207 protein-coding genes and 2 riboswitches (2 of these 209 only partly in view) are annotated in these 223541 nt (G+C 67.0%); of the genes, 129 read left to right on the top strand and 78 right to left on the bottom strand.

Annotated elements, in window-relative coordinates; all coding sequences use genetic code 11:
- Positions 1-324, top strand: partial view of a fumarylacetoacetate hydrolase family protein gene (locus AACH00_RS08805; protein ID WP_341398729.1) — the 3' portion only. The gene continues 483 nt to the left of window position 1, outside the view; only the last 324 of its 807 coding nucleotides appear in the window; its start codon lies off the left edge, out of view; it ends in the stop codon at positions 322-324.
- A 263-nt stretch (positions 325-587) separates the two neighbouring features.
- Here AACH00_RS08805 and AACH00_RS08800 read toward each other — a convergent pair whose 3' ends face one another.
- The 4 genes from AACH00_RS08800 to AACH00_RS08785 all read right to left on the bottom strand — a co-directional run bounded on the left by AACH00_RS08800 (position 588) and on the right by AACH00_RS08785 (position 3326).
- Positions 588-1235, bottom strand: coding sequence for a hypothetical protein (locus tag AACH00_RS08800; protein WP_341398728.1), 648 nt, complete (start codon positions 1233-1235; stop codon positions 588-590).
- Between the two features lie 80 nt (positions 1236-1315).
- Positions 1316-1951, bottom strand: a complete 636-nt coding sequence (locus AACH00_RS08795; RefSeq protein WP_341398727.1) for a hypothetical protein — start codon at positions 1949-1951, stop codon at positions 1316-1318.
- Positions 1948-2442 carry a hypothetical protein gene (locus tag AACH00_RS08790; RefSeq protein WP_341398726.1) on the bottom strand — a complete coding sequence of 165 codons (495 nt, stop codon included), beginning with the start codon at positions 2440-2442 and terminating at the stop codon, positions 1948-1950. The genes AACH00_RS08795 and AACH00_RS08790 overlap by 4 nt, the downstream gene beginning before the upstream one ends.
- Positions 2443-2798: 356 nt before the next feature.
- Positions 2799-3326, bottom strand: a complete 528-nt coding sequence (locus tag AACH00_RS08785) for an Lrp/AsnC family transcriptional regulator (RefSeq protein ID WP_341398725.1) — start codon at positions 3324-3326, stop codon at positions 2799-2801.
- A gap of 175 nt (positions 3327-3501) precedes the next feature.
- On the opposite strand from AACH00_RS08785, the gene AACH00_RS08780 reads away from it, so the two are divergent.
- The gene (locus AACH00_RS08780; RefSeq protein WP_341398724.1) at positions 3502-7098 is read left to right on the top strand and encodes an indolepyruvate ferredoxin oxidoreductase family protein; all 3597 of its coding nucleotides are present in this window, start codon (positions 3502-3504) and stop codon (positions 7096-7098) included.
- Between the two features lie 254 nt (positions 7099-7352).
- Positions 7353-8111, top strand: coding sequence for a CsgG/HfaB family protein (locus AACH00_RS08775; RefSeq protein WP_341398836.1), 759 nt, complete (start codon positions 7353-7355; stop codon positions 8109-8111).
- 7 nt (positions 8112-8118) lie between these two features.
- On the opposite strand, the gene AACH00_RS08770 is transcribed toward AACH00_RS08775, so the two are convergent.
- The 3 genes from AACH00_RS08770 to AACH00_RS08760 all read right to left on the bottom strand — a co-directional run bounded on the left by AACH00_RS08770 (position 8119) and on the right by AACH00_RS08760 (position 11048).
- Positions 8119-9255: an MFS transporter gene (locus tag AACH00_RS08770; RefSeq protein WP_341398723.1), complete on the bottom strand. Its 1137-nt coding sequence runs from the start codon at positions 9253-9255 to the stop codon at positions 8119-8121.
- A gap of 7 nt (positions 9256-9262) precedes the next feature.
- Complete coding sequence (locus tag AACH00_RS08765; RefSeq protein WP_341398722.1) at positions 9263-9919, bottom strand: 3'-5' exonuclease; 657 nt, start codon at positions 9917-9919, stop codon at positions 9263-9265.
- Between the two features lie 61 nt (positions 9920-9980).
- Positions 9981-11048: an NAD(P)/FAD-dependent oxidoreductase gene (locus AACH00_RS08760; RefSeq protein WP_341398720.1), complete on the bottom strand. Its 1068-nt coding sequence runs from the start codon at positions 11046-11048 to the stop codon at positions 9981-9983.
- A gap of 136 nt (positions 11049-11184) precedes the next feature.
- Between AACH00_RS08760 and AACH00_RS08755 the strand changes: the two genes are divergently transcribed.
- On the top strand, positions 11185-12219 hold the full coding sequence (locus AACH00_RS08755; protein ID WP_341398719.1) for a MerR family transcriptional regulator: 1035 nt from the start codon (positions 11185-11187) through the stop codon (positions 12217-12219).
- Between the two features lie 19 nt (positions 12220-12238).
- On the opposite strand, the gene AACH00_RS08750 is transcribed toward AACH00_RS08755, so the two are convergent.
- Positions 12239-12784 (bottom strand): PaaI family thioesterase, encoded by a 546-nt coding sequence (locus AACH00_RS08750; protein WP_341398717.1) that lies wholly within the window; start codon positions 12782-12784, stop codon positions 12239-12241.
- Between the two features lie 50 nt (positions 12785-12834).
- Between AACH00_RS08750 and AACH00_RS08745 the strand changes: the two genes are divergently transcribed.
- Together AACH00_RS08745 and AACH00_RS08740 are read left to right on the top strand one after the other, a co-directional pair.
- On the top strand, positions 12835-13314 hold the full coding sequence (locus AACH00_RS08745; protein ID WP_341398716.1) for a MarR family winged helix-turn-helix transcriptional regulator: 480 nt from the start codon (positions 12835-12837) through the stop codon (positions 13312-13314).
- Between the two features lie 140 nt (positions 13315-13454).
- The gene (locus AACH00_RS08740) at positions 13455-15176 is read left to right on the top strand and encodes a GGDEF domain-containing protein (protein ID WP_341398715.1); all 1722 of its coding nucleotides are present in this window, start codon (positions 13455-13457) and stop codon (positions 15174-15176) included.
- On the opposite strand, the gene AACH00_RS08735 is transcribed toward AACH00_RS08740, so the two are convergent.
- Positions 15157-15684, bottom strand: a complete 528-nt coding sequence (locus AACH00_RS08735) for an Mpo1 family 2-hydroxy fatty acid dioxygenase (protein ID WP_341398714.1) — start codon at positions 15682-15684, stop codon at positions 15157-15159. The two genes, AACH00_RS08740 and AACH00_RS08735, sit on opposite strands and share 20 nt — an antisense overlap.
- Before the next feature lie 194 nt (positions 15685-15878).
- Here AACH00_RS08735 and AACH00_RS08730 point away from each other — a divergent pair, with 194 nt between their 5' ends.
- The gene (locus AACH00_RS08730) at positions 15879-16595 is read left to right on the top strand and encodes a Crp/Fnr family transcriptional regulator (protein ID WP_341398713.1); all 717 of its coding nucleotides are present in this window, start codon (positions 15879-15881) and stop codon (positions 16593-16595) included.
- 13 nt (positions 16596-16608) lie between these two features.
- On the opposite strand, the gene AACH00_RS08725 is transcribed toward AACH00_RS08730, so the two are convergent.
- On the bottom strand, positions 16609-17082 hold the full coding sequence (locus AACH00_RS08725) for a 6,7-dimethyl-8-ribityllumazine synthase (RefSeq protein WP_341398712.1): 474 nt from the start codon (positions 17080-17082) through the stop codon (positions 16609-16611).
- A gap of 102 nt (positions 17083-17184) precedes the next feature.
- A riboswitch (FMN riboswitch) is annotated at positions 17185-17352 on the bottom strand.
- A 21-nt stretch (positions 17353-17373) separates the two neighbouring features.
- Complete coding sequence (locus tag AACH00_RS08720; RefSeq protein WP_341398711.1) at positions 17374-19713, bottom strand: DPP IV N-terminal domain-containing protein; 2340 nt, start codon at positions 19711-19713, stop codon at positions 17374-17376.
- 115 nt (positions 19714-19828) lie between these two features.
- Here AACH00_RS08720 and AACH00_RS08715 point away from each other — a divergent pair, with 115 nt between their 5' ends.
- Positions 19829-20596 carry a sulfite exporter TauE/SafE family protein gene (locus AACH00_RS08715; RefSeq protein ID WP_341398710.1) on the top strand — a complete coding sequence of 256 codons (768 nt, stop codon included), beginning with the start codon at positions 19829-19831 and terminating at the stop codon, positions 20594-20596.
- A gap of 24 nt (positions 20597-20620) precedes the next feature.
- Here the strand turns inward: AACH00_RS08715 and AACH00_RS08710 are convergent, their stop codons facing one another.
- The 6 genes from AACH00_RS08710 to AACH00_RS08685 form a co-directional block, all read right to left on the bottom strand.
- Positions 20621-21946, bottom strand: a complete 1326-nt coding sequence (locus AACH00_RS08710; RefSeq protein WP_341398709.1) for a leucine-rich repeat-containing protein kinase family protein — start codon at positions 21944-21946, stop codon at positions 20621-20623.
- Entirely contained in the window at positions 21943-22326 is a 384-nt protein-coding gene (arsC, locus tag AACH00_RS08705) for an arsenate reductase (glutaredoxin) (RefSeq protein WP_341398708.1), read from the bottom strand. The genes AACH00_RS08710 and arsC overlap by 4 nt, the downstream gene beginning before the upstream one ends.
- 65 nt (positions 22327-22391) lie before the next feature.
- Positions 22392-22979, bottom strand: a complete 588-nt coding sequence (locus tag AACH00_RS08700; RefSeq protein WP_341398707.1) for a TMEM175 family protein — start codon at positions 22977-22979, stop codon at positions 22392-22394.
- An 11-nt stretch (positions 22980-22990) separates the two neighbouring features.
- Positions 22991-23557 (bottom strand): DUF1569 domain-containing protein, encoded by a 567-nt coding sequence (locus AACH00_RS08695; RefSeq protein ID WP_341398706.1) that lies wholly within the window; start codon positions 23555-23557, stop codon positions 22991-22993.
- A 26-nt stretch (positions 23558-23583) separates the two neighbouring features.
- Positions 23584-24018, bottom strand: coding sequence for an inner membrane protein YiaA (yiaA, locus tag AACH00_RS08690; protein WP_341398705.1), 435 nt, complete (start codon positions 24016-24018; stop codon positions 23584-23586).
- An 84-nt stretch (positions 24019-24102) separates the two neighbouring features.
- Positions 24103-24342, bottom strand: coding sequence for a hypothetical protein (locus AACH00_RS08685; RefSeq protein WP_341398704.1), 240 nt, complete (start codon positions 24340-24342; stop codon positions 24103-24105).
- A 336-nt stretch (positions 24343-24678) separates the two neighbouring features.
- Here AACH00_RS08685 and AACH00_RS08680 point away from each other — a divergent pair, with 336 nt between their 5' ends.
- The 18 genes from AACH00_RS08680 (at position 24679) to AACH00_RS08595 (ending at position 43855) form a co-directional block, all read left to right on the top strand.
- Entirely contained in the window at positions 24679-26115 is a 1437-nt protein-coding gene (locus tag AACH00_RS08680; protein WP_341398703.1) for an FAD-binding oxidoreductase, read from the top strand.
- A gap of 51 nt (positions 26116-26166) precedes the next feature.
- On the top strand, positions 26167-27171 hold the full coding sequence (locus AACH00_RS08675; RefSeq protein WP_341398702.1) for a 2-dehydropantoate 2-reductase: 1005 nt from the start codon (positions 26167-26169) through the stop codon (positions 27169-27171).
- Between the two features lie 23 nt (positions 27172-27194).
- Positions 27195-27458: riboswitch (cobalamin riboswitch) on the top strand.
- Between the two features lie 119 nt (positions 27459-27577).
- Positions 27578-29413, top strand: a complete 1836-nt coding sequence (locus tag AACH00_RS08670) for a TonB-dependent receptor domain-containing protein (RefSeq protein ID WP_341398701.1) — start codon at positions 27578-27580, stop codon at positions 29411-29413.
- A 37-nt stretch (positions 29414-29450) separates the two neighbouring features.
- Positions 29451-30335: an energy transducer TonB gene (locus tag AACH00_RS08665; RefSeq protein WP_341398700.1), complete on the top strand. Its 885-nt coding sequence runs from the start codon at positions 29451-29453 to the stop codon at positions 30333-30335.
- The gene (locus tag AACH00_RS08660) at positions 30332-31351 is read left to right on the top strand and encodes a FecCD family ABC transporter permease (RefSeq protein WP_341398699.1); all 1020 of its coding nucleotides are present in this window, start codon (positions 30332-30334) and stop codon (positions 31349-31351) included. Before AACH00_RS08665 ends, AACH00_RS08660 begins: the two co-directional genes overlap by 4 nt.
- Entirely contained in the window at positions 31348-32154 is an 807-nt protein-coding gene (locus AACH00_RS08655; protein ID WP_341398698.1) for an ABC transporter ATP-binding protein, read from the top strand. The genes AACH00_RS08660 and AACH00_RS08655 overlap by 4 nt, the downstream gene beginning before the upstream one ends.
- An 88-nt stretch (positions 32155-32242) precedes the next feature.
- Positions 32243-32869 carry a cob(I)yrinic acid a,c-diamide adenosyltransferase gene (gene cobO, locus AACH00_RS08650; RefSeq protein WP_341398697.1) on the top strand — a complete coding sequence of 209 codons (627 nt, stop codon included), beginning with the start codon at positions 32243-32245 and terminating at the stop codon, positions 32867-32869.
- 1 nt (position 32870) lies between these two features.
- The gene (gene cobT / locus AACH00_RS08645; RefSeq protein WP_341398696.1) at positions 32871-33911 is read left to right on the top strand and encodes a nicotinate-nucleotide--dimethylbenzimidazole phosphoribosyltransferase; all 1041 of its coding nucleotides are present in this window, start codon (positions 32871-32873) and stop codon (positions 33909-33911) included.
- Between the two features lie 39 nt (positions 33912-33950).
- Positions 33951-35045 (top strand): adenosylcobinamide-phosphate synthase CbiB, encoded by a 1095-nt coding sequence (gene cbiB / locus AACH00_RS08640; protein ID WP_341398835.1) that lies wholly within the window; start codon positions 33951-33953, stop codon positions 35043-35045.
- Between the two features lie 41 nt (positions 35046-35086).
- Complete coding sequence (locus AACH00_RS08635; RefSeq protein ID WP_341398695.1) at positions 35087-36211, top strand: aminotransferase class I/II-fold pyridoxal phosphate-dependent enzyme; 1125 nt, start codon at positions 35087-35089, stop codon at positions 36209-36211.
- On the top strand, positions 36208-36996 hold the full coding sequence (locus AACH00_RS08630; protein ID WP_341398694.1) for an adenosylcobinamide-GDP ribazoletransferase: 789 nt from the start codon (positions 36208-36210) through the stop codon (positions 36994-36996). Before AACH00_RS08635 ends, AACH00_RS08630 begins: the two co-directional genes overlap by 4 nt.
- Positions 36987-37607: a histidine phosphatase family protein gene (locus tag AACH00_RS08625; protein WP_341398693.1), complete on the top strand. Its 621-nt coding sequence runs from the start codon at positions 36987-36989 to the stop codon at positions 37605-37607. The genes AACH00_RS08630 and AACH00_RS08625 overlap by 10 nt, the downstream gene beginning before the upstream one ends.
- The gene (locus AACH00_RS08620; RefSeq protein WP_341398692.1) at positions 37604-38956 is read left to right on the top strand and encodes a cobyrinic acid a,c-diamide synthase CobB; all 1353 of its coding nucleotides are present in this window, start codon (positions 37604-37606) and stop codon (positions 38954-38956) included. The genes AACH00_RS08625 and AACH00_RS08620 overlap by 4 nt, the downstream gene beginning before the upstream one ends.
- Positions 38953-39507 (top strand): bifunctional adenosylcobinamide kinase/adenosylcobinamide-phosphate guanylyltransferase, encoded by a 555-nt coding sequence (gene cobU, locus AACH00_RS08615; RefSeq protein ID WP_341398691.1) that lies wholly within the window; start codon positions 38953-38955, stop codon positions 39505-39507. The genes AACH00_RS08620 and cobU overlap by 4 nt, the downstream gene beginning before the upstream one ends.
- A gap of 17 nt (positions 39508-39524) precedes the next feature.
- Positions 39525-40436 (top strand): cobalamin-binding protein, encoded by a 912-nt coding sequence (locus tag AACH00_RS08610; protein ID WP_341398690.1) that lies wholly within the window; start codon positions 39525-39527, stop codon positions 40434-40436.
- On the top strand, positions 40433-41245 hold the full coding sequence (locus AACH00_RS08605; RefSeq protein ID WP_341398689.1) for an ABC transporter substrate-binding protein: 813 nt from the start codon (positions 40433-40435) through the stop codon (positions 41243-41245). Before AACH00_RS08610 ends, AACH00_RS08605 begins: the two co-directional genes overlap by 4 nt.
- 11 nt (positions 41246-41256) lie before the next feature.
- Positions 41257-42744: a cobyric acid synthase gene (locus AACH00_RS08600; protein WP_423221917.1), complete on the top strand. Its 1488-nt coding sequence runs from the start codon at positions 41257-41259 to the stop codon at positions 42742-42744.
- Between the two features lie 235 nt (positions 42745-42979).
- Entirely contained in the window at positions 42980-43855 is an 876-nt protein-coding gene (locus tag AACH00_RS08595; protein ID WP_341398687.1) for a zinc metalloprotease, read from the top strand.
- 89 nt (positions 43856-43944) lie between these two features.
- Here the strand turns inward: AACH00_RS08595 and AACH00_RS08590 are convergent, their stop codons facing one another.
- The 3 genes from AACH00_RS08590 to AACH00_RS08580 form a co-directional block, all read right to left on the bottom strand.
- Positions 43945-44526, bottom strand: a complete 582-nt coding sequence (locus AACH00_RS08590) for a GNAT family N-acetyltransferase (protein WP_341398686.1) — start codon at positions 44524-44526, stop codon at positions 43945-43947.
- 7 nt (positions 44527-44533) lie between these two features.
- Positions 44534-45703: a glycosyltransferase family 4 protein gene (locus AACH00_RS08585; RefSeq protein WP_341398685.1), complete on the bottom strand. Its 1170-nt coding sequence runs from the start codon at positions 45701-45703 to the stop codon at positions 44534-44536.
- 151 nt (positions 45704-45854) lie between these two features.
- Positions 45855-48266, bottom strand: coding sequence for a penicillin acylase family protein (locus AACH00_RS08580; protein ID WP_341398684.1), 2412 nt, complete (start codon positions 48264-48266; stop codon positions 45855-45857).
- A 109-nt stretch (positions 48267-48375) separates the two neighbouring features.
- On the opposite strand from AACH00_RS08580, the gene asd reads away from it, so the two are divergent.
- Positions 48376-49233 carry an archaetidylserine decarboxylase gene (gene asd / locus AACH00_RS08575; RefSeq protein WP_341398683.1) on the top strand — a complete coding sequence of 286 codons (858 nt, stop codon included), beginning with the start codon at positions 48376-48378 and terminating at the stop codon, positions 49231-49233.
- 49 nt (positions 49234-49282) lie between these two features.
- Here asd and AACH00_RS08570 read toward each other — a convergent pair whose 3' ends face one another.
- Positions 49283-49480 (bottom strand): hypothetical protein, encoded by a 198-nt coding sequence (locus tag AACH00_RS08570; protein ID WP_341398682.1) that lies wholly within the window; start codon positions 49478-49480, stop codon positions 49283-49285.
- A gap of 156 nt (positions 49481-49636) precedes the next feature.
- Between AACH00_RS08570 and AACH00_RS08565 the strand changes: the two genes are divergently transcribed.
- The 4 genes from AACH00_RS08565 (at position 49637) to AACH00_RS08550 (ending at position 53740) form a co-directional block, all read left to right on the top strand.
- Positions 49637-51433, top strand: coding sequence for an ExeA family protein (locus tag AACH00_RS08565; RefSeq protein WP_341398681.1), 1797 nt, complete (start codon positions 49637-49639; stop codon positions 51431-51433).
- A gap of 3 nt (positions 51434-51436) precedes the next feature.
- Positions 51437-52186 (top strand): general secretion pathway protein GspB, encoded by a 750-nt coding sequence (locus tag AACH00_RS08560; protein WP_341398680.1) that lies wholly within the window; start codon positions 51437-51439, stop codon positions 52184-52186.
- 42 nt (positions 52187-52228) lie between these two features.
- Positions 52229-53341 (top strand): tyrosine-type recombinase/integrase, encoded by a 1113-nt coding sequence (locus AACH00_RS08555; protein ID WP_341398679.1) that lies wholly within the window; start codon positions 52229-52231, stop codon positions 53339-53341.
- A gap of 72 nt (positions 53342-53413) precedes the next feature.
- Positions 53414-53740 carry a hypothetical protein gene (locus AACH00_RS08550; RefSeq protein WP_341398678.1) on the top strand — a complete coding sequence of 109 codons (327 nt, stop codon included), beginning with the start codon at positions 53414-53416 and terminating at the stop codon, positions 53738-53740.
- Here AACH00_RS08550 and AACH00_RS08545 read toward each other — a convergent pair whose 3' ends face one another.
- Positions 53741-54682 carry a sterol desaturase family protein gene (locus AACH00_RS08545; RefSeq protein WP_341398677.1) on the bottom strand — a complete coding sequence of 314 codons (942 nt, stop codon included), beginning with the start codon at positions 54680-54682 and terminating at the stop codon, positions 53741-53743. It abuts the gene before it with no gap.
- 106 nt (positions 54683-54788) lie between these two features.
- Here AACH00_RS08545 and AACH00_RS08540 point away from each other — a divergent pair, with 106 nt between their 5' ends.
- Together AACH00_RS08540 and AACH00_RS08535 are read left to right on the top strand one after the other, a co-directional pair.
- The gene (locus AACH00_RS08540) at positions 54789-55805 is read left to right on the top strand and encodes an AraC family transcriptional regulator (RefSeq protein ID WP_341398676.1); all 1017 of its coding nucleotides are present in this window, start codon (positions 54789-54791) and stop codon (positions 55803-55805) included.
- A gap of 186 nt (positions 55806-55991) precedes the next feature.
- Positions 55992-58058 carry a tyrosine-type recombinase/integrase gene (locus tag AACH00_RS08535; protein WP_341398675.1) on the top strand — a complete coding sequence of 689 codons (2067 nt, stop codon included), beginning with the start codon at positions 55992-55994 and terminating at the stop codon, positions 58056-58058.
- 119 nt (positions 58059-58177) lie between these two features.
- Here the strand turns inward: AACH00_RS08535 and AACH00_RS08530 are convergent, their stop codons facing one another.
- Together AACH00_RS08530 and AACH00_RS08525 are read right to left on the bottom strand one after the other, a co-directional pair.
- Complete coding sequence (locus AACH00_RS08530; RefSeq protein ID WP_341398674.1) at positions 58178-59218, bottom strand: ParB/RepB/Spo0J family partition protein; 1041 nt, start codon at positions 59216-59218, stop codon at positions 58178-58180.
- Entirely contained in the window at positions 59215-60492 is a 1278-nt protein-coding gene (locus AACH00_RS08525) for an AAA family ATPase (RefSeq protein ID WP_341398673.1), read from the bottom strand. Before AACH00_RS08525 ends, AACH00_RS08530 begins: the two co-directional genes overlap by 4 nt.
- Before the next feature lie 902 nt (positions 60493-61394).
- Here AACH00_RS08525 and AACH00_RS08520 point away from each other — a divergent pair.
- The 4 genes from AACH00_RS08520 (at position 61395) to infA (ending at position 64708) form a co-directional block, all read left to right on the top strand.
- Entirely contained in the window at positions 61395-62948 is a 1554-nt protein-coding gene (locus AACH00_RS08520; RefSeq protein WP_341398672.1) for a replication initiation protein, read from the top strand.
- A gap of 472 nt (positions 62949-63420) precedes the next feature.
- Positions 63421-64125 (top strand): class I SAM-dependent methyltransferase, encoded by a 705-nt coding sequence (locus AACH00_RS08515; protein ID WP_341398671.1) that lies wholly within the window; start codon positions 63421-63423, stop codon positions 64123-64125.
- Positions 64126-64184: 59 nt separating this feature from the next.
- Positions 64185-64415 (top strand): hypothetical protein, encoded by a 231-nt coding sequence (locus AACH00_RS08510; protein ID WP_341398670.1) that lies wholly within the window; start codon positions 64185-64187, stop codon positions 64413-64415.
- A gap of 35 nt (positions 64416-64450) precedes the next feature.
- On the top strand, positions 64451-64708 hold the full coding sequence (infA, locus tag AACH00_RS08505) for a translation initiation factor IF-1 (RefSeq protein ID WP_341398669.1): 258 nt from the start codon (positions 64451-64453) through the stop codon (positions 64706-64708).
- 38 nt (positions 64709-64746) lie between these two features.
- Here the strand turns inward: infA and selD are convergent, their stop codons facing one another.
- Entirely contained in the window at positions 64747-65847 is a 1101-nt protein-coding gene (gene selD, locus AACH00_RS08500) for a selenide, water dikinase SelD (protein ID WP_341398668.1), read from the bottom strand.
- A gap of 121 nt (positions 65848-65968) precedes the next feature.
- On the opposite strand from selD, the gene AACH00_RS08495 reads away from it, so the two are divergent.
- The 7 genes from AACH00_RS08495 to AACH00_RS08465 are packed head-to-tail and all read left to right on the top strand — an operon-like array spanning position 65969 to position 70669.
- Complete coding sequence (locus AACH00_RS08495) at positions 65969-66835, top strand: putative selenate ABC transporter substrate-binding protein (protein WP_341398667.1); 867 nt, start codon at positions 65969-65971, stop codon at positions 66833-66835.
- A 25-nt stretch (positions 66836-66860) separates the two neighbouring features.
- Positions 66861-67700: a phosphonate ABC transporter ATP-binding protein gene (locus tag AACH00_RS08490; protein WP_341398666.1), complete on the top strand. Its 840-nt coding sequence runs from the start codon at positions 66861-66863 to the stop codon at positions 67698-67700.
- Positions 67691-68539 (top strand): PhnE/PtxC family ABC transporter permease, encoded by an 849-nt coding sequence (locus AACH00_RS08485; protein ID WP_341398665.1) that lies wholly within the window; start codon positions 67691-67693, stop codon positions 68537-68539. Before AACH00_RS08490 ends, AACH00_RS08485 begins: the two co-directional genes overlap by 10 nt.
- Positions 68536-69303, top strand: a complete 768-nt coding sequence (gene phnE, locus AACH00_RS08480; protein ID WP_341398664.1) for a phosphonate ABC transporter, permease protein PhnE — start codon at positions 68536-68538, stop codon at positions 69301-69303. Before AACH00_RS08485 ends, phnE begins: the two co-directional genes overlap by 4 nt.
- Before the next feature lie 30 nt (positions 69304-69333).
- A complete protein-coding gene (locus AACH00_RS08475; protein ID WP_341398663.1) occupies positions 69334-69687 on the top strand; it encodes a hypothetical protein in 354 nt (117 codons plus the stop codon).
- The gene (locus AACH00_RS08470; protein WP_341398662.1) at positions 69684-70061 is read left to right on the top strand and encodes a hypothetical protein; all 378 of its coding nucleotides are present in this window, start codon (positions 69684-69686) and stop codon (positions 70059-70061) included. The genes AACH00_RS08475 and AACH00_RS08470 overlap by 4 nt, the downstream gene beginning before the upstream one ends.
- Positions 70058-70669: a DUF938 domain-containing protein gene (locus AACH00_RS08465; protein WP_341398661.1), complete on the top strand. Its 612-nt coding sequence runs from the start codon at positions 70058-70060 to the stop codon at positions 70667-70669. The genes AACH00_RS08470 and AACH00_RS08465 overlap by 4 nt, the downstream gene beginning before the upstream one ends.
- 3 nt (positions 70670-70672) lie before the next feature.
- Here the strand turns inward: AACH00_RS08465 and AACH00_RS08460 are convergent, their stop codons facing one another.
- From AACH00_RS08460 to AACH00_RS08435, 6 genes are all read right to left on the bottom strand, one after another.
- Positions 70673-71335, bottom strand: coding sequence for a Rossmann-fold NAD(P)-binding domain-containing protein (locus AACH00_RS08460; RefSeq protein WP_341398660.1), 663 nt, complete (start codon positions 71333-71335; stop codon positions 70673-70675).
- 69 nt (positions 71336-71404) lie between these two features.
- Positions 71405-73900 carry a TonB-dependent receptor plug domain-containing protein gene (locus AACH00_RS08455; protein WP_341398659.1) on the bottom strand — a complete coding sequence of 832 codons (2496 nt, stop codon included), beginning with the start codon at positions 73898-73900 and terminating at the stop codon, positions 71405-71407.
- 132 nt (positions 73901-74032) lie between these two features.
- Complete coding sequence (locus AACH00_RS08450; protein ID WP_341398658.1) at positions 74033-75442, bottom strand: APC family permease; 1410 nt, start codon at positions 75440-75442, stop codon at positions 74033-74035.
- Positions 75443-75453: 11 nt separating this feature from the next.
- Positions 75454-76491, bottom strand: a complete 1038-nt coding sequence (locus AACH00_RS08445) for a Gfo/Idh/MocA family protein (RefSeq protein WP_341398657.1) — start codon at positions 76489-76491, stop codon at positions 75454-75456.
- A complete protein-coding gene (locus AACH00_RS08440; RefSeq protein WP_341398656.1) occupies positions 76488-77369 on the bottom strand; it encodes an aldo/keto reductase in 882 nt (293 codons plus the stop codon). The genes AACH00_RS08445 and AACH00_RS08440 overlap by 4 nt, the downstream gene beginning before the upstream one ends.
- Positions 77366-77626, bottom strand: a complete 261-nt coding sequence (locus tag AACH00_RS08435) for a VF530 family protein (RefSeq protein ID WP_341398655.1) — start codon at positions 77624-77626, stop codon at positions 77366-77368. The genes AACH00_RS08440 and AACH00_RS08435 overlap by 4 nt, the downstream gene beginning before the upstream one ends.
- 92 nt (positions 77627-77718) lie before the next feature.
- On the opposite strand from AACH00_RS08435, the gene AACH00_RS08430 reads away from it, so the two are divergent.
- From AACH00_RS08430 to AACH00_RS08395, 8 genes are all read left to right on the top strand, one after another.
- A complete protein-coding gene (locus AACH00_RS08430) occupies positions 77719-78780 on the top strand; it encodes a LacI family DNA-binding transcriptional regulator (protein WP_341398654.1) in 1062 nt (353 codons plus the stop codon).
- Between the two features lie 220 nt (positions 78781-79000).
- Complete coding sequence (locus AACH00_RS08425; RefSeq protein WP_341398653.1) at positions 79001-80338, top strand: ABC transporter substrate-binding protein; 1338 nt, start codon at positions 79001-79003, stop codon at positions 80336-80338.
- 64 nt (positions 80339-80402) lie between these two features.
- Positions 80403-81344: a carbohydrate ABC transporter permease gene (locus AACH00_RS08420; RefSeq protein WP_341398652.1), complete on the top strand. Its 942-nt coding sequence runs from the start codon at positions 80403-80405 to the stop codon at positions 81342-81344.
- A gap of 26 nt (positions 81345-81370) precedes the next feature.
- Entirely contained in the window at positions 81371-82198 is an 828-nt protein-coding gene (locus AACH00_RS08415; protein ID WP_341398651.1) for a carbohydrate ABC transporter permease, read from the top strand.
- 39 nt (positions 82199-82237) lie between these two features.
- Complete coding sequence (locus tag AACH00_RS08410) at positions 82238-83623, top strand: GH1 family beta-glucosidase (RefSeq protein WP_341398650.1); 1386 nt, start codon at positions 82238-82240, stop codon at positions 83621-83623.
- Position 83624: 1 nt separating this feature from the next.
- Positions 83625-84698, top strand: a complete 1074-nt coding sequence (locus AACH00_RS08405; RefSeq protein WP_341398649.1) for an ABC transporter ATP-binding protein — start codon at positions 83625-83627, stop codon at positions 84696-84698.
- Between the two features lie 52 nt (positions 84699-84750).
- Positions 84751-85101, top strand: a complete 351-nt coding sequence (locus tag AACH00_RS08400; protein ID WP_341398648.1) for a VOC family protein — start codon at positions 84751-84753, stop codon at positions 85099-85101.
- A 482-nt stretch (positions 85102-85583) separates the two neighbouring features.
- Positions 85584-86192: a glycine zipper 2TM domain-containing protein gene (locus AACH00_RS08395; protein WP_341398647.1), complete on the top strand. Its 609-nt coding sequence runs from the start codon at positions 85584-85586 to the stop codon at positions 86190-86192.
- 109 nt (positions 86193-86301) lie between these two features.
- Here the strand turns inward: AACH00_RS08395 and AACH00_RS08390 are convergent, their stop codons facing one another.
- From AACH00_RS08390 to AACH00_RS08370, 5 genes are all read right to left on the bottom strand, one after another.
- A complete protein-coding gene (locus AACH00_RS08390) occupies positions 86302-86853 on the bottom strand; it encodes a hypothetical protein (protein ID WP_341398646.1) in 552 nt (183 codons plus the stop codon).
- Positions 86850-87236 (bottom strand): hypothetical protein, encoded by a 387-nt coding sequence (locus AACH00_RS08385; protein WP_341398645.1) that lies wholly within the window; start codon positions 87234-87236, stop codon positions 86850-86852. The genes AACH00_RS08390 and AACH00_RS08385 overlap by 4 nt, the downstream gene beginning before the upstream one ends.
- An 87-nt stretch (positions 87237-87323) precedes the next feature.
- Positions 87324-87569 carry a hypothetical protein gene (locus tag AACH00_RS08380; RefSeq protein WP_341398644.1) on the bottom strand — a complete coding sequence of 82 codons (246 nt, stop codon included), beginning with the start codon at positions 87567-87569 and terminating at the stop codon, positions 87324-87326.
- Positions 87570-87617: 48 nt separating this feature from the next.
- Positions 87618-87782 carry a DUF1328 domain-containing protein gene (locus tag AACH00_RS08375; RefSeq protein WP_341398643.1) on the bottom strand — a complete coding sequence of 55 codons (165 nt, stop codon included), beginning with the start codon at positions 87780-87782 and terminating at the stop codon, positions 87618-87620.
- A 157-nt stretch (positions 87783-87939) separates the two neighbouring features.
- Entirely contained in the window at positions 87940-88575 is a 636-nt protein-coding gene (locus AACH00_RS08370) for a response regulator (RefSeq protein WP_341398642.1), read from the bottom strand.
- Positions 88576-88776: 201 nt separating this feature from the next.
- On the opposite strand from AACH00_RS08370, the gene AACH00_RS08365 reads away from it, so the two are divergent.
- From AACH00_RS08365 to AACH00_RS08355, 3 genes are all read left to right on the top strand, one after another.
- A complete protein-coding gene (locus AACH00_RS08365) occupies positions 88777-89091 on the top strand; it encodes a BON domain-containing protein (RefSeq protein WP_341398641.1) in 315 nt (104 codons plus the stop codon).
- 189 nt (positions 89092-89280) lie between these two features.
- Positions 89281-89688 (top strand): response regulator, encoded by a 408-nt coding sequence (locus tag AACH00_RS08360; RefSeq protein WP_341398640.1) that lies wholly within the window; start codon positions 89281-89283, stop codon positions 89686-89688.
- Between the two features lie 10 nt (positions 89689-89698).
- On the top strand, positions 89699-91063 hold the full coding sequence (locus tag AACH00_RS08355; RefSeq protein WP_341398639.1) for a CHASE3 domain-containing protein: 1365 nt from the start codon (positions 89699-89701) through the stop codon (positions 91061-91063).
- A gap of 98 nt (positions 91064-91161) precedes the next feature.
- Here the strand turns inward: AACH00_RS08355 and AACH00_RS08350 are convergent, their stop codons facing one another.
- A complete protein-coding gene (locus AACH00_RS08350) occupies positions 91162-92070 on the bottom strand; it encodes a LysR family transcriptional regulator (protein WP_341398638.1) in 909 nt (302 codons plus the stop codon).
- A 114-nt stretch (positions 92071-92184) separates the two neighbouring features.
- On the opposite strand from AACH00_RS08350, the gene AACH00_RS08345 reads away from it, so the two are divergent.
- The 9 genes from AACH00_RS08345 to AACH00_RS08305 all read left to right on the top strand — a co-directional run bounded on the left by AACH00_RS08345 (position 92185) and on the right by AACH00_RS08305 (position 100597).
- Complete coding sequence (locus AACH00_RS08345) at positions 92185-92610, top strand: GlcG/HbpS family heme-binding protein (protein ID WP_341398637.1); 426 nt, start codon at positions 92185-92187, stop codon at positions 92608-92610.
- Between the two features lie 5 nt (positions 92611-92615).
- Entirely contained in the window at positions 92616-93674 is a 1059-nt protein-coding gene (locus AACH00_RS08340) for an amidohydrolase family protein (RefSeq protein WP_341398636.1), read from the top strand.
- A complete protein-coding gene (locus AACH00_RS08335) occupies positions 93671-94579 on the top strand; it encodes a VOC family protein (RefSeq protein ID WP_341398635.1) in 909 nt (302 codons plus the stop codon). The genes AACH00_RS08340 and AACH00_RS08335 overlap by 4 nt, the downstream gene beginning before the upstream one ends.
- A gap of 37 nt (positions 94580-94616) precedes the next feature.
- Positions 94617-95459: a fumarylacetoacetate hydrolase family protein gene (locus tag AACH00_RS08330; protein WP_341398634.1), complete on the top strand. Its 843-nt coding sequence runs from the start codon at positions 94617-94619 to the stop codon at positions 95457-95459.
- Between the two features lie 4 nt (positions 95460-95463).
- Positions 95464-97017 carry a bifunctional 3-(3-hydroxy-phenyl)propionate/3-hydroxycinnamic acid hydroxylase gene (locus AACH00_RS08325; RefSeq protein ID WP_341398633.1) on the top strand — a complete coding sequence of 518 codons (1554 nt, stop codon included), beginning with the start codon at positions 95464-95466 and terminating at the stop codon, positions 97015-97017.
- Positions 97018-97104: 87 nt separating this feature from the next.
- Positions 97105-98088, top strand: coding sequence for a Bug family tripartite tricarboxylate transporter substrate binding protein (locus AACH00_RS08320; RefSeq protein ID WP_341398632.1), 984 nt, complete (start codon positions 97105-97107; stop codon positions 98086-98088).
- Positions 98085-98750 carry a glutathione S-transferase family protein gene (locus tag AACH00_RS08315; protein WP_341398631.1) on the top strand — a complete coding sequence of 222 codons (666 nt, stop codon included), beginning with the start codon at positions 98085-98087 and terminating at the stop codon, positions 98748-98750. Before AACH00_RS08320 ends, AACH00_RS08315 begins: the two co-directional genes overlap by 4 nt.
- Before the next feature lie 24 nt (positions 98751-98774).
- On the top strand, positions 98775-99695 hold the full coding sequence (locus tag AACH00_RS08310; protein WP_341398630.1) for an alpha/beta hydrolase: 921 nt from the start codon (positions 98775-98777) through the stop codon (positions 99693-99695).
- Complete coding sequence (locus tag AACH00_RS08305) at positions 99683-100597, top strand: LysR family transcriptional regulator (RefSeq protein ID WP_341398629.1); 915 nt, start codon at positions 99683-99685, stop codon at positions 100595-100597. Before AACH00_RS08310 ends, AACH00_RS08305 begins: the two co-directional genes overlap by 13 nt.
- 3 nt (positions 100598-100600) lie before the next feature.
- On the opposite strand, the gene AACH00_RS08300 is transcribed toward AACH00_RS08305, so the two are convergent.
- The 4 genes from AACH00_RS08300 to AACH00_RS08285 all read right to left on the bottom strand — a co-directional run bounded on the left by AACH00_RS08300 (position 100601) and on the right by AACH00_RS08285 (position 106652).
- Complete coding sequence (locus tag AACH00_RS08300) at positions 100601-102055, bottom strand: L-fuculose kinase (RefSeq protein ID WP_341398628.1); 1455 nt, start codon at positions 102053-102055, stop codon at positions 100601-100603.
- Complete coding sequence (rhaI, locus tag AACH00_RS08295; protein WP_341398627.1) at positions 102042-103331, bottom strand: L-rhamnose catabolism isomerase; 1290 nt, start codon at positions 103329-103331, stop codon at positions 102042-102044. The genes AACH00_RS08300 and rhaI overlap by 14 nt, the downstream gene beginning before the upstream one ends.
- A 5-nt stretch (positions 103332-103336) precedes the next feature.
- Positions 103337-105436: a bifunctional rhamnulose-1-phosphate aldolase/short-chain dehydrogenase gene (locus tag AACH00_RS08290; RefSeq protein ID WP_341398626.1), complete on the bottom strand. Its 2100-nt coding sequence runs from the start codon at positions 105434-105436 to the stop codon at positions 103337-103339.
- 172 nt (positions 105437-105608) lie between these two features.
- Positions 105609-106652, bottom strand: a complete 1044-nt coding sequence (locus AACH00_RS08285) for a LacI family DNA-binding transcriptional regulator (RefSeq protein ID WP_341398625.1) — start codon at positions 106650-106652, stop codon at positions 105609-105611.
- A gap of 219 nt (positions 106653-106871) precedes the next feature.
- Between AACH00_RS08285 and AACH00_RS08280 the strand changes: the two genes are divergently transcribed.
- From AACH00_RS08280 to AACH00_RS08255, 6 genes are all read left to right on the top strand, one after another.
- Complete coding sequence (locus AACH00_RS08280) at positions 106872-109208, top strand: TonB-dependent receptor (RefSeq protein WP_341398624.1); 2337 nt, start codon at positions 106872-106874, stop codon at positions 109206-109208.
- Positions 109209-109299: 91 nt separating this feature from the next.
- Positions 109300-110655 (top strand): MFS transporter, encoded by a 1356-nt coding sequence (locus AACH00_RS08275; protein WP_341398623.1) that lies wholly within the window; start codon positions 109300-109302, stop codon positions 110653-110655.
- Between the two features lie 45 nt (positions 110656-110700).
- Positions 110701-113292 carry a family 1 glycosylhydrolase gene (locus AACH00_RS08270; protein ID WP_341398622.1) on the top strand — a complete coding sequence of 864 codons (2592 nt, stop codon included), beginning with the start codon at positions 110701-110703 and terminating at the stop codon, positions 113290-113292.
- The gene (locus AACH00_RS08265) at positions 113289-114242 is read left to right on the top strand and encodes an alpha/beta hydrolase (protein ID WP_341398621.1); all 954 of its coding nucleotides are present in this window, start codon (positions 113289-113291) and stop codon (positions 114240-114242) included. Before AACH00_RS08270 ends, AACH00_RS08265 begins: the two co-directional genes overlap by 4 nt.
- A gap of 121 nt (positions 114243-114363) precedes the next feature.
- Positions 114364-117087, top strand: a complete 2724-nt coding sequence (locus AACH00_RS08260) for an alpha-L-rhamnosidase (RefSeq protein WP_341398620.1) — start codon at positions 114364-114366, stop codon at positions 117085-117087.
- Positions 117088-117091: 4 nt separating this feature from the next.
- Positions 117092-117352, top strand: coding sequence for a hypothetical protein (locus AACH00_RS08255; protein WP_341398619.1), 261 nt, complete (start codon positions 117092-117094; stop codon positions 117350-117352).
- 484 nt (positions 117353-117836) lie between these two features.
- Here AACH00_RS08255 and AACH00_RS08250 read toward each other — a convergent pair whose 3' ends face one another.
- Positions 117837-119036, bottom strand: a complete 1200-nt coding sequence (locus AACH00_RS08250; protein ID WP_341398618.1) for a M20 aminoacylase family protein — start codon at positions 119034-119036, stop codon at positions 117837-117839.
- Between the two features lie 7 nt (positions 119037-119043).
- On the bottom strand, positions 119044-120024 hold the full coding sequence (locus AACH00_RS08245; RefSeq protein ID WP_341398617.1) for a Bug family tripartite tricarboxylate transporter substrate binding protein: 981 nt from the start codon (positions 120022-120024) through the stop codon (positions 119044-119046).
- 130 nt (positions 120025-120154) lie between these two features.
- Between AACH00_RS08245 and AACH00_RS08240 the strand changes: the two genes are divergently transcribed.
- Positions 120155-121039 carry a LysR family transcriptional regulator gene (locus AACH00_RS08240; RefSeq protein ID WP_341398616.1) on the top strand — a complete coding sequence of 295 codons (885 nt, stop codon included), beginning with the start codon at positions 120155-120157 and terminating at the stop codon, positions 121037-121039.
- Positions 121040-121059: 20 nt separating this feature from the next.
- On the opposite strand, the gene catC is transcribed toward AACH00_RS08240, so the two are convergent.
- The 12 genes from catC to AACH00_RS08180 form a co-directional block, all read right to left on the bottom strand.
- Complete coding sequence (gene catC / locus AACH00_RS08235) at positions 121060-121338, bottom strand: muconolactone Delta-isomerase (RefSeq protein WP_341398614.1); 279 nt, start codon at positions 121336-121338, stop codon at positions 121060-121062.
- Between the two features lie 16 nt (positions 121339-121354).
- Complete coding sequence (gene pcaD / locus AACH00_RS08230) at positions 121355-122179, bottom strand: 3-oxoadipate enol-lactonase (RefSeq protein WP_341398613.1); 825 nt, start codon at positions 122177-122179, stop codon at positions 121355-121357.
- Between the two features lie 12 nt (positions 122180-122191).
- Positions 122192-123397 carry a 3-oxoadipyl-CoA thiolase gene (gene pcaF, locus AACH00_RS08225; RefSeq protein ID WP_341398612.1) on the bottom strand — a complete coding sequence of 402 codons (1206 nt, stop codon included), beginning with the start codon at positions 123395-123397 and terminating at the stop codon, positions 122192-122194.
- On the bottom strand, positions 123394-124077 hold the full coding sequence (locus AACH00_RS08220; RefSeq protein WP_341398611.1) for a 3-oxoacid CoA-transferase subunit B: 684 nt from the start codon (positions 124075-124077) through the stop codon (positions 123394-123396). Before AACH00_RS08220 ends, pcaF begins: the two co-directional genes overlap by 4 nt.
- Complete coding sequence (locus AACH00_RS08215) at positions 124074-124775, bottom strand: 3-oxoacid CoA-transferase subunit A (protein ID WP_341398610.1); 702 nt, start codon at positions 124773-124775, stop codon at positions 124074-124076. Before AACH00_RS08215 ends, AACH00_RS08220 begins: the two co-directional genes overlap by 4 nt.
- Before the next feature lie 49 nt (positions 124776-124824).
- Positions 124825-126195: an MFS transporter gene (locus AACH00_RS08210; RefSeq protein ID WP_341398609.1), complete on the bottom strand. Its 1371-nt coding sequence runs from the start codon at positions 126193-126195 to the stop codon at positions 124825-124827.
- A gap of 32 nt (positions 126196-126227) precedes the next feature.
- Entirely contained in the window at positions 126228-127022 is a 795-nt protein-coding gene (benD, locus tag AACH00_RS08205) for a benzoate diol dehydrogenase BenD (protein WP_341398608.1), read from the bottom strand.
- Complete coding sequence (benC, locus tag AACH00_RS08200) at positions 127019-128041, bottom strand: benzoate 1,2-dioxygenase electron transfer component BenC (protein ID WP_341398607.1); 1023 nt, start codon at positions 128039-128041, stop codon at positions 127019-127021. Before benC ends, benD begins: the two co-directional genes overlap by 4 nt.
- 18 nt (positions 128042-128059) lie before the next feature.
- On the bottom strand, positions 128060-128551 hold the full coding sequence (gene benB, locus AACH00_RS08195) for a benzoate 1,2-dioxygenase small subunit (protein WP_341398606.1): 492 nt from the start codon (positions 128549-128551) through the stop codon (positions 128060-128062).
- Complete coding sequence (locus tag AACH00_RS08190) at positions 128548-129912, bottom strand: Rieske 2Fe-2S domain-containing protein (RefSeq protein ID WP_341398605.1); 1365 nt, start codon at positions 129910-129912, stop codon at positions 128548-128550. Before AACH00_RS08190 ends, benB begins: the two co-directional genes overlap by 4 nt.
- A 123-nt stretch (positions 129913-130035) precedes the next feature.
- Entirely contained in the window at positions 130036-130971 is a 936-nt protein-coding gene (gene catA, locus AACH00_RS08185) for a catechol 1,2-dioxygenase (protein ID WP_341398604.1), read from the bottom strand.
- A gap of 69 nt (positions 130972-131040) precedes the next feature.
- A complete protein-coding gene (locus AACH00_RS08180; RefSeq protein WP_341398603.1) occupies positions 131041-132228 on the bottom strand; it encodes a muconate/chloromuconate family cycloisomerase in 1188 nt (395 codons plus the stop codon).
- Positions 132229-132371: 143 nt separating this feature from the next.
- Between AACH00_RS08180 and AACH00_RS08175 the strand changes: the two genes are divergently transcribed.
- The 15 genes from AACH00_RS08175 (at position 132372) to AACH00_RS08105 (ending at position 148447) form a co-directional block, all read left to right on the top strand.
- Positions 132372-133307, top strand: a complete 936-nt coding sequence (locus AACH00_RS08175) for a LysR family transcriptional regulator (RefSeq protein WP_341398602.1) — start codon at positions 132372-132374, stop codon at positions 133305-133307.
- Positions 133308-133762: 455 nt separating this feature from the next.
- Entirely contained in the window at positions 133763-134620 is an 858-nt protein-coding gene (locus AACH00_RS08170; RefSeq protein ID WP_341398601.1) for a dienelactone hydrolase family protein, read from the top strand.
- Positions 134621-135293: 673 nt separating this feature from the next.
- Positions 135294-136565 carry an efflux RND transporter periplasmic adaptor subunit gene (locus tag AACH00_RS08165; protein WP_341398600.1) on the top strand — a complete coding sequence of 424 codons (1272 nt, stop codon included), beginning with the start codon at positions 135294-135296 and terminating at the stop codon, positions 136563-136565.
- A 56-nt stretch (positions 136566-136621) separates the two neighbouring features.
- Positions 136622-137326: an ABC transporter ATP-binding protein gene (locus AACH00_RS08160; RefSeq protein WP_341398599.1), complete on the top strand. Its 705-nt coding sequence runs from the start codon at positions 136622-136624 to the stop codon at positions 137324-137326.
- Positions 137323-138651, top strand: a complete 1329-nt coding sequence (locus AACH00_RS08155) for a TolC family outer membrane protein (RefSeq protein ID WP_341398598.1) — start codon at positions 137323-137325, stop codon at positions 138649-138651. Before AACH00_RS08160 ends, AACH00_RS08155 begins: the two co-directional genes overlap by 4 nt.
- Positions 138651-139955, top strand: a complete 1305-nt coding sequence (locus AACH00_RS08150; RefSeq protein WP_341398597.1) for an ABC transporter permease — start codon at positions 138651-138653, stop codon at positions 139953-139955. The genes AACH00_RS08155 and AACH00_RS08150 overlap by 1 nt, the downstream gene beginning before the upstream one ends.
- Positions 139956-139965: 10 nt before the next feature.
- Positions 139966-141183 (top strand): ABC transporter permease, encoded by a 1218-nt coding sequence (locus AACH00_RS08145; protein ID WP_341398596.1) that lies wholly within the window; start codon positions 139966-139968, stop codon positions 141181-141183.
- A 22-nt stretch (positions 141184-141205) separates the two neighbouring features.
- Positions 141206-142540, top strand: coding sequence for a sigma-54-dependent transcriptional regulator (locus tag AACH00_RS08140; RefSeq protein WP_341398595.1), 1335 nt, complete (start codon positions 141206-141208; stop codon positions 142538-142540).
- A gap of 11 nt (positions 142541-142551) precedes the next feature.
- Positions 142552-143940 carry a sensor histidine kinase gene (locus AACH00_RS08135; protein ID WP_341398594.1) on the top strand — a complete coding sequence of 463 codons (1389 nt, stop codon included), beginning with the start codon at positions 142552-142554 and terminating at the stop codon, positions 143938-143940.
- A 59-nt stretch (positions 143941-143999) separates the two neighbouring features.
- Complete coding sequence (locus tag AACH00_RS08130) at positions 144000-144929, top strand: hypothetical protein (RefSeq protein ID WP_341398593.1); 930 nt, start codon at positions 144000-144002, stop codon at positions 144927-144929.
- Between the two features lie 20 nt (positions 144930-144949).
- Positions 144950-145249, top strand: coding sequence for a PAAR domain-containing protein (locus tag AACH00_RS08125; RefSeq protein ID WP_341398592.1), 300 nt, complete (start codon positions 144950-144952; stop codon positions 145247-145249).
- A gap of 115 nt (positions 145250-145364) precedes the next feature.
- Positions 145365-145787 (top strand): VOC family protein, encoded by a 423-nt coding sequence (locus tag AACH00_RS08120; protein ID WP_341398591.1) that lies wholly within the window; start codon positions 145365-145367, stop codon positions 145785-145787.
- A 170-nt stretch (positions 145788-145957) separates the two neighbouring features.
- Positions 145958-146515, top strand: coding sequence for an NADPH-dependent FMN reductase (locus AACH00_RS08115; RefSeq protein WP_341398590.1), 558 nt, complete (start codon positions 145958-145960; stop codon positions 146513-146515).
- A gap of 105 nt (positions 146516-146620) precedes the next feature.
- On the top strand, positions 146621-147919 hold the full coding sequence (gene hmpA / locus AACH00_RS08110; RefSeq protein WP_341398589.1) for an NO-inducible flavohemoprotein: 1299 nt from the start codon (positions 146621-146623) through the stop codon (positions 147917-147919).
- An 84-nt stretch (positions 147920-148003) separates the two neighbouring features.
- The gene (locus tag AACH00_RS08105; RefSeq protein WP_341398588.1) at positions 148004-148447 is read left to right on the top strand and encodes an Rrf2 family transcriptional regulator; all 444 of its coding nucleotides are present in this window, start codon (positions 148004-148006) and stop codon (positions 148445-148447) included.
- Positions 148448-148474: 27 nt separating this feature from the next.
- On the opposite strand, the gene AACH00_RS08100 is transcribed toward AACH00_RS08105, so the two are convergent.
- Genes AACH00_RS08100 through AACH00_RS08090 form a run of 3 tightly spaced genes read right to left on the bottom strand, consistent with a single transcriptional unit; the run spans position 148475 to position 151559 of the window.
- Entirely contained in the window at positions 148475-148849 is a 375-nt protein-coding gene (locus AACH00_RS08100; RefSeq protein WP_341398587.1) for a hypothetical protein, read from the bottom strand.
- Positions 148846-149454: a response regulator transcription factor gene (locus AACH00_RS08095; RefSeq protein WP_341398586.1), complete on the bottom strand. Its 609-nt coding sequence runs from the start codon at positions 149452-149454 to the stop codon at positions 148846-148848. Before AACH00_RS08095 ends, AACH00_RS08100 begins: the two co-directional genes overlap by 4 nt.
- On the bottom strand, positions 149451-151559 hold the full coding sequence (locus tag AACH00_RS08090; RefSeq protein ID WP_341398585.1) for an ATP-binding protein: 2109 nt from the start codon (positions 151557-151559) through the stop codon (positions 149451-149453). Before AACH00_RS08090 ends, AACH00_RS08095 begins: the two co-directional genes overlap by 4 nt.
- Positions 151560-151754: 195 nt before the next feature.
- Between AACH00_RS08090 and AACH00_RS08085 the strand changes: the two genes are divergently transcribed.
- Positions 151755-152237, top strand: a complete 483-nt coding sequence (locus AACH00_RS08085; RefSeq protein WP_341398584.1) for a GreA/GreB family elongation factor — start codon at positions 151755-151757, stop codon at positions 152235-152237.
- Positions 152238-152338: 101 nt separating this feature from the next.
- Here AACH00_RS08085 and AACH00_RS08080 read toward each other — a convergent pair whose 3' ends face one another.
- Positions 152339-152629, bottom strand: coding sequence for a GIY-YIG nuclease family protein (locus tag AACH00_RS08080; RefSeq protein ID WP_341398583.1), 291 nt, complete (start codon positions 152627-152629; stop codon positions 152339-152341).
- A gap of 163 nt (positions 152630-152792) precedes the next feature.
- Between AACH00_RS08080 and AACH00_RS08075 the strand changes: the two genes are divergently transcribed.
- Together AACH00_RS08075 and AACH00_RS08070 are read left to right on the top strand one after the other, a co-directional pair.
- A complete protein-coding gene (locus AACH00_RS08075; RefSeq protein ID WP_341398582.1) occupies positions 152793-153233 on the top strand; it encodes a hypothetical protein in 441 nt (146 codons plus the stop codon).
- A gap of 66 nt (positions 153234-153299) precedes the next feature.
- The gene (locus AACH00_RS08070) at positions 153300-153800 is read left to right on the top strand and encodes a hotdog fold domain-containing protein (protein ID WP_341398581.1); all 501 of its coding nucleotides are present in this window, start codon (positions 153300-153302) and stop codon (positions 153798-153800) included.
- Between the two features lie 54 nt (positions 153801-153854).
- Here the strand turns inward: AACH00_RS08070 and AACH00_RS08065 are convergent, their stop codons facing one another.
- A complete protein-coding gene (locus tag AACH00_RS08065) occupies positions 153855-154763 on the bottom strand; it encodes a LysR substrate-binding domain-containing protein (protein ID WP_341398580.1) in 909 nt (302 codons plus the stop codon).
- Between the two features lie 129 nt (positions 154764-154892).
- On the opposite strand from AACH00_RS08065, the gene AACH00_RS08060 reads away from it, so the two are divergent.
- The 5 genes from AACH00_RS08060 (at position 154893) to AACH00_RS08040 (ending at position 159566) form a co-directional block, all read left to right on the top strand.
- Complete coding sequence (locus AACH00_RS08060; RefSeq protein WP_341398579.1) at positions 154893-155873, top strand: Bug family tripartite tricarboxylate transporter substrate binding protein; 981 nt, start codon at positions 154893-154895, stop codon at positions 155871-155873.
- A gap of 83 nt (positions 155874-155956) precedes the next feature.
- On the top strand, positions 155957-156655 hold the full coding sequence (locus AACH00_RS08055) for an RraA family protein (protein ID WP_341398578.1): 699 nt from the start codon (positions 155957-155959) through the stop codon (positions 156653-156655).
- Positions 156652-157575 (top strand): NAD(P)-dependent oxidoreductase, encoded by a 924-nt coding sequence (locus AACH00_RS08050; protein WP_423221914.1) that lies wholly within the window; start codon positions 156652-156654, stop codon positions 157573-157575. The genes AACH00_RS08055 and AACH00_RS08050 overlap by 4 nt, the downstream gene beginning before the upstream one ends.
- Before the next feature lie 155 nt (positions 157576-157730).
- Positions 157731-158714, top strand: coding sequence for a Bug family tripartite tricarboxylate transporter substrate binding protein (locus tag AACH00_RS08045; RefSeq protein WP_341398577.1), 984 nt, complete (start codon positions 157731-157733; stop codon positions 158712-158714).
- Between the two features lie 6 nt (positions 158715-158720).
- Positions 158721-159566 carry an amidohydrolase family protein gene (locus tag AACH00_RS08040; protein WP_341398576.1) on the top strand — a complete coding sequence of 282 codons (846 nt, stop codon included), beginning with the start codon at positions 158721-158723 and terminating at the stop codon, positions 159564-159566.
- Positions 159567-159626: 60 nt separating this feature from the next.
- Here the strand turns inward: AACH00_RS08040 and AACH00_RS08035 are convergent, their stop codons facing one another.
- The gene (locus AACH00_RS08035) at positions 159627-161468 is read right to left on the bottom strand and encodes a sigma 54-interacting transcriptional regulator (RefSeq protein ID WP_341398575.1); all 1842 of its coding nucleotides are present in this window, start codon (positions 161466-161468) and stop codon (positions 159627-159629) included.
- A gap of 266 nt (positions 161469-161734) precedes the next feature.
- Between AACH00_RS08035 and AACH00_RS08030 the strand changes: the two genes are divergently transcribed.
- The 16 genes from AACH00_RS08030 (at position 161735) to AACH00_RS07955 (ending at position 178324) form a co-directional block, all read left to right on the top strand.
- On the top strand, positions 161735-163213 hold the full coding sequence (locus tag AACH00_RS08030) for an aldehyde dehydrogenase family protein (protein WP_341398574.1): 1479 nt from the start codon (positions 161735-161737) through the stop codon (positions 163211-163213).
- Between the two features lie 29 nt (positions 163214-163242).
- Positions 163243-164010 (top strand): coniferyl-alcohol dehydrogenase, encoded by a 768-nt coding sequence (locus AACH00_RS08025; RefSeq protein ID WP_341398573.1) that lies wholly within the window; start codon positions 163243-163245, stop codon positions 164008-164010.
- Positions 164011-164017: 7 nt separating this feature from the next.
- On the top strand, positions 164018-165196 hold the full coding sequence (locus AACH00_RS08020) for an ABC transporter substrate-binding protein (protein ID WP_341398572.1): 1179 nt from the start codon (positions 164018-164020) through the stop codon (positions 165194-165196).
- Between the two features lie 54 nt (positions 165197-165250).
- On the top strand, positions 165251-166441 hold the full coding sequence (locus AACH00_RS08015) for an ABC transporter substrate-binding protein (protein ID WP_341398571.1): 1191 nt from the start codon (positions 165251-165253) through the stop codon (positions 166439-166441).
- A 51-nt stretch (positions 166442-166492) separates the two neighbouring features.
- Positions 166493-168232: a DUF1302 domain-containing protein gene (locus AACH00_RS08010; protein WP_341398570.1), complete on the top strand. Its 1740-nt coding sequence runs from the start codon at positions 166493-166495 to the stop codon at positions 168230-168232.
- A 31-nt stretch (positions 168233-168263) separates the two neighbouring features.
- Entirely contained in the window at positions 168264-169616 is a 1353-nt protein-coding gene (locus AACH00_RS08005) for a DUF1329 domain-containing protein (protein ID WP_341398569.1), read from the top strand.
- Positions 169613-170689 (top strand): WD40/YVTN/BNR-like repeat-containing protein, encoded by a 1077-nt coding sequence (locus AACH00_RS08000; RefSeq protein WP_341398568.1) that lies wholly within the window; start codon positions 169613-169615, stop codon positions 170687-170689. Before AACH00_RS08005 ends, AACH00_RS08000 begins: the two co-directional genes overlap by 4 nt.
- Positions 170690-170700: 11 nt before the next feature.
- A complete protein-coding gene (locus AACH00_RS07995; protein ID WP_341398567.1) occupies positions 170701-173127 on the top strand; it encodes an efflux RND transporter permease subunit in 2427 nt (808 codons plus the stop codon).
- Positions 173108-174061, top strand: coding sequence for an alpha/beta hydrolase (locus AACH00_RS07990; protein ID WP_341398566.1), 954 nt, complete (start codon positions 173108-173110; stop codon positions 174059-174061). The genes AACH00_RS07995 and AACH00_RS07990 overlap by 20 nt, the downstream gene beginning before the upstream one ends.
- Positions 174062-174197: 136 nt before the next feature.
- Positions 174198-175196 (top strand): Bug family tripartite tricarboxylate transporter substrate binding protein, encoded by a 999-nt coding sequence (locus tag AACH00_RS07985; RefSeq protein ID WP_341398565.1) that lies wholly within the window; start codon positions 174198-174200, stop codon positions 175194-175196.
- A 100-nt stretch (positions 175197-175296) separates the two neighbouring features.
- Positions 175297-175665 carry a DUF6404 family protein gene (locus tag AACH00_RS07980; RefSeq protein ID WP_341398564.1) on the top strand — a complete coding sequence of 123 codons (369 nt, stop codon included), beginning with the start codon at positions 175297-175299 and terminating at the stop codon, positions 175663-175665.
- A 9-nt stretch (positions 175666-175674) separates the two neighbouring features.
- On the top strand, positions 175675-176178 hold the full coding sequence (locus tag AACH00_RS07975) for a RidA family protein (RefSeq protein ID WP_341398563.1): 504 nt from the start codon (positions 175675-175677) through the stop codon (positions 176176-176178).
- Between the two features lie 17 nt (positions 176179-176195).
- Positions 176196-176657 (top strand): hypothetical protein, encoded by a 462-nt coding sequence (locus AACH00_RS07970; RefSeq protein ID WP_341398562.1) that lies wholly within the window; start codon positions 176196-176198, stop codon positions 176655-176657.
- Between the two features lie 15 nt (positions 176658-176672).
- Positions 176673-177221, top strand: coding sequence for a DUF1697 domain-containing protein (locus AACH00_RS07965; RefSeq protein WP_341398561.1), 549 nt, complete (start codon positions 176673-176675; stop codon positions 177219-177221).
- A 54-nt stretch (positions 177222-177275) separates the two neighbouring features.
- The gene (locus AACH00_RS07960; RefSeq protein WP_341398560.1) at positions 177276-177761 is read left to right on the top strand and encodes a hypothetical protein; all 486 of its coding nucleotides are present in this window, start codon (positions 177276-177278) and stop codon (positions 177759-177761) included.
- Positions 177758-178324, top strand: coding sequence for a YdeI/OmpD-associated family protein (locus AACH00_RS07955; RefSeq protein WP_341398559.1), 567 nt, complete (start codon positions 177758-177760; stop codon positions 178322-178324). Before AACH00_RS07960 ends, AACH00_RS07955 begins: the two co-directional genes overlap by 4 nt.
- Positions 178325-178460: 136 nt before the next feature.
- Here the strand turns inward: AACH00_RS07955 and AACH00_RS07950 are convergent, their stop codons facing one another.
- Positions 178461-180206 carry a glycosyl hydrolase family 17 protein gene (locus AACH00_RS07950; protein WP_341398558.1) on the bottom strand — a complete coding sequence of 582 codons (1746 nt, stop codon included), beginning with the start codon at positions 180204-180206 and terminating at the stop codon, positions 178461-178463.
- 25 nt (positions 180207-180231) lie between these two features.
- Positions 180232-181533, bottom strand: a complete 1302-nt coding sequence (locus AACH00_RS07945; protein WP_341398557.1) for a hypothetical protein — start codon at positions 181531-181533, stop codon at positions 180232-180234.
- A gap of 263 nt (positions 181534-181796) precedes the next feature.
- Here AACH00_RS07945 and AACH00_RS07940 point away from each other — a divergent pair, with 263 nt between their 5' ends.
- Together AACH00_RS07940 and AACH00_RS07935 are read left to right on the top strand one after the other, a co-directional pair.
- Entirely contained in the window at positions 181797-184088 is a 2292-nt protein-coding gene (locus AACH00_RS07940) for a glycosyl hydrolase (protein WP_341398556.1), read from the top strand.
- 149 nt (positions 184089-184237) lie between these two features.
- Positions 184238-185845, top strand: a complete 1608-nt coding sequence (locus AACH00_RS07935; RefSeq protein ID WP_341398555.1) for an Ig-like domain-containing protein — start codon at positions 184238-184240, stop codon at positions 185843-185845.
- Here the strand turns inward: AACH00_RS07935 and AACH00_RS07930 are convergent, their stop codons facing one another.
- On the bottom strand, positions 185846-186607 hold the full coding sequence (locus AACH00_RS07930; protein ID WP_341398554.1) for an IclR family transcriptional regulator: 762 nt from the start codon (positions 186605-186607) through the stop codon (positions 185846-185848). It lies immediately after the preceding gene.
- A 123-nt stretch (positions 186608-186730) separates the two neighbouring features.
- Here AACH00_RS07930 and AACH00_RS07925 point away from each other — a divergent pair, with 123 nt between their 5' ends.
- From AACH00_RS07925 to AACH00_RS07915, 3 genes are all read left to right on the top strand, one after another.
- Entirely contained in the window at positions 186731-187321 is a 591-nt protein-coding gene (locus tag AACH00_RS07925; RefSeq protein ID WP_341398553.1) for a nitroreductase family protein, read from the top strand.
- Positions 187322-187390: 69 nt separating this feature from the next.
- Positions 187391-188593, top strand: a complete 1203-nt coding sequence (locus AACH00_RS07920) for a cation:proton antiporter (RefSeq protein ID WP_341398552.1) — start codon at positions 187391-187393, stop codon at positions 188591-188593.
- Between the two features lie 84 nt (positions 188594-188677).
- On the top strand, positions 188678-189043 hold the full coding sequence (locus AACH00_RS07915) for a PspC domain-containing protein (protein WP_341398551.1): 366 nt from the start codon (positions 188678-188680) through the stop codon (positions 189041-189043).
- 21 nt (positions 189044-189064) lie between these two features.
- On the opposite strand, the gene AACH00_RS07910 is transcribed toward AACH00_RS07915, so the two are convergent.
- A complete protein-coding gene (locus AACH00_RS07910) occupies positions 189065-189853 on the bottom strand; it encodes an SDR family NAD(P)-dependent oxidoreductase (RefSeq protein ID WP_341398550.1) in 789 nt (262 codons plus the stop codon).
- Between the two features lie 122 nt (positions 189854-189975).
- Here AACH00_RS07910 and AACH00_RS07905 point away from each other — a divergent pair, with 122 nt between their 5' ends.
- The 4 genes from AACH00_RS07905 to AACH00_RS07890 all read left to right on the top strand — a co-directional run bounded on the left by AACH00_RS07905 (position 189976) and on the right by AACH00_RS07890 (position 193910).
- On the top strand, positions 189976-190896 hold the full coding sequence (locus AACH00_RS07905) for a LysR family transcriptional regulator (protein WP_341398549.1): 921 nt from the start codon (positions 189976-189978) through the stop codon (positions 190894-190896).
- Between the two features lie 476 nt (positions 190897-191372).
- Positions 191373-192398, top strand: coding sequence for a 5'/3'-nucleotidase SurE (locus tag AACH00_RS07900; RefSeq protein WP_341398548.1), 1026 nt, complete (start codon positions 191373-191375; stop codon positions 192396-192398).
- An 11-nt stretch (positions 192399-192409) separates the two neighbouring features.
- Positions 192410-193063, top strand: coding sequence for a hypothetical protein (locus tag AACH00_RS07895; protein ID WP_341398547.1), 654 nt, complete (start codon positions 192410-192412; stop codon positions 193061-193063).
- A 73-nt stretch (positions 193064-193136) separates the two neighbouring features.
- Positions 193137-193910, top strand: coding sequence for a polysaccharide deacetylase family protein (locus tag AACH00_RS07890; RefSeq protein WP_341398546.1), 774 nt, complete (start codon positions 193137-193139; stop codon positions 193908-193910).
- A gap of 31 nt (positions 193911-193941) precedes the next feature.
- Here the strand turns inward: AACH00_RS07890 and AACH00_RS07885 are convergent, their stop codons facing one another.
- Positions 193942-194634: a dienelactone hydrolase family protein gene (locus AACH00_RS07885; protein ID WP_341398545.1), complete on the bottom strand. Its 693-nt coding sequence runs from the start codon at positions 194632-194634 to the stop codon at positions 193942-193944.
- Between the two features lie 89 nt (positions 194635-194723).
- A complete protein-coding gene (locus AACH00_RS07880) occupies positions 194724-195638 on the bottom strand; it encodes a LysR family transcriptional regulator (RefSeq protein WP_341398544.1) in 915 nt (304 codons plus the stop codon).
- Positions 195639-195728: 90 nt separating this feature from the next.
- Here AACH00_RS07880 and AACH00_RS07875 point away from each other — a divergent pair, with 90 nt between their 5' ends.
- The 3 genes from AACH00_RS07875 to leuD are packed head-to-tail and all read left to right on the top strand — an operon-like array spanning position 195729 to position 198767.
- On the top strand, positions 195729-196634 hold the full coding sequence (locus tag AACH00_RS07875) for an alpha/beta fold hydrolase (RefSeq protein ID WP_341398543.1): 906 nt from the start codon (positions 195729-195731) through the stop codon (positions 196632-196634).
- 25 nt (positions 196635-196659) lie between these two features.
- Positions 196660-198075: a 3-isopropylmalate dehydratase large subunit gene (gene leuC, locus AACH00_RS07870; protein WP_341398542.1), complete on the top strand. Its 1416-nt coding sequence runs from the start codon at positions 196660-196662 to the stop codon at positions 198073-198075.
- Entirely contained in the window at positions 198072-198767 is a 696-nt protein-coding gene (gene leuD, locus AACH00_RS07865; protein ID WP_341398541.1) for a 3-isopropylmalate dehydratase small subunit, read from the top strand. The genes leuC and leuD overlap by 4 nt, the downstream gene beginning before the upstream one ends.
- On the opposite strand, the gene AACH00_RS07860 is transcribed toward leuD, so the two are convergent.
- On the bottom strand, positions 198745-200355 hold the full coding sequence (locus tag AACH00_RS07860) for a serine hydrolase (RefSeq protein WP_341398540.1): 1611 nt from the start codon (positions 200353-200355) through the stop codon (positions 198745-198747). The two genes, leuD and AACH00_RS07860, sit on opposite strands and share 23 nt — an antisense overlap.
- 118 nt (positions 200356-200473) lie before the next feature.
- Between AACH00_RS07860 and AACH00_RS07855 the strand changes: the two genes are divergently transcribed.
- Complete coding sequence (locus AACH00_RS07855) at positions 200474-201253, top strand: tRNA-uridine aminocarboxypropyltransferase (RefSeq protein WP_423221916.1); 780 nt, start codon at positions 200474-200476, stop codon at positions 201251-201253.
- On the opposite strand, the gene AACH00_RS07850 is transcribed toward AACH00_RS07855, so the two are convergent.
- From AACH00_RS07850 to AACH00_RS07835, 4 genes are all read right to left on the bottom strand, one after another.
- Complete coding sequence (locus tag AACH00_RS07850) at positions 201241-202311, bottom strand: hypothetical protein (RefSeq protein WP_341398538.1); 1071 nt, start codon at positions 202309-202311, stop codon at positions 201241-201243. The genes AACH00_RS07855 and AACH00_RS07850 overlap by 13 nt on opposite strands.
- Positions 202312-202511: 200 nt before the next feature.
- Positions 202512-204710: a catalase/peroxidase HPI gene (gene katG / locus AACH00_RS07845; protein WP_341398537.1), complete on the bottom strand. Its 2199-nt coding sequence runs from the start codon at positions 204708-204710 to the stop codon at positions 202512-202514.
- A 101-nt stretch (positions 204711-204811) separates the two neighbouring features.
- Positions 204812-205474: a TetR/AcrR family transcriptional regulator gene (locus AACH00_RS07840; RefSeq protein ID WP_341398536.1), complete on the bottom strand. Its 663-nt coding sequence runs from the start codon at positions 205472-205474 to the stop codon at positions 204812-204814.
- Between the two features lies 1 nt (position 205475).
- Positions 205476-206927, bottom strand: coding sequence for an SDR family oxidoreductase (locus AACH00_RS07835; RefSeq protein WP_341398535.1), 1452 nt, complete (start codon positions 206925-206927; stop codon positions 205476-205478).
- A 179-nt stretch (positions 206928-207106) separates the two neighbouring features.
- Here AACH00_RS07835 and AACH00_RS07830 point away from each other — a divergent pair, with 179 nt between their 5' ends.
- Both AACH00_RS07830 and AACH00_RS07825 read left to right on the top strand, forming a co-directional pair.
- Positions 207107-209776: a cation-translocating P-type ATPase gene (locus tag AACH00_RS07830; RefSeq protein WP_341398534.1), complete on the top strand. Its 2670-nt coding sequence runs from the start codon at positions 207107-207109 to the stop codon at positions 209774-209776.
- Between the two features lie 84 nt (positions 209777-209860).
- Entirely contained in the window at positions 209861-210082 is a 222-nt protein-coding gene (locus AACH00_RS07825) for a hypothetical protein (protein ID WP_341398533.1), read from the top strand.
- On the opposite strand, the gene AACH00_RS07820 is transcribed toward AACH00_RS07825, so the two are convergent.
- A complete protein-coding gene (locus AACH00_RS07820) occupies positions 210054-210974 on the bottom strand; it encodes a LysR family transcriptional regulator (protein WP_341398532.1) in 921 nt (306 codons plus the stop codon). The genes AACH00_RS07825 and AACH00_RS07820 overlap by 29 nt on opposite strands.
- 74 nt (positions 210975-211048) lie before the next feature.
- On the opposite strand from AACH00_RS07820, the gene AACH00_RS07815 reads away from it, so the two are divergent.
- Complete coding sequence (locus AACH00_RS07815; RefSeq protein ID WP_341398531.1) at positions 211049-212047, top strand: DMT family transporter; 999 nt, start codon at positions 211049-211051, stop codon at positions 212045-212047.
- Between the two features lie 12 nt (positions 212048-212059).
- On the opposite strand, the gene AACH00_RS07810 is transcribed toward AACH00_RS07815, so the two are convergent.
- Together AACH00_RS07810 and AACH00_RS07805 are read right to left on the bottom strand one after the other, a co-directional pair.
- Positions 212060-212980, bottom strand: a complete 921-nt coding sequence (locus AACH00_RS07810; protein WP_341398530.1) for a pyridoxal-phosphate dependent enzyme — start codon at positions 212978-212980, stop codon at positions 212060-212062.
- Between the two features lie 50 nt (positions 212981-213030).
- Positions 213031-214173 carry an alpha/beta hydrolase gene (locus AACH00_RS07805; RefSeq protein WP_341398529.1) on the bottom strand — a complete coding sequence of 381 codons (1143 nt, stop codon included), beginning with the start codon at positions 214171-214173 and terminating at the stop codon, positions 213031-213033.
- Positions 214174-214319: 146 nt separating this feature from the next.
- Here AACH00_RS07805 and AACH00_RS07800 point away from each other — a divergent pair, with 146 nt between their 5' ends.
- The gene (locus AACH00_RS07800) at positions 214320-215216 is read left to right on the top strand and encodes a LysR family transcriptional regulator (protein ID WP_341398528.1); all 897 of its coding nucleotides are present in this window, start codon (positions 214320-214322) and stop codon (positions 215214-215216) included.
- 23 nt (positions 215217-215239) lie between these two features.
- Here AACH00_RS07800 and AACH00_RS07795 read toward each other — a convergent pair whose 3' ends face one another.
- Complete coding sequence (locus tag AACH00_RS07795; protein ID WP_341398527.1) at positions 215240-216139, bottom strand: LysR family transcriptional regulator; 900 nt, start codon at positions 216137-216139, stop codon at positions 215240-215242.
- 201 nt (positions 216140-216340) lie between these two features.
- On the opposite strand from AACH00_RS07795, the gene AACH00_RS07790 reads away from it, so the two are divergent.
- Positions 216341-217516: an alpha-hydroxy acid oxidase gene (locus AACH00_RS07790; protein ID WP_341398833.1), complete on the top strand. Its 1176-nt coding sequence runs from the start codon at positions 216341-216343 to the stop codon at positions 217514-217516.
- A complete protein-coding gene (locus AACH00_RS07785) occupies positions 217513-218514 on the top strand; it encodes a tripartite tricarboxylate transporter substrate binding protein BugE (protein WP_341398526.1) in 1002 nt (333 codons plus the stop codon). The genes AACH00_RS07790 and AACH00_RS07785 overlap by 4 nt, the downstream gene beginning before the upstream one ends.
- 246 nt (positions 218515-218760) lie before the next feature.
- Here the strand turns inward: AACH00_RS07785 and AACH00_RS07780 are convergent, their stop codons facing one another.
- Both AACH00_RS07780 and AACH00_RS07775 read right to left on the bottom strand, forming a co-directional pair.
- The gene (locus AACH00_RS07780; RefSeq protein WP_341398525.1) at positions 218761-220032 is read right to left on the bottom strand and encodes a PKD domain-containing protein; all 1272 of its coding nucleotides are present in this window, start codon (positions 220030-220032) and stop codon (positions 218761-218763) included.
- A 443-nt stretch (positions 220033-220475) separates the two neighbouring features.
- Positions 220476-223541, bottom strand: the 3' portion of a protein-coding gene (locus AACH00_RS07775) for an efflux RND transporter permease subunit (protein ID WP_341398524.1). Its footprint extends 54 nt past the window's final position; the window shows 3066 of its 3120 coding nt (coding positions 55-3120); its start codon lies off the right edge, out of view — the gene reads right to left on this strand; the stop codon is at positions 220476-220478.

The following is a 223541-nucleotide window of genomic DNA, read 5'->3' as shown; positions in this document are numbered from 1 at the left end:
AAAGCGGCGGATTTTCTGGCCCACGGCGCGCTGGTGTTCGGCCCCTGGTTGCCCTGGCAGCCGGCGCTGGATTGGGCGGCACAGCCATGTCTGCAGGAAGTTGGCGCGCGCCCGGCCCTCAACACGGTCGGCACCCACCCCCTGGGCACGCCCACCTGGCTGCTGCCGGTGTGGCTGCGCCACCTTACCCGTCACGGCGCCACTGTGCCGGCCGGCACCATGGTCACCACCGGCACCTGGACCGGCTTGACGCCGCTGGTGCCTGGTGAGCGCGTGCGCGTGGCCTTCGCTGGGCTGGGCGAAGTGGTGCTCCACACGGTTTGAGCGGTGGCTGCTGCCAACCGGGTTTTAACAAGCCCTTGCCCGTGGGTTGATGACTTGATGCGGCGATTGGGCGAGCTTGTCGGTGGCGTTGTTGCGACTGAATTGTCTCCCCCGATCGCATAAGTTGGCGTATCCGGAATGAGCGGTTCATCCAATCCTTACTGATTTACCCTCCGCGGACCCGTGGGGCCATTCTTTCCACTTTGGTTAGGTTGGAGTGTTCACAAAACTAAAACAAGCTTCGAGCCGGCTCCATCGGACGGTCAGGTATCGGCTTGCGGCACTTGGCGCATTGCTTCCCAGAAGGCCGGCACTTGCGCTGCGGGTATCGAGTGAGCGATGTCTCGGATACAACCTATTTGCAGGCGATATGGCTCACCATTTCCACTCGCCAAGACAAAGCGAAACTCATTCTGGTAGCCGTGAGTCGAGAATTTTCGGAATGGTCCCATAGGGCCACTATGCAAATCTCGGTCAACGTACTCAATCGGACGGTGGGAGACCGGACGGCCAACCGCTACAGCTGCCTTTTTGATGCGCGCAATGAACTCAATTAGGTTGTCAACGACCACGGCTCGGTCACCAAAGGCCATGTTTCTGTCATCAAAGAAGTCTCCCGGCTTGTTTGTTACAGTGAACATGCAGAGGACGTTCAACCCGTTGGATGTACGACTGCGAGTACTGATTGGACCTGCAATTGGAATGGTTAGCCAAGTTCCTTCGTTGCTTTGAACCTCAACCTTGGATACATGAAGTGACTCGTCGATTCCTTCATGCGGATCGAATCTGACGGCGTCTGTACGGTCCATTGCACCGAAGTAGACGTTTGTATTAAGGTAGAGGTTGCCGTCCAAGAAGTCGTCTTCGAACTCTCGGGGTAGGAGCTTGATAAGTATTACGCTGTAAGGCATGTCGAGGCGTTTTTCTTCTGCCTAAATTTCGATCTGAGTGGCCAATGGCCTTGCTAGTGTCGGTTGATTTGAGCGAGTTATTAGGCACCGCCGCCTGGCTGCCAAGCAAAATAGTCGAACAGCAGACGTGTGCCACCCTGCGCTGCTGCAAAGTCTTCGATGACCTCTTGGCAAAAATTGTATGTAACGCGCGAGTGTATGTCGCCCATTGATGGGTTCGATAGCGGGAGAGCCAGGGACAGACACTGATTCATCTTGTTGATAGTCTGACTATCCAATGCACAATTCGCGTGGGAAACGATGGCATTGGTGAACTCAGCCGATCCGAAGTTGTAGCGACTAAGCCACTTCACGTACAAGTCGATCAATTTGTGTAGGTGCGCGAAAGAAAGGCACTGGCCCTGCCGGGCGAGCCAATGTCTCTGAAGATCATCGGCGAGAGATACGTGCCAACTGCTGAAGCCATCCGACGAAGCTATCACAGTGGCGAGCCTGTGCGGCTCAATGGTGTCAGACACGACCGAAGCCCATTCGCGGTAAACGACGCTAGGTGCATTGTTCCAATTTTGATAGGCGCGAAACGTGTTGCCGCCAATGCCAAGACGAGCGTCGCGTTCGGCGAATGGTATGCAAGAGATCTTTTGTCTGAGAGCAGGAAGCGCGGCCTTGAATGCAGTGACAAGCTCGGGTGCGTAGAGGGTGTGCAGGTGCTTCATTCGTGGTGCTCCGCTTGAGCAGTGGGTTCGGCAGCAACTTGCTTCAAGATTGTCGCCCACTCATCGGCATACCCTGCTAGCACCGTTCGGGTTGCTGCAACGACACCCGGCTTTTCGCCATATTCTTCATTGTGTTTTGCTCGGTACTTAACGCGATATTCTTGCTCCAGCGGAATGAGCAGGTTGTGAAGTTCCTCCTGTGTTACGACGAAGAAGCTCGGCGCCGCAACGATGTCATTTGGCAGATCAACAAAGACCAAGGGTTTCCTTGATTTGGTTGGAGTGGATCTCCCGACCGGCCATCGGCCTGACCGTGAGGTCTTTACTTCAATGACCACTGCTCTTGTCGAGCTCTCAATGAAGGCTACGACGTCAGCGCTTTTTGCGTTGCCGTACATCACTGACGCGGCCACGCCGAGTCTTTGCAACTGGGCGGCGACGAAATACTCGCCGGCCATGGCTTGATGGTATTTCTCTGCTTGGGTAGACATGAGTGGTGGCCTGTGCAGGCAAACGTGTTGTGTACGAAGATCATACTCCACTGAAACAGGCGGTCCGCTTCCTAAAAATCAGAGATCTATATCAACCAATTGACTGTGTCATGAAACAATTCAGCCGTTGCAGACGGAGTGTCTATATGGTCAATAAATTTCTATAAATGCTGCAGCAGGTTACAAGTTTTCACCGAAAGTCCAGCGTGCGTCGGGAGGCCGTGAGGCAGATCACCTGCGTGCCTTTCCGAAAGCATCCAGCAAACTGAAGCAGGAGAACGAACGCACCTGAAAGTCGATACATGAACGGCAACATTCAGACGGCTGCCGCTCGACTCGCCACCCACCACGCATCGTCACCCCTTCGCCCGCTTGCGCGCCACCCGCAGCGGCGCCGCGTGTGGGCTGGCCGGCGGCACGGGCAGGCGCACTTCGGCCTTCAACTCGCGCAGCACGATGCTTGAGCGCACATGGGTGACGCCGGGCAGTTTGAAGATGGTGTCGTGCAGGAACTGCTCGTAGGCTTTGATGTCGGCCACGAGCACCGTCATGATGTAGTCGGCCTGGCCGGTGGTCGACAGGCAGCGCACGATCTGCGGGCTGGTGGCCACCGCTTCCTCGAAGCGCCGCACCAGCTCTTCGCTGTGCTGGCTGAGGTTCGCCTCGACGATGACGGCCAGGTTCAGCCCCACCTTTTCCCGGTCAACCAGCGCCGTGTAGCCCTTGATGACCCCGGCCGCCTCCATCTCCTTGATGCGGTTCCAGCAGGGCGTGGGCGACAGGCCCACGGCGTCGGCGAGTTGCTGCACGGTCTGGCGCGAATCGCGTTGCAACTCGGTGAGGATGTGCAGGCTGTAGCGGTCGAGGGTGGGTTGGTCTGACATCGTGGCTGTGGATGCTGATGAGGGTGCATTCAGGCTGAATTTCCATCATTCATTGAATGTGAGGAAAATCCATTAATCAAACCGAGGTTATCAGCGATGAATTCTCCTGAATTCGGTGCTAACCCGGTGGCATTGAAGAAGGCTTTCCGGGGCAGGGCGGCGAACAATGCCGCCCATGAACCCGACCCTGCCCGACACCACCAGCATCGCCCGCCCCAGCTACCAGTTGAGTGACAGCCTGTGGGCTGATTCGGGCGTGGTGTTCCTCACGGGCACGCAGTCCTTGCTGCGGCTGATGCGCATGCAGCGCCAGTGTGATGAGGCTGCGGGCCTGAACACCCAGGGCTTCATCAGCGGCTACCGCGGCTCTCCGCTGGGCATGGTGGACCAGGCCATCTGGAAGGCAGGGCCGCGCTTCAAGGACGCTGGCATCCGGTTCGTGCCGGCCATCAATGAAGAGCTGGCCGCCACGCAGGTGCTGGGCACGCAGCGGGTGGAAAGTGACCCCGAGCGCACGGTCGATGGCGTGTTTGCCATGTGGTACGGCAAAGGCCCGGGCGTTGACCGCGCCGGTGATGCCCTGAAACACGGCCACGCCTACGGCAGTTCGCCCAATGGCGGCGTGCTGGTGGTGGCAGGTGATGACCACGGCTGCGTGTCGTCGTCGATGCCGCACCAGAGCGACCAGGCCATGCAGAGCTGGCACATGCCGGTGGTGTCGCCGGCCACCATCGCTGAGTACCTGGAGTTCGGCCTGTATGGCTACGCGCTCTCGCGGTTCAGCGGCGGCTGGGTTGGGTTCACAGCCTTGTCAGAAGTGGTGGAAAGCGGCGCCACCGTGAACCTGGACGATGTGCAGGCCCGTGCGGCCAGCTGGAAGAGCGCAGATGCGGTGCGCGCAGCCACCGGCCACATCGACCCGATCGACGGCCTGCATTACCGCTGGCCTGATTTGCCTTCGCTGCGCATCGAGACGCGGCTGATGGACAAGCTGAGTGCCGTGGCTGCGTTTGCGCGCATCAACAGCATCGACAAGCTGGTGATCAACAGCCCGCAAGCCACGGTGGGCATCGTCACCTGCGGCAAGGCCCACCTGGATTTGATGGAGGTGCTGCGTCGGCTGGAAATCACGCCCGACATGCTCGCTGAAGTCGGCGTGCGGCTCTACAAGGTGGGGCTGAGTTACCCGATCGAAACCACCCGCATTGCGGCCTTTGCCCAGGGCCTCAAAGAGCTGCTGGTGATCGAGGAAAAGGGCGCGGTGGTGGAGCAGCAACTGCGTGAGCTGTTCTACAACGCACCGGCGGCGCAGCGCCCGGTCATCATCGGCAAGAAGGACGCGGCCGGGCAGCCGCTGGTGTCAGCGGTGGGTGAGCTGCGGCCCTCGCGCCTGATCGAGCTGGTGGCGCACTGGATTGATAGGCACTTTGCAGCCAGCCCGGTGATCGGCGACCACCTGCAGCACGTGCGTGATTTCACCTTGCCTGCGCTGCTCAGCAACGACAGCGACAGCGTGCGCCGCCTGCCGTATTTCTGCGCCGGCTGCCCGCACAACACCTCCACCAAGGTGCCGGAAGGCTCCACCGCGCGGGCCGGCATCGGCTGCCACTTCATGGCCAACTGGATGGACCGAAGCACCGCTGGTTTGATCCAGATGGGCGGCGAGGGCGTGGACTGGGTCAGCCACGCCATGTTCACCCGCACGCCGCATGTTTTCCAGAACCTGGGCGACGGCACCTACTACCACTCGGGCTATCTGGCCATCCGGCAAGCCGTGGCGGCCAAGGCGCGCATCACCTACAAGATCCTGTTCAACGACGCGGTGGCCATGACGGGCGGCCAACCGGTCGATGGCGTCATCACCGTGGACGCGATTGCGCGCCAGGTGGAAAGCGAAGGCGTGCGCCGCGTGGTGGTGGTGAGCGACGACATCACCAAGTACGACAGCCATCACGGCAGCTTCCCGGCCGGCACGCAGTTCCATGACCGCGCCAAGCTGGACGAGGCGCAGCGTGAGCTGCGCGAGATCGACGGCGTGACGGTGCTGATCTACGAGCAAACCTGCGCGGCCGAAAAGCGCCGCCGCCGCAAGAAGGGCGAGCTGGTCGACCCGGCGCGTCGCCTGTTCATCAACGATGCGGTGTGCGAAGGCTGTGGAGACTGCACGGTGCAGAGCAACTGCGTGGCCGTGCTGCCGCAGGAAACCCCGCAGGGCCGCAAGCGCAAGATCGACCAGACCGCGTGCAACAAGGATTATTCGTGTGCGCAGGGCTTCTGCCCGAGCTTTGTCAGCGTGACGGGCGGGCGCTTGCGCAAGCGCAGCGGCGCTTTGTCTACCGGCAAGGCGGCCTTTGACGCCCATGTGGCGGCCCTGGCCCTGCCGGCGCCGCATGCCTGGACCGGCCCGTACGACCTGCTGGTGACCGGCGTGGGCGGCACTGGCGTGGTGACGGTGGGCGCAGTGGTTGCCATGGCGGCCCACCTGGAAGGCAAGAGCGCCAGCGTGCTGGACTTCATGGGCTTTGCGCAGAAGGGCGGCTCGGTGCTCAGCTTCGTGCGCCTGGCCGATGTGCCTGAGCGCCTGAACCAGGTGCGCATCGACACCCAGCAAGCTGATGCGCTGCTGGCCTGTGATGTCGTGGTGGGGGCATCAGCCGATGCGCTGCAGACCGTGCGCCACGGCCGCACCCGGGTGCTGGCGAACGTGCACGAGATTCCAGTGGCCGAATCGCTGCGCAACCCCGATGCGAGCCTGAAAGTGGACCTGCTGCTGGCCAAGATGCGCCACGTGGCGGGCGACGACCAGGTAGAGACCTTCGATGCCCAGCAACTGGCCGAAGACTTTCTCGGCGACACCGTGACGGCCAACGTGCTGGCCATGGGCTATGCCTGGCAGCGCGGTCTGGTGCCCTTGAGCCTGGCGGCGATGCACCGCGCGATCGAACTCAACGGCGTGGCCGTGCCCGCCAACCTGCAGGCCTTCAGCCTGGGGCGTCTGGCCGCGGGCCAACCGGCAGCGCTGGCCACGCTCGGTGCCGAGCCCGCCGATGCGCCCGTGGATGACAGCCTGCCCGCGTTGGTGGCGCGCGGCGTGGCGCAGCTCACGGCGTATCAGAACGAGCGTTGGGCGCAGCGCTGGGCCGCGCTGGTGACGCAGGTGGCCCAGCGCGAAGCGGCGCTCGGCATCGGTGCCCAGCCGCTGGCCCGTGCGGTAGCCCGCAGCGCGCTGAAGCTGATGACCTACAAGGACGAGTACGAGGTGGCGCGGCTGTACACCGACGGGCAGTTCCAGGCCGCCCTGAGCCACCAGTTCGAGGGCGACCTGCAACTCGCCTTCCACATGGCTCCGCCGCTGCTGAGCCGCAGCCGAGACGGGCAGCCGCCCCGCAAGGTGACGCTCGGGCCCTGGCTGCTGCGCGCGATGGCGGTGCTGGCCAAGGGCAAGGCGCTGCGCGGCAGCCGCCTGGATGTGTTTGGCCGCACTGAAGAGCGCCGCATGGAGCGCGCCTTGATCGACCGCTTCGAGCAGCAGGTACTGGCGCTGCTGCCCGGCCTGACGGCTGAGCAGCATCCCTTGGCCCTGCAACTGGCCGCCGTGCCGCTGCAGGTGCGCGGCTTCGGCCATGTGAAGCTGGCCAATGTGGCGATGGCCCAGGCACGTGAAGCCGAACTGCTGCACCGGCTGGACCCGGCGCGCCACCCGCGCCCGCAGCCCAAGGTGGCCAGCGCCGGACAGCTCAAGGGCATTCCGGTGGTGACGGCTGGTTCCTGAGGTCTGCCGCCCGCCTGAGACGCTTGGTTACAAGCCGTGCAACACCACCCGCCATGAGGGATGGGCGGGTGCCTCATCGCCCCCTATAGTGCCGCCCCACAGACTGCACAGACGTGCCTGGCCCGCTTGGGGCGGCACGCAGGCAGCATCAGGAGAGGTACGGAATGAAGCAAGAGAAGCAGCTGGCCAAGCGGTCGGCGTGTGGGTGGCCTGCATCGGGCGTGTTGAAGGCCTGGCCTGCCGGTTTGCTGGCCATGGTCATGCTGGCGGGCTGCGGCAAGCAGGGCGTTGAGCTGGGCGCAGGTGGCTCCATCGTCAGCGGCTCTGGTGGCCCCGAGGGTGCCCGCAACGCCGCGCGTGAGCTGGTGAAGTGCGACGCCCCGGTGGCGGTGGTGTCGCTGGTGGAGAACCAGGGCGGCTACACCGGCATCGGCACCGGCGGCCTGCCTGAATCACCGCTGCCGCTGGTGCGGGTGATCATGCAGCAGAGTGGTTGCTTCCGCATCGTTGACCGCAATGCCGGCCTGAAGGCCACCGTGCGTGAGCAGGAGCTGAAGGACCAGGGCATCTTGCGCGCCGACGGCAATGTGAAGAAGGGCCGCGGCATCATGGCGCAGTACAGCGTGGTGCCCAGCCTGACCTTCTCCGAGCAAGATGCCGGCCGCCAGATCGGTGGCGTGATCGCCGCCATTCCGGGCTTGGCCAAATTTGCCGGCGCCGCCGAGCAGGTGAAGTTCAAGGAGGCGCAGGTGGTGCTGCTGCTGACCGACAACGAAACCACCGAGCAGCTGTCGTCGTCCACTGGCGCAGCGCGCACCACCGACCTGGGCATTGGTGGCTTGGCCGTGGGTGCAGGCGGTGGCCTGGGCGGCATGGGCTGGAGCAATACCAACGAAGGCAAGGTGATCGCCGCCGCCTTCCTCGATGCCCACAACAACCTTGTTCAGCAGGTGCGCGCGCTGGCGCCGAAGGACCTGCCCGAGGCCGTGCCGACCCGCAAGTCCAAGGGCTGATCGGGCTTCAGTGCCGCAGTGCCCGTGCGCCCAGTGCCACGGCCACTGCGGCCGCCACGATGACCCCCAGCGCCAGCCGCAATGAGCTGGCCTGTGCCAGCGCCCCCACCAGTGGCGGGCCTGACACGAAACCGAGAAAACTCACCGAGGTGACGGCCGCGATGGCGCCCGCCGGCGTGCTGCCGGGTTGCTGGCTGGCCTCGATGAACAGCAGCGGAATCACGTTCGCCAGGCCCAGGCCCACCACGGCGAACCCGAGTACGGTGGCCAGCGGATGGCCGATCAGCAGCACCACGGCCATGGCCACAGCCGCCAAGGCGCCACTGGCCCGCAGCAGCACGGCAGGGTGGAAGCGGGTGCGCAGTGCGTCGCCACCAAACCGGCCCGCTGCCATTGCGGCGCAGAAACTGGCGTAGCCCAGGGCGGCCACCGCGCCACTGGTGCCGAGCGCGTCACGCAGGTACACCACCGTCCAGTCGTACATCGCCCCTTCCGCCAGCAGGCCGGCGGCAGCCAGCAGGCCCAGCACCAGCAGTGAGCCGCGCGGCAAGCGCCAGCGGGCCTCATCGGCTTCGCCATGCGAAGCCGCGGACACCATGTACCGGCTGGCGCCCAGGTTCAGCATCACCAAGGCAGCTGCGGTGCCGGCCACCTGCCAGGCGGGTGGCACGGCCAGTTGCAGCAGCAGCGCGGCCCACAAGGCGCCCGCCATGCCGCCCACGCTGAACATGCCGTGCAGGCCGCTGAGCAGCTTGCGGCCTGCACGGGCTTCGATGTCGCAGCCCTCGGCGTTGGTTGCCACGTCCAGCAGCGAGGTGGCAGCGCCGAACGCGGCCATCAGCGCCAGCAGCAACGCCACATGCCGCGCCAGCAACATGCCCGAGAGGCTCAGGCCCGTGGCCACCACGGCGCCCCTCAGGCAGCGCCGGGCGCCCCAGCGTTGCACCAAGGTACCGGCGGTCAGCAGGCAGAGGGCTGAGCCGCAGGCGCCGGCCAGCAGGGCCTGGCCCAGCTGCCCGTCACTCAGCTGATGCACCTGCTTGATGCTGGCCACATGGGCGCCGAAGTGGCCCATCAAGGCGCCCAGCACGAAGAACTGCACGCGGTTGGCCCACAGGCCACGCTCGATCTGGTTCATGGGCATGCCGTGCTCAGGCTTCGGCCCGGCAGAGGCGTTCGATGCAGCGTTGCAGCTGGTGCTTCGGGGTGCGTTGCAGCGCGCACAGCAAGCTGTGGCTGCGGTGGGTATGGGCAGGCAGGTCGGGGTGACGCTCGCCCAAGTCCTCCTGCATGCGCAGCAGCAGGTGGGCGGTGACCATGGCGTCAGACATCGCCCGGTGGGCGCGTCCGTCACGCGGCAGGTGGTGGTGCCGCGCCAGGGTGCCGAGCTTGTGGTCTGGCGCGTCGGGGTACAGGCGGCGCGACAGCAGCACCGTGCAGGCAAACTCGTGCGCCGGGTCTGCCGGCATGCCGGCCCGGGCCATCTCGGCGTGCCAGAAGGTGCGGTCGAACGAGGCGTTGTGCGCCACCAGCGGCACTCCGGCCGTGAACGCGGCAACTTCGCGCATCACGGTTTCCGCAGGTGGTGCCGTTCGCAGCATTTCATTGCTGATGCCGGTGAGCTGTTCGATGAAGGGCGGCACCCACACGCCGGTGTACATCAGGTTCTGGTACTGGTCGACGATGGCGCCATCACGCACCAGCACCACGGCAATTTCAGTGGCCCGGGCGCCCATGTGGGGGCCCATGCCGGTGGTCTCGAAGTCGATGACGGCAATCGTCTGGCCGTGGGAGGTCATGTGGGGCATGGCGACATTGTCGTCGCGACGGCGGGCACTTTCACCTTCGCCGCCGTGGCGCCGTGTTCACTCAAGCGGCTTCAAACATCGCGGGGCTGGGGTGGCAATGGCCGGGCGCTGCGGGGTCTGCGTCGCACCAGGCGTCGGCCAGCGCCTGTGCGGACAACCACGCACCTTCCACACCCACGCCGCCCAGCCAGTCGCCACACACGCCCAGGCCCAGCGCGTCGTCGGTCCAGGCGGTGCATTCACCCGCCCACGGGGCGTTGCGCGGCACGCTGTAGCGCCAGCGGTGGCTGGTTTGCCACTGCACCTCGGCTTGCGCCAGACCGGGCAGGGCCTGGAAGGCTTGCAGCAGAGCGGCGCTCACCGTTGCGGCGTCGTCCTCGAGGTGCTGGGCGCTCCAGGCGGCTGAGGCCTGGATGACCCAGCTCTGGGTGTCGGCTGCGGTGTTGTCGGGTACATCACGGCCCGGCTGGCTGCCTTGGCGCGCGGCCCAGGCGATCGGGCCGGTGCTCGGGGCGGCGGCGTCCCACTCGGGCGCGGCTTGGTGAAAGACCGCCATCACGGTCCAGCACGGTGTCATCGCCACTTCGCGGGCGGCCATCGCCCAGGTAGGTACATGGGCCTGCAGCAGCGCGGCGGCTTGAGCGGGCGGCATGGCCAGCACCACGCGGTCGAAGGTGCCGGGGTGTGCAACCTGGTCCACCAGCACTTGCCAGCCGCCGCCGGCCACGCGGGCCAGGCCTGTCACGGTGGCGCTGCGGTGCAGCGGCAGCTCACCCGCCAGCCGGCGGCACAGCGCGGGCATGTCAGGGCTGGCGACCCAGCGCGTTGATGTTTCGGCACGGCTGCCCGGCGCCATGCGCGGTGCCCACGCCGCAACCCAGCCGAAAGTGGCGGCGTCCTGGATGAAGCCTGCAAATGTGGGGTCGGTAGCGGTGAATGACGGCGCGCCGTGGTCAAAGGCGAGCGGGTGCTCGCGCTGGGCGTCGGGTGTCCAGCTGGTGCGGCGGGTCGACATCCGGCCACCCACCCCCCGTGATTTGTCGAACAACTGCACGGCATGGCCGGCCTCATGCAGGGCGCGGGCTGCGGTGACACCAGCAAGGCCGGCGCCGACGACGGCGATATGCATGGGAGTTGAGGTCATGTTGTCTTCGCGATGAGTGGAGTCAATGCTCGAACTGTGGATTATTCAAAGACAAAAGCCAAGACAAATAGTTAATAATGGCGACATTGAATCCAATATGGTGATTCAAACTGGAGTCAAAATGGTTGCTGAATCTGATCTGCACTTGCCGCGTTACCGAAGCGGTGCCGTGGCCCGCATGCTGCGCCTGCCGGTTGCCACGCTGCGGATCTGGGAGCGGCGCTACCAGGTGGCCGCACCTGCCACCACCGAGGCGGGTCATCGCCTGTACAGCTCGGCCGATGTGCAACGGCTGGCCCTGGTGAAGCAGCTGGTCGATCTGGGCCACGCCATCAGCTCGGTGGCGTCGCTGACGGTGGAGGCCCTCCAGGAAGTGGCCAGCACCCATGCCAGCACCATGGCCAGCACCACGCGCACCGCCTTGTCGGTGGTGGAGCCCGCCGCCGCCCGTCCTGCGGTGCGCGTGGGCGTGGTGGGCAAAGACCTGGGTGAGCGCGTGGCCCGGGTGCCTCAGGCACGCCGCCAACCCGCCCCCTGGCAGTTGCAGGTGCTGGGCGCCACTCTGGACGACGACGCGCTGACCAGCTTGGCGGCGACCGAGAGCGAGGCCGTGTGCGATGTGCTGCTGGTGCATGCGCCCGCCCTGCATGCCGAGTGGCCGCAGCGGCTGCTTGCCCTGGCCAAACGCCTCGGAGCGCGGCAGGTGGCGGTGGTGTACGGCTTTGCGCCGGCCTTCGCGATCGACTTGATGCGCGAGGCCAAGGTGTCACTGCAGCGTGAGCCGGTCAGTGACACGACACTCGGTCGCTGGATCTACAGCCTGTGCATGGGGCTGGAAACCGCTGCGGCGCCGGCCAGCGCTTCCGCCGCGATGCCCGAGGTCGGCCCGGTGCCGCCGCGGCGTTATGACGACGCTGCCCTCGCGGACTTCGCCGGCTTGTCTAGCACCATCGCCTGCGAGTGCCCGCGGCACGTGGCCGAGTTGCTGATGCAGCTGTCGCACTTCGAGGCCTACAGCGCCGAATGTCAGCACCGCAGCCCGGAAGACGCCGACCTGCACGCCTATCTGGGCCAGGTGTCGGGCACTGCCCGGGCCTTGTTCGAGCAGGCGCTGGAGCGCATTGCCATCCAGGAAGGCTTGATGGTGGCCCGTTGAGGTGCGGGCCTGAGGCGCATCAATCTCGCTGCAGTACCACGCAGGTGGTGGTGGCGTGCGCATACAGCTTGCCGTCAGGGCCCACCAAACGCCCCTCGGCAAAGCCCACCTTGCGGCCCGCGTTGATGACCTGGCCGATGGCGCGCACCAGCGGCACCTTGGGCGTCAGCGCCCGCACGTAGCTGATCTTCAGCTCGGCGGTCGTGTAGCCCACGCCCACCGGCAGCGTGGTGTGAATCGCGCAGGCCACGGCCGAATCGAGCAGGGTGGCCATCCAGCCGCCGTGGATCGTGCCCATCGGATTCAGGAACTTGTTGCTCGGGCGGCCCTGGAACACCGCCTGCCCATGTTCGAAGTGCACGGCGCAGAAATCCATGCTCATGCCGATGGGGATGGACGGCAATTCGCCCCGGCTGACGGCCTCGAAGAAGCCCAGACCGTCGAGGTGGGCGATCTGGTCGAGCCGCGAGACACCGGGAGCGGCGAGCCGTTCCCGGACACGCGCCTCGTCGGCTTCCCAGAGTGCAAGGGTGGCGGCCTGATCCGGTTGGTCGTGGTGTGACAAAACGAGCTCCTGGGTGAGTGTGGATGGAAAGTTGTATCTACAATTGAATCATGACTGAGCCCGCTGTTCCTGTCACTATCGCGTCAGGCGCCAACGACGTGGTGGCACGCCCACAAGGGTGTACCAACCTGAAGCTGCGCCGCCTTGCCCGCGTGGTGGGGCGCCACTACGACGCGGAGCTGCTGGCGGGGGCGGGCATCACCGCGCCGCAATACAGCCTGCTCAGCCATGTCGTGCATGCCGGGCCCATGCGCCCGTCGGATCTGGCTCAGGCCCTGACGCTCACGCCGTCGAGCCTGACGCGCAACCTGCAGCCGCTGGTGGAACGCGGTTGGCTGGAGGTGCAACCCGGGGTGGATGGGCGCAGCCGCCTGGTTGTGGCCACCGAGGCCGGCCGCGCTCACCGGGCATCAGCGAAAGCCGCCTGGAAGGCAGCGCAACTCGACCTCAATGAACGATTGGGTCCGGAACTTGTGGTGCAACTGCACCAAATCCTCGACGACTGCACCCGCCTGATCGAAAGCCGGTGATGTTCCGTCCTTTGGGGCACGGCATTCCCGACTAGGATTTGTCGTCGGTTGACTCGTTCGGGCGTACCCTGAGAGCCGAGTCACGGAACCCGGCGCACACTCGCCCTGACTCCCCAAAGAAGTTCATTTCTTTCATTCCCATGCGTCTGCGCAGCCTGTTCGTCGGACTCCAAACCCTGATCGGGGTGCTGATCGCAGCACTGCTGATCCAGGTGCTGCTGGTCCAGTGGCAGCAGGTCACCCGCAGTGACGAAGGCTTGCAGTCCCTGCGCCAGTTCAAGCTCCTGCTCGTGTCCGCCGAAATGGCCTCCCGCGAGCGAGGCCCCGCCAACGGCGTGCTCGGCGACCAGGTGCCGGCTGACCCGGGCAAGCAGGAACGCCTGAAGCAGGCCCGGGCCCGCGCCGACGCCGCGCTGGCTCAAGTCCAGCAGGCGCTGACAGGACAGCCGAAGGTGAGCACGCCAGTGCGCCAGGCCGCCGCGCAGCTCGAGCGGGCCCGCAAGGCGGTGGATGCGCTGGCGGCTCTGCCCCCGGCCAAACGAGACGCCGTCGCACTGCACGCCGCGGTGGGCGAGATGTTCAAGGTCATCGACCACCTCGAGCCGGTGGCGTTGCAACTGGCCGATCTCACGGTGCAGGCCTATCCGGAGCTGGCCGATGACATCACGGCTGCGCGCCACGCGGCCGACCTGCGTGAGTTGGCGGGCCGGCTCGGCTCGCAGTTCACGCCGGCCATCACCGCGCGCCGGGTGTTCACGCCAGCGGAGCGCCTCGACATCGAGCGGCTGCGCGGCCGCATCGATGAGCTGGGCAAGTTGATCGAGCTGCGGACCCGCTTCATCGAAACCCATGCCACCAGCATCGCTGCCGCGCAAACCATGCAAGCCGACTATTTCGGTGATGCCGCGCGTTTCATCGACGAGCAGGTGGCCACGGGCAGCCGCGACGGGGCCTTCACTGTCGACACCGCGCAGTTCGCCGCCCGCTACGTTCCGCGCATGGACGCCATCGTCAGCCTCCGAAACACCTTGCTGGCCGACGCAGAACAGTCTGCCGTGGAGAAGTACGAGGGGGCTCGCCGCCAGTTTGCGCTGCTGGCGGCCGGCGGATTGCTGACGCTGCTGCTGCTGGCCGGGACGGTGTGGTTGATCAACTCCCGTGTGGTGTCGCCGCTGCTGAGCGTGACCAACGTCATTTCAGCCCTCACGCGGGGCGAGTGGCCGCCGGTGCTGAACGTGGGCTCGGGCTTTCATGAAGTGGCTGAGTTGCAGCGATCGACCGACGTGCTGCGGCAGATGAGCCTGGACCGGCAACAGCTGGAGCAGGAGCGTCAGCAACTGATCGAGCAACTGCGTGACCAGTCCAACACCGATTTCCTGACCGGCTTGCCCAACCGCCGCGGCTTTTACGCTCTGGCCGAGCACCACCTGATCTCCCGGTTGCGTGACCCGGTGCCTCTGGCGCTGGCCATGTTCGACCTCGACCACTTCAAGCAGATCAATGACCAGCATGGCCACGACACCGGGGATGCCGTGCTGCAAGGCGTGGCGGAGGTGTGCTCGAAACTTTGCCGCCGCGGTGACGTGGTGGCGCGCTACGGCGGTGAGGAGTTCCTCGTGCTGATGCGCCAGTGCTCACTCGAGGATGCCCGGGAGCAGGCCCAGCGTCTGCGGCAAGGCATCTCCGGCCTCGCGTTCACCGGCACCGACGGCAAGCCGCTTCGGCCCGTCACCGCCAGCTTCGGCGTGACGGTGCTGGCAGATGACGACACCGACGTTCAAGCGGCACTGGCCCGGGCTGACGCGGCACTTTATGGCGCCAAGCGCGCCGGCCGCGATTGCGTCATGACAATGGTGCCTTGACGGCGCCGTCACGCACCGGACCGGCGGCTTCCGTGATCGTCGCCTCCAGCGACTTGCCCAGGCCCAGGGCGAAGCCGGCTTCAGTCACCACGAACAGCGGGCCCACCAGCAGTCCCATCAGGTCGTCCACGAAGGCCGGCTTGCGGCCTTCCCAGAAGTGGCCGACGAACTGGAAGATCCAGCCGACCACGAACAGGCCCACGCCCAGCGCGGCCCATTGCGCGGTGGGCAGGCTGTCGGTCATGCGGGCCAGGGCGAGTGAGCCCACCAGCAGCGCGGTCATCAAGGCGCCGAGGGCGAGGTCGAGCCGCAGGTAAAACAGCGCGCTCAAGGCGGCCACCACCATGGCCAGCGTGACGGGCACACCGCTCACGTCGAACGCCGGACGATTCAGCAGCACGGTGACCGCCACCACGATCATCGGGATGCCGACGAAGTGCGTGGCGATGTTGCGGCGATCGCGGTGGTAGCGGGCATACTGAACCAGGTGATCGGTGAGCGTTTTCATGTTGTCCAGCGACGTGTGTGGTGAAAAGTGCCGGCATGTTGCGAGCCGCCATGCCGCCTGTCTGTCGGCCAGCCGACGTTCAAGGGTCGGCCCGGGGGAGGGCAGACCCGTAGCGCGCTGCGCCCTTCACCATGCCGCCGGTTGCCCTGTTGTGCCTGGCCGGGCGCGCAAGCGCTTCAACCTTTTTTAGCCTGATGACGTCTTCAGCCGCCCATAACCCGCCTGCGCAGCTCGATGTGCTGCACCGTGGCCACTGGTTTGCTGCGCTCCCTGACGATGCGCGGCAGGCCTTGCTGGCCGTGGCGCGCACGCAGTCGCTGGCGCCGGCACAGCGCCTGTTTTCACGCGGGGACGCCAATGACGGGCTGTATGCCGTGCTGCAGGGCGCGGTGCGCGTGGGCGCCGTGGCCCCCAGCGGCCGTGAGGCGCTGCTCGGAGTGATCGTGCCGGGCCAGTGGTTTGGCGAGATCGCCACGCTGGATGGCGGCTTGCGAACCCATGACGCGGTGGCGCAGGGCCAGACGAAGTTGCTGCATGTGCCGCTGGAGCGCCTGCTGGCCGTGCTGGAAGCGCACCCGACGTTGTGGCGCTACCTGGGGCAGCTGGTGGCCGAGAAGCTGCGAGCGGTGTTCTCGGGCATGGAAGACCTCGTGCTGTTGCCTGCGCCGGCCCGGGTGGCGCGGCGGCTGCTGGCCATGGCGCAGGGCCACGGCATGTGGCAGGCCGATGCGGCCGTGCAAACCGTGCAGGTGCAGCAGGACCAGCTGGGCGCGATGCTGGCGTTGACGCGCCAGACCGTCAGCGAGGTGCTGGGTGACTTTGAAGCCCGCGGCTGGCTAAAACGCCGCCGGGGCTGCATCGATCTGCTCGACCCTGCCGCCCTGGCGCAGCACGCCGATCGGGCGGGGTGAGCGGCCAGCGCGGTCAGCGCGTCAGCAGGGCGTCGACCTCGCGGTGCACGGCCAGCGTTTGCAGCACCGCACGGGCGGCCTCTTCGCCCTTGGTCACGAAGTGGCGGCTGAAGTAGGCCTGGTGTTCGCCGTGCTCATGGAAGTGGTGGGGCGTGAGCACCACCGACAACACGGGCACGCCGGTGTCCAGCTGGGCGCGCATCAGCCCGTCGATGACCGCGGTGGCCACGAAGTCATGGCGGTAGATGCCGCCGTCCACCACCAGGCCGAATCCGACGAGGGCCGCATACCGGCCACTGCGCGCCAGGCGTTGCGCCAGCAGCGGAATCTCGAAGGCGCCGGGCACGTTGAAGTGCTCAACCTCGGGGGCCGAAGGGCCGGCAGCAGACAGGGTTTGGACCAGCGCATCACGCGCCTGGTGGACGATGCCGGTGTGCCAGCTGGCACTGATGGCGGCGATGCGGGTGGGAGCAGAAGTCTGATTCATGGGTCTTCCAGAAGACAGGTGGCCAGAATCAGGGCACGACGAAAGCACCCGGCCGCTGCAGTACCGACCCGCCCGGAAGCAGGCCGGCCCCCAGTGGGCCGGGCGTGTTCTCTTTCATCCGGACTGTGACCGTCGGCCCCGGAATCACACCGGATCTGCTGACCCTGCCACGCGGGCCCAAGGGGCACTGGCGGCAGGCGCTCGCGGGCTGGGCAGCTGCGAGCCACCATCACCGCCGGTGGGGAATTTCACCCCGCCCTGAGAACGTTGACGCCGCGGACAGACGCAGCGTCAGCGCGCAGTGTATGCGGGGCGCGAAGCCAGTGTTTCGTCCAGGTATTGCGCCACCAGCCGGTGGTAATGCAGGGCAGTGTCGCGCCCGCCCAGGGCATGGGTGGCGCCCGGGTAGGCCATGAAGCGGAACGGCTGGCCGCGTTGCTGCATCAGGCCCATGAGCTGGGTGCTGTTGGCCAGCAGCACGTTGTCGTCAGCCATGCCGTGCACCAGCAGCAGCGGCGCGTTGAGCTTGTCAGACAGCGGCAGCACGTTGCTCAGCGCATAGGCCTGCTGAGCCTGCGCGGGCTGGCCGAGGTAACGCTCGGTGTAGTGGGTGTCGTAGAGCTCCCACTGCGTCACCGGCGCACTGGCAATGCCCGAGGCGAAGGTGCCCGGCGGCGCCTTGGCCAGCAGCATCAGCGTCATGTAGCCGCCGTAACTGTGGCCATGCACGGCCACGCGCTGGCTGTCTGCCCAAGGCTGGCTGGTGAGCCAGCGCAGACCGGTCAGCTGGTCGCGTACCTCCACCTCACCCAGGCGGCCGGCAATCGCCTCGGCGAAACGCTGGCCGCGACGATCCGAGCCGCGGTTGTCGAGCATGAAGACGATGTAGCCACGCTGCGCCAGCGCCTGGTTCCAGGCGGAACCCCATTGCCGCTTCACCACCTGCACACCCGGGCCGCCGTACACCGACAGCAGCACCGGGTACTTCTTCGATGCATCAAAACCTGGCGGCTTGAGCATCGCCCAGTTCAGCATCGTGCCGTCTTCTGCCGCCACCTGGCCGAACTCGGGCGTGACGTGGTGATCGAGGTAGCGGTGGTAGGGGTGGGTCGCATCCAGCGGGTTTTCTGCCAGCCAGGCCAGCGCCTGGCCGTTGCCGTCACGAATCGCGCTGCGGGGTGGCTGGTTGGGCGTGGACCACACGTCCACCCACAGCGGCTGGCCGGCGCTGTGCTGGCTGAACGAGGCTTCGTGCCAGGCGCCCGGCGTACTGATGCGCTCTGGTGTGCGCGCGGTGCTGCCATCCAGCTTGATGCGCCACACATGGCGCTCCAGGGCAGGTTCCGTGTCGCCAGCCACCCAGGCCACGCCGGCGGCTTCGTCGACGGCCAGCAGCTTGTCGACTTGCCAGTCGCCGGCGGTGAGTGGCACGCGGCGCTGGCCGTCCAGCGAGACCAGTTCCAGGTGCTTGCGGCCATCGCGCACGGCCGCCCAGATGAAAACAGGCTGGCGCTTCAGGAAATGCAGGTCGTCATGCAGCTCGACCCAGGCCTTGGCGGTTTCCAGCGCCAGCCGTTGCTGCCGGCCGCTGGCCACGTGGTGGCTGATGAGCTCCAGCGTGCGCTGGTCGCGGCTCTGGCGCTGGAAGCTCACCGACTGGCTGTCGGGCAACCAATTGACGCGGGGCAGGTAGATGTCGGGGTTGGCGCCCAGCGGCACCCAGCGCACCGGGCCACCCGCAAGGGACACCACGCCCAGCCGCAGCTTCACGTTCGGGCCGCCGGCAAACGGGTAGCGCTGCTGCTCCATCTGCATGCTGCTGGCGCCGATGCGGATGCGCGCCTGCTCGGGCACGCCACCTTCGTCGAACTGCTTGAAGGCCACGGCCGATTCGTCGGGCGCCCACCAGTAACCGCGCGGCTGGTCCATTTCCTCCTGGGCGACAAACTCGCTCTCGGCGTTGTGCACCGTGCCGCGGCCGTCGGTGGTCAGCGCGCGCACGCGGCCGGTGCGCAGGTCCAGCACCTGCAGGTTCTGCTGACGCACGAAAGACAGATAGCGGCCGCGCGGCGACCACTGCGGATCTTGCACATCGTCGGCCTTCATCACGGCCTTGATGCTGGCGCTGCCGTCTGCCTGGCGCGTGGCCACATGCACGCCCTGGCCGGTGCCCAGCATCACCTGCTGGCCGTCGGGTGACCACTGCCAGTGGGAGATGCCGCGGCCGTCCGAGGTGCGGGTGCGTTCGCGCCGGGCTGCTTCCGTGGCCGAGAGCGGGCCGTCCTTGCCCAGCGTGCGGCTGTCGATCCACAAGGTTGCGCGGCCCGTGCTGCGATCAAACAGCCAGAGGTCGAGGCGGCGCCTGTCATCGGCCGCGCCCTGCAGAAAGCCGACCCGCTGTCCGTCGGGTGAGACCTGCGGCTGGATGGCCTGCGGCCCGTTCAGCGACGCACCCGAGGCGAGACGGTCGATCTGCAATTGCTCGGCCATGGCTGACGGCGGACTCAGCATCAGAAAAACGCACAAGCTCAGTGCTGCCAGCACGCCGCCCTGAGGCTTGCGACCCGCCTTCAAATTGAACGTTTCGCGGGCGATCGAGGGACTGGGCGTGAATGGGTGCGTGCGGAACATGCGCGGGATCTCCGTGATGCAGATGGTGCTTGCTGCGGGTGCGTGCAGCGAGCGCTGTGGCCTGGTCAGGCCCGGCGCATGCTAACTGCGTGCCAGCAGGCCCGACAATCGGCGGATGACCCTGATGGATATCGCCGTGTTGAGCACGGCCGCCCTGGCCGCTGGTGTGCTGAATGCGCTGGCCGGTGGCGGCAGTTTCTTGACCTTCCCCGCGCTGGTATTCACCGGCGTGCCGGCGATTGCCGCCAATGCCACCAGTGCGATGGCGGTAGCCCCCGGCTACCTGGGCAGCACGCTGGGCTTCAAGGCTGAGTTGGCGGCCTTGCCGCGGCGGCGGCTGTGGGTGGAAGGCGCCATCTGTGCGGGGGGCGGTGCGTTGGGCGCGGCATTGCTGCTGAACACGCCGGCCCGGGTGTTCTCGGCAGTGGTGCCGTGGCTGCTGCTGTTCGCAACGGCCTGCTTTGCGCTCGGGCCTCGCTGGCTGGCGGCGCGTCAGGCCCGGCGACCTCAGGTCGATGTGCCATCAACCAGCCGCTTTGGCCAGCGCGCAGGCCTGATGCTTGTGGCGGTGTACGGCGGCTACTTCAATGGTGGTCTGGGCATCTTGCTGATGGCGCTTTACAGCGTCACCGGCGAGCGCGACATCCACACCAGCAACGCCCTGAAGAACCTCAACTCCTGGGTGCTGTCACTGCTGTCGGTGGCCACCTTCGCCGCGGCCGGCCTGGTGCAGTGGCCGCAAGCTGCGCTGATGATGGTGGCCACCACCGCAGGCGGCTTCTGGGGCGCGCGTCTGGCCCGGCGATGGCCGCCGGCCGTGGTCCGCGCGATCGTCATCACGACGGGCCTGGTGATGGCCGGGGTGTTTTTCGCGCGGCAGTGATGCTGCCCCGACCGCGTCGGTGGCTCAGTCCGCCGACCAGGGGCGCAGCGCCGCCACCGCGTCTGCCAGCAACGGCCTCTGTTGCACGGCTGGCTGAACGCAGGCGGCTTGCAGTGCGCTCAGCTCAGCAGGGATGGCGCCCTCCACACAAGCCAGCACCTCGCCCAGCAGCAGGCCCCAGGCGCGCACTTCCACGCGCTGCAGCTTGTGCGCCGGCATGCCCGGGGGCACGAAGCAGGCCGCGCCCAGGTCACTCAACAGCGCGCGGCCGCTGGCACCGTCCCACAGCGTGTTGTGGGCGTAGAAGTCACCGTGCACCAGGCCCAGCCCGTGCAGGTGCGCACCGGCCAGGCCCACGTCGGCGGCAATGCGCACCGCCACATGCAAGGGCAGGCGGAGCGTGGGGTCGTAAACATCCCGGCTGCAGCTGGCCAGGCTGGGCGGGCCAGCCAGCACGCGCCAGCCCTCAGGCAGCAGCGGCATCACCAGGCCCAGCGTGCCGTCGGGGTGGTCCTTCAGTCGGCCGATCGCGGCCATCAGCGTCGGATGTCCGGAGGCGGCCAGGCTCGCTGCCATTTCTTCATCGGGCAGGCCGTCGCTGGTCATCGTGCCCTTGAAGAGCTTGACGGCGACATCGCGAGTTTGGCCGTCCGGCTGGCGCCACACTGCACGGTGGATCAGACCAGATGCGCCCTGGCCGAGCAGCTCACCCAACTCCAGCGCTTGCCAGGCAATGTCGGGCGCGTGCGGGGCCGGGCGTTCCAGTTGCCGGTCGGCCGGGTTGCCGCCCCAGCCCAGCCATGCCAGCTCGGGCAGTTCGGTCAGCCAGCCGGGCAGGTTGGTCAGTTGATTGGCTGAAACGCGGAACAAGCCCAACCGCGCGGCATCAGCCAGGCTGTCCGGCAGTGTCTGCAGCCGGTTGCCTGCGAGCCCAACCTTCTCCAGCAAGGGGCGCTGGCCGATTTCGGTGGGCAGTTCGCCCAGCTGGTTGTCGGTCAGCGTCAGCCAGCGCAGGCGCGCCGGCAGGGCGTTGCCCGACACATGCCGGATATGGTTGTTGCGAAAGCCGACCTGGCTGAGCGCCGGCATCTCGCCCAGCACTTCGGGCAGATGGTCGAACTGGTTGTACGACGCGAACAGCGCGGTCAGGCGGGTGAAGCGGCTGAGGCTGGGTGGCAGGCTGCTCAGGGCATGGCCGCTGAGGTCCAGCACCTCCAGCGTGTCTGCAAGCGCCAGCAGCTCCTCCGGGAATTGGGTGAGTTGCGGCTCGCCATCGCGGTGCGGCATGCGCCAGACACGGGCGCCGGCTGCTTCACCGCTGCGCAGCTGGGCCAGGCTGCGCTGGGTCATCGGGTGCCTTCGGTGGGTTGGGCCAGGAAGGCGTCGATGAGGATCTGCACCCGCTCTGGCGGGCGGCACAACAAGGTGCCCACCGGGCTGCTGACCAGCGGGCGGTTGATGAGGGCAGGGTGGGCGCACATGGCCTCAATCATCGCGGCTTCGCCGAGCTCCGGGCGATCAAGGCCGAGCTCAGCGTAAGCGGCTTCCTTGCTGCGGATCAGCTCACGAGCGGTGAGGCCAGCGTCGCTCAGCAACTGCGTCAGCGTCGCCGCGCTCGGGGGCGTGGCCATGTAATCCACCACCACCGGCATGATGCCGGCGGCGTTCAGCAGGGCCAGGGCGCCGCGGGAATTGCTGCACCGGGCGTTGTGATAAATCGTGAAACTCATGCCCGGATTGTCACCGGACGCCGAGGCCGGCAAGTGCGCCTTCAACGCCGGTCTCAGGCCAGGCTTCAGGTGCCGTGGTGCGACGCCAGGCTGCGCTCGATGCGGCGATCGGGCACCAGCCAGATCAGCGCTGCGCCCACATACATGGCCATGGCCAGACCCGGGTGCAGGAAGGACAGGCCGATGCCCGAGAGGTAGAGCAGCGGCGACAGCTTGCCCTTCCAGTCGCGGCCGATGGCCTTGGCCAGTGCCGAGTCAGGCCCTTGCGTGGCCATGATGCGTTGCTGAAGCACCCAGTAGGCGATGGCGCTCATCAGCAGCACGACGCCGTAGAGGGCCGTGGTGTGGGGCTCGAAATGGTTTTCGCCCATCCAGCCAGTGGCGAACGGGACCAGCGACAGCCAGAACAGCAGGTGCAGATTGGCCCACAGGATGGAGCCAGTCACCTGATGCGCCGCATGCAGCATGTGGTGGTGGTTGTTCCAGTAGATGCCCACATACACGAAGCTCAGCACGTAGCTGAGGAACACCGGCCACAGGGGCGCGAGGGCATCCCAGGTGCCGCCGTGCGGTGTCTTCAACTCCAGCACCATGATCGTGATGATGATGGCGATCACGCCGTCGGAGAACGCCTCCAGCCGAGTCTTGCCCATGTCGACCGCCTTCAAGCCGCGTTGTGGAAGGCCGATAGGTGCTGGGCCAGGTGCATGGCGTGAGCCTGCTCGAACTGCGGCTTGCTCAGCTCGCCATAGGCGAAGTGCGGTTGCAGGGGGTGTGTCCACTGCTCGAAGGCATCGACCGCGCGGCGCAGGCGGGCCTGTGCATCGGCCACGGCCTGGGCCGGGTCCAGCTCGGGGGCGCCCGGGATGGGTTCTGCGAGGTCATGGCTCATCCGGCCGCGCCAGGCGAACACCTGGAACGCGGCAGAGCCCACCGTGCGCTGGAACAGCGCCGACTTCGGTTTCGGAAAACCCGTCATCGAGAACTCGATGCTCTGTGCGCAGTGCGTCAGCGTCTGGGCCCAGTTCAAGGCCGTGGCGGGGGGCAGGGGTGCGGGGTTGGGCAGCTTCGTGAGCTCTTGCAGAGCGTCCTTCAGCGTGGCAAACACCAGTTGCCGATCATTGCTCACGGATTGGCTGCAACCGGCGGTGAGGGCGCTGCCCGAGGCCATCATGCCCAGGGCGATGGTGCCGAGCAGGTGCCGGCGTTCAGCAGTTGATGCGCTGTTCATGGTGGCGTTCCCGGTGTGGCAAGTTATCAAGCCTGCGGCGGCAGGTCGCGGCGCGACATCGGGCGGCTGGCCGACGAAGCATCACGCACGTTCTTCTGCACGGCCACCGCGCCGAACAGGCTCAGCACGAAGCCCATGGCGTAGAAGCCCTTTTCGCTGTCGAGCAGAGTGGCGTTCCACAGGCCGACGGCCAGCAGCGTCAGCGAGGCGCCGATCGACAACCAGCACAGATTGAAATACAGGCTGGTGACGGGAATGCCTTCCATGCGGTCACGCACCGACTTCTGCAGCGACACGGCGGCGAACAGCCCGTAGAGCAGCAACGTGAGGTAGTAGCCCTTTTCGTTCAGCGCCATGTTGGCATTCCACAGACCGACCAGGTAGGTGGCGGCGCCGATGAACATGGCGGCCCAGGATGCGGCGATGAAGGCACCGGTGGGGCGGGCGGACGTGGATGACATGGAGTTCCTCTCGGCAATGTGAGCGCCCGATCAGGCGTCGGGCTGCGTCAACTTTACCGCGTGCCGCAGCGCGGCCGATCCATCTCAATCCGGCTGCAAGGTCTCGTGCGGGTGCTGGCGGGTGATGTCCAGATGCAATTGCGGTGCGGCGGGCTGGCCGCTGTCAGGCTCGCCCGACTGGGCCATGACCTCGCGCGCGGCCAGCAGCCACTGGTAAGGCAGGTGGTGCACCGTGTCACCGGCGAGCGGCTTCACCGAGAAGTGATCGACGTGCACGCCGATGAGTTCGGCGGCTTCGTGCAGCTGGGGGTTGGTGGCATTCACCTGCACGGTATGACCGGCGAAACGTCGCAGCAGCTCGGGCAGCCCTGCTCCCGCGGACAGCGCATGGGGGTCACTGGCCCGCGTCAACGCTGTTCGGCAGTTCCAGCAAGCATGCGAATGAATGCCGTTATGACACCCGCACTTTGCACAAACTCGTTGTGCGTCAGCCTCATTCATATGGTTATCCCTGATCTTTTATAGGGGGTGATTCTGTCACCCCGATCGCCTTCATTTGTTTCTGACGGTAAGGAGTTCTTGATCCTTCCCGGGGCGCTTGATCGGTTGTCCCGTGTTTTTGCGGCACGATGGCGCCCATGAGCCTGTTGAAGACCGACCATGCCTGAGACCGCTGACCTGGATGTTTTGCGAGGCCTTTTCACCGGCCGCCTGTTGCTGCCGGGTGATGACCCCGCCGCCATTGCCCCGTTCCTGGTGGATTGGCGCGGCCGCTGGCACGGCGCTGCACTCGCGGTGGCGCAGCCCGACACCGTGGACGGCGTGTGCGCCGTGATGCGCTGGTGCCACCAGCACCGGGTGCCGGTGGTGCCGCAGGGGGGCAACACCGGCTTGTCGGGTGGCTCGGTGCCGGATGACACCGGCCGTGCGCTGGTGCTGTCGCTCAGCCGGCTGAACCGCGTGCGACAGGTGGACACGGTGAACAACACCCTGGTGGTGGAAGCCGGCGTGACGCTGGCGGCCGTGCAGCAGGCGGCGGCCGAAGCTGGCCGGCTGTTCCCCTTGAGCCTGGCGGCCGAAGGCAGCTGCACCATCGGTGGCAACCTGGCCACCAACGCCGGCGGCGTGCAGGTGCTGCGCTACGGCAATGCGCGGGCCCTGTGTCTGGGCCTGGAGGTGGTGACGCCGGAGGGCGAGCTGTGGCAGGGCTTGCACGGCCTGCGCAAGGACAACACCGGCTATGACCTGCGAGACCTGTACATCGGCGCCGAAGGCACGCTGGGCATCATCACCGCGGCCAGCCTGACGATGTTTCCGCGGCCCGCCGGGCAGGCGGTGGCGCTGGTGGCCGTCGACACGCCCGCCGCGGCCCTGCAGTTGCTGCAGCACGCACAGCAGCAGGCGGCAGATCAGCTCACGGCCTTCGAGTTGATGAGCGAGCTGTGCCTGAAGCTGGTGGCGCGCCACATGCCCAGCTGCCGTATGCCGTTGTCCACACCGGCGCCCTGGTTCGTGCTGCTGGAAGTCAGCCATCCACAAAGTGCAGCGCTGGCCAGCTCGGCGCTTGAATCGCTGCTGGAAGGCGCGATGGAGGCCGGCTGGGTGCTCGACGCCGCGGTGTCGCAATCAGAAACCCAGCGGCAGGCGCTGTGGGCGCTGCGGGAAAACATCTCCGAAGCGCAGGGCGCCGAGGGCAAGACCATCAAGCACGACATCTCGGTGCCCATCTCCCGCATCGCGGCGTTCGTGGAGGCCACCAGCGCCGCGGTGGCGCAGGCCTTCCCTGAAGTGCGCCTGGTGGTGTTTGGCCACCTGGGCGATGGCAACCTGCACTACAACGTCTCGCCCGCTGAAGGCGCCAGCGGAGCGGCTGCGGCGGCGGGCTTCCTCGCGCTGGAAGCGCCGTTGAACGCGCTGGTGCACGACGCCGTGGCTGCCGCAGGCGGCTCCATCAGTGCAGAGCACGGACTGGGCGTGCTGCGGCGCGACGAAGCGCTGCGCTACCGCGACCCGGTGGCTCATCGTCTGATGCTGCAAGTCAAGCAGGCCTTTGATCCGCTCGGCCTGATGAACCCCGGCAAACTCCTGCCGCGTTGAAGCTGATGCGTTCGACGCTGACGCTATCCCACACATTCACTGAGAGCAAGCATGAAGATCTGCATTTACGGCGCGGGCGCCATCGGTGGTTTCATCGGCGCGCGTCTGGCAAGCCTGGGTGCGCATGAGGTGAGCGCCGTGGCGCGGGGCGACACGCTGCTTGCGCTGCAGGCACGCGGTTTCAATCTGCAGGACGCGCAGGGCCGTGTGCTGGTGGATGCCACGCCGGTGCGTGCCGTGGCTGATCCGGCAGAACTGGGGCCGCAGGACCTGGTGGTGGTGGCGGTGAAGGGCCCGGCCATGGGTGCCGTGGCTGCCAACATCGCGCCGCTGCTGGGGCCGCACACCATCGTGCTGCCGGCCATGAACGGTGTGCCATGGTGGTTCCTGCAAGGCCTGCCCGGCGTGGGTGACCTGGGTAAAGCGCCACTGGAAAGCGTCGATCCGGGCGGGCGCATCGCGGCGGCCATTGCGCTGTCGCACGTCGTGGGCTGCGTGGTGCACGCCAGCACCTTCACGGTGGTGCCCGGGGTGGTGGGCCACAAGATGGGGCAGGGACTGATCATTGGCGAGGCGTTTGGTGAGGTGTCGCCCCGCGTCGAGGCGGTGGCCGAAGTGCTGCGCAGCGCTGGTTTTGACGTGACGGCGTCGCCGCATCTGCGGCAAGACCTCTGGTACAAGTTGTGGGGAAACCTCACCATGAACCCCGTGTCCGCCTTGACGGGCGCCAACATCGAGCAGATTCACGCCGATCCGCTGCTGCTCGGTTTCTGCTCAGCGGCCATGCGCGAGGCCCAGGCCATCGGTGAGCGAATCGGGTGTCCGATCAACCAGACGCCGGAAGATCGGCACCAGGTCACCGCCAAGCTCGGGGCCTTCAAAACCTCGATGCTGCAGGACGTGGAAGCGGGCCGCGCGCTCGAGCTGGACGCCATCGTCACGGCCGTCCGTGAGATCGGTTTGCGGGTGGGTGTGGCCACGCCAACCATCGATGGCCTGCTGGGTCTGTCCCGCGTTTTTGCGCGACAGCGCGGCCTCTATCCCTTGGCCAACTGACAGCCTCGTGCAAGCGATGCGGTGATAAACTTCACGCCGTTGGTGCCCGCATGATGCTTCGTTGTCATGTGGGGTAAACGGGAAGCAGGAAGGTGAACCCCCACGGGGCGATCCCAACCTGCGCTGCCCCCGCAACGGTAAGCGGACGAGGTCGTCAAACAACCTCCGCTTGCGCCCATCGTCACTGAAAGCCCAGGCTCCGGCACATCGCCGTCCGGCAGGTTTTTGGGAAGACGGCGCAGGTTGTCTCCGCCAGCCCGGATACCGGCCAACAGGGGGTCTGATTGCGCGAGCAGTCGGGCCATGTGTGCGGATGCCTGCGGGGAAGCGGGCCGCCGCGAGTGCTTCCCTGCGTCCGTTTCCTTCATTCCCGGATCGGGGTGGCCTTCTCAAGAGTCCACTCATCATGTTCCTGCGCACGCCTGTCGCGCTGGCCGTGTTGCTGAGCGCCCATGCGCTGGCAACGGCCCAATCGTCTTCGTCTTCCTCCTCCACCCTGGACACCGGCACCGACTATGTCGTGACGGCCGCCCGCGCCGTGCAGGCCATGGGCACCCAGGTGCGTCCGGTCCAGGTCATCACCGCGGAGGACATTCGCCAATCCGGCGCTGGCTCATTGACCGACTTGCTGCGCACGCTGGGCGGCGTTGAAGTCACCAGCAATGGCGGCATCGGCCACTCGTCGAGCGTGTTCACGCGCGGCGCCAACAGCGACCACACCGTGGTGCTGCTGGACGGCGTGCGCATCGGCTCGGTCACGCTGGGTTCAGCGTCGCTTGAAGCCATTCCGCTCGCGCTGATCGAGCGTGTGGAAGTGCTGGCCGGTGCATCCAGCAGCCTGTACGGCGCTGACGCCATCGGCGGCGTGATCCAGATCTTCACCAAGGGCGCCAAGCGCTCACCGGGTGCCAGCGTGCTGGTCACCGCCGGCAACGATGGTCTGCGTCAGTTGTCGGGCAGCTACGTGGCCCGCCACGGCGACACTGACATCAGCCTGGGCGCCAATGTGCTGAGCACCGATGGCTTCAACGTCACCACCCCGGCCAACACCTTCAGCTACAACCCCGACCGCGACGGCTTCCTGCAGCGAGGCGCCAATGCGCGTGTCGTGCAGCAACTGGGCGGTGGCCACCAGGTGAGCGCCCATTGGCTGCGCACCTCGGGCAAGCTGCACTATGACGGCAGCAAGACCCTCGACACCTACACGAACCAGCAGACCCAGCTGGCCGCCCTGCAATGGCAAGGCCCGCTGCTGGAAGGCGTCAACAGCGAAGTGCGTGTAGGCCGTACCTGGGACAAGGGTGAAACGGTGACTGCCACCACGGGGCACATCGATTCGGTCCAGGACCAAGCCAGCTGGATCAATCGCGTCAGTTTGGGCGGCGGTACCTTGACGGCTGGTGCAGAGTGGCTGCGCCAGTCGGTGGACAGCGACACGGCTTATGACGTGACCTCGCGCCGAGTGAGCAGCGGCCTGCTGGGCTGGCGTGCCGTGATCGGTGCGGTGTCGGTGCAGGCTGATGCACGCCATGACCGCAACAGCCAGTTCGGCAACCACACCACCGCGCAGCTGGCCACGGCCTGGCAAGTGGACAGCGTCTGGCGCCTGCGGGCGTCGGCCGGCACGGCCTTCCGTGCTCCGAGCTTCAACCTGCTGTACTACCCGGGTTTCGGCAACCCCGCGTTGCAGCCTGAGCGTTCGACCAACTTCGAGCTGGGCACCGACGCCACGGTCGCCGGCTGGCAGTTCGGCGCCACGCTGTTCGACAACCGCCTGCGCGACCTGATTGATTACGCGCCGCCGACCTATGAGCCGGCGAATGTGGCCAAGGCGGGCAACCGCGGTCTGGTGTTCACGGCGGCTGGCGCACTGGGCGACAACACCCGCGTGAAGCTGAACGCCACCGTGCAGAACCCCGAGAACCGCGACACCGGCATGCAGTTGCGTCGCCGCGCCCGTGAATATGCTGGTGTGCACCTGACCCACCAGATCGGTGCGGTGGGCGTGGGCGCTGACTGGACCCTGGTCGGCGAGCGCTTCGATTCGGCCAGTGAGTCGGCCACCTCGCGCATGGGGGGGTATGGCCTGCTGGCTGCGTTTGCCAACTGGCGCCTGACGCCGGAATGGCAACTGGAAGGGCGTGTGGCTAACCTGGCCAACAAGTCCTACACCACGGCTGTGGGTTATGCCTCGCCTGGCCGGGCTTCGCAGATCAGCCTGCGCTGGACGCCGGCGCTCTGAGCCGCTTGAAAGTTTGAGCCAGCGGCATCGCCCCGTCATGCAGACACTCACCACCACCCCGCTGTTCAGGCCACCCGCCTCGGGCAGATGGGCGCGTCGACGGCCGCAACCCGGCCTGGCGCTGGCGGTGCTGTGTGTGCACGGCTGGGTGATGGCCCTGGCCCTTCAGTCCCCGTCGCCGCGCCTGATGGCTGCGGCGGCGGAGGGTGCTGGGGCAGTTGCGCAAGGAGAAGGCGCAAGTCCTTCGGGCGAGCGCATCAGCTACCTGCGTCTCTTGCCTGATGACGGCGCGGCCAAGGTGGCGCTGCCACCGGAGTCGGCCAAGCCGCTGGCTGTGGCCACGGTGATGCCGGCTGCAAAGGCTGCCCAGCCAGGTCGGGCGGCGGTGAACACGGTGTCGAGCGCTGTGTCGAACGCTGTGTCCTCTCCTCTGGCTGCCCTTGGCGCAACGCCGGTTGCCACGCCTGAGGCTGGTTTGACGGCCGCCTCTGCTTCTGCAATCGCTTCACGAGCCGGCGCGGATCGTTCTTCAGCGGTTGGCCCGGCATTGGCTCATGCTGCTTCTGCGCCCCCGGCGGCGCAGCTCGGCCAGCCTGGCGACGCGCTGCCGCTTCGCGCCCCTGTGGCCGTTGCATCCAATACCTTGCCAAGCTACCCCGAGGCCGCACGCGAAGATCATCTGCAAGGCGCCGTGGCGATGGTGTTGCAGGTGGACGAGCAGGGCCGTGTGCGCTCGGTGCAGTGGCTGCGGCGCAGTGGCGTCGCGGTGCTGGATGTGGCGGCCCGCGATGCGGTTCGCGCCTGGCGCTACCAGCCCGCCCTGCGCGGCGCTGAGCCTGTCTCGGCCTCGGTGACCGTGACCCTGCACTTCCGTCTCGACGGGCCGGTGCAGCAAACCACCTTGGCCGAGGTGGCCCGATGAGGGTGTCGCAACGCTGGGGCGCACGCCCCTGGACAGTGCTGGCGCTGCTGATGGTGTTGCTGGCGGCGGTGCTGCTGTGGGCGCTGGCCAGCGGGTCGTCGAACCTGCCCCTGGAACAACTGCCCGGCTGGTTGTTCCAGCCCGACGACAGCGCGGAGGCCGACATCGTCCACCGCCTGCGTCTGCCCCGTGCGCTGGCTGCAATGACCACCGGCGCACTGCTGGCTCTGGCCGGTGCCTTGATGCAGGTGCTGCTGCGCAACCCGCTGGCTGATCCGTACGTGCTGGGCTTGTCCGGTGGCGCTGCCCTTGGCGCTTTGAGCGCGCTGGCGCTGGGCTGCGGCGTGTGGCTGGTGCACCTGGGTGCGTTTGGCGGTGCGCTGGCGGTGGTGCTGGTCGTGTTTGTGCTGGCCCACCATGACATGGGCCGGATCGATGCCGTGAGCAGCCAGGACGGCTCCCCGAGGCTGTTGCTGACGGGCGTGATGGTGTCATCCATCAGCATGGCCGGTGTGAGCCTGTTGCTGACGCTGGCCCCAGGTGAGCGGCTGCGCGGCATGCTGTTCTGGATGCTGGGCGATTTGTCGGGTGCCGACATGCCGTGGCCGGTGCTGCTGGCACCGCCCTTGCTGTGTGTGCTGCTGTGGCCACTGGGTCGCGAGTTGAATTTGCTGTTGCGCGGGCCCGGCCCGGCGCAGATGCTGGGCGTGCCGGTGGCGCGTGTGCGCGGTGTCATCTACGTGGCGGCGTCACTGGCGGCGGCGCTGGCCGTGGCTACTGCTGGCACGGTTGGTTTTGTCGGGTTGGTGGTGCCACATGCGCTGCGCCTGTTGATCGGCAATGACCAGCGCCTGCTGCTGCCGGCCAGTGCGCTGGCGGGCGGCGCCTTCCTGCTGGCTGCCGACACGGTGGCCCGCACGATTGCAGCGCCGTTGCAACTGCCGGTGGGCGTGATCACTGCCCTGGTGGGCGCGCCGACCTTCATCCTGCTGCTGCGACGCGGGGCCCGCCGATGAGCACCGCGACGCCCGTCCAAACCGCGCTGCTGAATGTGCAGGCCTTGCGTGTGGAGGTGCCCCAGGCGGGTGCTGTGCCGCGCTGCCTGTTCAGCGGCTTGTCGATGCAGGTCTTGCCCGGCCAGTTCTGGTGCCTGCTCGGCCCGAATGGCGCCGGCAAGACACAGCTGCTGCATACGCTGGCCGGCGCGCGTGCGCCGCAGGCCGGCGAGGTGCACCTCGGTGGTCGACCCTTGAACGCCTGGCCCTTGAGCGAGCGCGCCTGCTGGCGCGGCCTGGTGCCCCAGCAGGTGCAGGACGCGTTCAGCGCGCCGGTGCTGGACGTGGTGCTGCAGGGCCGGCATCCGCACCTCTCGCGCTGGCACTGGGAAGGCGATGCCGACCTCACCCTGGCGCAGCAGGCCTTGGCGCGTGTGGGCCTGGCTGAGATGGCGCAGCGTGATGTCACGACGCTGTCAGGTGGTGAACGCCAGCGGGTGGCGCTGGCCACCTTGTTGACGCAAGACCCGCCGCTGGCCTTGCTGGACGAGCCCCTGGCCCACCTGGACCTGGCGCAGCAGCTGCGTGTGCTGGCGCTCTTGCAGGACGAAGTGCTGCAGCGCGGCCGCGCGGTGGTGATGTCGGTGCACGACCTGAGCCTGGCGCAACGCGTGGCAACGCATGCCGTGCTGTTGACAGGCAATGGTGCTGCGCTGGCCGGGCCTGTGGGCGAGGTGATGACCGAGGCGCATTTGAGCGCCGCGTTCGGCCACCCCTTGCGCGCGGTGGAAGCCCAAGGCCAGCGCTGGTGGTTGCCGGCTTGAGCTGCCAAGGCACCCGTGGGTGGTGCCCGCCCGTCCACCCCGTTTGATCAGATGCACGAGTTGAACCCGTTTCCCGAGGACTAAAGCCATGAGCACCGAACAAGATACCTCCGCAGAGAGCATTGAAGCGCGCCACCAGGCCAAGATGATCAAGACCAAGGCGGCGGTGGATGCCCGCATCGCGGCGGCTGACACCGACTGCGGCGTGCTGCTGGTCATTACCGGCCCGGGCAAGGCGAAGAGCAGCTCGGCTTTCGGCATGGTGGCTCGCTCACTGGGCCATGGCATGAAGGTGGGCGTGGTGCAGTTCATCAAGGGCGCGACGCCCACGGGTGAGGAGCGCTTCTACCGCCGCTTCCCCGACGAAGTGGAATATCACGTTACTGGCGAAGGCTTCACCTGGGAAACCCAGAACCGCGCCCGCGACATCGAGCGCGCCGAGGCCGGCTGGAACATCGCCCGCGGCCTGCTGCAGCGCGAAGACGTGGGGCTGGTGGTGCTCGATGAATTGAACATCGTGCTGGCCAAGGAATACCTGAACACGGCCAGCGTGCTGGCAGACATCGCCGCGCGCCCATCCATGCAGCACGTGGTGGTGACCGGCCGCGGTGCGCCCCCTGAGCTGATCGACCTGGCTCACACGGTGAGCGAGGTCAAGGTGGTCAAGCACGCGTTCAAGCAAGGCATCCGCGCGCAGGCCGGCCTGGAGTATTGAGATGAGCTTGCCTTTCCACATCATGCCGGTGTCCACCTCGCTGGACGCCGAGTTGCAGCACGCGATCGACAACAAGACCAAGCCGCTCGGCGCGCTCGGCCGCATCGAGGCGCTTGCGCTGCAGATCGGCCGCATCCAGGGCACGCTGCGGCCGACGGTGCAGGCGCCGCGCGTCATGGTGTTTGCCGGTGACCACGGCGTGGCGCATGAAGGCGTGAGCGCCTATCCGCAGGAAGTGACCTGGCAGATGGTCATGAACTTCCTGGGCGGTGGTGCGGCCGTCAATGTGCTGGCGCGCACCTTGGGTGTGGCGGTGCAGGTGGTCGATGCGGGCGTGAACCACGACTTTGCCGGCGCGCCGGGCATGGTGCATGCCAAGGTGGCCATGGGCACCCGCAACTTTGCGCTGGAGCCGGCCATGTCGGCCGCGCAACTGGATGAGGCCCTGGAGCGGGGCCGCAGCCTGGCCCGCGAGGCGGCCAACGAAGGTTGCCAGGTGCTGGCCTTTGGCGAGATGGGCATTGCCAATACCAGCGCGGCGTCGATGTTGCTGCACAAGCTGGCTGGTGTGCCGCTGGCGGCGGCAGTGGGCCGCGGCACGGGCCTGGACGACGCCGGCCTGCGCCACAAGCTGCAGGTGCTGGAGCGCGCTGCTGCCCGCACCGGCACGCTGACGGACGGGCGTTTGGCGTTGCAGGAATACGGCGGCTTCGAAATCGCCATGATGGCCGGCGCCATGCTGGGCGCGGCCGAAGCTGGCCTGGTGCTGGTGATCGACGGCTTCATCACCAGCAGCGCCTTGCTTGCGGCCAAGGCCCTGGCGCCAGCCGTGATCGACCATGCGGTGTTTGCCCACCAGTCCGCAGAAGCCGGCCATGCGGCCATGTTGCAGGCCTTGGGCGGCAGCGCCTTGCTGCACCTCGACCTTCGGCTGGGCGAAGGCACCGGCGCTGTGCTGGCGGTGCCGCTGCTGCGGGCGGCGTGCGCGGTGCTCTGCGACATGGCCAGCTTCGCCCAAGCCGGCGTGTCGGGCCGGGACTGAGGACGCCACCCCGTGCTGCCTGTGGATGGGCCCACCGCCATGATCGAGCCGCTGTGGCCGCTCGACCTGATGAGCGTGTGCCTGGCCATGGTGGTGGCGTTGGCGATTGACCGCTGGCTGGGAGAGCCGCCGGTGCACTGGCACCCGGTGGTTGCGATGGGCCGCTACCTGGGCTGGTTCACCGCGAGGCTGAGCCAGCTCGCGCCGATGGCCGCCTGGATGGGTGGCACGCTGGCGTGGTGGATGGGCGCGTTGTTGGTGGGCGCTTTGGCGGCATTGGCGCAGGCGTCTTTGATGGACCTGGCGATGGCGGCCATGGCCGCAACCCCGGGGGCACCGTGGGCTGCGCTGCTCGCCACCGTCGCGGCAGCGGCGTTGATCGGCGTACTGCTCAAACCCTTGCTCGCCTGGCGCATGCTGCGCGATGAAGTGGCGGCGGTGGATGCCGCCTTGCAGGTGTCGTTGCAGGCCGGTCGTACGCAGCTCTCACGCCTCGTCAGCCGTGACGTCAGTGCCTTGAGCGAGGCGGAGGTCCGTGAGGCCGCGATCGAGACCCTGGCTGAGAACCTGAACGACTCGGTCGTGGCGCCGCTGTTCTGGTTCTGCCTGGCCGGCCTGCCGGGCGCCGCCGTCTATCGCTTCGCCAATACGGCCGACGCCATGTGGGGCTACAGAGATCACCGGCGCTGGATGGGCCAGTGGGCGGCGCGTGCCGATGATGTGTTGTCGTGGCTGCCGGCGCGGCTCACGGCGGTGGTGATGTTGTGCTGGCCGTTGGCGCCGCGTGCCGTGTGGCGGGCGTTGCCCACATTGGCACTGCAGACGCCCTCGCCGAATGGCGGATGGCCGATGGGCGCGATGGCGCTGCTGCTGGGTGTGCGCCTGGCCAAGCCGGGTGTGTATGTATTGAACGAGGGTGGGCGTGCGCCGCAGTCGCACCACGTGCAGGCCGCGCTGCTGATCTGCGGTGCGCTGGTGCGTCGTGTGGGTGTGGCCAGCATGGGGTTGGCAGCAGCGCTGGTGTTATGGCTTGCCTGTTGGCCCGCTTGGTCAACCTCGCTCATGTTTTCATGGCCCCAAGGTGTGCCTGCGTGCGCGCCTTGGGTCAGTGCTTTATGCAAAGGGGCTGCGTGATGCGCCTGGGATGGAAACGTCAGTCTTCCGGGATCTTGCAGGTGGCCGCCTCTGCAGGCGCCAGCGCCGCGGCGCCCGTTGCCGTTCACGGTGGCCCCGACAACGGCCGCCCGATCGAGTTCGATTTTTCGACCAATGCGAACCCTTTGCAGGCACCGCCCGCGGTGCTGCAGGCCGTGGCCAAGGCACAGCGGCATCAATACCCCGACCCTTCGTACACCGCCTTGTGCACGGCCTGGGCTGCGGCCGCTGACCGTGGCAGCGATGGCGCCTCCATGGCGGTCAGCCGGGTGCTGCCCACGGCGGGCAGCAGCGAGGCCATCCGCCGCCTCAGCCTGGCCGCCGCGCAACGGGGCCGGCGGCAGGTGTGGGTGCCCGAGCCGGGGTATGGCGACTACCGTGCTGCTGCGCAGGCGCTGGGCCTGCCGGTGCGTGGTTATGCCAGCGCTCAGGCCTTGTTGAAAGGCCTGCGCAGCGACGGCGCCACGGCCCTGGTCTGGCTGAACGAGCCCAACAACCCGACCGGCGCGAGCTGGCCGGCAGAAGAATGGCAGGCCGTGGCCGACCTGGCGCAGACGCAAGGCGCCTGGCTGGCGCTGGACCGCGCTTACGAACCCTTGCGCCTGCTGGGCAGTGACCCGGTGCCGGCCCTCGTGGCCGAGCAATGCTGGCAACTGATGACCCCCAACAAGGCCCTGGGCCTGACCGGCATCCGCGCCGGCGTTCTGGTGGCACCGCGCAGCGCGCCCGCCGCAGTGTTGGGGGCGGTGACCGGGCTCGCCCCGAGCTGGGTAATGTCTGCCGAAGGCGTGAGCATGCTGCAGGCCTGGCTTCTGCCTGAAACCCAGGGCTGGATGGTGCAGGCGCGCCAGCAGCTGCGGCTGTGGCAGGTGCGCCAGCGCTTGCGGCTGGATGAGCTGGGCTGGCTGCAGCTCGACACCGTGACCCCGTTCTGGCTGGCCCGACCACCGGTGCCGGTGGCCGATGTGCCGCGTCGGCTCGAATTGCTGCGCGACGCCGGCATCAAGCTGCGTGACGCCCGCTCCTTCGGCATGCCCGGCTGGCTGAGGTTATCGACGCAGCCGCCGGCGGCACAAGACGCCTTGTTCGCCGCCTGGGCCCAGGTGGGCGGACAGCGTAGCCACCGCCAGGAGCGGCCGGCATGATCGGGCTGTTGAAGGAAGAGCTTCGCCTGTTCTTCACGGCACTGCAGTTCTTCACGCGGGTGCCGGTACCGATGTGGGTGGGTTGGTCACCCGATCAACTGAACCGCTCCGCCCGGCATTTCCCGACGGTGGGCTGGCTGGCGGGCGGCGTGTCTGCCGGTGTCTTGCTGGCCGCCATGCAGGTGTGGCCGGCGGCCGTGGCGGTGCTGCTGGCCATGGCCGCTGGCGTGATGCTGACCGGCGCCTTCCACGAAGACGGTTTCGCGGACAGCTGCGACGGCTTCGGCGGCGGCTACACGCCAGAGCGCGTGATGGCCATCATGAAAGACTCCCGCGTGGGCAGCTACGCCACCGTGGGTGTGGTGCTGATGCTGGCCCTGAAGTTCCAGCTGCTGCTGGCGCTGGTGCCGCAAGGGGCCGTGGTGCTGCTGGGCGTGATCATCGCCAGCCACACGCTCAGTCGCTGGGCAGCCCTGTGCGTGATGGCGACCTTGCCTTATGTGCGCGACGACGACAGCAGCAAATCGAAGCCCATCGCCCAGGGCATCGCCCGCGGGCCGATGCTGGCAGCCACGCTGGTGGCCGCCGCGCCCGTGTGGTGGGTGGGCGGCCAGCTCTGGTGGGCGCCCCCGGCGGTGTTGGCGACGGCCTGGTTGGCCGGGCGGTTCTTCAAGCGCCGCATCGGCGGTTATGTGGGCGACGCGCTGGGTGCGACCCAGCAACTGGCCGAGGTGGTGGTGCTGCTGGTCGCGGTCGCTGAGGTCAGAGGGCCGTCATGGATTTGATTCTGGTGCGCCACACCCGCGTGGCCCTGCCTGCGGGTACCTGCTACGGGCAGCTGGACGTGCCGCTGCAGCAACCCGCCGAGCCCTCGTTCGAGCAGGTGCAGGCCGGTGTTGCGCAGGTGCTGGCTCACGTGCTGGCCGGTTTGCCCGAAGGGCAGCGTGTGGTGCCTGATCGCCTGCTGTGCAGCCCGCTGCGCCGTGCGGCCGTGCTGGCCGATGCGCTGGGCGCCACATGGGCACTGGCTGCGCAGGCTGACGCACGCTGGATGGAGCTGAATTTCGGTGAGTGGGAAGGGCGCCCGTGGGAAGACATTCCCCGAGCTCAAAGCGACCCGTGGGCGGCAGACTTTTACCGCCTCGCACCGCCCGGCGGTGAAACCTACGCCGCGCTCTGCGCGCGTGTGGCTGCCGCGATGGACGAGCAGGCTGCCGCTGGTGGCTGCGCGGTGGTGGTCTGCCATGCGGGCCCGATGCGGGTGGCGGCAGCACGGGGCATGGGTTTGCCGATGTCGCAATGGCCGGAGGTGGAGTTGCCCATGGGCGGTTGCCTGCACCTGCGCATGGCCCCGGATCTTTCCTGGCAGTTGGTGAAGGCAGTGGAGCAAGCATGAGCGCGGTGGTGGTGATGTTGTCCGGCCTCGCGTCGGGCCAGGGCAAGACGAGCGTCACGGCGGCGCTGGCATTGGCGGTACGGGCGCGTGGCCGGCGTGTGGTGGTGTTCAAGCTCGGGCCGGATTTCATCGACCCGATGGTGCTGGAGCGCGCCAGCGGTGGCCCCGTCTTCAACCTCGACGACCGCATGGTGGGCTTGGCGGAATCGCGCCACCGGGTGGTGCAGGCCGCTGCGCAAGCCGACTTGGTGTTGATCGAAGGCGCGATGGGCCTGTACGACGGCCCGCCCAGCTCTGCCAGCCTGGCCCGCGCATTGGGTGTGCCGGTGGTGGTGCTGGTGGATGCCGGCTCGATGGCGCAGACCTTCGGCGCGGTGGTGCATGGCTTGGCCAGTTACGGCGCTGCGCGTGGTGAGCCGGTGACGGTGCTCGGCGCCGTGGCCAACCGCGTGGCCAGCGCAGGCCACGCGGCGATGTTGCTGGAAAGCCTGCCGCCGGGCTGCCCGTTGCTGGCCGCCGTGCCCCGGGTGGCGACCACGCTGCCTGAGCGGCACCTGGGTTTGTCGAGCGAGGCCGTGGCGCAGGTAGACGAGGCCCTGCAGGCGCTGGCCCAGGCCATGCAGACGCCGCCCAACAGCGACTGCATCGACCGGCTGCTGGCCCTGCCGGCCTGGCAGCCGCCCGCAGCCAGTGGCGATGCCGTATGGCCTGCGCCGCCAGCGACCCTGGCCGGCCGTCGGATTGCCGTGGCCCGTGACGCCGCCTTCCGCTTCATCTACCCGGCCAATCTGGCGTGCCTCGAAGCCATGGGCGCGAGCATTGAGTTTTTCTCCCCGCTGAACGATGAGCCGGTGCCGGCTTCTGCCCACGCGCTGTGGCTGCCTGGCGGTTATCCGGAACTCTTTGCTGAGCAACTGGCCGCCGCCGGGCAGTGGCGCGCTTCGGTGCAGGCCTGGGTGGCTGAAGGCCGCCCGGTGCTGGCCGAGTGCGGCGGCATGATGGCGCTGGCCGATGGCCTGACCTTGGTGAATGGGCAACGGCACGCCATGGCCGGTGTGCTGGTGGGTGAGGTGCGCATGCAGACACGTCTGGCCGCGCTGGGCGTGCAGACCATGCAGCCAGGCGCGCAGACCGAGGCTTTGCACCCGGCCATGCGCGGCCATACCTTTCATTTCTCGACCATGAGCACGCCGCTGCAGCCCACCGGGCAATGCCAACGGCTTGATGGCTCGGCCGGTGAGCCATGGTGGCGCTTCGGCCCGACCGGGAAGGGCGTGGCCAGCTACTTCCACGCCTATTTCCCGTCGTCGCCGATGCACACGGCCGCCTTGCTGGGGGCGGCACCGTGATCACCTTGCTGATTGGCGGCGCCCGCAGCGGCAAGAGCGCGCTGGCTGAACGCCTGGCGGCTGACAGCGGCCACGCCGTGACGGTGGTGGCCACGGCGCAGGCCTGGGACGAAGAGATGGCCGCACGCATTGCTGCCCACCAGCGCCAGCGCCCGGCGCATTGGCGCACCGTGGAGGCGCCGCGCGAATTGGCCGCCGCCCTGCAAGAGGCCGATGGGCCGGGCCGCATGCTGGTGGTGGATTGCCTGACGCTGTGGCTCAGCAACCTGCTGCTGGCCGATGTGCCGGCTGATGTGGACCTGAACACCGTGCGCGCCTTGCAGCCCGGCCCCGCTTGGCTGGATCAGCGCGCCGCGCTGCTGGCCACGCTGCCAGCGTTGCAGGCCGACGTGGTGCTGATTGGCAACGAGGTCGGCCACGGCATCGTACCGATGGGCGCCTTGAACCGCCTGTTCGTGGATGAAAACGGCCGCCTGCATCAGGCCTTGGCGGCCTTGAGCACGCAGGTGCAGTTCGTGATGGCGGGCTGTGTGCTGCCAATGAAGGGTTGACGATGTTGCAGAGCAAGATGAACTTGAATGCAGGCCTGGCCGTTGCCGCCTTGACGCTGTTGGCGTGCGCCATGCCCGCCTATGCTGCGCCCGTGTCGGCGCTGGACGACGACGGCCGAACGGTGAGCTTGGCCGGCCCGGCCATGCGCATCGTCAGCCTGGCGCCGCACACCACCGAGCTGCTGTTTGCGGCCGGTGCGGGTGACAAGGTGGTGGCCAATGTGCGCTACGGCGATTACCCCGCTGCCGCGCGAGCGCTGCCGGTGGTGGGTGATTCGCACGGGCTTGATCTGGAGCGCATCGCCGCCCTCAAGCCCGATCTGATCGTGGTCTGGATGCACGGCAGCTCGGCCGGGCAGATCGACCGGCTCAAGGCCCTGAAACTGCCGATCTTCCACAGTGAGCCGCGCAGCCTGCCGCAGATCGGCGACAGCATCCGGCGCCTCGGTGTGCTGGCCGGCACACAGCCGGCGGCAGACGCAGCCGCTGATGCCTTTGCCCGAGACCTGGCAGCGCTGGAGCAGCGCTACCGCCAGCGTCCGCCGCTGCGGGTGTTCTATCAAATCTGGCACAAGCCGCTGATGACGGTGAACGACAAGCACCTGATCAGCGACGTGGTGCGCCTGTGTGGCGGCGTCAACGTGTTTGGCAGCCACCCCACCTACGTGCCCACGGTGAGTGCCGAGGCGGTGATCGCGGCGCAGCCGCAGGTGCTGGCCACCAGCACGCTGGACGGCCAGGTTGACGACAGCGTGGGCCACTGGCGCGCCTTCAAGCACTTCGAGCCGATCGCCAAGCAAGCGGTGGTCACCATTCCGTCAGACCACATCAGCCGCCACACGCCGCGCATCCTGCTGGGTGCCAAGCGCATGTGCGAAGGGTTCGAGCAGGTGCGCGCGGGCCAACCCGTGAAGCTGCCAGCGCCATGAGCGGCTACCAGCGCATTGCCTGCCTCTCGACCGAGGCGGTCGAGACCTTGTATCTGCTGGGCGCCGCAGACCAGGTGTGCGGCATTTCGGGCTTCACGGTCTACCCGCCGGAGGCGCGGCGCGACAAGCCGAAGATCAGCGGCTATTCCACCGCACAGCTGGAGCGCATCCTCGCGGTGCAGCCCGATCTGGTGGTGGCCTTTTCCGACATGCAGGCCGACCTGGCCGCGCAACTGGTGCGGGCCGGGTTGGAGGTGCATGTCTTCAACCACCGCACGCTGGCCGGCATGCTGCGCATGGTGCAGGCGCTGGCGGCGCTGGTGGGCCGGGTGGAGGCGGGTGAAGAACTGATTGCAGAGCTGAGTGCCGCCATGGCGCCGTCGCCGTTCTTGATGGAACTGCCTGAGGGTGCGCGTCGCCCCCGCATCTGGTTCGAAGAGTGGAACGAGCCGCTCATCAGTGGCGTGGGTTGGGTGAGTGAGCTGGTGGCGCTGGCTGGGGGCGAGGATGCCTTCCCGGAGCTGGCTGCTCACCACGGCGCCAAGCAACGCATCGTCGCCGACCCGATGGACGTGGTGGCACGTGCGCCCGACATCATCATTGGCAGCTGGTGTGGCCGCCGCTTCGTGCCCGATCAGGTCACGGCCCGCCCGGGCTGGGAAGTGGTGCCGGCGGTGCGGGACGGTTTCGTGCGTGAGATCAAGTCCGCCGACATCCTGGCGCCCGGCCCGACCCTGCTGACCCGCGGCTTGCCGCAGTTGCGTGCCCTGATTGCAGAGTGGCACAAGCGACCGGAGGTTGCAGCATGAAGGGCGCATTGATGGTGCAGGGCACCACCTCAGACGCCGGCAAGACCACGCTGGTGGCTGGCTTGTGCCGCGTGCTGGCGCGGCGGGGCGTGAAGGTGGCGCCGTTCAAGCCGCAGAACATGGCCCTGAACAGCGCGGTGACGGCCGACGGCGGCGAGATTGGCCGGGCCCAGGCGTTGCAGGCGCTGGCGGCGGGCGTGGCGCCCACGGTGCACATGAACCCGGTGCTGATCAAGCCCAGCTCTGACACCGGCGCTCAGATCATCATCCACGGTCAGGCGCGCCATCAGATGGATGCGCGGGCCTTCCATGACTACAAGCGCGTGGCCTTCGAGGCGGTGCAGGAAAGCTGGCACCACCTGCGTCGCGAGTTCGACGTGGTGCTGGTGGAGGGCGCCGGCAGCCCTGCTGAAATCAACCTGCGTGACCGCGACATCGCCAACATGGGTTTCGCCCTGCCCAACCAGGTGCCCGTGGTGGTGGTGGCCGACATCGACCGCGGCGGCGTGTTCGCCCACCTGACCGGCACGCTGGATTGCCTGGCACCGGAAGAGCAGGCGCTGGTGCGCGGCTTCATCATCAATCGCTTCCGCGGCGATGTTTCGTTGCTGATGCCCGGCGTGGACTGGTTGACCAGCCGCACCGCCAAACCCACCTTCGGCGTGGTGCCCTACCTGCACGGCCTGCATCTGGATGCCGAGGACGCGATTGCCGCCTGGCAGCAGGCGCCGCAGGACGTGCACAAGCGCCTGCGGGTGGTGGTTCCGGTGCTGCCGCGCATCAGCAACCACACCGACTTTGATGCGCTGCGCGCGCACCCGCAGGTCGACCTGCAATACGTCGGCCCTGGCCAGCCTTTGCCTGAGGCTGATCTGGTGATCCTGCCCGGCAGCAAGAACGTGCAGGCCGACCTGCGCTGGCTGCGCGAGCAGGGCCATGACAAGGCGCTGCAACGCCACCTGCGTTACGGCGGCAAGGTGCTGGGCATCTGCGGTGGCTTCCAGATGCTGGGCACGGCGTTGCATGACCCGCACGGCCTGGAAGACGGCGGCAGCATGGCGGGCCTCGGCTGGCTGGAAATGCAAACCACGCTGGAGCCGCACAAGCAACTGCGCGAGGTGCAGGGCCGGCTGGGCGTGGGCCTGCTCGCCGGTGCACCGGATGCAGCGGTGAGTGGCTACGAGATCCACATGGGCGTGAGCACCGGGCCCGCGCTGGGCACGCCGGCCGTGCTGCTGCACCAAGCCGGGGGCGGTGAGCTCCCGGATGGTGCGGTGAGTGCGGACGGGCAAGTGGCGGGCACCTACCTGCACGGCCTGTTTGACCAGCCAGCCGCGCAGTCTGCACTGTTGCGCTGGGCCGGCCTGCGGCATGCCCAGTCGGTGGACCTCGCTGCCCTGCGTGAGGCGAGCCTGGAGCGCTTGGCCGACACGCTCGAAGCCCACATGGATCTGCCCGCGCTGTGGGCCGCGGCCGGGCTGCACAAGCGCATCGTCTAGGGAGTTGGGCTGCGCGGCATGCCGGCGTTTCTGGTGTGTTTGCAGATCGATGCCGAAGGCGGGGAGATCTGGAACGATTCGTGCTGTTTGTCACATTCACGACACAAGTGAAGCCCCTAGTGAGCTGTCGTGAACGGGGGGGTAGAGTGACCTTGCTCTCAAAAAGAGCGGGGTTTTACCCCACCCACTGTCAGATACCTCTGTTTACAAACACACGATCGAGGAGTTCCTGAACATGAAGAAGTTGGCCCTGACCACCCTGGCATTTGCCGCCCTGAGCCTGGTCACCGCAACGTCGTATGCCGCCAAGGACGACGTACTGAGCCACCGCTGCTACACCGTGGCCCCTGAAAAGGCAGCCCGCGACAAGATCGAAGCCAAGCGCGTCGCCTTCGTCGAAGGCCGTCGCATGAAGGGCCAGGAGGCTGAGCGCGCTGCTGGCACCGTGACGATTCCGGTGTACTTCCACGTGATCAACAAGGGCACGGGCGTTGCCAACGGCGACATCACCACCGCCATGATCAACGACCAGATCGCGGTGCTGAATTCGGCTTACGCCAGCACGCCGTTTCGCTTCGCGCTGCAGTCGGTGGACCGCACCACCAACGCCACCTGGTACACGATGGCCCCGGGCTCGTCGGCTGAAACAGCTGCCAAGACCGCACTGCGCAAGGGCACGGCCAGCGCCCTGAACCTGTACAGCGCTGCCCCTGGCGGCGGCCTGCTGGGCTGGGCCACTTTCCCGTCGGACTACACCGCCAGCCCGAAGCTGGATGGCGTCGTGCTGCTGAACTCCAGCGTGCCCGGCGGCTCGTCGGCCCCGTACAACGAAGGCGACACCGGCACCCACGAAGTGGGCCATTGGCTCGGCCTGTATCACACCTTCCAGGGCGCCTGCACCAACGCGGGTGACTCGGTGTCTGACACCCCGGCCGAGAAGTCAGCCGCCTACGGTTGCCCGGTGGGCCGTGATTCCTGCACCACCAAGGCAGGTCTCGACCCCATCACCAACTTCATGGACTACACCGACGACAGCTGCATGAACTCGTTCACTGCTGGCCAGGTGGCGCGCATGGACTCGCTGCACCTGCAATATCGTCAAGGCAAGTAAGCAGCTCGAAGGCCATCGGCCACTCGCTGATGGTCGTTTGAGAAGCTGAAATCGAAGGGCGAGCGCTGATCAGGCGTCTCGCCCTTTTTTCATGCTGCCGGCCTGACCAGCGGCACGAGAGAAAACACGTCGGCCGCAACCGGCCCGCCATGCAGCCAGAGCCGGTTGCGCGCCGTGCATTCCCACTGCGCACCGGCCTGCCTGGCCACGGCCGCGCTGGCGGTGTTGCCCACCGCCACCACGATTTCGATGCGCTGCAGGCCCAGGGTGTGAAACCCGTGCGCCGTCAATGCCGCCACGCAGCGACGTGCAATGCCTTGGCGCTGCTTCGACGTGCGCACCCAGTAGCCGAGGTTGGCCATGCGGTGCAGGCTGTTGATCTGATTGAGGCCGGCGCCGCCCAGCAACTCGCCGGTGCGGGCATCAAACACACCCAGGTCGTGGGCGGTGCCACTGGCCAAGCCCTGCCGACACAGGCCGAACCAGAACACGGCGTCGTTAGCGGTGTAGTCAGGCGCGCACCAAGGCATCCAGGCGCCCACCGTGTCGACCGAGGTGCGCGCGGCTTCGGCAAAGGCCTCCGCGTCGCCATCTTCAAATGGCCGGAGCAGCAAACCGTCGTGCGTCAGGCTGGTGGCTTGGTGCAGCGCGGAGGGCAGGTCGTTGAGCATGGCGATCTCAGAAATCGGTGTGGGCGGTGTGGCCCAGTGTCGTTGATGCGGGCCGGGTGTCGCCGGAGACACCGAGCGGGTCGAGCAGTTGCTTCGACAAGGCCAGATGCCGCCGTGCATAGCCCCGGCTGGTGAGCTGCTGGTGCGCCACACGCGCCCGGGCCACACCGACCTGCAGCGCGGCGGCGTCCGGGTGTTGATGCAGGTGCAGGACGGCGTCACGCAGCGCCGCGGCATCGTTCGGTGGCACGAGGGTGAGCGCGCCGGCCCCGAGGCAGTCCCGCAGGCCGCCGGTGTCGGTGACGACCACCGGCTTGCCCATCGCACAGGCCTCCAGCACGGTGGTGAGGCCGGAGGCATGCCAGTTCGGTGCCAGTGACACCGCCACCACATCGGCCCAGGCGTACCACTGCCTCAGCATCGCCAGATCGACCTTTGCCACCGTGGCGCCTTGGGCTTTCAGGTCCACCAGGGCTTGGTCGCTGGCCACGCGCAGCTCGAAGCGGCTGTTGCCGCCAAGGGCCTGGCCGAGCGTGGCCCAGTCGCGGTGCCGGTCAGAGCCGACCGACAAGACCCGGATGGCCGGTGCATCGGCCTCATCGGGCGGGGCCGCCGGCGGGCGCTCGGTGCTGTTTGGGATGGGCTGGAAGCTCTCGGTGCTGATGCCAAAGGGCACCCAGCACACCTTCGGATTGAGGTTGACGCTGCGCGCCCAGGCCGCGTTCAGCGGCGAGAGAAAGGTGCAGGCGGCAGCGTCGGCGCCCAGGCGAATCACGCGTTGGCGCTGGCGCTCGTTCAAGGTCGGCCAGCGGTCTGCCAGCCACACCGATTGGGCGATCACGGGAATGCGGCGCAGGCGCAACCAACGGCTGAGTTGCAGCCAGGGCATCCATTCGTATTCGGTGTGGGTCCAGATGATGTCCGGACGTTCTTTCAGGATGCGCGGCAGGTTGCACAGCACATGAAAGAAATCGAGGCCGGTCAACGCCCGGCTGAGGCCGTCTACCAGCAGCCGCAGCCATGCAGGACCGCTGCGCCTGGAGTGCACCAGTTGGTGGTGCTCGTCAGCCGCGTGGTGATAACCGTAGGGTGTGAGGTCAGGGCGCCGGCCGAGGGCGTATTGAATTTGCCAGGCTGCCACGTCCAGGTGACGCGCGTGGAGCACGAAGATCTTCATGGGCGGCCGGCAAAGGGCCGCAGTGCGGGCCAGACGCTCTGGAACAGTGGATACAGCGGGTACAACATGGCGCGCAGTATCGCCAGCTACCGCCCGCCTCGGGGGGCGAGGCGGGCTTCGTTCTTGGGGGCTGCTGCCGTACTGTTGTGGTTCAGCGCGCCGCTGCCGGCTGGAACACCAGGGTGGATTGCGTCGCGGCCGCCACATCGGCTTCATCGAGGTACTGGCGCTGGTAGTCGCCCCGCATGTGCAGCGGGGCTTGATCGGCATAGTGCTTGTCACCCCACACCCCGCTCTGGCCGACCGGGTTGATACCCACGCTCTGGCCCGGCGCGGCCAGGTCGATCAGGCGACGGGTGGAGGGGCCGTACACGGTGGACCACGGCGCCGGACCGGTCGTGTAGCTGTAGTTGTTGGGCGTTTCGCGACCACCCGGTGCCGGGAACGGGCCGACGTTGAAGATGCGGTCGAGCGGCTTCTGCTGGCCCAGCGGGTGCGCGTGGGTGACCTGGTGAGCCTGGCCCCAGGTCCATTGGGCCGGGTCTTGGCCATAAAGCGTGCGCAGGTGGGCGAGGGTGGCCTTCCATGCGGCCAGCAGGCCGGCGGCGCGGTCTTCCTTCGCGGGCGTGCCGCGCTTGTCCCACCAGGGTGAGGCAGCGTCGCTGACCAGCCGCGGCAGCGCGTCGTCCAGCGAGCGGGTGCGCAGCAGCAGGGCGAAGTTGTCAGCGCCCAGCTCGTCAGCCATGGCTTCCTTGGTGATCTCGTACAGCAGCTGCGCGAAGAGCGTGGGCTCGGTGGCCGTCACGCCGTAGCGGCCGTCCCAGGCCGCCAGCTTGTCGAGCAATGCGGATTCTTCGGGCGATGCTGCCAGTTGGGGTTTCAGCACCGGCACCACGCTGGCCAGCACGCGGCTGTGATACGCCGTGCCGTCATCGAGCTGCAGGGCGCGGCTGTTGGTGGTGTTCCAGCGCCGATTGCTGTCGGCGAGTTGCTGGTTCAGGCGGCGTGCCCGGTCGGGCAGGTTGTAGTAGCCGGCCACGGGCTGGCCGGTGGCGGGCTGGTGGTTGGCCGAGATGATGTAGCCGCGCTGCGGGTTTTCTTCCTGCGGGTTGTCGGCGAATGGGCGGAAGCCCAGCTTGTCGGCTTGCGCGGTGCTGCCATCGAGGATGAAGGCGGGATTCACGCCGGCTGGTCGTTCAGGGATCAGGGCGGCGGCCCACCAGCCGATGTCGCCCTTGGCATTCGCCCAGACGATGTTCAAACCGGGTGCGTGAATGTGGCTCGAGGCCGTGCGGGCCTTCTCCAGCGTGTCGGCGCGGTTGAGCTCATGAAAGGCCTGCAACACCGGGTTGGGCGTTTCGAGGAAGGCCCACCACAGGGCGATGGGCGTCTGGCCGGCCGCGGTGCCCAAAGCTTCATTGATGATCGGGCCGTGGGGTGTGCTGCGCAGGGTCAGGCGCACAGGCTCGGCACCCTTCACCTGAATCACTTCCTCACGCGTCGCCATGCGGTGCCAGGTGCCCTTGATCAGCACCTGGTCAGGGTGGCCGGCATCGGTCTTCTCGGCGATCAGGTCGACGTCGTCGTTCTGGAACATCGTCAGGCTCCAGGCGAATTGCTGGTTGTGGCCGAGCAAGGCGCTGGGGTTCAATGCCTGGAAGTGGCCATACAGCTCGAAGCCCGGCGATTGCAGGTGGGCTTCCCACCAGACTGCGGGAGTGGCGAAACTGATGTGCGGGTCACCGGCCAGCAGCGGTTTGCCACTGTCGGTCAAGCGGCCCGACACCGCCCAGGCATTGCTGCCTTCGAACTGCGGCAGCCCGGCCAGGGGCAAGGCTTCGGCGCTGACTTGCGCCAACTGGGCCAGCATGGTGTGGGTGGCGTCGTTCAGCGCTTGGGTGGCCGAGGGGCTGCCCAGCACGCCGTCCGGGTGATAGTCGAGGTCGAAGACGTCGAGGTAAGGCGCGCCGAGATCGTCGCGCACACGGGTCAGCACCGGTTCGGTGCGGAAGGCCACGGCGAAGGAATAGGCCAGGTAGCCGGCCACACTGAGGGTGTCTTCCGGCTTGAACGGGCGCTTCTGGATGCCCAGGATCTGGAACTCCATCGGCGCGGGGCGTGTGTCCTGGTACTGGTTCACGCCGTCGAGGTAGGCCAGCAGCGCCTTGGCGCTGGGCGAGTTCACGTCCATGCCCGCGGCCACGGCATCAGCGCGCTGGCGAATGCCCAGCGTGCGGAACAGGCGGTCGGTGGGCAACAACTTGGGGCCGAGCACCTCTGCCAGTTCGCCGCGCGACAGCCGGCGCAGCATCTCCATCTGGAACAGCCGGTCCTGCGCATGCAGGTAGCCCAGCGCACGGTACAGGTCATCGTCGTTGGCCGCCTTCAGGTGCGGCACGCCACGCTCGTCCCAGCGCACGTCGACGGGCGCCGACAGACCTTGCAGCTGCAAGTGGCCTTCGCGCACCGGCGCTTTGCTGTGCACCCACCAGGCACCGCCGGCGACGGCCGCAGTCAGGGTGATGGCCAGCAGGCCCAGGACGATCTTCACGGCTCTTTTCATGGTGGCGTTTCGTACGGCGGTCTGCGGGCGTTGGGGAGGTTGGCTCATATTCTTTCACGGCACGGCGGCTACACTGACCGGTTGTTTGCCCCAATCAGGACCTGCTGCCGTGTCTGACCGTCTGGCCGTGTTGCCCCAATATCTGATGCCCAAGCAAGCGCTGACCGCGCTGGCCGGGGCCTTTGCCTCGTCCAAGTCGGGCGCCTTGACGACCTGGGCGATCACCAAGTTCGTGGCACGTTATGGCGTGGACATGCAGGAGGCGGCGCAGCCCGATGTGGCGGCCTACGCCAGCTTCAACGATTTCTTCACCCGGGCCTTGAAGCCGGGCGCGCGCCCGATGGCCGCGGCTGACTGGGTGTGCCCGGTGGACGGCGCCATCAGCCAGTTCGGCGCGATCGCCGGCGACCAGGTGTTCCAGGCCAAGGGGCACAGCTACAGCACGACGGCGCTGGTGGGCGGCGACAGCGGCCTGGCCGCGCAGTTTCAGGATGGCCATTTCGCGACGCTCTATCTGAGCCCTCGCGACTATCACCGGATCCACATGCCCTGCGCTGGCAGCCTGACCCGCATGATCCATGTGCCGGGCGATCTGTTCTCGGTGAACCCGACGACCGCACGCGGCGTGCCGGGCCTGTTTGCGCGCAATGAGCGCGTGGTGTGCGTGTTCGACACGGCGCACGGGCCGATGGTGCTGGTGCTGGTGGGCGCCACCATCGTGGGCAGCATGGCCACGGTGTGGCACGGCCAGGTGAACCCGCCGCGGCCGGGTGTGCTGCGGGAGTGGCGCTACCAGCCCGGCGAAGTGACGTTGAAGCAAGGCGACGAGATGGGCCGCTTCCTGCTGGGCTCGACCGTGGTCATGCTGTTCCCGAAGGGCCCGCTGGCTTTCAATCCGGCCTGGCAACCTGGCGGCGCGCTGCGCATGGGCTCGGTGATGGCGCAAAAGGCCACTGCCGGTCACTGACACTGCCGCGGCGCGGGAGCGCCTGAGCTGGCTCGGCATCAGCCGGGCGTCAGCCGCGCAGCAGTCGGGCTGGCAGCATCAGGATGGCCTTGATCAGGCTGAACACCGCGTCAACCACGATGCCCACCAGCCTGAACGGCAAGCTGAGCAGCCAGATGAACGGCAGCAGGATCAGCGCCGTCAGCGCGAGCGGCCAGCAGAACACCCACAGGACGATCCAGGCCAGGGTGAAGCAGACGAAGGACATGGTGGGCTCCTGAGGTGTCGCCGTGATGGTTGGCGTGGGTGCACTGTGGGCCTTGCGCTGCCGGCTTGCACCAGGCAGGCGACGAAGTGCATGCCGGGATGGCCAGAGTGCAGCGGTGGGCGATGAGCACACCGTTCGCAGGTATGCTCCGCGCCCATGTATGCGGACTATTTCGGCCTGAGTCAGGCGCCGTTCTCGATTGCTCCCGACCCGCGGTATCTCTACATGAGCGACCGCCACCGCGAGGCCCTGGCCCACCTGCTTTACGGCGTGGATGGCGGCGGCGGCTTCGTGCTGCTGACCGGTGAGATTGGCGCTGGCAAGACCACTGTCTGCCGCTGTTTTCTGGAGCAGATGCCGCCGCATTGCCATGTGGCCTACATCTTCAACCCCAAGTTGACGGTGGGAGAGTTGCTGGCTTCCGTTAACCAGGAGTTCGGCGTTGCGGTGGTGCCGCGTGAAGCCGGTGCGGCCAGCATCAAGGATCATGTGGATGCGCTCAACGGTTACCTGCTGGCCAGGCATGCGGGCGGTGAGCATTGCCTGCTGATCATCGACGAGGCGCAGAACCTGTCGCTGGATGTGCTGGAGCAGTTGCGGCTTCTGACCAACCTCGAGACGACCGAGCGCAAGCTCCTGCAGATCATCCTGATCGGGCAGCCTGAGCTGCGCACGATGCTGGCCCAGCGGTCGATGGAACAGCTGGCCCAGCGGGTGATTGCCCGTTTTCATCTGTCTGCGCTGACGGCTGCGGAAACGGTGCACTACATCCAGCACCGCTGGCAGGTGGCCGGCGGGGTTGGTCCTTCACCGTTCAGCGCTGCGGTGGCCCAGCGGGTCCATGTGCTGACCCGCGGGGTGCCGCGCCGGATCAATCTGTTGTGTGACCGCGCATTGCTGGGCGCCTATGCGGCCGCGCAGAAGCAGGTCAATGTTCGGCTGTTGAACCAGGCGGCCACCGAAGTGTTTGATGAAGCGGCCGACCGCACGCCGACGGCGCCTTCGGTGGCATGGTCCTCTGGCTGGATGTGGCTGGGGGCCACGGTGGGTGCCGTGGCGTTGATGGCTGGGCTGAGAGGCGCGATTCAGTGGTGGGACCGGCAACCTGTGGCACCAGCGAGCGCCGCTGCACAGGTGGCTTCGCCGCCAGTGATGCCGAAGGCTTCGACGGCCGTTGCAGTGGCGGGCCAGGATGGGCTGGCGGCGAGTGCGCCCATTGAGGCTGCGAAGGTGGCGCCGTTGGTCGCTGTTGCGCCTGTTTCGTTAGCTTCGGCATCTTCGCCAGAGGCGGCAGCCTCCGCTTCGATAGCAGCCAAGGCTGATGGTGCGATCAGCGCCGCGTCTGCCAGTGATTTGGTTCCGCCGGGTCTGGTTCTTTGGGCGGAGGAGGGCGCGGCCTGGCGGGCCTTGGCGCCTCTGTGGGATGGCCGCCTGAACGCCGGCGGCGACGCTTGTTCGCAGCTGACTCGCCAGCAGTTGGGTTGCTTCCGTGCAAAGACCAACCTGGGCCTGATCCGGCAACTGGATCGTCCGGTGGCGATGCAACTGACCCTTCAGGGCAAACAAGGCTGGGCCTTGTTGACCGGGTTGAACGACGACACCGCAACGATGCGCTTTCAGAGCGGCGAGGTGTCGATGTCGGTCGCTGCGTTGTCCAGCGCTTGGCGTGGTGATCTGGTCACGGTTTGGCGTCAGCCTGCGGGCTATCAGGGGCTGCTGACCAAGGGCAGCCAGGGCGATGCCGTGGTGAGTTTGTCGAGGCTGCTGGCGCAGGTGGAAGGGCGGGCTGCAGCGAAGCCCGTCACAGAGGTGGATGACGCTTTGATGCTTCGCCTGTCGGCGTTCCAGGTACGCCAGGGCCTGACGCCGGACGGCGTAGGCGGCCCGACCAGTTTCATGCTTCTGCACCGGGCCACGGGCCTGGCGGAGCCGCGTTTGCAGCGGGGAAAGTGACCGATGTCTTTCATTCTTGATGCGTTGAAGCGGGCCGAGGAAGAGCGCGCTCGTGGCCAGGTTCCAGGCGTTCACACACCGGCGGCTGCGCTGGCGGGCATGGCGCCTGCGCGGGGCTTTCCGCTTGCGCGGGTGGGCGTGGCTGTTGGCGGCCTCGCGGCAGTGTGCACGGTGGGGCTGTTCGTCTGGCAGATGAACCAGTCGCGCGATGCCATCAACAAGGCGGCGGTACCTGTCGCAGCGGATGGGGTGGCTGCTGCGTCAGCGGTGTCGGTGAGTCGTGCCGATGTTTCGCCTCCAGGTCAGGTTCCGGCTGCGCTGCCTGGTGTTGCTGCGGCATCTACCGTGGCTGTTGCCGCGCCTGCTGATCCAAGGTTGTCGGTTTCTGCTCCGCCCAAGTCTGCCAAGACGGTTGATGTTGTGACGCCGCCTGTGAAGAAGGCGGCTGTCGCGGAGGGCGCTACGCGTGGCAGCAACATGCGCATGGAGGCGGAGTTCATGCCGCCGGGTATGGCCGCTCCTGCGAAGGTCATTCCGTTCGATCAGATTCCTGCCAGCCGTCGCGCCCACATGCCGAAACTGCTGGTCAGTGGCGGTATGTATTCGGAGCAGGCGAGTAGCCGCATGGTGATCGTCAACGACCAGGTGTGGCGGGAGGGCGAGTCGCCGATGCCGGGGGTGGAGGTGGAGGCTATCCGCATCCGTTCGGTGGTGTTGAGCTGGCAGGACCTTCGGTTCGAGTTGCGGTTTTGAGCCCTGAGGCGGTGGCAGATCTTTAGGTCCGTTCTTGCGTCTATGGATATACGCAACGGAATTGCCTGGGATGGACGGTTTGATTTATGTGGATATACGCAACGGTGTGCGATCCTCATCCATAGAAATCTTTCCTTGAAAACACAGTTTGGCGTATATCCGGTATATTGGTGCATGCTGCAAGAATCCGCGCCTCAACTGCTGTGGTCCCTCGACCCTCGCGAAGCCGCTCGCAGGTGGCTCACCACCGACAGCCAGGTTAGTTACGCCCCGCATTCCATCGCCCAGTACAGCGCGATGATCGGCACCGCCGCAGACTGGCTTTACAAGGAACGGGAGCGGCATCTGGTCGATGCCCGTCCGGCTGACGTCGAAGCTTTCCTGAAAAGTCTCCGCGGCAGGGGGGGTCAACCGGCATCCGCCGGCACGGTGCGACGCTACATCGGCACCCTCACCATGCTGTTCAACCATCTGGCCCAAGCCGGGCTGATGGCCGCGTCACCCATCGAGGCTGTTCAACAACGCTTGAAGCAGGGCGGCACGGTGCGCAATGCGCCACGCTTCCTGAGCGTCGAGCAATCGCAAAGCTACATCCAGTGGGTCAATCAACAGCCGCGCACGGGCTGGTGTGACGAACGCGACGCGGCTTTGCGCTGCATCTATCTGGCCTGCGGCATCACGGTGGAAGAGTCATTGCGACTGACCACCAGCGACCTGGTGACAAGCGGCAAGCATCCGATGCTGCACATCCGCACACCGTCACCGGTGACCAGCCGACAACTGCCGCTGCCAGGCTGGAGTCAGCCCGTTCTGGAAGCCTGGTCACAGACACGCGCCCAGTTGCACGTCGGCGGGAATGTCTTGTTCGTCGCACGCAAGCGATCACCAACCGTGGAGGTGGATGGCGGCGAGCCGATGCCCCATGCCATCAGCACATCCGAGTTGTACGAAATCATCCGCCCGGCGATGGAAGCGGCGGGCATGGCGCAAGACCAGCTCGGCCCGCAGACCCTGCGAAATACCTATGCGGTGCGCCAGATCGATCAAGGCATCGACAATGCAACCTTGATGAAGTGGCTGGGTCTGCGCACTGCGTTCTCGATCGATGCCATCAAGCGGCAGCTCGACAGCGGTAACGGCCCGGTGCCGGTCTGAACGCTCAAACCCCAGTCAGCCAGATTTGTCGGGTGGCCTTGCCGCCCGAACCACCCCAAATGCAGTACCCCGATGTTTGATGATCAGCTGACCCCATTGCCCGACAGTTTTCTTGCCATCTGGACGGGCGCCCGGCAACGCTTGCTCAAACCTGCGGCCGAAATTCGCCAGCACTACGATTTGTGCGAAGACCTCGCCAACCATTTGCAGGCCAGCGCGCAGGCACTGCTGCACGACGATGGTTTGACCGAAGACGATGTGCTTCAACGCATCGTGCTCGGACTCAGTCAGGAAGGCTCAGGCCTGACGCCCGACGAAGGCGTGTGGGTCGCCCGCCGCCTGGCCGAATTGCTGAACTGGCCGGCAGACGGTTTGGCCAATCCGCCAGCCCCCGCCTGATCAGCGAGTCTGGCTTTCTGCTCGCGAAGCCGGCGCCACATCTGTCGACGGACCTGGACGAACCCACTCGGGCGCGCGCCAAAGATGCTGCAGCCGAAGCCAGAGTGGACCGGGCCTGGCCGCGTCACGCCACATGTCGATGAACTCGTGAAAGTTCAAGACCAGCAGGTTGCGGCTGCGCACCTGGCGAACGATGCCGTAATCGACCGGCGCTGATTCTTCGGCATAGGTGCCAAACCAGCGATCAAAGATGATCAACACGCCGCCGTAGTTGCGGTCGATGTACTCCGGATTCCGGGCGTGGTGCACGCGGTGGTTCGACGGCGTGTTCAGCCAGTACTCCATCCAGGCCGGCAGTTTTCCGATGCTCTCGGTGTGGATGAAAAACTGCCAGGTGAGGTCGCAGGCGTAGAGCACGAAGACCACCTCGGGCGGCACACCCAGCAGCACCATCGGCATGAAAAACAGCCACCACCCGGTGACTGAGTAAAGCAGGCTCTGCCGCATCGCCGTCGTCATGTTCATGCGCTCTTCCGAGTGATGCACCACATGGGCTGCCCAGAACCAGCGGATGCGGTGGCTGGCCCGGTGGAACCAGTAGTAGCAGAACTCCATGAAGACGAAAAGCAGCGGCACCGTCCAGACGGTGATCGGCATGTCGAACAAACGGTGCTGCCAGAACCAACCCACCAAGCTGGCCGTGACAAGGGTGTAGGCGATCAACTCGAACACCTGGTAGGCGAGGCCAAGGTTCAGGTTCGCCATGATGTCGGGCAAGCTGAAACTCTGCGCCCGCCCGCGCTGAGCCATGACCCGCCACTCCGCGCCGAAGGCCAGCAGGAAGATGGGCGTCATGGCGATCAGCACCACCTGTTTCCATTCAAGGTTGGCCGCCAGCCAGGCTGGCAGCAGTCCGGTGAACGCGGCAATCCAGTCGTGCATGTTTGTCTCCGTCTGTTGTTGTGCTTCTATCGAGCGCAATCCATCTTAAAGACCAAGGGACTTTCACGATTGATGCAGGCATGCCTTGAAATTGACAATTCACGCCATGCATGGTCACGTCCCGCTGAGCTACCTCCAGTTGCTGGAACGCTGCCTCGTTCGGCATGGGCTCAGCGCCGGCAGTCTGCCCGGCGGAGATCCGCAGCCGGACGCAACGCCGGCCATGGTGGACGCAGGACAGCCGCAGCTTCCAGTTCGGCAGTGGGCCGCTTGCCTTGCGGCCGGCCAAACCGCCACGGGCATTCCGGCCTTCGGCCTGCGGGTCGGCGAGCTAGTCAACATCCAGGATCTGGGCTTGATGGGCTATGTGGCCTTGAGCTGCAGCACCGTCGGCGAAGCGCTGATGCGCTGGCAAGAGTTCGAGCGCCTGTCTTATGACGTGAACCCGGTCAAGGTGAGCACCAACCAACATGGCGTCGAACTCCGCTGGGGAGACGAGCACGGACGACCCGGGCAACTGGTTGACGAATGCGCCTTGGCCATCCTGATGAGCACCGTGCGCGGCATCACCGGAGACGCCACCGTCTCGGCGTCGAAAGTGAGTTTCATCAACGCCCGGCCGGCCGACACCAACCCCTACACCACGTTTTTCGGTGGAGAGGTTCACTTCGGCACACAGCAAACCGAGGTCCACCTGGCTGCGGCCGTGCTGAACATGCCACTGCGGCAACCCGACCCGGTGCTGCTGAAACTGCTGGAAGGGCAGGCCCAGAGTCAGCTGGTGCGACTGCCGCCACGTGATCCGTGGATGGCGACCTTGAAGGACGCACTCACCGACATGGTGAAGTCTGGCGAAGGGACCCTGGCTGAGGCCGCCGCGCGCATGGGCTGTTCCGTGCGGACCCTGCAGCGTCAGCTGGCCAAGGGCGGAGCGCAGTTCCAGACCGAACTTGACCGAAGCAGGTGCGCGCAAGCCTTGATCTGGCTGCGTGATCCAACGCTCAGCACGGCAGAAGTCGCGATACGACTGGGTTATGCCGACCAGGCCGCTTTCACCAGGGCGTTTTCTCGCTGGACCGGCCAAACACCGGGCCGCTGGCGCAAACACGCGCCGCTCGGCTGAAGCCCGCGCCTGTTGAACCGTTCAATGCCCGCCAGCCGGGCTTGAACGCTTCGCTTTTTCGACCACCTCCGGGGGCGCCGCAACCCAAACTGACCCCACTGCCCTGCCCGGCCTGTTTAAGTTATTAGATAAGTGTAATAATCTAACAATCAAATTTGCGCGTCAAAACACAGCCTAAAGTTCGACATGCCGCTGATCACAGCAAAATCAAGCACTTACCGCATGGCCGGCGCGCGCCGGATCGGCGTTCACCACTTTGCGCACCTGCGCGCCGTGGCCGAAGGCTTGCCGTTGCTGGAGTCCGCCGAGCGCTATCTCGGCATCGACCACGGCCACCAAGCCATCACCGCACACCGCGCGGTGGTCGATGAGCTGCGCAACCTGGCTCGCCGACGAGGCGACCGCGCGTGGCGTCTCGTCGGCCTGAACATCCGCCTGACCAGCACCGGGCCGCGCCCATCTCTGGACGACTTCATCGCTGAGCGCGATCTGGACGACTGGGGCGAAGCCGAAGTCCAGGAGATGTACGCAGAGGCCTATCCGGCCGACCGCCGCGCCGAGCGCCGGCAGCGCCTGCGCGAACGCCAGCTCGCGCTGCTCAAGGCACTGGAGCAAGCCGCCGCGGAAACGCCGCAGCCCACCGACCCGATCAATGGATGGTTCGACCCGGTCACCGCCCGACGGCTTCAAGACGCCGGCCTGCTGCTGCTCAGTGATTTGCTGGATCGCATCGCCGCCGGTGGCCACTGGTGGCGCGGCTTGCCGGCCATCGGCCAGACCAAGGCCCAGCGGATCGGCAGCTACCTCCACACGCTGCTGCCCGCGCAAGCCCCGGCCGCGGCCCCACGCTTTTTGCTGCCGAGCGCGTCAATCGCAGACGGCCACCCTGCCCTGCCAGGCGGGCAGGGCAGCTCACCCCTGCCCTACCCTCCGCCGCCAGCGCTTGCGCGTCCGCAAGGCTACTTTCCGGCCCCGCAGCCCCCTGAAAACAGAGGCTCCAGAACCGCACCAGACGACCGATCAGGCGATAGCCAAGGGGGTTGGCAGGGTGAGGTCGAAAAATCGCCTGACGGGCCTTTGAAGGCCCTTTCCGGCGATTTCGAGGTTTTGCCTCATTTTTCAGCACCGGCCAACAGCACCGCCACAGACCAAAACTCGGCCATCAGCCAACCGCTGATGACCGGCGCGCGCGACGATGTCGAAATCATCGAGGCGTGGGTTGCGGCCCGCGCCGGCGCGCTGCCCACCGCCACCAGCTACCGCCGCGAGGCGCGCCGCATGCTCATCTGGCTGAACCAGGAGCGCGGCAAAGGCTTTCGCGATACGCAGGTGGAGGACTGTCTGGCTTACATGGCCTTCCTTGAACACGTGCCGCCGGCGTGGTCCTCGCGCCAACGTGCGCATGTACTCGCGCAGGGCTGGGCGCCCTTTCGCGGACCGCTGAGCCTGGCCAGCCGACGGCAGGCCGTGGTGGTGCTGGGCAGCTTTTTCGCGTGGATGGTGGACGTGGGTTGGCTGTCGCTGCGCAACCCGTGGATGCTCGTGAACCGCCGGACCGGCGACGATGCCACGCGCAATGAGCTCGACTCGCGCGCTTTCACGCCGGAAGTGTGGAGCGCCATTCACGACTTTCTGGCGCGCCAGCCGAACACACCTTCCCTGGCGCGCATCCGTTTTTTGCTCACCTTCGTGGAGGCCACCGGCCTGCGCGCGGCCGAGTTGCTGAACGCACGACTCGGGCATTTCCGCCGCCACAAGGGCCGGCTGGCGCTGCAGGTTCAGGGCAAGGGCTCACGCAACCGCGTCATCGCGGTGCCCGGCCAGGCCGAGCAAGCCTTGGCCACTTACCTGCAGGCGCGCGGCCTGCCGTCGCTCGGACAAGCCGATACCAACCTGCCCTTGCTGGCCAGCACCCAGGAGCCAACCGAGTCCATCGGCTACCAGGCGCTGTACCAGACGATGAAGCGCTGGATGCGCCAAGCCTTGCTGGCCAGCGCTCTCGACAAGGCCGATCTGGAGGACGCCCTGCGCGCTTCGCCGCACTGGTTGCGGCACACGTTTGGCACCCGCGCACTGGAGAGAAAAGCACCGCTCGAGGTTGTTCAGCGTCAGCTCGGCCATGCCGACCCGCGCACCACCATGCGCTATGCGAAGGCGCAACTGGAACGTCTGCAGGCCGAGATGGATCAGGTGTTTGGCGTGGTCGATCCGAGCCTCGAAAGCCCACCAACAGGCCGGGGCCAGGGCGATTGACTCGGCTGTTTTGGGCTGTAGTGCAATGCGCCAATCGTGCAGGGAGAGCCTTCAGAACGAAAAAAGGGGGAAGGCTCAGCGCCCTCCCCCTTCGTTTTTTTGAACTCGATGTCGTCAGCTCAGAGCGCGAGGAAGCCCTCGATGAGCTTGATCAAGTCTTGTCGGCGAGCTTCTGGAACCACGCCCGGCGCGAATTTGATCTGCACACCGCCCTTGGCATCTGCCGTCACGGTGGCACCCTTCTTGGCACTCTTCCCCAACGTCGTCACCCGTGACGTTGAACCGTTCAACGCCGACTGTTTCGGGTTGACCAAGGCCTCGAACACTTGCGCTGCGGACATCACCGCGGCTTGATCCTTCAGGCCTCGCGCCCGGCTCAGCGTGCCGTCTGGATCCTTCTGCAAGGCCTCACCCAGCGGCTGTGCCCAGCGGAACTGGATGTCCAGCGGCGATGGGAAAGCCGCCACCACCGCGTCTGGAAGACGGGCCAGCGCCACGCTCTTGGACACCAGTGAAACGTCTACCTTGACGCCCTCAGCCAGCTTGCGCAGCGACGGGTACAAGCCCTCGTCCAACGCCTTGCGGTACATGCAGCCCTGCTCCCAGGCGCTCAGGTTCTTGCGGCCGCGGTTCTCGCGCTCCATCGCCTCGAACAGCTCCTGGTCGGAGGCATCTTCGATCAGCGTGCGCACCTCGATACCGAGATCCAGACAAGCGCGGTGCCGGCGGTGGCCGAACACCACCTCGTACATCGCCCCGCCCTGCGCCGCCGGCGTTGAACCGTTCAACACGGGCCGAACGCGAATGGGCTGGACGTTGCCGCCAGCGCTTTCGATCTCGTTCTTCAGCTCTTCAAACTCCGGGCTGGTGAACGAGTCTTCGTGACGGTTCGCCCACCGGGAAGGACAGATCAGTTTCGGATCAAGCAAGCGCACGGGCGCCGCCCCGTCGAAATCCTTGAGCCGCTCACGAAGGTCATCGGCTTCCTTGATGGCGGCTGATTGGCTCGACATGAACTGCAACATCGAGCCTGGCGCGGTCTTCGGCCGACCGGCGTTTGCATCCACATCGGGGCGAGCAGCAGGTGCGGGCGCGACACCCGCCACCGGCAAAGGCAGCCCCATGATCAACCCGGCCTTGGCAGCCAACTTCTTGCTCATCGCTTAGCTCCCGTCCTTGGATTTGCGCCGCCTTGGGCGCCCTCCCCCACCGGCGTTGAACCGTTCAACACCGGCGCCCGCGACGCCGCCAAGGCGTCCACTTGCTTCGACCAGACCGCGCGGATCGAACCCTCAATGTGCCCGACGAACGAATCGTAGGCATCGCGGGCGCGCTTGAACGTACGGGCGGAGCCGTCGTAGCGAGCGACGTCGTACACGGTGCCGAATTCGGCAGCCGTGACACCCGTGACTGCCGTCTTCGGAATTTCAACCGGCAGCACCTTCTCGGCGTAGGTCTGCCCAATCCACTGCCGAACGATGTTGCTGGCGGCATCGGTGCTGTCCACCCGGGCCAGCAACACGTGGATGAAGTCGAAGTCCTTGGTCAAGCCGCGCTTGGTCAGCAGCTCGGCGGTCAGGTCGGAGAACAAACTCCAGAACTGCGACGCCGACGCAAAGTCGAGCGCATTGGGCGGCAGCGGCATGATGATGCCGTTCGACGCCATGAACGCATTGATGGTGGTGTACGACAATGCCGGCGGTGTATCGATCACGATCACGTCGTACTCATCGCGCACATCGTCGATGCCCAGATCCAGCACACGCCAGAACTCGAAGCCCGGCTCCTGGGTTTGGCGTGCGGGCAAGGCGAACTCTGCGCCGAACAGCACAGGCGCAGCCGCAACCAGGTCAATGCCGTTCCAGTACGACGGTCGAATCGCATAACGGATCGACGTCTCGGTGCCCATCGCCAGCGGCAAGATGGTGTCCTCTTCATCGACCTCCGTGTCCGGCAAGATGCCGAACAAGGTGGTGAGGGAACCCTGCGGGTCAGTGTCGATGACCAGCACGCGGTGCCCCAGCAAAGACAGGCCTTGCGCCAGCGTCACAGCCGTCGTGGTTTTGCTGACGCCACCCTTGAAGTTGCCAATGCTGATCGTGACCGCTTCGGCGCCCGCTGGCCGCAGGTATTCCTTGCGGTATTCACGGATCCAGGTTCGCGCCTCTTCCAGGTTGAACTCGCGGCGGCTTCCCGCCTCGTTGAGTCGTCCAACAGGCAAATCCCCTTTGCCAAGACGATGGCTGAGAGAGCCCTTTTCAATGCCGCACAGCGCAGCAAGCTGGCTGAGGTTGAAAAGCGGCGGTACTTTGCGTGCGGTGGGCGCCAACATGGCGGCGCGAATCTGGCCCATCATGGCCACAGCCCGTTCCGCTTGCTCAGCAATGTCTGCGAGCGATATGGATTTGGGCGCTTTGACGGATAGTCTGTCCAACGTGAATCTCCTGGTTCGGCAGTCAACGCCAACTTGACGTTGAACCGTTCAACACCCTCTATTGTGTCAACAGAAGCATGCGTTGGAAAGAATTCCTCCGCAACTTCACGCGCTCGGCGCATTGTGGTCTTGACGTGTTCTTTTCCAGGAAGGAACCCACGGGTTTAATAAATTCAATACATCAAAACCCTTCAATACCTTTAGGCGTCAATTTGTCGTTATAAATCAAACACTTATGGCATTTCAGGTGAGTGGATACAGGACGAAGTGGCGGCTTTTCAGGATGTTCGATGCAGGCTGGCGGGATGCTGCGGAGCTTTTACAGGAACGAGGGTGCATGGATACGGGGCAACCGAGGAATCGCACATCGGTGCACGATCCGTTGATCGCGATCACGCTCAGGTGAGGATTTTCGGGGGTGATCTGACGGCGCTTCACAAAGCCCGGCGGGACACGCTGTCGCGTTCGCGTTGTTCTGAACATTTCAGTGTGTTCTTCTGCTCACAGCGGGCCAGCCTGTACTCATGTGAGACTTTTCGGGAGACAGGCTGTGACTCAAAGTCGATGGCACTGGAATTCAATGAAACAGCCTGGAGACTTTTCGGGATCCAAGCCTTGCGACCGCTTTCAGGCGTTCTCGCGAATTGAGGTGAGGGTTTTCGGGAGATGCGTGATCACGCCGGGGGCTCCAACCAACGGCACCTCGGCATCTCCGCAAGCTGCTCAAGTGAGAGTTTTCAGGAATCAGCCCGCCAAGCTTGACGCAATGCACACGCTTGACGAATTTGTGGCCAATGCGTGGTTCATCAGCCAACTCACCTGAATCACTATCGCCTTTCCCGGGCTACACCCCGGTATTCGTCATGTGAATGCACCCCTCACGCATCAGGTACGATCCATCCATGGCTCGTCGCCCCACCCTGCCCTCCCCTCTTCATGTCGCTGAAGTCGATTTGAAGGCCGACCTGCGCCCTGAAACTGCCGATTCAGTTGCACTTGAGCTCTCGAGTGATCTTGCCGATGCACCTGAGGGCTCTGTTGATGCCGTGCCGGTGCCAGCCAAGCGCGCCACGCGCGTGACTCGCTCACGTGCAACAGCGCTTGCACCTCAAGCTCAGCCCTCTTCGTGGGGCGAACCGCTCGAAGTCTCCCAGCCGCTGCGCAAGCCGGTGAACACGCTGGCGATCGTGCCGAAATCTGCCCGCATCACCTCGCTGGGGCGCAAGAGCTACAACGTGCTGCTCTACGAGGCGCAGGAGCAAGGTCTCGAGCGCGAGGTGTTTCGTGCGCCTCTTGAGCGCGTGGTGCGCGGGGTCGATTTCGATTCCAACGACCATGCCCTGATCAAGAAGCACCTGCGCGCCATGGTCTCCACCACGGTGGAGTGGCAATCGCCCACCACCGGTGAAGGTGCGGCCTGGAACGTGTCCGGCCTCTTGGCCCATGCCAAGCTCACCAAAGAGCGCGGGCAAGTCTGGGTCGAGTGGTCGTACGCCGTGAATCTGAAGCAGGAGCTGCTCGAGCCCACGGTGTTTGCGCGCCTGAAGCTGGAGGTGATTAGCCAGTTGCGGTCTCACGCCGGCATCGCCCTCTACGAAATCTGCACCCGCTACAAGGACGTCGGCCGCACGGCGCGGCAGCACTGGCGCTGGTGGCGCCCGGTGCTGAGCGGCCAGCCGGAAACCGAGCGCACCGCCAAGCTGGAGTACCGCATCTTCAAGCGCGACACGCTGAAGCCGGCGATCGCCGAGGTCAGTGCCATCACCGACCTGGACATCGAGCTGGTCGAGCACAAGGAAGGCCGCTTCATCGCGGAAATCCAGTTCCTCATCCGCCCGAAGAAGCAGTCGTCGCTGGCTCTTGCCCAAGCCCCCGAGGCGGTTGATCTCAGCCAGGTGGTCGAGGCGCAACGCCTGGGTATTGACGCCGACAAGGCCGAGGAATTGCAGGCCGAGTTTGGTGTGGACGCCCTGAAATCCGGCTTGCAGCTGCTGGCTACCCGTGCGGCGTCCGCCTTCCCTGCCCCGCTGCGTGATCCGTACCGCTACCTGCGCAGCCTGATGCCCGGGGAGCTCGAGCGCGCCAATGCCCGCGTCGCCGAGCGCGAAGCCAAGGCCGACCCGCGGAGCCCGGAAAGCCGTGAGATCCAGAGCCGGCGGCAGACCCGCTGGGCCGAGGAATGGATCCGCCGCCGGCGCGACCAGGTGGTGGCCGACATCCATCGCCTCTCGCCCGAGGTGCAGCAGGCCCTCAGTGACGACCTGCTGCTCGATATGGAGGCACGCCAGATGCATCCGTCGATCCGCAAGCGCCTGCAAACCAGTGGCTGGACGCACCCGATCGTGATGCAGGAGATGGTGCGCTACTACGCCCAAGGCACGCTGGGCGATCAATGGGACAAGCCGACGCCCGAGCAGTTGCTCGACATTGCAGCAGAGCTTGGCGACGCTGCCTGATTCCGTGGCACTGGAACAAAAGTCCATGTGAATCAGGCACTTGCCGCACTGCCCCCCGTGTTGTCCACAAGCTTGTCCAGCGCTGGTGTGGAGCTTTCGAGTTCAGCGTCCGGCGCCCTGCCCTGTTTTGCAGCAGCCTGTAAAACACTCTTTAAAATCAGGCACTTGCAGCCCGCGCGCACCAGTTCTCCACAGGCTTTTCCAACGTCCGTGTGGAGATTCCTCGCATCAGATACAATCCGCTCTGCGCCGCTGACAGAAGCTGGCCCACACCCTGCGTTCACGTGCCGGGGTCTTCGGGGCCAAACGATGAGTGGCGTTCTCGTTCTGCCTCGCGTGTTGGCCTTTTGGTCGCGCTGGCCCTTGTTCTCACCAAGGGCGGCCGTTGCCCCTTGAACATCGCCGCGCAGCACAGCGCCGAATCATGGGGCTTTCGTGTCAGCACGCAGTCCGGACGCGAGGAATCCCGGCCATGCCCGGTTATCTGCTCAAGAGTGAGCACATCAATTTTCAGGGTGTCAACGCCCTGAACATACAGTCTCTGCTGAACAACCAGCAATTCTCCGACCCACTTGGCCATGCCGAGGCGTTGGGCATTTCGTCAGCTTTCTGGCCGCTGTTTGGCCAGGTGTGGCCGTCCGGACTGCAGCTGGCTGATGCCATGGCCCGGCGCGAGATGGTGGACGGGGAACGCATCCTGGAAATCGGCTGCGGCCTCGCCCTGGCGAGCCTGGTGTGCCACCGGCGGGGCAGTGACGTGACTGCCAGCGATTGCCATCCGCTGGCAGGGCAGTTCCTGCGAGACAACCTGTTGCTGAATGATCTGATTGATCTGCCGTATTGCCATGGTGACTGGCTGCGCAGTGAGGATCCTGATCCATTGCCCGGCGAAACGCCGTTGCCGGGCCCGAAGGTGCAAGGTCGCTTTGACCTCATCATCGGCAGCGACGTGCTTTATGAGCGTGACGAGGGTGGGGTGCTGGCGCGCTACATCGAACGTCATGCCACCCCGGTGGGCGAGGTGCTGATCGTCGACCCGAACCGTGGCAACCGTGCGCCGTTTCACAGGCACATGAGTGACATGGGCTATGCGCTGCAGGAAAGCATCCTGCAGGACGTCGCCACCGACGAGCGGGCCGCCTACCGCGGCCGCCTGTTGAGTTACCGACGGCACTGACGAACCAGAGATTGCGGGTGAGCGTTTCAGCTAAAAGGCAACGCCGCCCTTGAGAGAAAATGAACCAGAAGAAGAAAATCGCCCATATGCAAGTGGGCAAGTATCAAGTTTCCCCGCTGACGCGGTCGCTGCCCGATGGCTGCTTCAGCGCTGGCGTGTCGATCCGTTCGGGTCGCGGCACCAACACCACCGACCGGGTGATGCGCTTCACGCCATCCTTCCGTTCGGCAGCCGCGGCTGATCGCTATGCGACACAAGAAGGGCTGCGTTGGATTGACGCTGCCCACTGACCCACCCCAATATCCACATTCGCACCGGAGCACACATGGCCAAGGAAGAACTGATTGAAATGAACGGCAAGGTTGACGAAGTCCTGCCTGACTCGCGTTTCCGCGTCACGCTGGAAAACGGTCACCAGCTCGTCGCCTACACGTCGGGCAAGATGAAGAAGCACCACATCCGCATCCTCGCGGGTGACGCGGTGTCGCTGGAACTGTCGCCTTACGATCTGACGAAGGGTCGCATCACCTTCCGTCACATCGAGCGTCGCGGCCCGGCCGGTCCGGCTCCCCGCCGCTTCTGATGTCGACTTGAGGCCGCTGCGGCAGCCTCGGGCCACGCTCAGATCACGCGCAGGCGCGGCGCAGCGTACTGGCAGGCGAGCACTTCGCCCACGACCGCCGCGTTGCCGAAGCCGTGCCGCTGGAACACCGCCAGCACGGCGTCCACCGACGCTGCATCGCACGACACCAGCAAACCACCACTGGTTTGCGGGTCGGTGAGCAGGGCGCGGTCCACCTCGCTGAAATCGCCTGGCAACGTCACCTGTGTGCCGTAGCCGGCCCAGTTGCGCCCGGACGCGCCCGTGATCAGGCCTTGCTCAGCCAAGGCTTGAACGCCGTCCAGCAGCGGCACGGCGCGCCAATCAATCGCCACGTCGCAGCGCGCGCCCCGGGCCAGCTCCAGCGCGTGCCCGGCCAGGCCGAAGCCGGTCACATCCGTCAGCGCATGCACGCCGTCCAGGGCCGCCAGGTCAGGGCCCGGGGTGTTGAGCCGCGTCGTGGTGTCGATCATCCGGCCGTAGCCCGCGGCATCCAGCAGGCCCTTCTTCAGGGCCGCTGACATCACGCCCACCCCAACCGGCTTGCCGAGCACCAGCACATCGCCGGGGCGGGCGTCAGCATTGCGCTTGATGCGGTCGGGGTGCACCAGGCCCAGCGCCACCAGACCGTAGATGGCTTCCACCGAGTCGATCGTGTGGCCGCCTGCCACTGGAATGCCAGCCTGCCGGCAAATACTGGCGCCACCCTCCAGCACACGCCCGATGGTGGTGGTCGACAGCACATTGATCGGCATGCCCACCAGGGCCAGCGCCATGATGGGGCGGCCGCCCATCGCATACACATCGCTGATGGCATTGGTGGCCGCGATGCGGCCGAAGTCGAACGGGTCGTCGACGATCGGCATGAAAAAGTCGGTCGTCGCGATCAACGCCTGCTCGTCGTTGAGCCGGTACACGGCGGCGTCGTCGGCGGTCTCGATGCCCACCAGCAATTCCGGCGGCAGGGGCATCGCGGCCGTGCCCTTGAGGATTTCGCTCAGCACCCCTGGTGCGATCTTGCAGCCGCAGCCGCCGCCGTGTGACAACGACGTCAGACGGGGTTCGCCCGCGGGCGTGTGGGGTAGGGCGGTGGACGGTGTGGAAGCGGGCAGGGCGGTCATGTCGACAGGGCGGTTGGTTCTGACGCCCGCAGCCAGTCGCCGCGGACTTTGATGAACGAGCATAGCGCGTGCGGACAAGCCCGCCCCGATAATCACGGCTTCACTCTCCGGTACCCACCCCATGCACCTGACCACCCAACGCCGCCATCTGCCCGCCCTCATCACTGCTGCCGTGCTGGCCCTGTCCGGCTTGGCTGCCCAGGCCCAGCAGGTGCTGCGCGTCACCGCCATTCCGGACGAAGCGCCGACCGAGCTGGCCCGCAAGGCTGCACCGCTGGTGAAGTACCTGGAAACCAAGCTGGGCGTGAAGGTGGAATACACCCCCGTCACCGACTACGCCGCTTCGGTTGAAGCCCTGGTGAACAAGAAGGTCGACATGGCCTGGTTCGGGGGCTTCACCTTCGTGCAGGCCTCTGTGCGCTCCGGCGGCAAGGTCATCCCGCTGGTGCAGCGTGAAGAAGATGAGAAGTTCCGCTCGGTCTTCATCACGGCTGATCCCGCCATCCAGAGCCTGGCCGACCTGAAGGGCAAGGACGTGAGCTTCGGCTCGCAGAGCTCAACCTCGGGCCACCTGATGCCGCGCAGTTTCCTGCTGCAGGCCAAGGTCGATCCGGACAAGGACTTCCACCGCGTGGCCTACAGCGGCGCCCATGACGCAACCATCGCCGCCGTGGTGTCCGGCAAGGTGCAGGCCGGTGCGCTGAACATCTCCGTGTGGGACAAGTTCGTGGCCGACAAGAAGGTCGACACCACCAAGGTGCGCGCCTTCTACACCACGCCCGCCTACTTCGACTACAACTGGACGGTGCACGCCGACATGCCCCAGGCCCTGCGCGACAAGATTACCCAGGCCTTCCTGGCGTTGAGCCGCGATACCGCTGAAGGCAAGGAAATCCTCGAGCTGCAGCGCGCCACCCGTTTCGTGCCGACCAAGGCCGACAACTACAAGGGCATCGAAGCCGCCGCCCGCAGCGCCGGCCTGCTGTAACGCACTGGCCGAGGCGTCGCGTACCGTGAACCTGTTGCTCGAAGAGGTCGCCGCGCGGCACCCGGCCGCATCCAGCCAGCTCCCCCCGGCCCTCGGGCCGGTGAGCCTGCGCGTGGCCGCGGGTGAACAACTCGCCATCATCGGCCCGTCGGGCGCGGGCAAGACCACGCTGCTGCAGGTGCTGGCCTGCTGCCTGCCGCCTGTCGCCGGGCACTTCCAGGTGTCTGAGGTGGCGCCGTGGCGCCTCTCGCGCCGGGCCTTGCACAGGCTGCGCGCCAGCCTGTTCCTGGCTCCGCAGACACCGCCGCTGCCGCCACGCCAACGCGTGGTCACCACGGTGCTGGCCGGGCGCTTGCCGGGCATGACCTGGTGGGCCTCGGTGCGCCAGTGGATCAAGCCAGCGGCCCTGCCAGAGGCGCATGGCGCGCTCGCCCGGTTTGGCGTGGCCGACAAGCTGTTCCACCGAGTGGACCGGCTTTCGGGTGGTGAGCGGCAGCGCGTGGGTCTGGCCCGCGCGCTGGTCTCGCCGGCCCGGCTGTGGTTGGTGGATGAGCCGCTGTCGGCCCTCGACCCCACTCGCGCCCGCCAGGTGCTGGACGCCCTGCAACTGGCCGCCCGCGAACGCGGCTGCACGCTGGTGGCGTCGCTGCACCAGGTTGATCTGGCGCTGAGCTGCTTTCCGCGCATCGTCGGTTTGCGCGATGGCCGCGTGATGTTTGATGCGCCCGCAACCAACGTCACGCCTGACATGCTGGCCGCCCTTTACGCCCAGCATGAACACGAGCTTCATCCGGGCACCGCGGCCCCAGCCGATGAGCCTGCCACGCCAGCGTCGCCTGCCGTGGTGGCCATGACATGTCGCTGAGCGACCAGGCTCAATCCCTGAGCCAGCCAGCGCTGAAAGACCCCGCCTGGCTCGGCCGTGTGGGCGTGGCGCTGTTCATGGTGGTCTTGCTCTGGCCGGCGCTGGTGCTGACCGAGTTCCGCCCGTGGCAGCTGTGGGATGCCCGCAGCTGGGCCGTGACGGCCAACTTCCTGGCGAGCACCTGGCCGCCCCGCCTCGACGCCCCGTTCCTCTGGGAGCTGGCCCGGGAAACCTGGCGCACCGTGGCGATGGCCACGGCGGGCATCACCCTGGGCTGGCTGCTGGCCGTGCCGCTGACGCTGGTATCGACCCGCGTGCTGTCGGTGTCGGCGCTGTCAGGGCGCATGGCCGGTGGGGCGTGGCTCCTGCGTCAGGGCGTGCGCGGCCTGCTGGTGGTGCTACGCAGCGTGCCCGAGCTGGTGTGGGCGCTGGTGTTCGTGCGCGTGGTGGGCCTGGGGCCGACGGCTGGTGTGCTGGCCATCGCGCTGACCTACGGCGGCATGCTCGGCAAGGTCTACGGCGAGATTCTTGAAAGCGGCGACACCCAGCCGGCCGAGTCCCTGCTGCGCAACGGCAGCAGCCGGTTGCAGGCACTGCTGTATGCGCTGCTGCCGCAGAACGCCGCCGAGCTGGTGTCGTACACCGTGTACCGCTGGGAATGCGCGGTGCGCTCGTCGGTGGTGCTGGGGTTTGTCGGGGCAGGGGGCCTGGGCCAGCAACTCGACAGCGCGATGAAGATGTTCGCAGGGGGCGACGTGCTGACCATCCTGCTGGTGTTCGTGGCGCTGGTGGCCCTGGCCGACCGCGCCAGCGCCTGGCTGCGGGAGACGTTGGCATGAGCCGCCTGAGCGTATTCATGGTGGCGGTGCTGGGCCTGATCGTGGCGAGCTTCGCGTCGCTCGATCTGCAGTGGTCTCAGTTTCTGTCGTTGTCGGCCATGCAGGCCATGGGCCGCTTCGTGGCCGAGTTTTTCCCGCCCGACACCCAGCCTGCGTTCTTGATGAAGGTGGGCCTGGCCACGCTCGAAACCCTGGCCATGTCGGCTCTGGGCACCTTGCTGGCGGTGGTGCTGGGCCTCACCCTGGCTTGGCCAGCAGCGCGCCGCCACGCCGGTGATTGGGCGCCGCTGCGCACACCGGTGCGCTGGCTGCTGAACTTCCTGCGTTCGGTGCCTGAGCTGGTGTGGGCCTCGCTGATGTTGATCAGCGCCGGCATGGGACCGTTTGCAGGCACCCTGGCGCTGGGGTTTCACACCGCAGGGGTGCTGGGCCGCCTGTTCGCGGAAACCATGGAAAACGCCCCGGCCGGCCCGGCTGAGGCGCTGCGCACCCAAGGCGTTCGGCCTTCGCTGGTGTTCCTTTACGCCACCGTGCCCCAGGTCTTGCCGCAGTGCCTGAGCTACACGCTCTACCGCTGGGAGAACAACATCCGCGCAGCCGCCGTGATGGGCGTGGTGGGCGCGGGCGGCCTGGGCCAGATGCTGGCGTTCCACATGGGCCTGTTTCACATGGGCAAGACGGCCACCATCCTCGCCGCGATGGTGGCGCTGGTGGGTCTGGTCGACCTGCTGAGCAACCTGGCGCGCCGAGCCCTGACGCGCTGAGGGCTTGCGCATTCGCGCCACAATCGCGGCATGTCTTTGCTTGAAAAATTGGATCGGCTGCTGGTGGGGCTCAGCCGCACCCTCTGGCGCTTGGTGCTTTGGGCCCTGGGCCTGGCGCTGGTGCTCGGCGTGCTGCTGTTCGGCCTCGTGCTCAGTCTGATCGCGGTGATCTGGTCCTTGCTGCGCGGCAAGCGGCCTTCGCCCGTTCGTTTCCAGTGGCAGCGCGCCGGTGCTGGCATGCCGCCGTGGGCGCAACGTGGCGCTCGCAAGTCCTCCGCCGATGCCGCCGATGTGGTGGACGTGGAAGTGCGCGAAGTGCCGCCCTCGCCCGATAACGCGGCGCGGCTGGGGCAGGGCGGCGGCAAGCGCCCACCTGACGCATGAGCACGGCCAGGCGACCCGAACGCTGGGCCGTGGACGCCGGCGAGGCCGACGTGGCCGTGCTGACCATTCCCGCCGTGCTGCACCACGACCGCGTCTTTGATCTGGATGTGCGCATGGAGGTGCGGGTGCCCGACCTCGACGGTGCCACTTCAACCAGCAGTGCCAGCCACGGCCTGAGCGTGGAACTCGATGGTCGCCGCGAATGGTCGCGCGACATTGCCAGCAGCAACCCTGGTCAGACCGACAGCCTGGATTACCACTGCCGCCGCGAGGTACCCGCGGGCGAGCCGCTGCGCGTGCGTGTGCAAACCCGCGTGCAGGGCGTTCGCAGGCGCAGCCTGATCATCGAAGCCCTCGAATCGATCGACGCATGACACTGCCGCAGCCCTTGCCCTTCAGTGCCGCCGCCGAGCGCAACACGGCGCCCATCCTGGCGGTGTTGCGCCAGGTGCTGCCCAAGCAGGCCCGGGTGCTGGAAGTGGCGAGCGGCACCGGCCAGCATGCGGCCGCCTTTGCACAGGCCGAGCCTGGCTGGCAGTGGCAGCCCAGCGATTGGCAGGCTGATGGTTTTGGCGCCATCGAGGCCCGTACGGCGCAGCTGGCAAATGTGCAGCGGCCGGTGGTGCTGGATGTGCTGGCCCCGGACTGGCCGCTGCAACACGCCGCCGTCGATGCTGTGCTGGCAATCAACATGCTGCACATCGCACCGTGGGCCTGCTGCGCCGGGCTGATGCAGGGCGCAGCGCGGCACCTGGTGCCGGGCGGCTGCCTGGTGACCTACGGCCCTTACCTCGAAGCGATGGTGCCCACCTCGCCGGGCAATCTCGCCTTTGACGCTGACCTGCGGGCGCGTGATGCGGCCTGGGGCCTGCGTGACTTGGCAGATGTGGCGCTGGTGGCCGGGCGAGCAGGGTTGGTGCTGGAGCAACGGGTAGCCATGCCGGCCAACAACCTGCTGCTGGTGTTCAGGCTCAGCGCCTGAGCCTCAAGGCGCGCGCGAAGCCTGCGGCAGCCGCTGCAGGGCATCAGATTCAATCATCTGCACACCCGGCCGTGCCGCCAGCGCGGCCTGCAACATGGCCTGTGCCACCGCCTCGGTCTTGATGGCCTGGTAGCGCGCCGGAATCAGCGGTGCCAAGGCATGGGCCAGCCACAGGCCGATACGCTCGCCGGGGCGGCTGTCCGGCCGTGGGCCACCGTCCAGCAGCGAGGGGCGAACATGGCAGACCGATACAAAACCGAGCCCGTCCAGGTCCTGTTCCAGCAGACCCTTGACGCGCAGGTACAAGCCGCGGGCACGCGGGTTGGCACCCATCGATGAGTTGTTGACGAAGCAGGGGGTGCCGGCGGCACGCGTCAACCGAGCTGCGGCCAGCACATGCCCGCGGTCGATGGCCTCGAAGGCCTCCGCCGAGCCGGCCTGGCGCAAGGTGGTGCCCAGTGCGCTGCACGCTGCATCGGCGGTCCACCAGGCGGCGCGCTCGGGCAGGTCGGAAAAATCGACCTTCGGATTCATCAACTTGGGGTGCGCAGCCAAGGGCCGGCGCGTGGGGGCCACCACCTGGGTGACGGCGGGATGGGCCAGTGCTGCGTTCAGCAGCTGGTGGCCCACCTGGCCGGTGGCGCCCAGCAGGAGCAGGGTGGACATGCGCAAATCCTTCTTGATACGGGCTTCAACCTCAGAGCAGCCACGCCGCCCCGAGGTTCCCACATCAGATTACCAGCGCAGGTTGGCGCGGGCGTACCAGTAGGCGCCGTTCAAGCCGGTCGGGTCGGTGAAGTTGTAAGGGAAGGCACCGCCGTACGTGCTGCCGTTCAGTGTGCGCGTCGGGTAGCGGTTGAACAGGTTGTTGGCGCCCACGGCCACCGTCCAGCCCGAGCCCATCTTGCGGCTCACCTCGGCGTCCACCACCCAGGTATCGCCCAACGCTTGGGCCGGTGCGCCGTCGATCTGCGTGGCCTGGTCGTCGAACGAGTAGGCCCACACCTCGCCGTAATGCGTGGCGCGGAAGCTCCAGGCCCAGGCCTCACCTTGCCATTCAGCGGTCAGCACCAGCTTCTGCTTCGGCGTGCCGCGGGTGATGCGCAGCAGCGCGTCGCTGCCCAGCAGGTTCAGCGTCGGGTCGATGGCGGCCAGCGCGGCCGGCTGGTTGCGCACCTGGTCGATGGTGGTGCGGGTCAGGTTCAGCGCTGCATTGAGTTGCAGGTTGCCGCCCATCAGCTTGGTGGCCTGGCCCACGGTCACATCCACGCCTTCGGTGGTGGTGTCGACCGCATTGGTCAGGAAGGCCACGCTCTGGATGTTGCCGCGGCGACGCGCAGCCAGGTAGGCGCTGACGGCGTCACTTTGCAGGTCGCTTGTGCGTACGATGCGGTCGTCCACCTCGATGCGGTAGGCGTCAACGCTCAGGCTGCTGCCGCTGTTGTTGCGCCAGGCGGTGCCCAGCGACAACTGACGCGAGGTTTCGGGCTTCAGTGGCGTGGCGCCAAACGCGGCGGCCAGTGGGTCACGTGCCGGCAGCAGGGCGTTGTTCTGCAAACCGGTGCCGGTGGCGTTGAAGTTCAGCGTGGCGAAACGGAAGCCGGTCTGGGCCAGCGCCGGCGCGCGGAAGTTGGTCGACACCGAGCCGCGCAGCAGCCAGTCAGGCGTCACCGAGAACCGGGTCGACAGCTTGCCGGTGGTGGCATTGCCGGCGTCGCTGTAGTTGGCATGACGCACGGCGGCGCCGACGCGCAGCGCCGGGGTCAGGTCGAGCTCGGCATCGAGGTAAGCCGACAGCACGTCGCGCGACAGGCCCACGGCGTCCACAGGGCGCAGGCCCGGGCCGGCCTGGGCGCCTGGGGGCGCGCTGGTGATGCTGCCCGCGGCCCACGAGGCACTGTCGCCCGCTTCACTGCGGTAGCTTTCCTGCAGGAACTCCGTGCCGGCGGCCAGGTTCAGCGGCATGTTGGTGCCCGGCAGCTTGGTGGCATGGCTGGCGTCCAGATTCATGCTGATCTGGCCCGCGCGGAAGTTCGCCAGGTGGAACTCGGTGGGGCTGGCCGCACCCAGCGAGGCATTGATCGAGTTGCTCACGCCGTAGTTGAAGCGGTTCTGGGCCAGACGCAGGCTGGCGTCGGCATCCCATTCGCCCATCAGGAAGCGCACGCCGCCCACCCAGGCGGTGTCGGTGACCACGCCTTCGGTGACGGGGCGGTAGCCGTTCGGGTACACCGCTTCGACGTTGTTCGGATCACCGGGGTAGCGGAAGAACGCGGCGCCTTCGGTGTTGCGACGCTGCAGCGTGGCGAATGAGTAGCCGCTGAACACGTCGTCCAGCGGGAACTCGGCCGTGTAGAAGAGGTTGGCGGAACGCTGGGCCGGATCGCCCGACTTGAACAGCACCTGGCCGTCAAGAGCCAAGTCGGCTGCGGTGCTGTTCCAACTGGTCCAGCCCGCGTCGCTGGCACCGGCGCGGTTGGTGCCAGCCTTGCGCAGGGCTTCGGCACCAAACCGCACCGTGCCGCCGTTGGCCAGGGTGATGCCCTGGTCGGCGGCCACCTGCACGCTCTGGCCGTCGGTCAGGGTGCGGCCGGTGGGTGCAAAGCGGGTGTGGTTGGCGCCCACGTTGATGGAGGCCGAGCCGCCCGTGCCGCCGCCCTTGAGCACGATGTTGATGACGCCGGCGATGGCGTCGCTGCCGTACTGGGCGCCAGCGCCGTCACGCAGCACTTCGATGCGCTCGATGGCACTGGCGGGCAGGGTGTTCAGGTCGACCGGCAGGCTGCCCTGGAAGATGCCTTCCAGGTCGAGCACCGCATTCGTGTGGCGGCGCTTGCCGTTCACGAGCACCAGCACCTGGTCCGGGGCCAGGCCGCGCAGCTGCACCACGCGCACGCTGTCAGCGGCACCACTGGCCGAGACACGCGGCTGGTTGATCGACGGCGACAGCAGCTGCAGCGCGCTGCCCACTTCACCCGTGGCGGCAACGGCTTGTTCGATGTCGCGCGCGCTGTAGCGGTCAACCGGCACGGCGCTGTCGAACACCGTGCGACCCTTGGCGCGGGTGCCAACCACGGTCACGGCCTGGCTGGCAGTTGCGGTTGTAGTGGCGCTGGCTTCGGGGGCGGTGGCCGAGGTTTGAGCCTGGGCAACGGATGCGCTCCAGGTGAAGGCCAAGGCGAGGGTGGTGGCCAGCGGCGTGAGGGTGAACGTGCGGTTTGCGGAAGTCATGGGAAGTGCGTCAACAAGTAAAGACAAGAAAGCAGATGAAACAGAAGCGGGTCAAAAAAGGGGGCTTCTGATGAAGCCCCGTGTGGGTGGGCGCCGCGCGGCCAAGCCGTGCGCTGCTGCCCGTTGGTTGATTCAGTGTTCGGGCTTCTTTGACGCGCTGCCGCCGCCACGCTCGCGGCTCAGTGGCCACAGCACCAGGCCGCCAAGCACCAGCACCGCCAGCCCGGCCACCGCCCCCGCCTTCACGTACACCACGCTGGCGTGCAGCAGATAGGCACTGCAGCCCACGAACAGCAGCGGCAGAAGCGGGAACAGCGGCACGCGGAAAGGGCGGGGCGTGTCAGGGCATTTTTTCCGAAGAACGATCACGGCGGCGCCAGACAGCATGAGAAAGAACCAGTACACCGGCGACAGGTAGTCCACCATCGTGGCAAATCCACCACGCGTCAACGTGCCAAAGCCCACCAAAAGCAGCGCGACGCCGCCTATCGCCATCACGGCGCCGGCCGGCACGCCGCGCGACATGTCCCAGTCGCCCAAGGCCGTGCGTCGCGGCAAGTCACGGGCAGCGGCAAAGGTGGTGCGCGCCCCGGCGATCAAGGTGGCGTTCATCACGGTGATGGAGGTGATGGCCACCACGCCCACGATGGCGACTTCACCGGCCGGCCCAAACGCGCGACGCATCAAATCGGCCGCCGGCGCGTCGCTGCGTGCCAGGCCTTCCAGCCCCAGGCCTTGCAGATAGGCCCAGTTGGCCAGCAGGTACATGCCGGCCACCAGGGCCAGGCCCAGCATCAGCGCATGCACGATGCCCCGGCGCTCGTCGCGCATTTCAGCTGAGAGCGTGGCCGCATCACTCCAGCCGCCGTAGGCCAGGAACACGAACACCATCGCCACGCCAAACGCATCGTGGCCGGCGCTGCCCGGTGCTGCCACCAGGGCCGTGGCGGGCGCTGTGCCCTGCCAGACCAGCCAGCCACCCGCCAGGCCCACGGCCAGCATGCCGCCGATCACCAGCACCATCAGGCCGATCTGGGTGCCCAGGCCAATCTGCACGCCCCGCAGGTTCAGCACCACCAGCACGCTGATGGCGGCAGCCGCAAACACCGCGCTGCCGTAAGGCCCGAGCGGAATGAGCTGGCCGAGGTAATCGCCAAACACGAAGGCCAGCAAGGCCATCGAGCCTGTGTGGATGACCGCGAAGCGTGACCACGCAAACAGCAGGCCAAGCCAGCGGCCGTAGGCCAGGCGCAGGAAGTGGTAATCACCGCCCGGGCTGGGAAAAGCCGAGGCCAGTTCGGCAAAACACAGGGCGCCCATGAAGCTGAGCACGCCGCCGATGGCCCAGGCGAGGTAGAGCGCGGTGTCGCTGCCCAGGCTGGCGGCCACCATCGGCGAGGTCTTGAAGATGCCGGCGCCCACCACCATGCCCACGCACACCGACACGGCATGCCACACGCCCAGCTGGCGCCGGGGTTGGGCGCCGGTGGGCGTGTCGGTGGTTTCAGTGTTTTGAGCGCGAGGGTCGGGAGAAGTCGTCATGCGATCAGCGGTCAGTCAAACGGGTACACCACGCCCAGGCGCGCGCGCAGCGTGTCCATCCAGCCCAGCACGCACAGGGTGTCGGCGTGGGTCATCTGCGGGCTCTCCACCAGACCGGCTCGAACGCAGCGCATGGCTTCCACGATCTCGCCCTCGAAGCCGTTGATGTGAAACGGCGTGTCCAGCAACACGGGGCTTTCGCCGGTGCGGTGCAGCTCCACGCGGGTGCCTTCCCAGAAGTTGCTCGGGATGCGCATCCAGCCATGGCTGCCGTGAATCTCCAGCGCATTCGAGGCGCTGCCGTCCACGGCGCAGACGAACTGCGAGCTGAAGCCGTCAGTGAAGTGCAGGGCGCCGAGCACCCGCGCATCGACGCCCGTGGGCGCGAGCCGCCCCTGCACATCGATCTGCACAGGCTCGTCACTCAGGCCGGTGGCCTGCTGGCGCACCCAGCGCGTCACGGCCAGGTTGTAGATACCGATGTCGAGCAGCGCACCGCCCGCCAGCGCCGGATTGAAGATGCGCGAGCTCGGGTCAAAGTCTTCCCTGAAGCAGAAGCTCGACTGCATCGCCTGCACCGTGCCGATGGCGCCGCTGGCCAGCCATTCACCCAGTTGCTGGTAGGCCGGCAGAAAGCGGGTCCACAGCGCCTCCATCAGGAAGGTGTTGCGCTCATGGGCCAGCTGGCTCAGGTGATGAGCCTGGGTGCGGTTGGTCACCAGCGGCTTTTCGCACAGCACCGGTTTGCCGGCCAGCAGGGCGGCCTCGACGGCGTCGCCGTGTTCACTGTGCGGTGTGGCGATGTAGACCGCGTCCACGTCCGGGTCGGCCAGCAATGCCTGCAGGCTGGGTGCGATGTGGATGGCCGGCGCACCTGCGGCTTGCCAGCGCTGCGCAAAGGCCTGTGCCCGTTCGGGGTTGCGGGCATGCAGTGCCTGCAGGCGGGTGTTGGGCAGGCGGCTCACGGCTTCCGCGAAACGCTGGGCAATCTTGCCCGGCCCGACCACGCCCCAGCGGAACTCCGCGTCTGGTTGCGGCGCGGCGCTCACAGCTCGCCCTGCCACTGGCTGCCGACCTCGGCGAAGCGTGCGCGCAACTGGGCCACCACTTCATCGGGCAGCGGGCCGCGGTTCACGGCGTCTACATTGCGGCGCAGGTTCTCGACACTGGTGGTGCCGGTGATGGCCGCGCTCACCTCGGGTTGCCACGCGCTGAAGCGCAGGGCGAATTCATCCCAGGGCAGGCCGGTGGTGTCGTAGGCCAGCACCTGCATGCGGTCCCAGTAAGCCTCGACGTACTGGCCGGTGGGCCGCTCAGCATGGCGCCACGGCGCGTTGCCCAGCGCCCGCTTGGCGATCACGCCTTGGCCGCGTTCAACGGCAGCGGGCAGCCAGTGCTGCAGCGTGCGCTGGTCAAACAAGCTGACCGAGCACTCCACGCCGCCAAAGCCGCCATGTGCCAGCGCCCAGCCCAGCGGGTCGTTTTCACCGGCGTAGGCGGCCACGCGGATCTTGCCGGCGTCGCGGGCGCGCATCAGCGCCTCCACCACCTCGCCGGCGCGCAGCACGTCCAGGCTGCACGAGTGCAGGTGAACGATGTCGATCACATCGGTCTGCAGGCGCATCAGTGCGGCGTCGATGCCGGCATGGATCACCGCGCCGGTCCAGTCTGCATAGCCATCGATGCCGTAGCCGACCTTGGTCGACAGCACGAATTCAGAGCGGCGATGGGCCAGGTGTCGGCCGATGCGCTCTTCGCTCAGGCCGTAGCCTCGGGCGGTGTCGATCAGCGTGATGCCGAGATCGAGCGCCGTGTTGAGCAGCTTGGCGACATGGGCTTCGTCGAGGGCGGCGTCGCCGATCTGGCCAGCCCCCAGGCCCAGTTGCGACACGGTCAGGCCGCTGCGGCCGTAGGCATTGAGTTTCATGGTCGGCGGCTGTCGCGGCGTTGTTCGCGCAGCATGAAGAGGTAAAGGCTTTCCACCTTCTCGCGGGCCCAGGGGGTCTTGCGCAGGAAGGTGAGGCTGGACTTCACGCTCGGGTTGTCCTGGAAGCAGCGGATGGGAATCAGGTGGCCCAGCTCATGCCAGCCGTAGCCTTCCGCCAGGGCGGTGACGATGGCTTCGAGCGTCAGGCCATGCAGCGGGTTGCGCGGCTGTTCGGGGGAGGGGGGCGTTTCAGGCATGCGGGATTGTCGCAGGGCCTGCAGTGCCAAAACGGGCCTTGAAAGCGCTTGCCAAAACGTACACTCGGGCGCAGTTTCAACGCTTGCCTGCCATGAGCACCTCTCCGCCCAGCCCGCCCCGTACCCGCACCCGTGCCAGCCAGAAGGCCAGCGGCGGGCCGGTGACCATCGAGATGGTGGCCGAGGCGGCCGGTGTCTCCCTGAGCACGGTGTCGCGCATCCTCAACGGCACGGCCGTGGTGAGCGCCGCCAAGAAGCAGGCCGTGGACACCGCCATCGAGCGCCTGGGCTTCGTGCCCAACCCCATGGCGCGCGGCCTGGCGGGTGGCCGCACCCTGAGCATCGGGGTGGTCACCCAGGCCATCGACAGCCCGTTTTACGGCGCGGCGCTGCGCGGCATTGAAGACGAACTCGACGCCGTCGGCTACAGCCCGCTCTTCGTGAGTGGCCACTGGAACGCCACGCTGGAGGCACGCTGCATCGACATGCTGCGTTCACGCCGCGTCGACGGCATCATCGTGCTGACGGGCCGCCTGCCTGATCAGGCGCTCAAGCAGATCGCCCGCCAGCTGCCACTGGTGGTGACCGGCCGCACGCTGAAGGCACCGGGCCTGTTCTCTCTGAACTTCGACAACGTCGAGGGCGCGCGCCTGGCGACGCAGCATTTGACCGACCTCGGCCACAAGCGCATCGCCTTCATCTCGGGTGACCCCGAGCACCCGGACTCCATCGAGCGCTTGCAGGGCTACAAGCAGGCGCTGGAAGCCGCCGGCATCGCGTTTGACGCGGCCCTGGTGGTGCCGGGCGACTACAACGAGGTGAGTGGCGTGCTGGCCGTTGAGCGCCTGCTGGCCAGCCAGCAATCCTTCACGGCGATCTTTGCCGCGAATGACCAGATGGCGGTGGGTGCGTCTCTCGCGCTGTACCGCCGCTCTTTGCGGGTGCCTGAAGACGTGTCGGTGGTGGGCTTCGATGACCTGCCCAGCTCGGTCTATGCCATTCCGCCCTTGAGCACCGTGCAGCAACCCGCCTATGAGCAGGGCCGCCTGGCCGCCGCCGCCATGCTGCAGTTGCTGGCAGGCCAGAAGCCGGATGTGCAGATGCCGGTGCCGCGCCTGGTGGCCCGCGAATCAAGCCGCCGCCTGCGCGGCTGAGCACTTTCCCTGATTTGACACTGGCTCGTCGGGCCGCTTATAGTTTGAAAGCGCTTTCAAACTTGGTGCCGGCCGTGGTCAATGTCCCCGCTGCCTGATGCCACCGCGTGAGCGCAGACCGTGCGGGGCAGGCCATCGGCTGCACTTCACGGTGGTTCCTCGACCATGACGGGCCTGGCCGCTTGCAGCGAAACAGGCCCCGCACCAGACGGAGACTTCCATGCGGCATTCAACAGCCCCCGGCGCCCGCCGCCTGCTCGCCCGCTGGCGCAGCGCGGCCAGCACCGGCATGGGCGTGGCCCTGATCGCCGGGGTCTTGCTGTGTCTGCTGGCGTCACCCGGCATCGCTCAACCCGCCGGCGCGTCGGCGGCCCCCCGCACATTGCTGGTGGCCGCCTACCCGGCGATCGATGAAGTCATCAAGGAAGCACTGCCTGAATGGCAGCGCCGCCACCCTGACGTGGCGGTGAAGGTGGTGAGCCGTCAGTTCGCTGATCACCACACGGCGATGACGACGGCACTTTCCACCGGCTCGCACCTGCCCGAAGTGATGGCGCTCGAGGTGGGTTATGTCGGCCGCTTCGCCATGGGCGGCGGGCTGGAAGACCTGCGGCAGCCGCCGTTCAACATCGAACGCGTGCGCGACCGCTTCGTGCCCTACGCCTACCAGCAGGCGCTGGGCCGCGCGGGCAGGGTGGTGGCCGTGCCGGCCGACATCGGCCCGGGCAGCCTGCTGTACCGCGCTGACATCCTCGCCAAGGCTGGACTGACCGAAGCCGACCTGACCGGCTCGTGGGACAGCTATGTGGCCGCTGGCGTGCAGCTGAAAGCGCGTACCCGCGCCTACCTGGTCTCGCACGCACGGGACATCAAGGACGTGCTGATTCGCAGCGGCCTGAAGCCCGGCGAGGGCCTGTATTTCGACCAGGACTCGAACGTGCTGGTGAACTCACCGCGCTTCGTGCGGGCCTTCGAGCTGGCCCGCACCGTGCGCCAGAACAAGCTGGACGCGAAGGTCACTACCTGGTCGAACGACTGGTCGGAGGGCTTCCGCCGCGGCACGCTGGCCACGCAGTTGTCAGGCGCCTGGCTGGCGGGCCATCTGAACCACTGGCTGGCCCCGCAAACCGCCGGCAAGTGGCGCGCCGCGCAGCTGCCTGAAAACACCTTCGTGGCTTATGGCGGCACCTTCTTTGCCATCGCCAAGGCATCACCCGCGCCCAACAAGGCGCTGGCCTGGGAGTTGATCGAGCTGCTCACACTCAGCCGTGAGCGGCAGCTGGCTGCCTTCAAGGCCCACGACGCCTTCCCGGCGCTGCTGGACGCGCACACCGACCCGTTCTTCGAGCAGCCCATCGCCTTCCTCGGCCAGCAGCCGGCCCGCCTGGTGTGGCGTGACGCCACCCGCCGCATCAGCGCGGCGGCGGTGCACAAGCAAGACGCCTTCGCGGAAGAGGTCATCAACACCGAGCTCGACAAGGTGCTCGACCAGAACAAGCCAATTACCCAGGCCCTGGCCGACGCCCAACGTTTGCTGGCCCAGCGCGCGCGCCGCTGATCGCGCCACTGATCGCCCCACTGAGCACCCCGCCTTTCGTCGACCCCGAACGAGACACCCTTTCATGCCCAAGCTGCCCACCGCATTGCGCCTGTCACCCCGCTGGGCGCCGTATGTGTTCATCAGTCCGTTCCTGGTGCTGTTTGCCGTGTTCGGCCTGTTCCCGCTGATGTTTTCGCTCTACCTGGCCTTCCAGAGCTGGGAGCCCACCAATGGCCTCGGCGCGATGCAGTTCGTCGGCTTCGACAACTTCCTGTTTGCGCTGAGTGACGACTGGTTCTGGAAGTCGCTGCGCAATACCGGCTGGCTGGCCGTGGCGTCGGGTGTGCCGCAGCACCTGGTGGCCATTCCGCTGGCGGTGTTCATCCACACGTCGTTCAAGCGCAGCCGCAACTGGGTGATCGGCGCGTACTTCCTGCCCTACATCACGTCCACGGTGGCCATCGCCATCATGTTCAGCTCGCTGTTTTCCACCGACTACGGCTTGCTGAACCTCGGCCTGCAGGCCCTGGCCAAGGTGCCGGTGCTGGGCGCCTGGCTGCCCACCGAGCCCATCGACTGGATCGGCAACGCCAGCAACATCAAGCCGGCAGTGGCCACCATCGTGTTCTGGCGGTATGTGGGCTTCAACGTGGTGCTCTACCTGGCTGCACTGCAGACCATTCCCGCAGATTTGTACGAGGCCGCCACCATGGACGGCGCCGGCAAGCTGCAGCAGTTTTTCTTCATCACCCTGCCCAGCCTGCGCCCGATGATCTTCTTCGGTGTCACCCTCAGCGTGATCGGCGGCCTGCAGCTGTTCGAAGAGCCCTTCATCCTCACGCCGAACGGGCGGGGCGGCTCTGACCAGGCCGGCATGACAACCGCCATGTACCTCTACCGCATGGCCTTTGACTTCAATGACTTCGGCGCCGCCAGCGCGATGTCGTGGCTGCTGTTCGTGGTGGTGGTGCTGCTCACCTGGCTCACCAACCGAGCCTTCCAGCCCCGGTCCTCGGGCCAGTGAACGCAGCGGACACAGAAGGAAACACCATGCATAAAACCGCCGCCATGCGCCCCTGGGCCGCCTACCTGATGGTGGGGCTGGGTGCCTTGCTGATGCTGGCCCCGTTCTACGTCATGTTCGTGTTCGCCACGCACTCGCGGGAAGACATCTTCAAGCTGCCGCCGCCGCTGTTCTTTGGTGGTGACCTGATGTTGAACATCGAGATCCTCACCAGCCGCGTGCCCTTCTGGCGCAACCTGGGCTGGAGCTTGTATGTGGCGCTGGCCTCCACCGCGCTCACGCTGCTGTTCTGCTCGATGGCCGGCTATGCCTTTGCGCTGTTCGAGTTCCGCTACAAGAAGGCCTTGTTCGGGCTGGTGATGGCCACCATGCTGCTGCCCTCGTTCATGAACATGATCCCGACCTTCATGATCATGGACCTGCTGGGCTGGATCGACCAACCCCGGGCGCTGTACCTGCCTGGCGCGGCCAGTGCCTTCGGCATTTTCCTGATGCGCCAGTTCGTCGCCACCTCGGTGCCGCGCGATTTGGTGGAGGCCGCACGTCTCGACGGCGCGGGCGAGTTCAGCATCTACCTGCGCATCGTGCTGCCGCTGCTGCGGCCGGCGCTGGGCACGCTGGGCCTGATCACCTTCATCGCTTCGTGGAACAACTTCATCGGGCCGCTGATCGTGATGCGCTCGCCCGAGATGTACACGCTGCCGCTGGCCCTGCGCAGCCTGCAAAGCCCCGTGGACACCGAATGGGGTGCGCTGATGGCGGGCTCCGCCATCGCCACCGTGCCGCTGTTGCTGCTGTTCGCCCTGACCTCTCGTCAACTCATCGCCGGCCTCACCGCCGGTGCGGTGAAGTGACCCTCGCCATCCCGCTCCATTTCTGCAGTTGAGCCCGCCATGACCACCCCCACGCCCACCGACCCTACCCTTCAGTTCCCACCCGAATTCGTGTGGGGGGTGGCCACGAGCGCCTTCCAGATCGAAGGCGCGGCCGACGTTGATGGCAAAGGCCCGTCGATCTGGGATACCTTCTGCCAGCAGCCCGGCGCCATCGCCGATGCGAGTGACGGCCGCATCGCCTGCGACCATTACCACCGCTGGGAATCCGACCTCGACCTGATCGCCGATCTGGGCGTCGATGCCTACCGGTTTTCAGTGTCGTGGCCGCGGGTGCGCCCCGGCGGCAGCGGCGCCTGGAACCCGCGCGGCCTCGGCTTTTATGAGCGCCTGGTAGACGGCCTGCTGGCGCGCGGCCTTCAGCCCTACGTCACCCTGAACCACTGGGACCTGCCTGATGAGCTGCAGGCCAACGGGGGCTGGGCCAACCGCGATACCGTGCACCGCTTCGTCGAGTACGCCCAGGGCCTGGCCGATTGCCTGGGCGACCGCGTGGCCTCGATCACCACCCACAACGAGCCCTGGGTAATGTCGGTGCTGGGCCATGAAACCGGCATCTTTGCACCGGGCGTGAAGAACCGCGCCACGGCCATGCAGGCCTCGCACCATCTGCTGCTCAGCCACGGCCTGGCCATTCAGGCCTTGCGCGCGCAGTCGGTGAAGGCGCAGCTGGGCATCGTGCTGAACCTGTCGCCCATGCATGCGGCCACGGCGGCGCCGGCTGACCTCGCCAAGGCCCGGCTGGAAGACGGCCGCCTGACCCGCTGGTTCCTTGACCCCATCTTCAACGCCAGCTACCCGGCCGATGTGCTGGAGGCGCTGGGCGCCGATGCGCCGCGCGTGGAAGCCGGCGACATGAACGCCATCGCCAGCCGCATGGACTTCCTCGGCGTCAATTACTACTCGCGCGCCGTGGTGAGCGCCGACGGCCCGTGGGACGTCAGCCGCAGTGGCCGCGAAATCACCGACATGGGCTGGGAGATTTACCCCGAAGGCCTGACCGAATTGCTGATGCGCCTGCAGCGCGACTACCCGGTGCCGCCGCTGTTCGTGACTGAAAACGGTGGTGCCTTCAAGGACAGCCTGGTCGACGGCCGCGTGCATGACCGCCAGCGCACCGACTACATCGCCCGGCACATCGCGGCCGTGGCCGAGGCCATGCGTCAAGGTGTGCGCATGGGCGGCTACATGGTCTGGAGCCTGATGGACAACTTCGAGTGGGCCTCGGGCTACGAGAAGCGCTTCGGCATCGTGCATGTCGACTACGAAACGCAGACCCGCACGCTCAAGGACAGCGCGCGCTGGTACCGCGAATTCCTCCATCGCCAGAAGGCCGATTCTTCAGCAACCACGGTGCCCGGCGCGGGCAGCGTCACCGGAGCGTGACATGGGACAGGTGAGCCTCCACGGCATTCGCAAGCGTTACGACGCGCTCGAGATCATCAAGGGCATCGATCTCGATGTGCGCGACGGTGAGTTCATGGTGTTTGTCGGCCCGTCGGGCTGCGGCAAATCAACCACGCTGCGCATGATCGCCGGCCTGGAGAGCATCACCGAGGGCGAGCTGCGCATCGACGGGCAGCGCGCCAACGAGATGCGCCCGGCCGACCGCGGTGCCGCGATGGTCTTCCAGAGCTATGCGCTCTACCCGCACATGACGGTGGCGGAGAACATGGGCTTTGCGCTGAAGATGGCCGGCGTGGGCCGCGCCGAGCGTGAAGCGCAGGTGAAGCGGGCCGCCGACACGCTGCGCATCACCAGCCTGCTGGAGCGCTTGCCGAAAGACCTCTCAGGCGGGCAACGGCAGCGCGTGGCCATCGGCCGCGCCATCGTGCGCAAGCCCAAGGTCTTCCTGTTCGACGAGCCGCTGTCCAACCTCGATGCCGCGCTGCGGGTGAACATGCGCATCGAGCTGGCCCGGCTGCATGAAGAGCTGGGCACGACGATGATCTACGTCACCCACGACCAGGTCGAAGCGATGACGCTCGGCGACCGCATCGCCGTGTTCAACCAGGGCCGCATCGAGCAGGTGGGGGCGCCGCTGGATCTGTACAACCGGCCGGCCAATGAGTTCGTGGCGGGCTTTCTCGGTGCGCCGCGCATCAACCTCGTGCCGCGCCCGGCCGCACAAGGTGCGGCTGAAGCGCACATGGCGCTGTGGCGCGCGCTGGCCGCGAATGCCCCTGCGCACGTGACGCAGGCCGGCGTGCGGCCCGAGAACCTGCACCTGGCCAATTCATTGCACGAAGCCTCAGGCGCCGTGCCGGCCCAGGTGGTGATGGCCGAGCACCTGGGCGACGCCAGCGTGCTGTACCTGCGGGTGGACGGCGTGGAAGGTTTGCTGCATGCCAAGGTGGGCAGCGGCCACGCCCACTGCCAGGCCGGGCAGACGGTGCATCTGCTGCCTACCGGGGCCGCAGCGCCCCTGTGCTTCGACCAGCACGGCAGCCTGGTGGCTTGAGGGCCGCGGTGTTAAAACGCGGCGTCTGCAACACCTGACAAGGCGCCGCCCCATGCTGTTGAACCTCATCCCCAAGGTCTTCTACGCCGACATCCGTGACGGCCTCGACCTGTTCGTGCGCTGCCTCGGTTTTCAGGTGCTGCACACCGACCCTACCATCACGGTGCTGGGCCGTGACGGCGTGAAGGTGTACCTGATGGAGAACGCCGAGCTGGCCGCCCTCGACCGGCCCGAACTGGCCATCGAAACCGACGACATCGAGGCGATGTACGCGGAAGTCAGCGCCCGTGCGCCGGAGATGCTGCACCCCAACGTCAACCGTGTGCAGCTGCGCCCCTGGGGCGCCAAAGAATTTGCCGTGCTGGACGCCACCACGGTGTGCGTGGTGTTCAGGCAGTGGTGACGCTACAGACCTGACGCCTCAGACCTGACGCCGAGCCCGCAGGCTCAGAACCAAAGCCACAGGCTGCGCAGCCACGAAGGCGTGCGATCGGGAGCGGGGCGATAGAGCTGGCGATATCTCGTGGTCATGTCGAACCTCCTGTTTGAGAAATACTGTATGCGCAAACAGTGCTGTTTGCAACATCAGTAAACAGGTTTTTGTGGTGGAGGCGCAAATTGAGGCGACGCCAACAAATGCAGCTCATCGTGGCCGAGCAAAGTCTGTCGGCTGGATTCCACATCCTGGAAGGCTGATCGAGGTGGTGCTCTGGCCAGGGTGTGCATCTGATTCGACAAGACACCCTGTGCTGACCCAGCGGCCCCGCCAGCCCGTCATGGCGCGCTGTCCTACAGGCACATCGAGTTGCGTCCGACGCGTCGCGAACAACCTAGCGATGACACTGAAAGCCTCAGGCCCCCCGGGCCCGCTTGACAGGACACACCATGAACAAACTCCCTCACGCCACCACCACTTTGAACAACCGCCTTGGTGCCCGCTGGGTACTTGCTGCAGGTGTGGCCGGACTCGTTGCTGCCGGCGCGCTGGCTGGCGGCTTGATCACCCACCAGATGACGGCCGAGGCCAAGCCCGGGAATGAGGACGCGACCGCGCTGTCGGAGCCTGCGCAAGTCACCCCGGCACGTTCGGCGCAGCAGCATCAGACCACGCATGCAGCGCGCCCCGCTCCGACGCCTGAGCGCCACGCCGCATCCCAGGTCTGCAGCAGCTGTGGCGTGGTCGAGTCGGTCCGTGCCGAGAGCCACGAGGGTTCGGGTTCGGGCGTCGGCGCTGTCGCTGGCGGTTTGATCGGCGGCCTGCTGGGCAACCAGATGGGTGGCGGCGACGGGCGCAAGGCCATGACCGTGGTCGGCGCAGTCGGTGGCGGCCTGGCCGGCAACGAAATCGAGAAGAGGCGCAACGCCTCGACGGTCTACGTCACGCAGGTCCGGATGGACGACGGCAGCGTGCGCACCTTCAATCGCAACGCGGCGCTTTCGACGGGCCAGCGTGTGACGGTCAACGGGCAGGAACTGCGTCTCGAACGGTCCTGAACCTGCGGCCCCGGCAAGGGCCTCGACGAGCATCCCCTCTGTTGCTGCCTCGGCTGTTCCGGCCCCCTGACCCATGCCGGGCAGGGGGCCGGCGCTTTGGGCGCATCGATCAGGCCGGCTTGCGCAGCGGCTCGGCCTGGGTCGCTGAACCTGCTGCCGGCTTCACTGGCTCGGGCCGGTGCGCGGCCCAGAAGCTGAACAGCGCCTGGTAGAGCAAGGGGTTGCTGGCCCAGCCGATCACCCACGCACGGGTGCGGCGCGACGCCACGCCGCGCAGGACCCCGAAGCCCCGCACCAGGTGCCGGCGCTGGGAGATGGCCACGGCGCCCAGACCTGCCGCGATCGCCATGCTGGCTGCGGGATGACGCCTGATCCAGTCTCGCGCTTCATCGAGTACCAGCTCGCCCGCGTCGAGCACGGCAGCGGCAGCGGGCGTGACCCCTTGCATCGGCTCGCCGCTGGCACGGGCAGCCACCCAGTCCTGCAGCAGGTCGAGCGGCTGCGTCTGTTGCCACCAGCGCCGGAGAAAGCGCCACGGATGCCGCAGATCGGAAGCGGCTCCGAAGCCGGCATCAGCAGGCGGCATCAACTCGACCATCAGCCGGGCCCGCGAGGCTTCCAGCCTGTGCAGCGCGCGTTGCGTGCGCTCGTCGGGGTTCATGCGCGGCTCTCCACGCGGTCGAGCACGGCGCGGTCAAGCGCCCACTGCGCACGCGTCAGCATGAAAGCGTCATGCCCTTGCTGCGCATGGCACACCCACAGCGCCGCGGCGCCCGCCAGCAGCGGCACGCCCGGCGTCAGCCACAGCAGCGCCGGCCGGGCCAGCATGTCATAGGGCACGGCCGCCAGCACAAGCATCGCGCCGCCCGCCAGGATCAGGCCGATCAACAGGCACAGCACGCCCACAGCCAGCCAGATCGCACGCCGTCGCCCGTGATGGAGCCAGTGCCGGGTCTCCTCGGTGGCCAACGCTGCGTACGCTGCGGCATGCTCCAGCAGCGTCTGCGGCTCGGTCGCCAGGGTCTTGAACAAGGGATGCAACATGGCAGTTCCTGAAGCGGGAAAGCGGCTTGCCCTTTCGGGCAGCCGCCTTGTCCATCAAGCGATGGGAGGAGTGGGGTAGCTTCGCGCTCAGCGGGCGGTGCGTGAGCGGGCCAGCCAGCCGACCAGCAACCCACCCGCAGCGCCCGCTGCGGCGGCCAGCAGCAGCGCCTTGACGGGTTCCTGCTGAACATAGTCGGTGGTGCGCTCGCCGACCTCGCTCAACTGTCTGCGCACGTTGTCGCTGGCTTCGCGCGCACGGTCGATGCCCGACGTGGCGCGGTCGGCAAGGTCATGCGCCGCAGCGCTGAGAGAAGTCGTTGGTGATGTGTTCATGAGAACTCCCGGGGGATGAAGGGAAATGAGGGGCACGGATCGAGGCAGTCACTTCCTGCGGATCAGGCTGACGAGCAGGCTGATGACGGCCAGGATGATGAAGCCGTAGAACAGCAACTGGGCGATGCCCGCAGCGCTGGCGGCAATGCCACCAAAGCCGAACAGGGCGGCAAGCAAAGCGATGATGAAGAAAGTGACGGCGTAGCGCAGCATGGAAGGCTCCTCCTCGTAGGTGCAGGATGGTGGCCTGCTGGGGGTTCGCTGACCGGACTGGTTCGCGATGAATCCAGTCTAGGCAGGGCATGCCTGCCGATCTGCCGTCCGTGGCGCCGCGCGGTGGTAGGACAAGGCCCACACCAGCATCGCCGGCCTACTGGATCAAGCCGTTCTTCAGCGCGTAGTAGGTGAGGTCGCTGTTGGTTTCGAGCTTGAGCTTCTCGAGCACCCGGGTGCGGTAGGTGCTGACCGTCTTGACACTGAGAAACACCGCCTCGGCGATGCCGCCGACGGTCTCGCCCCGGGCCAGGCGCAGGAAGACCTGCATCTCGCGCTCGGAAAGGCTGTCGTGCGCGGGCTTGTCGCCGCCACCACGGGCCATGCCATCGGCCAGCAACTCGGCCACGGCGGGGCTGATGTAGCGCCGGCCCCGCGCCACGGTGCGGATGGCGGTGACGATCTCCTCCGGGTCGCACTCCTTGTTGAGGTAGCCGCTCGCACCCTGACGCAGCAGGTTGGTGGCGTAGTGCGCTTCCGGAAAACCGCTCAGGATCAGCACCGGCAATTCCGGAAACCGCGCCTTGATGGCACCCAGTGCATCCACGCCGCTCTGGTCGGGCATGGAGATGTCCATCAGCAGCACATCGACCTCGCCGCCCCGCACCAGCTCCAGCGCTTCCCGACCGTTGACGGCCTCGCCGGTGACCCGCAGATCGACGTTCTCGCCCAGAAACTGGCGCAGGCCTGAGCGAACGATGGCGTGGTCGTCAACGATGCCGACTCTGATCATGGGGGCGCTTTCAAAAGAGATGCTGGGGTCGCCCATAGCGTAACGACCCGCGAGGCCATTGGCGATCAGACATGTCCTACACGCCGGCGGTGCAGTCCCACACGCAGTCTGCGTCTGCGCTGATGGTCGGTCGGGCTGCGGGCACCGATAGTCGAGCCATCGGTTCCTTCCACCCACCTTCACAACCCCAAGGAGACTTCCATGAAACTCAACGCACTCGTTCTCGCCCTCGCCGCCACCGTGACGCTGGTCACCACCACCGGCTGCGCCGTCACCCGCAATCAGGAGACGGTCGGTGAATACGTCGACGACACCAGCCTGACCGCCCGCGTCAAGGGCAAGTTCGCAGCCGATCCGGTCGTCAGCGCCCTGTCCATTGGCGTGGAGACCCTGCGCGGCGTCGTGCAGCTCTCCGGCTTCGCCAAGAACAACGATGAGCGTGCCATGGCCGAGCGGCTGGCCCGCGAGACCTCTGGCGTCAAATCCGTGCGCAACGACATCGCCCTGCGCAGCTGATCTGCCGGCCCCGGCGGGCCCGTGGCTGCAGCTGGCCTGCTGGCCATCGCCCAAGGCCTTGGAGCGCCCTTTGCCGGGCGCAGTCCCAATGGGGCGCCGTCCTACAACACGCCCGGGCCCATTGCTGAGAAGATCAGCCACCTGGGCTTGATCAAGTCCTCCACCGGTCGTTCACTGCCGTCCCCTCCCATGTCAGCCTTGCGCGCGTTCATCGTCGAAGACAGCCCCGTCATCCTGGAAAATCTGGTGAACACCTTGCAGGAGGTGGCCAACATCGACGTGATCGGCAGCGTCGGTGATGAGGCGGGTGCACTGGACTGGCTCGCCCATCAACCGCAGGTGGGCGCCGACCTGATCATCGTGGACATCTTTCTGAGCTCAGGCACGGGGCTGGCCGTGCTGCAGGCCGCCAAGAAGCTGGGCGTGCAGGCCCATCGGGTGGTGCTGACCAACTACGCCACCCAGGACATGCGCCGACGCTGCCTGGAACTGGGCGCCGAGCAGGTGTTCGACAAGAGTCGGCAGCTCGACGAACTGATCAACTACTGCACCGACCTGGCCGCCACCCAGGGCCTGCGACCTGACCTTCCGCGCTGAGCAGCGCCGCATGCTCGACCCATTGATCCGCTACTCGGCCCGGCACCGCCGGATTGCGCTGCCGGTGGCGCTGCTGCTGGCGTTGGTGATCATGAGCGTGGGCGAGCTGGCCTATGCCCTCGCGGACACATCGCTGGCGAGCGTTCGCAACCGCTACGCGGCACGCTACGACGCCCAGCTGCTGCGCAGCGTGCTCACCGATGCCGAGACCGGTCAGCGCGGCTTCCTGCTCACTGGCCGTGAGGCTTACCTGGTGCCCATGAACCAGGCTGCCCCCAGCCTCGCTGAAATCATCGGGCGCCTGAAGCAGCACTACCAGGGCTCGGAATGGGACACCCTGGTCGGACAGCTGAACCAGCGCGTGCTCGAAAAGCTCTCCGAGCTCAACACCACGGTCAGCCTGTACCGCCGAGACGAGCGCTCGACCTGGCTCGAACTGGTGCGCACCGACATCGGCAAGGAAAAGATGGACGCGGTCCGCGTGGCCACGGCGCGGCTGGAGGCCTACGAGTCTGAACGCATCACCACCGAGCGCAGCAACGTCTTCCGCGCCTTGAACATTGGCCGCTTCGGCGTACACGCGCTGGCCCTGCTGACGCTGGTCGGGTTTGCCTGCTTCCTGCGCAAGAACGAGGCCCTTGACTGCATGCGCGCCGAGCTGGCCGAGAACGTGCGCGCCGAGCGCGATCGGCTCGACCGCGAGGTGCACCGGCGCACGGAAGACCTGACCGAGCTGGCCCGCCACCTCACCAGCGTGCGCGAGGACGAGCGTTCGCACCTGGCTCGCGAGCTGCACGATGAGCTGGGGGCGCTGCTCACCGCGGCCAAGCTGGACATCGCACGCATCCGACGGCACAGCGCGAGCATCCCCGAGGCCGTCGTCGAGCGGCTGGCCCACATGGGCAACCTCATCGACGAAGGCATCACGCTCAAGCGCCGCATCATCGAGGACTTGCGCCCCTCGGCCCTGTCCAACCTGGGCATGGTGCCGGCGCTGGAGATCCTGACGCGCGAGTTCGGCGAGCGCAGCGGGCTGGTCATCCACACGGAGTTGCTCGACGTCGTCGCCCCGGACACCGGCAAGCTGGCGTTGTACCGCCTGGTGCAGGAGGCACTGACCAATGTGCTGCGCCACGCCAACGCGCAGCAGGTGTGGGTCAGCATCCAGGAGGAGGGGCCGCAGGTCGTGCTCAGCGTGCGCGATGATGGCCAGGGGTTTGCCCCCCAGCGTGTGCCCAGCGGGCACCACGGCCTCCTGGGCATGCGCTACCGCATCGAGGCGCTGGGCGGGGTGCTTCAGCTCACGTCGGCCCTGGGGCAGGGCACCGAGGTGGAAGCCCGGCTGCCTTACGCGGTGGCGCCAGAAGCGCCTTGATCAGTCGTATCCCCGGCGAGGCTGCCCAACCGCACGACATGGATTGGGATCAGGTCGTGGCGAGGGCGCAGGCACGCCGTGAATGGCGGGTGGACATGTCAGCCCGCCTTGAACAACTGCGCCACCTGGGCACGCAGCCAGATGCTCGCTGCGTCCTTGTGTGAGCGGCGGTGCCAGAACTGGTGCACCGGAATCACCGGGCACGCAATCGGGCAGGCGACGATTTCCACCTGGGTGTAGCGCTGGCAAATGGCTGCCAGATCGCGAGGCACCGTGGCCACCAGGTCGGTGCTCTCGATGATCGGCATCAGGCTCATGAAGTGCGACAACTCCAGGCGCACGTCCCGCTTGTGCCCGGTTTGTTGCAGGTGCCGCTCGAACACGTGCTCACGCCCGTCCGGATGCACCACCACATGCTGGAGCGCCAGATAGGCCTTCAGCGTCAGGCTGCCCTTGCGCAACTGCGGGTGGTCGCGCCTGAGCAGGCAGACATGCTTGTTGTCGAAGAGCTTCTGCTGGAAAAACGCCGATCCCTTCAGGTCCGGAAAGTAGCCCAGGGCCAGATCGGCATCAGCCCCTGCCAGGGTTTCGCCGGCTGCTTCCCGGTTGCGTGACACGGCATTCAGGCGCACGCCGGGTGCTGCCTTGGCCAGGTGGGCCAGCAGCAGCGGCAGGAAGTGCATCTCACCGATGTCGGGGGTGATCACCGTGAACGTGCGGTCGCTCGTCTCGGGCGTGAAGCCGCTGGGTTGCAGGATTTCCTGTTGCACCGTCACCATCACCCTGCGCACGGCTCCGGCCAGTGCCTGCGCGCGTTCGGTGGGCTGCATCACCGTGCCCACCTTCACGAACAAGGGGTCGTTGAACAAGGCCCGCAGCCGCGCCACCGCCGCACTCATCGCCGGCTGGCTCAGGCCGATGGCCTCACCGGCGCGGGTCACGCTCTGGTGTTGACACATGGCATCGAAGGCCACGAGCAGGTTCAGGTCGATGCTTCGCATATCCATGAGATGGATTCTACGAATCCACAGCATCTACTTTCTGGATGAGTTCCAAATCCCTAGACTTTGCGCCAGATCAAAGAGCGCCGGCCCTCGGCGCCAAACCCGGAGACCTCGCGCATGTCCTCTCTCACCCTGGCTCAGGCCAATGAACTGCTGACTGCCGCATTGGCCGCAGCCCGCGTGGCCGGCCATGCGCCGATGGCCGTGGTGGTGCTCGACGACGCGGGGCATTTGAAGGCGGCTCAGCGGGAAGACGGTGCCAGCATGTTCCGCGTCGACATTGCCACGGGCAAAGCCTGGGCGTCGGTGGGCATGGGGGTCAACAGCCGCGTGCTGGCAGAGCGGGCCAAAGGCAATCCGAACTTCTTCACCACGCTGGCGGCCACGGCTGACGGCCGCTTTCTGCCGCAGACAGGGGCCGTGTTGATCAAGTCTGCCGATGGGCACATCCTGGGCGCCGTGGGTGCATCGGGTGGCACAGGCGATGAAGACGAAGCCATTTGCCAGGCCGGAGTGCGGGCCATCGGCTTGATCGCTGCGTGAGTGCCATGGCGCTGATGCAATGCACCTGTGGTGGCATCGACGTGCATGCGCATGTGGTGCCTGAGCACTTCCCCGCGTGGCTGGGTGATGCCGCGCCCGCGGGCTGGCCGTCTACGGTCTTGGCAGCCGCCCAGGGCGGGCTGTGCCATCGCCACGTGATGATCGACGGCAAGCAATACCGCACCGTCTCTGAAAAATGCTGGAGCGTGCCGCACCGGCTGGCTGATCTGCCCGCCATGGGACTGACGCACCAGGTGCTGTCGCCGATGCCGGAATTGCTCAGCTACTGGCTGGAGCTGGCCCCGGCCCGGCAGCTGCTGCGCTATTTGAACGAGCAGACGGCCGCGATGGTGCATGAGGGCGGTGGGGCTTTGCTCGGTCTGGCCGCCGTACCTTTGCAAGACATCGACGCTGCCATCGACGAGCTGCATCACGCCGTGAGCGTGCTGGGCCTGGTAGGTGTGGAGATCGGCAGCAACGTGAATGGTGTCCCGATCGGGGCGCCGCGCTTCCTGCCGTTTTTCCAGGCCTGTGAGGCCCTGGATGTGCCTGTCTTCGTGCATGCGCTCAAACCGGCCGGCATGGACCGACTGGTGGGGCCTGCCCCGCTGCAGCAGGTGCTGGCTTACCCGACGGATGTCGGCCTGGCCGCGGCATCGGTCATCACCAGCAACCTGATGCTGGCGTGCTCCCGGCTGCGTCTGGCCTTCAGTCACGGCGGCGGCACGCTGGCGATGTTGCTGCCGCGGCTGCAGCAGGGCTGGCAGGTGTTTCCGGCGCTGCGCGACAGCATCACCGCCTCGCCGCGTGAACAGGCCCGGCAACTCTTTGTGGACACCCTGGCGTTCGATGCGCCCACCTTGCAGCACCTGGTTCACACCTTTGGCGCCAGCCAGCTGATGGTCGGCAGCGACTACCCCTTCAATTTCCACGAGCGCACGCCGCTGGCACGTCTGGCCGAAGCCGGGCTGGACGAGCACACGAGCCGCGCGCTCGCCTTTGACAACGCCCGTCGTTTCCTCGGCCCACGCGCCGGCAGCGCACTGGCTCTGGAGCAACCATGAAATCACCTCTTGTTCAGGCCTTGCGCAGCGTGGCCCTCACCGTCCCTGACCTGGCCGCTGCGGAAACCTTCTACACCCAGGTCTGGCACCTGACCGTGGCCGACCGTGTCGACGGCGTGCTGTATCTGCGCGGCAGCGGCGCCGACCACCACCTGCTTGCGCTCAGCGAAGCCCCGGGCACGCCGCAGTTGCTGCACATCACCCTGCGTGCCCGCACGGCCGAGGCGCTCGGCGCGATCGAGTTGGCCACGCTGGCTGCGGGTGGTGTGGTGGAAGTGACCGCCGGCACACCGGCCAAAGGCCCGGCGGGTGGCCACTGTGTGGTGATTCGTGACGCCGACGGGCGCCGGTTCGAGGTGGTGCACGGCGACGCCCGCCGCACGCCTGATGCGCCCGCGCCGGCCGACCGGCCGCAACGCCTGGCGCACGCCGTGCTCAACAGCCACGCCGTCGAGCTCACCCGGGCGTTTCTGGAGCAGGCGCTGGGCTTCGTGCTGGCGGACCGCACCCGGATCATGGCCTTCATGAACTGCAACGCGGATCACCACTCGCTCGCGATCGGTGACACCGACAACGACGCGCTCAACCACATCGCCTTTGTGGTGCCCACGCTGGACGATGTGATGCGCGGCGGCGGCCGCATGCGTGATGCCGGTCACGGCATCCAGTGGGGCCCCGGCCGTCATGGCCCGGGCGACAACGCCTTCAACTACTTCATCGATCCGTTCGGCGTCGTCATTGAGTACACGGCGGAAGTCGAGCAGATCGACGACAGCTATCCAGTCGGCAGCCCGACTGACTGGACCTGGCCGCCCGGCCGCATCGACCAGTGGGGCATTGCCATTCCGCCAACGCCTGAACTGAAGGCTGCCCAGCGGGCGGTCTTCTTTGCACCGGCCCGCTGACCAACACACACACAGACACACCCCCCAGGAGACCAACATGCGATTCACCACCTACCTGAAAGACGGCCAGCCCCATGTGGGCGTGCTCGACGGCGCCCTTGTGGTGCCCGTGACCAGCGACTTGCGCCGCGCCCTTGAAGCGGGCACCGACCTGCTGGCCGCTGGCCGCGCCGCACTGGCATCGGACGCCCCGCGCGTGCCGCTGGCCGAGCTGACCCTGGCCCCGCTGGTGCCTGAGCCGGGCAAGATCATCTGCCTGGGGCTGAACTACTTCGACCATGCCAAGGAAGGTGGCCGCGAGAAGCCGGAATACCCGTGGTTCTTCTACCGCGGCAAGAGCAGTTTGCTGTCGCACGGCGCGGCCGGCGTGGTGCCGCGTGTCTCGGCCAAGTTCGACTACGAAGCCGAATTGGCGCTGGTGATTGGCACCAAGGTGCCGCGCCACGTGTCGCAGGCCGATGCGCTCAAGCACGTGTTTGGCTACACCTGCTTCAACGACATGTCGGTGCGTGACTATCAGAAGCGCACCCCGCAGTGGACCATCGGCAAGAACTTCGATGCGACCGGTGGTTTTGGTCCGGTGCTGGTCACGGCCGATGAGCTTGCACCCGGTGCCACGGGCCTGACCATCCAGAGTCGCCTGAACGGTCAGATGATGCAGCACGCCACGACCAGCGACATGATCTGGGGCGTTGCCGAAACCATCTCGCTGCTGTCGGAATGCATGACGCTGGAGCCGGGCGATGTGATCGCCATGGGCACACCCGCCGGCGTTGGCCAGGCCCGCACACCACCCGTCTGGATGAAGGCCGGCGATGTCATCGAGGTCGAGATCGAACGCATCGGCACCTTGGTCAACCCGATCAGCAACGAGGCCTGAGTCGATGTCGACCGCATTTGACGTGGCCATCGTGGGCTTCGGCCCCGCTGGCGCCACCGCCGCCGCGCTGCTGGGCCAGGCGGGCCTGAAGGTGTGGGTGGGCGATCGCCTGACCGAGGTCTACGAGATCCCCCGCGCGATTGCGCTGGACCACGAGATCATGCGCGTGTTCCAGCAGCTCGGCCTGCTGGAGGCGGTGTCCCCGTACTGCGAGCCCTTCACGCCGTCCGAATTTTTTGGTGTGGACGGCCAGCTCATCCGGCGCATGACGATGGTGGCGCCGCCTTACCCGCAAGGCCATGTGCCTTCGATGGTGTTCACCCAGCCGCCGGTGGAGCGCGCCTTGCGGGCCCGGGTGGCTGAGATGCCCAACGTGACCGTGGCGCTCGGCGTGACGGTGACCGACGTGGCCGAGCGCGGTGACGGCGTGCTGCTGCACACCCGCTCCGCGGATGGCGCCACGCAGGCTCTGGAAGCCAAGTGGGTGCTGGCCTGCGACGGTGGCAGCAGCGGCGTGCGTGGCAGCCTGGGCATTCCGCTGGTGGATCTTGATTTTGATGAGCCCTGGCTGGTGGTGGATGTGCTGGTGAATGAGCAGGGCCTGGCCAAGCTGCCCACCACCAGCGTGCAGTACTGCGAGCCCGAACGCCCCTGCACGCTGGTGATCGGACCGGGCAACCACCGCCGCTGGGAGATCTCGCTCAAGGCTGGCGAAGACCCGCAGCAGGCCGCCACACCGGAGGCCACCTGGGCGCTGCTGTCACGCTGGTTGACGCCGGAGGACGGCACCTTGTGGCGCCAGTCCAGCTACCGCTTTCACGCTCTGGTGGCTGAACGCTGGCGCGCCGGCCGCATCTTCCTGGCCGGTGATGCCGCGCATATGCAGCCGCCGTTCCTCGGGCAGGGCATGTGCCAGGGCATCCGTGACGTGGCCAACCTGTGCTGGAAGCTCAGCAGCGTGCTGCGCGGTGAGGTGCAGGGCGACGCTGCCGAGCGCCTGCTCGACAGCTACGGCGCAGAGCGCGGCGCGCATGTGCGTGAACTCACCACCCGCATCAAGGCTGTGGGCGCGCTGATCTGCGAACGTGATGTGGGCCTGGCCCGTGCCCGCGACGCTCGCCTGCTGGCCGATTGCGGCGGCGTCGTCAAAGACACCCCACGGCAAGACGTGCTGCCCCGGCTGGAGCAGGGTCTGCTGTCTGCCCACGACACCACGGCACGCGGCACCTTGAGCCCGCAGCCGTGGCTGGTGGCCGCCGGTGGCGAACGGGTGCGCATGGACGACAGCCTGGGCGGTGGCTGGCGGCTGCTTCTGCAGCACCCGAGCGTGGCGCCCGCAGAGGCGGTGCGCGAGTTCGGCGAAGGCGGCCTGCCGCTGCGCGTCTTTGCGCTCAGCGAGCACGAAGACCGCGAGGCCGACGGCGTGCTGGCGGCCTGGTTCAAGCGCCACGCCTGTGTGGCGGCGCTGGTGCGGCCAGACAACTACGTTTTTGGCACGGCCGCTGACGCCGCCGGTCTGACAGCCCTACTGCAGGAGGCACGCCTGGCCCTGCACTGAAGTCTTGATTCGATGTGATTCCCCCGGGCCACCACCAGCCGCAGAGCTGGGCGGCCCTCCACCTTGCGCCGATACCGGAGACAACGCATGCAACGACGTCATTTTTCCTTCGCGCTGGCTGCCAGCACGCTGCCAGTAGGCCTGACCTTGAACACGGCCGCCAAGGCCCAGACCTGGCCCGAGAAACCAGTTCGGTGGGTGCTGTCGCAGCCCGCGGGCTCAGGCCCCGACAACGTGGCCCGCTTGCTGACCGATCGACTCACCAAGTCTTGGGGGCAGGCCGTGCTGGTGGACAACAAGCCGGGTGGCCAGAACACCATCGGCGCGCAGGCGGCGGCCCGCTCGGCTCCCGACGGCCACAACTTCTACTTCGCGACCACGGCCGCGCTGGTCACCAACGCCTTCCTGTTCAAGCAACTGCCGTATGACCCCCAGAAAGACTTCGTCCCCGTGGCCTTCGTGGCACGCAGTCCGTTCGCGGTGCTGGTGGACGCGAACTCGCCCCTGCGGACGCTGGCTGATCTGGTGCAGCGGGCCCGGGCCAAGCCAGGCGATGTGAAGGTGGCCACCGAAGGCCCACGCACCTTTGGCGGCATGGTTTGCCGGCTGCTGGCCGCCCGCCTGAAGCTGGACCTGAACATGGCGTCGTACGCGTCGGTGGGCGTGGCCACGCAAGACACGCTCGGCGGCCATGTCGACCTGCTGGTGGCGGACCTGGCCTCAACCGCCGCGCTGGTGCGCCAGGGCCGCCTGCGCTTGCTGGCCGTGACCACGGCGCAGCGCGTGCCGGGTTTCGAGAGCACCCCGACCGTGGCCGACACCGTGCCGGGCTTTGACATGGCGGGCTGGTTCACCCTGGTGGCACCCGCAGGCACGCCGGAGGCCGTGTTGCAGCGGGTGAACCGCGACCTGAATGTGGCCCTGGCCGATCGCGACATCGTCGAGCGCATCGCCGGCATCGGGCCGATCGCGGCCGGTGGCATGACGCTGGCCCAGGTGGATGCCTGGCTGAAGTCCGAGCACCGCCGTTGGGCCGACATCACCCGCGAGATCGGAGTGTTGCCGGAATGACGATGCCTGCCGCGACGGCGCCCACCGAGCCCACGTTGCGGTTGTGGGCCGCGCCGGGGGCCTGCTCACGCATCAGCATCACCGCCTTGTTGATGTGCGGCGTGCCCTTCCAGTTGGTGCCGGTGGCCCTCGCCCACGGCCAGCAGCGTCAGGCTGACTTTCTGGCGCTGAACCCGAAGGGCAAGGTGCCCGTGCTGCAGACCCCGCACGGGCTGCTCACGGAAACACTGGCCATCATCAGCTGGCTGGAGGCCGGCCACCCCGGTGCGGGCTTGCTGCCGCCTGCGCCTCAAGCCTGGGCACGTGCTCAAGCGGTCAGCTGGCTGGCGTTTGCCAATGCGGGCCTGCATCCCCTCATTTACCGGCTGCGCATGCCCCGACGCATACACGCAGATGAACACACGCATGCGGGTGTCCAGGCCGCTGCGCTGGCGGAGCTGACGCAGCAGTTGTTGGTGGCTGAGCAGGCGCTGGCTGGCGCGCCCTGGCTGGGCGGTGAGCAAGCCAACATCGCAGACGCCGCTTTGGGATGGGCGTTCGGCCGGGCCACGCTGAGTGGCTTGCCCGGCACACAGTTTCCGAACCTGCAAGCCCATGCCGAGCGGCTCCATGCCTGGCCCGTGCATGCCCTCGCCGTGCAGGCCGAGGCTGCTCTGGCCTGAGCCCAGCCCCTCACAATCACACCCATGCACCAGCTGCCTGAATCGCCTTCCGTGCCTCTTCCCCATGCAGACGCCTTGCGCGCCATGGGCAGTGGCTTCAACCTGCCGCAGGTCCAGGCCTTTTATGAGCCGCTGCTGGCCCGGCAGCCCCGCGACGGCGTGCAACTGCACATCGACTTGCCTTACGGCCCCGACGAGCGTCAGGTGCTGGACGTCTACCAGCCCACGCAGCCCGCAGCCGACGGTCGGCCGTGGCCGGTGCTGGTGATGTTTCACGGCGGTGGTTTCATCCGGGGCGACAAGCGCGCACGGGCCAACATGGGTTGGCATTTCGCCCGGCAGGGCGTGCTCACCGTGGTGCCCAATTACCGCCTGGCACCCGCCAGCGTCTGGCCCAGTGGCCCGCAGGATGTGGTGCTGGTCTGGCAATGGTTGCAGGCCCAGGCTGCGAACTTCCAGGCCGATGCCCGGCGGTGTGTGCTGGCCGGCGAATCGGCCGGCGCGGCGCATGTGGCTGCGGCCACGTTGCTGCGGCGTTTTCAGCCGGCCGGCTGGCATGTGGCCGGCGCGGTGTTGATGTCCGGGCCCTACAACGCCCGGCTGGAGGGCCTCTCGCGCGCGCAGTTCGGCACCGCCACGCCAGACCCCCGCAACGAAGCCTATTTCGGGCCAGACCCCGCAGCCTGGGATGCCGCGAGCATCGTCGAACACATCGATGCCGCCCCACTGCCGATGCTCATCACCTTCGCCCAGCGCGATCTGCTGCAGATGCAGGTGCAGGCTGGTGAATTGTTTGGCAGCTTGGTCAGCCGCCACGGCTTTGCGCCGCAACTGCACTGCCTGCCCGAGCACAACCATTTTTCAGGCGGCCACAGCGTGGGCACTGACGACACGTCGGTCAGCAGCCTGCTGGCCCGCTTCATTCACGGCGCATGCGCGAGCTGACGCTGCGCAGCCTGCGCGTCTTTGAAGCGGCGGCATCTACCAGCAGCTTCTCGCGGGCGGCTGAGCTGATGGCGATGAGCCAGCCTGCCGTGTCGCAGCAGATACGGCAGCTGGAGGAAGAGGCCGGCCTGCGCCTGTTTGATACCCATGCGCGCCCCATCCAGCTGACGGACGCCGGCCGCGAATTGCTGCGCCATGCCCGTGCCATCCTCGCGCAGGTCGAGGTGGCCGCCGATGCGATGAGTTCGCTCGAAGGGCAGTTCAAGGGGCAGATCCACCTGGGCGTGGTGTCGCCGGCCCAGTACTTCGCACCGGCGCTGCTCACGGCCTTCCGCGAGCGTTATCCGCAGGTGCGCGTGAAGCTCAGCATCGCCCAGCGCGACACCCTGCTGGCACAGCTGGCAGAACACAAGGTGGATCTGGTCATTGGCGGCTATCCGCCGGCGCACGCCGAGGTGGAGGCGGAGGCCTTTGCCAGACACCCGCATGTACTGGTGGCGGCGGCCGGCCATCCGCTGGCCGACCAGCGCGGCCTGCAGTGGGCCGACTTGCGGCACGAGCCGTTCTTGTTCCGTGAGCCCGGCTCATCAACGCGCCAGTTCCTTGAGCAGCTGATGATGGTGCAGGGCCTGCAGGTGCAAACCGCCATCGAGCTGCAAGGGCCGGAGACCATTCGGCAGGCCGTGATGGCGGGCATGGGCATCAGCTTCATGTCGGCCCATGTGTGCCAGACCGAAATCAGCCACGGGCTGATTCTTGTGCTGGACGTGGCCGGCATGCCCAAGTGGCTGGACTGGTGCCTGCTGTACCGTCGCGACCGACCACTCAGCAGCGTGCAGCAGGCGCTGCGCGAGTTTGTGCTGGCGGAAGGGGCGGCGCTGGCGGCCTGCGTGCTGGGCTGACCGTCAGTCTTGGCCCGGCAGCTGCGCCAACCAGTGGCGGTGGGCGGCCTGCAGCAGCGAAGCATTCCACGCTGGTTGGCTGATGGGCGCAGTGCGCGGTGCATCGCTGACCGGGTCGGTCCAGTGGCACAGCCGCCAGCTGCCACGCGCCGTGCCTTCGACCTCATCGAGGCTGTGCAGCACCTCGCGCCCGAGCAGGGTTTGCAATGCGGCCAGGATGACCGGGTTGTGGGCGTAGGGGCCTTCCACCACCACGGGGCCGGTGGCGCCCAGGTGTTCGATCAGCCAGGCGCACATCTGCGCGGCGTACCAGGCGGCAGCGGTGGCGCGGTCAGCCTCCACAGGCAGGGTGGCGAGCCAGCCGGCATTGTCCAGTGTGCGGCCGTCGATCGCCAGGCAGCCGGACTGGCCGCTGAAAGGCCCACCCTGATCGCTGAAGGCGGGCAGCACCCGCAGGCCACGTGCCAGCAGGGCTGGCAGGCGGTCGAGGCTGGCGGCCGCAGGGTCAGCACCAGCGCACACCACGGCCAGCTCACGCCCGCCCATGAAACGAGCGGTGGGCACGAATTCGCCCCGCACCGAGACGTTGGCCAGTTGGTCCTGCGTGGCGTCGAGCGGGCGCTGGGCCGCGCCAGGGGCCATCACCACCACCCAGGTGCCGGTGGACACCAGCGTCAGCCGTGGCCAGTGGTGCAGGTAGCGCGCCAGGCAGGCATTGCTGTCGTGCACGCCGGTGTGCACCATCACGCTGCGCGGCACGCCAAGGCGCGTAGCCAGCTCGACCCGCAACGGGCCCAGCGTGGCCCAGGCCGGTTTCAGCGGCGCGAACTTCTGCGCCCAGCCCCGGTGGCGGGCCCAGTCAGAGAATGTCTTTTCGCGCGGGCGCCACAGCAGCGTGTGGCAGCCGAGCGCGCTCAGCTCGCTGCCTGCCACGCCACTCAGCCAATGCGTCCAGTACTGGCCGTAGGGCAGCAGGGTATCGGCGGCGGCCAGCTCGTCCGCCGCATGGCGGCTCAGCCAGTCCAGCTGCACGCCCATGTTCAGCCCGCGTGGCAGCAGCGGGCTGCCAGTGGCCTCGAAGGGGTCGAGCTGCGCGGCCAGCGTGGCCGGGCGGTCATCGAAGCCCGCCCACTCATAGTCGGCCACAGGCAGGGCCAGCTCGCCGCCGCGCAGGGCCGCCACGGCGGCGCCGTGCGCGCTCACGGTGAGGTGGCGCAGATGCCGGGCCAGCGGGCCCAGGCCGGCCAATTGTTCGCACAACCAGGCCTCGGTGGTGGCCACGTCCAGCGCGTCATAGCCCAGCGCGCCGGGCACGGCCCGGCTGTCGGTGTTGCGCTTATGCACCAACTCGCCCACCGAGTCGATCAGCATCAGCCGCGTGTGCGTCTTGCCGATGTCAACGATGCCCGTCAGAGGGTGGCCGCCGAGGTGCAGTGCCGGTGCCTCAGACGATGCCACCGCCGCCTCCAGCCGCGGCCGGGCGGGTTTGCGCCACGCGGTTGCGGTAGCCGCTGGCCCGGTAGGTGGCCACCGGGTCGATGGCGCCACCGCCGTCCAGTCGCACGCGCTGCAGCAGCGGCGTGACGTCGGTCTGGAAGGCCTGCTTGAGCAGGTGGGTGGCCGTCAGCGCGTCGTTGGCTTCCTGTGCGGCGTCCAGAGCAGCGCGGTCAACCAGCAGGGCTTGGGCGTAGCTGCGCTGCACCTGGATGGCGCTGGTCATCAGGCTCTCGATGGGGTCGGTCACGTTGTGGCTCTGGTCCAGCATGTAGGCGGGGTCGAACGCCAGGCCTTCCTTGGCCGCGGCCACCAGCTCGTTGAACACCAGGAACAGGCGGTAGGGGCTGACGCTGCCGGCGTCAAGGTCGTCGTCGCCGTACTTGCTGTCGTTGAAGTGGAAGCCGGCCAGCTTGTCGGCTGACAGCAGGCGGGCCAAGATCAGCTCGATATTCACATTGGGGGCATGGTGGCCGAGGTCGACCAGGCATTGCGCCTTCGGGCCCAGCAGTTGCGCTGCCATCAAGCTGGAGCCCCAGTCCTGGATGACGGTGCTGTAGAAGGCCGGCTCGCAGATCTTGTGTTCCAGCATCATGCGCCAGTCGCCGGGCAGGGCAGCGTAGATCTGCCGGGCACTTTCGAGGTAGCGGTCGAACGCGCGTCGGAAGTGCTGCTGGCCGGGGAAGTTGCTGCCGTCACCCACCCACACCGTCAGCGCCTTGCTGCCGATCTGCTGGCCGATCTCGATGCACTCGAGGTTGTGCTCTACCGCCTGGGCGCGGGTGGCCGCGTCGGTGTGGCTGAGGCTGCCGAACTTGTAGCTGTGCGCCTGGCCTGGCTGGTCGCTGAAGGTGTTGGAGTTGATGGCGTCGAAGCCCAGGCCATGGAAGCCGGCGGCCTCGCGCAGCTCACCCCAGTCGCTGCACTTGTCCCAAGGGATGTGCAGCGAGACGGTGGGCGTGGCGCGCGCCAGTTGCTGGATCACGCCGCAGTCCTGCAGCTTGTCGAACACATGGCGCGGCTCGCCCTGGCCGGGAAAGCGCGCGAAACGGGTGCCGCCCGTGCCCACGCCCCAGCTGGGGATGGCCACGCCGAAGCGAGCAACCTGCTCGCGCACCTGGTCGATCTGGATGCCGCGGCGCTCCAGCTGTTCGCCCAGGTGGGCGTAGTCGCTGCGCACGGCGCGTTGTTCGGCGTCGTTGCGCGCGGCGATCAGGGTGGCGTCAATGGGCAAGGTCATGGCGTTCACCGGGTAAAGGCTGCGAGGTTGCCGGCATCCACGTTCAGGATGTTGCCGGTGCTCTTGGCGCTGAGGTGTTCGGCGGCGAAGAAGTAGGTGGCCTCGGCAATGTCTTCGGGCAGCACGCTGCGCTTGAGCAGGCTGCGGTCGCGGTAGAAGGCCTCGAGGTCGTTCTCGCCAATCTTGTTGGCGGCGGCGCGCTCCTCGCTCCACTTGCCAGTCCAGATCTTCGAGCCGCGGATCACCGCGTCGGGGTTCACCACGTTCGAGCGGATGCCCAGCGGTGCGCCTTCCAGCGCGAAGCTGCGGCTGAGCTGGATCTCGGCAGCCTTGGCCGCGCAGTAGGCGGTGGCCTGGTTGCTGGCCACCATGCCGTTCTTGCTGGCGATCATCACGATGGCGCCGCCGGTGCCCTGGGCCTTCATCTGCTTGAAGGCCTCGCGGCCAACCAGGAAGTAGCCGGTGGCCAGGATGCTCTGGTTGCGCATCCACAGGGCCAGCGTCGTCTCCTCGATCGGCGCGGCCGAGGCGATGCCGGCGTTGCTCACCAGGATGTCGACGCCGCCGAACTCGATGGCAGCGCGGCCGAATGCGGCGATCACGCTGGCTTCGTCGGTCACGTCGCAGCGCACGCCGCGCACATGGTCACGGCCGTGGGCTCGGGCCAGCTCGGCGCTCACGCTATCGAGTGCTTCCTGGTCGATGTCGGCCAGCACCACGCAGCCACCGTCGGCCAGGATGCGACGCGCAATCGCCTGGCCGATGCCGCCAGCGCCACCCGTCACCACGGCCACCTTGCCCACCATGGGCTTGGGGCGTGGCATGCGCTGCAGCTTGGCTTCTTCCAGCAACCAGTACTCGATGTCAAAGGCTTCCTGTTCGGGCAGGCCAACATACTCGTCCACCGCATTGGCCTCGCGCATCACGTTGATGGCGTTGACATAGAACTCGCCGGCGATGCGCGCCGTGGCCTTGTCCTTCGCGATGGTGACCATGCCGATGCGCGGCAGCAGGATGACCACGGGGTTCGGATCACGCAGCGCCGGGCTGGTCGGGCGCTTGCAGCGCTCGTAGTAGGCAGCGTAATCAGCACGGTAGCCGGCCACCAGCTCGTTCAGGGCCGCCTTCAGGGCGTCGCCATCGAGTTGGTAGACCGCCTCGGGCACGATCAGCGGGCGGATCTTTGTGCGCAGGAAGTGGTCGGGGCAAGAGGTGCCGAGGGCGGCCAGCGGCAGCAGGTCGTTCGAGTTGACGAAGGCCAGCACCTCGGGCGAGGTGTTCACATGCAGCAGCTTCGGCGCGCCCTCGGCCGACAGGCCACGCAGCACCGGCAGCACGCGGGCCAGGGTGGCGTCACGGTCAGCATCGGCCAGGGTGCTCACGGCGGCGCCGCCAAACACCTGCACCTGGCGCGCGGTGCGCTCGGTTTCCAGCCACTGCTGGGCCCGCTCGATCAGGCTCACGGTGTTCTCGTAGCAGCTCTTGGCGGTGTCGCCCCAGCTGAACAGGCCATGGCCGCCCAGCACGATGCCGCGCAGGCCCGGGTGAGCCTCGTTGTAGGCCGCCAGTTGCTGACCCAGCTCGTAGCCCGGACGCAGCCAGGGCATCCAGCCCACGGTGCCTTCAAACACCTGCTCGGTGATGGCTTGCGAGTTGGCCATCGCGGCCATCGCGATCACGGCGTCCGGGTGCATGTGGTCGACATGCGCATACGGCAGGCTGGAGTGCAGCGGCGTGTCGATGGACGCCGCGCGGCTGTTGAGGTTGAAGGTGCAGTGGGGCAGGTAGGCCACCATCTCGTCTTCATGCGCCAGGCCGCGGTAAAGGCCCTTGAGTGCGCGCAGCTTGTCCATGTACAGCGTGGAGAAGCCGTCGAGCTTCATCGAGCCCACATCACCACCCGAGCCCTTGACCCACAGCACCTCCACTTGCTCGCCCGTGAGCGGGTCGGTTTGCCAGATCTTCGCCGAGGTGTTGCCGCCGCCGTAGTTGGTGATGCGCAGGTCCGAGCCCAGCAGGTTCGAGCGATAGAGCAGGGCATTGGGCGCGTCGAGCGAGGCGGCGCGGGCGTCGTCCCACACGGGGAACGGGGTGGCAGTGGACATGGTGGTGGCAGCAGCGCTGTGCAAGTGGAAGGGCAGGTTGCCCGGCGCCTGGCCGAGCGGTGGCCGCACTGTAGGCAGCACCTGCGGCGCACTCAATGGCCCCGCGCTTGGGGGCCCCATCACTTTGGCTTATGGGGCGCAACGCCACGCTGCGCAGCGTCGCGCCGTGGCCTCATCCTTCGGCGGGCAGGCCGGCCGTGCTGCGTCCTTCCACCAGCTGGTACGGCAGCACCCGCTGGTAGCCCATGTCGGGGGTGGCCTGGCCGCGCAGGATCATGTCCACGGCCTCCCAGCCCATCTCGTGCAGTGGCTGGCGGATGGTGGTGAGCCGTGGCGTCACGATGCGGGCGATGTAGGAGTCATCGAAACCGACCACCGAGAGATCACGCGGTACGGCCAGGTTCAGCTCGGCCGCTACCTGCAACGCGGCTGCGGCCATATCGTCATTCGCGCAGAAGATGGCGGTGGGCGGCTGCTTGCGGCTCAGCATCGTGCGCAGCGGGGCCAGGGCTTCGTCGAAGTGGAACGAGCCGCAACTCATGTGCGCTGCGGGCACTTTCAGACCGGCCTCCAGCATGGCGTCAGCGAAGCCCTGGCGACGCTCGTCCGGCTGCGGATGGCCTTCGGGCAGACCGGCCAGAAAGCCGATGCGGCGGTGGCCCTGCGCGATCAATGCGCGGGTCATGGCGGCACCTGCGCTGCGCTCGTCGAAATACACCCGGGCGGCCGGGTCGTTCAGGCCGGCCGGGGCCACCCGCACGAGTGACACCTGACGTTCCCGCAGGGCCTGGATGAGCTTGGGAGAAATGCTCAATGGCAGTGTCAGCACCACGCCGCTGGGTTGCAGCTGGTCGACGATGTCGAGCACCTCGTCGATCAGCGCCTGACCGGTGTTCTGGCACGAGTGCACCGAGAGCATGTGGTCAGCATCACGGCAACGGTCGATCGCGCCTTGCTGGATCGGGTGGATGTAATGGATGACCGGGTTCTGGTAGAGCAGCGCGATCCACCGAGACTTGCCGCCACCCGTGCTGCGCGCCGCGATGTTCGGCCGGTAGCCCAACGCGGTGATGGTGGCCAGCACCGAGTCGCGCGTCTGCGGCTTCACCGCGGGGTCGTTGTTCAGCACCCGCGACACGGTGGTGGTGCCCACGCCAGCGGCACGCGCCACGTCGTAGATGGTGATCTTTTTCGGCGGCGTTGCGGGGGATTTCACCGGTGCATTGTCAACCGGAGGTGCAGCTTTGGAGGGCATGTCGAAGCCTCGATGCGTCAGGGTTTGCCTTGATGCGCAGTGGGGTGGTGGTTCACATAATGGAAGCGCTTCCAGGAACCGCTTCCAATTTCTACCAATGGCGGTACTGTAACCACGAACCACAACACAGGCGCGGCCACCAGCACGGTGCCACCGACGTCCACCACGGAGACAACGCACATGCATGCGCAGACCAACCCGCAGAAGACCCTGCACAAGTCCCTGAGCCCCCTGGTTCACCTGATGGCCGCCGGTGGCCTGATCGTTCTGGCGCTGCCCGTCGGCGCACAAACCGCCCCTGATCAGCCCAAGGCCGACAGCGGTGAGGTGCAGTCCGTGGTGGTCACGGCGCAGAAGCGCAGCCAGCGTCTGAAGGACGTGCCGGTGGCGCTGAGCGTGGTCAATGCCGAGCAGCTTGAAAAGCAGGGCATCCGCGACCTGGGTGATCTGGCCAAGTCGGCCGCCAGCCTGGAGTTCGGCGATCAGAAAACCGGCGGCGCCGGTGGCAGCGCTTCCATTCGCGGCATCGGCACGGCGGTGTTCACCACCTCGGCTGAAAGCTCGGTCGGCGTGGTGGTCGACGGCGTGCCGCTGGGCAACACGGCCGGCGGTGCGCTGTTCGACATGGAGCGCGTGGAAGTGCTGCGCGGCCCGCAGGGCACCTTGTTCGGCAAGAGCGCGTCGGCCGGTGTGCTGAACCTGGTGAGCAAGGCGCCGGTGCTGGGGCGCTTCGGTGGCTTCGCGAATGTCGAGCTGTCGGGTGCGGATGTGCTGGGCTCGAAGCTGGGCAACACCGTGGTGCGCGGCGGCCTGAATGTGCCGCTGACCGATGATTCCGCCCTGCGCGTCACGGCCCACTCTGACCGCCAGACCGGCGTGTACTTCAACGTCTTCAACAACACCGACAGTGCCACCACCGGCAACGGCGTGCGCTTGCGCTACCTGCTCAAGCCCGATGCCGACCTGGCCATCAACCTGATCGCCGAGCACGACCGCAGCAAGGCCACCGGCGCCACTTTCTTCGCGCCCGCGATTGCCTATGACAGCAACACCGCCGGCAACCATGCGCCGAAGGCCGAGTTCGCCGCCTGCGGTGTCACCGTCAGCCTGCGCAACAACACGGTTTGTTCCGACGCGCTGGAGTTGAACACGGCCCGTGTCAGCGGCCTGTCGGCCCAGATCGACAAGACCCTGGCCAACGGCTTGACGCTGACCTCGATCACCGCCGCGCGTGAACGCAGCACCGGCCCTGATTCGGCAGCCATCGACATGTCGCAAGGCTGGGACAAGGTGCGCACCAGCGACTCCACCAAGGACATCCGCCAGTTCAGCCAGGAGCTGCGTCTGTCCAGCCCGGGCAAGCAGGAAGTCGACTGGGTGGCCGGCCTGTTCCTGTCGGATTACCACTCCGACAAGCACATCATCACCACCATCCTGCCGCCGCCATACGTGCCCTCGCCGCCGGTGCCGCGCTCGATCACCAACACCGCCGACACAGTGACTGACAGCCGCTCGGCCGCCCTGTTTGGTCAGGCCAGCTTCAAGCTCAATGAGCAGTTCAGCGCCTTGGCGGGCCTGCGCTACACCCGTGACAAGGTGGAAGACACGCAGACCCAGTCCAGCGTGGTGGCGTTTGCACCGTTTACCCTGCCGGCCACGATCAAGACCGGCTCGGCGTCGATCACCAAGAGCAACCTGTCGGGCAAGGTCGGCCTGCAAGCCGTGCTCGACAAGGACACCAATGTCTACGCCACCTTGAGCCGCGGCTACAAGGCACCGCAGATCGACAACGACACGCCGATGGGCCTGCTCACCGCCAGTGGCACCACCACCGGCGACATCGTCAAGGCCGAGCAGCCGACCAGCTTCGAGCTGGGCTTGAAGACCAGCCTGCTGAACCGCCGTCTGGATGTGGACGTGGCCTTGTTCCGCACCACCATCAAGGACTTCCAGGAGCAGAACTGCACCCTGACGGCCATCGGCGCCCTGAACTGCATTCCGCTGAATGTGCCCAAGGTGCTGAGCTATGGCCTGGAGCTGGATCTGCGGGCCCGCCCGATGGCCGGCTTGACGGTGAATGCCAGCAGCGCGGTGATTCTCGGCACCGAGTACCCCACCGGCTTCCAGTTCGACGGCCAGGATGTGGGCGGCCAGCGCCTGCTGTATTCGCCCAAGGGCAAGGTCACGCTGGGCGTGGAATACACCACCGGCACCTTCGGCGACTACGAATGGAGCCTGGGTGCTGATGTGACCTACAAGACGGCCGTGCGCCTGTGCAACACGCTGGCACCGGAGTGCAGCTACCAGTCGCACACCATCGTTGGCCTGCGCACCGGTGTGCGCAGCCCGGACGACAAGTGGGGCGTCGGCCTGTTCGTTCGCAACGCCGGTGACGAGCGCGTGCCCAACGCCATCCTCTACCCGCTGCCGGGCAAGGGCGCAGGCTCGGGTTACGCCTACTCGCTGGGCGGCAACTCGTTCCGCAGTGTGGGCATCACGGCGGATGTGAAGTTCTGAGTGCTGCCGCAAGACCACCGCTGCCACGGCAGCGGGGCGATCTGACCGGCCGGCGAGCCTCCGTGGCCGCCGGCCTCACCTGAGAGTTTTCATGAGCAAGCTGCGACTGCCTTTGCACGAAAAAGTGGCCTACGGCCTGGGCAACTTCATGCCCACGGCCGTGACCGCCACCGGTGGCATGGCGATGTATTTCTACACCGACGTGGCCGGGCTGTCGGCGGCGTTCATCGGTACCTTGCTGCTGCTGGTGCGGGTGGTTGATGCCGTGTGGGACATCTGGGTGGGGCGCCGGGTAGACGCCACCCGCAGCCGCTTTGGCCAGGCCCGGCCTTACCTGCTGTGGTTCGCGCCGGTGCTCGCCCTGGCGCTGGTGCTGAGCTTCAGCGTGCCGCCGCTGGAGGGTGCGGCACGCACGGTGTATTACGTGCTGGCCTATGTGGCGCTGTGGTGTGCCTACAGCCTGATCCAGATCCCGTTCCAGTCGATGATGCCGATGATCGCGCCAGACCCGGACGAGCGTCTGCGTCTGGCGGGCGTCAACAGCCTCGTGCAGTTCGTCTTTGTCATCGGCTGCAGCGCGGGCTTCCCGATCTTGAAGGACGTGCTGTCGGACGGTGTGCCAGCGCAGGGTTTCCAGCTTGCGGCCATGCTGTTCGCCGGGCTGGGCCTGTTGTTCACCTGGCTGTGCTTTGCCTTTGTGCGTGAGCGCGTGCCGCCCATGTCCGGGCCGCGGGCGGCACTCAAAGCCGATCTGCGTTCCCTGCTGGCCAGCCGCGCCTGGCGCACGGGTGTGTTGGCGCAGTGTGTGCTGGGCGTGTTGATCGGCCTGCCCTTGTCGAGCGGCGTGTATTACTTCGCCGTGGTGATGGGCCAGCCACAGCTGATCGGGCCCTTCATGGGGCTGGGCGGCATCGGCCTGGTGCTGGGTGTGATCGTCAGTGACCAGCTCACCCGCCGTCTGTGCAAGAAGCGCGTTTATGTGGGCGCGATGCTGAGCGGCGCGGTGATGCTCAGCGCCATGCTGTTCGGCGGCGCTGATCGCCTGCCGCTGGTGTTTGCGCTGGCCTTGCTCAGCAACCTGTGCCTGGGCATCAGTGCGCCCATCAGCTATTCGATGAGTGGCGACATCGCCGACGACATCGAGCGCCGCGAGGGCCAGCGGGTGGTGGGCACCTTGGTTGCCACCATCAACTTCGCCTCCAAGGTGGGCTCGGGCCTGTGCAGCGCCATCGTTGGTGGCGTGCTGAGCTTCACCGCTTACCAGGCCGGCGTGGCTGCGCAGGCGCCGATGGCGCAGCAGGGCATCGTGGCCTTGATGAGCGTGATTCCGGCCCTGATGGCCTTGGGCGTGGCCGCCGTCATGGCATGGGGCTATCCGCTGGGCCGTGCCCAGCTGCAACAGATGAACGCCGAGCTGACCCAGCGGCGCACCGCTCAGGCGGCTTGATCTCTTTTTTGCCCCCAAGGCGGGGCTTATCGAATCGACACCATCATGACTTCACAATTTCCTACGGACTTTCGCTGGGGCGTGGCCACGGCTGCCCACCAGGTTGAGGGCTTCAACGACAACTGCGACACCTGGGCCGAAGAAATGGCCGAAGGCTCGCCTTACGTCGACAAGAGCGGCATCGCCATCGACCACTACCGGCGCTTCCGTGACGACATCGCGCTGATCGCCTCCCTCGGCTTCAAGCACTACCGCTTCTCGGTGGAGTGGGCACGTGTGGAGCCCAGCGAAGGCGTGTTCAGCGCCGAGGCCCTGACCCATTACCGCGCCGCGGTGGACGCCTGCGTGGAGCACGGCCTGGAGCCGCTGGTGACGCTGCACCACTTCACGTCGCCGAAGTGGCTGATGCCACTCGGCGGCTGGCGCGGTGAGCGCACGCCCGAGCTGTTTGCCCGCTATGTGGCGCAGGTGATGCCGGCCCTGGGCTCGGCGGTGCAACGCGTGGTCACGCTGAACGAATGCAACATCGGCGTGCTGCTGCAGTCGATGTTTTCGCAGCTGGGGTTTGTGCCGCCGATCGGGGTGGACGTGAAGGCCTGGCGCGCACCGGCCTGGCGCGAGAGCGCGGCCAAGGCCTGCGGCACCGATCCCATCACGTACTGCGGTTTCCAGATGGCCGGTGATGCGCGCGGTGTGGCCACGATCTCGGCGGCGCACATGGCCGCACGGGCGGTCATTCGCAAGGTGGCGCCGGGCGTGAAGGTGGGCCTGTCGCTGGCACTGTCGCAGCCGCACATGGTGCCCGGCGGTGAGCAGAACGCCGCCCGCATGTGGCACGGCAACTTCCGCCAGTGGCTGCCCGCCATCGACGGTGATGACTTCTTTGCCCTGCAGAACTACACCCGTGAAATCTACGGCCCGCAAGGCCAGGTGGCCACGCCTGCCGGCACGGAAACCACCGGCGCCGGTTATGAGTTTGCGCCCGAGGCGATTGCCTCGGTGGCGCGCCGCGTGGCGGCTGAGCTGAAGCTGCCCATCATCATCACGGAGAACGGCTATTGCGGTGACAACGACGAGCGTCGTGTGGTCTTCATCGATCGCGCGCTGGCCGGCCTGCACGCGGCCATCGCCGACGGCGTGCCCATCACCGGCTACACCTACTGGACGGCCTTCGACAACTTCGAGTGGGTGTTCGGTTTCGGCATGCGCTTCGGCCTGATCGCCGTGGATCGCAGCACGCAGCAGCGCCTGCCCAAGCCCAGCGCGTACCACCTGGGCACCATCGCACGGGCCAATGCGCTGGTGAATGCGGTGCAGCCACAGCCGCAGCCCGGTAATTCGGTTGACCTGCCGCAAGACCACCAGTACGTGCCGCCCGCCGCACCGCCGGGCGTGGTGTTCACCAACGTGCGTTTGTTTGACGGCACCGGCAGCGCGCCCTTCGCGGGTGAGCTGCGGGTGGACGGCAACCGCATCACCGCCATCGCCCGCGACGGCCAACGCGTGCCGCGCACCAACGCCCGGCTGGTCGACGGCCGTGGCGGGGTGCTGATGCCCGGCCTGACCGAAGCCCATGCCCACCTGACCTGGCCCACCAGCGTCGAGAAGTTCGTGCCCGGCATGTACCTGCCGCCCGAGCAACTCGCGCTGACGGCTGCACGCAATGCGCGCATCCTGCTCGACCATGGCTTCACCAGCTGCTATTCGGCCGGCGCCCTGAGCAAGACGCTGGAGATCAGCCTGCGCGACCAGATCGAGAGCGGCGGCTTGCCCGGCCCGCGCCTGATTCCGTCGTCCGTCGAGCGTGAACCGCCGAGCGACGGCACGCTGCTGGACCCGGGCAAGGCCGACGAGCACGGCGCCGGTCCGGTCAACGTGGCGGCCTTCGTCAAGGGCTGCAAGGACATCGGTGCGAAGTCGGTGAAGTTCCTGATCTCGGGCGAGAGCGCGCTCAAGCCGGGGGCATCGATGGAACTGCTTTACACGCCGGAAGAGCTGATGGCCGCGGGCGAAGCTGCGCGTGAGAACGACCTGTGGCTGACCGGCCATGCCCATGCGGCCGAGGCCGTGAAACTGGGCGTGAAGGCGGGCTTCCGCGTGCTGTACCACTGCACCTACGCCGACGAAGAAGCGCTGGACTTGCTGGAAGCGCACAAGGACGAGTTGTTTGTTGCGCCGAGCATCGGCATCATCCAGGCGACGCTGGACGCTGCACCCCCGCCGCACTTCGACATGACGCACATGAAGCAGGACGCCGAAGTGGTGCTGGCCCGTCAGAAGGTGCTGGTGCCCGAGCTGCGCCGACGTGGCATTCGCCTGCTGCCCGGCGGCGACTACGGTTTCCCGTTCAACCCCAATGGCCGCAATGCCTGGGACCTGGAGCTGTTCGTGCGCCACTTCGGCTACACGCCGGCCGAGGCCCTGAGTGCCGCGACGATGCTGGGCGGACAGATCATGGGCCTGGGTGATGAGCTGGGCCTGCTGCGCGAAGGCTTCCTGGCCGACCTGTTGCTGGTGGACGGCGACCCGACGCTCGACGTTGCCGTGATGCAGGACAAGCACAAGCTGGCCGCCATCATGAAGGACGGCGCTTTCCACAAGCTGCCGGTGAGCCAGCCAGAGGCGGTGGCGGCATGAAGCGCCGCGCTGCTCGCCGCGCACTCACGCTGAGTGCACTGTCGCTGGCTGCACTGTGCCTGCCCATGACTGCGTCTGCAGCCGAGGGCAATGCGCCCGCAGCGCCGGGCGGCTTCGTGTTTCGCACCGTGCCGGCGGCTCCGATGGTGTTGCCAGCGCCGATCGAGCTGGGTGGCGCTGCAAACAACAACGCCCCGGCCTTCCAGTGGACCGGTCTGGGCCGCGAGCGTGTCGTGCGCAACGTGGTTCGGCCGCAGCTGTTCGTGGTGCGGCCTGCCGCCGGGCAGGCCAACGGCCGGGCGGTGCTGGTGGTGCCGGGTGGCGGCTACCAGTTCGTCGCCATCGAGAACGAGGGCATGCCGGTCGCGCAGAAGCTCGCGGCCGAAGGCACCACCGCATTCGTGCTGGTGTACCGCGTCAACCCCACGCCGGTACCGGATGATGACTTCGCTGCCGTCATCAACCAGGAGATCGCCAAGCGCTTTGCGCCCGGTGCCCCGAAGGCGACCGATGATCTGCAGCCCTACGCACCGGCCGTGGCCGATGCCAAGGCTGCCATGGTCTGGCTCAAGGCGCATGCGGTCGAGCAGGGCATTGATGTGCAGCGCATCGGCTACATCGGTTTTTCAGCGGGTGCGCGCACCGGCCGGGCGCTGGTGTCGCAAGCCAGCGCTGATGAAATGCCGGCCACGCTGGCGTTGATCTACGGCGGCTTCTATGCCACCCAGCCACGCCAGCCGGTGCCGCCGCTGTTCCTGGCCCAGGCAGCGGACGATGCGCTGTTCCCGCCCAACAGTTTTGACATGGTCCAGAACTGGCGGCAGGCCGGCCAGCGTGTCGAGTTGCACCTGTATGAGCGTGGGGGCCACGGCTTCGGCGCCATGGCGCCGCGCGGCAATACCAGCGACGGCTGGATGAGCGCCTACCTGGCTTGGCTGGCCCGCCAATGAGTGAAGGCCCCGGGCGCCGGATGTGTCTTCCGGTGCTGCCTGGTTTCCACCCCGACCCCGGCGTCTGCCGGGTCGGGGAGGATTTTTCTCCCTGGGCGTTTTGACGCGTGACTGCATGACCATGGATACCGAATTTGATGCCCTGGCCGATGGCCTGATCTGGCTGGCCGCTGAAGACGAGGCCGGCCGTGCCGAGCGTGAAGCCGGCTGGTGGTGGGCCTGGGGCGAAACCCCGGGCGAGAAGGCGCCACGGGCCTTTGTGTGGCGCTTCACGCTCGCCCAGCCATTGACCGACGCTCGCCTCAGCGTGGCGGCCCAGAAGGGCTTGCCCGGCGTGTGGCTCGACGGCGTGTTGCTGCATGCCTCCACCGACCCGATGGCGGGCCGCGAGTTGCAAGACATTGCGCTGGGCGACCTGGCCGCTGGCGAGCACCGCCTGGCCGTGGCCGTGCGCACCTTCCACCCCTTCATCGCGGAGCCGCGACAAGGCGGTGTCGGGGCTTTGCTGCGGGCCTCGGGTGAACAAGGCGACGCGGTGTTTCTGGCGCCGCAGCCGGCTGACTGGTTGACATGCCAGGGCGCCGAAGAAGGCTGGCACGCAGCCGATGCGGTGCTGCTGGCGCCCGCCTGGGCGCCGGCGCGAGCGCCTGTCGAGGCGATCGACTGGCACCCGGCGCCCGCTCAGCCCGCGCGCTTGATGCGCCGCGAATTCACGCTGCCCGGCCCCGTGCAGCAGGCGCGTCTGCACATCACCGCCCTGGGCGGCTACGAGGCGCTGCTGAACGGCCAGCGGATCAGTGATGCTTTGCTGACACCGGAAAACAGTGACTTCCGTGTGCGCTTGCTGGTGCAAAGCCATGACGTGACCGCGCTGCTGCACGCCGGCCCCAACGCGCTGGGCGTGATGGTGGGGGACGGCTTCTACGCCAGCGAGGCGATTGGCCGTGGCCGCTATCCGTTTGGCTCAGCGCCGCGCCGTTTGTGGGCACGTCTGGAGGTGCTGCTGGCCGACGGCAGCACGCAGGTGTGGGGCACCGACACCGCCTGGCGCAGCGCCACCGCCCCGGTGCGTTTTGCCGAGATTTACCACGGTGAAAGTCATGACGCGCGGCTGGAGCAGGCCGGCTGGGCCAGCCCGGGTTTCGATGACCGAGATTGGCTGCCTGTCTGGGCGGCACCGGTGCCGCCCTGCGCCCTGCATCTTCAGGGCAGTGAGCCAATCCGCGAGACGCTGAGCTTGGCGCCACGCCAGATCACCCAACTGCCCAACGGCGAGCATGTGCTCGACTTCGGCCAGAACTTCGCCGGTTGGTGCCGTATCCGGGTGCGGGGTGAGGCCGGCCGAACGGTGACGCTGCGCTTCGCCGAAATCCTCGGTGATGACGGCCAGATCGACATGCGCAACCTGCGCGCCGCCCGCTGCACCGACCGCTACACCTTGCGAGGCGATGCTGCTGGCGAGACCTGGGCGCCGCGCTTCACGTACCACGGCTTCCGCTATGTGCAGGTCAGTGGCTGGCCGGGCGAGTTGAAAGCCAGCGACATCGACGGCGTGGTGGTGCACAGCGACCTGGCCGTGACGGGCGAGTTTGAAAGCAGCCACCCCGTGCTGCAGGGCCTGTGGCACAACACCTTCTGGAGCCAGCGCAGCAACTTCGTCGGCGTGCCCACCGATTGCCCGCAGCGCGACGAGCGCCTGGGCTGGACGGGCGATGCGCAGGTGTTCTGGCCCACGGCGGCCTGCAACATGGATGTGCGGGGTTTTACCCGCCGGTTCCTCGGTGATTTGCGGGCCAGCCAGCGCGCCGACGGCGCCTATGCCGACACCAACCCGCCCGCCTTGCCCGCCTACGGCGCACATGGCTGGAGTGACGCTGGCGTGGTGCTGCCGCACACCTTGTGGCGCCACTACGCCGACACCACCGTGCTGGACGAGCATTGGGCCTCGATGGAGCGGTGGATGCACTGGATCGCCGAGGTCAACCCCGATGGCCTGTGGCAGCAACGGCGCGAGGTGGACTTTGGCGATTGGCTGTCGCTTGACGCCAAGACCTTGATGGACGAAACCACGCCGAAGCTGCTGACCGCCACGGCCTGCTGGGCCCGCATGCTGGGCATGATGGCCGAGCTGGCGCGGGTCAGCGGGCGCGCCGAGCGCGCGGCGCATTTCACCGTCTGGCAGCAGCGCGTGCGGGCGGCGTTCAATGCGCGCTTCGTGCAGGCCGAAGGGCAGGTGGGCAACCACAGCCACACCGGCTACATCCTGGCGCTGGCGTTTGATCTGCTGCCTGACGACTTGCGCGCTGCGGCGGCTTCACACCTGGCCGCTGCCATCCGCGCACGCGGCACCCTGTTGACCACCGGTTTTCTGGGCACGCCCTACAGCCTCGACGTGCTGGCAGCGCATGGCCATGCCGACCTGGCCGTTGAGCTCTTGCTGCGCACCGAATTCCCGAGCTGGGGATACATGGTGGTGCGCGGCGCCACCACCATCTGGGAGCGCTGGAATGGCGATACCGGTGACGTGGCGATGAACTCGTTCAACCACTACGCACTGGGTGCCGTGACGGGCTTCCTGTACCGCCGTGTGGCTGGCGTGGAAGCCGCCAGCCCGGGCTTTGCGGCGGTGTTGTGCCGGCCCTTGATGGACGCCCGTCTGGGCAGTGGCCGCGCGGTGCAGCACACGGTGCATGGCCCGGTGGTGGCAACCTGGGGCGTGATGGCTGATGGGGCCTGCTGGCATGAATGGCAGCTGCCGGACGGTCTGCCAACCACATTCTGCCTGCCGGGGCAGCCACCGTTGCAGCGGGCAGGGGGCACGCACCGTTTCCAGCGCGAAGCCTGACCGCATGGCGCACGCATCGCCCACCGCCAGCCCCCGGTTCGCCGATGCCGAGCGGCGGCACTTGTTGAAGACGCCCGGGCTGGGCCCGATCGTGATCGAACGGCTGGAAGCGGCCGGCATCGCTTCAATAGCCACGCTGCACCGCCTGGGGGTGGAGACGGTGGTGTGCGCCTTGTGTGCCCCCGGCACCAACCTCGCCTGGCGCAATCGGCGCAATGCCTTGCAGCAGGCGCTGACCAGCTATCTCCACCGGTCTGGCGCCTGACCAGGAAGCCGTGTGCCGTCCGGGGCGTGCCCACTCAATATGTGCGCGGGCACGCCACACTTTTCGCGTGGCGCCAGTCCAGCGCCAGGTTGGTTTTGATCCGATCAAGTCGCCTCATGGCTGTGTGACTTGTCTAAACGTGGTTGTTAAAAAGGGCAGACCGGACATCACGTCTGGTTGATCATAGGTCGCGCGGGTGTTCAGGATCGCGTCAGACAGATCCAATTTGTAGCTTCGGTGTTAGTTCGAGTTGACCCAGCCGATTAGTGCTCTTCTTGAGGACAACGGACGCCAAACAATGGATCACCCCGACGCGATCCACGCGGGACAATCGGCGGCGATTGTCAACAGTCGGTCCTCGGGAACCTTGCAAACGGTTGAATCCGCCGCTGACTCGCATCATTCTCACGCGGCGCCGAACACGCTCCCATCCTCAGCAACGCAGCGTGCGAGGATGGGAGCGGTTCAGGCAGGGTTCAGACGCTCATGGAACGACTTGCTCGTGGGCCAGGAGGTAGCGTTCAACCAGCAGTGCCCAGTAGGCGCTGCCAGTGGCCACGTTATGGTCATTGAAGTCGTAGCCAGGGTTGTGCACCATGCAGCCACCTCCACCACTGGTGGCGTCGGTACCGTTGCCGATCAGCACGTAGCTGCCCGGGACACGCTCCAGCATGAAGGCAAAGTCCTCGCTGCCCGTCAGCGGTGGGCCTTGTGGCGTCACTCGCTCAGCGCCAACCAGCTCGATCGCCACCTCACGCGCAAAGTCGGTTTCAGCCGCCGTATTGACCAGTACGGCATAGCCTGGCTTCCAGTCGATCGTCGCTTTGACCCCGAAGCTGTCGGCCTGCGCTGCCACCAGGGCCTTGAGGCGGCGCTCAATCGTGGCACGCACCTCGCGGTCCAGTGCTCGCACGCTGATCTCCAGCGTGGCACTGGCCGGTATCACATTGTTGGCCATGCCGCTGTGTAGCGCACCCACAGTCACCACCGCAGCCTGGAGCGGGTCAATGTTGCGTGAGACGATGGTCTGCAGCGCCATGACGATGCTGGCTGCAGCCACGATCGGGTCGGCTGCCCGATGCGGCATCGCGCCATGCCCACCGGTTCCGGTGAGCGTGATCGTGGCGTAGTCCGACGAGGCCATGGCAGCCCCTTCTCGCAGGACGAAGTGCCCCTGTGCGATGCCGGGCATGTTGTGCATCGCGAAGACAGCATCGCAAGGGAAGCGTTCGAACAGCCCGTCGTCCATCATGCGAAGCGCGCCGCCGCCACCTTCTTCCGCAGGCTGGAAGATCAGGTGCAGCGTGCCGTCGAAAGTACCTTGTTCGGCCAGATGGCGCGCCGCAGCCAGCAGCATGGCCGTGTGGCCGTCGTGACCGCATGCGTGCATGACCCCGGGGTGGACGCTCGACCAGGCGTTGCCACTGTCTTCGTTGATCGGCAGCGCGTCCATGTCGGCGCGGATGCCCAGCCGCCGGGCGCTGTTGCCGCGCACAAGAGTGCCGACCACGCCAGTGCTCCCGATCCCGCGCTGGACCGAATAGCCCCAGCCCTCGAGCTTGTCCGCCACCAAGCTGGCCGTACGGTGTTCCTGAAAAGCCAACTCAGGATGGCGGTGGATGTCACGGCGCAGGCTGATGAATTCACCAGCCCGGGCCTGCAGAGCCTGCAACAAGTAGGTCACGGACGGCTCACTGTGGCTGCAGGTGGATCTGCTTGGCGATGGCGCGATAACGCGAGGTTTCGGTATCGAAGAATTTCGCCGACTCTGCAAGCGACATGGGGGCTGCCGGCATCTGGGTCTGCGCCGCCAGTTGCGCGCGTACCGTCGGGTCTTGCAGCGCCTTTCCGATGGCTGCGTGCAGGCGCACGACGACAGGCTCTGGCGTGTTCTTCGGCACCATGAAGCCGGTCCAGATCTTGTACGAGAAGTCCTTCAACGACTGGCTTTCACCGGCCGCAGGCACGCCCTTCAGCAGCTCCGAGCGCTGAGCCCCCAACTGACCAATCACCTTCAGGCGCCCCTGATCGGCGAGTGCCCCCATCGCGGCGCTGTAGACGAGCACGGCGAAGTCGACCTGGCCACCACCAATGTCCTGCAGCAGCGGCGCATTGCCCTTGTAGGGCACATGCGCCAGCTTGACGCCGGTCTGCGTCTGTACGTTTTCGAGGATCAAGTGGTAGAGCGAGCCGACACCCACGCTGCCGTAGGTCAGCGGCTTGTCCGCCGACTTCCGGGCCAGGGCAATGAGCTCGTCGACGCTGTTGACGGGCAGGTCCTTGCGCGTCACGAAGACCATCACTGCATCGGCCACCGGGTGCACCAGGCGGAAGTCCTCGGTCTTGAGCTTCACCGCGGCATTGGCCAGCGGAGACAGGATCGCCTCGTTGGGCGAGCCCTGGAAGATGTAGTAGCCATCGGAGGGCGCAGCCAGCACCTTCTGAGCCGCCAACGCGCCGCTGACGCCACCGAGGTTTTCCACCAGCACCTGCTGCCCCAACTCCTTGCCGAGCGGGTTGAAGAAGATGCGAGCGATGGCGTCGGAGGGGCCGCCCGCCGGGTAAGGCACCATGAGGTTGACCGGCTTCGTGGGCCATGTCTGGGCGATGGCGGCGGAGGCACTGAGCAGAAGGCCGGCGATCAAGGTCACTGAGCGTTGGGTTTTCGTCATGGCAACTCTTTCCGGTGAGGTCAGGTAGGGGCTTCGGATGTCATCAATGTAGGTTTCGGACGGGGAGACGTCCAATGCATTGTTGATGCCGATATGATGAGTCCATTGCATGCATTGCACAGGTTTACCCGTGACGCTGGTTCAGCTTCGACACCTGATTTCTCTCGCTCAGAGCGGATCGTTCACACGGTCCGCCGAGGCGTTGTTCCTGACCCAACCGGCGTTGAGCCGCAGCATCAGGGCGCTGGAGGAAGAACTGGGGCAGCCGCTGTTTGACCGGGTCGGGCGTCGCAGCATACTGACGCCCTTCGGTGCAGAGACGTTGCAGCGCGCCCGGCAATTGGTCTTCGACGCAGACGAATTGGCCGGCAGCGGGCTGGTCTTGCGGGAGGGCCGATCGGGCACCGTGCGCATCGGGCTGGGCTCGGGGCCGGGCGCGATGCTGATGACACCGCTGCTGAAGATGATGGCGAAATCGCATCCCACGATTCACATCGAGGTTGCGCGCGGGCCTACCGACATGCTCGCCCGACGCTTGCGCGAACGGGAACTCGATGCGCTGGTCGTCGATGTGCGCTCACTGTCGCCGGCACCCGACCTGCGGGTGGCGAACGTGGTCGAAATGCGCGGTGCCTTCATGGTGCGCGAAGGGCATCCGCTCACCCGCTGGAAGGGCGTTCTGCGCTTCGACGCCTTGCGCCAGTTTCCGATCGCCTCTACACCGCTGAGTGATGAAGTCGCGCGCACGATGGTTGAGCGCTATGGTCCGGCGGCTCATCCGTCGGAGTGCGTCACCTTGCGTTGCGAAGAGATCCCGAGTCTCGTGGATGTGGTCCGCCACAGTGATGCGGTGTTGATCGCCATCCGCACGGCGGCGCCGGACTTGGTGGAGTTGGTGCTCAAGCCCGCCATCAGCGCGACAGCGCGTTTCGGGATCGTCACGCTCGCCCGCAGAGCCGAGCCGCCTGCGCTCTCGATCGTGAGAAAACTCATTGCGGAATTGATGCACGACTGACAGCAGTCGTGAGTTGCCGACTAAACGATGGACGACGGATGCTTGGCCAACGGTGTGACCGTGATCTTCATGAACGGGAACAGCGGGAGCTTGCTGAGCGTGTCGTGCAATTCGTCGTTGCTGTCCACATCGAACACGCTGTAATTGGCGTACTCGCCCACCACACGCCAGAGATGCGGCCATCGACCTGCGTGCTGCAGTTGCTGCGAGTAGGCCTTCTCATCGGCCTTGATGCGGGCGGCTTCCTCAGGCGCCAGGGTGGCAGGGATGTTGACGATCATGTGGACCAGGTACAGCATGGGTGTCCTCTCGGATTCAAGACGGATGCGCAGTGGCAAGAAATTGCAGCACGGCCTGGTTGAACGCCTGCGGCGCCTCCAGGTTGGACAGATGCGAAGCCGCCACCACGGCCAACTGCGCACCGTGGATATCGGCCAGCATGTCCCGTGCGTCGGCCGTGGTGGTGACGGGGTCAGACGCGCCGGCCAGCAGCAGCGTGGGTGAGGTGATGTGGCCCAGCTTGCTGCGCAGGTCGGAATTGGCAAGTGCCCCGCAGCAGGCCGCATAACCCTGAGGTGCGGTGTCGGTGATCCAGGCTTGTGCGGCTTGCACGGTGGCGGCTTGCGCGGCGACGAAGTCGGCACTGAACCACCGGCCCGGTGCCGACGCGGCCAGGGCCTGCATTGCTGCCTGACCGCCTTGATTCACCGTCGCGGCCCGCTCGTTCCAGCCCTGTTCCGTGCCGATGCGGGCTGCGCTGTTGCACACCGCGATCGCGCTGAAGCGGGCGCTGGCATGGATGCCCAGCCACAGGCCCGTGTGGCCTCCCATCGAGATGCCGCAGAACGCTGCCTGTTCGATGTTCAATGCGTCCATCACTGCCAGCACGTCCTGCCCCAGCTCCGCGACGCTGTAGGGTCCCGGCGTGACTGGGCTGCCGCCGTGGCCGCGCGTGTCGTAACGGATCAGCCGGTGATGCTCGGAGAACGACGCGACTTGCGGGTCCCACATCGCCAGGTTGGTGCCCAGAGAGTTGGACAGGATCAGCGCCGGCGCAGCCGCATCGCCATCCACCGTGACGCGGAAAGTGCCGCGCGCAGTGCTCAGGAGCACGGGTGCTGAAGGATTGCCTTTTGGCATGACGCTCCTCACTCAAACGCGTTCGACGATCAGTGCAATGCCTTGCCCCACCCCGATGCACATGGTGCACAGCGCGTAGCGGCCGCCACCGCGGTGCAGTTGCGCGATGGCCGTGGTCACCAAGCGCGCACCGCTGGCACCCAGCGGGTGGCCCAGGGCAATGGCGCCACCTTGCGGGTTGACTCTCGCGTCGTCGTCCGCCAAACCGAGCTGCCGCAGCACGGCAAGGCCTTGGGAGGCGAAGGCTTCGTTGAGCTCGATCACGTCCATCTGCTCCAGCGTGAGACCGGTCTGCGCCAGCACCTTTTGCGTGGCTGGGGCGGGGCCGATGCCCATGACGCGTGGCGCCACGCCCGCCGTCGCCATGCCGATCACGCGAGCCCTGGGTGTGAGTCCGTGCCGCTCGGCCGCGGCCGCGCTGGCCAGCAGCACGGCGCAGGCGCCATCGTTCACACCACTGGCATTGCCGGCCGTCACACTGCCGCTGGCCCGCACCACAGGCTTGAGCTTGGCAAGCGCTTCCAGCGTGGTTTCGCGCGGGTGCTCGTCCACGGCGACCCGCAGCGCCTCGCCCTTGCGTTGGGGCACAAGCACCGGCACGATCTCGGCCGCGAACAAGCCGGCCTGTTGCGCCGCCGCGGCCTTGGCTTGGCTGCGCCAGGCGAAACGGTCCTGGTCTGCACGTGAGATGGCGAATTCCTCTGCCACGTTCTCTGCCGTTTCGGGCATGGCGTCCACGCCGTACAGCGCCTTCATATGCGGGTTGACGAAGCGCCAGCCGATGGTGGTGTCCTGGATGGTGTTGTGGCGCGAGAAGGCCGATTCCGCCTTGGGCACGACGAAGGGTGCGCGGCTCATGCTTTCGACGCCGCCGGCGATCATCAGACTGGTTTCCCCTGACTTGATAGCCCGCGCTGCGATGCCGACGGCATCCATGCCCGAGCCGCAAAGCCGGTTGACGGTGGTGCCGGGAACCTCCAAGGGCAGGCCTGCCAACAGAAGGGACATGCGGGCCACGTTGCGGTTGTCTTCACCCGCCTGGTTGGCGCAGCCGAAAACCACGTCGTCAACGGCTTGCCAGTCCACTCTCGGGTTGCGCTCGATCAATGCCTTGAGCACCACGGCGCCCAGGTCGTCCGGACGCACGGACGACAGCGCGCCGCCGTACTTGCCGAAGGGGGTGCGAACGGCGTCGCAGATGAACACGGACTCGGTCATGAAAGGTCCTGGTTTTGCAGAGGGGATGGTGGCGCGGCGACGATAGGCAGACCGACGAGCGCTTCAAGCGCCTCGCGGCTCAGGCCGTCAACGGCGTCCAGCAATTGCAGGCCCTGCGGTGTGCAGGCGAATGTCGCCAGGTCGGTGTAGACACGCTTGACGCAGGCCAGGCCCGTCAAGGGGTAGCTGCATTTCTCGACCAGTTTGCTCTCGCCCTGCTTGGTGAGCAGGTCCATCATCACCCAGGTCTGTTTGGCGCCGATGGCCAGGTCCATGGCACCGCCGACCGCCGGAATGGCGCCGGGCACCCCGGTGCTCCAATTGGCCAAGTCACCTGTAGCACTGACCTGGAACGCACCCAGCACGCAGATGTCCAGGTGGCCGCCGCGCATCATCGCGAAGCTGTCTGCATGGTGGAAGTACGCGCCGCCCGGCAGCAGTGTCACGGGCTGCTTGCCGGCATTGATCAGGTCGTAATCTTCGTGGCCCGGCTGCGGGGCAGCACCCATGCCCAGGATGCCGTTCTCGCTGTGCAGGATCACCTCGCGCCCGGCGGGCAGGTGGTTGGCCACCAGCGTGGGCTGGCCGATGCCGAGGTTGACGACGGCGCCGTCGAAGATGTCCTGGGCCACTCGCGCTGCGAGCTGCTCCTTGGTGCGACGTGGATAGTTCATGCTCATGCCGCCCTCTTGAAGCCACCGGCCTGAGTAGCGACGCGGTCGATCTGGACGACCCTGTTGACGAAGATGCCCGGCGTGACGATGGCCTCCGGGTCCAGCGCGCCGAGCTCCACGATGTCGTGTACCGTGGCGATGGTGCGCCGCGCGGCCATCGCCATCACGGGGCCGAAGTTGCGCGCTGCCTTGCGGTAAACCAGGTTGCCCCAGCGGTCGCCCGCTTCGGCCTTGATCAAGGCGACATCACCATGGATGGGGTACTCCAGCACGTACTGCTTGCCATTGATCTCGCGTGTTTCGCGGTCGCCGGCCAGTTCGGTGCCGAAACCCGTCGGGCAGAAGAATGCGCCAATGCCGGCGCCGGCCGCACGGATGCGCTCAGCCAGGTTGCCCTGCGGTACCAGTTCGAGCTCCAACTTGCCGGCGCGGTACAGGCCGTCGAACACCTGGCTGTCTGCCTGCCGCGGGAAGCTGCAGATGATCTTGCGCACGCGGCCTGCCTTCAGCAGCGCGGCCAGGCCGACCTCCGCATTGCCTGCGTTGTTGTTGACGACAGTGAGGTCCCTGGCGCCTTGCGCGATCAGGCCGTCAATCAGTTCGTTGGGAATGCCGGCCGTGCCGAAGCCGCCGATCAGTACGGTGGCGCCGTCCTCGATGCCGGTCAAGGCCTCGGCAACTGAATGGGCGATCTTGTTGATCATGACAACCTGTGTTTTGAGCTGCGGGGAGCGGGGTGACGATGCAACTCGGTCACTTGGCGGCGACCGCGGGCGTGCCCGGTGCAACAGGCCGCTCTGTGTGGACGGCACTGTGTGCTTGCGCAGCGCGGCCGTGGTTGATGCAGAACACCGCCAAAGCCGCGATCAGTGCTGGCAGGGCGATAGCCAGGAAATTCGTCTCCAATGGGAGCGCCATCGCCACCAGGCTGCCAATCACGATGGGCGCCAGGATGGCACCGCTGCGACCCACGCCCGAGGCCCAACCGATACCGGTGGAGCGCACTGCCATCGGGTAGTACTGGCCCACATAGGCGTAGGTGACGATCTGCGTGCCGATGGTGGAGGCCCCTGCCAACCCGACCAGCACGAAGAGCGCTGACGTGGGTACCGGGTATCCAAGCAAGCTGATTGACACTGCCGCCAGCAGATACATGCCGACCAACACGACCTTGATGTTGAAGCGGTCGGCCAGCCAGCCCCCGCCGATGGCGCCGAACATGCCGCCGAAGTTCAGCACCAGCACGAAGGTCAATGCCGAGCCCAGCGTGTAGCCGGCGCCGGCCATCAGCTTGGTGAGCCAGGAGCTGAGCGCATACACCATGAACAGGCACATGAAGAAGGCGATCCAGAACATCACGGTGCTGAAGCCTCGGCCGTCCTGGAACAACTTGCCGATGGGCGCACTGGTGTCGCGGTCCTGCTGCGGCAGGTCAAAGGAATCGCTCGACTGCGGCCGGTAGCTGGGATCCAGCCGCCCGGCCATCTCTTGCAGGCGTACGGTCTGCCGTGTCTTGATGAGAAAGGGCATGGACTCGGGCATGGACTTGAGGATGACCGGGATCAGCAGGACCGGCAAACCCGCGGCCAGGAAGACGGATTGCCAGCCGTAGCTCTCGATCAAGCCCTTGCCCACCACCGCTGCCAGCATGCCGCCCACGGCATAGCCGCTGAACATCAGCGTGACCAGGGTACTGCGCATCTTGCGCGGCGAGTACTCCGTCATCTGCGCGACCACATTGGGCATGACGCCGCCGATGCCCAGACCCGCCAGGAAGCGCATGACGCTGAAAGCGACTGGGTCGCTGGTGAGGCCGGCCGCAGCCGTGAACACGCTGAACAGCGCGACGCAGATGGCGATCGCGCGTCGGCGGCCGATGCGGTCGGCAATCGTGCCGAGAAAGATGGCCCCGAACATCATGCCGAACAGGGCTGAGCTGACCATGAAGCCTGCATTGGTCGGGCTCACGCCCATTTCTTTCATGATCGACGGCAATGCGATGCCGGCAACGGCCAGGTCGTAGCCGTCAAAGATGATGATCAGCGCGCACCAGAGCAGGACACCGCGGTGAAAGCCGTTGAATTTCGCCTCGTCGGCCAGTTTGTGCAGATCGATGTGTCTCATGGGTCTTGTCTCCGTATGTTTTGTGGTTCCAGTCAGCCCTGGTCGCCGCCGGCGACCGCAAGGACCGAACCGGTGATGTAGGAGGACTCGTCGGACGCAAGAAACAGGATCGGCGCGACCTGCTCGGCGATCGATCCGTACCGGTGCATCAAGCTGGAGTCCTTGGTCTGGTCAATCACACCTTGGTACCAGGCCGTCTCGATGGCCGTTGGCTGGCTGGTCGCAGCTTGGTTGCGCGGCACGCGACGCGGCGGCGCATCGGTACCGCCAGGCGCCGTGGCGTTGATGCGGATACCGTTGCGGGTGTGCTCCATGGCCAGCGACGCGGTCAGCGCGTTCACCCCGCCCTTGGCCGCGGAGTACGGCACGCGATGCACGCCCCGCGTTGCCACCGACGACACGTTCACGATCACGCCCTGCTTGCGCTCAAGCATGTGCGGCAGCACCGCACGGCAGCACCACAAGGTGGGGAACAGTGAGCGTCGGATCTCGGCCTCGATCTGCTGCTCTTCGTAGTGCTCGTAGGGCTTGGCCCAGATCGTGCCGCCGACGTTGTTGATCAGCACATCGACGCGGCCGAAGCGGGCCAAACATTGCGCGACCGCATCCTGTGCGCCGGCATAGGTTTCGAGATCGGCCTGCGCAGCGGCTGCCACGCCCCCTGATTCACGGATGTGCGCCACCACCTCGTCCACGATGTCGGAGCGGTCCACGGCCAGCACCTGGCCGCCTTCGGCCGCAATGCGTTGCGCCACGCCGCGGCCGATGCCTTGAGCGGCCCCTGTCACCAGCACCACTTTGTCTTGAAAACGTTGCGTGTTGCTCATGCCATCACCGCCTGGTTGGGAGAGAACTTCTCGTAGTAAAAACTTGCCGGCTCGATGGCGGCAGTCTTGAAGTGCCGCTGCACCGCATCCACCATTGGCGGAGGGCCGCACAGGTACACATCGACGTTGCCGCCATGCAGTGCTTGCGCGGGCATGTGCTGAGTCACATAGCCCTGGTGGGGATGCTTGGTGTGTGGGTCCGCGACGCAGGTGTGGAACGTGAATCCCGGAATGCGGTGCGCGTATGCGGCCAGCCGGTCCACCATCACCAGATCCTGGTCGCGCGTGACGCCGTAAATCAGGTGAACAGGTTGCGATGCGCCTTGTTGAGCCAGCACTTCCAGCATGGACAGGAACGGTGCGAGCCCCGTGCCGCCAGCCAGGAACAGCAAGGGCCGTGTGACCGTCCGCAGGTAGAAGCTGCCCAGCGGGCCGGTTACCTGCAGTGGCTGCCCAGGCAGCGCACCACTGAGCCACCCGCTCATCAGGCCACCGGGCACCTGCTTGATCATGAACGTCAGGCGCTTGTTGCCGGGGGCTGAGCTGAACGAATAGGAGCGGTGCAGGCCTGAGCTGCCCGGCACCTCGATGTTGACGTACTGGCCGGGCAGGAAAGCCGGGGCCTCTGCCGTCGTGTCCAAGGCGAGCTCGTAGGCCGCGTCGCCAAATGGCGTCACCTCGCAAACAGCGGCGCCGAACTTCCCCGTGCCGGTCTTGCAAGCAGACGACGGCACCGGGACGGCAATCACGCAATCCGACTTGGGAACCATCTGACAGGTCAGCACCAAGCCTTGGCTGGCCTCATCTTGCGTCAGTGCCTCGTCGATGTAATCGTCACCGAGGTCGTAGCTGCCAGATTCAGCGCGGCACTTGCACGTGCCGCACACGCCGTCGGAGCAGTCCATGGGCAAGTTGATGCGGTGGCGGAAAGCCGCGTCCAGCACCTTTTCGTTGGCGCCGCAGTCCACGAAGCGGGTGACCCCATCTTCGAAGTTCAGCGCGATGCGGTAGTTGTTCATCGTGTGTCTCCCCGCACCTCAGAGGTGGTAGATGTCGACGACCTGGCTGATGTAGTCGTCCTTCAGCACGATCTTCTTGCGGGCGAACAGGTAACCGGCGTCGCCGCCACGGCGCAGCGTGGCAAAGATGGTCCCGAAGTAGTGGTCGGTCTTCTTGTAGCGGTGGCTGAGCGTATGAAAGTTGTAGCGGACGTCGACCTCGTCGCCGCGCTCGGCGAGCACCTCCACATTGCTCAGCATGTGGTTGGTGCGCGGCTCGGGCATGGACGCGCTGGATCGCTCAGTCTTGATGCGAAACACCCGGTCTTCCAGCCCATTGCGGTTGGGGTAGTAGATCAGCGAGATCTGGCTGTGCGGGTCGTCGGTAAGCCGGTCGTCGTCGTCCCAGGCGGGCATCCAGTATTCGACGCTCGGGGCATACAGTTCGAGCCACGACTCGAACTCGCGATCGTCGAGGTGACGCACCTCGCGGTACAAGAAGGCGCAGATGGCCGCATGGTTGTTGCTCATGCCTGTGCTCCTTGGCGCTGCTGCTGAACGGCCTTGCGCATGGTTTTGGCCCAGTGGTCGTGCTGGCAGACGAACAGGCCCTCGTCCTCACTGCGTGCGCCGCTGATCAGCGGCTTCATGCCCATCTTCCTGGCGTTCTCGTCGGGCCCATCCACCCACAACGGCGCGCCGCGGCTGAGGTCGTTCCAAGGTGCAGCCTTGCCCGCGTATCCGGTCTGGCAAGAGCGGAACTCCTCCAGGTCATCAGCCGTGCCCATGCCGGACACGTTGAAGAAGTCCTCGTACTGGCGAATGCGCACCGCGCGGTCCTCTGCGCTCTCGCCCTTGGGTGCAAAGCAGTAGATGGTGACCTCGGTCTTGTCCACGCTGATGGGGCGCGTCACGCGGATCTGCGTGGAGAACTGGTCCATCAGGTACACGTTGGGGTACAGGCAGAGGTTTCGTGTCTGGCTGACGATGAACCCCGCCTTGCTCTCGCCCAGGCGCTCCTTGAGTTCCTCGCGACGGTTGTAGACCGGGCGCACTTCCGGGTTCATGGTTTGAGTCCACAACAGGATGTGGCCGTTCTCGAACCCATAGACGCCGCCGACGCTCTTGCTCCAGCCATTGGCATCTACGGCCTTGGTGCCGCCTTCTGCGCGGCGCCCCATGGTGGCCGCATAGTTCCAGTGCACGGAGCTGACGTGATAGCCGTCGCTGCCGTTCTCCATCTGCAGCTTCCAGTTGCCGTCGTAGGTGTAGCTGGAGTTGCCACGCAGCACTTCCAGCCCCTCGGGTGCCTGGTCAACGATCTGGTCGATGATCACCTTGGTTTCGCCGAGGTGATCGTCCAGCGACTGAACGTCGGCGTTCAGACTGCCGAACAGAAAGCCCTTGTAGCTCTCGAAGCGGGCCACCTTTTTGAGGTCATGCGAGCCTTCGGTGTTGAACTGCACCGGGTATTCGGTGGTCTTCTCGTCCTTGACCTTGAGCAGCTTGCCGGCGTTGTTGAAGGTCCACCCGTGGAAGGGACAGGTGAAGCTGCCCTTGTTGCCGTGCTTCTTGCGACACAGCATGGCACCCCGGTGCGCGCAGGCGTTGATCACCGCATTGAGCTTGCCATCCTTGCCGCGCGTGATGACGATGGGCTGGCGGCCGATGGTGGTGGTGAAGTAGTCGTTGATCTCGGGGATCTGGCTCTCGTGTGCCAGATAGACCCAGTTGCTTTCGAAGATGTGGGTCATCTCCAGCTCGAACAGTGCGGGGTCGGTGAAGATGTCGCGGCGGCAGCGAAAGACCCCGCTGTCCTTGTCGTCCTGCAAGGCGCTGTCCAGCAGCTTCTCGACGTCTCCATACGTGTCGGGGGTTGCGGTCGTGTTCATGGTGAGGAATCTTTGGGGTGAGGTCATCCCCCACGACATGCGCCGCGGTTTGATGCCGGCAGGCATCAGGGGGATGATGGACTGGCTACCGCTGCGGCGGTCTGCGCCGCAGCACGACTTCGCTCAGGCGGCCATGCGAGGGCGATCGACGATCTGGTTGTCAACGCCCTGCACCAGGGCACTGAGCCGGATGTCAAAGGCGATCTCTGCAAATGGCCCGTTCAAGCCGTTGGCCTGAATGCTTGCCGCGTCGGTGCGCTCGACCAGCGGCGGCACCAGACCCTCGCGAGTGGCGTAGGCAAAGTCATCGAACACCAGCGGATCGCCGTCGATGTTGATCTGCGTGGTCAGCTTGCGGTGTCCCTCAGCGGACACGAAGAAGTGGATGTGTGCGGGGCGGTTGCCGTGGCGGCCCAGTTGGTTGAGCAGGGCTTGAGTGGGGCCGTCCGGCGGGCAGCCGTAGCCCACGGGCACGATGCTCTGAAACTTGTAGCGACCCTGCGCGTCGGTGACGATGGTGCGGCGCATGTTGAAGGGGCGCTGCTCACCGGTGGGGTCGAAGTGCGAGTAGAAGCCCTTGGTGTTGGCATGCCAGACCTCGACGGTGGCGTTGGGAGCTGGCTGGCCATCGGCGCCATAGACGGTGCCGTGCATGATCAGGGTGTGGCCGTCCTTGTCGCTGCCGTCGTCCAGCCGAGCGAAACCATTCGCCACTGGCGCGCCCGCCACATAGAGCGGGCCCTCGATGGTGCGGGGCGTGCCGTTCTCGATGCCCAGGGCCGCGTCCTTGGCATCCATGCGCATGTCGAAGTACCGATCCAGGCCCAGGCCTGGCGACAGCAACCCCGCTTCGCTGCGTGCGCCCAGCTGGTTCAGGTAGGCGATGCCCGCCCAATATTCGTCCGAACTGATGTCCAGATCTTCAATGGCCTTGAACAGATCGGACAAGACCCGATGCACGATTTTCTTGGTCCGCGGGCTGCCGCCAGCCTGGTCCAGGCCGGATGCGATGCGGAGGAAGTCCTGGACCTCCGGGCTATTGAAGATGTGAACGCTCATGGGTGTCTCCGTTGATCGGTAGTGGGGAAGGAACTGGTGCGGGATGCGCTCTCCGGCGCGTGCTCCCGTTCAAATCTGGACAGTGACCGCTGGGCCGACGACGACGCGCGCGCGGTCGCGGCGGAAATGCTGGACGCGGTCTTCGTCCATCGAGATGCCCAGCCCAGGCAGGGCGGGCACGGTGAGATGGAAGTCGCTGTATTCGAGCGGCTGGGTCAGGATTTCCTGGGTCAACAACAGCGGGCCAAACAGTTCGGTGCCCCAGCGCAGTTCGCGGAAGGTGGAGAACACATGGGCCGAGGCGATCGTGCCGACGCCGCCTTCGAGCATCGTGCCGCCGTACAACTCGATGTGCGCAGCATCGGCAATGGCGGCCACTCGCTGGGCTGCCTGTAATCCACCTGATTGCTCTGTCTTGATGGCGAACACGTTGGCGCCGGCCAGGCGGGCCAGTGCGAAGCCACTCTCCGGGCCCACCAGTGATTCATCGGCCATCACCGCGATGGGGAATTTGCCAGTGAGTCGAGCCAGGGCGGCAATGTTCGCCACAGGCTGTTCTACCAGCTCACAGCCGGCATCCACCAAGCCCGCCAACCCACGCTGGGCCTCCAGCTCGCTCCATGCCATGTTCACGTCGACACGGACGCAGGCGACATCGCCCAGCGCTTTCTTGATCGCAGCGACGTGCGCCACATCCTCACGCACCGATCGGCGGCCAATCTTGAGTTTGAAGATTTGGTGCCGACGCAGTGCCAGCATGCGCTGCGCTTCGTCAATGTCGCGGCCGGTATCGCCGGAAGCCAGGGTCCACGCCACCGGTAGTCGGTCTCGCTGCCGTCCGCCGAGCAGCTCTGACACCGGCAGGCCGGTGCGATGCCCCAGTGCGTCAAGCAAGGCGGTTTCTACGGCGCACTTGGCGAAGCGGTTGTCGCGGATGGCGGTGTTCAGGCGGCTCATCAGCGCCGGCACGCGATTGGCGTCTGCGCCGATCAAGTGGGGTGTGAAATAGGTGTCGATGGCCAGTTTCATCCCCTCCGGAGATTCCGCGCCGTAGGCCAATCCACCGATCGTCGTGCCTTCTCCCCAGCCTTCCGTGCCATCCGAGCAGCGGATGCGTACGAGCATCAGCGTCTGGCCGTCCATGACGGCCATCGAGAGCTTGTGTGGACGGATCGTCGGCAGATCAACCAGCATCGTTTCGACACGATCGATGACGACGGGGCCGGCGGTGTTTTGTGGGGCATCGTGGCGTTGCATGGCCACTATTGAACGATTGCCGGCGTTCGGCAGCCAACACCGAATAAGTCTGGTTCGATACCTATTAGGTATCATTTGTCAAAAGCACATTGAAATTCAATGACTTAGCTTGCCTCGCACTTTGTTTGCAATGGTTTCCCCCTATGGATATGCGTCAACTGAGGTACTTCGTGGCGGTGGCCACGACCAAGAACTTCACGCGTGCGGCAGAGCAGATGCACATCGCGCAGCCGCCGCTGAGCCGGCAAATCCAATTGCTGGAAGAGGAGCTGGGCGTTCAGCTCATCCAGCGCAACAGCCGCCCGGTGCGCCTGACCGATGCCGGGCGCTTGTTCTACGAGCAGTCCCTGCAGGTGCTGCACCGCATCGAGCAGATGAAGAACACGGCGCGGCAAGCGGGGCTCAATCGCCGGCAGTCGATTTCCATCGGATACGTCCCGTCTACCCTCTACGGAGGGCTGCCCATGCTGGTGCGGATGTTTCGACAGCGCTACCCCGACACCGACGTTCACTTGATCGATATGGGGTCAGTTCAGCAGATCAGCGATCTCAAGTCCGGTCGGATCGACCTGGGATTTGGCCGCATTCGGACCAACGACATTTCGGTGGCTCGCCAGGTGATGCGCGAGGAAAAACTGGTGCTGGCCATCCCGCCCGCTTGGCCATTAGCTGCTGAGCAGGGGCCCGTGAACCTTCACGACCTCGATCAAGCAAAACTGATCGTATTCCCCAAAGAGCCTCGCCCCAGCTTTGCCGACCATGTACTCGGGATGCTGCATGAGAAAGGCGTCAAGTTGGCCGAATTCCATGAGGTGCGTGAGCTGCATGCAGCCTTGGGATTGGTCGCCGCCGAGGTGGGGCTTTGCATCGTGCCGGCCGCGGCGCGGCTGCGCTCAGACCTGGTCTATCGGCTGATCGCCGACGAGGAGGCGACGTCCCCCATCGTTCTCAGCCACCGACTCAACGATGACTCGTGGTACCTCGCTGCGATCAAGCAACTCATCGTCGAGATGTATGCCCAGAACCCGCCGTGGTTGGACTTCGAGACCAATGCCTTCCCTCCTGGACCACGGGCCTAGAGCGACTGACGCAGGGACCTCCCGGCCCCGCAGCTGATTGACGCCCATCGGGGGCACAGCCTTCAAAGGCTCTACGTTCTCGCTTCAGCTTGATGTCGGGGCATCGGCAAGGCTGGTGATGCGTCTGCGATTGCATGGCCCGGGCGAAGTTTGAGCGGTCAGCTATCGGTTTGCCCAATGTCAGACTGGTCGTCGTGTTGAGACTGAAAGCGGCCGCTCGCTGGGTGCTTTGCGACCGGCCGCTATCGACCCGTTGCGGTCCTGTATGTCGCGCGATTCGGTGCCCGACAGCGGCCCACCAGCGCGACAACCTCGCCGCCGGGCGAGGACACGATCAATGTGGGCGCACTGCTCGCACGAGGGTCAAGCTGCAAGCCCGCTGCACTCAATGCAGTTTCTGGTGTAATTTTTGGCGCCGCGTCCCGCGGTGATCACCTGGGCGATAAGGAGCTGACATGTGCGACAAGGACCATTTTGCTGAAAGCGTGGCGGAGTATGAGGCGAGGGGGCTGATTACCCGACGGCAGTTTGGCGTCCTGGTTGCAGCCGGCGCACCCATGATGCTTCCCGCGTCAGCCAACGCGCAGGCGACCAGCGAACGGGAGGTCGAGATCAAGACGCCGGACGGCACCTGCGACGCGTATTTCGTGCACCCCGCCTCTGGTGCCGCGCCGGCCGTGCTGGTGTGGCCCGACATCTTCGGGCTCCGGCCTGCCATGCGAACAATGGGCAAGCGGCTCGCCGCGTCCGGGTATTCGGTGCTTGTCGTCAACCACTTCTATCGCAACGGCAAGCCAAGCGCCACGGGCGCGACGCCGATCCCGGAAATGCTGCCGTTCCGCAAGGGCATGAGCGCCGCGACTGACATGACGGATGCGAAGGCGTTCGTCGCCTGGCTCGATGCGCAGCCACAGGTGAACAAGAACCGGAAAGTCGGCGTGCACGGCTACTGCATGGGCGGCCCCATGTCGTTCCACACGGCGTCAGCAGTGCCTGATCGCATCGGCGCCGTCGCGTCGTTCCACGGTGGCGGGCTAGTGAACGACGCGGCAGGCCAGGACAGCCCGCATCTGCTGGCGGCGGCCACAAAGGCGTCGTTCCTGATTGCCATCGCCGAGAACGACGACCAGCGGCGGCCAAACGACAAGACCGTGTTGAAGGAGACGTTCGACAAAGCCAAGCTGGCCGCGGAGATCGAGGTCTACCAAGGAGCGCACGGCTGGTGTCCGCCGGATACGCTCGTCTACAACGAGCCGGCGGCAGAGAAGGCGTGGAGCCGCATGCTCGCCCTGTACGGCAAAGCGCTGGCCTGACCGTCTCCGTCGGGATCCTCACGCACGAGGGGTTGCAGGCCCTGGCTTAGGGCGCGCTCAAGCCAGGGCCAACATCAGCGACTGAGTCGCCTTGGACCGGTCATCCACCAGAGCCCGCTCATGGCCGACAGCAGCCGCTCGGTTTTAAAGCTTGCCCGACCACACCCGCTGCAACGCAGTCGTCTGTCACCAAGGACGTAAAGGCCACGAGCACTGGCTTGCGCTGGCGAAAACTGTCAGGCGCGGCGCCAGCCTGAGACCTTAGTGCGACGACACGGGGCCTCGCCAGTTCGGCAACCCAGATACCGATTCAGCGTCCCCAAAGTGCCGGCTTCGCACACATCTGTTGCGATAACTATTCCTCATTCACAGTACGTTGTCTGTTCGGCGAACTTCCGCCGTCGGGCCGCTCATCGTCAGGGACGGCTGGCGGCGGCGTCGCTGAGGGCACATTGGCGGCGCGTGTCGCTCGCTGCCTTGTCTGCACTGCCGTCTCCACCGCTGTCCGCAGTCGTGCTGCCCGTGTCCGCACACTGTCCGCGGACACCCCTCGGCACACCCCCGAACCCACCAAGTCATTGATTTCAAATGACTTTGCTGGCCGATCCACGCGGGCACGCCGATTGCACTTCATGGTGCAAAGGCCGCATGGGTGCGGCCCGTGGACACCGACATGATTCGAGACACTTCCGGGCAAGACCAGCCCCTGGCGCACGCCCACCGGCCCGGCCGGCGCTGGTTGTGGGGCGGCCTGGCCTTGGGCCTGGTGGCGCTGCTGGCCTGGGCTGTGCCGAACTGGCTGCGGGGCTTGTCGGGTGGCACGTCGGTATCGCTGTCGCGCTTGAGTGTGGCTGCGGTGGAAGTGGGCCCGCTGGTGCGTGATGTGGCGGCCGAAGGCAAGGTGGTGGCAGCCGTCAGCCCCACGCTGTACGCCGCCAACGCGGGCTCGATCAGCCTGCTGGCCAAGGCGGGTGACAGCGTCAAGCGCGGCCAGCCGCTGCTGCGCATCGCCAGCCCCGAATTGCAGGCCAAGGCCGCGCAGGAGCGCTCGAACGCCGACGCCCTGCACAGCGACTGGCTGCGTGCGCAGGCCGATGTGCGGCAGCAGCATGCCCAGGCGGAGAGCGCGCTTGCGCTGGCCCGCATCGAGCAGCAGACGGCCGTGAACGAGCTGGCCCGGCAGACCCGCGCGTTCGAGGCGGGTGCCACCGCCCAGGCGCAGGTCGACCAGGCACGCGACGCGTTGGCCCGCGCCGAGGTGGCCCTGAAGCAAGCCCAGCAGCTGCTGGGCCTGAAGGACGAGGCCACGCGCTTCGAGCTGCAGGCCAAGCGCCAGGCCTTCGAGCGCCAGCAGCTGGTGGTGGCCGACATGACCCGCCAGCTGGGTGAGCTGGAAGTGCGCTCGCCGGTGGACGGCCAGGTCGGCCAGCTTTTCGTGAGCGAGCGTGAAAGCGTGGCGAAGGACGCCAAGCTGCTGACGGTGATCGACCTGTCGGCGCTGGAGGTGCAGGTGCAGGTGGCCGAGAGTTATGCCCGCGAGCTGCAGACCGGCATGCCCGGCGAGATCAGCGGCAACGGGCAGCGCTGGCCCGGGCGCGTCAGCTCGGTGTCGCCGGAAGTGGTGGCCAACGAGGTGGCGGCACGGCTGCGTTTTGATGGCGCCCAGCCCGAGCAATTGCGGCAGAACCAGCGCCTGTCGGTGCGGGTGCTGCTGGACCAGCGCGACAAGGTGCTGAAGCTGGCCCGCGGTGCCTTCGTGGACGAGAGCGGCGGCCGCTTCGCCTACGTGGTGCGCGACGGCCAGGCTGAGCGCCGCGCCATCCGCCTGGGCGCCCAGAGCCTGAGTGCCGTTGAAGTGCTCGACGGGCTCAAGGCGGGTGACCAGGTCGTCATCTCCGGGGCCGAGCAGTTCAAGGGCGCCGAGCGGGTGACGTTGATCCCCTGAACCGAGCCAGCACCCGCACGCCACTTCCTTCCCCAATTTCTCTTCAAGGATCCGCCATGCTGAAGATGCAATCGCTGTCCAAGGTCTACCGCACCGAGATGGTCGAGACCTATGCCCTGCGTGATTTCAACCTCGAGGTGAAGGCCGGCGAGTTTGTCGCCGTCACCGGCCCGTCGGGCTCGGGCAAGACCACCTTCCTGACCATTGCCGGCCTGCTCGAAGCCTTCACCGGCGGGCAGTACCTGCTCGATGGCGTGGATGTGAGCGGGCTGGGCGACGACCAGCGCTCGCGGCTGCGCAACCAGAAGATCGGCTTCATCTTCCAGGCCTTCAACCTGATTCCTGACCTGAACGTGATGGACAACATCGAGGTGCCGCTGCGCTACCGCGGCCTGCCGGCAGCCGAGCGTCGCCAGCGCGCGGCCGATGCGCTGGGCCGCGTGGGCCTGTCGGCCCGGGCGCGTCACTATCCGGCGGAGTTGTCGGGCGGTCAGCAGCAGCGTGTGGCGATTGCCCGCGCGCTGGCCGGGCAGCCCAGACTGCTGCTGGCCGACGAGCCTACCGGCAACCTCGACAGCCAGATGGCCCGCAGCGTGATGGACCTGCTGGAAGAGCTGCACCGCGACGGCGCCACCATCGTCATGGTGACCCACGACATGCAGCTGGCCGCCCGTGCGCAGCGCAACGTGCATGTGATGGACGGTCGGGTGGTGGATCTGTCTGCCGACCTGGGCCTCCACCCGGTGCAGGCCGTGGCATGAGCGCAGGCCGACGCACCTCCGTGCGCGCAGCCACCCGGGCACTGGCCGTGGTGCTGTGGCTGGGCGCTGGCGTGGGCCTGGCGCACGCCGATGATTTGCTGGCCGTGCTGGCGCAGGCGCGCGCTGCTGATCCACAGTTTGCCGGTGCAGCCACGGCGCTGGCCTTGCAGGACGAGCGCGTGGCCCAGGCCAGAGCTGGCCTGCTGCCGCAGTGGTCGCTGCAGGCTTCTGAGCGCCGAAGCGCGGCCACCGATGTGAGCGGCGCAGCGCCCGTGCGTGAGCTGGGCAGCCACATCAGCCAGGTGCTGATCGACCTTGGCCAGTGGCAAAGCTTGAGCGCTGCGCAGACCGATGCATCGGCCGAAGCCGCACGGGCCCGCGCGGCTGAGCAGGCTTTGTGCGCCCGCGTGGCACGGGCCTATCTGGAGCGGCTGTCTGCCGAAGCGGCGCTCAGCAATGTGCTGGCCAATGAGGCGGCGTTCGAGCAGCAGGTGGTGCAGGCGCAGGCGCGCTTCGCGGCCGGTTTGGGCGCGGCCGTGGATGTGGACCAGGCGCGCACCTTTCATGCGCTGGCACAGGGCGCCAGCGAGGCCGCCCGCCAGCTAGTGGCGGATGCGGGTGAAGCGCTGGCCCAGTTGACCGGCCAGCGCCCCGTGGTGCTGAAGCCCTTGGTGGCCGAACTGCCGGCGCTGCTGCCCCAGCCCGCTGATGTGGACGCCTGGGTGGCGCAGGCGCTGGCCGCCAATCCGCAGCTGCAGGCTCAGCGACTGAGCCTGCAGGCCAGTGGCCAGCGGGTGAGTGCTGCTGGGTCAGCGCACCTGCCCACGCTGAGTGCGGTTTTTGACAGCGCGCGCCGCAGTGGCAGCGGCTTGAGCGTCACCGGTGAGGCCCCGCGCGCCAACACCCTGAGCCTGACGCTGACCGTGCCCCTCTTGGCCGGTGGAGCCACCGAATCGTCGCGCCGCGTGGCCGTGCTCCAGCGTGACCAGGCCGCGCAATCGCTGGAAGCCACCCGGCGTGAACTGCTGCGCGACACCCGTGCGCAGTATCAAGCCGTGCAATCGGGCGTGACCACGCTGGCCAGCAGCCGGGCCGCGGTGAATGCGGCGCGCAAGGCGCTTGAATCCACCCGCACGGGCCAGGTGCTGGGCACCCGGTCGATGACCGACCTGCTGCTGGCGATCCAGAACCTGAGCACCGCGCAATCGGCGCTCGACCAGGCCCGCCACCGTTATGTGCTGGCCAAGCTGCTGCTGTTGCAAGCGGCCGGCAGCCTGGGGCCGGCCGAGATGGCCGCTGCCAATCAATTGCTGGGAGATTCCTGATGCTGAGCTACTACTTCGAGCTGGCCCTGCGCAGCTTCAAGGCGGCCAAGGGCCTGACCGTGCTGATGCTGCTGACCATCGCCCTGGGCGTGGGCGCGAGCATGACCACGCTGGCGATTTTTCATGTGCTGTCGGGTGACCCGATTCCGCACAAGAGCGACCAGCTGTTCAACATCCAGCTCGACGCCTGGCCGATGCGGGGCTATGAGGCTGGCCAGGAGCCGACGCTGCAGCTGAGCCGCCAGGACGCCCAGAACCTGCTGCGCGCGGCCAAGGCCGACCGGCAGGTGATGATGGTGGGCGGCGGCCTGCTCGTTGAGCCGGTGGAGCCGGGCCAAAGTGCCATGCAGGCCCGCACCCGCTACGCCAGCGCCGACTTCTTCGCCATGTTCGACGCACCATTCGCGCTGGGCACGGGCTGGACAGCCGCCGACGACGCGGCCGAGGCGCGCGTGGTGGTGCTGTCGCATTCGGCCAATCAACGCCTGTTTGGTGGCGCCGACAGCCGGGGCAAGACGCTGAACTTGCGCGACAAGCCCTTCCGCGTGATTGGTGTGCTGGCGCCCTGGCGGCCGGTGCCGCACTACTACGACCTGACCACCGGCAAGTTCAACCCGGCCGAAGACCTGTACCTGCCGTTCGCCACCGCCATTGGCTTGAAGTTCGGCACCAGCGGCAACTTCAATTGCTGGGCGGAGCACGCGTCTGAAGACAGCCGCAGTGTGGGCGCGCCCTGCGCCTGGATCCAGTATTGGGCCGAGCTCGGCACGCCCGCCAAGGCAGAGGCCTATCTGCAATACCTGAAGAACTATTCCGACCAGCAGCGCCAGGCGGGCCGCTTCGAGCGGCCCACCAATGTGCGCATGCGCCCGGTGATGGACTGGCTGGCCACCAGCAAGGTGGTGCCGGCCGATCTGGGCCTGCAGCTGTGGCTGGCCTTCGGCTTCCTGGCGGTGTGCCTGGTCAACACGGTGAGCCTGCTGCTGGCCAAGTGCCTGCGCCGCTCGGGCGAAATCGGTGTGCGCCGCGCGCTGGGGGCGTCACGTCGGGCAATCTTTGCCCAGTTCCTGGTCGAGGCCGGCACGCTGGGCCTGGCCGGGGGCCTGCTCGGTTTGCTGCTGACCTGGGCGGGCTTGTGGGCCGTGCGCCAAGGCAGCAACCCATATGCCGCGCTGGTGGGCCTGGACGGCCCGATGCTGCTGACCACGCTGGGCCTGGCCCTGCTGGCCAGCCTGTTGGCGGGATTGCTGCCAGCCTGGCGCGCCTGCCAGGTCACGCCGGCCCTGCAACTCAAGACCCAATGAGGACCTGACCATGGACATCCTGCCCATCCTGGCCACGCTGAAACGCCACAAGACGGCCGCCGGCCTGATCGTGCTGCAGGTGGCGCTGACCTGCGCCATCGTCTGCAACGCGTTGTTCCTGATCCACCAACGCACCGAGCGCATGGCCTTGCCCACCGGCATGCCTGACAACGAACTGGTGGAACTCGAGGTCAGCGGGTTCAGCGGCAGCCTGGCGCCCGAGGTGGCCAGCCGCGCTGACCTGCAAGCACTGCGCAGTTTGCCCGGCGTTACCGCGGCGACGATCATCAACCAGCGGCCGTTTGGCGACAACTTCTGGGTCAGCGGTGTGCGCTTGAAGCCGGAGGCCGAGGCCCGCGACGCCGGTGCCGCCAACTACGTCGCCAGCGAGGGCTGGCTGGAGACGCTCGGTCTGCACCTGGTGGCCGGGCGTGATTTCACGGCGGAAGAGCGGATGGACATTGCCGAGACCGAGCGGGCCGATTCGCGGCCGATCACCGCCGTCATCCTGAACCAGCATCTGGCCACCAAGCTGTTCCCGGACAAGCCGGCCGTTGGTGAGGCGGTCTACATCTTCGGGCAGCAGCCAATGCGGGTGGTTGGTGTCGTGCAGACGCTGCTGTCGCCGGCACCCGGCGGCCAGATGGACCATGACCTGAACGCCTTCATGCTGCCCGTCCGGCCGAACTACACCGGTGGTGCCTACCTGCTGCGCACGGCGCCCGATCAGCGGGCCGATGTGCTCAAGCGCGCCGAAGCGGCCTTGCTCAAGGTTGATCCGAAGCGGGTGGTGACGCACAAGCGCTTCTTTACCGAGCAACGCACGGACTATTACCGGCAAGACCTGAACATGGCCTGGCTGATGGCGGGTGTGTGCCTGGCCTTGCTGCTGGTCACCGCGGTGGGCATCGTGGGTCTGGCCAGCTTCTGGGTGCAGCAGCGCACCCGCATGATCGGCACGCGGCGCGCGCTGGGCGCCACCCGCGGCCAGATCCTGCGCTACTTCCAGACCGAGAACCTGCTGCTCACCGGCATCGGCATCGTGCTGGGCATGAGCGGGGCCTATGGCGGCAGCCTGGCGTTGATGCGGCTGTATGAGCTGCCGCCGCTGCCCTGTTTCTACCTGCCCATTGGCGCCGTGGTGCTGTTCGGCCTGGGCCAGCTGGCCGTGCTGGCCCCGGCGCGGCGCGCGGCCGCCTTGCCACCGGTGGCCGCGCTGCGTGGCTGAAGCCCGGTCACAATCCCAGCCCATGCGCAGCGTCCTGATCATCGATGACCACCCCGGCATCTGCGAGGCCCTGGCCTTGCTGCTGTCGCTGCACGACATCCGCCCGCTGGTGGCCAGCAGCCCCGACGAGGCGCTGGCCCTGCTGGCCACCCAGCCGGTGGACCTGGTGATCCAGGATATGAACTTCAGTGCCGACACCACTTCGGGCCTGGAGGGCGCGGCGCTGTTCCACCGGCTGCGTGCTCTGCAGCCCGATCTGCCGGTGATCCTGCTCACCGCCTGGACCAACCTGGAGCATGCGGTGGCGTTGGTGAAGGCCGGCGCGGCTGATTACCTGGCCAAGCCCTGGGACGATGCCAAGCTGCTGGCCACGGTGGAAAACCTGCTGGAGCTGGGCGAGGCCGGCCGCACCCTGCAGCGCCACCAGCAGGCGCGCCGCCAGCGCATGCAGGCCCTGCGCCAGCGCTTCGAGCTGGGTGACGGCGTGTTCGAGTCCGAGGCCATGCTGGCCGTGCTGGAGCTGGCCTGCCAGGTCGCGCGCTCCAGCCTGCCTGTGCTTGTCACAGGCCCGAACGGCAGCGGCAAGGAACGCATCGCGGCGCTGGTCCATGCCAATTCAGCCGTGCGCAGCGGGCCTTTCGTGGCGCTCAACTGCGGCGCCTTGCCGGCCGAGCTTATCGAGGCCGAACTGTTTGGAGCCGAGAGCGGCGCGTTCACCAGCGCCCAGCGTGCCCGTGAGGGGCGCTTCGAGGCGGCCGATGGCGGCACGCTGTTCCTGGACGAGATCGGCACGCTGCCGCTGGCGGGCCAGGTCAAGCTGCTGCGCGTGCTGGAGACGGGCCGCTTCGAGCGGCTCGGCTCCAGCCGCAGCCGCGATGCCCAGGTGCGCGTCATCAGTGCCACCAACGCCGATCTGAAAGCCATGGTGGCCGCAGGCACCTTCCGCGAAGACCTGTATTACCGGCTCAACGTGGTCGAAATCCGCTTGCCTTCACTGGCTGAGCGGCGCGACGACATCCTGCCGCTGGCGCAACACTTCCTGCAGGGCCGGGCCCGCCTGACCGAAGCCGCGCGTGAGCTGCTGCTGGCCCATACCTGGCCCGGCAATGTGCGGCAGCTGGGCAATGTGATGGCGCGTGCGGCGCTGCTGTGCGAGGGCGGTTTGATCACCCCCGCGCAGCTGGGCATCGAAGCCGCGCCATCGGCCAGTCGCTCACTCGATGAGCCCAGCCGCGACGCGGTGCTGGCCGCGTTGGCGCAGGCCGACGGCGTGGTCAGCCGCGCGGCGCAACAGCTGGGGCTCTCACGACAGGCCTTGTACCGGCGCATGGACCGCTACGGCCTGCCCCGCGAATGAAGGGGCTGGGCATGCGGCCACGCCTGGTGCTGCTGATTCTGGCGGCGGTGCTGGTGGGTGCTGGCGGCCATGCGCTGCTGCTGCAATGGGTGGCAGCAGCGGGCTGGCACTGGCCCCTGCTGTTGGCGCTGGGCCTGCTGCTGGGGCTGGCCGGCGCAGCCTGGCAGCTGCAACCCTTGCAGCGCTTCCTGAAGGCGCTGCAGGGGGCAGTGCACAACTACCGCGACGGCGACTACAGCATGCTGCTGTCGGTGCAGGGCGGCGGTGAGCTGCGTGAGTTGCTGCGCCTGCACCATGACCTGGGCCTGGCGCTGCGCGAACAAAGCCAGCAGCTGGCCCAGCGTGAGCTGCTGCTCGACACCCTGGTGCAACACACGCCCGTGGCCTTGCTGCTGGTGGACCCGGACGGGCAGATCCAGTTTGCCAACCTGGCCGCCCGCGACTTGCTGGACCAGGGCCGCAGCGTGCGCGGCCTGGCTCTGGCTGATTTGCTGGAGCGCGCACCGCCCGCACTCGCCCAAGCCCTGCGCGAAGACCGCGACCAGCTGGTGAGCGTGCCGGGCGCCCAGGGCAGTGGCACGGACGAGGACAGTTTTCTGGTGTCGCAGCGCCCGGTGCTGCTGCTGGGGCAGGCTCACCGGCTGATCCTGCTGCGGCGCATGACGCGTGAGCTGTCTCGCCAGGAGGTGGCCAGCTGGAAGCGGGTGATCCGTGTCATCAGCCACGAGCTGAACAACTCGCTGGCGCCTATTTCGTCGCTCGCCCACAGCGGCGCCGAGCTGGCCCGGCGCGGTGACCTGGAGCGCCTGCCGGGCGTACTCACCAGCATCGGTCAACGGGCCGCGCATCTGCACAGTTTTCTGGCGGGTTATGCCCAGGTGGCCAAGCTGCCGGCGCCACGCTGGCAGCCGGTGGTCTGGTCGGAGTTTCTGGCCAGCCTGCACAGCCATGCCCGCTTCGAAGTGCAGGGCGAGTTGCCCGCAGCCGACGGCACGGACGCCGTGGCGGCTTTCGACGCCGCGCAGCTGGAGCAGGCGCTGATCAACTTGCTGAAGAACGCGCATGAATCGGGCTCGGCCGCGGAAGATGTGCAGCTGAGCCTGAGTGCGTTGACTGGTGAAGGCCAGGCACAAGGTTCAGGCCAAGGCCAAGGCCACTGGCGGCTGTGCGTGAGCGACCGCGGCCCCGGCATGAGCGAGCAGGTGCTGGCGCAGGCGCTGCTGCCGTTTTATTCAACCAAGCGCAGCGGCTCCGGCCTGGGCCTGGCGCTGGCCCGCGAGATTGCCGAGGCCCACGGCGGGCGCATTGCGCTGGCCAACCGGGAGGGTGGTGGGCTGCAGGTGAGCCTGTGGATTCCGCGCCGCGGGCCGGACGCCGTGCCCTTTGCATCGGGTGGCTGATCCAACACGCTGCTGAGGTAAATTGACCCGCATCCGGTCACACCACCTCAGGACAGCTCATGCCCACCAGCCCCCTCGCCAGCACCGGCAACGTTGCCTCCTACCGCGTGCTTCTGGGCGGCATCGATCTGGCCCCTGAGGCACCGGTCATCGAGATCGAGGTGCAGCATGCCGTGGGCGAAGTGCCCCGTGCCCGCATCGTGCTGATGGACGGTGACATGCCCACTGGCGACTGGCCGCTGGCGGATTCAGGCGCCTTCCTGCCGGGCACGGCGGTCGAGATCTTCGCCGGGTACGACGCCGTGAGCTCGACGATCTTCAAGGGTGTGATTGCGCGCATGGGGGTGGGTATCAGCGGCCCCAACCGCTCGCAGCTCACGCTGGAGTGCCGGGACTGTGCGGTGGCTGACGCCGCGCCTGAGAGCCAGGCCCCGGCGACTGCAACGGAAGCGGCGCTCAAGCTGACCTGGGGGGTGGACTTGCAGGCGTTTGAGGCTGAGCTGCTTGCGGGGAAGACGCCAGATCAGTCCACCGCGTCACCACGTCGCGTTCGCGGCACAGCCCGTTCCCAGGGCAGCGCCTTGGCCGTCGCAGGCGGCATGATCGAGCTGGCTGGGGTGGGCAAGTGGTTCAGTGGCACGCAGCCTGTCAACCGCGTTTGGCATCGGCTCTCGGAGGGCGACTGGACCACCGAGGTCGCCTTCGGCCTGCCGCAGCCCCACCTCACCCGCGCGTTGGTGCTGAATGAGGAAGATGGCTCGCTGCTGCTGAAGGACGACTACGGCAACCAGATCCAGATGGATGCCAGCGGCATTCGCATCGAATCAAGCAAGGACCTGGTGCTGAATGCGGTAGCCAATCTGCAGGCCAGCGCGCTCAACATCAATTGCACGGCGCAGGTGGGCTTCACCGGCAAGGGCAGTGCCACGGCCGAGCTCAGCGCCTCGGGCCAGACCACGGTCAAGGGCGCGATGGTGCTGATCAACTGACGAGACAAGGGATCAACGCCATGCCACCTGCCGCTCGCCTCACTGACCTGCACGTCTGCCCCATGGTCACGCCGGGTTTGCCGCCCATTCCGCATGTGGGCGGCCCGGTGATCGGCCCGGGCGTGCCCAACGTCCTGATCGGCATGCTGCCTGCGGCGGTGGTGGGTGACTGCGCGGTGTGCGTGGGCCCGCCCGACACGATCGTTCAGGGGTCATCCACCGTGCTGATCGGCGGCAAGCCCGCCGCGCGCATGGGCGACGTGACGGCGCATGGCGGCAGCATCGTCATCGGCATGCCCACCGTGATGATTGGCGGATGAGCCAGCGGCAGGTACGCTGCAATCGCCAAGGCGTCTGAACACCCGCCACGGCCAAGAAAACCAAGAAACCCGATAAACCGCAAGCCCAACCACCCCCAGCCCCGAGGAGCCCACGATGACCAAGACCCTCTTCATCAGCCTGCCTGTCTCTGACCTCGCCGTGTCCACGGCCTTCTACCAGGCACTGGGCTTCACGCTGAACCCGGCGTTCAGCAGTGCAGACGGCTCGGCGATGGTGTGGAATGAGGCGGTGCAGGTCATGCTGGTCACGCATGCCAAGTGGCGCACCTTCACCCAGCGCCCGTTCCCGCCGACGGGATCGTGCGGAATGATGTTGTCGCTGGCACTGGAAAGCCGCGCTGAGGTGGATGCGATGAACGAGGCTGCCGCAGCCCACGGCGGGCAGGCCGACGTGAACCCGATGGAGGACCATGGCTTCATGGTCACGCGTGACCTGGCCGACCCCGACGGCCACATGTGGGCGGCGCTCTGGATGGACCCGGCTGCGATGACGCCGCCGGCTGAACCCGCCGCCTAAGTGGCGTGAGCCGCGTCAGTCGGCTTGGTCAAAACAAGCGCGGTCTGAAGGCCGGACGCTGCACCGGTTCGTTGCCGCACAGACCTCACGCTCCGAGGCGCCTACCTTGGGCGCGGGCGCTGCTGTTGCGCACCGATCCCGTCCACGTCCGTCTTCACCCAGGGCCCGCCATGAGTCAGATCCAGATCGCCGTGTTTGTCGGCAGCTTGCGCAAAGGCTCGCTCAACCGTCAGATGGCCACCGCGCTGGCCGCGCTGGCGCCACCGGGGTTCACTTTCAAACAGGTCAACATCGGCGATTTGCCGCTCTACAACCAGGACGACGACGGCGATCAGGCGCCGCAGGTCAAGCGCCTGAAGGCCGAGATCGTCGCGAGCCACGGCCTGTTGTTCGTGACGCCGGAATACAACCGCTCGATCCCGGGTTTGCTGAAAAACGCCATCGACCATGCCTCACGCCCTTATGGGCAAAGTGTGTGGACGGGCAAGCCGGCGGGCGTGATCGGCGTGTCGGTGGGCGCGGTGGGCACCGCGCTGGCGCAACAGCATCTGCGCAATGTGCTGGCCTACCTGGATGCGCCCACGCTGGGCCAGCCGGAGGCCTTCATCCACGCCCAGGAAGGCCTGTTTGATGCGGCAGGACACATCGGCACCGCGAGCAAGGACTTCCTGCAGAGCTGGGTCAACCGCTACGCCGCCTGGGTGACACAGCATCAGGTCGGGCCATGACACGCCTCGGCATTCCGGCAGGCCCTTCTGCCAACGCTTCGGTTTCATCAGCGCACGCCGCTGACCACGACCTGAGAGCGTAGGCTCGGCCCGACATCGACGGGCATGTCGCGCAATGCCCCTACAGTTGTGGTTTGCAATAGATGCACCAATAATGCATCTATTGCAAACCCAAAGAGCCCCGTCATGTTGAACGCCACCGCCCGCCAACTCGTCCATGCCACCGCCCCTGTGCTGAAGGAGCATGGCGTGGCCTTGACCCGCCACTTCTACGCCCGCATGTTCGAGCACAACCCCGAGCTGCGGGAGGTGTTCAACCAGGGTCATCAACGCAGTGGTTCGCAGCAAGAGGCGCTGGCCATGGCCGTGGCGGCCTATGCCGCGAACATCGACCATCCGGAGGTGCTGATGCCTGTGCTGGAGCGCGTGGCCGCCAAGCACATCAGCCTGGGCATTCGCCCCGAGCACTACGCGGTGGTGGGCCGCCATCTGCTGGCGTCCATTGGCGAAGTGCTGGGCGGCGCGGCAACGCCAGCGCTGATCGACGCCTGGGCCGCCGCCTACGGCCAGCTGGCCGACATCCTGATCGGCATGGAGCAGCAAGGCTATGCCCGCGCTGTGGAGCAGGCCGGTGGCTGGACGGGCTGGCGCAGCTTCCGCGTTCAGGCCCGGCGCGCCGAGAGCGACGAGATCACCTCGTTCGAGCTGGTGCCGGCCGATGGTGGTGCGGTGCCGCCGTACCAGCCCGGCCAATATGTGTCGGTGCGCCTGCTGGTGCCCGAACTCGGTTATCGCCAGCCGCGCCAGTACAGCTTGTCTGATGCACCCGGTCGGCGCCACCTCCGCATCTCCGTGAAGCGTGAAGCGGCTGGCACGGATCGACCGGCGGGCATGGTCTCGAACCGTCTGCACGACCATGTGCAGGAAAGCGACGTGCTGGAGCTGGCTCCGCCGGCTGGCGAGTTTTTCCTGCACGCTGAGCGCACCACGCCGGTCGTGTTGTTGAGCGCCGGCGTGGGCATCACGCCGATGGTGTCGATGTTGACCCACCTGCAGGCCACGGCACCTCAGCGAGCCGTGCGTTTCATCCATGCCGCGCGGCACGCCGGTGTGCAGGCCTTTGCCCAGCCGGTGCGCGAGCTGGCGCAGCAGATGAGCGACGCCCGGACGCTGCTGGTGCACGAAACCGCGCGGCCGGAGGTGCCGTCAGCGCAGCCCGATGCGCTGGGCCGCATCGACCTTCACCACCTCGCCGGCACCGGCTTCCTGCCCGAAGATGCGGACTACTACCTCTGCGGCCCGCTGGGCTTCATGTCCGCGCAGATCGGCGGCTTGAAGGCCCTGGGCGTGCCGGTGAATCGCATCCACGCCGAGGCCTTCGGCACCGGCGGTGTGACCGCCTGAAATCACGCCGCAAGCCGGGCAGGGCATGGCTGCCCGGCTTGCCAGCTTGTATGCTCGCAGGCCTTGTTTCAGAAAGACCTGCGGATGCAACTCACTCGCTTCACCGACCTTGGCCTGCGGGTGTTGATGTACCTGTGCGACGCCGAGCCTGCCCAGGCCATCACCATCGCCGAGGTCACCGAGCGCTTTGATGTCTCGCACAACCACCTGACCAAGGTGGTGCAGTTCATGGGGCAGCAGGGCTGGCTGCTCAATGTTCGCGGGAAGGGCGGTGGCATGCGCCTGGCGCATCCCCCCGAGCACTATCCGCTGGGCCACTTGGTGCGCACGCTGGAGCGCACCAACGAGTTGATCGACTGTGCCGAGCCGCCGTGTGCCCTGCGCGGGCACTGCACGCTCAAGGGCTTGCTGTCGCAGGGCGAAGAGGCCTTTTATGCCGCGCTGGACGAATACACCCTGGCGGATGCCCTGAAAGGCAAGACGCAGGTCGCGCTGATCAAGCTGCACCGCGCGCCCAGGCCGCACTGAGCCGCCTGGGGCAGGCCTCAGCCAGCCTCAGCCAGGCACAACCACCAGCGTCGCATCCAGCTCACGCACCCGTTCGTCCTGGTAATAACCGCCGAACTCGGTGTAGCGCAGGTAGGCGCGGTGGCAACTGCGGCACCGCCACACATCGCAGCGGTTGTACGGGTGAAAGCCCGGCGCGATGGGCGCATCAACTGACCAGCCGTTCGTGCCCGCCGGGTGGTATTCCTCCAGCGTCGGCTCTTCATCGCTGGCTGCGCGCAGCGTGCCCACCAGCTCCAGCCGGGTCTGCTCGAAGCTGCCTGGCATCGATTCCCAGCCCGGGCTGCGCAGCGGGCCGCAGGCCTCGCAGGGGGTGCTTCGGTCGGCGGCGCCGGCCAGGGTCATCAACTGTGTGGGTGTCATGCCAGCATGCTTTCAAAGCGGGCCATCCAGCGCCCCAGTGCGTTGTCGTTCGCCACGCCCAGTTTGGCGAACAGGTTGGCGCGGTGCGTTTCCACCGAGCGGGGGCTGCATTCGGGCACCAGCGTGCGGGCAATGGCCTTGTTGGATGCGCCCACGGCCACATGGCGCGCCACCTCGCGCTCGCGCGGGGTCAGCTGCGCCCACAGGGCCAGGGCGTCGCCGCGCTCACCGGCCTCGGCCAGGGCCAGCGGCAGCTTGGCCAGCAGCACCGCGGTGTCGGGCTTCACCACCCAATCGAACGCGCCCTGGCGCACGGCATCCAGGGCCATCGGAATGTCACCATGGCCCGAGAGGAACAGCACCACCTGCGGGCTGCGCACCTGGCGCATGCGCTCAAACACCTGCAGGCCGCTGAGGCCACCCATGCGCAGGTCCAGCACCACGCAGGCGGGTTGCTGCAGGTCGACCCCGGCAAGGAAGTCTTCGCCCGAGGCAAAGCCCTGCACCGCCAGGCCCTGCGGAAACAGCAGCATCAGCAAAGAGCGGCGAACCGCCTCGTCGTCGTCGACCACGTACACCGGTGGCTGGGGCTTCTGGAGCGTCATCGTTGCAAGGGCAGGTTGAATTCGAATACCGCGCCACCGCCCTCACGCGCCTGCCACACCAGCGCGCCACCGTGGCTTTCGATGATGGAGCGGCAGATGTTCAGGCCGAGGCCAAGGCCGTCGTGGCGGGTCGTGAAAAACGCGTCGAACAGGTGCGGCGCATGTTCGGGCCGCACGCCGGGGCCACGGTCGGCCACGCGCACATGCAGGTGGCCGTCCGCTTGCACTTCGCCGCTCAGCTCGATCAGCCGGCGCTCGGTGGGCAGCCCTTCGAGTGCCTGCAGCGCATTCAGCAGCAGGTTCATCAGCACCTGCTCGATCAGCACGCGGTCGGCACTCACGCCGGGCAGGTCATCGGGCCAGTGGCTGATGACACGCGCCGGGCGCGCCTGCAGCTCGGGTTGCAGCCAGTGCAGCACGCGCTGCAGCACATCGGCTATCTGCAGGGTTTCACGCGGATGGCGGCCCGGGCGCACCAGGCCGCGAATGCGCCGCACGATGTCGGAGGCGCGGTGGGCCTGCTCCTGGATGTCATGCAGGCTGGCCAGCAGCATCTCTTGCGGGCCACTTTGCGCCAGTGCGGTCGCGGCCGCTGCGAAGTTCGACATCGCCATCAGCGGCTGGTTCAACTCATGAGCCAGTGTCGACGCCATCTCGCCCAGGCCCGCCAGCCGTGCAGCGCGCTGCAGCTGCACTTCCTGTGCGCGCTGCGTGGCTTCGGTCTGGCGCTGCGCGGTGATGTCGACCACCGAGCTCATCCAGCCGCGCTGCACGCCGTTGGCGTCGATCAGCGGTGCGGTGTAGATCATCGTGATCACGTCGTGCCCGTGCTTGTGGCGCAGCCGTGATTCAAACCCGGTGGGCTCGGCCTGGCCGCTGAGCGTGGCCTTGCTTTCGCTCCAGTGGCGCTCCATGTCGCTCGGGTGCCAGTAGGGGTAGGGCGGCAGGCAACCCAGCAGCTCATCCGCGTCGAAGCCGGTGATGCGGCACAGCGCGCGGTTCACGTAGATGATGCGGCCATCCAAGTCACGCGCCCGCATGCCCACCAGCAGCGATTCCTCCATCGCATGGCGGAAGGCGTGGGCCTCCTGCAGCTCGCGGGTGCGGTCGGCCACGCGTTGTTCCAGGTCAACCCGGGCCTGCTGCTGCTCGGCATAACGCCGCTCGCGCAGACGCCAGTACAGCGTGCCGGTGGTCAGCAAGGCCAGCAGCAGGGCGGTGGTGGCCCAGGCCTGCTCGCGCGCCTGCACGATGCCGGCATGCTCGCTCATGGCGGTCAGCGTCCAGCCGTAGTCGGGCAGGGGCAGGTCCAGCGCCAGGTAGCGGGTGGTGGTGCCCTGCACCTGCATGTCGAGCAATTGGTCGCCGGTGTGCAGGCCGGGCACCGTGTGCCAGGGCAGCACGGGCAGCGGCAACTGTGCGCCGTAGGCCTGGCTGTCGGCGAGCCAGGTTTGCTCGAGCGACGTGAGTGGCCGGGTGCTGCGGTAGCGCCATTCCGGGTGGCTGGCGAGGAAGGTCACGCCGCGCTGATCGCGCAGCACCACCGGCTCGGGTGAGCGCGCCCAACTGGCCGCCAGCGCGTCGAGCGCCACCTTCACCGCCACCACGCCCACCACGCGGCCACCATCAACAATGGGCTCGGCGATGAACAGGCCGGGTTTGCTGGTGGTCAGCCCGATGCCGTAGAACAGGCCGGTGTGGCCCGCCAGCGCTTCCACGAAATACGGCCGCCGGGCATACACCTGGCCGACGAAGCTGTCGGCGGTGCGCCAGTTGCTGGCGGCCAAGGTCTGGCCCTGGCGGTCCATCACATACAGCGCGGTCGAGCCGGCTTTCAGGCTGATGGCTTCCAGGTAGCGGTTGATGCGCTGACGATGGTCGAGCGACTCCGGCTGCTTCAGCAAAGCCACCACATCGGCCTGCTGGCCCACCACCGTGGGCAGGGCGGCGTATTGGCCCGTCACGCCGCGCAGCCACTGCGCATGCGTTTCCAGCGCCGACTGCAGCACGGCACGGCGCTCGGCGGTGGCGCGTCGCTCGGCCCAGGCGCCCGCCAGGCCAGCCAGGGCCACGGCCAGCAGCAGCAACAGCGCCACGCCCAACATGCGTCTCGCTCGTTGGGCCGAGGGGCCGGTGGCAGGGAGGGGCTCGGGGCGGTTCAACACAGGCAGATCAACTTCGGCCACATGTTGGCATGGCGCGTGCGCCGTGGCGCGTCGGCCGCCTGCGTAAAACTACGCAGGCGGGCCCTTCATAATCCGGGCCCGCCCCCCGCTTGTTCGAGACGCACACCTTTCACCATGGATAAATTCTTGCTGCAGCAGCAGGTGCTGGAACGGCTTGCCGACGACCTGCTGCAGGTTGAACAGGCCGTGCGGGTGGCCCATGAAACGGCGACGCACGAAGAGAACATCGCCGAGAACAAGTACGACACCCTGGGGTTGGAGGCCTCCTATCTGGCGGCCGGGCAAGCCCGTCGCGCCGAGGCGATCCGCCAGGCCATGGCCAGCTGGCGCCAGTTCCGCGCACGGCCTTACGACGCCGGCAAAGGCATACAACTCGGCGCCCTGGTGTGCCTGGTAGATGCCGACGACAAGCAGCAACAGCTCTTTCTCGGCCCCGATGGCGGCAGCATGACTCTGCTCAGCGGCACCCAGCTCATCCAGGTCGTCAGCGGCGAAGCGCCGCTGGGCCGGGCGATGCTGGGCAAATGCGAGGGGGATGAGGTGACGATACAGGTGGGTTCGGTGAGGCAGGTGTTTGAGGTGGTGCGGGTGTGGTGAGGCCGTGCCCCGAAGCAGACCGCCTCTGTGAAACAGACAGCTCGCAATGACCTCACAGATTCCCCATCTGCCATCGCATTGCCATTGCGCAAGCGGCAGTCTTACCTGACTTCGCTGGAGTACGACGGCCATTGGTTGTAGCCCACCGCCGGGTCATTGGACCTGTAGTGGCGAATCATCTCCACCTCGACTTGATTCACTTCGGCGCGCGTTGCGTTTTCGCTGGCCCAGAGGATGTCTCTGGTCACAGAGAAAGTCTGACGCTGCTCCCATGTGAAGTCACGAGCAATCAATTCGTCGGACGCACTTCCAAAATAGTTGATGCTGTTTGTCCGATCCTGTCCGACATAGATTTTTCCGTTGGGGTAGGTGATGCGATACACGACTTGCATGCGGACAATCATGCCCCAAGGGCAACTCGTACTCGTTGTCGGTAAACGCACTTACCTGGGCTCCCGACGTCGAAAGGCTGTGCTTGAAGGCAAAATTAGAGCGCAGGGCAAACTTGGCGTCAGGCCTGCCGACAAGCCCACCTTGAACAATGGAGCAGCATCAATGGCACTGACGAAGAAGGGCGAGTTCTGGTACGGGACGACGTCGGGTGACACCCAAGCCGAGCTGCGCAGCTACAGCGTGGCGAATCGCCATGAGGCGGTCCGGTTTGCCGCGTCAAAGTGCGAATGCGGGTGCCGGACCTTCGCGCTGCAGACCGATGAAGAGGCTGGCGTGGCCATCCGCACCTGCACCGACTGCGGGCAGGAGCACCTGATGGGTGACAGCGCGGACCACATTGAAGAAGCCGTACCAGAGGGGCACGAGTGCGTGTGCGAGAACGAGGTGTTCGAGCTGATGTCCGGCGTTTCCTTGCATGAGGGTACACACAAGGTGCGCTGGTACTACATCGCTTGCCACTGCGTGGAGTGCAATTTGGTCGGGGTCTTCGCAGACTGGAAGTGTGAAGTGGCTGATGCGGCGGCCTTCCTCGCCAAGGCGTGAGCGACTGAGCCTCGGCGGACTTGTGCCTCAGACTGAAATTGAACACCGCCATCGCAGCGCGCAAGCATGAGCAATACCAAGAGCAAGAACAGCAGCAATGACAGCAGCATTGCCAACCCAGTCCTCAGGTACTGGAGCCGGTTGTCAGGCCTGCCCGGTGGGAAATATGTTTTCTCCAAGGTGGTGCAGTTCAAGGCGCCGTACTTCCGTACCGTCAATGCCATGGTCGAAGAGCTTCGCCCCAACCATGCGAAGCTGCGCATCAAGAAGCGGCGTGCCGTTGAAAACCACATCGGCACCGTTCATGTCATCGCCATCTGCAACTTGCTCGAAATGGCCATGGGCGTTGTGGCCGAGGCCTCCATTCCCGGCCACTTGCGCTGGATTCCCAAGGGCATGTCGGTGGACTACACAGCCAAGGCAGGCAGCAACATCTCGGGCATTGCCGAGATCAACCCTCAAGACTGGAAGCCCGGCGATCTTGACGTGAAAGTCACGGCGCTGGATGAAGGCGGCAAAGTGGTGGTGCAGGGCGTGATCAAGCTGTGGATCAGTGAGAAAAGATAACAGGCTCCGCTCCAGCCACCGCAAGGTCGACATCAGCGCGACGCCGGCCTCGAGTCACCGCGCGATATCCATCCCGCCGCCCTGCGCTGCTTCCTGCAGCAGCTTGATCAGCATCCGCGCGGCGGGTGTGAGGTAGCTGCTCTCCCGATAGGTAACGACCAGGCGCCGGCGCATCGTGGTCTCCTTGAGGGCCACCTCCTTCAACGGCGAACGACCCTCCGGCGTGTCCAGATGGTGCCGAGAGATGAAGCTCAGCAGACCCGTCTCGGCGATCAGCGCGGGCAGCATCAGCAACATGGTGCTTTCGACCTGTACTTGCGGCCGCGGCAGGCGCTTGCGGTCGAAGGTGTGGTCCAGCCAGTCACGCGTGGGCGCTCCGGGCGGCTGCAGCACCCATCGGTATTGAGTGAGGTCACGCAGGCTCACCGGAGCATCAAAGACGCGATGGCTGGCGCTGGCGGCCACCACGATGTGGTCTTCGGCCAGGCGTTGGGACGTGAATCCCGGGTCCATTGGGCTCTCCGTACCGACCACCAGGTCCAGTTCGCCAGCGTGCAGCAGGGGCTTGAGCGTATCGATGAGACCCACGACCGTGCGCAGCGTGACGTCGGGTGCTGTGGTCAGCAGCCTTCTCGCTGCCGGCGGCAGAATGAACTGGGCCGCTGTGGGCACGATGCCGATGCGGATATGTCCGGACAGCCCCTTGGCCAGGTCGCCGATCTCACGTCGTGCGTCCTCCACATCAAAGCGCACGCGCTGCGCCCACTTCAGCAGCACCTTGCCGGCAGACGTGAGCCGGATGCCGCGTCCCGCCTTCTCGAACAGTGGCGCACCAACCGACTCTTCGAGTCGCCGCACACTGGTGGTCAGTGCGGGCTGGCTGCGATGGAGCTTCTCGGTAGCACGTCCGATGTGTTCCAGCTCGGCGATGATCTCGAAGTAGCGAAGGTCGCGCAGATCCATTGCATAACTTCCGTGGATGAATTGGAAGAAACTATCGATTGGACTGTATCGGTTGCAGCTTCAATACTCCAGTCCACAGAGCCACGGTGCCCGCATGTCGCAGGCAACCTGGTCCGACGGAGACAACACATGAATACCCCACGGCGCCACCTGCTGGCCATCACTGCCTCGGTCGCCTGCGCGACCCTCTGCACTGGCGTCTTTGCCCAGGCCTACCCCACCAAGGCGATCCGCGTCATCGTGCCCTTCCCGCCGGGTGGCGGCACCGACATCATTGCCCGCGAGACCACGCAGAAGGTGGCAGCGGCCACCGGTTGGACCTTCGTCATCGAGAACAAGCCCGGCGCAGGCGGCAACCTCGGCGTTGACGCGGCGGCCAAGTCGCCTGCCGATGGCTACACCCTGGTGCTGGGACAGACCAGCAACCTTGCCATCAACCCGACGCTGTACGCGAAGATGCCCTACGACTCGCAGAAGGACCTGGCGCCCGTCGTGCTCGTGGCCAATGCGCCGCTGGTGATCGTCACGGGCATGGCTACGCCCATCAAGACGCTGGGGGATGCCGTGGTTGCGGCCAAGGCCAAGCCGGGCAACTTGAACTTCGCTTCGCCCGGCAATGGCACCGTCGCCCACCTGACCAGCGAACTGTTCCAGAAGGCTGCCGGGATCAATACGCAACACGTGCCCTACAAGGGCGCGGCCCAGGCGCTGACCGACGTCATCAGCGGCACGGTCGAGTTGTACATGTCCTCCGTGCCGACCTTGATCGGCCAGATCCGCAACAACAAGCTGCGGCCTCTGGCGGTCACATCGGCCAAACGCGTGGATGACCTGCCGAACGTGCCCACCATCAACGAGTCGGGTTTCAAGGGATTCGACGCTGTCACGTGGTTCGGCTTGATGGCACCTGCCGGCACGCCCAAGGAGGTGATCGTCCGGCTCAACGCCGAGTTCAACAAGGCCTTGCAGAACCCGGAACTGCGCAAGAAGCTTGGCGACGAAGGCGCGGACCCCGCGGGCGGAACACCCGAGCAGTTTGCAGCGCTGATCAAGGACGAGGTCCCGCGCTGGGGCAAGGTCGTCAAGGAATCGGGCGCAAGGATCGACTGATCTTCGCCTTGCACCGGGCCACGAGCCCGGGCGCCTGCCGGCGATGGCACCGGCAACCACCCATCAATTGTTTGGAGATTTCCATGAGTCAAGCCGCCGCATTGCCCGATGTGATCCGAGACATCGAGCGCGTGGATCCGACCACAGTGGCCAAAGCCGCGGAGTACCCGTCCTCCATCCTGGCTGACGTGGCCGGCCGACGCGGCGCCTTGAGCGGCCGCATCGCACCGCTGGCGCCATCGATGCGCTTTGCCGGCCCGGCCATCACCGTGGAGGTTCGGCCAGGCGACAACCTGATGATCCATGCTGCCATGGCCATTGCCCAGCCCGGTGACGTGCTTGTGATCGATGGCAAGGGCGACCTCAGCAGTGCGCTCATGGGCGAGATCATGTCGCAGCAGTGCGTGGCACTCGGCGTCGTCGGTGTGGTCATCGACGGTGCCGTGCGTGACAGCGAGGCCATCCGGGAGCTGGGCTTCCCGATGTTCGCCGCGGGACTCAACCCGAACGGCCCCACGAAGTCCGTGTCCGGGCGCCTGAACCACGCGATCTCGATCGGGGGCGTGAGCGTCCATCCGGGCGACCTCGTCGTCGGCGATGCTGACGGCGTCACCGTGATCGAACGACACAAGGCCGCAGCCATGCTGCCGCTGGCGGCCGAGAAGGTCGCTGCCGAAACCAAGCGCATTGCTGACATCAAGAGTCGCAAGGCCCTGCGCCCCGGCTGGCTCGACGCCGCGCTGCATGCGGCAGGCGTGATCAAGGAGGGCGAGACGCTGTGAGTATCAGAAAGCCAACCTTCCTGGTCACCGGAAACGACCTCGCAGGCGCCGCCCTGGCACTGCTGCAGGACTACGAGGTGATCTATGCGGGCAAGACGCCGACCGAGGAGGACATCGTGGACTTGTGCAGGGCACACGACCCGGTGGCCATCATCGTGCGCTACAGCAAGGTGGGCGCTGCTGCGATGGAGGCCGCGCCGAGCTTGAAGGTGATCTCCAAGCACGGCAGCGGCACCGACACCATCGACAAGCAGGCTGCCGCGGCACGGGGCATCCAGGTCGTCGCGGCGGTGGGGGCCAATGCCGCTGCCGTTGCCGAGCAAGCCATGGCACTGCTGCTGGCCGGAGCCAAGTCGATCGTCGCGCTCAATGCCCGCATGCATGATGGGCACTGGGACAAGGCCACGCACAAGAGCGTGGAACTGGAAGGGCGTACGGTCGGCGTCATCGGCCTGGGTGCGATTGGCTTGCGCTTTGCACGCATGGCACACGCCATGGGCATGCGTGTGCTCGGCTTTGATCCCTACGCCAAGGAACTGCCGGCCTACATCGAGGGCGCAGACCTGGCAACGATCTGGCGCGCGTCCGATGCCATCTCCCTGCACTGCCCGCTGACACCCGAGAACGCCCAACTACTCAATGCGCAGACGCTGGCGGCCTGCAAGCGCGGCGTGATCATCGTCAACACTGCCCGGGGCGGCCTGATCGACGAAGCGGCACTGCTAGCTGCGGTGCGCAGCGGCCAGGTGGCGAGCGCAGGCCTGGACAGCTTTGCGGTTGAGCCGATGACGCTGTCACATCCCTTCCATGGCGAGGCGCGCATCACGCTCAGCCCGCACATCGGCGGCGTCACGGCCGATGCGTACGTGAAGATGGGCGTGGCCGCCGCGCAGAACGCGCTGGCCGTGCTGCATGGCTGAGCCTGCCGCTGGATGTGCCGGATGGCTAGACGATGAACCAGCAACTCGCGCGCCTTGTCGTCGGCTTCGTCGCGGCACAGAACGTCCATGTGATCGAAGCCAACACCCGCACGCGCATTGCGCGGGGACTTAACCTCAACGCCTGACAACGCGACATGCCCAACACAACCCGTCGTTTGCTGATCCTGATGCTTGCCTTGGGATCCACATCGATCCCTTGGGCCGGGCATGCCCAAAGCGGGTACCCGAACAAGCCGATCAAGCTGATCGTGCCGTTTCCTCCCGGCGGCAATGTGGACCTGAGTGCCCGCATCCTGGCGCCTGAGCTCGCTCGGGAACTGGGCCAGCCGGTGGTCATCGAGAACAAGTCAGGGGCTGGCGGCACGCTGGGCCTCGATGCGGTCGCCAAGTCGGCGCCGGATGGCTACACACTCGGCATCGCTTCGCCGGTCAACCATCTTGCCGCGCCATCGCTGTACCCGAAGCTGCCCTACGACTCGATCAGGGACTTCACGCCTGTGGGCCTGGTGGCCAGCGTGCCGATGGTGCTTGTGGTCGGGCCGTCGTCGCCAGTGAAGTCGGTGCAGGAGCTGCTCCAGCTGGCGCGCGCACGCAGCGGTGCGCTGACGATGGCTTCGGCCGGCAGTGGCAGCGGCAACCACATCGTCGGCGAGCTCTTCCAGGACGCGACCGGCACGCAGTTCGTGCACGTGCCCTACAAGGGCAGCGCGCCGGCCAACACCGACCTGGCGGGTGGCCATGTCGACCTGCACTTCGACCAGCTGTCGTCGGTGCTGCCGCTGATTCAGGGCGGCAAGTTGCGACCGCTGGCCGTCACGGCGGCGAATCGGTCGGCGTTGTTGCCGGACGTGCCGACACTCGCCGAGGCGGGCGTCGCGACGTTCGATGCGTCGACCACGCTGGGCCTGGTGCTGCCGGGCAAGGCCTCCGCCGAACTGACCACGCGTCTGAACGAGGCGCTGGAGAAGGTGTTGAAGCAAGCCCGTGTGAAGGAGCAGTTCGCCCGCCTGGGCGCTGATGTGCGCGAAAGCACCCCTGCCGAGTACGTGGAGTTCATCCGGACCGAGATCGCCCGCACTGCCAAGATCGTGAAGATCGCGAAGATCACGCTCGATTGAACGCGCATGGCGACGTGCCTCGATGCCGGCTGGATCGACAGCCACTTCCACGTGATCGCTTCACCCGAGCGCCACCCGATGCTGCCCACGCGCAGCTATACGCCCGCACCTGCATCAGTGCGTCAGTGGCACGAGACGCTGTCCCCCTTTGGCATCAGACGCGGCGTGGTGGTGCAGCCGAGCTTCTACGGCACAGACAACCGGATGTTGCTCGCGGCGCTTGCAGAAGGCGATGAACACCTGGTGGGCGTCGCTGCAGTGGCAGCCGACGTCCCAGACGACGAGCTTGATCGGCTGGCCGCGGCGGGTGTTCGTGGCGTACGCATGGCGCACTTCAATGCGGGCGACCCACGCGCGATGGGCGGCTTCGTGCCGTTCAGTGCCTTCGATGCGCTGGAGGGCCGATTGCAGCAGCGGCACATGCACCTGCAACTGTTCACCGACAGCAGGCTGCTGCCGGGGATCGGCGATCGGATCGTCCGTTCGCGGGTGCCTGTGGTCATCGATCATATGGGGCGGGCGCCCGCATCCTTGGGGGATCGGCATGTCGGGATCAAGGCGCTGATTCGCCTGATGGTCGACGGACCCGTCTTCGTGAAGTTGTCCGGGATCGCCAACATATCCGACGCATCGCCCGGTTATGCGGATGCGCGCGCCGTCCACGAAGCCCTGCTGGCGGCGCGCCCCGAGCGGCTGCTTTGGGGATCGGATTGGCCGCACACCAAGCCGTCGGGTGCCAGGCCGTCAACGGCGTCGCTGGTCCGGTTGTTCCAGGCCTGGACACCTCCCGGGCTTCAGGACCTCATTGCCCGAGACAACGCTTCGGCGCTCTATCGTTGCTCCGGTGAATGACCGCGTCGCTGGCGAGCAAGCGTGTCGCTGGATGGACGCCGCCTGCTTCGAAACAGCCACCTACCGTGGGGCCTGTTCAGTGTTCGCGGTGGGCACGGCGCCCGCTCCCGCCACCGACTTCAACCGATACGCCAGCTGCGCCCGGCTGAGCCCCAGCATGCGCGCCGCGGCCGACAAGTTGCCGCCAGCGCGGCTCACCGCGTCGTCCATCAGCGCGCGTTCCAGCTGCGCCAGGTCCAGGGTCTGCGACACCGGGTCGGCCAGCCGCTCGAACAGGCTGCCGGCTTCGGCGGTGGGCGCCTTGTCGTCATCGTCATCTTCCTGAAGGTGCTCCGCGGCCAGTGCACCCGCCGCGCTGAGCGAGAACCAGCCGCCGTCGCCGATCTGTTCCTTGCGCAGCATGTGGGGCAGGTCGATCACGCTGCCCTCGTCGGCACTGATCACGCCGCGCTCCACCATGTTCTGCAGCTCACGGATATTGCCCGGAAAGCCATAGCCCATCAGCGCCTTCACGGCACGCGGTGTGTAGCCCAGCAGCTGCCGCCCGTGGCTGCGGGCGTAGACGTGCAGGAAATGGCTCATCAGCAGAGGGATGTCTTCGCGCCGGTTGCGCAGCGGCGGCAGGTGGATGGGGTACACATCGAGCCGGTAGAACAAGTCTTCGCGGAAGCGCCCGGCCTGCACTTCGGCGCGCAGGTCCACGTTGGTGGCGGCAATCACGCGCACATCCACCTGCAGCGTGCGCGTGCCGCCCACGCGTTCAATCTCACCTTGCTGCAAGGCCCGCAGCAGCTTGCCCTGGCTGACCAGGCTGAGCGTGCCGATCTCGTCGAGAAAAAGGGTGCCGCCATCGGCCCGCTCGAAGCGGCCGGGGCGCGACTGTGATGCGCCGGTGAATGCACCCCGCTCAACGCCGAACAGTTCAGACTCGACCAGGTTGTCCGGGATGGCCGCGCAGTTGATCGCCACGAACGGCTTGGCCGCTCTCGGGCTGATGCGGTGCAGCGTGGACGCGAACATTTCCTTGCCCACACCCGACTCGCCGGTGAACAGCACCGTCGCCTTGGTCGGGGCCACGCGGCTCAGCATGTGGCAGGCGGCCTTGAAGGCCGACGACACGCCCACCATGTCCGACGCATGGCCGTCGGCCAGTGCCGCCGAGCCCAGCACGGCCCGGGGTGCGCCGCCGTGGGTGTCGGTGGCCAGGAAGGCCTGGGCGTTCAGGTAGCGCAGGTCGTCGCTGATGTCGCCCCAGGCTTCCGCCGTCTTGCCGATTACCCGGCAGAGCGACGCGCCCATCGAGCGGCACTCCACCTCGCGGAACACCACCAGCCGGCCCATCATGCCGGTGACATAGCCCATGGCGTAGCCCAGCTGCATCCAGCAGGCCGGCTCGGTGCCCACGCCGTAAGAGGCGATGTGTTCGTCGTCCTCGCTGGCGTGGTGCCAGAGGAATTCGCCGAAGTAATGGCCGCGCTCCGGGTCGATCTCGAACGCCACCGGCTCGACCTTCACCACACCTTCCAGCGCATGCAGCCGGGTGCCCGCCATGAAGACCTGGACCATGTCGCCGTCGGGCCAGCGCTCACGCACCAGCGTGGCGTCACGCGCGCCCGATTCATAGCCGGCGCGGGTCAGCAGGCCGCGCGCGCGCTCCAGCCCCAGGGTCTCGATCAGCTCGCGGCGCAGCGTGCCCATCGAGGCGCTGTGCATCAGCACCATGCGCTGGTCTTTCAGCCAGATGCGGCCATCGCCCGGCGCGAAGAACAGGCATTCGGTGATGTCCGACAGCTGCGGTTGTTCGCGGGCGTTCAGCGGCGGCGGATCGCCGGGACGCATCAGCGCGCCGGTCGTGCGGGAAACCTCGGCAAGAGACACACGGGACGGTGCAGTGGTGGACATGCGCAAGCAGACAAGGGTCGGAACGGGGGGCAGTGTGGCCGTGAGTTGATGAATTGATCAAGTCACCCCCCGGGAAAACGAGAGGCCTCTGGCCTGCGTGCCAGCCTGCCCAGAGCTTCGGGAAAGTCCGGGGTCTCTCCTGTGTGCGAAGCCCCTGTGCAGGGCCTCGGCGGGCGGGTTGGCACGCCGTCCGGCCTGTGGTTTGCGTAAAGAAAGCCGACAGCACAACGCTGTATCCATTTCGCCAACACCTGGAGATACCGACCATGGGCGCCCCCGAATCCCTTTCCCTGCTCAACCCGGCCCGCCACGCTGGCGGTGTGTTCGTCAACGGTGAATGGCAACGGCCACGCGGTGGCAGCCGTGTCGTCACCGAGCCGGCCACGGGCCTGGAGCTGGCCGCGTCTGCCGTGGCCAATGCCGAAGACATGCGTGAGGCCATCGCCCAGGCCCATGCCGCCCAGCGCGCCTGGGCCGCCACCAACCCGCGTGAGCGTGCCGCCGTCCTGCTGCGCGCCGCCGAGGGGCTGCAAGCGCATTTCGACGAGCTGGCACTGGCCATCGCCCGTGAAACCGGCGGCATCCTGGCCAAGGGCCAGCACGAGGTGCGCGAGGCCATCGTGATCTGCCAGATCGCCGCCGGGCTGCCGCTGCAGGCGCAGGGCCAAGTGCTGCCGGCCACGCCGGGGCGCCTGTCGATTGCGCGCCGTGTGCCGCACGGCGTCATCGGCGTGATCTCGCCGTTCAACTTCCCGCTGATCCTCGGCATCCGCTCGGTGGCGCCGGCCCTCGCCTTGGGCAATGCCGTGGTGCTTAAGCCGGACACCCGCACACCTGTCACGGGCGGCGCCATCATGGCCGAGATCTTCCAGCGCGCCGGCCTGCCGAGCGGCCTGCTGCAGATGCTGCCCGGCGACGCAGAAGCCGGCGAAGCGCTGGTGACGGACTCCCGCGTGCCGATGATCGCGTTCACCGGTTCACCCGCCGTGGGGCGTCGCATCGGCGAGCTGGCTGGCCGCCATCTGAAGAAGGTGTCGCTGGAGCTGGGCGGTGCCAACAACCTGGTGATCCTCGACGACGCTGACCTGGACGCAGCCGCCAGCGCCGCCGCCTTCGGCGCCTGGTTCCACCAGGGCCAGATCTGCATGGCCAGCAACCGCGTGCTGGTGCACGAGAAGATCGCCGACGCACTGAAGGCCCGTCTGGTGGCCAAGGCCGGCTACCTGCCGGTGGGCGATGGCGCCAGTGGCCAGGTGGCCCTGGGCCCGATGATCGACAACAAGCAGCTGCAGCGCTTCAACGCGCTGGTGCATGAGACGGTGGCGCAGGGCGCCACGCTGGAAGCCGGTGGCAGCCACACCGGGCTGTGCTATCAGCCAACCGTGTTGTCAGGCGTGAAGCCCGGCATGCGCAGCTTCGACGACGAGCCCTTCGGCCCGCTCGTCAACCTCGTCACCTTCAGCACCGACGACGAAGCCGTGGCACTGGCCAACAACAGCCAGGGCGGCCTGTCTGCGGCGGTCATCAGCCATGACGTGGGACGCGCCCTGGCGCTGGGTGAGCGCCTGAACGCCGGCATGGTCCACATCAACGACCAGACCGTCAACGACGAGTGCACCAACCCCTTCGGTGGCCCCGGCCTGGGCGGCAACGGCAGTGCCGTGGGCGGCCCCGCCGACATCGACGAATACACCCGCTGGCAATGGCTGACCGTCAAGGCGGCGCTGCCCGCCTTCCCGTTCTGAGCCCCACGACATCCCCACAGGAGACCCTCATGAATCTGCAGAACAAGACCATCGTCGTCACCGGCTGCTGCTCGGGTATCGGCGCCGACTTTGCCAAGCTGGCCCGCCAGGCCGGCGCGCGCGTCATCGGCATGGACCGCAACGACCCCACGCTGAGCCTGGACGGCTTCGTCAAGGTGGATCTGGGCGATGTGGCCTCGATCGACGCCGCGGTGGCCCAGCTGCCTGAGCGCATCGACGCCCTGGCCAACATCGCCGGCGTGCCCGGCACGGCGCCGCTGGACCTGGTGGCCCGCGTCAACTACCTCGGCCTGCGTCACCTGGTGCAGGCGGTGCTGCCGCGCATGCCGCAGGGCGGCTCGGTGGTCAACGTGGCGTCGATCCTCGGTGCCGAGTGGCCGGCGCGCCTGGAGCTGCACCGCGAGCTGGGCCAGACCACCAGCTTCAGTGAAGGCGCCCAGTGGCTGCGCGACCACCCGGTGCCGGAGGCGACGAGCTACCAGTACTTCAAGGAAGCCCTGATCGTCTGGACCCTGACCCAGTCGCAAGCCATCTTCATGCAGCACGGCGTGCGCATGAACTGCGTTGCACCGGGGCCGGTGTTCACGCCCATCCTCGGCGACTTCGTGCAGATGCTCGGCGAAGAACGTGTGCAGAAGGATGCCCACCGCATGAAGCGCCCGGCCTTCAGCGATGAAGTGGCGCCGGTGATCGGCTTCCTGTGCAGCGACGCATCGCGCTGGGTCAGCGGCATCAACCTGCCGGTCGATGGCGGTCTGGCCTCGACCTACTACTGAGTCCGGCATGCGCACGCCTCCGCTGCGGCATGGCCGCCTGCTCGCCTGCCTGCTGCTTGCCGCCCTGTGCGGCGTGGCGCAGGCGCAGGCGTCCGCTGCGCGGCCGATCAAGGTGGGCGCGCTCAGCGCACTGAGCGGGCCCACCGCCTTTCCGGAGGCGCCGCGGGCCGCCAAGGCCTATTTCGACGCGGTCAACGCGGCCGGGGGTGTGCACGGCCGACGCATCGAGTACCTCTCGCTGGACGAGATGCCGGATCTGGCCAGCGCGGCCCGTGCCGCCGAGCGCCTGCTGTCCGACCCCGAGGTCGTGGCCCTGGCCGGCGGCTCGGGCCTGCTGGATTGCGCCGCCAACGCCCAGCGCTACGCGGCCGCTGACCTCATGGTGCTGCAAGGCGCCTCGGTGGCACCGCAGTGCTTCAGCACCTCGCACATCGTGCCGGTGAACAACGGCCCCTACACCGGACTGGCCAGCGCGCTGCTGTTCGCCCGGCAGCAGCTGGGCAGCCCGCAGCCCTGCATCGCGATGCTGGACCTGCCCGGCATGCGGGCCGGCTACCAGCAGGCGCTGGACCAGCTGGCGCGCCAGACGGGCCAGGTCTCGCCTCCGCTGCGGGCCGTCGGTCTGCAGGACGACCCGCGCGAGGCCTTGCGCGAGTTCGAACGCCAGGGCTGTCGCAGCATCGTCTTCACTGGTCACGAGGCGGCCGTTCCGGCCTGGCTGCAGGCCGCCCGCAGCCTGGGGCTGCGCGACCGGCAGTGGCTGTTCCTGACCCCGGCTTACACCAGCGCCCTGGCGCGCAGCCTGCCCACCGATCTGGGCCCGGTCTACGTGATGGCCGAATTCGAACCCTGGAGCGGCAGCTCGCTGCCGCTGCTGGACTGGAAGCGGCTGATGCGTCAGGCCGGCTTGCCGGCCAGCTCGCTGTCCCAGGGCGGCTACCTGGCGGCGCAGCACCTGGTCAAGGTGCTGATGGGCCTGAAGGGGCCGATCACCCGCGCCAGCGTCAGCGAAGCCTTGCGCCAGCACCCGCCGCTGAGCCACCCGATGCTGGGTATGCCCCTGGCGATCGGGCGGGCAGGCGCCCACAACCCCAACCGCAGCGCCTTGCCCATGCAGCTGATCGACGGCGCCTGGCGCGTCGCCGCCACCCAGTGGATCCAGGTTCCGGCCAGCGCCTCGCCCTGAAAGATCAGCCCCTCCCCGTTCCCCCCCGTGACAACGACAACACCCGGAGACTCCATGCACCACCGACCCACCCCATCCCGGCCCAAGCGCCTGAACAGCCTGCGCCACCTGCTCGCCCTGTCTGCCCTGGGCCTCGCCAGCCTCGCAGCGCAGGCCGAAGTGACCATCGGCGTCAGCCTGTCGCTGACTGGCCCGCTGTCCTCGCTCGGGCTGCCTCAGCAGGCCACGCTCGCGCTCTGGCCTGATCGTGTGGCGGGTGAGCCCATCAAGCTCGTGATCCTGGACGACGCCTCCGACACCAGCGCCGCGGTGAAGAACGCGCGCCGCTTTGTCAGCGAGCAGCAGGTGGACCTGATGCTGGGCTCGTCCGGTGTGCCGGGGGTGCTGGGCATGGCCGGTGTGGCCACCGAAGGCCGAACGCTGCAGCTGGCCTTTGCGCCCGCACCGCGCCAGGGCGGGCCTGAAGACTGGACCTTCACGCTGCCGCAACCGGTGCCGCTGATGTCCGATGCGCTGGCCGCCCGCATGGTGCGCGACAAGGTGAGGCGCGTGGCCTTCCTCGGCTGGAACGAGGGCTATGGCGAGATGTGGCTGAACGCCTTCACGGCGTCAGCCCGTCAGGCTGGGCTGGAGATTGTGGCCACCGAGCGCTTCTCGCCGGTGGACACCGGCATCACCGCGCAGGCGCTGAAGGTGCTGGCCACCAAGCCGGATGCGGTGCTGGTGGTGGGGGCCGGCTCGGCCGCAGCCATGCCGCAGATCCAGCTGAAAGAACGGGGCTGGACCGGCCCGATCTACCAGACCCACGGCGCCGGCTCACCCGATTTGCTGCGTGTGGGCGGCAAGGCGATGGAAGGCACGGTGCTGCCCGCCGGGCCGGTGCTGGTGGCCGAGCAGCTCGACGTGGGCAGCCCGGTGCGCCCGGTGGCGATGGACTACGTCACCCGCTTCGAGAAGCTGAAGGGCGCCAACACCCGCAGCCAGTTCGGCGCCCATGCCTTCGATGCGCTGAAGGTGCTGGAGCGCATCGTGCCCGTGGCCCTCAAGCGGGCCCGCCCTGGCACGCCGGCCTTCCGCCAGGCGCTGCGTGATGCGCTGGAGAGCGAGAAGGACATCGCCATCTCGCACGGCGTTCTGAACTACAGCCGCAGCAACCACCTGGGCTATGACGACTGCGGCGTGGCGATGCTGCGCATCCATCAGGGCCGATTCGTTGTGGAGGGCCTGCCGACCAAGACACGCTGACCCCCGACCCACACCCCCGACCCCACAAAAAAACGATACCGGAGACAAGACATGATGATTCGACGCACCGCCCTCGCGGCGGCGGCGCTGGTTGCGCTCGTCCCTGCAGCCCGGGCCTTCACCGTAGACACCGACGACGCCGACCTGAAGGTCCGTCTGGACCTCACCCCGAAATACAGCACGGCCTACCGCCTGCATGATCCATCGGTCGCGCTGTCGCGGCTCGATGTGGCGGCAGACCCCGGCACCGTCAACGAGGACGACGGCAACCACAACTTCCGCAAGGGCCAGATCTCGAACCGCGTTGATCTGCTCGCGGAGTTTGATCTCTCCGCCACGGGCTGGGGCCTGCGCGTGAGCGGCAACGCCTGGCGCGATGCGGTGTACCTGCGCGCCAACCGCTATGCCGGCACGCCCCTGTTCGCCGCAGGCAATGCGCTGGGGCCGGTGATCTCCACCTCGAACAACAGCGCGGGCCAGGCGCCGAACGAGTTCCTGGAGGCCACCCGCCGTCAACACGGCCAGGGCACCGAAGTGCTCGACGCCTTCGTGTATGCCAAGGGTGAGATTGCCGGCATGCGCGGCACGGTGCGGCTGGGCAAGCACACGCTGCAGTGGGGCGAAAGCCTGTTCTTCGGCCAGAACGGCATTGCCAATGCGCAGGGGCCGGTGGACGTGGCCAAGATCCTGTCGGTGCCGGGCTGGCAGTTCAAGGAAGTGCTGCTGCCGGTGGAGCAGGTGTCCGGCTCGCTGCAGGTGGCTGACGGCGTGAACGTGGGCGCCTATGTGCAGCTGAAATGGCGGCCGAGCAAGATCCCCGGCGTCGGCAGCTACTTCTCGAACCAGGACTACGTGGGCACCGGGTTGGTGAACTTCGGCAACGACGCCGCCGGCAACCCCGTGCTGCTGGCGTATGACCCTGCCAAGGACCAGCGCCCGCGCAATGGCGGGCAGGGCGGTGTGCAGGTGCGCTGGGCACCGGCCGACAGCGACTACCAATTCGGCTTCTACGCCGCGCAGTACCACGACAAGACGCCGGCCGCGCCGGTGTTCGACTTCGTCAACGGCCATGTGCGCCTGGCGTATGCCGAGAACGTGCAGACCGTCGGCGCCAGCGTCACCGCATCGGCCGGGCAGTTGAACTGGGCGGTGGAAGGCTCCCTGCGGCACAACGCGCCGCTGGCGGCTGATCCGGCGGTGCTGGGCCTGGGCCCGATCCTGGCCTGTGGTGCCAGCCGCGACAGCGCCTGCTACCCCATGGGCAACACGGCGCATCTGCAGGCCTCGGGCATCTATGTGCTGCAGCCGGGCGCGCTGTGGGGCGGTGGTGCGCTGGTGGGCGAGCTGGCCTACAACCGCACGCTGAAAGTCACCCGCGACATCTTCGCCATCGGCCCCGGTGGCAGCAATGCGGGCCTGGGTGGCCTGGACCCGAACACCACCAAGGGCGCGTGGGCGCTGCGCCTGCTGTTCGAGCCGCAGTACTTCCAGGTGCTGCCCGGCCTTGACCTGTCGGTGCCCATCGGCCTGGGCGTGAATTTTGGCGGGCGCTCTTCGGCGATCAGCAACTTCGCCGGGGGCGCATCAAACGCGGGCGACTACAGCATCGGCGTGAAGGGCAAGTACCAGAACGACTGGAACGTCTCGCTGAGCTGGACCGACTACTTCGGCAAGGCCCGCACCTTCACTGAAACGCTGGTGGCCGGCAGCGGCTCACCCCGCCAGCTGACCTTCGGCCAGACGCTGAGCGACCGCGGCCATGTCGCGTTCAGCCTGTCGCGCACCTTCTGACCGCCCCTACCCATTTCGCACGGAGAACCCCATGAACCGAATTCTTATGGCCAACGCGCTGCTGGCGCTGTGCGTGGCCGGTGGCGCCAGCGCCGCCGTCACCGCCGATGAAGCCGCACGCCTGAAAACCACCCTGACGCCGATGGGCGCCGAACGCGCCGCCAACAAGGACGGCAGCATCCCCGCGTGGGACGGCGGCTACACCAAGGTGGCCTCGGGCTGGAAGCCGGGCGAGGCGCGGCCAGACCCCTTCGCCGCCGACAAGCCGCTGTTCAGCATCGACGCCAAGAACATGGACCAGCACGCTGGCAAGCTCAGCGACGGCGTCAAGGCCTTGATGAAGAAGCAGCCCGGCTTCCGCATCGATGTCTACCCGAGCCACCGCAGCGCCGCCGCCCCGCAATGGGTCTATGACAACACTGCGCGCAATGCCACGCGCGCCAAGCTGGTCGACGAGGGCCAGGGCACTGAAGGCGCCTACGGCGGCGTGCCCTTCCCGATTCCGAAGGACGGGCAGGAGGTGATCCAGAACCACCGCCTGGCGTGGACGGGCTCCAACGTGCAGGCGCAGGTGCGTGTCTGGGTCATGACGGCCGATGGCAAGCGCGCCATGGCCTCTGGCGGGGTGCAGAGCCTCAGCAAGCCCTATTACGACCCGAGCGGCAGCCTCGACAAGTTCGACGGCTTCTACAGCCTGGGCAAGTTCGCCGTCACCGAGCCGGGCTCGAAGGCCGGCGAGGCCATCCTGGCGCACGACAGCATCAACGCCAGCAAGCCGCGCGGGCTGTGGCAATACCTGGTGGGCCAGCGCCGCGTGCGCAAGGCCCCTTCGGTGGCCTACGACACGCCTGACTCGGTGACCTCGGGCATCGGCTTGTTCGATGAAGCCTTCAACCTCTTCGGCCCGATCGACAAGCACCAGCTCAAGCTGGTCGGCAAGCGCGAGCTCTACATCCCCTACAACAACAACCGGGCGGCGGCGGCCAAGGTCAGCGATCTGGTGATGCCGGGCACGCTGAACCCGAACCTGGTGCGCTGGGAGCTGCACCGCGTGTGGGAAGTGGAGGCCACGCTGGCCGACGGCAAGCGCCATGTGGTGCCCAAGCGCAAGTACTACATCGACGAAGACAGCTGGCAGATCGTGCTGTTTGACGGCTGGGACGCCAAGGGCGAACTCTGGCGCACCAACTACTCGCTGACGCTGCTGGTGCCTGACCTGCCTGCGGTGGTGGCCAACATGATGTGGGGCGGCTACGACCTGCAGACCGGCGCCTACTACCTGAACATGGCCGGCAATGAATTGCCGATGCAGTACAAGCCGGTGCCCCCGCTGTCTCGCGGCTTCTTCAGCCCCGAGGAGCTGGCCAACGAGGGTGCGCGGTGAGCCTGCATCACACCGGAGTGAGCCGGCGGCAGCTGCTGGCGACAGCGCCTGCCTGGCTGGCAGGCCACGCACTGGCCGCCGCCCCTGCGGAGATGCCGACGGCATTGCCGCTGGTGCTGCAGCAGCCGGCGGTGGCCAGCGCCAAGGCGCAGGGCTTGACGATGCTCGCCGTGGCGCGCGCCGGGCAGCGCCTGGTGGCAGCCGGCGAGCGCGGCACTGTATTGCTGTCAGACGACCACGGGCAGACCTGGCGACAAGCCCGGGTGCCCGTGCAGGTCAGCATCACGGCGCTATGCTTCGTGGACGAGCGCACCGGCTGGGCAGCCGGCCACCTGGGCGCGTTGCTCAAGACGCAGGACGCCGGCGAGACCTGGGTGTTGCAGTTTGACGGGCAACGCGCCGCAGCCGCCATTGCAGGCGCCTGGCAAGACGGCACTGAGGCCGAGCGCCGCAAGGCACGGCGGTGGCTGGCCGAGGGGCCGGACAAGGCCTTCTTCGACCTCTGCTTCACCGACGCCCGCCATGGCGTGGCGGTGGGCGCGTACGGCATGGCCTTCAGCACCGCCGACGGCGGCGAGAGCTGGCAAGCCCTGACGCCAGCCTTGCCCAACCCCGGCAGCCAGCACCTGTACGCCGTGCGCGTCGTGCAGGGGCGGCTGATGCTGGCCGGTGAGCAGGGCCTGCTCATCCGCGCCGACGACACCGGCCGTCGTTTCGAGCTGCTGCCGCCGCCGAGCAAGGGCACCTTGTTCGGCCTGGTGGCCTTGCCCTCGGGCACCTTGCTCGTGCACGGCCTGCGCGGGCAACTGCTGCGCAGCACCGACCAGGGCGCGCACTGGCAGAAGATCGACACGGGCACCACCGCCACGCTCAGTGCCGGCCTGCCGCTGGCAGACGGCCGCGTGCTGCTGCTGGCACAAACTGGTGAGCTGCTGCTCGGCCTTGACGACGGCCGGCAAGTGAAGCCGCTGCCCGGCCGCGCCGGTGTGCCCGCTGCGGCGCTGGGCGCTGCCGCCGATGGCCACCTGCTGGTGGCGAGCCTGCGCGGCATGCGCCGCCTTCCCGCGCCCTGAACGGAACCCTCATGCACGCTGATACTTCGCTGGACGCCCAGCCGGTCGTCGCTCGCCTTGAAGACTTTGACCCGCGCTCGGGCGGCAAGGTCGAGCGCCTGTTGTTCAACCACCGCGGCTGGGTGATGCTGGCCTGCCTGCTGGCCACGCTGCTGCTGGGCTGGAGGGCCCTGGGCCTGCAACTCAACGCCAGCTTCGACAAGACGCTGCCCGCGCAGCACCCCTACATCGTCAACTACCTGCACCACCAGGGTGACCTGGCCGGGCAGGGCAATGCCCTCCGCATCGCCGTTGAAACCACCGGCAACTCGATCTACGACAAGGACTACCTCGACACGCTGCGCCGCCTGAATGACGCGGTGTATCTGCTGCCGGGCGTGGACCGGCCGTTCATGAAATCGCTCTGGACCAGCAACACCCGCTGGGTCGCCGTCACCGAAGACGGGCTGGACGGCGACACCGTGCTGGGCGACAGCTACGACGGCTCACCCGCCTCGCTGGACGTGGTCCGCGCGAACGTGGAGCGCTCGGGCGAGATCGGCCAGCTGGTGGCCACCGACTTCAAGTCGAGCATCCTGTTCGTGCCGCTGCTGGAGCGTGATCCGCGCACCGGCCAGCCGCTGGACTACGGCGAGCTGGGCTGGCAGCTGGAAGAGCTGCGCGCCAAGCATGAGAGCGATCACCTGAAGATCCACATCACCGGCTTTGCCAAGGTGATGGGCGATCTGATCGAAGGCATGCGCCAGGTCGTGATGTTCTTCGGCGTCGCCCTGTTCATCTGTGCGGCGGTGCTGTTGGCCTACACCCGCTGTGTGCGCTCGACCGCGCTGGTGGTCACCTGCTCTCTGGTGGCGGTGGTCTGGCAATGTGGTCTGCTGGCCTGGGCGGGTTATCAGCTTGATCCCTATTCGGTGCTGGTGCCCTTCCTGGTGTTCGCCATCGGCATGAGCCATGGCGCGCAGAAGATGAACGGGATCATGCAGGACATCGGGCGCGGCACCCACCGCGTGGTGGCCGCGCGCTACACCTTCCGGCGGCTCTTCGTGGCCGGCCTGACAGCGCTGCTGTGTGACGCCGTGGGCTTCGCCGTGCTGGCGCTGATCCGGATCGAGGTGATCCAGGATCTGGCCGTGGTGGCCAGCATCGGCGTGGCGGTGCTGATCATCAGCAACCTGCTGCTGTTGCCGATCTTGTTGAGCCATGTGGGCGTGTCCCCTGCGGCGGCGCAGCGCAGCCTGCAGCAAGACGTGGCCCACGAAGCCACCGGGCAGCGGGCCTGGTTGTGGCGCCAGCTTGACCGCTTCACCCGGCGTGGCCCGGCGCTGCTGGCTATCGGTGTGGCGCTGGTCATGGCGGTGGTGGGTCATGCGGTGAGCCTGCACCTGCAGATCGGTGATCTGGACCGCGGCGCGCCTGAGCTGCGCGCCGATTCGCGCTACAACCGCGACAGCGAGTTCATGACCCGGCACTACGCCGCCAGCGCCGACATTCTGGTGGTGATGGTGGCCACGCCGGAAGACCAGTGCACCCGCTACGACACGCTGGCGCGTGTCGACCAGCTGGCCTGGCGGCTGGAGCAGGTGGAGGGGGTGGAGGCCACCAACTCCATGGCGTTGTTGTCGAAGCTCGCCATGGTGGGCTACAACGAAGGGCAGCTGAAGTGGTTCGAGCTGATCCCGAATGACAGCGCTCTGGGCGGTGTGCAGACCCGCGCGCCGCGTGAGCTGTTCAACCAGGGCTGCTCCTTCCTGTCGCTGTATGTGTACCTGAAGGACCACAAGGCGCAGACCCTGACCCGGGTGGTGAACGAGGTGGAAACCTTCATCGCCGACGCACCCAAGGGTGATGAGCGCTTCATGCTGGCCGCGGGCAGCGCGGGCATTGCCGCAGCCACCAACATCGTCGTGCAGCAGGCCATGCGCGAGATGCTGCTGTGGGTGTACGGCGCGGTGATCGTGCTGTGCTTCGTCACCTTCCGCTCGTGGCGGGCGGTGGTGTGTGCGGTGCTGCCGCTGGTGCTCACCTCGGTGCTGTGCGAGGCGCTGATGGTGGTGCTGGGCATGGGCGTGAAGGTGGCCACGCTGCCGGTCATCGCGCTGGGCGTGGGCATCGGCGTGGACTACGCGCTGTACGTGCTGAGCGTGATGTTGGCCCGGCTCAAGGCGGGCGACAGCTTGTCGGATGCGTACCACCACGCGCTGCAGTTCACCGGCCGCGTCGTGCTGCTGACCGGTCTGACGCTGGCGCTGGCCGTGGGCACCTGGGCCGCTTCGCCCATCCGCTTCCAGGCCGACATGGGCGTGCTGCTGGCCTTCATGTTCATCTGGAACATGGTGGGTGCCCTGGTGCTGCTGCCGGCCCTCGCCCGATTCCTCTTGCCTGTTCAACCCGTCCAGCCCGTTCTTGGAGAACACCCCCATGCTCGATCTGCAGCTTGAAAAGTTGTTGCAACACGCCCGCGCCGCGGGCATGCCTGACCTGTGCGACGTGCCCCTGCCGGCCGCGCGTGGGCTGTACCGGCAGTTGATGTCCGCCATCAGCCAGCCCGAGGCGCCGGTGCATCAGCGCGATGTGCAGCTGCCCGGCGTGGCGGAAGGCAGCAGCCTGGGCGCCCGGGTGTATGCGCCGCCTGACGCCCACCGCCTGCCGGTGGTGCTGTGGTTCCATGGCGGCGGCTATGTGCTGGGTGATCTGGACGCCTACGACGGCCTGTGCCGCCAGCTGAGCCTGGACGCTCAAGCCGTGGTGGTGTCGATCGACTATCGGCTGGCGCCTGAGCACCCGTTCCCGGCGGCTTTTGATGACGCGCGGGCATCGCTGTCGTGGCTGCTTAGCGCTGCTGGCACTGCGGCATTGGGTGAAGCGGCGGACCTGACGCGCCTTGCCGTGGCAGGCGACAGCGCGGGCGCGGTGCTGGCTGCGTCCGTGGCCTTGCACGGCCGTGATGCCGGCCTGCCACCGCTGCGCTGCATGGCGCTGGCTTATCCGCCGGCGGCCGGCTCACAGCCCGGGGTGTTCCCGTCCAGAGCGCGCCACGCTTCAGGCCCGACGCTCACGGCGGCCACCGTGGCCTTCTTCGACAAGGCGTTTTTTGGTGAGGCAGCTTGTGCACCCGATTGGCGTGCTGCGCCGCTGTCGGCCCCGTCGCTGGCGGGCCTGCCGCCCACGCTCATCCAATTGGCAGCCTGGGACTTGCTGCGTGATGAAGGCGAGGCGCTTGCTGCGCGGATGTTGGCCGCGGGCACGCCGGTGACGCTGGTGGAATTCCACGGGCTGGCGCATGGCTACCTCGGGCAGGGTGCCGCGGTGGCTGCGGCGCACTCGGCGTTGCGGCAGATGGGCCAGTATCTGCACGACGGTTTGCGCGTCTGATGCACAGCGGGGCCTGCGTAGAACTACGCAGGCCCCGCCGGTGGCCCTTGCGGATGTGCCGCGGGTGGCGTGCTTTCACACTGGGGTGTGGCCGGCGATGCTGCCGAAGCCAACGTACAACGTTTGGAGACACCCCATGCAACACCCACTTCACCTCGCCGGCCTCGGCCGTCGCACCCTGCTGGCCCTGGGCGCCGGCCTGGCGCTGCTGCCCGCCGTTCACGCCCAGGCGCCGGCCTGGCCCACCAAGCCGCTGACCATGGTGGTGCCCTGGCCGCCGGCCGGCCCGTCAGACATCGCCGCGCGTCCGCTGGCCAAGGGCCTGCAAGACGTGCTGGGCCAGCCCGTGGTGATCGAGAACAAGGCCGGTGCCGGTGGCAATGTGGGCACCGCCGCCGTGGTGCAGGCCCCGGCTGACGGCTACACGCTGCTGGTCACCTCGAGCGCGCCCATCGCCATCAATGGCAGCCTCTACAAGAAGATGCCGTTCGACGCTGCGCGTGACCTGGTGCCGGTGACCAACGTGCTGCGCATGCCGCTGGTGCTGGTGGTGAATCCGGCGTCTGGCATCAACGATCTGGCCGGCCTGATGGCCTATGTGCGCAACAAGCCCGAAGGTGTGTCGATCGCCAATTCCGGCAACGGCACGCCGCAGCATCTGACGGCCGAGCTGTTCCGCGATGCGGCCCGGCTGAAGCTCGACCACGTGCCCTACAAAGGCTCGGCGCCGGCCATCTCTGACGTGCTGGCTGGCCACGTGCCGATGATGTTCGACAGCCTCGCGGCGATCATGCCGCACATCAAGTCGGGCAAGGTCAAGGCCATCGCCGTGACGGGCGCCAAGCGCTCAGCCCTGCTGCCTGCCGTGCCCACCATGGCCGAGGGCGGTGTGGCGGGTGTGGAGTCTTATGCCTGGTACGGCTTCTTCGCCAAGGCCGGCACGCCGCAGCCGGTGGTCGACAAGCTCAACGCGGCGGCGCTGCAGGTGATGAAGACGCCGGAGTTCCAGCGTGTGCTGACCGACGCCGGTTCCGAGTTCGTAGGCGACACGCCGGCGCACTTCGCGCAGTTCGTGAAGGCCGAGACGGTGAAGTGGGACCGCATCGTCAAGCAGAGCGGCGCCACGCTCGACTGACGGCCTGCTCGGGCGGTGCCGCGGCCGGGCGGCTGTGGCACCATCCCGCTCCAACGCTGTCGCGCCGCACTGGAGTGCGGCGGAGCGCCTGGAGCCTGATGTGACCGCCACGCCGTTTGCCACCTCGTTTGATGCCCGCCGCCAGAAGGCGCTGGAGTTGCTGGCCGCTGCCGGCATCCGTAAATCCAACTACCAGCCGCTGGCCTTGACCCTGATGTGGCGCGTGGGCCTGCAAGTGCCGCCGCCGCACTTCGCCAGCTTCTGGGGCCTGTGGGCCGTGGCCGGTTTGTACTTCAGCGTGGTCTGGGGCCTGATCATGTGGATCTTCGTCTGGCAGCCCCAAGGCCTGCCGATGCTCGCCGCGGGGTTCAATGCCACGCTGGCCGGCGCGCTGTTCGGCCTGGCCATGGCGGGCTACTACGCGTTCGGCCGCAAGCGCCACCAACTGCCGGCCTGGCAGTCGCTCTGAGGGTGCACGATGGTCGACCTGCTGCATGCCTCACTCGATGCGGACCAGCGCTTCGAGGCGCTCGCCACCCGACTGAACGCCCGCTTTGACGGCGAGATCCGCATCGGCGGCAATTACGCCTCGGTGGTGGCCGATGGCCGCACGCTGCATGTGAGCGGCCAGGTGCCCCGCGTGGGCACCGAGGTGGTGGTGCAGGGCCGCGTGGGGGGTGATGTGAACCTCGACGCGGGCCAGCACGCTGCCCGCATCTGCGCCATGCGCGTGCTGGCCGTGCTGCGCCAGCACCTGGGCAGCCTGTCGAAGGTGGCCCGCATCGCCAAGATCAATGTCTTCGTGCAGTGCACCGAGCACTTCACCCAGCACAGCGAGGTGGCCGATGCCGCCTCAGGCGTCTTCCACGAGGTGCTGGGCGAGCGCGGCGTGCATGCGCGCACCTCGGTTGGCGTGTACCAACTTCCGAAGAATGCGGCGGTGGAGCTGGACGCGGTGGCGATTGCCGTGGAGAGCGTGTGAGGCGCGCTGGCTTGCTGATGGCCGCTGCCGTGGCAGTGCTGGCGCTGCTGCAGGGTTGTGCAGCACCAAGCACCGGCGCCACCACCATCGCTGACTTCACCACCGACGGCTGCAGCCTGTTTCTTGACCGCGCGCTCGGCGGCGGCAAGGACTGGTGCCGCTGCTGCGCCGAGCATGACCTGGCCTACTGGCGCGGTGGCACCCAGCAGCAGCGCGCCCAGGCCGATGAAGCCCTGCGCGCCTGCGTGCGTGAACGCGCTGACAGCCCGGCGCTGGCCACAATGATGTTGCTGGGCGTGCGTGCCGGTGGTGGCCCGCAATGGCCCACCAGCTTTCGCTGGGGCTACGGCTGGGATTACGGCCGCTTCTTCACCCCGCTGACCGCAGCGGAGGCCGAGCAGGCAGCGCAGAAAGAGCAAAGCTTCCGCGCGCGCTTCCCTGATCTGCAATGCCCGGCCGCTGAGGCTGAAAGGCGCTGAGCCCCAACACACACCATGGCCGTCACCCACATCGCCTTCCTGCGCGCCATCAACGTCACCGGCCGCTTCATCAAGATGGTGGACCTGGCTGAGCACTTCCGGGCCATGGGTTGCGAGGACGTATCCACGCACATCCAGAGCGGCAATGTGATGTTCAACGCGGCCAGTCTGGCGGCCGGCGACATCGCTTCAAGCCTGGCTTCAGAGCTGGAGCAAAGCCTGGCGGCGCGCCTCGGTTTCACGTCCGAAGTCTTCCTGCGCACGCCTGCACAGCTGGCCGACATCCTGGCGCGTGCTGAAGCCGCAGCGGCTGGTCTGGCCCCGCCCGGTGAGGTGAACGTGGTCTTCCTCCCCCAGCCCTTGAGCGCTGAGCAGCAAGCCCAGCTGGCCGCGCTGCGCACCGAGCAGGACGATCTGCAGCACCACGGCAGCGAGGTGTACTGGCGCTGCCTCGTGCGCCAGTCGGCCAGCAAGTTCTCGAACAGCGTGGTGGAGCGCCGCCTGCGCCTGCGCGCCACGCTGCGCCGTACCAGCATGCTGCGGGGGTTGCTGGCTACCTTGTGAGGGCTCTGGCTACCATCGCATGTCTTCACCCTTTGCCGCTTGATGGAACGATCCATGTCTGCCGCACCAAGTCTGCACCGCTGGCTGTTCTTGTTGATGCCGTTGACTGCCGCGTTGGCTGGCCTGCCCGGCTGCAGCGAACTCGGCAATGACACCGGCCAGATCAGCCAGCGCATTGGCGAGCTGGCCCGCCAGCCCGATACCCGCAGCATCCGTCTGGCCAGCCTCACCACCTTCGGCTGGGACCGCTTCTACGTGTTCGCGCCGGGCACACCGCGCGCGGCGATCTGCGAGTTCATCCAGGCCAACCGCAACCAGTGCGGCCGCATCCTGCGTTACGAGGCGGTGCCCGCCACCCACACGGCGCTCGTGTTTGCGCTCGGCAATCAGCTCACCCACACCGAGCTGCACGCGCTGGCAAACGGCCAGCTTGATCTGCCGCCCAGCCCGCAGGGTTATCTGAAGGAGCAGGCGGTTTTCAAGGTGCGCCGGCAGCTGGCCGGTGACGGCCCCGGCGCGCTCATCCTGGAGCTGCAATGACGGCCACGCCGATGTTCTTTGCCACCCCGACCCTGTTCGGTGAATGGCTGGCGGCCCACGCGGCCACCGAGTCGTTTCTGGTCGTTGGTTTTCACAAGGTGGACTCGGGTGAGCCCAGCATGCGCTGGGGTGAATCGGTGGACGAGGCGCTGTGCGTGGGCTGGATCGACGGCGTGCGCAAACGCATCGACGACCAGCGCTACCAGATCCGCTTCACGCCGCGCAAACCCGGCTCGATCTGGAGCGCGGTGAACATCGCGAAGTTCGAGCAGCTGATGGCGGCCGGCCGCATTCAGCCTGCGGGCCTGGCGGCCTTCGAGCGGCGCAGCGAAGCCCGCTCGCGGGTGTATGCCTATGAGCAAACTGAAACGGCCAGCTTCACGGCGCCGGAGCTGGCCCTGTTCCAGGCGCAGCCGCAGGCCTGGCAGTTCTTCGAGGCCCTGGCACCCGGCTACCGCCGCACCGCCATGCACCACCTGCACAGCGCCAAGCGGCCCGAAACGCGGGCGGTGCGGCTTGCCCGGTTGATCGCCCGCTGCGCAGCGGGTGAGCGGCCGGTTTGACACCGCCGCCTGCCCAAGAGCCGGCGAGAAAAAAGCCGCTGAGGCTCAGGCGTTCATCACCCGGCATCAGCGGCATTCCTGAAGTTGCTCAGGCCACCGACACCAAAGGTGTCAGTGACGCAGACGCAGCAGCAACTTACTTCGACCAGTACACCGCATCCACCTGCAGCGGCACGCGCACGTTGGCGTTTGCAGACTTGCCGGTGACGGCGTAGCGGTCGGCGATGACGAACGGGTTGGTGACCTTGCTCATGTCGAGCTTGGACTTGCTCGGGTCCGTCATGCCGAAGGCCATGGCGCCGTGCGGCGTGATCGCGCTGATGGGGATCGACACGGTGTGCCAGGCGCCATCGTTCTGGTAGCCGTACTGGCCCGGCGCCAGCGTCATGTAGACGTCGTAGGCGCTGCCTTCGGTGACGGTGCCGGTGAGGAAGCCGACTTCGATGCTGCCCGGGTAGGTGGTGCGGATGCTGAAGTTCAGGTTGCCGGCGGTGGCGAACTGGCTGAGGTCTTCGGCCGAGGTTTGCAGCGCGGCGATCATGCCCCAGCCCCAGCTTTCCGGGCTCGGGGTGATTTCCAGGCTGTGGCCGGCGTCGGTGCTGGCCGAGCTGCTGGTGATCTCGCCGGCATAGGCTGTGGCCGGTGAGTTCCAGCCCACCCACAGCGGGGTTTCGGTCGGGCGGGCTTCACCAGCGGTGGTGGCTTCGGCATACACGCTGTAGCGGCTGGCCGTGACGGTGCCGTTGCCGGTGGCCGGCACGTAGTACAGCGCATCGGCGGTGGTGTAGCTGCCGGCTGCCCACTGGCTGCTCGGGTACAGGTTCTGGATGACGTAGCGGGCCTTGCGGTTCACGTCGAACAGGCCCCACTTGTCGTCGCCGCCCTTCCAGGGCTCGTCAAAGGCTTCGAAGTAGACGATGGAGGTGGGCTTGGCGGTGCTGCCCGCCATCCAGCTGGCCAGGCCGTCCACGAACATCTTCTGGTTGACCGGGTGGGCGCGGAAGGTTTCGCCGCCCGAGGCCACGGCCTTCCAGCCGGTTTCGCCGATCACGATGGGCATGTTCTTGAAGCCCTTGTCGTCGAGGTAGCTGCGCACGGCGGTGAAGTCGGCGCGGGTCTTGCCGAGGGCGGCGCTCATCATTGCGGCGGCGCGCTGGTTGGCGGCCACGCCGGTCTGCTGCCAGTCCCACGAGCCGGGCGTGAACACGCTGTCGGCCAGGGCGTAGGTGTGCACGGCGGCGAAGTCGACCACGTCGAGGATGCTGTTCGGCGCGGCGGCCCAGAACGCCCAGTTGTCGTCGGTGGTGACGGGCTGGGTGATGGCATCACGCACGCGGCTGATGTAGGTCTTCATCTGGGCCGGGTCGATCTTGTTGAACGACCAGCTCACCATGGTTTCGTTGCCCACGCTCACGGCCAGCACGATGTCGGGGTAGGCCTTGGCCAGGGCAATGCCGCGGTCCACTTCGGCGTCGCTGAAGGTGGTGTTGCCGCTGGCCACGTACACGCCCAGCATCACCTTGAAGTCGAGCTTGTCATCGCGGATGGTTTGCAGCAGCAGCTTGGCGACGGCGTCGGAGCTGTCAAAGATGCGCAGCAGCGTGAAGCCGCCGGTCTTCAGCAGCGCCAGGTCCTCGCGGATCATCGCGGCGGTGATGGTTTCGGTGTCCCGGTTGTCGCTGCGGAACGGGCTGTAGGCCACGGCCTTGCGGCTGGTGAACTCCGGGCTCAGCGTGCGAGCCTGCACGCCGGTGGTCGGCACCACGCCGCCACCGCCGCAGGCCGTCACCATCAGGCCGCTCAGGCCGACCAGACCGGCCGTGAGGGCCGCCATCAGTGCCCGCGCCGTGCGGCGCCCGGGCAGTTGGAAAAATTTGTTCATGGGGTTCTTTCGTGTGCGGGCGCGGTCAGAAGGTGTAGACGGCGCCGAGGCCGAACCAGTTGCCGTTCTTGGCGACGCGGGAATCAACGTTGGTGAAGGCGGCGTTGCCGGGCATCGACATCGGCGACAGGCCCAGGCGGCCGTAATGCACCATGCCGGCCAGGCCATACACCTGCAGGCCGTTGCCGTGGTCGTAGTTCAGGCCCACGGTGTTGACGAGGGCGGTGTTGCTCTGGCCGCGCTCGCTCGGGTTGTCGGTGCTGGCCTTGCCCAGCCAGGCCAGGCCGGTCGAGGCGGTCCAGGCGCCCATGCGGTAGCGCGCACCCAGCGACACATCCACCGAGGTGGCGGCATAACCCGGGTTGGCCACGCCCTTCAGCTGGCCGTTCCAGTCGACGTTGAACATGTTGTTCCACTGGGCCGACGCGCCGGGCTGGGTGATGACGGCGTAGGCGCCGCTCCAGCGGTTGCGACGGATGCCGCCCGAGAGCTCGATCTTGCTGTCCCACTGGTAGCGTGCCATCACCATCGCGATGCTCTGGCCCGAGCCGCCCAGCAGCTTGTCGTCGGCGGCGTTGGCGGTCAGGGCATTGAACGGGCCGTGGCCCCAGGCTTGCGGGTTGCCGTTGCGGCTGTCCTGCCAGATGGCGTCGACCACCAGATCGCCCTGGTGGTACTGGGCATACAGCTCCCAGAAGCGCGGCTTGTTGATCTTGAAGCCGGTGTCACCGCGGTCGTAGGTGGCCTCAAGCACCAGATCGCCATTGGCCACGTCGAGCACGCGCGAGGTGTAACGCACCGCATGGCCCACCAGGCCGTAGCCGGCGCCGCTGGAGGCCCATGCGTCGGCCACGCCGATGTTGCTGCCGTACGGATAGTCGGCCAGGCTCCAGGCGCGGGTGGTCATGGCGCCAACGCGCACGCTGCCCCAGTCTTCGTGGCTGAGCGCGATGTTGCGGTCGTACCAGAAGCCGGGGATGTCGACCGAGCCGTCACGCAGGCGCTGGCTGAGCAGGCCTGACAGCTTGAAGCCTTCGCCCAGATCAAACTTGGCGCCGAGCCAGGGCTGGAACAACGTGACGTGGGTGGTGGCGGTTTTGTATTCGGTGCCCGGCACCAGCTCGTCTGCCCACAGGCGCTGCTTGTTTTCTTCGGGGAAGCGCTGGCAGTTGTCGCAATGGTTGCTGCCGCGCTGGGCTTCGACCTTGCCGAAGCCGGTGAGCGAAAACGGGCCGAAGTCGACGGCGCTGGCGGGCAGGGCGGCCAGCAGGCTGCTGGCTAGCAAACCCAGGCCCAGCGCAGGGCGGAACGAAGCGGAGGTGATCATGGTGCTGTCTCTTTTTTGAATCGGCTGACGCATGCGTGAAAGCGCTTTCACAATTTAGGCGGTGCGGCGGGCAGCGTCAATGTCGGAGGGCTCCGTGTTTTCCCTTGTCGGGCCCGGTTTGCGGGGTTGGACGGCACAAAACGACGACAAAACCCCGCCTCCGTTGCCCACCACGGGAAAACGATGATTGGCCTTCTGAAAGCGCTTTCAATATGATTTGAGCCATGCTGAATCGACACGCCCCCATTGCCCCCATTTCAGTTGTGTCCACCGCTCGTGAAGCCGCGGGCACCGTGGTCATGGCCGTGGCCTGCTGGGCGGCGTGCTTGCCCGCGGTGCAGGCTCAGGCAAATACGGAGCGCCATGGCGCGGGCGCAGTCGCCCTGGCGCCGCGGGGCACTGACGCCGCAGTGCCCGCCGCCCCGATGCGCACCGCTGAGATGCTCAAGCGCGCGGCCCCCACCAACCAGTGGTTCTCCACACTCATCTTCAACCGTGACCCTGAGCCGATCTACGCGCAGCCGCTGAGCGTGCGCCCGGTGCAGGCCGGCCTTGAAGTGGCGCTGCCGCAAAAGCTGATCGTGCCCACCGAGCGCCGCGACGTGGAAGTGCAATACCCGCATGCGCAACCGGTGCTGGTGCAGCCCACCGCGTTCAAGCCCTGGCCGGCACGCCTGGCCAAGCAGGGTGACTGGTCGATCGACATCGCCATGGGCGACGGCCCCGACACGCTCACTGCCACCGTGGCGCATGGCAGTCCGTACGTCAGCTTCAACGTGCCACGTGGTGACCTCGCGCTGGCCTTGCCCGGCGGCGCCACGCGCCTGCCCTGGGCCACTGATGCGCGGGTGCTGGTGCTGCAAAGCGCCGGTCGCACCTTCATGTTCTTCGGCCCCACGGGCGTGGAGTGGCAAACCACCGCGCCTGACCGCTGGCTGGCCAAGCTGCCGGCCGGCAAGGGCTACCTCACCGCCGCCGCAGCGCCTGATGCCGAGCCCGCCTCGCTCGCCCTGCTGGCCCGCCACGCGTGGTCCGTGATTGACGACACACGGGTGAGCTGGCGCAGCAACGTCACGGCCGGTGACGTGACCGCCCATTACGAGGTCAAGACCCGCCTGCTTGAAGGCACCGACAACGGCCCGCTGCTGGCGCTCTACCCGCACCACTGGCATGGCAATCCATCGCTCACTGGCAAGCTGGGCCCGGCCTACGCCACCATTCGCGGCCCCTTGAAACTGCTGGCCGCCAGCAGCTTTTCGGTGAGCCGCCCGTGGACCGGTTTTGTGCCGATGTGGCCGAAGGTGCAGGGCGCCCGCGCCGATGAGTTGGCCGACCTGCTCAAGACCGACCAGCGCAATGCCCGCCGCATGATGCTGGAGATCGGCAACGGCCCGTACTGGCAGGGCAAGGGCCTGCAGCGCATTGCCAAGCTGATGGATGTGGCCGAGCAGCAAGGTGACACCGAAGGTGCAGCCAAGCTGATGAAGCTGATGCAGGACCGGATTGAATCGTGGTGGTCGGGCGAGAGCCGCAAGACCTATTTCCACCACGACAAGCAGGCCCTTGGCACGGTGGTGGCGTACCCGGAGGAGTACTTCTCCGTGGTGCAGATGAACGACCACCATTTCCACTACGGCTACTGGATCCGCACAGCCGCCGAAATCGCGCTGCGTGACCCGGCCTGGGCTGCTGATGACAAGTGGGGCGCGATGACCAAGCTGCTCATCGCCGACATCGCCACGGCCGAGCGCGGCCGCGCTGATTTCCCATTCCTGCGCAACTTCGATGTGTACGAGGGCCACTCGTGGGCGTCTGGCCTGGGCATGGGCCCGCATGGCAACAACCAGGAATCCTCGTCCGAGGCCATCAACGCCTGGGCCGGCCTGGTGCTGTGGGGCGAGGTGAGCGGCAACACTGCGCTGCGTGACCTGGGCATGTACCTGTTCACCACCGAGGTCGACGCGATCTCGCATTACTGGTTCGACATCCACAAGCTCACCCTGCCGCCTGAGTACAAGCACCCGGAGGTGAGCATGGTGTTTGGCAGCCGCCTGGCCCACAACACCTGGTGGACCGACGAGCCGCGGCAGATCAAGGGCATCAACTTGCTGCCCATCACCACCGCCTCCACCTACCTGGCGGTGGACCCGGCCTATATCCCGCGCAGCCTCGCCAGCCTGCCGGGTGACATGGCGGTGTTCGCCCAGCGCGGCAAGCGGGCTGATCCGCCGGACATCTGGCAAGACATCTTCGCCAAGTACCTGGCGCTGTCCAACCCCGACAAGGCACTGACCGAATGGACCCGCTGGGGCTCGTTCGAGCTGGGCGATACCCGCTCACACGCGCTGCACTGGATGCTCAGCCTGCAGGCCATGGGCCAGCCCGATTTGACGGTGCGCGCCGACACGCCCTTGTTCGCCGTGTTCCGCAAGCCTGATGGCCGCGCCACCTACCTGGCCTACAACGCCAGCGCGCGGCCGATCCAGGTGCGCTTTTCTGATGGCCAGACGCTGGCGGTACCGCCGCGCAGCCTGGCGCGCAGCCCGCAACCCTGATCACGGTTGAAGCCCGTTGATGTTCAGACAGGCCCTTTGATTCATGGATTCTGAAAGCGCTTTCTAAGCGGCACGACCTTCAGTTCACCGCAGTACTTCACGACCAACAACCACCGCCCCGAGCGGCCACCCAGCCAGGAGACAAACCCATGCAAGCCCCCCAAGCCCGACAGATCGCCGCCCACGGCCACAGCCTGCCCTTCTCGATGGCCGCACTGGCGGCAGCCTGCGTGCTCAGCGCCTGCGGCGGTGGTGACGCCACCGCACCCGCCGGCACCACCGACACCACGCCGCCCACCGTCACCGTCACCGACAACGTCAGCGCTGCCAGCGCCACGGGAGATGTGACCTTCACCTTCACGTTCAGCGAGAACACTGGCACCAGCTTCGCTGCATCTGACATCACGGTCACCGGTGGCACGAAGGGCACGTTCACGCTGGTCAGCGGCACCAGCGCCACGCTGGTGGTCAGCCCGGCGGCCAACAGCAGCGGCACCATCGCCGTCAGCGTGGCCGCATCCGCCTTCACCGACCAGGCCGGCAATGCCAACACGGCCGCAGCCACGGCCTCGCAAGACTTCAACACGGTGGTGGTCAGCCCGGGCAGCACCGGCAACTGCACCACGTCGCCGTGTGTTGATTTCTCGGCCTCGGGCCTGGCCATCAACGGCTTCGGCGCCCTGACGGCCGATGTGGCGAACGACCCGGTGCTGGCCACCAACAAGGTGGCGCGCTACGTGAAGACGGCCGCCAGCGAAACCTGGGCCGGCGCCACGCTGGACACCAGCGGCACCGGCGGCAACACCGTCACGCCGTTCGGCTTTGCCACCAGCAAGGTCGTGACGCTGCGGGTGTACAGCCCGGCTGCGGGCGAAGTGATCATGCTGAAGGTGGAGAACGCCGGTGACGGCGGCGTGTTCATGGAAGCCAAGGCCACCACCACCAAGGCCAACGCCTGGGAAACCTTGACCTTCGACTACGCCGCACCGACCAACGGCACGTTCAACTCGGCAGCCACCTACAACCGCGTCAGCATCTTCCCGCACTTCGATTCGAAGGTGACGGCCGACACCACCTACTACTTCGACGAGCTGAGCTACACCGCAGGCAGCAGCGGCGGTGGCAGCTCCGGTGGTTCGGGCCTGACCAACGGCGTGTTCGCCAGCAACTTCACCGGTGTGCTCGACAGCACGCTGAAGTCGACCGAAGGCGGCGATGCCGGGCGCTTCGTTGATACCAGCGCGCCGCAGGTGTACGCCTGGGGTGGCGAGGCCCCGAACGACACCCCGCCGAGCTTCTACTTCGGCTACGGCTTCAATGGCACGGGCGCCAAGGCCACCTACATGGGCGCGTTCGTGAAGGCACCGGCCAATGGCTCGGCTGACCTGAGCAGTTACACCAACCTGAAGGTGAACCTGTGGGGCAATGCCGAGCTCATCAACCTGCAGCCGACGGTGCAGGTGGTGTTGCAGGGCAAGGCGGTGGCGGGTTGTGGTTCCAACTCGGGCGCATCGGAAGTGCAAAGCACCTTCAAGGCCACCACCATCACCGGTGCCGATGCGGTGTACACGCTGCCGCTGAGCGCGTTCACGGTGAAGTACGCCTGCAGCGGTGAAACCACGGCGGCGCAGGTGCTGGGCAACATCACGCAGATCAACTATCTGCTGCTCGATGCCAACATCCAGTACACCAACAAGGACGCCAACAACGCGGCCTACCCGAATGGCCTGAACGTCGGCCCGATCAAGCTGAACTGATCAGGCGGGCAGGGGGCCCTCGTGCCCCCACTGCGCGCTCAAACCGCGCGCAGCAGCCAGCACGGCCGGTGCAAAGCCGGCCTGCAGGCGGCTGGTGGGCAGCGTCAAGGTGAGCGCGCCCACCAACTCGCCGCCTGCCTTGAACACCGGCGCAGAAATGCCGGTCAGGTCAGGCACGCGGTCACCGCTGAGCACGATGACGCCGTCGCGGCGAATCCGGGTGTGCAGGTCGGCATGCCGTTGTGCATCCGGGGCTGATGTGTTCACCGCAGCACCCAACCACGCCATCAACACATGGCCGCCCGCGCCGCGGTCCAGCGGCAGCACATCGCCCATGCGCACGTGGTCGCGCAGCACCTGGGGCGAATCCACCCGGTACAGGCACAAACGCTGCGCGCCTTGCCGCACATGGAAGGCCGCGCTTTCGCGGGTTTGATCCACCAGCGCGCGCAGCACGGGCTGCACATCCTGGTCGATCGAGAAGCTGGCGGCGTACACCGCATGCAGCCGCGCCACGGCCGGCCCCAGCGCATAGTGGCCATCAGCCAGTTGCCGCAGCAGGCCGGCATGGCGCAGTGAGGCCAGCAGGCGCAGCACCGTGCTCTTGTACAGGCCGGTGCGCCGGGCCAGCTCGGCCAGGCTCAGGCTGGCATCACCCGCGCCAAAGGCATTGAGCAGCGACAGCGCACGGTCTACCGCTGCGGCGCCACCAGGGGCGGCGTCGGTATCGGCCAGCGAGGGCTGTGCGGCTTTGCGGGGCATGTGGACGGGGTGGTGCGCAGTGGTCGACAGGGTTCACGGCATTCTAGAAGTGCAGGCGCCGCCCGGTCAGCCATTCAGCCAACCAGAGAGCCAGCCAGAGAGCCAGCCACAATTGGGGCCACCATGCCTGAAACCACCCGCGCTCTTGTTGAGCTGTGCGACACCCTGATCCAGTCACGCCAGCACGTCGGCCCCAAGCACCTGGGCCTGCCTGCACCTGACGACGCCACGCTGACGCAATTGTTTGAAGCCGCCGCTGCGGCGCCCGACCATCGCCAGCTCACCCCGTGGCGCTTCCTGGTGCTGGGCCCCGCTGCGCGTGAGCGCTTGTCGGAAGTATTTGCCCAAGCCCTGCTGGAGCGCGACGCTGATGCGCTGCCCGAACAACTGGCCGACGCCCGCGCCAAGGCCTTTCGCGGCCCGGTGCTGGTGCTGGCCGTGGCTGACCTGCGTGCAGACGAGCCCGATGCGCCGGAGCCCGAGCGGTGGTTGTCGCTGGGCTGTGCCATCCAGAACCTGCTGCTGGCGGCGCAGGCCCGGGGCTTTGGCACGGGGCTCTCCAGCGGGCGGGCGATGGGCAGCGCCGCGCTGCGTGAGGCGTTCGATATCGCCCCGGGCGAGCAGGCGGTGTGTTTCATCAGCATCGGCACGCCCACCCGCGCGAAGAGCCCGCGCGTGCGGCCGGCGGTTCAGTCGTTTGTACGGTGGCTGTAACCCGGGCAATTGGCCACAATCGCGTCGCCATCCGTTTTGGCATGGCAGCTCGCACTTGAGACGTCGTTGATGAACACCACCGAGATTTACCTGATCGCCATGACGGTGATCTTTGGCCTGCCCTACCTGATCTGGCGGCTGGGGCGCACCGATTACTTCGCGCCGCTGGTGGTGGTACAGATCCTCACCGGCATCGCGCTCGGCCCGGGCATTCTTGGCTCAGCCTTTCCGGACGTCTACCGCTTCGTCTTCAACCCGGCCGTCATCCAGTCGCTCAACGGCGTGGCGTGGTGGGCGGTGATGCTCTTCGTGTTCATCGCCGGCATCGAGCTGGATCTCAGCGAGGCCTGGGAAAAGCGCCGCGAAAGCAGCATCACCGCCGGGCTGGCGCTGGGCGTGCCGCTGGTGTTTGGTGCGGTGGCTGCGCTGCCCTTGCTGGGCATGCCGGGCTGGCTGGGCCCGAAGGCCACAAACTGGCAGTTCGTGCTGGGCATCGGCATGTCGTGTGCCGTCACGGCGCTGCCCATCCTGATCCTGTTTCTGGAGCGGCTGCACATCCTGCGGGAACCGCTGGGCCAGCGCATCCTGCGTTACGCCAGCCTGGATGATTTGGCCATCTGGGCAGTGCTCGCCCTCATCCTGCTGGACTGGGAGCGCGTGGGCAAGCAAGCGGCTTTCCTGGCGGCCTTCGCCGTGCTGAGCTGGCTGGTGCGCCGTCTGATGGCCCGGGTGCCCGAGCGTGACCGCTGGTACCTGGCGCTGGTGTGGCTGGCGGTGTGCGGCTTCGGGGCAGACTGGTCGGGCCTGCATTACATGGTGGGCGCCTTCCTGGCCGGCGTGGTGCTCGACGCCCGCTGGTTCGACCAGGACAAGATGGACCTGCTGCGCCACCACGTGCTGCTGGTGGCCATGCCGGTGTTCTTCCTCAGCACCGGCCTGCGCACGCAGTGGGGCGTGGGCGGGGCGATGGTGTTCGGCGTTGCGCTGCTGTTCCTGGTGGCGTCCGTCAGCGGCAAGCTGCTGGGCCTGCGCCTGGCCGGCCGCATCCTGGGCTGGGCGCCGGGCGAGGCCAGCATCATCGGCTGGCTGCTGCAGACCAAGGCGCTGATCATGATCATCTTCGCCAACGTGCTGCTCGACAAACAGGTCATCACTTCCGACACCTTCACCGCGCTGCTGCTGATGGCGGTGGGCAGCACGATGCTGACCATCCCGCGCGTGACGCCCTTGCTGGCAGGCGCATCCGGGCAAAACGCAGTGCATCGGCCCTGAACGCGGCCTGTCGCATGGCACTGGCGGCACGGGGCGTGTGGGCGCACAGTTCACCCATCGCAACACACCACCCCGGAGCCCACCATGAGCCTCAGCGAAGAATTTCAAGCCCTGGCCGACTTGCACCAGCGCGGCCAATTGACGGCCACTGAATACGAGCAGGCCAAGGCCCGTTTGCTGAACAGCCCGCTGCCTTCGTCGGCTGCTCAGACACAGCCGCTGATGTCGGCCCTGAACAAGCTGCGCCTGAGCCGCAACGACCGCTGGCTGGGTGGCGTGTGCGGCGGCCTGGCCCGCATCAGCGGCCTGCCCACCTGGCTGTGGCGCCTGGGCTTCACGATGCTGGTGCTGTGCGGCGGCACCGGCCTGGTGGCCTACCTGCTGACCTGGTGGCTGGTGCCGCGCGAAGAAGCGGTGCCCGTGCAAGCCCCCGGCCTGCGGATGGGCTGATGAGCGAGGCCGGCGGGGTGTTTACACGAACATCCCGCCGGACGCCTCGATGCGCTGGGCATTGACCCAGCCGCTGCCCGGGGCCAGCAAGGCGGCAATCGCGCCGCCGATGTCGTCTGGCTGGCCCACGCGGCCCAGTGCGGTTTGCGCCGCCACGAACTGGTTCAGCTGCGCGTTGTCGCGCACCGCGCCGCCGCCGAAATCAGTCTCGATCGCGCCCGGCGCCAGCGTGTTCACGGCAATGCCGCGCCCACCCAGCTCCTTGGCCAGGTAACGGCTCAGCACTTCCACCGCGCCCTTCATTGCCGCATAGGCGGCGTAGCCGGGCAGCGCGAAGCGCGTCAGGCCGCTGGAGATGTTGACGATGCGGCCGCCGTCGTCCATCAACGGCAGCAACGCCTGCGTCAGGAAGAACACACCTTTCAGGTGCACGTTCATCAGGTCGTCGAACTGCGCCTCGGTGGTCTCCATGAAACTGGCATACCGGCCTTCGCCTGCGTTGTTCACCAGGTGGTCAAAACTGCTGCGGCCGAAGGTGGCGGCCAGTGCGTGCTTCACGGCTTCAGCAAAGCCGGCAAAGCTGGCGCTGTGGCCCACATCCAGTTGCAAGGCCACGGCCTGGCGGCCCAGCGCCTGGATGGCCGCCACCGTGGCTTCGGCTTCTGCCTTGGCGCTGCGGTAGGTGAGGATGATGTCGCTGCCCTGTGCGGCCAGATGCAGGGCGGTGCTCTTGCCCAGGCCACGGCTGCCGCCGGTGATGAGGGCGATGGGGGGGGTGGTTGTCTTGGTGGCTGAAGTGTGTGCAGTCATGGAGTGCTTCCGGTTGGGTGGTTTCCTGGACGGCCTGTTGAAGGCATGACGGCAGTCTATTGATTCGACATCTCCGCATAAATAAGCAATCCATGGTTTAACTGTTCGCCAATAATCGAACAATGAACCCGATTGAGCGCCTGCACATCTTTCACCGCGTGGCTGAGCTGGCCAGCTTCAGCCAGGCTGCACTCAGCCTGAACCTGCCCAAGGCCAGCGCAACGATCGCGGTGCAGCAGCTGGAGGCCGAATTGGGCGCGCGCCTGCTTCACCGCACCACGCGGCGTGTGCAGCTGACGCAAGACGGCCAGGCGTTTTACGAGCGCAGCAAAGACGTGGTGGCCGACATGGAAGAGCTGCAGACCATGTTCCAGCAGCACAAGACCCAGGGCCTGGCCGGCCGCGTGCGCATCGACATGAGCACCGGCCTCGCGCGGCACGTTGTCATCCCCCGCCTGCCAGAGTTGCTGGCCGCGCACCCGCTGCTGGAAGTGGAAGTGAGCAGCACCGAACGCCGCGTCGACCTGGTGCGCGAAGGCTTTGACTGCGTGCTGCGCACCGGCAGCGTGGTGGACACCAGCCTGGTGGCCCGCCCGCTGGGCGAAATGCGGCAACTCAACTGCGCCAGCCCCGCCTACCTGCAAGCCCACGGCGTGCCGCAAACACTGGCCGATTTGCAGCACCACCGCCTGATTCACTTCGTGGGTACGCTGGGCGGCAAATCAGCCGGGTTTGAATACACCGATGAAACCGGCGCGCCGCAAAGCATCGCCATGCAAGGCGCCGTGACGGTGAACAACGCCGAAGCCTACTCAGCCGCCTGCCTGGCCGGCCTGGGGATCATCCAGGTGCCCAACATCGGACAAGCCGCGCACCTGCAAAGCGGCGCGCTGGTGGAAGTGCTGCCGCAATACCCGGCGCCACCGATGCCGCTGAATTTGCTGTATCCGAACCGGAGGCACCTTTCGCCCCGGGTGCGGGCGGTGATGGATTGGTTGTGTGGGGTGGTGGGGGAGGCGGGGGTCGGTCAGTCTGGCAGTTGAGTCGGCCTGAACATCAGGCTCCAGTCAGGCATGGCGCCCTGACCCGCGCTGCGCCGAACCTTTGCCCTTCAGGGCGACGGTGATGACGGCGCGGCCGCCGAGGGGTCGGCGAGTCCGTCACTGTGCGTTCGGTCAGCAGATGGAACGACACGCCAGCGCTCGCCACGCGTAGACGCAAGGATCCTTCCCTCCCGCGGCCTGTCACTCGACACATGGACGCTGCGTACAGCGCGGAGCGGTTGCAGTGACATCCACGGGCCCCCACGTACGCGCTCCAACCCCAAGGCGCCAATCCACACACCTGAGGACTGCCGATTCTTCTTTGTAGGCGTTGGCAGTCCTGAGGTCGCATCCGCGACGCCTGGCCATCTACTTCTCGGCCAACCTGTCGTGCACCCGGCCAACGGCACCCTGGCTTCACGGCACTGTCATGCGGGCTATCCAGCATTTGGTCTCCCGTCTTTCAATCCATTGCCATGAACTCATTGACCACCACACGACTGGCCCTCGGCCTGTGCGCCGCGCTCGCCGCGCTGCCGGCTTCGGCGCTGAACATCCTGCTCTGCAACGACGACGGCATCACCGCTGCCAATATCCGCGCACTGAAGCAGAAGCTGATGGCCGCAGGCCACAGCGCAGTCATCGCCGCCCCGATCGACAACCAGTCGGGTCGCGGCGGCTACATCAGTTTTCTGGCGCCAATCCCTGCGCTCACGGGGAATGAGCGTGGCGCCAAGGCGCTGGGCTTGCTGGCCGGCACGGCCGGCGTGGGCACCGACGCCTCTGACGCGGACGTGAGCTACGTCAACGGCACGCCGGTGGCCGCCTGCCTGTACGGCATCGATGTGTTGGCGAAGAAGAAGTGGAATGCGCAGCCGGACCTGGTGATTTCCGGCCCGAACGAGGGCAACAACACAGGCGCCATCAACACCAGCAGCGGCACCTTCAACAACCTGATCTACGCCATCAACCGCAACCTGCCGGCGCTGGCGGTGAGCGACGCCACCACCACGCAGGTGACCTGGGCCACCTCGCTGCCGACGACGCACCGTGCGTTCGAGGTGGCTGACCTCGTGGTCAAGTTGGTGGACGGCCTGGTGGCCAACAAGAGCAAGGCGGGTGGCTTGCTGATGCCGGTGGGCGTGGGCCTGAACGTGAACATCCCGGACTTCACTGCCGGTGCCGGCAAGGCGTTGCCGTTCAAGTTCACAAAGCTCGGCAAGGCCACGGCTTATGCGCCTGCCTTCTACGAGAAGCTGTCTGACAGCGGCCTGGCCGTGGCTTCGGGCGTGAATCTGCCTTTGCCCGGCATCTCGCTCGCGCCGGGTGGCACCACCTTGCCCAACGCGGTGGTCATGCCCAAAGACACGGCGGCCACGTCCGAAGCCAACGTCATCGACAGCAAGACGGCGGTGACCCTGTCGCCCGTGGAAGGCGTGCCGCAAGCGCGCCGTGCCTTCGAGGAGGCGCTGAAGCTCAAGCTCAACGCGCTGGCACCATGAGGAATGCTGACATGACGAAGGCATCCACCCCACCACTGCTGACGGCAAGTGTCCTGACCGCGATGACGATCTGGCTGGCGGCCTGCGGCGGAAGTGGCGATGACACCTCCGCGCCGACCAGCGCTGTACCCACCCGGGCCGAAGGCGCCTACCTGACTGCTGCGCAAGGCGACAGCGCCGCTGTCGGCCTGACGCTGGTCAACGCGGCGGGCCAGGGCTTTGTGCTGCTGTCTGACGATGGCGATGCCGCCGCCACGGTCATGCACATCAGCAACAAGACAGAGGCCCGTCGCGCCCCGGCCGGCGCTGCGTTTGTCACGCCCAGCTACAGCCGTAGCGAGCCCCTGACGCTGACCCCACTGAGCGGCCCCGCGCTGGCCGGTGACTACCAGCTCTTGCTGGACGGCAAGCCTGCGGCCTTGAGTGTCGCCGCCGATGGCCGCATCACCGCGGCAGCCGCCAGCACCTGCAAGCTCAGCGGTCAGGTCGATCTGGCCAGCAGCTACGGTGGTGCCAAGGCGGTGACCCTGAACCTGCAGAACTGCGGCACGCTGGCGGCTGGCAGCTACGCGGGTGTGCTGTATGCGGCAGCAAGCACCGCACCTGCGCGTTGGCAAGCCGTGGTGGAAAACGGCAAGAGCGTGATCGACCTGCTGGCGTATTGAGCGACCGCTGCGCGCAGGCGGCACGCCCGATAGACTCATGGCTTCATCCAGAACAAGGACAGCCATGTGGTCAATGGCAACGCTGCCAACGCTTCGCCGCGCGCTCAGCTTCCGTGCGCTCGCCGCCTTGGCGTCTCTGCCAGCGGCGCTGCTCTTCACCACCATGGCCTCAGCCAGCTGCCCCGCCGACGCCCTCGGCACCAGCCGCACCCTCACGATGCCTCGTGCCGCTGCAGCCTACGGCACTGCGCAGCACCCGCCGCTGCCCTTGCAGCCCGGCGAAGTGCTGCTCACGTTTGATGACGGCCCGCGTGCGGAATCAACGCCGCTGGTGTTGCGGGCGCTGGCGCAGCACTGTGTGTTGGCCACGTTTTTCATGAACGGTGAGCCGCTGTTGCAGCAGCCCGCGCTGGCCAAGCAGGTGGCGGCTGCGGGCCACACGGTGGGCATGCATGGCTTCCAGCATCCGCACTTTGGTGAGTTGCCTGAAGCGGCCCAGCTGGCTGATTTGTCCGCCATGCAGGCGGCCTGGCGGCAGGTGTTTGGCGGGCAGCCTGCGGCCTACCGCTTTCCGTTCCTGGAAGAGACGCCGGCCTTGCACGCGGCGTTGAAGGCACAGGCCATCACGGTGATGTCGGTGGATGCCGGTGCCGATGATTGGCTGCCGGATCAAACCCCGGCCATGCTCACCGAGCGGCTGCTGGCGCAGCTGCGTCCGAAGGGCAGCGGCATCATCTTGCTGCATGACGCGCAAGACCAGACGGCGCGCGCCTTGCCCACCATGCTGGCCGCCTTGAAGGCGCATGGCTACCGGGTGGTGCACCTGCGCTGGGCTGACGCGCCGTGAACTGGCGCTTCAGCCCTTCTTAAAGCGGGCTTCAGCCCAGCGTGCGCCCGAAGAAGCGCAGCGTACGGTCCCAGGCCATTTGCGCCCAGGCGGCGTCGTACTGGGTAGAGGGCAGGCGGCCCGGGCCTTGTGCGGTTTCATTCGCGAAGGCGTGCTGGGCCAGGTAGCGGTGGCCCTCATACGCCACGCCGGCCGTGTTCAGCACCGCTTCCAGGGCGTCCACATCGGCAATGGCGAAGGCCTGGTCCTGCGTCGCCCAGTGCGCCATCACCGGGGCGGTGATCTTGCTGGCGTCCACATAGGCCAGCGGCGGCAGGCCGTACCAGACCACGCCGGCGTCGGCCTCGGGCACCATGGTCATGGCCAGCACGGTCAGCGCGCCGCCCATGCAGTAGCCGGTCACGCCGACCTTGTCTGAGCTGGCCTTCATGTACTGCACGGCGCCGCGAATGTCTTGTGACGCGGCCTGGCCAAAGTCCAGTCCGTCCATCAGGTGATGGGCTTCTTCGGCTTCCACGGTGTGCTTGCCGCGGTACAGGTCAGGCACCAGCGCGCGGTAGCTGGCGGCGGCCAGGCGGTCAGCCACGCCGCGGATCTGGTCGTTCAGGCCCCACCATTCCTGGATCACCACCACGCCCGGGGCGTTGGTGGCGTTCGCGGGTTCGGCCAGATAGCCGCGCGCGGGTTGGCCGTCGGGGCGGGTGAAGGTGATGGTGTGGCCCATGGTGTCTCCTGAGGGTGTTGACTGGCGATCATGCATTCTGGCCCGTCGGGCCATTCCTGCGTGCGGCAAGGTTGGCGGCAGCGGTGAGGCTACCAGGCGCCGTCTTCAGTGGCACGGTGGGGCTCGAAGGTGCGCAGCAGAAAGTCCACCAGCGCGCGTGTCTTGGCCGACAGATGATCTCGCGCAGGGAACACGGCGTGAATGTCCGCCGAAGGCAGGCGCCAGTCGGGCAGCACGCGCTGCAGCTGGCCGGTACGCAGCAGTGGCGCCGCTTCCCAGAGTGAGCGCATCAGGATGCCGTGGTCGTCCAGCGCCCAGCCCAGCACGCACTCACCGTCGTTCGAGGCCAGCGGCCCGCGCACCTTCACGGTTTCGAGCTTGCTGCCGTTGCGCAGGTGCCAGCTGCCGAAGGTTTCGTCGCTCTCGCGGATGAACAGGCAGGCGTGCTGCGCCAGTTCACGCGGTGATGCCGGCATGCCGGCGCGCTGCAGGTAAGCCGGCGATGCGCACAGCACCCGCTGGTTGCGCGCCAGCAGGCGGGCGGTCAGGCGGGCATCGGGCAAATCACCAAAGCGCAGTTGCAGATCAAACCCCTGCTCCACCAGGTTCACCGGCAGGTCGGTGAGGTGCAGTTGCAGGTCCACCTCCGGGCATTGCCGCGCGAAGGCCGACAGCGCAGGCGCCAGGTGCCGGCGGCCAAAGCCCAGCGTGGCGCATACGCGCATCAGGCCCTTGGGCACGGCGCGGCTGCCCGCCACGGTGCGCTCCAGCGCCTGCAACTCTTCCAGCACGCGTGCGCCATCAACCAGGTAGGTTTCTCCCTCGGCCGTCAGGCTGATGCGCCGGGTAGTGCGCAGCAGCAGCCGCACGCCCAGGCGCCGCTCCAGCGCCGCCAGGCGCTTGCTGACCGCCGGGGGCGTGACGCCCAGCTGCTGCGCCGCCGCGGCCAGGCTGCCTTGCTTGACCACGACCGAGAAAAACGCGATGTCGGAAAACCCGTCCATTGATAACCTGAGCGACCTGAAGAGCTGCTTGAATCGACATTATGAGCAGCTGATTCACGCATACGATGGCCGCATCTGATCGGAAGCACCATGACCACGCCAGACCTGTTCCCCGACTTCACCACCCACCACATCGAGACCGAGCCGAACCACCACATCCGCGTGCGGGTGGGCGGGCAGGGCGCGCCGCTGCTCTTGCTGCATGGGCATCCGCAAACAAGTGCCATCTGGCACAAGGTGGCGCCGGTGCTGGCGCAGCACTTCACGCTGGTGCTGGCTGACCTGCGGGGGTATGGCGATTCGTCCAAACCCGGCGGCGCGCCCGACCACGCCAACTACAGCAAGCGCGTGATGGCTCGCGACATGCTGCGCGTGATGCAGCACCTGGGCCACGCGCAGTTCAGCCTGCTGGCGCACGACCGCGGCGCCCGCGTGGCGCACCGCCTGGCGGTGGACCACCCCGCCGCCGTGCGCCGCATGGTGCTGCTGGACATTGCGCCCACGCTGGCGATGTACGAGCAAACCACCGAGGCCTTTGCGCGCGCCTACTGGCACTGGTTCTTCCTGATCCAGCCGTCGCCCTTGCCTGAGCGCCTGATCGAAGCCGACCCCGCCGCCTACTTGCGTGACGTGATGGGCGGGCGCAGCGCGGGCCTGTCGCCGTTTGATCCCCCGGCCTTCGCCGAGTACACGCGGGCGCTGTCATTGCCCGGCGCCGCCCACAGCATGTGTGAGGACTACCGCGCTGCCGCCAGCATTGACCTGGAGCACGACCGCCATGACCGCGACAACGGTGTGCGCGTCAGCGCGCCGCTGCTCATCCTGTGGGGCCGTGATGGCGTGGTGCAGCGCTGCTTCCAGCCGCTCGATGAATGGCGCCGTGTGGCCGACGACGTGCGCGGTGAAACCGTGCCCTGCGGCCACTACATCCCCGAGGAAGCGCCAGATGCGCTGCTGGCCCGCGCGCTGCCGTTCCTCACCGCGCCAGAAGTTTGAACAACGTTTGAACCACGCTTGAACCATGACCCCCCGCACCCTGTACCGCAAGCTGGTGGACGCGCACACCGTGGCGCAGCTGGACGAGCACAACGTGCTGTTGTTCTGTGACCTGCACCTGATGAACGAATACACCAGCCCCCAGGCCTTTGCCGGCCTGTATGAGCAGGGCCGCACCGTGGCCATGCCCGGCCAGAACGTGGCGGTGGTGAGCCACATCATTCCCACGCACCCCACGGCCATCCGCGTGATTGCTGATGCGCCTTCTGCACTGCAGGCCACCAACCTGAAGAAGAACTGCGAGCACTTCGGAATTCCGCTGTTCGACACCAACCACCCGCTGCAAGGCATCGAGCATGTGGTGGCGCCTGAGCTGGGCATGATCCGCCCGGGCATGGTGGTGATCTGCGGTGACAGCCACACCACCACCTACGGCGCCCTCGGTGCGCTGGGCTTTGGCATTGGCACCACCGAGGTCGAGCATGTGCTGGCCACGCAGACGCTGGCCTACCGCCCGGCGCGCGACATGCACATCCGCGTGGATGGCCTGCTGCCCACCGGCGTCACCGCCAAAGACCTGGTGCTGGCCATCATCGGCCGCATCGGCGCGCAAGGGGCCCGCGGCTTCGTGGTCGAGTTCAGCGGCACGGCCATCAACGCCTTGTCCATCGAAGCGCGCTTCACGCTGTGCAACATGACGGTGGAAGCCGGCTCGCGCGGCGCGCTCATCGCCCCTGATCAAACCGCCGTCGACTACGTGCTGGCCCATGCACCCGACATTGGCGCCGAGCACCTGAGCGCCGCACTGGCCGAGTGGCAAACGCTGCGCACCGACGACGGCGCCGCCCTTGACGTGACGCATGTGTTTGACGCCGCCAGCATCGCCCCGCACGTGACCTGGGGCACCAGCCCTGATCAGGTGCTGCCCATTGATGGCCGCGTGCCGCGCTTGGCTGATTTGCCCGAGGGCCCGGTGCGCAGCAGCGCCCAGCGCGCGATGCACTACACCGGGCTGCCCGAAGACGCCGCCATTGAAGGCACGCCCGTCCAGCATGTGTTCATCGGCTCGTGCACCAACGGCCGAATGGAAGATTTGCGCGCCGCTGCTGCCGTGGTGCGCGGGCGGCAGGTGGCGCCGGGCGTGCGGGCGATGGTGGTGCCCGGCTCCGGCGCGGTGAAGGCCGCAGCCGAGGCCGAAGGCCTGGACCGCGTGTTCATCAACGCCGGCTTCGAATGGCGCAAGCCGGGGTGCTCGATGTGCCTGGCGATGAATGACGACGTGCTGGCCGACGGCGTGCGCTGCGCGTCCACCACCAACCGCAACTTTGAAGGGCGACAAGGCCGCGGTGCCATCACCCACCTGATGAGCCCGGCGATGGCCGCTGCCGCCGCCGTGACTGGCCGCATCACCGACGCCCGCCAACTGGAGACCCTGCCATGAGCGCCCCCACGTCAGTCCCAAACTCAGCCCGCATCGAAGGCCGCGCCGCCGCCCTGCGCATCGAGAACCTCGACACCGACCAGATCATGCCCAAGCAGTTCCTGCGCGGCATCGACAAGGCTGGCCTGAAAGACGGCTTGCTGCATGACCTGCGCTTTGATGCGCAAGGCCAACCGTGGCCGGCATGCGTGCTGAACCAGGCGGCTTACGCCGGCACCAACATCCTGATCGGCGGCTCGAACTTCGGCTGCGGCTCCAGCCGCGAACACGCGGTCTGGGGCTTGCAGCAGTTCGGCATCTTGGCGGTGGTGGCGTCCAGCTACGGCGAAATCTTCTACTCGAACGCGATGAACAACCGGCTGCTGCTGGTCACGCTCACGCCGGAAGAAATTGCCCGGTTGATGGACGATGCCGATGATCCGCAAGGCGTGCCCGTGTCGATCGACGTGAGCGCGCAAACCCTGCGCAGCCGGCAGGTGAATGCCCATTTCGAGTTGATGCCGCGCCACCGCCGCATGTTTCTCGAAGGCCTCGACAGCATCGGCCTGTCGCTCACCTACCAGGCCCGGATTGAGTCGTTCGCCCAGGCGCACTGGGCCCGCCAGCCGTGGTTGAAGAACGTTGCGGCTGTTTGCAGTGCGCGGGCGAAAGACGAAAACCGGGTCGGCCTCAGCGCCCGGCCACCCGCGTGATGCGCAAGCGGATGGCGGTGGGGCTGGTAGTGTCCAGCTCGAACCGGTAGCGCCCCGGCTGTGGCACATCGAACACCAGGTTGCTGCCGCCGAGGTTGAGCGCCGTGGGCTGGGCCAAGGTCATTGCCGCAGCGTTGGCGCCGCTGGCGCCGCCAAGGTCCACCGTGTCCCAATCGCCCGAGGCGATCTTGAACTCCACCCGGCCCACCGGCAGCGCATGCTGCGTGGTGCCGGCATAACGCCCGGGAGCCACCTTTTGCAAGGCCAGGCCAGTGCCCCAGTCGTTCAGGCTGCCGCGCACGAACATCGGGGTGGTGGTGAGCGTTTCAGTCACCGAGGCCTGGGTGGCGGGCATCCAGCGGGTCCAGCCATGGGCCGTGGCGATGGCACGCACGACTTCATTCATCAGGCCGATCGCATCGTTCGAGTTGGCCATCAGCACCACGGCGCGCCCACCGTCTTCGGGGCTGGCCAGCCAGCGTGACTCAAAGCCGGCATTGCCGCCATCGTGGCCGTAGCGGCCCGTCAGCGGGTCGATCACGAAGCCGAGGCCACTGCGCTCACTTTGCAGCCGCAAGGCCTCGGCCAGGGTGGCCGGGCGCAGCAGGCGGGGCAAGGCCAGATTGAAACGCGCCAGATCGCTGGGTGTCGTCCACAAGCCGGCCGCCGCCAGTTCGGGGTGAATGCGGTAGCCGCCTTCGATCATCTGCCCACGCTGGTGCCCCATTGCTGCCGTGGCCATTTGCAACGGCGTCAGCGGGCCGGGCGGCGCGAAGAAGCTGTGCGTCATGCCCGCCGGGCCGAGCACAGCTTGCTGCATCCACGCTGCAAATGGCTCGCGGTAAACGTCTTCCAGCAGTTGCTGCAGCACCGTGTAGCCACCGCCCGAATACTGACGCTCGCTGCCAGGCAACCAGCCCACCCGCACCGCAGCTGAATTGGCCGGCGGCAGGCCGTCCAGTACCTGCAGAACGGTGGGCACCGGCCCGCTGGGAAGGTAACCATTGAAGCCCGACACCGTGAAGCCCGCGTTGTGGCTGAGCAGCCGTCGCAGCGTCACCGGCTTGTCAGCCGTTTGCGCGCCAGCAGGCAGCGGCCAGGTGCGCAGGTGGCTGGTCAGGTCGGTATCCAACCCGAGCCTGCCCTGGTCGACGGCCTGCAGCGCGGCTACGGCGCTCACGGGCTTGCTGATGCTGGCGGCTTGCAGCACCGTCTCCGGCGTCATGACCACGCCGGGCTGGGCGGTGCCCCAGGCGTGCGCCCACACCAGCTGGCCTCGGTCCACCACCGCGACGCTGAGGCCCGGAATGTTCAGTGCCCGCATGCGATCGCTGAGGCGCATCGGCACGGTCTGCGGGTTCACCATCGCCGGCAGCAAGCCGTTTTCGACCTGTTGGATGCGTGCGTCACGGGTTGGTGTGGGCGAGGGCGCTTGAGCGTGCGCGGGCGCTATGCCCAGTGCACACCAGGCGCTGAGGCTCAGCATGCCCACCGCGAGCGGCACACCGGGCCAGTGGGCCTGCGGCGGCAGGCTCCGAGGTTCAAGACCGTGGGGTGGCTGCGCGCGCATCGGTGTGTGTGAAGGCATGCGACTGATTCTGGATGATCTTGCCGCGTCGTGGCTGTGCCGCCCTGTGGCTGCCATGGTCAGCCCACCACGTAACATCGGCGCCATGGATTGTTCCCCGCACATAGGTGCGTGGCCTCTGGTGGCTTCTGCCGATGGGTCGCCCGCAGCCGCTGCACACCCGCCCCACGCCGTGGCCCGCCTGCGCAGCAGCAGCCTAGCCAACAGCAGCACCCGCCCGCGCCTGGACCGCGGGGAGCCGCGCAAGCCACGCTGCCTGAACTGCCGGCTGGCGCCCAGCCACTGCATGTGCAGTCTGCGGCCGGTGGTGCCCACGCGGGCCGGCATCTGCCTGTTGATGGCCGAGTTCGAAGCGCTCAAGCCGAGCAACACCGGCTGGCTGGTGGCTGATGTGGTGCCTGAGACGTTTGCGTTTTCCTGGTCGCGGCTGCAGGTGGCGCCCGGGTTGCTGGCGCTACTGGCCGATCCGCAATGGCAGCCATGGGTGGTGTTTCCGGGGGAGTTTGCCGAGCCAGGGAGAGTGCATGAATCGCTGGAGCTGGCTCAGCCGATGAGCCCGGCGCGTCGGCCGTTGTTCGTGCTGCTGGACGGCACGTGGTCGGAGGCGCGCAAGATGTTCCGCAAGAGCCCGTACCTGGCGGGACTGCCGGTGTTGAGCCTGAACCCCGGGCAGCTCTCACGCTACCGGCTGCGGCGCTCGATCCACGAGCATCACTTCTGCACATCGGAAGTGGCGGCGCTGTGCCTGGCCATGGCTGGCGACGAGCACGCCGCGCAAACGCTGGAGGCTTACCTTGATGTCTTCAGCCACCGCTACCTGCGGGCCCGCCAGAGCGTGCCGGCTGACCCGCAGGATGAGGCGCACCAGCGTCTAAGCGCGCTGGCTCACTGCGCCTGAGGCAGCAGCAGATACAGGCGGCCGTCGGAGCCCTGGGCGCTGATCATGCCTTTGTCGTTCACGCGTTGGGCGCTGACCAGCGTCACACCTGCCGGCAGGTCCGTCACGACGCTGTTGAGGTCGGTCAGGTCGCTGCTGCAATTGCCGGTGCAGCTGAAGGCCACTGCACGGTTTTCGGTGGCATGCAGGTGCGTGCCCACGATCAGGCCGGCGCTGTTGATGCCGTTGGCCCGGGCGTTGCGGCCGGCCGGGGTGGCCAGCTCGGTCAGCGCCGTGCTACCCACCTGAGCGGTCACTGCGCGGCGCAGCTTGCTGTTGGGCGGGGTGGCAAAGCCGACCATCTTGCCGCTGTCATTGATGTCGGCAATATCGGTCACCTGGCCACCGAGGGAATCGAGCATGACCAGCTTGCGGTAGGGCGCACGGCTGTAAAAGGCGCGGGTCTCCACGTCGCCAGCCAGCAGCGAGGTGCCGGCGATCACGCCCCTGTTGTTGACGGCCGCAACGCGGGCATACGTGCCGCCCAGCGTGGGCACCGCCTGCATCTGGGTGCTGCCGGGCAGGATGACGAAGCCGGCCTGGCTGCCGGCGTCGTCCACCGCCGAGACACCCACGATCAAGCCCTTGTCGTTCACGTCCGAGGCCGCACTGTCGGTGCCGCCGAGCGTGCCGAGGTCGATCATCTCGCCACCGGGCGCCTTCATCCACGCATGGCTGCTCATGTCGCCGTCCACGGTGGCGTCGCCTACCAGCACGCCCGCGTTGTTCACCCCATTGACCCAGCTCATCGTGCCACCCAGGGTGCCCACGGACGAGGCGCGCTTGCCCTTGGCGGCGGTCGCGAAGGCGGCATAGCTGGACCGGTCCGCCGACATGCAAGCACCCACCACCTGGCCCTTGTTGTTCAGGTCATTGAGGTAGCAGGGTTGGCCGACGGGCAAGTCCAGCGCACGCGCCGTGTAGGTCGGGCCGGCCTGGGCGGTTTGGCTGGCCAGCGCGCTGCCAATGAGCAGCGCGACCGTGGTCAGCGGATGGCGAATCAGAGGGAACTTGTTCATGAGGGATGACTGCATACGTTGAGCTGGTGACGCGTGCCACACCCGGGTCGGGAGGGTCTGCGATTGGTGCCAGGCGGAACAAAAAGGCACTGCGCCGAGGGGTCACCTCGGCGCAGTGCTGTGCAGTTTACGTGCCAAGTTGTCGCCAACATGTCCAGAGAACCCCGCCCCCCAAAGGTACGGGCGCCCTTTGGCGCGACTCAGCGCAGATCAAACCGGTCCAGGTCCATCACCTTGGCCCAGGCCTTCACGAAGGCCTGCACGAAGTCAGCTTGTGCGTCGCTGCTGGCGTACACCTCGGCCAGGCTGCGCAGTTGCGAGTTGGAGCCGAAGACCAGGTCCACCACCGTGGCCGTCCACTTGACCTGACCAGTGCTGCGGTCGGTGCCTTCCAGCACGTCGGGTTGGCTGGCGGTGCGTTGCCACTTCGTGCCCATGTCGAGCAGGTTCACGAAGAAGTCGTTGCTCAGCACTTGCGGGCGCTGGGTGAACACGCCGTGTGCGGTGCCGCCCACGTTGGCGCCCAGCACGCGCAGGCCGCCCACCAGCACCGTCATCTCCGGTGCGCTCAGCGTCAGCAGCTGGGCCTTGTCGATCAGCAACTCGGCGGCTGGCACACGGGTGCCGGGGCGCAGGTAGTTGCGGAAGCCATCGGCCTGCGGCTCCAGCACGGCGAACGAGGCGACGTCCGTCTGTGCTTGGGTGGCATCGGTGCGGCCCGGATTGAACGGCACCACCACCGCCTGGCCTGCGGCCTTGGCAGCGGCTTCAACGGCGGCGTGGCCACCCAGCACGATCAGGTCAGCGATGGACACACGCTTGCCCGTGGTTTGCGCTGCATTGAACTTGGCCTGCACAGCCTCGAACACCGGCAGCACCTGGGCCAGCTCGGCGGGCTGGTTCACGGCCCAGTCCTTCTGCGGGGCCAGGCGGATGCGGGCACCGTTGGCGCCGCCGCGCTTGTCGCTGCCGCGGAAGGTGGAAGCCGAGGCCCAGGCCGTGCTCACCAGCTGGCTGATGCTCAGGCCCGAGGACAGCAACTGCGCCTTCAGGGCGGCCTGGTCAGCGGCGTCGATCAGGGCGTGGTCAACCGCCGGCACCGGGTCTTGCCAGACCAGCACTTCGCTCGGCACCAAGGGGCCGAGGTAACGGGCCACCGGGCCCATGTCGCGGTGGGTCAGCTTGAACCAGGCGCGGGCGAAGGCATCGGCAAAGGCCTGCGGGTTCTGGTGGAAGTGACGGGAGATCTTCTCGTAGGCCGGATCGATGCGCAGCGCCATGTCGGCGGTGGTCATCATCGGCGCGTGGCGCTTGGCGGGGTTGTGCGCATCGGGCACGGTGTTGGCGGCGGCCGCGTCCTTCGGCGTCCACTGGTGGGCACCGGCCGGGCTCTTCGTCAGCACCCACTCGTAGCCGAACAGGTTGTCGAAGTAGTTGTTGTCCCACTGGATCGGGTTGGTCGTCCAGGCGCCTTCAATGCCGCTGGTGATGGTGTGCTCACCCTTGCCGCTGCCGAAGCTGTTGGCCCAGCCCAGGCCTTGCTCTTCCACGCTGGCGCCTTCGGGTTCGGGGCCCAGATGGGCCGGGTCACCGGCGCCGTGGCTCTTGCCGAAGGTGTGGCCGCCGGCCACCAGGGCCACGGTTTCTTCGTCGTCCATCGCCATGCGGGCGAAGGTTTCGCGGATGTCGCGGGCCGAAGCCAGCGGGTCCGGGTTGCCGTTTGGGCCTTCCGGGTTCACGTAGATCAGGCCCATCTGCACGGCGGCCAGCGGGTTGGCCAGGTCACGGTCACCGCTGTAACGCTCGTCGGCCAGCCACTTTCCTTCCGGGCCCCAGTAGATGTCTTCTTCCGGCTCGTAGATGTCGGCGCGGCCACCGGCAAAGCCGAAGGTCTCCAGGCCCATGCTGTCGATCGCCACGGTGCCTGCCAGCACCATCAGGTCGGCCCAGGAAAGGTTCCGGCCGTACTTCTGCTTGATCGGCCACAGCAGGCGGCGGGCCTTGTCGAGGTTGCCGTTGTCGGGCCAGCTGTTCAGCGGGGCGAAGCGCTGTGCGCCGGTGCCTGCACCGCCGCGGCCATCGGCCACGCGGTAGGTGCCGGCAGCGTGCCAGGTCATGCGCACGAAGAACGGGCCGTAGTGGCCGTAGTCGGCCGGCCACCAGTCTTGCGAATCGGTCATCAGCGCCTTCAGGTCAGCGACCACGGCGTTCAGGTCCAGCTGCTTGAAAGCGGCGGCGTAATCAAAGCCGGCGTCCATCGGGCTGGTGGCGGCGCCTTGCTGGTGAAGGATCTTCAGGTTCAGTTGGTTCGGCCACCAATCGGCATTGCCAGGGCCACCGGCGGTGGTGTGCTGGCGGGCAGCGCCGTGGGGGAAAGGGCATTTGGCTTCGTTCGACATGGCAGTCTCCTTGGTCGTCGGATGGGTGGCGAGTGAAGGCAGTCTAGGGACTGGTGCCGGATAGTGCAAAGCAATAAACCCAATTCAGTCGATAGGCGCGGTCAATCGGCTGGGGCATCCATTGCCCGGGCGTGTTCAGCCCAGCGCCACGCGCCGATGGCGCCGAACACGAACGCGGCCATCTCGGGCACCAGCGGCAGCAGCGGCTCACCGCTGCGCGCCCGGGCCACCACCAACCCGCCGATGGCGGTGTTCACCAGCTCGATGGTGGTGGGGCCCGTGTCGGGCAGCTCGGGGTGAGCGTGGCGCACGTCTTTCAGCCACTGGGCGAGGGCGTCTTCCAGCCGCTGGCGTGCGCTTGTGTACGCGCTGCGGATGGCCGGCGTGGCGCCTTCCGCTTCGCCGATGAAGGCGCTGGCCAGGCCGGCATCGGCGTCTACCCGCGCCATGTAGGCATGCAGGGCGGCCAGCAGGCGGGTGGGGTGGGGCGCGGGTTCGGCCAGCGCGGCGGCCACGGTGTGGAAGTGGGCTTCTGCCAGTGCGTCGAAGCACCACAGGAAGCAGGCTTCCTTGTCCTTGAACAGTTGGTAGAACGTGGTGCGCGACACGCCAGCCAGCGCAATGATGTGCGCCACCGTGGTGTGGGCGTAGCCGTGCTGGGCCACCGCGCGCGCGGTGCCTTCAATGATGCGGTTGCGCTGCGACACCACCACCACCTCGGCGGGCAGGCCGTGCTGGCCTCTGGGCAACGGGCGCTGCGTCACTTCAGGCTCCCAGCAGCGACTGGCCGCACACCCGCAAGGTCTGGCCCGAGACACCGCTGGCATCGCCGCGCGCCAGGAAGGCGATCGCCTCCGCCACATCACCCGGCTGCCCGCCTTGCGACAGCGCATTCAGGCGCCGGCCAGCCTCGCGGATCATCATCGGCATGCGGCCTGTCATCGCGGTTTCGATGAAACCCGGCGCCACCGCATTCACGGTGATGCCCCGGGCTTGCAAGGCCACCGAGCGGGCCTGCACATGGCCGATCAGCGCTGCCTTGGACGCGCTGTAGTTCGTTTGCCCCGCATTGCCGGCAATGCCGCTGATGGAGGCCAGGCACACCTCGCGGGCGTTGGCGTTCAGGGCGCCAGCGGCGTCGAGGGCGCGGTCGATGTTGATCACGGCGCGCAGGTTCACGTTCATCACGCTGTGCCATTCGGCGTCGCTCATGCGCTGCAGCGTGCGGTCACGGGTGATGCCGGCGTTGTGGATCAGAATGTCGATGCCGGAGGTGGCCGCTGTGGTGGTGGTGGTGGTGGTGGTGGTGGTGGTGGTGGTGGTGGTGGTGGCGGTGGTGGTGGCGGTGGCGGTGGTGGTGGCGGTGGTGGTGGCGGTGGTGGTGGTGGTGGTGGTGGCGGCCACCAGTTTTGCGCCGGCGTCGGGGGCGGTGATGTCGAGCGCCAGCGCCTGGCCCTTCAGCTCCGCAGCCAGGCTGCTCAGTGCCGCCTGGGCTTGCGGCACATCCACGCACAGCACGCGGGCGCCGTCGGCGGCCAGGCGCCGCGCCGTGGCCGCCCCAATGCCACCCGCCGCGCCGGTCACCACGGCCGTTTTGCCAACAAACGCACCACCGGGCTGCACGGGCGATGCCATGCCGCGGCCGGGTTGCAAGCGCAGCGCCTGGCCAGACACATACGCTGAGCGATCACTGCAGAAGAACGCCAGTGCACCCGTCAGATTCGCAGCACTGCTCGCCACCTCGGCTGGCAGGTACAGCAGGTTTGCCGTGGCGCCGCGCCGGCCCACTTCCTTGGCCAGCGCGCGGGTGAAGCCTTCCACCGCGCGGGCGCAGGCAGCGGCTTCCACACCCTGCGCATCGGCACTGGCCAGCAGCAGAACGCGGGCGCTGGATGCCAGTTGACCGATGGCCGCGCGCGCCGTGCCGTGCAGATAGTTCAGGTCGTCCACGCTGGCCAGGCCAGTCAGGTCGATCACCAAGGCGTGCAGGGGGCCGGTGGTGGCGGCTTGAGCGCCCAAGTCAGTCAGGGCGGCGCGGCAGGCTGCTTCGGCCAAGCCACCCGGGGCAGCCAGTAGCAGCGTGGCTCGGCCGGCCAACTCCTTCGACAGGAATGTGCCCTGGCTTCGGCGCAGCACCTTCGGCTGGGGCAGGCCCAGCGCGCGCACCAAGGGGGCGCTGAAGGGGTGGTTGGCAAGTTGCAGCAGGGTATCGGCCATGGGTGAGTGTTTGTGTACGTTGTTGTTTATGAATGTACTGCCGTGCCCGCAGGACGGCAATCGGGCCAACCCGCTGCCCTTCGTCTTGCGCCGCACCGACAACAGGGCCAAGCGCCCTCAGGCTGCACGGGCAGGGTGGGTGCCATGTTGGTGCTGCGCGGCTGTCCGGAGTTCGCCTCATGTCCGCTGCCATTCCCTTTCCAGAACGCCCTGCTTCATCAGCCACATACAGGGCCGAGGAAGCAGCCGAGGCGGCCCGCCACATCCCCGCAACGCCTGAGGGCCTGACGGCCGCCGAAGCCGCCTCGCGCCTGTCGCGTGACGGCCCCAATCTGCTGCCTGCCAACCAGCCCGCCTCACGCTGGGTGGTGGTGCGCAAGGTGCTGACCGAGCCGATGTTCCTCATGCTGCTCACCGCCGGTGGCATTTACCTGGTGCTGGGCAGCCGTGGTGAGGCGCTGTTCCTGCTGGCATTTGTGCTGGCCGTGATCGGCCTGACGCTGGTGCAGGAAGGCCGCACCCAGCGGGCGCTGGACGCGCTGCGCGACTTGTCTGCGCCCAAGGCGCTGGTGCAGCGTGACGGCGTGGCGGTGCGCGTGCCTGGCACCGACGTGGTGGTGGGCGACTGGCTGTTGCTGCAGGAGGGCGACCGAGTCGCGGCAGATGCCGAGTTGTGTTCTGGCAGCGTGAGTCTGGATGAATCACTGCTCACCGGTGAAGCCTTGCCGGTGGAGAAGCAACCCGCCACCGGCCAGCCCGACGACCCCGTGGTGATGGTGTTTGCCAGCACCGTGGTGACACGCGGCCACGGTGGTGCCCGCGTGACGGAGGTGGCGGCCAACACGGCCGTCGGCCGCATTGGCGGGGCCTTGAACGCCACGGTGGAGCCGCCTTCGCAGCTGCAGCAGGCCTCGCGCAAGCTGGTGCGCCAGCTGGGTGTGGTGGCGGTGGGTCTGTCGGCGGCGCTGGTGCTGCTGGGTGTGTGGTGGGACGGCCGGCCGCTGCTCGACAGCCTGCTCTCGGGCATTGCGCTGGCCATGGCCATCCTGCCCGAAGAGATCCCGGTCATCCTGACGGTGTTCCTCGCCTTGGGTGCGTGGCGGCTGGCAGGGCAGAAGGTGCTGACCCGCCGCTCCACCGCGGTCGAGGCGCTCGGCGCCATCACCGTGCTGGCCGTGGACAAGACCGGCACCCTGACCCGCAACCAGATGGCCGTGGTGGCCCTGGCCGCCGCCGGTGAGCCACTGCCGCTGACCGACGGTGCCCCGCTGCCGCCAGACCTGGTGGCGGTGTTGCAGGCCGCGGTGCTGGCCACGCCGCCCCGCCCGTTTGACCCGATGGAGCAGGCCTTGCGTGCGTGCGGCTCAGCGCCTGCCCAGGGCCTGCCGGCCTGGGTGAATGCTGCCGTGCCACTGCATGCCTATGCGCTGGCCCCCGGCCTGCTGGCGATGACGCAGGTGCACCAGGGGCCAGATGAGCGCCAGTGGCTGGCCTGCAAGGGTGCGCCTGAAGCGGTGGCTGATTTGTGCCGCTTGACCGAAACGCAGCGCGTTCACTTGCGCTCGCAAGTGGCATCGATGGCCGGTCTGGGCTGGCGCGTGCTTGGCGTGGCGGGTGGGCACTGGCCGCCTGAAGGCGACGCGGCCTCAACCCCACCAGATTGGCCCGCCGGCCAGGCCGATCTGGGCCTGAGCTGGCTCGGCCTTGTCGCCCTGGCTGACCCGCCCCGCGACGACGTGCCCGCCGCCCTGGCCGAATGCCGCGGTGCCGGCGTGCGCGTCATCATGCTGACGGGCGACCACCCGGCCACCGCCAGCGCCATTGCGACCCAGGTGGGCCTGACCGACCGACCCGAGGTGCTGACCGGCGCACAGATCGACACGCTGTCTGATGCCGACCTCACCACCCGCATGGCCCGCACCGATGTGTGCGCGCGGCTGCAACCCGCCCACAAGCTGCGGCTGGTGCGCTGCCTGCAGGCCGGCGGCGCGGTGGTGGCCATGACGGGTGACGGCGTGAACGACGCCCCGGCCCTGAAGGCCGCCGATGTGGGCATCGCCATGGGCCTGCGCGGCACCGACGTGGCCCGGGAGGCCTCGGCGCTGGTGCTGCTGGACGACAGCTTCGCGCGCATCGTGGCGGCCATTCGCCAGGGGCGGCGCATCTTCGACAACATCGACAAGGCCAGCCGCTTCACCTTTGCCGTGCACGTGCCCATCGTCGGCCTGGCCTTGCTGCCGGCGCTGATGCACTGGCCGGCGCTGCTGCTGCCTGCGCACATCGTGCTGCTGGAGTTGCTTATCGACCCCGCCTGCTCGGTGGTGTTTGAAGCCGAGCCCCCGGCCGACGGCGTGATGCAGCGCCCGCCGCGTGCGCCGGGCGTGTCGCCGTTTTCATCGGGCAACCTGTGGGCCGGGGCCTTGCAGGGCAGCGGGCTGGCGCTGGTGCTGCTGGCCGGTTTTGCGGTACTGCAAGGGCCGCTGGGCGTGCCGGAGGCCGCCAGCCGTGGCGCCGTGGTGGTGGCCCTGCTGAGCAGCGTGTGGCTGCTGGTGGTGGCCAACCGCCAGCCTGACCGCGGCTGGTGGCCCAGCCTGCGCGCCGGCAACCCCTGGCTGTGGCCGATGGCCGGTGCGGTGGCGGCCCTGCTGGTGCTGGCACTCAGCGTGCCCGTGCTGCGAGACCTGCTGCACCTGGCCCCGGTAACCCCCGTGGTGGCTGGCGCTGCGGCATTGATGGTGGTTTTGAACTGCTTTTGTCTCGCTTTGACCCGGCTTTGGCGGCCATCGCCAGCACCCGCTGCGCCAATTCGACACACCGTCACCAGGGCAGTGCACGATGCACCAGCGTGATCTCAGGGTTTTTCGTGGCCTCGGCTTCCTGAAACTTTGTTGCAATCGATAGCAAGCGTTCAGGAATCAGGAATCTACGGGGCCATGAAAACAACCTTGATCGGCGGACCCTGCCACCTGCAGGTGGTGGAGGTGGCGCTGGCTGCTCAGTCCTTCGAGTCGCTGGTGGGCGGCTTGCTGCAGCGCTACACCCGGCGCCTGTGGATGGACGGCAATGGCTCGGCCGTGAAGGCCTTCTACGTGCACGTCGATCTGTCAGACGGCGAAGCCGACGTGCTCATGATGATGCAGGCCATGGCGGTGTGAACCCGCCCGCGCTGCTGGCCCCACCCGCGCCGCCCACACCGTCCGCGCGCAGCGTCTGCAGCAGCATGCGGTGCAGGCTGTCGACGGCCTTCGAGCCCGCCGACGCCCGGCTGCGATAAACCGCCACCTGCATCGGCTCCAGCGGCCCCAGGCCGTGCTCCATCCCCAGCACCTGCAAGTGCGCCGGTGTGCTGCACTGCGTGAGTGCAGCGACCGCCAAACCACTCTCCACCGCTGCAATCTGCCCCGCCAGGCTGGAGCTGTTGTAGACCACCTTGTACGGCCGCCCCTGGGCCGCCAGCGAGTTGATGGCGCTGCGCCGCCCCAGGCTGGCCGCCTCATACACGGCAATCGGCAGCGGGTTGCGGAGCCACACATCAAACTGCGGTGAGCCCACCCACACCATCGGCTCATGGAACAGCAAGGTGCCGCGCCGGGCGTGGTCGCGCGACACCAGTGCCAGGTCCAGGTCGCCACTGGCCACGCGTGGAATCAGCGAGGTGGATTGCTCGCAGTCGAGTTGAATCTCGACCCCGCCATGGCGCGGCGCGAAGCGCTTGAGGACCGGCGTGATGTAGCGACTGGCGTAGTCGTCGGGCACGCCCAGGCGCACCAGGCCGGAAATGGCCTCGCCCTGCAGCGCGGCCTGGGCTTCGGCGTGCAGGTCCAGCAGGCGGCGGGCATAGCCCAGCAGCACCTGCCCGTTGTGCGTGAGCTGCAACTGGCGCGGCCCGCGCAGCAGCAGCGTGCAGCCAGCTGCCTCTTCCAGCTTCTTCAGCTGCATGCTGATGGCCGACTGCGAGCGGTGCACCTCATGGGCCGCGCCCGACAGCGAGCCGGCATCCACGGCCGCCACGAAGCTCTTCATCCAGTCCAGCTGCAGGTCTTGCATGGTTTCGATAATCGAATGGCAGACAGCAGAATTATCCGCTTTCCAGCTGGCACGGCCCACGGCACAGTGGTGCCATGACCTTGCAACAATCCACCGCACAGCCTGCCTCCCCCGGCCCGCTCGATGCCCGCGCCGTGGCCGTGATGACGCTGCTGTGCGTGCTGTGGAGCCTGCAGCAAATCTCCCTGAAGGCCGTGGCCGGGCAGGCCAGCCCGATGCTGCTGGTGGCGCTGCGCTCGCTCATCGGCGTTGTGCTGCTGGCTGCATTGATGGCGCGTCGGGCCGACGTGCCGGCGCGCAGCCGCTGGCCGGCCGGTGCCTTGGCCGGCGGCCTATTTGCACTCGAATATCTGCTCGTCACCGCGGCCCTCAACCTCACCCAGGCCTCGCACGTCGTCGTGTTTCTCTACACCGCGCCGCTGTTTGCCGCCCTGGGCCTGCACTGGAGGCTGCCGGCCGAGCGGCTGAACGTGGTGCAGTGGTCCGGCATCGGCTTGGCCTTTGGCGGCATCACGCTGGCGTTTCTGGGGGGTGATGTGATGGCCGGTGTTCAGACCAGCTCACACGGCAGCGGGGCGGGCGTAACCAGTGCTGCACAAAGCCTGCTGGGTGATGCGCTGGCGCTGTTGGCCGGTGCAGCCTGGGGCGCCACCACCATCACCATCCGCTGCTCGAACCTGGCCCAGGCGCCCGCCACTGAAACCCTGCTCTACCAACTGCTGGGCGCCTTCGTGCTGCTGCTGCCGGCGGCCGTGTTCACCGGGCAGTTGCACTTCGAGCCCGTGCCGGTGGTGTGGGCCCACCTGGCTTTCCAGGCGCTCATCGTGTCGTTTGCCAGCTTCCTCGCGTGGTTCTGGTTGCTGCGCCGCTACCTGGCTTCGCAGCTGGGCGTGTTCTCGTTCCTCACGCCGCTGTTTGGTGTGGTGCTCGGCGTGTGGTTGCTGGGCGAATCGCTCACGCCGCCGTTCGAGGCAGGAAGCGCGCTGGTGCTGGGCGGCATCGCGCTGGTGAGTGCGCATGGCGCGGTGGGCGCGTTGTTGAAGCGGTGGCGGCTCGTGTCAGGTACCGCCTAGGCTGCCACCTGCTCAGCGCTCCGTGCGCCAGCGTTCCAGCTGCCTGGCGCTGGTGGTGGCGCCGCCGCACACAACAAACAGGGGCCGCTTGAACGGCGCCAGGGCATCAGGCAGCGCGCCGTAGGCCAATGCCAGCGAGGCACCGCAAGCGGGCTCGACCAGCAGACGGTGGTCATCCAGAAAACGCTGACAAGCCAGGATCGCGTCCTGGTCGGTGACCACCTGCGACCGCAGGTCGTGGCTGTGCACGACGTCAAACGCACCCGCGCAGATCTGCTTGGCACCCAGCGATGTGGCCACGCTGGTGATGGCGGGAAGCTCAATCCGAGATCCCGCTGCCACGGACTGCGCCAGTGAATCGGCCCCCGCGGTTTCAACCGCGATCACCGGAATGTGGCTCAAGCCGTTGCGCCGCAGACCCTCCACCACGCCGCACAGCAAGCCGCCGCCACCCACCGACAGCACGATCGCATCGAAGTTGCAGGCGGCCGCCGCCAGCTCGTCGACCAGCGTGGCGTGGCCGCGCCACAGAAGCTCATCGTCGAACGGGTGCACGAAGGCGGTGTCGGCGCTGACCTGCGTCTGGGCCAGCGCATTGGCCTCTTGCCACGACGCGCCATGAACGACCACCGTCGCACCCTCGCGTTTGATCAAGTCGCGCGCATGCTGCGTGGTGGACTCCGGCACATACACGGTCACCGGGAGGCCCAGCATGCGTCCGCTGTAGGCCACGGCGATGCCGGCATTGCCACCGCTGGATGAGATCAACCGCCTGGCGCCACGTTGCGCATGGTGCTCGCATGCCGCGCCCACACCGCGAAGCTTGAACGAGCCCGGCGGCTGCAGCGCCTCCAGCTTCAGCCAGACCTCCTTGCCGCTGAGACGGCTGAGGGCCTGGGAACGGACCACCGGTGTTTCGATGTGCAGGGGCATGGTGTGAGCGCTGGGTGCGGTAGTCGCTGGAGAGGCGGTGTGTGCCTCGGTCAGCCCAGCGACTTCCGGAAGAATGCGGCAATCTGGTTGAAGGGGATCTTGTCGAGACGATCATACAAGTCGACATGGTCGGCGCCGGGCACCACCACCAGCTCCTTGGGGCCGGGCGCAGCCTTGTAGATGTCCTCCGAGTAATACAGCGAATGTGCCTGGGCGCCGGCGATCAGCATGATCGGACGCGGCGACAGCATGTCGAGGTGCGTGGCCATCGGGAAGGCGAAGAACGGCATCGGGCTGGTCGCCGTCCAGGCGGTGGTGGAGTTGATGGAGCGCGCGTGAAAACCGCGCGGTGTGCGGTAGTAGTTGAAGAAAGCCGCCAGCACCGGATTGGCATCCGGCGGCAGGCTTTCAGGCAGGCAACGATCGAGCTCGACCGGCTTGCCGCTGTCATCAAAGAACAGCTCATGCAGTCCAGGCACGGCGCGGCCCAGGGCGGCATCGTTCCAACGGCGTTGCCCGAGGTAGGCGATGATCTTCTGGCGCTGCCCCGGGGTGTATCTGTCGCGATAGCCACGGCTGATGCTGCGCGACATGTCGTACATCGACGCGGTGGCGACCGCCTTGATGCGCGAGTCGCTGGTGGCAGCCGTCAGGGCCATGCCGCTCAAGCCGCAGATGGCCATGACGCCGATCCGCTCACGGTCCACGTTCGGCATCAGGCCCAGCTGGTCTACAGCCGCGCTGAAGTCTTCGGTGAAGATCTCGGGCGAGGCCACATTGCGCACTGCGCCGCCGCTCTCGCCCGTGAACGAGGGGTCGAACGCCAGCGTGATGAAACCGCGCTCGGCCAGTTGCTGGGCATACAGACCGGAGGATTGCTCCTTCACCGCGCCGAACGGGCCGCTCAACACGATTGCGGGCAGCTTCGCCGCCGACGCATCTCCTGGCGTGTACAGATCGGCCACCAGCGGAATGCCGTAGCGGTTGTTGAAGCTGATCTTCTGCTGGATCACGCGCTCGCTGCGCGGGAAGACTTTGTCCCAGGTCGAGGTGGTCGTCATGGCGTTGGTGTCCTTGGTGGTTGTGGCGGCGGTTGCGTTGGTCGTTGTGGCGCGCGACAGCGGCGTGAGGGTCAAGGCGCTGGCCGCCAGCGCCCCTTGCAATGCTCGTCGGCGATTGAGGGATGTGGTCATCGAGAAGGTGCTCCGTGGGGTGTCGAGACCGCCCTGTGATGGGTCACGGCCGTCCCTGAGAGCGAAATTCTGAGGCGCTGGATCTATTCACACTAGAGGCCCAATGCAGCTATGCTCTATTAGCTGCACTAATCAATTGAGCTGCCATGTCTCGTCCCGATCTGAACGAATTGCTTGCGTTTCTGGCCGTCGCGCGCGAGGGGAGCTTCACGCGTGCGGCCGCCACGCTGGGCGTCAGCCAGTCAGCGCTGAGCCAGACGGTGCGCAAGCTGGAGGAGCGCATGGGCATCCGCCTGCTGTCGCGAACCACGCGCAGCGTGTCCACCACGCCGGCAGGCGAGCGGCTGGCCAGCGCCATCGGGCCGCGCTTCGAGGAGATCGAGACAGAGATCGACGCGCTGACCGCCTTGCAGGACAAGCCTGCAGGCACGGTGCGCATCACCTGCGGCGAGGCGCCACTGCGCAACCTGCTGCTGCCCAGGCTCGCGCCCCTCATGCGCGAGTACCCGGACATCCTGCTTGAGTTCGACGTGAACTATGGCTTCCGCGACATCGTCGCTGAGCGCTTCGACGCGGGTGTGCGGTTGGGCAGCATGATCGACAAGGACATGATCGCCACGCGCCTTGGTCCACCCGGCCGCATGGCCGTGGTGGCTTCTGCCGAGTACCTGGATCGCTGGGGCCGGCCCCGCCACCCGAGGGACTTGACGGCTCACCGCTGCATCAACCAGCGCATGGTGTCGTCCGGTGGTCTGTACGTCTGGGATTTCGAGAAGCGGGGGCAGAAGATCAACGTGCGCGTCGACGGGCCCCTGATCTTCAACACCTCTCCGCCACAGGTGGATGCGGCCCTGGCCGGTCTGGGCCTGGCGCTGCTGCCGGAAGATGAGGTGGCCGCGGAGTTGGCATCCGGCGCCTTGCAACGCGTGCTCGAGGACTGGTGCCCGGTGTTGCCCGGCTACTTCCTCTACTACCCGTCCCGCCGCCAGCCCAGCCCGGCGTTTGCCTTGGTGCTCAAGGCGGTGCGCCATGAGCCGGGGTGAATGTGGCGAGGACCTGCGCCGGCTCAGAACACGCTGCTGGACCCCGTGAAGTCAGCCACCTCTTCGGTGATCTGGCGCAAGGTCTGGATGAGTGGGCGCAGGTCGTCGCGTCGGCTGTGCAGCGCGTAGTCCAGCGCCCCCAGCTGATACGGGCTGTCCAGTTCCTGCAGCACGCCGCGCCCGCTCAATGCTGCGGCCCATCCCACCGGCAGCAGGCCGATGCCGCCGCTGTCCACCAGCAAGCCGACGATGGCGCCCCAATGGTTGCAGACCAGCCGCCGTGGCGCCTGTGCGCCGGCCTGCTGCAGCCAGTGGTCGATGATGTGGGTCACGCCTGAGCCCGGAGGCAGGGTCACCAGTGGATGAGACTGCAGCGCTGCGGCGTCCAGGGTACCGATCGCCGACGCCACTTGAGGCCGGGCACACCAGGTGAAGCGGGCCTGGCTGATCGGCACGCTCGTCAGGCTGCCGCGCCTGGACGGGCCGGCGATGACCGCCACGTCCAGCTCGCCACGGTCCAGCCGGTCGGCCAGTGCGTCGCCGATGTCCACGTGAACACTCAGATTCAGGTGCGGATGCGCCTGTGCGACGGCCCTCACCAATCGGGGCAACCAGGTCAATGCGGTGAGTTCACCAACGCCGATGCGGCAGGGGCCGCGGAGCCCTTGGGTATCGCCGATCTCTTGTCGCAGGTGGTCGGCCTGCTGCAGCAATGCGCTGGCCAGAGGCAGCAGGCGAGTACCCGCTTCGGTCAGCACGGCGCGGTGACCACCTCGATCAAACAGTGTCTGCCCGAGTGAAGCTTCGAGCTCGATGACGCGCTTGGACAAGGACGACACGGACAGGTGCACCCGCTCCGCCGCCATTGCAAAGTTGCTGCAGGTGGCCGCCCAGTAGAAGGCTTCAAGTTGCTTGAGTGTCACGGCGTGTCTCGGCCTTCTTGTTCTCTTTTGGTGAAACAGGGCGTGCCGATTAATTCGCTTTATTGAGAGTGGTGGATTCTAGACACTGCGCTTCCCTTGCATCACAGGAAGCGTGTCGTGTCCTCCAATCCGTCCCAGGCCAATGCGGTCAATGCATGGCAAGCCTTTCAGGGGGCCCGCCGAACCGGGCGCACGCGCGATTTGCTGTCACTGCCGGATTTCGAGGCGGCGGCACGGCGCGTATTGCCTCGGCCGATCTTTGGCTATGTCGCTGGCGCTGCCGAAGACAACCGCGCGCATGACGACAACCGTCGCGCCTTCGACGAACTCGCCTTCGTGCCGCGTGTGCTGTGCAACGTCGCGCATCGCCAGCAGCAGGTGAGCCTGTTCGGCACCACTTACGCGAGTCCCTTCGGCATCGCGCCGATGGGCATTGCGGCACTCTCGGCCTACCGTGGAGACATCGTGCTGGCGCGCGCGGCGGCGCAGGCGCAGATTCCGGCGGTGCTCAGCGGGTCATCGCTGATCGCCCTGGAGACCGTGATGGCCGAAGCGCCCGGCACCTGGTTTCAAGCCTATCTGCCGGGGACGAACGAGCGCATCGACGCTCTGCTGCGGCGGGTGGCCGCAGCCGGTGTCCAGACCCTGGTGATCACGGTGGACATCCCGGTGGCAGGCAATCGTGAAAACAATCTGCGTGCGGGCTTCTCGACACCACTGAGACCCGGCGTGCGGCTGGCCTGGGACGGCTTGACACGGCCCCGCTGGCTGCTTGGCACGCTGCTCCAGACGCTGGCACGCCATGGCATGCCGCATTTCGAAAATTCGTTCGCGGATCGCGGCGCGCCGATCCTGTCGTCCCGCGTGCAACGAGACTTTGCCGAGCGTGACCATTTCGACTGGACCCACATCGCGCGCATCCGCCGCCAATGGAAGGGGGCGCTCGTCATCAAGGGCATCCTGAGCCCGCTCGACGCGGCGCAGGCTCACCGTCACGGTGTGGACGGCATCATCGTCAGCAACCACGGAGGGCGACAGCTGGACAGTGCCGTGGCGCCACTGCGCGTGCTGCCCGCCATCGTCGAGCGGGCCGGTGACATGACCGTGATGCTCGACGGTGGCATCCGCCGGGGCGCCGATGTGCTGAAGGCCATGGCGCTGGGCGCACGGGCGGTCTTTGTCGGCCGCCCCTTCAACTACGCGGCTGCGGTGGACGGTGAAGCCGGCGTTGCCGTGGCCATCGACCTGCTTCGGGCCGAGATCGACCGCAACCTCGCGATGCTGGGTCTCACGAGCCTTGATGACCTGGGCCCGCAGTACCTGTTCAACCACCGCGCGCCACACCCGCTTCACCACCCCCACGGAGACCATCCATGAATCAAGTTCGTCGTCGCTGCACGTTGTCGCGGCTGATCGTTGCCATCGGGCTCTGCGCCACGCTCCATGGCGGCCTGGTTGCCACGGCCCTTGCCCAGGACTACCCCAGCAAGCCAGTCCGCCTGATCGTGCCCTTTTCTGCGGGTGGTACCACCGACATCATGGCCCGCTTGCTGTCCAACGGCATGGCTGCCGCGCTGGGCCAGACGGTGATCGTTGACAACAAGGCCGGCGCAGGCGGCGCCCTGGGTACGTTGGAGCTGGCGCGGCAGCCCGCCGACGGCCACACGCTGGGCATGGCCACGGTCTCGACCACGGCCACCGGGCCGGCGACCAACAGGAAAGTCGGCTATGACCCGCTGTCTGACTTCACCCCCATCATCAATGTGGCGGCCACGCCCAACGTGATCGCCGTTCACCCCGGCTTCCCAGCGCGCGACTACAAGACGTTCTTGCAGGTGCTCAAGAGCAACCCGGGCAAGTACAGCTTTGCCACGGCGGGCAACGCGTCCATAGGGCACATGCAGATGGAGCTCTACAAGAGCTTGTCCGGCACCTTCATCACCCACATTCCGTACCGTGGATCCGGCCCGGCACTGAACGACACCGTGGCGGGGCAGGTGCCCATCGTGTTCGACAACCTGCCGTCCGCCCTGCCGTTCATCAAGTCGGGTCAGCTGGTCGCCATCGTGATCGCCGCTCCACAGCGCCTGTCGCAACTGCCGAACGTGCCGACCTTCAAGGAAGTCGGGCTGGAGCCCGTCAACCGCATGGCCTATTACGGCGTCGTTGGCCCGAAGGGGCTGTCCAAGCCAGTGGTGGAGAAGGTGGCCGCGGCGATCAGAAAGACGGTCGAGCAAGCGGACGTCAAGCGCCGCATCGAGGAGACGGGCTCGCAACTCATCCTGAACACGCCTGCGGCGTTCGAGGCACAGATTCGCGCCGAGCTGACGGTGTACCGGCAGGTGGTCGAGACCCAGAAGCTCACCTTGGACTGAGCAAGGCGGGCGCGCTGGCTGAGCTGTCGAACGTCGCTGTTCGGCCAGCCGGTCGAATGTGGCGCCCCTCCTTCCGCGCTGACATCAGCGGGGAGGGGGGCCCGCCCGCATCCCGCTGCTTGTTGACGATGGCGGTGGCTGGTCGTGGCCAGCCACCGCCACCGATCTCAACGCAAGGGTCTGTGCGACACCTTCGCAGCGCTGCCCACGGCCACGGGCATGGCCTGTCGATCTGCGGACAAGCGCTTACTCGGCTTGGCTCGCATATCGCTGGCGGGCCGCGCGCAGTTGTTGGGCCAGCGTGGCAGCCGGCACCGCATTCAGCAGCACCTGGCCGTAGGCAGCCGGCTGGCCGCCTTCGCAATGCTGCTCGAAGGTGATGTCCAGCTTGGTGGGGTTGCCCGAGCTGTCGAACTTGAGCTGGTTCACGGTGAACTTGCCGCTCAGCGTGTTGCAACCCCGGCCGTCGCCGTACAGGCTCAGGCCTGGCGAGGTGGCGTCCTGGAACGGGAAGCGCTGGGCATTTTTGTAAGTGCCCCTTTTGTAGGACGTGCCGGTGGGAGTGGCCGTGTCGAAGTACCACCAGCTGTCACCCGACACCGAGGCGCTCACGCCGCCGGAAAAGTTGCGTGAGAACCCGATCGAGGCATTGTTGGGGCTGAACTTGTAGCTGCGGCCGCCTGTGATGTAGTCACCCTTGTCGCCATGGAAGCTGATCTCGGTGCGCGGGGCGTCCGGGCTTTGCACCATCACCACCACGTCATCGGTGGCCACCACGCCGACCTTGTCCGTCACCGTCAGCTGAAAGCGCAAACTCGCGCCCGACAGTGGCACGGTCGGGGCGGTGAAACTGGGTTGGCTGACGGTGGTGCTGCTGAGCGTCACGGCCGGGCCATCCAGCTGCGTCCATTGGTAGGTCAGGCGGCCCTTCTTGCGGCCGAACGACTGGCTGCCGTCCAGCGTGCCCGCTTCGCCGGCGATCAGGCCAAAGTCAGCCCCTGCAATGGCGGCCACGTCGGGCACGGTCAGCGCGAATTTGCTGTTGTAGCGCACCGCACCATACAGCGGTGGGCCGCTGACCTCGCACTTCTGCAGGAAGTCGATCGCCAGTTTGGAGACCTTGCCGTCGCTGTCGCGCTGGTATTCCAGCACCTTGAACCAGCCCAGCAGCGTGTTGCAACCTCGGCCATTGCCGCTCATGCTCAAGCCCGATCCCAGCGGGGAATTGAAGGGGTAACGGGCGGCGTTGGCATAGCTGCCGGGGGCCAGCTTGCCGCCAACGGGGGCGGCAAAGTCCAGGTACCACCAGTTGCTGGGGTCGGTCACGCTGAGGTGGGCGTCCCGCTCGCCGCCAGAGGCGGTGACGGTGGCAGCCGGGGCGGTCAGGCTCTGGCTCAGGCCCTGACCGATGTAGTCGCCGCTGGTGCTGATGTACTTCAGTCCGGTCGTGGCCGCCCATAGGGAAGGGGCTTGTGCGGCCAGCAGCAATGCCAGCCCCCAGGTTCTGAATCCGCGCATGGTGTTTTTCCTCCTGTTTATGTTTCCCACCACGGGCGTCACTGCGCGTCACTGCGCGTCACTTCACCACGGCGGAATGCGCGGGCAGTCTACTGATGCGGACTGCGATATCGCAGGCAAGAGCAAGTACCCCCCTAGTTTTGAGAACGGTCACTGACATGCGCAGCTGATGCGCAAGGCAAAGCGGTCCATGAAGTTGACCGGCTCGAGGAGTCGCCGTTCAGCTTTTGCGTGGCCGAAGCCGTTGCCGACACTCCGCGATGGCGTCACCACCTTGGCGCCGCCACCCGCCAGTAACGACAAGTCTTGCCGGGCGGTTTCCGGTTCTGTGTCTATCCACCGAGGAGCCTGTCGGTTCTGCAGCACCTGCATGCGCCATCAAAAATGGGCGCGGAGCATTGCCCCGCGCCCATCACGCAAGGCCGGTCAACCGGCCTCGCAGATCACAACGCCTCCGCATCCCTGTCCTGCATCAGCCCCTCCGCTGCCTTGCGCCCGAACAGCCAGAACATCGCTGGCGTGAGGAAGGTGTCCAGCAGGGTCGCGCTGATCAGGCCGGAGAAGATCACCACGGCCACCGGGTGCAGCACTTCGGTGCCGGGTTGCTCGGCTTCAAACAGCAGCGGTGCCAGCGCGAACGCGGTCACCAGCGCGGTCATCAGCACCGGGCTCAGGCGTTCGAGTGAGCCGCGCACGATGAGTTGCGGGCTGAACGCTTCGCCTTCGAAACGCATCAGGTTGATGTAGTGGCTGACCTTCAGGATGCCGTTGCGCACCGAGATGCCCGCCAGCGTGATGAAGCCCACCAGCGCCGCCACTGACAGCGGCTGGCCCGACAGCCACAAGCCGGCCACCGCACCCACCAAGGCCAGCGGAATGTTCACCATGATGAGCGCGGACAGCACCGCCGATTTGTAGCGGCTGTACAGCACCACGAACATCAGCACCAGCGACACCACCGAGAGCATGCCCACCAGCCGTGATGCTTCTTCCTGCGCCTGGAACTGCCCGCCCAGGGTGATGAAGTAGCCGTCGGGCAGGCGGGTGTCGGCCACCACCTGGCGGATGTCGGCGACGATGTCCGAGAGCGCCCGGCCCGATGCATTGGCCGACAGCACGATGCGCCGCTTGCCGTCGTCGCGGCTGATCTGGTTCGGCCCGTCGCCGTCTTCGATCGTGGCGATGCTCGACAGCGGCACACGGCCACTCGGCGTGTCGATCAGGATCTGGCCCAGGCCCTCGATGGAGCGTGCCGATTCAGGCAGCCGCATCACCAGCGCGAAGCGCCGTCCGCCCTCGACGATCTGCGTCACCTTCTCGCCTTCGACCATGGCCTGCAGCGTGGCCAGCACCTGGGGTGCGGGCACACCGTATTGCGCCGCGGCCTCGTGGTTGATGCGCACCTTGATCTGCGGCGCCAGCACCTGCTTTTCCACCGCCAGGTCGGCGATGCCCGGGATGCTGGCCAGTCGGCTTTGCAGGGCGTCGGCCTGGCCACGCAGCGCGTCCAGGTCTTCGCCGAAGATCTTGATGGCGATCTGCGAGCGCACGCCCGAGAGCATGTGGTCAATGCGGTGCGAGATGGGCTGGCCGATCTCCAGCGCCGCCGGCAGGTTCACCAGCCGCGCCCGGATGTCGGCCCGGATCTCGTCCATGCTGCGCGTGAGTTGCGCGGTGGGCAGCAGGCCCACGTCCAGCTCGCTCACATGCACGCCTTCGGCATGTTCATCCAGCTCGGCGCGGCCGCTGCGGCGCCCCACGTGCGTCACCTCGGGCACCTGGCTGACCAGCACCTCGGCCTTTCGGGCCAGGGCAGAGGTTTCCGCTAGCGTCACGCCGGGGTTCAGGCGCAGGCCGATGAGCAGCGTGCCTTCGTTGAAGGGCGGCAGGAAGGTGGTCGGGAAAAACGGCACCGAGGCCCCCGCCACCAGCACCGCCACACCAGCCGCCGCCATCGCGGCCTTGGGTGCCTGCAGCACGCGCTGCAGGCTGCTGCGGTAGCGCGCCTTCAGCCAGGCCAGCACGCGCGTGTCGTCGTGCTCCAGGTGCTTCATGCGTGGCAGCAGGTAGAAGCTGAGCACCGGCGTGATCGTCACCGACACCACCAGCGAGGCCAGCGTCGAGACGATGAACGCGATGCCCAGCGGCACGAAGAGCTTGCCCTCCAGCCCCGGCAGCGCAAACAACGGAATGAACACCAGCACGATGATGACGGTGGCGTAGAGGATGGCCGAGCGCACTTCCTTCGTCGCGCGCGCCACCACCTCGATCGGGTGCAGGCGCTGGCCCGGCGCGTGGGCACGCTCTGCCTTCAGCCGGCGCAGCACGTTTTCCACGCCCACCACCGCGTCGTCCACCAGCCCGCCAATGGCAATGGCCAGTCCGCCCAGCGTCATCGTGTTGATCGACAGGCCGAAGTACCGGAACACCAGCGCGGTGATGAAGATCGACACCGGGATGGCCGTGAGGGCGATCACCGTGGGCCGCAGCGTGCCGAGGAAGAAGAACAGGATCACCGCGACGAACACCGACGCGCCGATCAACTTGCCTTGCAGCGTGGTGATCGAGGCCTCGATGAAGCTGGCCTGGCGGAAGGTGACGCGCGGCTCGGCCATGCCCGCCGGCAGCGACGACTTCAAGCCACCCAGTGCCTCTTCAATCGACAGGGTCAGTGCGATGGTGTCGGCCGTGGGCTGCTTCTGAATGCCGAGGATCACGGCGGGCTGGCCTTCAAAGCCGGCATCACCGCGTTGCGGCGCCGCGGCAAACGTCACGTCGGCCACCTGGCGCAGCAGCACGGGCTGGCCGGCCTTGGCGGTGATGGCCAGGTCACGCAGGTCGTCCAGGCGGGAGGTGCGGCCGATGTGGCGGATCAGGTATTCCCGCCCGTTCAGCGCCAGAAAGCCGCCCGAGGTGTTCGACGAAAACCCCTTCAGCGCTTCTTCGATGTGCGCATGCGTGATGCCCAGCGTGGCCATGCGCGCCGTGTCGGGCTGCACCTGGAACTGCCGTACTTCACCGCCAATGGGCACCACCTGTGCCACGCCGGAGATCGCCAGCAGGCGCGGGCGCAAGACCCAGTCGGCGTACTCGCGCACGGCCATCGGGCTGATCTTCTGCGTGTCCACCGGAATGGCGATCTGCATGATCTCGCCCATGATCGAGCTGATCGGCCCCATGCGCGGCACCACGCCTTCGGCCAGGCCTTCTTCCATCGACGACAGCCGCTCGGACACGAGCTGGCGGGCGCGGTAGATGTCGGTGTCCCAGTTGAAGGTGACGTACAGGAATGACAAGCCGGCCGACGAGGTGGAACGCACCGACGCCACACCGGGCAGGCCGTTCATCGCGGTTTCCAGCGGGAAGGTGATGAGCTGCTCCACCTCTTCAGCGGCCATGCCGCCGGCCTCCGTCATGATGGTGACGGTGGGCTTGTTGAGGTCGGGGAACACGTCGACCGGGGTGTGCGCCAGCGTGAACGCGCCCCAGGCCATCAACACCAGGCTGGC

Source organism: Ideonella margarita (genome assembly GCF_038066635.1).
In the GTDB taxonomy this organism is placed as follows: domain Bacteria; phylum Pseudomonadota; class Gammaproteobacteria; order Burkholderiales; family Burkholderiaceae_C; genus Ideonella; species Ideonella margarita.
This window is presented reverse-complemented; position numbering and strand designations above follow the sequence as displayed.

What these genes read in the sequence shown, in the direction of transcription:
- AACH00_RS08435 (WP_341398655.1), bottom strand. Translation starts at nt 77,626, where the DNA reads ATGCCTGAAACGCCCCCCTCCCCCGAACAGCCGCGCAACCCGCTGCAT.
- AACH00_RS08610 (WP_341398690.1), top strand. Translation starts at nt 39,525, where the DNA reads ATGAACTTGAATGCAGGCCTGGCCGTTGCCGCCTTGACGCTGTTGGCG.
- AACH00_RS08665 (WP_341398700.1), top strand. Translation starts at nt 29,451, where the DNA reads ATGCAGACACTCACCACCACCCCGCTGTTCAGGCCACCCGCCTCGGGC.
- AACH00_RS08460 (WP_341398660.1), bottom strand. Translation starts at nt 71,335, where the DNA reads ATGTCCACCCTGCTCCTGCTGGGCGCCACCGGCCAGGTGGGCCACCAG.
- AACH00_RS07810 (WP_341398530.1), bottom strand. Translation starts at nt 212,980, where the DNA reads ATGCCCCTGCACATCGAAACACCGGTGGTCCGTTCCCAGGCCCTCAGC.
- hmpA (WP_341398589.1), top strand. Translation starts at nt 146,621, where the DNA reads ATGTCGCGCAATGCCCCTACAGTTGTGGTTTGCAATAGATGCACCAAT.
- AACH00_RS08355 (WP_341398639.1), top strand. Translation starts at nt 89,699, where the DNA reads ATGCTCGACCCATTGATCCGCTACTCGGCCCGGCACCGCCGGATTGCG.
- AACH00_RS08495 (WP_341398667.1), top strand. Translation starts at nt 65,969, where the DNA reads ATGCACCTGACCACCCAACGCCGCCATCTGCCCGCCCTCATCACTGCT.
- AACH00_RS08550 (WP_341398678.1), top strand. Translation starts at nt 53,414, where the DNA reads ATGTTTGATGATCAGCTGACCCCATTGCCCGACAGTTTTCTTGCCATC.
- AACH00_RS08440 (WP_341398656.1), bottom strand. Translation starts at nt 77,369, where the DNA reads ATGAAACTCAATGCCTACGGCCGCAGCGGCCTGACCGTGTCGCAACTG.
- AACH00_RS07905 (WP_341398549.1), top strand. Translation starts at nt 189,976, where the DNA reads ATGAACCCGATTGAGCGCCTGCACATCTTTCACCGCGTGGCTGAGCTG.
- AACH00_RS08530 (WP_341398674.1), bottom strand. Translation starts at nt 59,218, where the DNA reads ATGAGCAAGAAGTTGGCTGCCAAGGCCGGGTTGATCATGGGGCTGCCT.
- AACH00_RS08365 (WP_341398641.1), top strand. Translation starts at nt 88,777, where the DNA reads ATGAAACTCAACGCACTCGTTCTCGCCCTCGCCGCCACCGTGACGCTG.
- AACH00_RS07925 (WP_341398553.1), top strand. Translation starts at nt 186,731, where the DNA reads ATGCCTGAAACCACCCGCGCTCTTGTTGAGCTGTGCGACACCCTGATC.
- catA (WP_341398604.1), bottom strand. Translation starts at nt 130,971, where the DNA reads ATGAGCGTTCACATCTTCAATAGCCCGGAGGTCCAGGACTTCCTCCGC.
- AACH00_RS08095 (WP_341398586.1), bottom strand. Translation starts at nt 149,454, where the DNA reads ATGACGCTCCAGAAGCCCCAGCCACCGGTGTACGTGGTCGACGACGAC.
- AACH00_RS08725 (WP_341398712.1), bottom strand. Translation starts at nt 17,082, where the DNA reads ATGAATCAGACTTCTGCTCCCACCCGCATCGCCGCCATCAGTGCCAGC.
- AACH00_RS08585 (WP_341398685.1), bottom strand. Translation starts at nt 45,703, where the DNA reads ATGAAGATCTTCGTGCTCCACGCGCGTCACCTGGACGTGGCAGCCTGG.
- AACH00_RS08270 (WP_341398622.1), top strand. Translation starts at nt 110,701, where the DNA reads ATGACTTCACAATTTCCTACGGACTTTCGCTGGGGCGTGGCCACGGCT.
- AACH00_RS08335 (WP_341398635.1), top strand. Translation starts at nt 93,671, where the DNA reads ATGAAATCACCTCTTGTTCAGGCCTTGCGCAGCGTGGCCCTCACCGTC.
- AACH00_RS07965 (WP_341398561.1), top strand. Translation starts at nt 176,673, where the DNA reads ATGGCCGTCACCCACATCGCCTTCCTGCGCGCCATCAACGTCACCGGC.
- AACH00_RS08330 (WP_341398634.1), top strand. Translation starts at nt 94,617, where the DNA reads ATGCGATTCACCACCTACCTGAAAGACGGCCAGCCCCATGTGGGCGTG.
- AACH00_RS08720 (WP_341398711.1), bottom strand. Translation starts at nt 19,713, where the DNA reads ATGTTCCGCACGCACCCATTCACGCCCAGTCCCTCGATCGCCCGCGAA.
- AACH00_RS08520 (WP_341398672.1), top strand. Translation starts at nt 61,395, where the DNA reads ATGGCTCGTCGCCCCACCCTGCCCTCCCCTCTTCATGTCGCTGAAGTC.
- AACH00_RS08015 (WP_341398571.1), top strand. Translation starts at nt 165,251, where the DNA reads ATGCACCACCGACCCACCCCATCCCGGCCCAAGCGCCTGAACAGCCTG.
- AACH00_RS08075 (WP_341398582.1), top strand. Translation starts at nt 152,793, where the DNA reads ATGGCACTGACGAAGAAGGGCGAGTTCTGGTACGGGACGACGTCGGGT.
- AACH00_RS08125 (WP_341398592.1), top strand. Translation starts at nt 144,950, where the DNA reads ATGCCACCTGCCGCTCGCCTCACTGACCTGCACGTCTGCCCCATGGTC.
- AACH00_RS08145 (WP_341398596.1), top strand. Translation starts at nt 139,966, where the DNA reads ATGGACATCCTGCCCATCCTGGCCACGCTGAAACGCCACAAGACGGCC.
- AACH00_RS07875 (WP_341398543.1), top strand. Translation starts at nt 195,729, where the DNA reads ATGACCACGCCAGACCTGTTCCCCGACTTCACCACCCACCACATCGAG.
- AACH00_RS07785 (WP_341398526.1), top strand. Translation starts at nt 217,513, where the DNA reads ATGAATCAAGTTCGTCGTCGCTGCACGTTGTCGCGGCTGATCGTTGCC.
- AACH00_RS08055 (WP_341398578.1), top strand. Translation starts at nt 155,957, where the DNA reads ATGAGTCAAGCCGCCGCATTGCCCGATGTGATCCGAGACATCGAGCGC.
- AACH00_RS08565 (WP_341398681.1), top strand. Translation starts at nt 49,637, where the DNA reads ATGTATGCGGACTATTTCGGCCTGAGTCAGGCGCCGTTCTCGATTGCT.
- AACH00_RS08260 (WP_341398620.1), top strand. Translation starts at nt 114,364, where the DNA reads ATGGATACCGAATTTGATGCCCTGGCCGATGGCCTGATCTGGCTGGCC.
- katG (WP_341398537.1), bottom strand. Translation starts at nt 204,710, where the DNA reads ATGTCGAACGAAGCCAAATGCCCTTTCCCCCACGGCGCTGCCCGCCAG.
- AACH00_RS08540 (WP_341398676.1), top strand. Translation starts at nt 54,789, where the DNA reads ATGCATGGTCACGTCCCGCTGAGCTACCTCCAGTTGCTGGAACGCTGC.
- AACH00_RS08570 (WP_341398682.1), bottom strand. Translation starts at nt 49,480, where the DNA reads ATGTCCTTCGTCTGCTTCACCCTGGCCTGGATCGTCCTGTGGGTGTTC.
- AACH00_RS08695 (WP_341398706.1), bottom strand. Translation starts at nt 23,557, where the DNA reads ATGAACAGCGCATCAACTGCTGAACGCCGGCACCTGCTCGGCACCATC.
- AACH00_RS08160 (WP_341398599.1), top strand. Translation starts at nt 136,622, where the DNA reads ATGCTGAAGATGCAATCGCTGTCCAAGGTCTACCGCACCGAGATGGTC.
- AACH00_RS08795 (WP_341398727.1), bottom strand. Translation starts at nt 1,951, where the DNA reads ATGAAGCACCTGCACACCCTCTACGCACCCGAGCTTGTCACTGCATTC.
- AACH00_RS08165 (WP_341398600.1), top strand. Translation starts at nt 135,294, where the DNA reads ATGATTCGAGACACTTCCGGGCAAGACCAGCCCCTGGCGCACGCCCAC.
- AACH00_RS07985 (WP_341398565.1), top strand. Translation starts at nt 174,198, where the DNA reads ATGCAACACCCACTTCACCTCGCCGGCCTCGGCCGTCGCACCCTGCTG.
- AACH00_RS08065 (WP_341398580.1), bottom strand. Translation starts at nt 154,763, where the DNA reads ATGGATCTGCGCGACCTTCGCTACTTCGAGATCATCGCCGAGCTGGAA.
- AACH00_RS08420 (WP_341398652.1), top strand. Translation starts at nt 80,403, where the DNA reads ATGCCCAAGCTGCCCACCGCATTGCGCCTGTCACCCCGCTGGGCGCCG.
- yiaA (WP_341398705.1), bottom strand. Translation starts at nt 24,018, where the DNA reads ATGTCATCCACGTCCGCCCGCCCCACCGGTGCCTTCATCGCCGCATCC.
- AACH00_RS08080 (WP_341398583.1), bottom strand. Translation starts at nt 152,629, where the DNA reads ATGCAAGTCGTGTATCGCATCACCTACCCCAACGGAAAAATCTATGTC.
- AACH00_RS08710 (WP_341398709.1), bottom strand. Translation starts at nt 21,946, where the DNA reads ATGACCCAGCGCAGCCTGGCCCAGCTGCGCAGCGGTGAAGCAGCCGGC.
- AACH00_RS08580 (WP_341398684.1), bottom strand. Translation starts at nt 48,266, where the DNA reads ATGAAAAGAGCCGTGAAGATCGTCCTGGGCCTGCTGGCCATCACCCTG.
- pcaD (WP_341398613.1), bottom strand. Translation starts at nt 122,179, where the DNA reads ATGCCAAAAGGCAATCCTTCAGCACCCGTGCTCCTGAGCACTGCGCGC.
- AACH00_RS07800 (WP_341398528.1), top strand. Translation starts at nt 214,320, where the DNA reads ATGTCTCGTCCCGATCTGAACGAATTGCTTGCGTTTCTGGCCGTCGCG.
- AACH00_RS07935 (WP_341398555.1), top strand. Translation starts at nt 184,238, where the DNA reads ATGCAAGCCCCCCAAGCCCGACAGATCGCCGCCCACGGCCACAGCCTG.
- AACH00_RS08590 (WP_341398686.1), bottom strand. Translation starts at nt 44,526, where the DNA reads ATGCTCAACGACCTGCCCTCCGCGCTGCACCAAGCCACCAGCCTGACG.
- AACH00_RS08315 (WP_341398631.1), top strand. Translation starts at nt 98,085, where the DNA reads ATGACGATGCCTGCCGCGACGGCGCCCACCGAGCCCACGTTGCGGTTG.
- AACH00_RS08755 (WP_341398719.1), top strand. Translation starts at nt 11,185, where the DNA reads ATGGTTGCTGAATCTGATCTGCACTTGCCGCGTTACCGAAGCGGTGCC.
- arsC (WP_341398708.1), bottom strand. Translation starts at nt 22,326, where the DNA reads ATGAGTTTCACGATTTATCACAACGCCCGGTGCAGCAATTCCCGCGGC.
- AACH00_RS08380 (WP_341398644.1), bottom strand. Translation starts at nt 87,569, where the DNA reads ATGAACACATCACCAACGACTTCTCTCAGCGCTGCGGCGCATGACCTT.
- AACH00_RS08025 (WP_341398573.1), top strand. Translation starts at nt 163,243, where the DNA reads ATGAATCTGCAGAACAAGACCATCGTCGTCACCGGCTGCTGCTCGGGT.
- AACH00_RS08560 (WP_341398680.1), top strand. Translation starts at nt 51,437, where the DNA reads ATGTCTTTCATTCTTGATGCGTTGAAGCGGGCCGAGGAAGAGCGCGCT.
- AACH00_RS08360 (WP_341398640.1), top strand. Translation starts at nt 89,281, where the DNA reads ATGTCAGCCTTGCGCGCGTTCATCGTCGAAGACAGCCCCGTCATCCTG.
- AACH00_RS08290 (WP_341398626.1), bottom strand. Translation starts at nt 105,436, where the DNA reads ATGTCCACTGCCACCCCGTTCCCCGTGTGGGACGACGCCCGCGCCGCC.
- AACH00_RS08070 (WP_341398581.1), top strand. Translation starts at nt 153,300, where the DNA reads ATGAGCAATACCAAGAGCAAGAACAGCAGCAATGACAGCAGCATTGCC.
- AACH00_RS08465 (WP_341398661.1), top strand. Translation starts at nt 70,058, where the DNA reads ATGACACTGCCGCAGCCCTTGCCCTTCAGTGCCGCCGCCGAGCGCAAC.
- AACH00_RS07960 (WP_341398560.1), top strand. Translation starts at nt 177,276, where the DNA reads ATGTCTGCCGCACCAAGTCTGCACCGCTGGCTGTTCTTGTTGATGCCG.
- AACH00_RS08630 (WP_341398694.1), top strand. Translation starts at nt 36,208, where the DNA reads ATGATCGGGCTGTTGAAGGAAGAGCTTCGCCTGTTCTTCACGGCACTG.
- AACH00_RS08765 (WP_341398722.1), bottom strand. Translation starts at nt 9,919, where the DNA reads ATGCCCCACATGACCTCCCACGGCCAGACGATTGCCGTCATCGACTTC.
- AACH00_RS08735 (WP_341398714.1), bottom strand. Translation starts at nt 15,684, where the DNA reads ATGAAAACGCTCACCGATCACCTGGTTCAGTATGCCCGCTACCACCGC.
- AACH00_RS08555 (WP_341398679.1), top strand. Translation starts at nt 52,229, where the DNA reads ATGGATATACGCAACGGAATTGCCTGGGATGGACGGTTTGATTTATGT.
- AACH00_RS08455 (WP_341398659.1), bottom strand. Translation starts at nt 73,900, where the DNA reads ATGACTTCCGCAAACCGCACGTTCACCCTCACGCCGCTGGCCACCACC.
- cobO (WP_341398697.1), top strand. Translation starts at nt 32,243, where the DNA reads ATGAGCACCGAACAAGATACCTCCGCAGAGAGCATTGAAGCGCGCCAC.
- AACH00_RS08040 (WP_341398576.1), top strand. Translation starts at nt 158,721, where the DNA reads ATGGCGACGTGCCTCGATGCCGGCTGGATCGACAGCCACTTCCACGTG.
- AACH00_RS08105 (WP_341398588.1), top strand. Translation starts at nt 148,004, where the DNA reads ATGCAACTCACTCGCTTCACCGACCTTGGCCTGCGGGTGTTGATGTAC.
- AACH00_RS08030 (WP_341398574.1), top strand. Translation starts at nt 161,735, where the DNA reads ATGGGCGCCCCCGAATCCCTTTCCCTGCTCAACCCGGCCCGCCACGCT.
- cobT (WP_341398696.1), top strand. Translation starts at nt 32,871, where the DNA reads ATGAGCTTGCCTTTCCACATCATGCCGGTGTCCACCTCGCTGGACGCC.
- AACH00_RS07815 (WP_341398531.1), top strand. Translation starts at nt 211,049, where the DNA reads ATGACCTTGCAACAATCCACCGCACAGCCTGCCTCCCCCGGCCCGCTC.
- AACH00_RS08060 (WP_341398579.1), top strand. Translation starts at nt 154,893, where the DNA reads ATGAATACCCCACGGCGCCACCTGCTGGCCATCACTGCCTCGGTCGCC.
- AACH00_RS08730 (WP_341398713.1), top strand. Translation starts at nt 15,879, where the DNA reads ATGACGTCTTCAGCCGCCCATAACCCGCCTGCGCAGCTCGATGTGCTG.
- AACH00_RS08140 (WP_341398595.1), top strand. Translation starts at nt 141,206, where the DNA reads ATGCGCAGCGTCCTGATCATCGATGACCACCCCGGCATCTGCGAGGCC.
- AACH00_RS07975 (WP_341398563.1), top strand. Translation starts at nt 175,675, where the DNA reads ATGGTCGACCTGCTGCATGCCTCACTCGATGCGGACCAGCGCTTCGAG.
- AACH00_RS08010 (WP_341398570.1), top strand. Translation starts at nt 166,493, where the DNA reads ATGATGATTCGACGCACCGCCCTCGCGGCGGCGGCGCTGGTTGCGCTC.
- AACH00_RS08390 (WP_341398646.1), bottom strand. Translation starts at nt 86,853, where the DNA reads ATGAACCCCGACGAGCGCACGCAACGCGCGCTGCACAGGCTGGAAGCC.
- AACH00_RS08485 (WP_341398665.1), top strand. Translation starts at nt 67,691, where the DNA reads ATGTCGCTGAGCGACCAGGCTCAATCCCTGAGCCAGCCAGCGCTGAAA.
- AACH00_RS08155 (WP_341398598.1), top strand. Translation starts at nt 137,323, where the DNA reads ATGAGCGCAGGCCGACGCACCTCCGTGCGCGCAGCCACCCGGGCACTG.
- AACH00_RS08515 (WP_341398671.1), top strand. Translation starts at nt 63,421, where the DNA reads ATGCCCGGTTATCTGCTCAAGAGTGAGCACATCAATTTTCAGGGTGTC.
- AACH00_RS08700 (WP_341398707.1), bottom strand. Translation starts at nt 22,979, where the DNA reads ATGGGCAAGACTCGGCTGGAGGCGTTCTCCGACGGCGTGATCGCCATC.
- AACH00_RS08035 (WP_341398575.1), bottom strand. Translation starts at nt 161,468, where the DNA reads ATGTCCACCACTGCACCGTCCCGTGTGTCTCTTGCCGAGGTTTCCCGC.
- AACH00_RS08005 (WP_341398569.1), top strand. Translation starts at nt 168,264, where the DNA reads ATGAACCGAATTCTTATGGCCAACGCGCTGCTGGCGCTGTGCGTGGCC.
- AACH00_RS08370 (WP_341398642.1), bottom strand. Translation starts at nt 88,575, where the DNA reads ATGATCAGAGTCGGCATCGTTGACGACCACGCCATCGTTCGCTCAGGC.
- AACH00_RS08325 (WP_341398633.1), top strand. Translation starts at nt 95,464, where the DNA reads ATGTCGACCGCATTTGACGTGGCCATCGTGGGCTTCGGCCCCGCTGGC.
- AACH00_RS08405 (WP_341398649.1), top strand. Translation starts at nt 83,625, where the DNA reads ATGGGACAGGTGAGCCTCCACGGCATTCGCAAGCGTTACGACGCGCTC.
- benD (WP_341398608.1), bottom strand. Translation starts at nt 127,022, where the DNA reads ATGAGCAACACGCAACGTTTTCAAGACAAAGTGGTGCTGGTGACAGGG.
- AACH00_RS08400 (WP_341398648.1), top strand. Translation starts at nt 84,751, where the DNA reads ATGCTGTTGAACCTCATCCCCAAGGTCTTCTACGCCGACATCCGTGAC.
- catC (WP_341398614.1), bottom strand. Translation starts at nt 121,338, where the DNA reads ATGCTGTACCTGGTCCACATGATCGTCAACATCCCTGCCACCCTGGCG.
- AACH00_RS08475 (WP_341398663.1), top strand. Translation starts at nt 69,334, where the DNA reads ATGTCTTTGCTTGAAAAATTGGATCGGCTGCTGGTGGGGCTCAGCCGC.
- AACH00_RS08135 (WP_341398594.1), top strand. Translation starts at nt 142,552, where the DNA reads ATGCGGCCACGCCTGGTGCTGCTGATTCTGGCGGCGGTGCTGGTGGGT.
- AACH00_RS08375 (WP_341398643.1), bottom strand. Translation starts at nt 87,782, where the DNA reads ATGCTGCGCTACGCCGTCACTTTCTTCATCATCGCTTTGCTTGCCGCC.
- AACH00_RS08190 (WP_341398605.1), bottom strand. Translation starts at nt 129,912, where the DNA reads ATGAACACGACCGCAACCCCCGACACGTATGGAGACGTCGAGAAGCTG.
- AACH00_RS08085 (WP_341398584.1), top strand. Translation starts at nt 151,755, where the DNA reads ATGGATAAATTCTTGCTGCAGCAGCAGGTGCTGGAACGGCTTGCCGAC.
- AACH00_RS08715 (WP_341398710.1), top strand. Translation starts at nt 19,829, where the DNA reads ATGACCCTGATGGATATCGCCGTGTTGAGCACGGCCGCCCTGGCCGCT.
- AACH00_RS07955 (WP_341398559.1), top strand. Translation starts at nt 177,758, where the DNA reads ATGACGGCCACGCCGATGTTCTTTGCCACCCCGACCCTGTTCGGTGAA.
- AACH00_RS08680 (WP_341398703.1), top strand. Translation starts at nt 24,679, where the DNA reads ATGCCTGAGACCGCTGACCTGGATGTTTTGCGAGGCCTTTTCACCGGC.
- AACH00_RS08320 (WP_341398632.1), top strand. Translation starts at nt 97,105, where the DNA reads ATGCAACGACGTCATTTTTCCTTCGCGCTGGCTGCCAGCACGCTGCCA.
- AACH00_RS08450 (WP_341398658.1), bottom strand. Translation starts at nt 75,442, where the DNA reads ATGACGACTTCTCCCGACCCTCGCGCTCAAAACACTGAAACCACCGAC.
- AACH00_RS08595 (WP_341398687.1), top strand. Translation starts at nt 42,980, where the DNA reads ATGAAGAAGTTGGCCCTGACCACCCTGGCATTTGCCGCCCTGAGCCTG.
- AACH00_RS08775 (WP_341398836.1), top strand. Translation starts at nt 7,353, where the DNA reads ATGGTCATGCTGGCGGGCTGCGGCAAGCAGGGCGTTGAGCTGGGCGCA.
- leuC (WP_341398542.1), top strand. Translation starts at nt 196,660, where the DNA reads ATGACCCCCCGCACCCTGTACCGCAAGCTGGTGGACGCGCACACCGTG.
- AACH00_RS08265 (WP_341398621.1), top strand. Translation starts at nt 113,289, where the DNA reads ATGAAGCGCCGCGCTGCTCGCCGCGCACTCACGCTGAGTGCACTGTCG.
- AACH00_RS08800 (WP_341398728.1), bottom strand. Translation starts at nt 1,235, where the DNA reads ATGCCTTACAGCGTAATACTTATCAAGCTCCTACCCCGAGAGTTCGAA.
- benC (WP_341398607.1), bottom strand. Translation starts at nt 128,041, where the DNA reads ATGAACAACTACCGCATCGCGCTGAACTTCGAAGATGGGGTCACCCGC.
- AACH00_RS07830 (WP_341398534.1), top strand. Translation starts at nt 207,107, where the DNA reads ATGTCCGCTGCCATTCCCTTTCCAGAACGCCCTGCTTCATCAGCCACA.
- AACH00_RS08255 (WP_341398619.1), top strand. Translation starts at nt 117,092, where the DNA reads ATGGCGCACGCATCGCCCACCGCCAGCCCCCGGTTCGCCGATGCCGAG.
- rhaI (WP_341398627.1), bottom strand. Translation starts at nt 103,331, where the DNA reads ATGACCTTGCCCATTGACGCCACCCTGATCGCCGCGCGCAACGACGCC.
- AACH00_RS08745 (WP_341398716.1), top strand. Translation starts at nt 12,835, where the DNA reads ATGACTGAGCCCGCTGTTCCTGTCACTATCGCGTCAGGCGCCAACGAC.
- AACH00_RS07945 (WP_341398557.1), bottom strand. Translation starts at nt 181,533, where the DNA reads ATGATCACCTCCGCTTCGTTCCGCCCTGCGCTGGGCCTGGGTTTGCTA.
- AACH00_RS07850 (WP_341398538.1), bottom strand. Translation starts at nt 202,311, where the DNA reads ATGAACAAGTTCCCTCTGATTCGCCATCCGCTGACCACGGTCGCGCTG.
- AACH00_RS08655 (WP_341398698.1), top strand. Translation starts at nt 31,348, where the DNA reads ATGAGCACCGCGACGCCCGTCCAAACCGCGCTGCTGAATGTGCAGGCC.
- phnE (WP_341398664.1), top strand. Translation starts at nt 68,536, where the DNA reads ATGAGCCGCCTGAGCGTATTCATGGTGGCGGTGCTGGGCCTGATCGTG.
- AACH00_RS08275 (WP_341398623.1), top strand. Translation starts at nt 109,300, where the DNA reads ATGAGCAAGCTGCGACTGCCTTTGCACGAAAAAGTGGCCTACGGCCTG.
- AACH00_RS08045 (WP_341398577.1), top strand. Translation starts at nt 157,731, where the DNA reads ATGCCCAACACAACCCGTCGTTTGCTGATCCTGATGCTTGCCTTGGGA.
- AACH00_RS08220 (WP_341398611.1), bottom strand. Translation starts at nt 124,077, where the DNA reads ATGAGCATGAACTATCCACGTCGCACCAAGGAGCAGCTCGCAGCGCGA.
- cbiB (WP_341398835.1), top strand. Translation starts at nt 33,951, where the DNA reads ATGATCGAGCCGCTGTGGCCGCTCGACCTGATGAGCGTGTGCCTGGCC.
- AACH00_RS08170 (WP_341398601.1), top strand. Translation starts at nt 133,763, where the DNA reads ATGTGCGACAAGGACCATTTTGCTGAAAGCGTGGCGGAGTATGAGGCG.
- AACH00_RS08150 (WP_341398597.1), top strand. Translation starts at nt 138,651, where the DNA reads ATGCTGAGCTACTACTTCGAGCTGGCCCTGCGCAGCTTCAAGGCGGCC.
- AACH00_RS08020 (WP_341398572.1), top strand. Translation starts at nt 164,018, where the DNA reads ATGCGCACGCCTCCGCTGCGGCATGGCCGCCTGCTCGCCTGCCTGCTG.
- AACH00_RS07995 (WP_341398567.1), top strand. Translation starts at nt 170,701, where the DNA reads ATGCACGCTGATACTTCGCTGGACGCCCAGCCGGTCGTCGCTCGCCTT.
- AACH00_RS08100 (WP_341398587.1), bottom strand. Translation starts at nt 148,849, where the DNA reads ATGACACCCACACAGTTGATGACCCTGGCCGGCGCCGCCGACCGAAGC.
- AACH00_RS07930 (WP_341398554.1), bottom strand. Translation starts at nt 186,607, where the DNA reads ATGCCCCGCAAAGCCGCACAGCCCTCGCTGGCCGATACCGACGCCGCC.
- AACH00_RS08675 (WP_341398702.1), top strand. Translation starts at nt 26,167, where the DNA reads ATGAAGATCTGCATTTACGGCGCGGGCGCCATCGGTGGTTTCATCGGC.
- AACH00_RS07780 (WP_341398525.1), bottom strand. Translation starts at nt 220,032, where the DNA reads ATGCGCGGATTCAGAACCTGGGGGCTGGCATTGCTGCTGGCCGCACAA.
- AACH00_RS08740 (WP_341398715.1), top strand. Translation starts at nt 13,455, where the DNA reads ATGCGTCTGCGCAGCCTGTTCGTCGGACTCCAAACCCTGATCGGGGTG.
- selD (WP_341398668.1), bottom strand. Translation starts at nt 65,847, where the DNA reads ATGACCGCCCTGCCCGCTTCCACACCGTCCACCGCCCTACCCCACACG.
- infA (WP_341398669.1), top strand. Translation starts at nt 64,451, where the DNA reads ATGGCCAAGGAAGAACTGATTGAAATGAACGGCAAGGTTGACGAAGTC.
- AACH00_RS07860 (WP_341398540.1), bottom strand. Translation starts at nt 200,355, where the DNA reads ATGCCTTCACACACACCGATGCGCGCGCAGCCACCCCACGGTCTTGAA.
- AACH00_RS08130 (WP_341398593.1), top strand. Translation starts at nt 144,000, where the DNA reads ATGCCCACCAGCCCCCTCGCCAGCACCGGCAACGTTGCCTCCTACCGC.
- pcaF (WP_341398612.1), bottom strand. Translation starts at nt 123,397, where the DNA reads ATGACCGAGTCCGTGTTCATCTGCGACGCCGTTCGCACCCCCTTCGGC.
- AACH00_RS08175 (WP_341398602.1), top strand. Translation starts at nt 132,372, where the DNA reads ATGGATATGCGTCAACTGAGGTACTTCGTGGCGGTGGCCACGACCAAG.
- AACH00_RS07825 (WP_341398533.1), top strand. Translation starts at nt 209,861, where the DNA reads ATGAAAACAACCTTGATCGGCGGACCCTGCCACCTGCAGGTGGTGGAG.
- AACH00_RS08470 (WP_341398662.1), top strand. Translation starts at nt 69,684, where the DNA reads ATGAGCACGGCCAGGCGACCCGAACGCTGGGCCGTGGACGCCGGCGAG.
- AACH00_RS08215 (WP_341398610.1), bottom strand. Translation starts at nt 124,775, where the DNA reads ATGATCAACAAGATCGCCCATTCAGTTGCCGAGGCCTTGACCGGCATC.
- AACH00_RS08780 (WP_341398724.1), top strand. Translation starts at nt 3,502, where the DNA reads ATGAACCCGACCCTGCCCGACACCACCAGCATCGCCCGCCCCAGCTAC.
- AACH00_RS07920 (WP_341398552.1), top strand. Translation starts at nt 187,391, where the DNA reads ATGAACACCACCGAGATTTACCTGATCGCCATGACGGTGATCTTTGGC.
- AACH00_RS08350 (WP_341398638.1), bottom strand. Translation starts at nt 92,070, where the DNA reads ATGGATATGCGAAGCATCGACCTGAACCTGCTCGTGGCCTTCGATGCC.
- AACH00_RS08210 (WP_341398609.1), bottom strand. Translation starts at nt 126,195, where the DNA reads ATGAGACACATCGATCTGCACAAACTGGCCGACGAGGCGAAATTCAAC.
- AACH00_RS08785 (WP_341398725.1), bottom strand. Translation starts at nt 3,326, where the DNA reads ATGTCAGACCAACCCACCCTCGACCGCTACAGCCTGCACATCCTCACC.
- AACH00_RS07990 (WP_341398566.1), top strand. Translation starts at nt 173,108, where the DNA reads ATGCTCGATCTGCAGCTTGAAAAGTTGTTGCAACACGCCCGCGCCGCG.
- AACH00_RS07970 (WP_341398562.1), top strand. Translation starts at nt 176,196, where the DNA reads ATGGCCGCTGCCGTGGCAGTGCTGGCGCTGCTGCAGGGTTGTGCAGCA.
- AACH00_RS08245 (WP_341398617.1), bottom strand. Translation starts at nt 120,024, where the DNA reads ATGACGAAAACCCAACGCTCAGTGACCTTGATCGCCGGCCTTCTGCTC.
- AACH00_RS08790 (WP_341398726.1), bottom strand. Translation starts at nt 2,442, where the DNA reads ATGTCTACCCAAGCAGAGAAATACCATCAAGCCATGGCCGGCGAGTAT.
- AACH00_RS08620 (WP_341398692.1), top strand. Translation starts at nt 37,604, where the DNA reads ATGAGCGCGGTGGTGGTGATGTTGTCCGGCCTCGCGTCGGGCCAGGGC.
- AACH00_RS08340 (WP_341398636.1), top strand. Translation starts at nt 92,616, where the DNA reads ATGGCGCTGATGCAATGCACCTGTGGTGGCATCGACGTGCATGCGCAT.
- AACH00_RS08120 (WP_341398591.1), top strand. Translation starts at nt 145,365, where the DNA reads ATGACCAAGACCCTCTTCATCAGCCTGCCTGTCTCTGACCTCGCCGTG.
- AACH00_RS08395 (WP_341398647.1), top strand. Translation starts at nt 85,584, where the DNA reads ATGAACAAACTCCCTCACGCCACCACCACTTTGAACAACCGCCTTGGT.
- AACH00_RS08310 (WP_341398630.1), top strand. Translation starts at nt 98,775, where the DNA reads ATGCACCAGCTGCCTGAATCGCCTTCCGTGCCTCTTCCCCATGCAGAC.
- AACH00_RS08545 (WP_341398677.1), bottom strand. Translation starts at nt 54,682, where the DNA reads ATGCACGACTGGATTGCCGCGTTCACCGGACTGCTGCCAGCCTGGCTG.
- AACH00_RS08625 (WP_341398693.1), top strand. Translation starts at nt 36,987, where the DNA reads ATGGATTTGATTCTGGTGCGCCACACCCGCGTGGCCCTGCCTGCGGGT.
- AACH00_RS07900 (WP_341398548.1), top strand. Translation starts at nt 191,373, where the DNA reads ATGAACTCATTGACCACCACACGACTGGCCCTCGGCCTGTGCGCCGCG.
- AACH00_RS07910 (WP_341398550.1), bottom strand. Translation starts at nt 189,853, where the DNA reads ATGACTGCACACACTTCAGCCACCAAGACAACCACCCCCCCCATCGCC.
- AACH00_RS07820 (WP_341398532.1), bottom strand. Translation starts at nt 210,974, where the DNA reads ATGCAAGACCTGCAGCTGGACTGGATGAAGAGCTTCGTGGCGGCCGTG.
- AACH00_RS08090 (WP_341398585.1), bottom strand. Translation starts at nt 151,559, where the DNA reads ATGTTGGGCGTGGCGCTGTTGCTGCTGCTGGCCGTGGCCCTGGCTGGC.
- AACH00_RS08670 (WP_341398701.1), top strand. Translation starts at nt 27,578, where the DNA reads ATGTTCCTGCGCACGCCTGTCGCGCTGGCCGTGTTGCTGAGCGCCCAT.
- AACH00_RS08280 (WP_341398624.1), top strand. Translation starts at nt 106,872, where the DNA reads ATGCATGCGCAGACCAACCCGCAGAAGACCCTGCACAAGTCCCTGAGC.
- AACH00_RS07835 (WP_341398535.1), bottom strand. Translation starts at nt 206,927, where the DNA reads ATGGCCGATACCCTGCTGCAACTTGCCAACCACCCCTTCAGCGCCCCC.
- AACH00_RS07880 (WP_341398544.1), bottom strand. Translation starts at nt 195,638, where the DNA reads ATGGACGGGTTTTCCGACATCGCGTTTTTCTCGGTCGTGGTCAAGCAA.
- AACH00_RS08770 (WP_341398723.1), bottom strand. Translation starts at nt 9,255, where the DNA reads ATGCCCATGAACCAGATCGAGCGTGGCCTGTGGGCCAACCGCGTGCAG.
- AACH00_RS08115 (WP_341398590.1), top strand. Translation starts at nt 145,958, where the DNA reads ATGAGTCAGATCCAGATCGCCGTGTTTGTCGGCAGCTTGCGCAAAGGC.
- AACH00_RS08410 (WP_341398650.1), top strand. Translation starts at nt 82,238, where the DNA reads ATGACCACCCCCACGCCCACCGACCCTACCCTTCAGTTCCCACCCGAA.
- AACH00_RS08660 (WP_341398699.1), top strand. Translation starts at nt 30,332, where the DNA reads ATGAGGGTGTCGCAACGCTGGGGCGCACGCCCCTGGACAGTGCTGGCG.
- AACH00_RS08385 (WP_341398645.1), bottom strand. Translation starts at nt 87,236, where the DNA reads ATGTTGCATCCCTTGTTCAAGACCCTGGCGACCGAGCCGCAGACGCTG.
- AACH00_RS07950 (WP_341398558.1), bottom strand. Translation starts at nt 180,206, where the DNA reads ATGAACAAATTTTTCCAACTGCCCGGGCGCCGCACGGCGCGGGCACTG.
- AACH00_RS08430 (WP_341398654.1), top strand. Translation starts at nt 77,719, where the DNA reads ATGAGCACCTCTCCGCCCAGCCCGCCCCGTACCCGCACCCGTGCCAGC.
- AACH00_RS08535 (WP_341398675.1), top strand. Translation starts at nt 55,992, where the DNA reads ATGCCGCTGATCACAGCAAAATCAAGCACTTACCGCATGGCCGGCGCG.
- AACH00_RS07915 (WP_341398551.1), top strand. Translation starts at nt 188,678, where the DNA reads ATGAGCCTCAGCGAAGAATTTCAAGCCCTGGCCGACTTGCACCAGCGC.
- benB (WP_341398606.1), bottom strand. Translation starts at nt 128,551, where the DNA reads ATGAGCAACAACCATGCGGCCATCTGCGCCTTCTTGTACCGCGAGGTG.
- AACH00_RS08600 (WP_423221917.1), top strand. Translation starts at nt 41,257, where the DNA reads ATGGTGCAGGGCACCACCTCAGACGCCGGCAAGACCACGCTGGTGGCT.
- AACH00_RS07890 (WP_341398546.1), top strand. Translation starts at nt 193,137, where the DNA reads ATGGCAACGCTGCCAACGCTTCGCCGCGCGCTCAGCTTCCGTGCGCTC.
- AACH00_RS08305 (WP_341398629.1), top strand. Translation starts at nt 99,683, where the DNA reads ATGCGCGAGCTGACGCTGCGCAGCCTGCGCGTCTTTGAAGCGGCGGCA.
- AACH00_RS08425 (WP_341398653.1), top strand. Translation starts at nt 79,001, where the DNA reads ATGCGGCATTCAACAGCCCCCGGCGCCCGCCGCCTGCTCGCCCGCTGG.
- AACH00_RS07805 (WP_341398529.1), bottom strand. Translation starts at nt 214,173, where the DNA reads ATGACCACATCCCTCAATCGCCGACGAGCATTGCAAGGGGCGCTGGCG.
- leuD (WP_341398541.1), top strand. Translation starts at nt 198,072, where the DNA reads ATGAGCGCCCCCACGTCAGTCCCAAACTCAGCCCGCATCGAAGGCCGC.
- AACH00_RS07895 (WP_341398547.1), top strand. Translation starts at nt 192,410, where the DNA reads ATGACGAAGGCATCCACCCCACCACTGCTGACGGCAAGTGTCCTGACC.
- AACH00_RS08605 (WP_341398689.1), top strand. Translation starts at nt 40,433, where the DNA reads ATGAGCGGCTACCAGCGCATTGCCTGCCTCTCGACCGAGGCGGTCGAG.
- AACH00_RS08510 (WP_341398670.1), top strand. Translation starts at nt 64,185, where the DNA reads ATGAACCAGAAGAAGAAAATCGCCCATATGCAAGTGGGCAAGTATCAA.
- AACH00_RS08180 (WP_341398603.1), bottom strand. Translation starts at nt 132,228, where the DNA reads ATGCAACGCCACGATGCCCCACAAAACACCGCCGGCCCCGTCGTCATC.
- AACH00_RS08345 (WP_341398637.1), top strand. Translation starts at nt 92,185, where the DNA reads ATGTCCTCTCTCACCCTGGCTCAGGCCAATGAACTGCTGACTGCCGCA.
- AACH00_RS08415 (WP_341398651.1), top strand. Translation starts at nt 81,371, where the DNA reads ATGCATAAAACCGCCGCCATGCGCCCCTGGGCCGCCTACCTGATGGTG.
- AACH00_RS07885 (WP_341398545.1), bottom strand. Translation starts at nt 194,634, where the DNA reads ATGGGCCACACCATCACCTTCACCCGCCCCGACGGCCAACCCGCGCGC.
- AACH00_RS08760 (WP_341398720.1), bottom strand. Translation starts at nt 11,048, where the DNA reads ATGCATATCGCCGTCGTCGGCGCCGGCCTTGCTGGTGTCACCGCAGCC.